The sequence below is a fragment of the Magnetospira sp. QH-2 genome, assembly GCF_000968135.1.
GTDB lineage: Bacteria > Pseudomonadota > Alphaproteobacteria > Rhodospirillales > Magnetospiraceae > Magnetospira.
Window position 1 is genome coordinate 1076102 of record NZ_FO538765.1, and the last position, 230686, is coordinate 1306787.

202 protein-coding genes, 1 tRNA gene and 1 pseudogene (1 of these 204 only partly in view) are annotated in these 230686 nt (G+C 58.7%); 101 read left to right on the forward strand and 103 right to left on the reverse strand.

What is annotated here, in order from left to right; translation table 11 throughout:
• The first annotated feature begins 33 nt into the window (after positions 1–33).
• Both MGMAQ_RS05120 and MGMAQ_RS19320 read left to right on the forward strand, forming a co-directional pair.
• Positions 34–693: a hypothetical protein gene (locus MGMAQ_RS05120; protein WP_046020693.1), complete on the forward strand. Its 660-nt coding sequence runs from the start codon at positions 34–36 to the stop codon at positions 691–693.
• A 383-nt stretch (positions 694–1076) separates the two neighbouring features.
• Positions 1077–1784 (forward strand): cell wall protein TIR3 precursor, encoded by a 708-nt coding sequence (locus MGMAQ_RS19320; RefSeq protein ID WP_252508681.1) that lies wholly within the window; start codon positions 1077–1079, stop codon positions 1782–1784.
• Between the two features lie 280 nt (positions 1785–2064).
• Here MGMAQ_RS19320 and MGMAQ_RS05130 read toward each other — a convergent pair whose 3' ends face one another.
• The 5 genes from MGMAQ_RS05130 to MGMAQ_RS05150 all read right to left on the reverse strand — a co-directional run bounded on the left by MGMAQ_RS05130 (position 2065) and on the right by MGMAQ_RS05150 (position 5329).
• Positions 2065–2244 (reverse strand): hypothetical protein, encoded by a 180-nt coding sequence (locus MGMAQ_RS05130; protein WP_046020694.1) that lies wholly within the window; start codon positions 2242–2244, stop codon positions 2065–2067.
• 179 nt (positions 2245–2423) lie between these two features.
• The gene (locus MGMAQ_RS05135; RefSeq protein ID WP_046020695.1) at positions 2424–3221 is read right to left on the reverse strand and encodes a dioxygenase; all 798 of its coding nucleotides are present in this window, start codon (positions 3219–3221) and stop codon (positions 2424–2426) included.
• A gap of 156 nt (positions 3222–3377) precedes the next feature.
• Entirely contained in the window at positions 3378–4157 is a 780-nt protein-coding gene (locus MGMAQ_RS05140) for a PEP-CTERM sorting domain-containing protein (RefSeq protein ID WP_148560852.1), read from the reverse strand.
• A 258-nt stretch (positions 4158–4415) separates the two neighbouring features.
• A tRNA-Leu gene (locus MGMAQ_RS05145) sits at positions 4416–4502 on the reverse strand.
• A gap of 47 nt (positions 4503–4549) precedes the next feature.
• Positions 4550–5329, reverse strand: a complete 780-nt coding sequence (locus MGMAQ_RS05150; protein WP_046020697.1) for a hemerythrin family protein — start codon at positions 5327–5329, stop codon at positions 4550–4552.
• A 302-nt stretch (positions 5330–5631) separates the two neighbouring features.
• On the opposite strand from MGMAQ_RS05150, the gene MGMAQ_RS05155 reads away from it, so the two are divergent.
• Both MGMAQ_RS05155 and MGMAQ_RS05160 read left to right on the forward strand, forming a co-directional pair.
• Positions 5632–6132 carry a DUF302 domain-containing protein gene (locus MGMAQ_RS05155; protein ID WP_046020698.1) on the forward strand — a complete coding sequence of 167 codons (501 nt, stop codon included), beginning with the start codon at positions 5632–5634 and terminating at the stop codon, positions 6130–6132.
• 160 nt (positions 6133–6292) lie between these two features.
• Complete coding sequence (locus MGMAQ_RS05160) at positions 6293–6736, forward strand: cyclic nucleotide-binding/CBS domain-containing protein (protein ID WP_046020699.1); 444 nt, start codon at positions 6293–6295, stop codon at positions 6734–6736.
• On the opposite strand, the gene meaB is transcribed toward MGMAQ_RS05160, so the two are convergent.
• Both meaB and MGMAQ_RS05170 read right to left on the reverse strand, forming a co-directional pair.
• Positions 6724–7674, reverse strand: coding sequence for a methylmalonyl Co-A mutase-associated GTPase MeaB (gene meaB, locus MGMAQ_RS05165; protein WP_046020700.1), 951 nt, complete (start codon positions 7672–7674; stop codon positions 6724–6726). The genes MGMAQ_RS05160 and meaB overlap by 13 nt on opposite strands.
• Entirely contained in the window at positions 7671–7961 is a 291-nt protein-coding gene (locus MGMAQ_RS05170) for a hypothetical protein (RefSeq protein WP_046020701.1), read from the reverse strand. Before MGMAQ_RS05170 ends, meaB begins: the two co-directional genes overlap by 4 nt.
• 168 nt (positions 7962–8129) lie before the next feature.
• Between MGMAQ_RS05170 and MGMAQ_RS05175 the strand changes: the two genes are divergently transcribed.
• Complete coding sequence (locus tag MGMAQ_RS05175; RefSeq protein WP_052716142.1) at positions 8130–10310, forward strand: DEAD/DEAH box helicase; 2181 nt, start codon at positions 8130–8132, stop codon at positions 10308–10310.
• A gap of 579 nt (positions 10311–10889) precedes the next feature.
• The gene (locus MGMAQ_RS05180) at positions 10890–12434 is read left to right on the forward strand and encodes a hypothetical protein (RefSeq protein ID WP_046020702.1); all 1545 of its coding nucleotides are present in this window, start codon (positions 10890–10892) and stop codon (positions 12432–12434) included.
• 31 nt (positions 12435–12465) lie between these two features.
• On the opposite strand, the gene MGMAQ_RS05185 is transcribed toward MGMAQ_RS05180, so the two are convergent.
• From MGMAQ_RS05185 to MGMAQ_RS05195, 3 genes are read right to left on the reverse strand one after another with little or no spacing between them, the layout of a single operon-like run.
• Positions 12466–13935: a glycosyl hydrolase family 57 gene (locus MGMAQ_RS05185; RefSeq protein ID WP_046020703.1), complete on the reverse strand. Its 1470-nt coding sequence runs from the start codon at positions 13933–13935 to the stop codon at positions 12466–12468.
• Between the two features lie 21 nt (positions 13936–13956).
• Positions 13957–15570 carry a glycogen synthase gene (locus MGMAQ_RS05190; RefSeq protein WP_198409161.1) on the reverse strand — a complete coding sequence of 538 codons (1614 nt, stop codon included), beginning with the start codon at positions 15568–15570 and terminating at the stop codon, positions 13957–13959.
• A 4-nt stretch (positions 15571–15574) separates the two neighbouring features.
• A complete protein-coding gene (locus tag MGMAQ_RS05195; protein ID WP_046020704.1) occupies positions 15575–16768 on the reverse strand; it encodes a glycoside hydrolase family 57 in 1194 nt (397 codons plus the stop codon).
• A 247-nt stretch (positions 16769–17015) separates the two neighbouring features.
• Here MGMAQ_RS05195 and MGMAQ_RS05200 point away from each other — a divergent pair, with 247 nt between their 5' ends.
• The 3 genes from MGMAQ_RS05200 to MGMAQ_RS05210 all read left to right on the forward strand — a co-directional run bounded on the left by MGMAQ_RS05200 (position 17016) and on the right by MGMAQ_RS05210 (position 20313).
• A complete protein-coding gene (locus MGMAQ_RS05200) occupies positions 17016–18230 on the forward strand; it encodes a 6-phosphofructokinase (protein ID WP_046020705.1) in 1215 nt (404 codons plus the stop codon).
• A gap of 126 nt (positions 18231–18356) precedes the next feature.
• The gene (purU, locus tag MGMAQ_RS05205; RefSeq protein WP_046020706.1) at positions 18357–19235 is read left to right on the forward strand and encodes a formyltetrahydrofolate deformylase; all 879 of its coding nucleotides are present in this window, start codon (positions 18357–18359) and stop codon (positions 19233–19235) included.
• Positions 19236–19287: 52 nt separating this feature from the next.
• Positions 19288–20313: a M23 family metallopeptidase gene (locus tag MGMAQ_RS05210; RefSeq protein ID WP_052716143.1), complete on the forward strand. Its 1026-nt coding sequence runs from the start codon at positions 19288–19290 to the stop codon at positions 20311–20313.
• Between the two features lie 142 nt (positions 20314–20455).
• Here MGMAQ_RS05210 and MGMAQ_RS05215 read toward each other — a convergent pair whose 3' ends face one another.
• The 4 genes from MGMAQ_RS05215 to MGMAQ_RS05230 form a co-directional block, all read right to left on the reverse strand.
• The gene (locus tag MGMAQ_RS05215) at positions 20456–21682 is read right to left on the reverse strand and encodes a hemolysin family protein (protein ID WP_046020708.1); all 1227 of its coding nucleotides are present in this window, start codon (positions 21680–21682) and stop codon (positions 20456–20458) included.
• A 3-nt stretch (positions 21683–21685) separates the two neighbouring features.
• Entirely contained in the window at positions 21686–23059 is a 1374-nt protein-coding gene (locus MGMAQ_RS05220; RefSeq protein WP_046020709.1) for a hemolysin family protein, read from the reverse strand.
• 429 nt (positions 23060–23488) lie between these two features.
• The gene (locus tag MGMAQ_RS05225; protein WP_046020710.1) at positions 23489–24301 is read right to left on the reverse strand and encodes a DUF2189 domain-containing protein; all 813 of its coding nucleotides are present in this window, start codon (positions 24299–24301) and stop codon (positions 23489–23491) included.
• Between the two features lie 290 nt (positions 24302–24591).
• Complete coding sequence (locus MGMAQ_RS05230; RefSeq protein ID WP_046020711.1) at positions 24592–24795, reverse strand: hypothetical protein; 204 nt, start codon at positions 24793–24795, stop codon at positions 24592–24594.
• A 208-nt stretch (positions 24796–25003) separates the two neighbouring features.
• Between MGMAQ_RS05230 and MGMAQ_RS05235 the strand changes: the two genes are divergently transcribed.
• Positions 25004–25219 carry a hypothetical protein gene (locus MGMAQ_RS05235; protein WP_046020712.1) on the forward strand — a complete coding sequence of 72 codons (216 nt, stop codon included), beginning with the start codon at positions 25004–25006 and terminating at the stop codon, positions 25217–25219.
• Between the two features lie 126 nt (positions 25220–25345).
• Here MGMAQ_RS05235 and MGMAQ_RS05240 read toward each other — a convergent pair whose 3' ends face one another.
• A complete protein-coding gene (locus MGMAQ_RS05240; protein ID WP_046022985.1) occupies positions 25346–26206 on the reverse strand; it encodes an ATP-binding protein in 861 nt (286 codons plus the stop codon).
• Positions 26207–26332: 126 nt separating this feature from the next.
• Here MGMAQ_RS05240 and yajC point away from each other — a divergent pair, with 126 nt between their 5' ends.
• From yajC to MGMAQ_RS05270, 6 genes are read left to right on the forward strand one after another with little or no spacing between them, the layout of a single operon-like run.
• Positions 26333–26749, forward strand: a complete 417-nt coding sequence (gene yajC, locus MGMAQ_RS05245) for a preprotein translocase subunit YajC (protein ID WP_046020713.1) — start codon at positions 26333–26335, stop codon at positions 26747–26749.
• A gap of 44 nt (positions 26750–26793) precedes the next feature.
• Positions 26794–28377 (forward strand): protein translocase subunit SecD, encoded by a 1584-nt coding sequence (gene secD / locus MGMAQ_RS05250; protein ID WP_046020714.1) that lies wholly within the window; start codon positions 26794–26796, stop codon positions 28375–28377.
• A 13-nt stretch (positions 28378–28390) separates the two neighbouring features.
• Positions 28391–29326, forward strand: a complete 936-nt coding sequence (secF, locus tag MGMAQ_RS05255; protein ID WP_046020715.1) for a protein translocase subunit SecF — start codon at positions 28391–28393, stop codon at positions 29324–29326.
• Positions 29298–29711, forward strand: a complete 414-nt coding sequence (locus tag MGMAQ_RS05260; protein WP_046020716.1) for an Mth938-like domain-containing protein — start codon at positions 29298–29300, stop codon at positions 29709–29711. The genes secF and MGMAQ_RS05260 overlap by 29 nt, the downstream gene beginning before the upstream one ends.
• Before the next feature lie 58 nt (positions 29712–29769).
• On the forward strand, positions 29770–30903 hold the full coding sequence (locus MGMAQ_RS05265) for an alpha/beta hydrolase (protein WP_052716144.1): 1134 nt from the start codon (positions 29770–29772) through the stop codon (positions 30901–30903).
• Between the two features lie 11 nt (positions 30904–30914).
• Positions 30915–31673 (forward strand): class I SAM-dependent methyltransferase, encoded by a 759-nt coding sequence (locus tag MGMAQ_RS05270; protein WP_052716145.1) that lies wholly within the window; start codon positions 30915–30917, stop codon positions 31671–31673.
• Here the strand turns inward: MGMAQ_RS05270 and MGMAQ_RS05275 are convergent, their stop codons facing one another.
• The 15 genes from MGMAQ_RS05275 to MGMAQ_RS05345 form a co-directional block, all read right to left on the reverse strand.
• The gene (locus MGMAQ_RS05275) at positions 31674–32063 is read right to left on the reverse strand and encodes a hypothetical protein (protein WP_046020717.1); all 390 of its coding nucleotides are present in this window, start codon (positions 32061–32063) and stop codon (positions 31674–31676) included.
• Positions 32064–32066: 3 nt separating this feature from the next.
• Positions 32067–33719: a hypothetical protein gene (locus MGMAQ_RS19325; RefSeq protein ID WP_052716146.1), complete on the reverse strand. Its 1653-nt coding sequence runs from the start codon at positions 33717–33719 to the stop codon at positions 32067–32069.
• A gap of 12 nt (positions 33720–33731) precedes the next feature.
• Complete coding sequence (locus MGMAQ_RS05285) at positions 33732–34517, reverse strand: MinD/ParA family protein (protein ID WP_046020718.1); 786 nt, start codon at positions 34515–34517, stop codon at positions 33732–33734.
• Positions 34514–35503, reverse strand: coding sequence for a hypothetical protein (locus MGMAQ_RS05290; protein WP_046020719.1), 990 nt, complete (start codon positions 35501–35503; stop codon positions 34514–34516). The genes MGMAQ_RS05285 and MGMAQ_RS05290 overlap by 4 nt, the downstream gene beginning before the upstream one ends.
• 10 nt (positions 35504–35513) lie before the next feature.
• A complete protein-coding gene (gene flhA / locus MGMAQ_RS05295; protein WP_046020720.1) occupies positions 35514–37679 on the reverse strand; it encodes a flagellar biosynthesis protein FlhA in 2166 nt (721 codons plus the stop codon).
• Between the two features lie 20 nt (positions 37680–37699).
• The gene (locus MGMAQ_RS05300) at positions 37700–39064 is read right to left on the reverse strand and encodes a sigma-54 dependent transcriptional regulator (protein ID WP_046020721.1); all 1365 of its coding nucleotides are present in this window, start codon (positions 39062–39064) and stop codon (positions 37700–37702) included.
• A 14-nt stretch (positions 39065–39078) separates the two neighbouring features.
• The gene (locus tag MGMAQ_RS05305; RefSeq protein ID WP_046020722.1) at positions 39079–39891 is read right to left on the reverse strand and encodes a motility protein A; all 813 of its coding nucleotides are present in this window, start codon (positions 39889–39891) and stop codon (positions 39079–39081) included.
• Positions 39892–39916: 25 nt separating this feature from the next.
• Complete coding sequence (gene fliN, locus MGMAQ_RS05310) at positions 39917–40273, reverse strand: flagellar motor switch protein FliN (RefSeq protein ID WP_046020723.1); 357 nt, start codon at positions 40271–40273, stop codon at positions 39917–39919.
• 15 nt (positions 40274–40288) lie between these two features.
• Complete coding sequence (locus tag MGMAQ_RS19330) at positions 40289–41155, reverse strand: FliH/SctL family protein (RefSeq protein WP_148560854.1); 867 nt, start codon at positions 41153–41155, stop codon at positions 40289–40291.
• 19 nt (positions 41156–41174) lie between these two features.
• Complete coding sequence (gene fliG, locus MGMAQ_RS05320; RefSeq protein WP_046020724.1) at positions 41175–42194, reverse strand: flagellar motor switch protein FliG; 1020 nt, start codon at positions 42192–42194, stop codon at positions 41175–41177.
• A gap of 21 nt (positions 42195–42215) precedes the next feature.
• Positions 42216–43832 carry a flagellar basal-body MS-ring/collar protein FliF gene (gene fliF / locus MGMAQ_RS05325; protein WP_148561034.1) on the reverse strand — a complete coding sequence of 539 codons (1617 nt, stop codon included), beginning with the start codon at positions 43830–43832 and terminating at the stop codon, positions 42216–42218.
• A 236-nt stretch (positions 43833–44068) separates the two neighbouring features.
• Positions 44069–46561: a flagellar hook-basal body complex protein gene (locus MGMAQ_RS05330; protein WP_046020726.1), complete on the reverse strand. Its 2493-nt coding sequence runs from the start codon at positions 46559–46561 to the stop codon at positions 44069–44071.
• A gap of 90 nt (positions 46562–46651) precedes the next feature.
• Complete coding sequence (locus MGMAQ_RS05335) at positions 46652–47347, reverse strand: flagellar hook assembly protein FlgD (protein WP_052716148.1); 696 nt, start codon at positions 47345–47347, stop codon at positions 46652–46654.
• Between the two features lie 11 nt (positions 47348–47358).
• Positions 47359–49191, reverse strand: coding sequence for a flagellar hook-length control protein FliK (locus tag MGMAQ_RS05340; RefSeq protein WP_046020727.1), 1833 nt, complete (start codon positions 49189–49191; stop codon positions 47359–47361).
• 261 nt (positions 49192–49452) lie between these two features.
• Positions 49453–50481: an FkbM family methyltransferase gene (locus MGMAQ_RS05345; protein WP_082085279.1), complete on the reverse strand. Its 1029-nt coding sequence runs from the start codon at positions 50479–50481 to the stop codon at positions 49453–49455.
• 308 nt (positions 50482–50789) lie between these two features.
• On the opposite strand from MGMAQ_RS05345, the gene MGMAQ_RS05350 reads away from it, so the two are divergent.
• Complete coding sequence (locus MGMAQ_RS05350) at positions 50790–52226, forward strand: radical SAM protein (RefSeq protein WP_371258398.1); 1437 nt, start codon at positions 50790–50792, stop codon at positions 52224–52226.
• A gap of 19 nt (positions 52227–52245) precedes the next feature.
• Here the strand turns inward: MGMAQ_RS05350 and MGMAQ_RS05355 are convergent, their stop codons facing one another.
• From MGMAQ_RS05355 to MGMAQ_RS05365, 3 genes are all read right to left on the reverse strand, one after another.
• A complete protein-coding gene (locus tag MGMAQ_RS05355; protein WP_046020730.1) occupies positions 52246–53550 on the reverse strand; it encodes a hypothetical protein in 1305 nt (434 codons plus the stop codon).
• A 234-nt stretch (positions 53551–53784) separates the two neighbouring features.
• Positions 53785–54828, reverse strand: a complete 1044-nt coding sequence (locus MGMAQ_RS05360) for an alpha-ketoacid dehydrogenase subunit beta (protein WP_046020731.1) — start codon at positions 54826–54828, stop codon at positions 53785–53787.
• A 6-nt stretch (positions 54829–54834) separates the two neighbouring features.
• On the reverse strand, positions 54835–55731 hold the full coding sequence (locus MGMAQ_RS05365; protein WP_252508682.1) for a thiamine pyrophosphate-dependent dehydrogenase E1 component subunit alpha: 897 nt from the start codon (positions 55729–55731) through the stop codon (positions 54835–54837).
• 159 nt (positions 55732–55890) lie between these two features.
• Between MGMAQ_RS05365 and MGMAQ_RS05370 the strand changes: the two genes are divergently transcribed.
• Genes MGMAQ_RS05370 through MGMAQ_RS05380 form a run of 3 tightly spaced genes read left to right on the forward strand, consistent with a single transcriptional unit; the run spans position 55891 to position 58495 of the window.
• Positions 55891–56850, forward strand: coding sequence for an NAD(P)-dependent oxidoreductase (locus tag MGMAQ_RS05370; RefSeq protein WP_046020733.1), 960 nt, complete (start codon positions 55891–55893; stop codon positions 56848–56850).
• On the forward strand, positions 56847–57542 hold the full coding sequence (locus MGMAQ_RS05375; protein WP_046020734.1) for a tetratricopeptide repeat protein: 696 nt from the start codon (positions 56847–56849) through the stop codon (positions 57540–57542). The genes MGMAQ_RS05370 and MGMAQ_RS05375 overlap by 4 nt, the downstream gene beginning before the upstream one ends.
• Positions 57539–58495, forward strand: coding sequence for an aldo/keto reductase (locus MGMAQ_RS05380; protein WP_046020735.1), 957 nt, complete (start codon positions 57539–57541; stop codon positions 58493–58495). The genes MGMAQ_RS05375 and MGMAQ_RS05380 overlap by 4 nt, the downstream gene beginning before the upstream one ends.
• A 1-nt stretch (position 58496) precedes the next feature.
• On the opposite strand, the gene MGMAQ_RS05385 is transcribed toward MGMAQ_RS05380, so the two are convergent.
• Positions 58497–59471 carry a hypothetical protein gene (locus MGMAQ_RS05385; RefSeq protein WP_046020736.1) on the reverse strand — a complete coding sequence of 325 codons (975 nt, stop codon included), beginning with the start codon at positions 59469–59471 and terminating at the stop codon, positions 58497–58499.
• A gap of 305 nt (positions 59472–59776) precedes the next feature.
• On the opposite strand from MGMAQ_RS05385, the gene MGMAQ_RS05390 reads away from it, so the two are divergent.
• A complete protein-coding gene (locus MGMAQ_RS05390) occupies positions 59777–60511 on the forward strand; it encodes a glycosyltransferase (protein WP_065814675.1) in 735 nt (244 codons plus the stop codon).
• Positions 60508–61839, forward strand: a complete 1332-nt coding sequence (locus tag MGMAQ_RS05395; protein WP_046020737.1) for a hypothetical protein — start codon at positions 60508–60510, stop codon at positions 61837–61839. Before MGMAQ_RS05390 ends, MGMAQ_RS05395 begins: the two co-directional genes overlap by 4 nt.
• Positions 61840–61860: 21 nt before the next feature.
• On the opposite strand, the gene MGMAQ_RS05400 is transcribed toward MGMAQ_RS05395, so the two are convergent.
• The gene (locus tag MGMAQ_RS05400; protein WP_046020738.1) at positions 61861–63036 is read right to left on the reverse strand and encodes a GSCFA domain-containing protein; all 1176 of its coding nucleotides are present in this window, start codon (positions 63034–63036) and stop codon (positions 61861–61863) included.
• A gap of 341 nt (positions 63037–63377) precedes the next feature.
• On the opposite strand from MGMAQ_RS05400, the gene MGMAQ_RS05405 reads away from it, so the two are divergent.
• From MGMAQ_RS05405 to MGMAQ_RS05475, 15 genes are all read left to right on the forward strand, one after another.
• The gene (locus MGMAQ_RS05405) at positions 63378–64070 is read left to right on the forward strand and encodes a hypothetical protein (protein WP_046020739.1); all 693 of its coding nucleotides are present in this window, start codon (positions 63378–63380) and stop codon (positions 64068–64070) included.
• 103 nt (positions 64071–64173) lie between these two features.
• Positions 64174–64923, forward strand: coding sequence for a trans-aconitate 2-methyltransferase (locus tag MGMAQ_RS05410; RefSeq protein ID WP_046020740.1), 750 nt, complete (start codon positions 64174–64176; stop codon positions 64921–64923).
• Positions 64920–65999, forward strand: coding sequence for a class I SAM-dependent methyltransferase (locus MGMAQ_RS20980; protein ID WP_046020741.1), 1080 nt, complete (start codon positions 64920–64922; stop codon positions 65997–65999). Before MGMAQ_RS05410 ends, MGMAQ_RS20980 begins: the two co-directional genes overlap by 4 nt.
• Entirely contained in the window at positions 65996–67015 is a 1020-nt protein-coding gene (locus MGMAQ_RS05420) for an N-acetylneuraminate synthase family protein (protein WP_052716149.1), read from the forward strand. Before MGMAQ_RS20980 ends, MGMAQ_RS05420 begins: the two co-directional genes overlap by 4 nt.
• A 6-nt stretch (positions 67016–67021) precedes the next feature.
• The gene (gene asnB / locus MGMAQ_RS05425) at positions 67022–68851 is read left to right on the forward strand and encodes an asparagine synthase (glutamine-hydrolyzing) (RefSeq protein WP_046020742.1); all 1830 of its coding nucleotides are present in this window, start codon (positions 67022–67024) and stop codon (positions 68849–68851) included.
• Positions 68852–68854: 3 nt separating this feature from the next.
• The gene (hisF, locus tag MGMAQ_RS05430; RefSeq protein ID WP_046020743.1) at positions 68855–69613 is read left to right on the forward strand and encodes an imidazole glycerol phosphate synthase subunit HisF; all 759 of its coding nucleotides are present in this window, start codon (positions 68855–68857) and stop codon (positions 69611–69613) included.
• Positions 69610–70731 carry an N-acetyl sugar amidotransferase gene (locus MGMAQ_RS05435; RefSeq protein WP_046020744.1) on the forward strand — a complete coding sequence of 374 codons (1122 nt, stop codon included), beginning with the start codon at positions 69610–69612 and terminating at the stop codon, positions 70729–70731. The genes hisF and MGMAQ_RS05435 overlap by 4 nt, the downstream gene beginning before the upstream one ends.
• Before the next feature lie 7 nt (positions 70732–70738).
• Entirely contained in the window at positions 70739–71797 is a 1059-nt protein-coding gene (locus MGMAQ_RS05440) for a radical SAM/SPASM domain-containing protein (protein WP_046020745.1), read from the forward strand.
• A gap of 25 nt (positions 71798–71822) precedes the next feature.
• Positions 71823–72875 (forward strand): radical SAM/SPASM domain-containing protein, encoded by a 1053-nt coding sequence (locus MGMAQ_RS05445; RefSeq protein ID WP_046020746.1) that lies wholly within the window; start codon positions 71823–71825, stop codon positions 72873–72875.
• Positions 72876–72919: 44 nt separating this feature from the next.
• On the forward strand, positions 72920–74224 hold the full coding sequence (locus tag MGMAQ_RS19335; protein WP_052716150.1) for a DUF4910 domain-containing protein: 1305 nt from the start codon (positions 72920–72922) through the stop codon (positions 74222–74224).
• Positions 74221–75138: a class I SAM-dependent methyltransferase gene (locus MGMAQ_RS19340; protein ID WP_052716151.1), complete on the forward strand. Its 918-nt coding sequence runs from the start codon at positions 74221–74223 to the stop codon at positions 75136–75138. The genes MGMAQ_RS19335 and MGMAQ_RS19340 overlap by 4 nt, the downstream gene beginning before the upstream one ends.
• The gene (locus MGMAQ_RS05460; RefSeq protein ID WP_046020747.1) at positions 75131–75925 is read left to right on the forward strand and encodes an AAC(3) family N-acetyltransferase; all 795 of its coding nucleotides are present in this window, start codon (positions 75131–75133) and stop codon (positions 75923–75925) included. Before MGMAQ_RS19340 ends, MGMAQ_RS05460 begins: the two co-directional genes overlap by 8 nt.
• 11 nt (positions 75926–75936) lie before the next feature.
• Positions 75937–76155 carry a phosphopantetheine-binding protein gene (locus MGMAQ_RS05465; protein WP_158498784.1) on the forward strand — a complete coding sequence of 73 codons (219 nt, stop codon included), beginning with the start codon at positions 75937–75939 and terminating at the stop codon, positions 76153–76155.
• Positions 76156–76164: 9 nt separating this feature from the next.
• The gene (locus MGMAQ_RS05470; protein ID WP_046020749.1) at positions 76165–77742 is read left to right on the forward strand and encodes an amino acid adenylation domain-containing protein; all 1578 of its coding nucleotides are present in this window, start codon (positions 76165–76167) and stop codon (positions 77740–77742) included.
• Positions 77735–78664: a methionyl-tRNA formyltransferase gene (locus MGMAQ_RS05475; RefSeq protein ID WP_046020750.1), complete on the forward strand. Its 930-nt coding sequence runs from the start codon at positions 77735–77737 to the stop codon at positions 78662–78664. Before MGMAQ_RS05470 ends, MGMAQ_RS05475 begins: the two co-directional genes overlap by 8 nt.
• On the opposite strand, the gene MGMAQ_RS05480 is transcribed toward MGMAQ_RS05475, so the two are convergent.
• Genes MGMAQ_RS05480 through MGMAQ_RS05500 form a run of 5 tightly spaced genes read right to left on the reverse strand, consistent with a single transcriptional unit; the run spans position 78639 to position 83465 of the window.
• Complete coding sequence (locus MGMAQ_RS05480; protein WP_046020751.1) at positions 78639–79526, reverse strand: methionyl-tRNA formyltransferase; 888 nt, start codon at positions 79524–79526, stop codon at positions 78639–78641. The two genes, MGMAQ_RS05475 and MGMAQ_RS05480, sit on opposite strands and share 26 nt — an antisense overlap.
• 15 nt (positions 79527–79541) lie before the next feature.
• Positions 79542–80576: an NAD(P)-dependent oxidoreductase gene (locus MGMAQ_RS05485; protein ID WP_046020752.1), complete on the reverse strand. Its 1035-nt coding sequence runs from the start codon at positions 80574–80576 to the stop codon at positions 79542–79544.
• A gap of 1 nt (position 80577) precedes the next feature.
• The gene (locus MGMAQ_RS05490; protein WP_198409162.1) at positions 80578–81732 is read right to left on the reverse strand and encodes a DegT/DnrJ/EryC1/StrS aminotransferase family protein; all 1155 of its coding nucleotides are present in this window, start codon (positions 81730–81732) and stop codon (positions 80578–80580) included.
• A complete protein-coding gene (locus tag MGMAQ_RS05495; RefSeq protein WP_052716152.1) occupies positions 81729–82766 on the reverse strand; it encodes a Gfo/Idh/MocA family protein in 1038 nt (345 codons plus the stop codon). Before MGMAQ_RS05495 ends, MGMAQ_RS05490 begins: the two co-directional genes overlap by 4 nt.
• A complete protein-coding gene (locus MGMAQ_RS05500) occupies positions 82767–83465 on the reverse strand; it encodes a cytidylyltransferase domain-containing protein (protein WP_158498785.1) in 699 nt (232 codons plus the stop codon).
• Positions 83466–83643: 178 nt separating this feature from the next.
• On the opposite strand from MGMAQ_RS05500, the gene MGMAQ_RS05505 reads away from it, so the two are divergent.
• The 3 genes from MGMAQ_RS05505 to MGMAQ_RS05515 all read left to right on the forward strand — a co-directional run bounded on the left by MGMAQ_RS05505 (position 83644) and on the right by MGMAQ_RS05515 (position 87030).
• Positions 83644–84963: a surface carbohydrate biosynthesis protein gene (locus tag MGMAQ_RS05505; protein WP_148560858.1), complete on the forward strand. Its 1320-nt coding sequence runs from the start codon at positions 83644–83646 to the stop codon at positions 84961–84963.
• 129 nt (positions 84964–85092) lie between these two features.
• On the forward strand, positions 85093–86052 hold the full coding sequence (locus MGMAQ_RS05510) for a radical SAM/SPASM domain-containing protein (protein ID WP_046020756.1): 960 nt from the start codon (positions 85093–85095) through the stop codon (positions 86050–86052).
• A 27-nt stretch (positions 86053–86079) separates the two neighbouring features.
• A complete protein-coding gene (locus tag MGMAQ_RS05515; RefSeq protein WP_148560859.1) occupies positions 86080–87030 on the forward strand; it encodes a hypothetical protein in 951 nt (316 codons plus the stop codon).
• Here MGMAQ_RS05515 and MGMAQ_RS05520 read toward each other — a convergent pair.
• Genes MGMAQ_RS05520 through MGMAQ_RS05530 form a run of 3 tightly spaced genes read right to left on the reverse strand, consistent with a single transcriptional unit; the run spans position 87025 to position 89766 of the window.
• The gene (locus MGMAQ_RS05520; RefSeq protein WP_046020758.1) at positions 87025–88020 is read right to left on the reverse strand and encodes a kinase; all 996 of its coding nucleotides are present in this window, start codon (positions 88018–88020) and stop codon (positions 87025–87027) included. The two genes, MGMAQ_RS05515 and MGMAQ_RS05520, sit on opposite strands and share 6 nt — an antisense overlap.
• Positions 88017–88991, reverse strand: a complete 975-nt coding sequence (locus MGMAQ_RS05525; protein WP_046020759.1) for a GDP-mannose 4,6-dehydratase — start codon at positions 88989–88991, stop codon at positions 88017–88019. The genes MGMAQ_RS05520 and MGMAQ_RS05525 overlap by 4 nt, the downstream gene beginning before the upstream one ends.
• Positions 88992–89037: 46 nt before the next feature.
• A complete protein-coding gene (locus MGMAQ_RS05530; protein WP_052716153.1) occupies positions 89038–89766 on the reverse strand; it encodes a sugar phosphate nucleotidyltransferase in 729 nt (242 codons plus the stop codon).
• A gap of 68 nt (positions 89767–89834) precedes the next feature.
• Between MGMAQ_RS05530 and MGMAQ_RS05535 the strand changes: the two genes are divergently transcribed.
• Genes MGMAQ_RS05535 through MGMAQ_RS05550 form a run of 4 tightly spaced genes read left to right on the forward strand, consistent with a single transcriptional unit; the run spans position 89835 to position 94836 of the window.
• Positions 89835–91784, forward strand: a complete 1950-nt coding sequence (locus MGMAQ_RS05535; RefSeq protein WP_158498786.1) for a B12-binding domain-containing radical SAM protein — start codon at positions 89835–89837, stop codon at positions 91782–91784.
• A gap of 36 nt (positions 91785–91820) precedes the next feature.
• Entirely contained in the window at positions 91821–93110 is a 1290-nt protein-coding gene (locus tag MGMAQ_RS05540) for a DegT/DnrJ/EryC1/StrS aminotransferase family protein (protein WP_052716154.1), read from the forward strand.
• Positions 93101–93886, forward strand: coding sequence for an NAD(P)-dependent oxidoreductase (locus MGMAQ_RS05545; RefSeq protein WP_158498787.1), 786 nt, complete (start codon positions 93101–93103; stop codon positions 93884–93886). The genes MGMAQ_RS05540 and MGMAQ_RS05545 overlap by 10 nt, the downstream gene beginning before the upstream one ends.
• Positions 93883–94836, forward strand: coding sequence for a GDP-L-fucose synthase (locus tag MGMAQ_RS05550; protein WP_046020762.1), 954 nt, complete (start codon positions 93883–93885; stop codon positions 94834–94836). The genes MGMAQ_RS05545 and MGMAQ_RS05550 overlap by 4 nt, the downstream gene beginning before the upstream one ends.
• 34 nt (positions 94837–94870) lie before the next feature.
• On the opposite strand, the gene prsT is transcribed toward MGMAQ_RS05550, so the two are convergent.
• Positions 94871–97711 (reverse strand): XrtA/PEP-CTERM system TPR-repeat protein PrsT, encoded by a 2841-nt coding sequence (gene prsT, locus MGMAQ_RS05555; protein ID WP_046020763.1) that lies wholly within the window; start codon positions 97709–97711, stop codon positions 94871–94873.
• A gap of 279 nt (positions 97712–97990) precedes the next feature.
• Here prsT and wecB point away from each other — a divergent pair, with 279 nt between their 5' ends.
• Positions 97991–99079 carry a non-hydrolyzing UDP-N-acetylglucosamine 2-epimerase gene (gene wecB / locus MGMAQ_RS05560; RefSeq protein ID WP_052716155.1) on the forward strand — a complete coding sequence of 363 codons (1089 nt, stop codon included), beginning with the start codon at positions 97991–97993 and terminating at the stop codon, positions 99077–99079.
• 262 nt (positions 99080–99341) lie between these two features.
• Here wecB and MGMAQ_RS05565 read toward each other — a convergent pair whose 3' ends face one another.
• From MGMAQ_RS05565 to MGMAQ_RS05575, 3 genes are all read right to left on the reverse strand, one after another.
• Complete coding sequence (locus tag MGMAQ_RS05565) at positions 99342–100373, reverse strand: IS110 family transposase (protein WP_046020119.1); 1032 nt, start codon at positions 100371–100373, stop codon at positions 99342–99344.
• A gap of 256 nt (positions 100374–100629) precedes the next feature.
• Positions 100630–101817 (reverse strand): glycosyltransferase family 4 protein, encoded by a 1188-nt coding sequence (locus MGMAQ_RS05570; protein ID WP_052716156.1) that lies wholly within the window; start codon positions 101815–101817, stop codon positions 100630–100632.
• Positions 101814–102971 carry a TIGR03088 family PEP-CTERM/XrtA system glycosyltransferase gene (locus MGMAQ_RS05575; protein ID WP_046020766.1) on the reverse strand — a complete coding sequence of 386 codons (1158 nt, stop codon included), beginning with the start codon at positions 102969–102971 and terminating at the stop codon, positions 101814–101816. The genes MGMAQ_RS05570 and MGMAQ_RS05575 overlap by 4 nt, the downstream gene beginning before the upstream one ends.
• A 171-nt stretch (positions 102972–103142) precedes the next feature.
• Here MGMAQ_RS05575 and galE point away from each other — a divergent pair, with 171 nt between their 5' ends.
• The gene (gene galE, locus MGMAQ_RS05580; protein WP_046020767.1) at positions 103143–104126 is read left to right on the forward strand and encodes a UDP-glucose 4-epimerase GalE; all 984 of its coding nucleotides are present in this window, start codon (positions 103143–103145) and stop codon (positions 104124–104126) included.
• 28 nt (positions 104127–104154) lie between these two features.
• Here the strand turns inward: galE and MGMAQ_RS05585 are convergent, their stop codons facing one another.
• The 4 genes from MGMAQ_RS05585 to MGMAQ_RS05600 form a co-directional block, all read right to left on the reverse strand.
• Positions 104155–105186, reverse strand: coding sequence for a hypothetical protein (locus MGMAQ_RS05585; RefSeq protein WP_046020768.1), 1032 nt, complete (start codon positions 105184–105186; stop codon positions 104155–104157).
• Between the two features lie 147 nt (positions 105187–105333).
• The gene (locus MGMAQ_RS05590) at positions 105334–106746 is read right to left on the reverse strand and encodes a lipopolysaccharide biosynthesis protein (protein WP_158498788.1); all 1413 of its coding nucleotides are present in this window, start codon (positions 106744–106746) and stop codon (positions 105334–105336) included.
• A 156-nt stretch (positions 106747–106902) separates the two neighbouring features.
• Positions 106903–107895 carry a response regulator gene (locus MGMAQ_RS05595; protein WP_082085289.1) on the reverse strand — a complete coding sequence of 331 codons (993 nt, stop codon included), beginning with the start codon at positions 107893–107895 and terminating at the stop codon, positions 106903–106905.
• A gap of 284 nt (positions 107896–108179) precedes the next feature.
• A complete protein-coding gene (locus tag MGMAQ_RS05600; protein ID WP_046020771.1) occupies positions 108180–109295 on the reverse strand; it encodes a class I SAM-dependent RNA methyltransferase in 1116 nt (371 codons plus the stop codon).
• 174 nt (positions 109296–109469) lie between these two features.
• Between MGMAQ_RS05600 and MGMAQ_RS05605 the strand changes: the two genes are divergently transcribed.
• A complete protein-coding gene (locus MGMAQ_RS05605) occupies positions 109470–110324 on the forward strand; it encodes a sulfotransferase (RefSeq protein ID WP_046020772.1) in 855 nt (284 codons plus the stop codon).
• A 7-nt stretch (positions 110325–110331) separates the two neighbouring features.
• On the opposite strand, the gene MGMAQ_RS05610 is transcribed toward MGMAQ_RS05605, so the two are convergent.
• Positions 110332–111021 carry a transposase gene (locus MGMAQ_RS05610; RefSeq protein ID WP_046020773.1) on the reverse strand — a complete coding sequence of 230 codons (690 nt, stop codon included), beginning with the start codon at positions 111019–111021 and terminating at the stop codon, positions 110332–110334.
• A gap of 140 nt (positions 111022–111161) precedes the next feature.
• Entirely contained in the window at positions 111162–113348 is a 2187-nt protein-coding gene (locus tag MGMAQ_RS05615; RefSeq protein WP_046020774.1) for a cyclic nucleotide-binding domain-containing protein, read from the reverse strand.
• Between the two features lie 457 nt (positions 113349–113805).
• Here MGMAQ_RS05615 and sat point away from each other — a divergent pair, with 457 nt between their 5' ends.
• The gene (gene sat, locus MGMAQ_RS05620) at positions 113806–114984 is read left to right on the forward strand and encodes a sulfate adenylyltransferase (protein WP_046020775.1); all 1179 of its coding nucleotides are present in this window, start codon (positions 113806–113808) and stop codon (positions 114982–114984) included.
• Between the two features lie 60 nt (positions 114985–115044).
• Here the strand turns inward: sat and MGMAQ_RS19345 are convergent, their stop codons facing one another.
• The 5 genes from MGMAQ_RS19345 to MGMAQ_RS05645 form a co-directional block, all read right to left on the reverse strand.
• Positions 115045–118275, reverse strand: coding sequence for an EAL domain-containing protein (locus tag MGMAQ_RS19345; protein ID WP_052716157.1), 3231 nt, complete (start codon positions 118273–118275; stop codon positions 115045–115047).
• Positions 118276–118359: 84 nt separating this feature from the next.
• Positions 118360–118722, reverse strand: a complete 363-nt coding sequence (locus MGMAQ_RS05630; protein ID WP_046022999.1) for a nucleotide pyrophosphohydrolase — start codon at positions 118720–118722, stop codon at positions 118360–118362.
• A gap of 64 nt (positions 118723–118786) precedes the next feature.
• On the reverse strand, positions 118787–120844 hold the full coding sequence (locus MGMAQ_RS05635) for an adenylate/guanylate cyclase domain-containing protein (protein WP_158498789.1): 2058 nt from the start codon (positions 120842–120844) through the stop codon (positions 118787–118789).
• 56 nt (positions 120845–120900) lie between these two features.
• Complete coding sequence (locus tag MGMAQ_RS05640) at positions 120901–121257, reverse strand: hypothetical protein (protein WP_148560860.1); 357 nt, start codon at positions 121255–121257, stop codon at positions 120901–120903.
• 94 nt (positions 121258–121351) lie between these two features.
• Positions 121352–121972, reverse strand: a complete 621-nt coding sequence (locus MGMAQ_RS05645; protein ID WP_252508712.1) for a phosphoadenosine phosphosulfate reductase family protein — start codon at positions 121970–121972, stop codon at positions 121352–121354.
• 168 nt (positions 121973–122140) lie between these two features.
• Between MGMAQ_RS05645 and MGMAQ_RS05650 the strand changes: the two genes are divergently transcribed.
• From MGMAQ_RS05650 to MGMAQ_RS05710, 13 genes are all read left to right on the forward strand, one after another.
• A complete protein-coding gene (locus tag MGMAQ_RS05650; RefSeq protein WP_158498790.1) occupies positions 122141–122584 on the forward strand; it encodes an NUDIX hydrolase in 444 nt (147 codons plus the stop codon).
• Positions 122585–122665: 81 nt separating this feature from the next.
• A complete protein-coding gene (locus MGMAQ_RS05655) occupies positions 122666–123028 on the forward strand; it encodes a hypothetical protein (RefSeq protein WP_046020779.1) in 363 nt (120 codons plus the stop codon).
• Positions 123029–123040: 12 nt separating this feature from the next.
• The gene (locus MGMAQ_RS05660; RefSeq protein ID WP_046020780.1) at positions 123041–124750 is read left to right on the forward strand and encodes a S41 family peptidase; all 1710 of its coding nucleotides are present in this window, start codon (positions 123041–123043) and stop codon (positions 124748–124750) included.
• A 199-nt stretch (positions 124751–124949) separates the two neighbouring features.
• The gene (gene napF, locus MGMAQ_RS05665) at positions 124950–125486 is read left to right on the forward strand and encodes a ferredoxin-type protein NapF (protein ID WP_046020781.1); all 537 of its coding nucleotides are present in this window, start codon (positions 124950–124952) and stop codon (positions 125484–125486) included.
• Positions 125483–125833, forward strand: a complete 351-nt coding sequence (locus MGMAQ_RS05670; protein ID WP_082085293.1) for a chaperone NapD — start codon at positions 125483–125485, stop codon at positions 125831–125833. The genes napF and MGMAQ_RS05670 overlap by 4 nt, the downstream gene beginning before the upstream one ends.
• Positions 125830–128343: a nitrate reductase catalytic subunit NapA gene (gene napA, locus MGMAQ_RS05675; RefSeq protein ID WP_046020782.1), complete on the forward strand. Its 2514-nt coding sequence runs from the start codon at positions 125830–125832 to the stop codon at positions 128341–128343. Before MGMAQ_RS05670 ends, napA begins: the two co-directional genes overlap by 4 nt.
• A 75-nt stretch (positions 128344–128418) precedes the next feature.
• The gene (napG, locus tag MGMAQ_RS05680) at positions 128419–129225 is read left to right on the forward strand and encodes a ferredoxin-type protein NapG (protein WP_046020783.1); all 807 of its coding nucleotides are present in this window, start codon (positions 128419–128421) and stop codon (positions 129223–129225) included.
• Positions 129222–130160 (forward strand): quinol dehydrogenase ferredoxin subunit NapH, encoded by a 939-nt coding sequence (napH, locus tag MGMAQ_RS05685; protein WP_046020784.1) that lies wholly within the window; start codon positions 129222–129224, stop codon positions 130158–130160. Before napG ends, napH begins: the two co-directional genes overlap by 4 nt.
• A 22-nt stretch (positions 130161–130182) precedes the next feature.
• On the forward strand, positions 130183–130638 hold the full coding sequence (locus MGMAQ_RS05690) for a nitrate reductase cytochrome c-type subunit (RefSeq protein ID WP_052716159.1): 456 nt from the start codon (positions 130183–130185) through the stop codon (positions 130636–130638).
• Between the two features lie 36 nt (positions 130639–130674).
• A complete protein-coding gene (locus tag MGMAQ_RS05695) occupies positions 130675–131283 on the forward strand; it encodes a NapC/NirT family cytochrome c (protein ID WP_046020785.1) in 609 nt (202 codons plus the stop codon).
• A 287-nt stretch (positions 131284–131570) separates the two neighbouring features.
• On the forward strand, positions 131571–132809 hold the full coding sequence (gene glp, locus MGMAQ_RS05700) for a gephyrin-like molybdotransferase Glp (protein ID WP_252508683.1): 1239 nt from the start codon (positions 131571–131573) through the stop codon (positions 132807–132809).
• Between the two features lie 83 nt (positions 132810–132892).
• Entirely contained in the window at positions 132893–133600 is a 708-nt protein-coding gene (modB, locus tag MGMAQ_RS05705; protein ID WP_148560861.1) for a molybdate ABC transporter permease subunit, read from the forward strand.
• Positions 133597–134709 (forward strand): ATP-binding cassette domain-containing protein, encoded by a 1113-nt coding sequence (locus MGMAQ_RS05710; RefSeq protein WP_046020787.1) that lies wholly within the window; start codon positions 133597–133599, stop codon positions 134707–134709. Before modB ends, MGMAQ_RS05710 begins: the two co-directional genes overlap by 4 nt.
• On the opposite strand, the gene MGMAQ_RS19350 is transcribed toward MGMAQ_RS05710, so the two are convergent.
• The 9 genes from MGMAQ_RS19350 to MGMAQ_RS05750 form a co-directional block, all read right to left on the reverse strand.
• Complete coding sequence (locus MGMAQ_RS19350) at positions 134669–137089, reverse strand: ATP-binding protein (protein WP_082085295.1); 2421 nt, start codon at positions 137087–137089, stop codon at positions 134669–134671. The two genes, MGMAQ_RS05710 and MGMAQ_RS19350, sit on opposite strands and share 41 nt — an antisense overlap.
• A gap of 101 nt (positions 137090–137190) precedes the next feature.
• Complete coding sequence (locus MGMAQ_RS05720) at positions 137191–137589, reverse strand: bacteriohemerythrin (protein ID WP_046020788.1); 399 nt, start codon at positions 137587–137589, stop codon at positions 137191–137193.
• 26 nt (positions 137590–137615) lie between these two features.
• Complete coding sequence (locus tag MGMAQ_RS20985) at positions 137616–137786, reverse strand: hypothetical protein (protein ID WP_158498791.1); 171 nt, start codon at positions 137784–137786, stop codon at positions 137616–137618.
• Positions 137783–138064 (reverse strand): cytochrome C oxidase subunit IV family protein, encoded by a 282-nt coding sequence (locus tag MGMAQ_RS05725; protein WP_158498792.1) that lies wholly within the window; start codon positions 138062–138064, stop codon positions 137783–137785. Before MGMAQ_RS05725 ends, MGMAQ_RS20985 begins: the two co-directional genes overlap by 4 nt.
• A 17-nt stretch (positions 138065–138081) precedes the next feature.
• Positions 138082–138678 (reverse strand): cytochrome c oxidase subunit 3 family protein, encoded by a 597-nt coding sequence (locus tag MGMAQ_RS05730; RefSeq protein ID WP_046020790.1) that lies wholly within the window; start codon positions 138676–138678, stop codon positions 138082–138084.
• A 1-nt stretch (position 138679) separates the two neighbouring features.
• On the reverse strand, positions 138680–140617 hold the full coding sequence (locus tag MGMAQ_RS05735) for a nitric oxide reductase activation protein NorD (protein ID WP_252508684.1): 1938 nt from the start codon (positions 140615–140617) through the stop codon (positions 138680–138682).
• Positions 140618–140633: 16 nt separating this feature from the next.
• Positions 140634–141425 carry a CbbQ/NirQ/NorQ/GpvN family protein gene (locus MGMAQ_RS05740; protein ID WP_046020791.1) on the reverse strand — a complete coding sequence of 264 codons (792 nt, stop codon included), beginning with the start codon at positions 141423–141425 and terminating at the stop codon, positions 140634–140636.
• Between the two features lie 131 nt (positions 141426–141556).
• On the reverse strand, positions 141557–142900 hold the full coding sequence (locus tag MGMAQ_RS05745; RefSeq protein WP_046020792.1) for a cbb3-type cytochrome c oxidase subunit I: 1344 nt from the start codon (positions 142898–142900) through the stop codon (positions 141557–141559).
• 24 nt (positions 142901–142924) lie between these two features.
• Positions 142925–143377, reverse strand: a complete 453-nt coding sequence (locus MGMAQ_RS05750) for a c-type cytochrome (protein ID WP_046020793.1) — start codon at positions 143375–143377, stop codon at positions 142925–142927.
• A gap of 187 nt (positions 143378–143564) precedes the next feature.
• Here MGMAQ_RS05750 and MGMAQ_RS05755 point away from each other — a divergent pair, with 187 nt between their 5' ends.
• The 4 genes from MGMAQ_RS05755 (at position 143565) to MGMAQ_RS19355 (ending at position 146586) form a co-directional block, all read left to right on the forward strand.
• The gene (locus MGMAQ_RS05755) at positions 143565–144281 is read left to right on the forward strand and encodes a class I SAM-dependent methyltransferase (RefSeq protein ID WP_052716161.1); all 717 of its coding nucleotides are present in this window, start codon (positions 143565–143567) and stop codon (positions 144279–144281) included.
• The gene (menA, locus tag MGMAQ_RS05760) at positions 144256–145173 is read left to right on the forward strand and encodes a 1,4-dihydroxy-2-naphthoate octaprenyltransferase (RefSeq protein ID WP_046020794.1); all 918 of its coding nucleotides are present in this window, start codon (positions 144256–144258) and stop codon (positions 145171–145173) included. The genes MGMAQ_RS05755 and menA overlap by 26 nt, the downstream gene beginning before the upstream one ends.
• A gap of 83 nt (positions 145174–145256) precedes the next feature.
• Positions 145257–146120 carry a bile acid:sodium symporter family protein gene (locus tag MGMAQ_RS05765; RefSeq protein ID WP_046020795.1) on the forward strand — a complete coding sequence of 288 codons (864 nt, stop codon included), beginning with the start codon at positions 145257–145259 and terminating at the stop codon, positions 146118–146120.
• Between the two features lie 10 nt (positions 146121–146130).
• The gene (locus MGMAQ_RS19355; RefSeq protein ID WP_052716162.1) at positions 146131–146586 is read left to right on the forward strand and encodes a type II toxin-antitoxin system RatA family toxin; all 456 of its coding nucleotides are present in this window, start codon (positions 146131–146133) and stop codon (positions 146584–146586) included.
• On the opposite strand, the gene MGMAQ_RS05775 is transcribed toward MGMAQ_RS19355, so the two are convergent.
• The 11 genes from MGMAQ_RS05775 to nosZ form a co-directional block, all read right to left on the reverse strand.
• Positions 146544–147200 (reverse strand): c-type cytochrome, encoded by a 657-nt coding sequence (locus MGMAQ_RS05775; protein WP_046020796.1) that lies wholly within the window; start codon positions 147198–147200, stop codon positions 146544–146546. The genes MGMAQ_RS19355 and MGMAQ_RS05775 overlap by 43 nt on opposite strands.
• A gap of 14 nt (positions 147201–147214) precedes the next feature.
• Positions 147215–148042, reverse strand: coding sequence for an ABC transporter permease (locus MGMAQ_RS05780; protein WP_046020797.1), 828 nt, complete (start codon positions 148040–148042; stop codon positions 147215–147217).
• A complete protein-coding gene (locus MGMAQ_RS05785; RefSeq protein ID WP_046020798.1) occupies positions 148039–148536 on the reverse strand; it encodes a nitrous oxide reductase accessory protein NosL in 498 nt (165 codons plus the stop codon). The genes MGMAQ_RS05780 and MGMAQ_RS05785 overlap by 4 nt, the downstream gene beginning before the upstream one ends.
• Positions 148533–149405 carry an ABC transporter ATP-binding protein gene (locus tag MGMAQ_RS05790; protein WP_252508685.1) on the reverse strand — a complete coding sequence of 291 codons (873 nt, stop codon included), beginning with the start codon at positions 149403–149405 and terminating at the stop codon, positions 148533–148535. Before MGMAQ_RS05790 ends, MGMAQ_RS05785 begins: the two co-directional genes overlap by 4 nt.
• A gap of 8 nt (positions 149406–149413) precedes the next feature.
• Entirely contained in the window at positions 149414–150394 is a 981-nt protein-coding gene (locus tag MGMAQ_RS05795) for a NapH/MauN family ferredoxin-type protein (protein ID WP_046020799.1), read from the reverse strand.
• A gap of 2 nt (positions 150395–150396) precedes the next feature.
• Positions 150397–151143, reverse strand: coding sequence for a 4Fe-4S dicluster domain-containing protein (locus MGMAQ_RS05800; protein ID WP_046020800.1), 747 nt, complete (start codon positions 151141–151143; stop codon positions 150397–150399).
• Positions 151140–152468, reverse strand: coding sequence for a nitrous oxide reductase family maturation protein NosD (locus MGMAQ_RS05805; RefSeq protein WP_046020801.1), 1329 nt, complete (start codon positions 152466–152468; stop codon positions 151140–151142). The genes MGMAQ_RS05800 and MGMAQ_RS05805 overlap by 4 nt, the downstream gene beginning before the upstream one ends.
• A gap of 2 nt (positions 152469–152470) precedes the next feature.
• Positions 152471–153769: a hypothetical protein gene (locus MGMAQ_RS05810; RefSeq protein WP_046020802.1), complete on the reverse strand. Its 1299-nt coding sequence runs from the start codon at positions 153767–153769 to the stop codon at positions 152471–152473.
• 40 nt (positions 153770–153809) lie between these two features.
• Complete coding sequence (locus tag MGMAQ_RS05815) at positions 153810–154526, reverse strand: c-type cytochrome (protein WP_082085298.1); 717 nt, start codon at positions 154524–154526, stop codon at positions 153810–153812.
• Between the two features lie 46 nt (positions 154527–154572).
• Positions 154573–155316, reverse strand: coding sequence for a c-type cytochrome (locus MGMAQ_RS05820; protein WP_052716163.1), 744 nt, complete (start codon positions 155314–155316; stop codon positions 154573–154575).
• 98 nt (positions 155317–155414) lie between these two features.
• The gene (nosZ, locus tag MGMAQ_RS05825; RefSeq protein ID WP_046020803.1) at positions 155415–157709 is read right to left on the reverse strand and encodes a Sec-dependent nitrous-oxide reductase; all 2295 of its coding nucleotides are present in this window, start codon (positions 157707–157709) and stop codon (positions 155415–155417) included.
• A 240-nt stretch (positions 157710–157949) separates the two neighbouring features.
• On the opposite strand from nosZ, the gene MGMAQ_RS19360 reads away from it, so the two are divergent.
• The 3 genes from MGMAQ_RS19360 to MGMAQ_RS05840 are packed head-to-tail and all read left to right on the forward strand — an operon-like array spanning position 157950 to position 159754.
• Positions 157950–158663, forward strand: coding sequence for a Crp/Fnr family transcriptional regulator (locus MGMAQ_RS19360; RefSeq protein ID WP_052716164.1), 714 nt, complete (start codon positions 157950–157952; stop codon positions 158661–158663).
• Positions 158664–158673: 10 nt separating this feature from the next.
• Positions 158674–159393 (forward strand): Crp/Fnr family transcriptional regulator, encoded by a 720-nt coding sequence (locus MGMAQ_RS05835; RefSeq protein ID WP_046020804.1) that lies wholly within the window; start codon positions 158674–158676, stop codon positions 159391–159393.
• A 1-nt stretch (position 159394) separates the two neighbouring features.
• On the forward strand, positions 159395–159754 hold the full coding sequence (locus tag MGMAQ_RS05840) for a DnaB-like helicase N-terminal domain-containing protein (RefSeq protein WP_046020805.1): 360 nt from the start codon (positions 159395–159397) through the stop codon (positions 159752–159754).
• 12 nt (positions 159755–159766) lie between these two features.
• Here MGMAQ_RS05840 and MGMAQ_RS05845 read toward each other — a convergent pair whose 3' ends face one another.
• Both MGMAQ_RS05845 and MGMAQ_RS05850 read right to left on the reverse strand, forming a co-directional pair.
• On the reverse strand, positions 159767–162082 hold the full coding sequence (locus MGMAQ_RS05845) for a transporter substrate-binding domain-containing protein (RefSeq protein WP_046020806.1): 2316 nt from the start codon (positions 162080–162082) through the stop codon (positions 159767–159769).
• Between the two features lie 215 nt (positions 162083–162297).
• A complete protein-coding gene (locus tag MGMAQ_RS05850; RefSeq protein ID WP_046020807.1) occupies positions 162298–162906 on the reverse strand; it encodes a PEP-CTERM domain protein in 609 nt (202 codons plus the stop codon).
• 271 nt (positions 162907–163177) lie between these two features.
• Between MGMAQ_RS05850 and gorA the strand changes: the two genes are divergently transcribed.
• Positions 163178–164557, forward strand: coding sequence for a glutathione-disulfide reductase (gorA, locus tag MGMAQ_RS05855; protein ID WP_046020808.1), 1380 nt, complete (start codon positions 163178–163180; stop codon positions 164555–164557).
• 5 nt (positions 164558–164562) lie between these two features.
• Positions 164563–165237 (forward strand): MBL fold metallo-hydrolase, encoded by a 675-nt coding sequence (locus MGMAQ_RS05860; protein WP_052716165.1) that lies wholly within the window; start codon positions 164563–164565, stop codon positions 165235–165237.
• Positions 165238–165276: 39 nt separating this feature from the next.
• On the opposite strand, the gene MGMAQ_RS05865 is transcribed toward MGMAQ_RS05860, so the two are convergent.
• From MGMAQ_RS05865 to MGMAQ_RS20990, 7 genes are all read right to left on the reverse strand, one after another.
• Entirely contained in the window at positions 165277–166683 is a 1407-nt protein-coding gene (locus tag MGMAQ_RS05865; protein WP_052716166.1) for an ATP-binding protein, read from the reverse strand.
• Between the two features lie 18 nt (positions 166684–166701).
• Complete coding sequence (locus MGMAQ_RS19365; RefSeq protein ID WP_082085300.1) at positions 166702–167613, reverse strand: phosphate/phosphite/phosphonate ABC transporter substrate-binding protein; 912 nt, start codon at positions 167611–167613, stop codon at positions 166702–166704.
• Positions 167614–167662: 49 nt separating this feature from the next.
• Positions 167663–168994: a 30S ribosomal protein S12 methylthiotransferase RimO gene (gene rimO / locus MGMAQ_RS05875; RefSeq protein ID WP_046020809.1), complete on the reverse strand. Its 1332-nt coding sequence runs from the start codon at positions 168992–168994 to the stop codon at positions 167663–167665.
• A 165-nt stretch (positions 168995–169159) separates the two neighbouring features.
• Positions 169160–169858 carry a hypothetical protein gene (locus MGMAQ_RS05880; protein ID WP_046020810.1) on the reverse strand — a complete coding sequence of 233 codons (699 nt, stop codon included), beginning with the start codon at positions 169856–169858 and terminating at the stop codon, positions 169160–169162.
• A 107-nt stretch (positions 169859–169965) separates the two neighbouring features.
• On the reverse strand, positions 169966–170262 hold the full coding sequence (locus MGMAQ_RS20645) for a hypothetical protein (RefSeq protein ID WP_052716168.1): 297 nt from the start codon (positions 170260–170262) through the stop codon (positions 169966–169968).
• Positions 170263–170375: 113 nt separating this feature from the next.
• Entirely contained in the window at positions 170376–171362 is a 987-nt protein-coding gene (locus MGMAQ_RS21540) for a cytochrome P460 family protein (RefSeq protein WP_082085301.1), read from the reverse strand.
• An 807-nt stretch (positions 171363–172169) separates the two neighbouring features.
• Positions 172170–172568, reverse strand: a complete 399-nt coding sequence (locus MGMAQ_RS20990) for a hypothetical protein (protein ID WP_158498794.1) — start codon at positions 172566–172568, stop codon at positions 172170–172172.
• On the opposite strand from MGMAQ_RS20990, the gene MGMAQ_RS20300 reads away from it, so the two are divergent.
• Positions 172539–173834, forward strand: coding sequence for a glycosyl hydrolase 108 family protein (locus MGMAQ_RS20300; RefSeq protein ID WP_082085303.1), 1296 nt, complete (start codon positions 172539–172541; stop codon positions 173832–173834). The genes MGMAQ_RS20990 and MGMAQ_RS20300 overlap by 30 nt on opposite strands.
• Here the strand turns inward: MGMAQ_RS20300 and MGMAQ_RS05920 are convergent.
• Together MGMAQ_RS05920 and MGMAQ_RS20650 are read right to left on the reverse strand one after the other, a co-directional pair.
• The gene (locus MGMAQ_RS05920) at positions 173809–174630 is read right to left on the reverse strand and encodes an IS5 family transposase (RefSeq protein WP_046020182.1); all 822 of its coding nucleotides are present in this window, start codon (positions 174628–174630) and stop codon (positions 173809–173811) included. The genes MGMAQ_RS20300 and MGMAQ_RS05920 overlap by 26 nt on opposite strands.
• Before the next feature lie 176 nt (positions 174631–174806).
• Complete coding sequence (locus tag MGMAQ_RS20650; protein ID WP_148560863.1) at positions 174807–175286, reverse strand: hypothetical protein; 480 nt, start codon at positions 175284–175286, stop codon at positions 174807–174809.
• A gap of 413 nt (positions 175287–175699) precedes the next feature.
• On the opposite strand from MGMAQ_RS20650, the gene MGMAQ_RS05930 reads away from it, so the two are divergent.
• The gene (locus tag MGMAQ_RS05930) at positions 175700–177475 is read left to right on the forward strand and encodes an RNase A-like domain-containing protein (RefSeq protein ID WP_046020817.1); all 1776 of its coding nucleotides are present in this window, start codon (positions 175700–175702) and stop codon (positions 177473–177475) included.
• A 55-nt stretch (positions 177476–177530) separates the two neighbouring features.
• On the forward strand, positions 177531–177890 hold the full coding sequence (locus MGMAQ_RS05935) for a hypothetical protein (RefSeq protein WP_148560864.1): 360 nt from the start codon (positions 177531–177533) through the stop codon (positions 177888–177890).
• Between the two features lie 60 nt (positions 177891–177950).
• On the opposite strand, the gene MGMAQ_RS20995 is transcribed toward MGMAQ_RS05935, so the two are convergent.
• Positions 177951–178127 (reverse strand): hypothetical protein, encoded by a 177-nt coding sequence (locus MGMAQ_RS20995; protein WP_158498795.1) that lies wholly within the window; start codon positions 178125–178127, stop codon positions 177951–177953.
• A gap of 86 nt (positions 178128–178213) precedes the next feature.
• On the opposite strand from MGMAQ_RS20995, the pseudogene MGMAQ_RS20305 reads away from it, so the two are divergent.
• Positions 178214–178417 (forward strand): annotated as a pseudogene (locus tag MGMAQ_RS20305) (integrase core domain-containing protein); the annotation flags it as partial.
• 334 nt (positions 178418–178751) lie between these two features.
• Positions 178752–179531: a PEP-CTERM sorting domain-containing protein gene (locus MGMAQ_RS05945; protein ID WP_158498796.1), complete on the forward strand. Its 780-nt coding sequence runs from the start codon at positions 178752–178754 to the stop codon at positions 179529–179531.
• On the opposite strand, the gene MGMAQ_RS05950 is transcribed toward MGMAQ_RS05945, so the two are convergent.
• The 3 genes from MGMAQ_RS05950 to MGMAQ_RS19375 all read right to left on the reverse strand — a co-directional run bounded on the left by MGMAQ_RS05950 (position 179507) and on the right by MGMAQ_RS19375 (position 181681).
• Positions 179507–179968 (reverse strand): hypothetical protein, encoded by a 462-nt coding sequence (locus tag MGMAQ_RS05950; protein WP_046020820.1) that lies wholly within the window; start codon positions 179966–179968, stop codon positions 179507–179509. The genes MGMAQ_RS05945 and MGMAQ_RS05950 overlap by 25 nt on opposite strands.
• On the reverse strand, positions 179965–181143 hold the full coding sequence (locus MGMAQ_RS05955; protein WP_046020821.1) for a YeeE/YedE family protein: 1179 nt from the start codon (positions 181141–181143) through the stop codon (positions 179965–179967). Before MGMAQ_RS05955 ends, MGMAQ_RS05950 begins: the two co-directional genes overlap by 4 nt.
• Positions 181144–181207: 64 nt before the next feature.
• Complete coding sequence (locus tag MGMAQ_RS19375) at positions 181208–181681, reverse strand: thermonuclease family protein (protein ID WP_148560865.1); 474 nt, start codon at positions 181679–181681, stop codon at positions 181208–181210.
• 165 nt (positions 181682–181846) lie between these two features.
• Here MGMAQ_RS19375 and MGMAQ_RS05965 point away from each other — a divergent pair, with 165 nt between their 5' ends.
• The 6 genes from MGMAQ_RS05965 (at position 181847) to MGMAQ_RS05990 (ending at position 190359) form a co-directional block, all read left to right on the forward strand.
• Positions 181847–183616 (forward strand): ATP-binding protein, encoded by a 1770-nt coding sequence (locus MGMAQ_RS05965; protein WP_046020822.1) that lies wholly within the window; start codon positions 181847–181849, stop codon positions 183614–183616.
• Entirely contained in the window at positions 183613–184971 is a 1359-nt protein-coding gene (locus MGMAQ_RS05970; RefSeq protein WP_046020823.1) for a sigma-54 dependent transcriptional regulator, read from the forward strand. Before MGMAQ_RS05965 ends, MGMAQ_RS05970 begins: the two co-directional genes overlap by 4 nt.
• Before the next feature lie 208 nt (positions 184972–185179).
• Entirely contained in the window at positions 185180–186199 is a 1020-nt protein-coding gene (locus MGMAQ_RS05975; protein WP_046020824.1) for a TAXI family TRAP transporter solute-binding subunit, read from the forward strand.
• A 48-nt stretch (positions 186200–186247) separates the two neighbouring features.
• A complete protein-coding gene (locus tag MGMAQ_RS05980) occupies positions 186248–188398 on the forward strand; it encodes a TRAP transporter fused permease subunit (protein ID WP_052716171.1) in 2151 nt (716 codons plus the stop codon).
• On the forward strand, positions 188320–188928 hold the full coding sequence (locus tag MGMAQ_RS19380) for an HAD family hydrolase (protein WP_158498797.1): 609 nt from the start codon (positions 188320–188322) through the stop codon (positions 188926–188928). The genes MGMAQ_RS05980 and MGMAQ_RS19380 overlap by 79 nt, the downstream gene beginning before the upstream one ends.
• A gap of 81 nt (positions 188929–189009) precedes the next feature.
• Positions 189010–190359, forward strand: a complete 1350-nt coding sequence (locus MGMAQ_RS05990; RefSeq protein ID WP_046020825.1) for a methyl-accepting chemotaxis protein — start codon at positions 189010–189012, stop codon at positions 190357–190359.
• Positions 190360–190698: 339 nt separating this feature from the next.
• Here MGMAQ_RS05990 and MGMAQ_RS06000 read toward each other — a convergent pair whose 3' ends face one another.
• From MGMAQ_RS06000 to ubiG, 3 genes are all read right to left on the reverse strand, one after another.
• Complete coding sequence (locus MGMAQ_RS06000) at positions 190699–191757, reverse strand: IS110 family transposase (RefSeq protein ID WP_065814679.1); 1059 nt, start codon at positions 191755–191757, stop codon at positions 190699–190701.
• A gap of 326 nt (positions 191758–192083) precedes the next feature.
• Complete coding sequence (locus MGMAQ_RS06005; protein ID WP_046020827.1) at positions 192084–193067, reverse strand: MDR family oxidoreductase; 984 nt, start codon at positions 193065–193067, stop codon at positions 192084–192086.
• Between the two features lie 4 nt (positions 193068–193071).
• Entirely contained in the window at positions 193072–193818 is a 747-nt protein-coding gene (ubiG, locus tag MGMAQ_RS06010; RefSeq protein ID WP_046020828.1) for a bifunctional 2-polyprenyl-6-hydroxyphenol methylase/3-demethylubiquinol 3-O-methyltransferase UbiG, read from the reverse strand.
• 113 nt (positions 193819–193931) lie between these two features.
• Between ubiG and MGMAQ_RS06015 the strand changes: the two genes are divergently transcribed.
• The 12 genes from MGMAQ_RS06015 (at position 193932) to MGMAQ_RS19385 (ending at position 210624) form a co-directional block, all read left to right on the forward strand.
• Positions 193932–195158: an aspartate kinase gene (locus MGMAQ_RS06015; protein ID WP_046020829.1), complete on the forward strand. Its 1227-nt coding sequence runs from the start codon at positions 193932–193934 to the stop codon at positions 195156–195158.
• A gap of 4 nt (positions 195159–195162) precedes the next feature.
• On the forward strand, positions 195163–196188 hold the full coding sequence (locus tag MGMAQ_RS06020) for a nitronate monooxygenase family protein (protein ID WP_046020830.1): 1026 nt from the start codon (positions 195163–195165) through the stop codon (positions 196186–196188).
• A 3-nt stretch (positions 196189–196191) separates the two neighbouring features.
• The gene (gene ptsP, locus MGMAQ_RS06025) at positions 196192–198453 is read left to right on the forward strand and encodes a phosphoenolpyruvate--protein phosphotransferase (RefSeq protein WP_371258391.1); all 2262 of its coding nucleotides are present in this window, start codon (positions 196192–196194) and stop codon (positions 198451–198453) included.
• A gap of 144 nt (positions 198454–198597) precedes the next feature.
• The gene (locus MGMAQ_RS06030; protein ID WP_052716173.1) at positions 198598–199818 is read left to right on the forward strand and encodes a helix-turn-helix domain-containing protein; all 1221 of its coding nucleotides are present in this window, start codon (positions 198598–198600) and stop codon (positions 199816–199818) included.
• An 83-nt stretch (positions 199819–199901) separates the two neighbouring features.
• A complete protein-coding gene (gene ispG / locus MGMAQ_RS06035; RefSeq protein WP_046020831.1) occupies positions 199902–201125 on the forward strand; it encodes a flavodoxin-dependent (E)-4-hydroxy-3-methylbut-2-enyl-diphosphate synthase in 1224 nt (407 codons plus the stop codon).
• 75 nt (positions 201126–201200) lie between these two features.
• Positions 201201–202445 (forward strand): histidine--tRNA ligase, encoded by a 1245-nt coding sequence (gene hisS / locus MGMAQ_RS06040; RefSeq protein ID WP_046020832.1) that lies wholly within the window; start codon positions 201201–201203, stop codon positions 202443–202445.
• Between the two features lie 10 nt (positions 202446–202455).
• Positions 202456–203721 carry a glutamyl-tRNA reductase gene (gene hemA / locus MGMAQ_RS06045; protein WP_046020833.1) on the forward strand — a complete coding sequence of 422 codons (1266 nt, stop codon included), beginning with the start codon at positions 202456–202458 and terminating at the stop codon, positions 203719–203721.
• Positions 203718–204782: a peptide chain release factor 1 gene (prfA, locus tag MGMAQ_RS06050; protein WP_046020834.1), complete on the forward strand. Its 1065-nt coding sequence runs from the start codon at positions 203718–203720 to the stop codon at positions 204780–204782. Before hemA ends, prfA begins: the two co-directional genes overlap by 4 nt.
• Positions 204779–205624, forward strand: a complete 846-nt coding sequence (gene prmC, locus MGMAQ_RS06055; protein ID WP_046020835.1) for a peptide chain release factor N(5)-glutamine methyltransferase — start codon at positions 204779–204781, stop codon at positions 205622–205624. Before prfA ends, prmC begins: the two co-directional genes overlap by 4 nt.
• Positions 205625–205852: 228 nt before the next feature.
• Positions 205853–206296, forward strand: coding sequence for a DUF4167 domain-containing protein (locus MGMAQ_RS20310; RefSeq protein WP_252508687.1), 444 nt, complete (start codon positions 205853–205855; stop codon positions 206294–206296).
• 151 nt (positions 206297–206447) lie between these two features.
• Positions 206448–209033: an ATP-dependent chaperone ClpB gene (gene clpB, locus MGMAQ_RS06065; protein ID WP_046020836.1), complete on the forward strand. Its 2586-nt coding sequence runs from the start codon at positions 206448–206450 to the stop codon at positions 209031–209033.
• 679 nt (positions 209034–209712) lie between these two features.
• Positions 209713–210624, forward strand: a complete 912-nt coding sequence (locus MGMAQ_RS19385; RefSeq protein ID WP_052716174.1) for a transglycosylase SLT domain-containing protein — start codon at positions 209713–209715, stop codon at positions 210622–210624.
• Between the two features lie 32 nt (positions 210625–210656).
• Here MGMAQ_RS19385 and MGMAQ_RS06080 read toward each other — a convergent pair whose 3' ends face one another.
• The 4 genes from MGMAQ_RS06080 to MGMAQ_RS06095 all read right to left on the reverse strand — a co-directional run bounded on the left by MGMAQ_RS06080 (position 210657) and on the right by MGMAQ_RS06095 (position 217512).
• Positions 210657–211964, reverse strand: a complete 1308-nt coding sequence (locus MGMAQ_RS06080; protein ID WP_046020838.1) for a hypothetical protein — start codon at positions 211962–211964, stop codon at positions 210657–210659.
• A 2-nt stretch (positions 211965–211966) separates the two neighbouring features.
• Positions 211967–215155, reverse strand: coding sequence for a hypothetical protein (locus MGMAQ_RS06085; protein WP_148560866.1), 3189 nt, complete (start codon positions 215153–215155; stop codon positions 211967–211969).
• A 268-nt stretch (positions 215156–215423) separates the two neighbouring features.
• On the reverse strand, positions 215424–216986 hold the full coding sequence (locus tag MGMAQ_RS06090; RefSeq protein WP_046020840.1) for a tubulin-like doman-containing protein: 1563 nt from the start codon (positions 216984–216986) through the stop codon (positions 215424–215426).
• 7 nt (positions 216987–216993) lie between these two features.
• Positions 216994–217512, reverse strand: coding sequence for a hypothetical protein (locus MGMAQ_RS06095; RefSeq protein ID WP_046020841.1), 519 nt, complete (start codon positions 217510–217512; stop codon positions 216994–216996).
• A 764-nt stretch (positions 217513–218276) separates the two neighbouring features.
• Between MGMAQ_RS06095 and MGMAQ_RS06100 the strand changes: the two genes are divergently transcribed.
• The 8 genes from MGMAQ_RS06100 (at position 218277) to MGMAQ_RS06130 (ending at position 226595) form a co-directional block, all read left to right on the forward strand.
• On the forward strand, positions 218277–220415 hold the full coding sequence (locus MGMAQ_RS06100; RefSeq protein ID WP_148560867.1) for a vWA domain-containing protein: 2139 nt from the start codon (positions 218277–218279) through the stop codon (positions 220413–220415).
• Positions 220412–221146: an ABC transporter ATP-binding protein gene (locus tag MGMAQ_RS06105; protein ID WP_052716175.1), complete on the forward strand. Its 735-nt coding sequence runs from the start codon at positions 220412–220414 to the stop codon at positions 221144–221146. The genes MGMAQ_RS06100 and MGMAQ_RS06105 overlap by 4 nt, the downstream gene beginning before the upstream one ends.
• 12 nt (positions 221147–221158) lie before the next feature.
• Positions 221159–222370 (forward strand): ABC transporter permease, encoded by a 1212-nt coding sequence (locus MGMAQ_RS06110; protein ID WP_046020843.1) that lies wholly within the window; start codon positions 221159–221161, stop codon positions 222368–222370.
• Entirely contained in the window at positions 222360–223889 is a 1530-nt protein-coding gene (locus MGMAQ_RS19390) for an SUMF1/EgtB/PvdO family nonheme iron enzyme (RefSeq protein ID WP_052716176.1), read from the forward strand. Before MGMAQ_RS06110 ends, MGMAQ_RS19390 begins: the two co-directional genes overlap by 11 nt.
• Positions 223890–223991: 102 nt before the next feature.
• Positions 223992–224612: a glycine zipper domain-containing protein gene (locus tag MGMAQ_RS19395; RefSeq protein ID WP_052716177.1), complete on the forward strand. Its 621-nt coding sequence runs from the start codon at positions 223992–223994 to the stop codon at positions 224610–224612.
• Positions 224612–225139: a hypothetical protein gene (locus MGMAQ_RS06125; protein WP_046020844.1), complete on the forward strand. Its 528-nt coding sequence runs from the start codon at positions 224612–224614 to the stop codon at positions 225137–225139. Before MGMAQ_RS19395 ends, MGMAQ_RS06125 begins: the two co-directional genes overlap by 1 nt.
• 5 nt (positions 225140–225144) lie before the next feature.
• Positions 225145–225705, forward strand: coding sequence for a hypothetical protein (locus MGMAQ_RS20660; protein ID WP_148560869.1), 561 nt, complete (start codon positions 225145–225147; stop codon positions 225703–225705).
• Positions 225702–226595 (forward strand): hypothetical protein, encoded by an 894-nt coding sequence (locus MGMAQ_RS06130; protein WP_046020845.1) that lies wholly within the window; start codon positions 225702–225704, stop codon positions 226593–226595. The genes MGMAQ_RS20660 and MGMAQ_RS06130 overlap by 4 nt, the downstream gene beginning before the upstream one ends.
• Here the strand turns inward: MGMAQ_RS06130 and MGMAQ_RS19400 are convergent.
• From MGMAQ_RS19400 to MGMAQ_RS06145, 3 genes are all read right to left on the reverse strand, one after another.
• Positions 226573–228897, reverse strand: a complete 2325-nt coding sequence (locus tag MGMAQ_RS19400; protein ID WP_052716178.1) for a cache domain-containing protein — start codon at positions 228895–228897, stop codon at positions 226573–226575. The genes MGMAQ_RS06130 and MGMAQ_RS19400 overlap by 23 nt on opposite strands.
• Positions 228898–228997: 100 nt before the next feature.
• Entirely contained in the window at positions 228998–230296 is a 1299-nt protein-coding gene (locus MGMAQ_RS06140; protein WP_046020846.1) for an HlyD family type I secretion periplasmic adaptor subunit, read from the reverse strand.
• Positions 230293–230686: the final stretch of an ATP-binding cassette domain-containing protein gene (locus MGMAQ_RS06145; protein WP_046020847.1), read on the reverse strand. Its footprint extends 1292 nt past the window's final position; the window shows 394 of its 1686 coding nt (coding positions 1293–1686); the start codon falls outside the window, past its right edge — the gene reads right to left on this strand; its stop codon occupies positions 230293–230295. Before MGMAQ_RS06145 ends, MGMAQ_RS06140 begins: the two co-directional genes overlap by 4 nt.

Here is a 230686-nt window from a genome sequence, read left to right on the forward strand (position 1 = left end):
TATCCGTAATGCTGTTGCGGAGCGGAGTGAAGCGTGGCCAGAAAGCCCGAGGAATACCAACGTAGCCGTCTGTTTGATTTGTTTGGTGGCAAGAAACAGCAAGCCTTCGAGGAATTCGAACTGCTCGCCGAGGATCTGCCGCCGGAGCCCCGCCGACGTTCGAGGAGCCGGGATGACCGGGAAAAGCTCGACCCCGGCGAACCCATCGACATGCCACCGCCGCAAATGCATCCCGATCCCCTGGAAAAGCCTCGGCGCGACCGCGAGCCGGGACCCGACGATCGCCCGGTACCCCGGGCCAAACCCCGTGCGCGCAGCGCGGAGGGCGAATCCAAGGAGCGTCGAGCGGAAATGCTGCGTTGGCTCCGACACGAGGAGGAAAGCACCCATATCCTCAATCAGGTGGAACGGGTCATGCTGGCCTTGGAGAGGCACGACCGCCGCCGCCGCAATGTATTTCTCAAAATGATCGCCGCCTGGCTGATCGCCTATACCCTGACCATCGGCGAGATTCCCTGGTTCATTAAAGAAGGCTGGGTTGTGGGCTATGACCTGCTGGCCAACTGGACCGAGTTCTTCGCCATGCCGTCGCCGGAGGTGGCGCCATTGCCTGACTCCACCCCGGCACCCGCCGTGACTCCGGTTACGCCGGAACCACCGCCTCTTCCGCCGCAGGCACCAAACCTTAAGTAACGATTCGGCGTGGATACCCAAAATAGAGGGTATTTCGGCTGCGAAACGGAACCTTCGCCATGGTTTTTTCAACAGGACGAAGTAACGTCCCATACGTTATTTGCGCTTGACCTAGGTGTGAAATTGAGGGGGGGGGCTTGCTTCCCGAGCTAACATGGTAAAATCGGGAGATAAATTCAGTAATTGATAATAATTCTCATTTATATATTGAATGTAATAATATAACTGTCTAGGTTTTGTTTTGAGTTACTCGGAAGGATAGAGGCTTTTACTTGCAATTACAGTGCTTGCGTTTTCTGTGCTGTACAGGTATCAATTTCGCTATGGGGCCAGTTCGATTGCATGCCCGATTGATGGAATAACCAGATTTAACGAGGTTCGATATGCCTATCACCGACGCCACCTTGACCCTCGGCGCCAAAGAAACCCTGAACATCACCGGGCCGGCGACCGTGGATCTCACCAATATTCAGCTCAACGGCATGACCGGCAAGGCTGCAGGGGTCAAAGCCGCCGCCGCCAAGAAGGGTGGCGCGGCCACCGTGGCCAAGGTCGACGTGGCCGGCACGAAAGCTGGTGGCGCCAAGGCCGCCATGGCCAAGGGAGCCGCCGCACGCGAAGTCGAAAACGAAGGCGCCGCCGCCATGGGCAAGGCCGCCGCTGGCAAGGGTGCCGCGGGTGGCAAGGCTGCCGCCATGAAGGGCGGTGCCGCGAAAGCCGCCGCTGCTCGCGAGATTGAAAACGAAGGTGCCGCCGCCATGGCCAAGGGTGCCATGGGCAAAGGCGCCGCTGCCAAGGGTGGCGCTGGTGGCGCCAAGTGTTTGGCCGGAACCAAGGCTGCCGCCGGAGCCGGTAAGGCTGCCGCCACGCAGGCCGGTGCCGCCAAGGGCATGGTCGTTGCCAACACCACGGGAACCGCCGCGACGGGAACCACTGTCGCCACGGGTGGCGCCAAGGGTCTGAGCCTGGGTCTCGGCCTGGGTCTGGGCATCTGGGGGCCGATCGCTCTTGGGACCGTCGGCGTGCTCGGCGCCATTGCCGCCTATGGCTACTACAAGCGCTCCAAGGGCGGCGAAGAAGCCACTGCCTAAATCACGGCGCCCTCTATAGAATGGCAACGGGCCGGATCCTCGAAGATCCGGCCCGTTTCGTTTGTTCGCCGTTTCGGGTTCTGGCTTGGATTTCAGGCTTGGCGCGGGTCGGATTCAATTGGACCCGACACGCGCTAAGGGGAGCGTCGCGACCCTTGACCGTAGCCCCGCTACGCCCTGCGCGCCACTCCTGCCCCTAAGGCAAAATGAGTCAGTCACAATGGGTCATATGTAACGCGAAAGACTTGTCTTATGAAGAAAGTGTCCAAGGGCTGTAAGCTCAAGGATGCCAGGGGGGCTTGGCCAAGCCCCCCTGGCGGGTCTCGGGGGTCATCAACTGCATCTGCTGTTTGATGGCCTGGGGAATGCCTTGCATGGGATCGGCCGCCCGGGCCGGTTGGGTCGACAGGGGTAGGAGGAGGGCGAGCAGTGGTAAGATCATGGCAATGCGGCGGGGCATGGCGTGTCTCCGTTTCCTGAAACGAGAGGAACTCCGCGCGGCCTCACGGAGGCCGGCCCGTCATCGACCCTATTAGTAAGTGAGCAATTACTAACAAGTCATGGGGCGTGGAGCAGGATGGAGGGGCCGTGATGAGCAAGGGCTAAGGGGCTGGGCGTCGGGTGGTGATGGCGCGCGCTTCAGTCCCCGGGCCGATCTCCAAAGGCATAGGCGGCGAGACTCAGGGCGCCACCGGAGAAGGCCCAGTGGATGCGGGTTCGAGGTTCTTCCGGGCTGGCCGCGCCGAGGGCGTAATAGAGTGGCAGCAGGTGTTCCTCGGTGGGATGGTTCTTTGCTGCGTGAGGCGCACGGCGGCGATAGTCGAACAGCTCATCATGGTGGCCACTGATCAAGTTTTCGTGGAGCCACGTATCGAAGTCACTGACCCAGTCTGGTGGTGGGGCATCGGGGATGGCGCGGACGAACTGGTGCAGGTTGTGGGTCGCGCCGCCGGAGCCGATGATCAACACGCCCTCGTCCCGCAAGGGCCGCAGCAGGCTGCCGATGTTGTGATGGGTTTCGGGCGGTTGTCGGGGATCCAGGGACAATTGAACCACGGGCACATCCGCTTCGGGGAACATCCGACCGATTGGCACCCAGGTGCCATGGTCGAAACCGCGTAGCGGGTCCATGTGCGTCGGGACCCCGGCCTTGGCCAAGAGGTCGGCCACCCGTTGTGCGAGGACCGGGTCTCCCTGCGCCGGGTAGTCGATGTCATAGAGCGCGTCGGGAAAGCCGTAAAAGTCATGGATGGTGGCGGGCGCCCCGCCGCTGGACAGGGTTGGCTCGGCAGCCAGATAGTGGGCCGAAATACACAGTACGGCCTTTGGCCGCGCCAACTGATTCCCAAGCTTATCCAGAAACCGTTCCGTCGGTCCGTCGGTGAGGGCCATGGTCGGCGATCCGTGGGACAGGAACAGGCTGGGCAGACGGGACATGGGGCATTGTCTCCGGGCATTGTCGCTGGGCAAGGTCGATCGTCGCCAGCATGGTGACCGCCGGTCAAAAACGGAAATTAAAAAGGGGGCGGGGCTATTCACGGAGGGTATATCCCGGCGCGCCATATGGACGCGCCGGGATGAAAAAGGAAGAGCTCAGGCCTTGCCGGGGTTCCTTCTCCGCAGGCGGGTCAGCCCGAAAAGCCCGGTGGCGAACAACGCCAGACTGCCCGGTTCCGGCACGCCCACCGGGGTGCCGGTGATTACCAGATCGTCAATCCAGCCCATGATCGGCGTGTAGTGATAGGACTCGGCGTTGATGTACTGATAAAGGGACAGGCTCGTGGCCGTGGACAGGTCCATCAGCGGAATGGCGGCGGTGACGTCATGAATGACGGCCCCGGATTCCAGGTCCTGAACCAGCATGTTGAGGCTGCCATCCTGGAGCGTATGGGTCCAACGGTAGGTGCCCGGGTCGTTGGGCACGGCGCCAATGGTGTCGGCGTAGGTATGGAGATTGCCGAACCGGTCATCGCCTTCGAAGATATCGGCGCGCATGCGGTTACTGCCGTAGTTGTAGGAGGCCATGCGGCTGCGGCTGACGAAGGCTCCCCCGTCGGTCTCCACGCGTAGCCAATTGCTATTGCCCCAGTAGATGCTCTCCATGGAGCCGATGTAGGTCATGGTCAAGCTGTCATATGATTCACCGTTCAGGTCATAGGTCAGGTAGCCGCCCCCATCGATGTTGTGGACCTGAAAACGCTGGTTCTCGATGGCGCCATAGCCGTTGCGTGGGGACCAGGAGGTAAAGCTCCAGCCATCGGGCACCTGATTATCGTTGAAATCATAGGTGCCGATGATCTCGGCCCGGGCCGTGGTGGTGGCGCATAGCAAGGCGGCCGCCAGGGCGATGGCCGTTTTCTTGGATACGGTCATGGTCATTTTCTCCTTAAAGGTTCGCGCTCAACCGTTGGGCTTGTCGAGCCAATGGATTACCCGGTAAGGAGAAGCAGATTCTGTGCCAGAGTAAAATGTTATTCAATCATAAGTAGTTTAATCAGAGACTTGGATGCGCAAGCCTGTTTTTCCCGCCACGCGCCACCCGCATTCATATGAGAAAAGTGTAATAGATACCGACAGAATGAGCGTTGTCGGGCGCTCATTTTTTTACAGCAGGAACCAAAGGAAGGGGAGTGGTGCGGGCGGCCGGACTTGAACCGGCAGGGCGTTTCCGCCGTCAGATTTTAAGTCTGATGTGTTTACCAATTTCACCACGCCCGCGGTGAGGGTGACTCACGCGGGCATATTAATGGCATCAAGGGGCTGGGTCACCCCCTGTGCAGGAAAAATGGTTTGTCGTGGACCAGGATGTGATCGATGAGCCAGAAGCGGACGAAATCACGCATCAAGATGCGGGCATCGTCCATGTCCGTTTCCTTGCGCAGATTTTCAATGGTATGGCGCAGTTCCGACAGCAATCGAGCGTGATCCCGGGCATGGGCCTGGGCTTCCGCCGAGTGAATGGTGGCGAATTCGGATTCCTCGTGCTCAAAGTGGACCTTGGTAAAGCTGTAGATTTGGGCGAAGTTTTCCAGGAAAACCTCTTCCTCGACCCCGTTCATGATCCAGCCATAGAGCCGATTGAGATAGTTCACCAAAGCCTTGTGGTGCTCGTCAATGATCTCGTCATGGACCAGCAATGAGTCGTCCCAGGTAATCAGGTGCTCGGTCGGAGTCTGGGCCAACACTTCCCAGTATTCCTGATCGCCCAGCAACTCGTGCTCGAATACCGTGCGTTCCGCTTCGTCAATGAAGCGGTACATATAGTCCTCACCCTTGCCGTCGGCGAGCTTGCGCAGCTTGCGGATGATATGGGCATGGTCTTCGTTGTGCCGTTGCCAACCGGCGAATCCGGCGGCGCGCACGATGGTCATCTCGGTCTGGAAATGGTCATCCAAATTGGCGAGAAAGCTGTCGATGACTGCGTCGCAGGCATTCGGATCCTGTTCCATAATCCAGGCATGGGCCAGCTTGCTGACCAGCCGAGTCAGGTCCGCGTGGTGCTTGTCGATGATTTCATTGCCGCTCTGGGGGAAATTCTGGCTCATATTCAATGCGTTCGGCCTCCGGACAATACAACAACGGCCCGTTCTTTAAATGGGCTGCCCCAACGTTCCCCTGACAACATATCCGAAAGAATACAGGAATGTCGTAAGAATTGCCGCAGGAAAATGCTCATATTGGAATGATTCCGGAATGCGTCTAACCCAGATCATTGCCCGGACCCCCAGACTTGGGATACAAAGGCCGCTCGAACAATGATCCCGAGGCCCAATGCGAGGCACCGGGGAGTTGGTGGGAGGAGGCCGGACCGGATTGATTCGGGTCCGCGAAATATGGGAAGGGAACCATGAACGGAGCATTGAAACTGATTTTCGCCCTGGTGCTGTTGGCGGCAGGTGCGGCGGGTGGTCTTTTGATCGCCATGAATTCCTTCGAGATCAAGCAGACCGTGGTCATGCAGCAGGTGGCCGAAGGGCTGACCGCCGAAGACGTGCGCGAGTCCATGATGTCCAAGGCGGCGGAACTGAACATGAAGTTCGTCGGGCATCAGCCCCTGTCCACCGAACTCAACAATCGCGGCGTCAAGTCGGCGCAGTTGGATATCTACCAGTTCTGCAATCCGGAAGATGCGCGGAAAATGGTCGATGTGGACATGAGCTTCGCCGCCTATATGCCTTGCCGGATCATCCTGGTGGAAGACCCCGAAGGCCGCTTGTGGCTCGAGATGCTGGATCTGGACTTGATGATCCAGTTTGCCAAGCTCGAAGGCGAAGTGTTGGATATCGCCATCCGGGTCCGAGACACACTGGTGGAGATCATGGATTCAGCCGCAAAGGGTGATTTCTAGAATTCTCCAAGGTCAATGACCTGAAATAAAACAATTTTACACGAAAGAGGGCCTTCCATTGGCGGAGGCCCTCTTTTTCATGCTACACTTGCGCTGTTCGGAGGAGTGCCTACATAAAAATAATACAGTAATACCGACATAAATTAGGAGGTTTTACGTTATGCACAGGAAGATCATACCGGATATTGTTCAATTCCAAACTGCCTGCGCTCTCAGCCCGTCGGACTCGGCTCGCGCCGCCGCCGAATGCATGGCCGAGCGCAACGTCGCCGCTTCGGTGGTTCTTGAAGATGGCAATCTGGTCGGAATCGTCACCGAACGGGATCTTACCCGCAAGGTCGTCGCCACCGGCAATACCCCCGATGCAACCACTTTAGCCGAGATTATGACGCCCAACCCGGACACCTTGTCCCCGGATGATACAGCCTATAGCGCCTTGAGGCTCATGCAGACCCGTCACGTGCGCCACCTGCCGGTGGTTGACAACGGTCAGGTGGTCAGCATGGTGTCCATTCGTGACCTCTATGCCTCCATCACCGATGAATTGGAACACGACATCAAGGAAACCGAGGCCTTTGTGTTCGGCGACCGTTACGGTGCCTGACTCATTAGCTTAAGGGCTTCCCGCGCGGCGGAATCGAAGTCGGTTTCGCCACGCGCGACCCGGGCTAAAAGGTCTTCAAGAGCTCTGTCCCCGCTTTCCAGCAGGGCATCGGTCAGTCTTTGCCCGGCCAACGTGGCGACCAACTGCCTCGTGCGCCCTTGCGGGTCCAACCCGCGCGGATGCTCGGCCAGCCAACGGCCATGGGCGTCGATGGCTTGGGCCAATTCAGGGATGCCCTCTCCGGTGACCGCCGTGGTGATGATCACCGGCGGCGACCAGGCACCGCCTGTTGTCCCATTGGCCGTCATGGATACCATATCGCCCAGTTGCGCCGCCGAGGCCTGAGCCAGGGGCTGGTCCCCCTTGTTGACCACCAGGATATCGGCGATTTCCAGGATGCCCGCCTTGACCGCCTGAATGTCGTCACCCATGCCTGGCGCCACCACCACAATGCGGGTCTGGGCCAGCCCGGCAATCTCCACTTCCGACTGCCCGGCGCCGACGGTTTCCACCACCACCCGGTCGCGCCCCGCCGCGTCCATCACATCCACCACCCGCGCCGCGGTGCGTGACAGACCACCCACATGCCCCCGCGAGGCCAGGCTGCGCACGAACACGCCCGGGTCTCCGGCATGGTCGGACATGCGCACCCGGTCCCCGAGGATGGCGCCGCCGGTGAGGGGGCTGCTGGGATCCACGGCCACCACGCCGACGCTCAGATCCTGCTCCCGAAAGGCCGCCACCAGGGCCGAGACCAGGGTGGATTTCCCGGCCCCCGGCGACCCGGTCAAGCCAATCACCCGGGCACACCCGAGGCGCGGCTGGACCTCTGCCAGGACAGCCTGGGCATCGGCGGTTTCATTTTCCACGGCGGTGATGGCGCGGGCCAGGGCACCCCGGTTCCCTTCGGCCAGCTTAGGCAGCCAATCGAGACTCATGAAAGATTCTCCAATAGTTGGCGCAGGGCCTCGGCGCCGCCATCCTCGCTGTCTGGGTCAATGCTCGCCACCGGGACATCGGGTATATCGACCCTTTCGACGCCTACGAGGACGATGCCTCGGGCATCCTCTTGCAAGGCCACGTCGGCCAGCACCGTTGCCGCGGGTGCTTTGCCCAAATAGACCACTTCCATCCCCCCATCGCGCAAGGCCGAGGCCAAGGCCTGCAAAGCGGGGTCGTGATCGTCACGTCCGGCGAGAATCAGTTTCAAGGGGAGAGGGGGCATGGGGGACTCCGCTGCGGGTACAAGCCACCATTCTACTCGGCGCGAGGGGATGGTGAACAGAGAGGAGTTCTGTTATGGTGCGCCGCTTGACGGTCGTCGCGGAGAGTTTCGCTTAAGGCTTGATCAGTCTGGAATAGACCGCACGCTCACCACTCCGAAAGAAGAAAAATGACAGAATTCGAAGGCGTCGCCGAGACGCTGGGCCAGGCTTTGACGAAGCGTGGCTACACCCATTTGACCCCGGTACAAGAGGCCATGCTGCGTCCTGACCTGCTGGACTCCGATGCCTTGGTGTCTGCGCAGACCGGATCGGGCAAAACCGTCGCCTTTGGCATGGCCCTGGCGCGGACCCTGCTCAATGACAATGGCCGCTTTGCCTTCGCTCAGGCCCCTTTGGCCTTGGCCGTTGCGCCAACCCGCGAGCTGGCTTTGCAGGTCAAGCGGGAGCTGGAATGGCTGTTTGAAATGACCGGCGCCACCGTGGCTTCCTGTGTTGGCGGCATGGATATGCGCACCGAGCGCCGGGTCTTGGAGCGGGGAGCCCATATGGTCGTCGGCACTCCAGGACGTCTGCGCGATCACATCGAGCGCGGTTCCTTGGATACGGCGGGCCTGCGCGCCGTGGTGCTGGACGAAGCCGATGAGATGCTCGATCTGGGATTCCGCGACGACTTGGAATACATCCTCGACGCGGCACCCGCCGAGCGCCGGACCTTGATGTTTTCCGCCACCGTGCCCCGATCCATCGCCAATCTGGCTAAGCGCTACCAGCGCGACGCGGTGCGGGTCAGCACCGTGGCTGAGCAGTCGCAGCATCTCGATATAGATTATCGCGCTTTGACCGTGGCGCCCAATGATCGGGAAAACGCCATCATCAACCTGCTGCGCTTCTATGATGCCAAGAATGCCTTGGTGTTCTGTTCCACCCGGGCCACGGTCAATCATATGACCAGCCGCTTCGCCAATCGCGGTTTTTCCGTGGTAGCGCTATCCGGGGAACTGAGCCAGAACGAGCGCAGTCATGCCCTGCAGGCCATGCGCGACGCCCGGGCCCGGGTCTGTATCGCCACCGACGTGGCGGCACGGGGCATTGATCTGCCCGGCCTGGAGCTGGTCATCCATGCGGATCTGCCCAAAAATCGCGAGGGACTGCTGCATCGTAGCGGCCGTACCGGGCGGGCGGGGCGAAAGGGTGTCAGCGCGCTGATCGTGCCGCATAACTGGCGCTCGCGCACGGAACGCATGTTGCGCGCGGCCAATATCGAGGCCACCTGGGCCAACCCACCGTCGGTGGAGGATATTCAAGCCCGGGACCGCGAACGCATTCTCGCCGACCCCATGCTCACCGAAGCCCTCTCCGAGGACGAACAAGCCTTTGCCCAGGAGCTATTGGATCAGCATTCCCCCGAACAGGTTGCCGCCGCCTTTCTCCGCCTGCGCCGGGCCGAACAGCCGGCACCCGAGGAACTGCTGAATACCGCGCCGGTGGAGCGCCCCAAAAGGCAGCGTGACGACTTCAAGAACGGGGTGTGGATCTCCTTGTCCGTGGGCCGTGAGCATACCGCCGAGCCGCGCTGGCTGCTGCCCATGCTCTGTCGCGCCGGTCATGTGACCAAACACGAAATCGGCGCCATCCGCATTCATGCCAAGGAAACCCATGTGGAATTGGCGCCCGACAGCATCGAGCGATTCATGGAGGCCCTGGGACCGGGACAGAAAGTGGAAAAGACCATTTCCGTGACCCGGCTGGAAGGCATCCCGGAACCGCCGAAAGATGCCGGTCCGCGCAAGCCTTATGCCCGCAAGAAACCCTACGCGGATAAAAAGCCCTATGAGGGGCCGAAAACCGACGCTCATACGCCTCCCGAGAAACCCAAGGCGAAACCGGTCGAGGCACCCGCCAAGCCATCCCCCAAGCCAAAGCCGAATCCGAAATCCAACTCCTGGTCCAAGAAGATTGTTGATCAGGCGGACAAGCCTGTAGAAAAACCTAAACGCGACCCGTGGAAAAAGAAGCCGGAACGGGCCGCCAAGCCCGAGCGCCCGACCAAGACAGCGCCCAAGGCTAAACAGGCGCAGGCTGAAACGGACGCCAGGCCGACCGTGCGCGGCGTACCGCAACCGGGCTCGCGACCCAAGCTGGGGCTTAATTTCAAAGGCGGTGAAGCGAAATCGGATGGCCCCGGCGGCAAGCCACGGACCAAGCCAAAATCCAAGGCCAAGGGCAAACCCAAGGGCAAGAAAGACTTCAAGCCCAAGTTCCCCAAGGGGGGCAGAAAGCAACGCACACAGGATGACCCCGGGTCTCGGCCCTTGATGCGCAAGCGGGTGGCGAAGAAGGGGGGGTAGAGCCTTTCGCGTTTCATATGCCCCATTGTGATGGTCTCCGGTGAGTCGAACCGCCAGGAAAGATCCCGAAAGCGATGCGGCGCATCGGTGAGGGACTTTGACGCCGCGGGCGGCCACCGGAGGCCACCGGAGACCACCCTGCGGGCCGATCCTTTTGCCTAGATCACGTCGTGTTTGATCGGTTTCGATCAAACACGACGTGATCGATTCCAATAAGGTCGCGCGTGTCTAGCGGGTCCGATTGGACCCGACACGCGCTAAGGGGAGCGTCGCGACCCTTGACCGTAGCCCCGCTACGCCCTGCGCGCCGCTCCTGCCCCTAAGGCAAAATAATTCGGTCACAATGGGTCATATTATACGCGAAAGACTTTAGGCCGGCAGCTAGGAAAATCACCCAATCCATGCCCGCCAGGTTCGCCCCTTTCACCAGAAGGCGGCCCGTGATGGCGCGCGTAAAACCAAACGCCGCGACGGCTATCTTAGAGAGAGTTATTTATTTAAATAGATTCAAAATGGTGTATGAGTGACCCGTAGACCTGAATAACCTCAACGGTCGTTTTGGCATACGAAGGGAGACTCATGACCTGGTTTTCTCAATCCTGGCTGGGGCGTCATTGGCGTGGCGACCTTTCCCTTGGTGTCTCCTATTGGTTCAATGGGGTCGTGCTCACCTTTCTCTTTGCGATCGTCGTTGAAGGGCTGGCCGGCGTTCCGGAGCAATACGATCCTTTTTGGGGGTTGGTAACGATTGTCTTTATCTGGACCAGCGTGTCGGTATTGTCTGTCTGGCAATTGGTGGGGATTTGGCGGTCGGCCAGTCGGCACAAAGAGCGGGGTGGATCCGGATTTTGGGCGATCCTGGCGCAGGTAATGGTGGTCATCGGTGTCTTTAGGTCCGTCGTTCCCGTGGTAACGTCGGGCGTGCCGCAGATAGTGGAATCAATGGACATCCTCCTCGGTGACGAGGAAATGGGGGAGCACAGTTTCCGGGTTTTGAACGCCGGTACCGAAGTCGAGGTGAAGGGAGGGATTACTTTTGGCCTGACTGAAAAGCTGGAGGAGGTTGTGCGGGCCAACCCCAAGATCCGCGTTGTGCATTTATCCAGTCATGGCGGGCGCATTGGCGAGGCCATTCGACTTCGCAATTATATCCGGGCGGCAAAGCTGGATACGTATGTGGGGGCATCGTGTGAATCCGCTTGCACCATTGCTTTTTCCGGGGGCGTGACGCGATATCTGCATCGATGGACCGGGCAGCTCGGATTTCATCAAGCCTCTATCGTTGGTTTGGAAACCTCCGAATTCGATGAAACCAGCCAGGAAATTGTCGATGACGCGGTTGTTTCCGGTATTGACCGCGACTTCATGATGAAAGCCTACCATACACCGAATAGCTCCATGTGGTATCCAACGCACGAAGAAGTCATCAAGGCTCGCTTTGCGACGGAGTATTCCAATGGGCAATTCGCCTTGTCCGGTTACGAAGAATCGACCGCCACTGAAACAATCACGAAAAGCCTTCTGGATCTGCCATTGTATGTATTGATAAAGCAGGTGGATGAAGAAGCCTTTTCGGCCATTGTTGATACTTTCGCCGCGGGGATGATGAATGGCGAATCCGAGAAGGATGTATTAATCCTCATCAAGGCCATTGTTAGAAGCGTCACGGAAAAATACCTTTATCAGGCATCGGATCAAGCGATCTGGGAGGGTGGCCGCTACCTTCTAAATGTGATGAGTAAGATCGACGCCGTGGATCCGATCGCATGCCACTATTATATCTTCCCGGATGGTGAGCACTTCACGGATTTAAGAGACTATTTGTCCGAAGAGGAATTGCAGAGGGATCTTGAGATTTCCGAAATGGTCATTGCCTCCGCGCTTGATCTCGCGCACGCGGGCGTGGGGGAAGATGAGGTTTTGCCTTACCTCGAAGCCGTTTTCACAAAACTGAGTGAACGATTTGGCCAAGATTTTGTTGAAAAATACCAACAAGCGGAAAACGGCGGGGTTGTCGGAGAGGGGTGTCGTTTGTTCATTGAGCTCTATCGTGAGGTCTTAACGCTCCCCAAGGATAAAGCGGTAAAAACCCTTCGGTACATGTTTGAACCGGGCGTTTCCTGACGATCAAACACGACGTGATCAAGACGCATGGTCAGCCCGGATAGTCGTAGGTCACGATATCCTTGGCCCGGCGGCAGATCTCGCGGCCATAATCGGTCCATTGCCCCTGGCCCCAGTAGCGGTAGCAACTGGTCTGGCTGCTCATCAGGTGGAACAGGGCCTTGCGGTAGCGGTTCTCGTTGGTGGGCATGTTGTTGGCCAGCACCCGTTCGTTAAAGGCGCTGCTGGCTTCTTCCATGGGGCCGAGCACGTTGTCATAGCCCTGCACCCAGGACAGGTCATTGGTCCAGGAGCCACCATCCATGTGGAAGCGGTGGTCCTCTTTCTTACACTCCTCGATCACCTGGGCCAGCTTGTCCGGGCCGTCGCCGGGCTTCATGCGCTCCCAGATCATGTTCTGGAACACCGGTTGCAGGGCGGGCAGATCGGCCTCGCCGATGCCGATGGAGGCCAGGTACTCGATATATTCCGAGGCATTGACCATGGGTGTCTGGGAACCCGAGGCCTCGCGGGCCACGTCCATGAACTTGCCGGGGAATTCATTCATCATCACGCCGCCATTCTCGCCGTCGGCGATTTGAGTGACGATGGGCGGCACCGACTGCCCGGCCAGCTCCCAGCGGTCCAGGCTCAGGGCCTCGTAATAGGGCTGCATCTGCGCCACCAGCTTGGTGTCCGAGCCCTGGGTCTTGATCACCGCGATGATGCTCGCCGTCTCGCCTTTCGAATTGGTGCAGACCAGGCGGTGGGGCAGGTGCTTGAGTTCCGGGCCCCAACCATTGTCCGGTTGTTGGACGGAATGCTCCTGCACCAAAACCCATTGATAGCCGCAGTCCTTCAGGGTCTTGACGAATTCATAGGCCACGTCGGGATGGTTGGGCAGGGCCATCTCCGAGGGCGAGAAGCCGCGCAAACGTTTCAGGGCATCCAAGCCGAATAGGGCGGCGAAATGGTGCTGGAAGGCCTTCACATGCAGACGGAAATCCTGCACCGGGGTCGACGGCGCCACCGCGTGTCCCCAGGGCATGCCCAGCCACTCGACACAACGGGCATAGTCCGGATTGACGGTGATATTCTTCAGCGCGTCCAATACGTCATGGGCGCCCATCTGCCGCAGGCCATGGAAAAGGGTGCCGGAATACTCCAGCATCACGCGCGGATTATGGCCCTCGCCGACCAGTTGCGGGATAAACTCGCCGATGCGTTTGTAGCACCACTGGAAGCCGGGGGCGTTGTGGTTGTCGCCGATGTCTTGATGCCACATCATGTCTTGCAGGTTGCCGATGATCTCGGCGGTTTGCAGGTCGCCACCGCCCGCCGGGATCAACGGCTGATGCATGTGCAGGGCATTGGCACAGCAGGATTTGGCGGCACCGAAATCAATATGGCTATGGGGAAGGAACAGTTGTTCGTCGCGGCTGTCGGCGATGACCTTGTCGATCAGATCTTCACGACCGGCGATGTTGGGCAGACCATCCACATATTCGGGCAGGGTATCCATGGGACTCGATCCTTCGTGAGGCTACTTATGGCGGATGTACTGATAAACGTCGACATAATGACCGGCAGGGCCGCTCCAGGATAGATCCTGTTTCATGCCGTTTTCGATCATCCAGCGAAAGGCCCTGGGATGATGGTTCCACAGGGCGATGGCCCGGTTCAAGGCCGATTCAATGCCCGGCAGGTCGGCATTGTGGAATGTATAACCGTTTCGGTCGTCCTGAGGAATATCCGAGTAATCCCAGTCGAACACCGTGTCGGCCAACCCGCCCACCGCGCGCACGATGGGCACAGTGCCATAACGCAGGGCAATCATCTGGGTCAGGCCGCAGGGCTCGAACACGCTGGGCACCACCATCATGTCGGCTCCGGCATAGATCAGGTGTGCCGCTTCCTCGTCGAAGGCGAGCTCCATATGGCAGTCTTCGTTGTCGTTGAATTGCCATTTCAGCTGCTCGAACTCTTTCTGGATGGCCGGGTCGGGACTCGATCCAAGCAGCACGAATTGCGCCCCGTGGGCCAGGGAGTGGTAAAGGGCATGGCGGATCAGCGGCAGGCCTTTCTGGGCGTCCAGTCTGCCGACGAAGGCGACAATGGGGCGATAGCTTTCCTGCAACAGGAAGCGTTGCCGCAGGGCCTTCTTGTTACCGTACTTGCCGTCCACGTCGCGGCTGTCATAGGGGCAATGGATCAAAGGATCGGCGGCCGGATTCCACATGTCGTAGTCGAGACCGTTGAGGATGCCGCCGAAGCGATCCTGGTGGATATGCAGCACCTGCCCCAGACCGAAACTCTGGTCCGTATGGCGCACTTCCCAGGCGTGGTTGGGCGACACGGTGGCAGTGAAGTTGGCGTAGACAATGCCGCCCTTAAGGAAATTGATGAAGGCGGGATTGATATCGCCCATACGCTGAGGATCGAAATAGTATTCGGGTCGTCCCAGCCCGGTGGCATGCAGGATTCCGGCGTCTTCGGTACCTTGGTGCTTGAAGTTGTGGATGGTCAGGCAGACCCGCAGCTTATCCAGGCCATTGTGGGCATAGACCTCATACAGCAGCACCGGTACCAGGGCCGTCTGCCAGTCATGCACATGCAAGACGTCCGGGCGACGACCGCTTTGCAACAGAAATTCCAGCACCGCCTTGGAGAAAAACGCCCAGCGATAGGGCTCGTCGTCAAAGCCGTAAAAGGCGCCGCGGAAGAAGAAGTTCTCGTCCGAATGGGGCTCGATAAACAGGCAGTCCCGTCCGTGAACGCTTCCGGCCAGCACCGAGCAATGGATCGCGCCTTCGTACCAGGGCACCCAGAGCTCTTCCATCTCCATGCGCAAGTCGTCGATATGGTCGGTGCGCAGGCAGTCATACTTGGGCAGGATGATTTCGACGTTGTGGCCTTGGGATTGTAGGGCGCCAGAAAGGCCGTAAACCACATCGGCCAGCCCGCCGACCTTGGCAATAGGCGCGCATTCCGACGCCGCCATGACGATGTCGAGTACCGGCTTGCTTTTCGGCTTCGGGACAGCCTTTTTCCTGGGCGCGGGCTTCTTCTTTGGCGGGGGGGCGGCCTTTGCCGTGCGCTTGGCTTTGACCGGGACCTTGGGCGCGGCCTTCTTGCGAGGGGACGGAGCCTTGGTCATGATCTCAGTCGGACCCCATTAGTGCCTGCGCCCGGGCCAGATGAACCAGGGATTCTTCCAGGTCCGCCTCGCAGCGATCCACCCAGGCTTCGCCCCAGTAGACGTTGCAGCTGGTTTCAGCCCGCAACAGCCGCCACATGGATTCTTCCAGTTCGTGATGCAAGGCGGGATCGTGCAGGCCTTGTTCATAGGCGGTCCAGCGGGCGTCATGGACACTCTTGCTGATGTCCGGCAGCCGCGCCAGGGCGGCTTTTTGCAGGTCCGATCCGGTCCATTGGGTAAAGCCATGACCATGATGCCAGCCGGTGTTCCAGGCGCCGGTGCCGACGGTCACTTCGCCGAAAGTACCGAAGCGGTCGAGATAGTCATCGATGAAGGTCGGGCGGATGGGGCCGGTATCATCGCGGGCGGCGGTGAGCAGTGGTTCATAGAAAGCGCCCCAGAAATTGGACTGCCAATTGGTATTGCGGAACCAACCGCCGTTGTCGCCATCGGTGCAGGTGGTGACCAAGGGCTCGAAATCGCACCAACGGGTACGCTCGACCAGTTCGTTTTCGAACCAGCCGAAGTCCATGCCCGATTCCTGGGCGTCGGACAGTTCCCGGTCGCGCACCACGACGACGATCTCGTCGCCTTCATGGCGGGCGATATGGGGGCGATAGCGCAAATCCTGCCATTCCATGGACCCGTTGGCCGGCGCCACGTGATCGCTGTCCACCAGTACATAGCGATAGCCGAGACTCTTCAGCAGCGGAATCAGCTCCATGGAGAAGCCCATCTCCGGCGGCCAGAAACCGTTAAAGCCGTCACGCCAGAACAGGTGGCTGGCCAGGCCCTTCCACCGTTCAAGATGTTCCTTGCGGTCCGATTGAGGAATCAGCGGCAGAACCGGGTGATAAAAACCGGTGCCGAGGATATTGATGATCTTGTCGTTCTGTAGATGCCAGAGCAGAGCGCCGCAATCGACGGTCCCATAGACCCGTTCCTGAAATGCATTGTTGGACAAGGTTTCCAGCAAGGTGCCGGACATGGAAAGGTGCACCCGGCCAAGGTCTTCCCAGCCCCACAGGGCGCGCGGGATGCGGTCCATGGCGAACAGGATTTCGCGGGCTTCCCAGTTGGCTTCGTCCAACAGGTTTTCAAGGTTGCCGGACGGCTGGTGCAGATTGAGCACCAACGCGTGGTGTATGGCGGTCATGGCTCCCCCTTTAAGTTCCCCGGATCCGTGACGACAGGGAATACTGGCACGATTCCATCTGTTAGGACATTACATAATTTTCGGTGGCGGGGATGCTGTCATGAAAAACTCATCCACCGGTGCCAAGGGTTTTCCGTTCTCGGCTGGACGGCGATACCCCGGATAGCTTATAACAGCAAATCCTAATCAAGGCCGTTCGAAAGGCCTGACCCATTTCGTATCTCTCACAGGGGAGGAGATCCAAAGCATGTTGAAGGGTAAAGTACTGGTCGCCCAAGGTGGCGGCCCGACCGCAGTGATCAATCAGTCCATGGTTGGCGTTGTGCAAGAAGCCCGCAAAATCCCGTCCGTTGAGCGCGTCTATGGCGCCCTGCATGGGGTGAGCGGCATTGTTAACGAGAACTTCGTCGATCTGACTCAGGAAACCGACGCCAATCTGGAAATGGTTGCCGCGACCCCGTCCTCCGCGCTGGGCTCGACCCGCGACAAGCCGGACCTGGAGTACTGCAAGAACATCTTCAAGGTCTGCCAGGCGCACGGCATCGAGTCGTTCTTCTATTGCGGCGGCAATGACAGTTCCGACACCTGCCGGATCGTTGCCGAGGAAGCCGAGAAGGTGAACTACAACCTGCGCTGCGTCCATGTGCCGAAGACCATCGACAATGACCTGGTGATCAACGACCATACCCCGGGCTTCCCGTCGGCGGCGCGCTACGTGGCCTCGGCCTTCGCCGGTCTGAACCTGGACAACAAGGCGCTGCCGGGTGTTTTCCTGGGCATCGTCATGGGCCGCCACGCGGGCTTCATGACCGCCGCTGCCGCCGGTCTGACTCAGAACTCCGCCGATGGGCCTCACCTGATCTACCTGCCGGAGCGTACCTTCGACATGGATAGTTTCGTCACCGACGTGAAGACCACCTACGACAAGTATGGTCGTTGCGTGATCGCCGTGTCCGAAGGCATCCACGACGCTTCGGGAAACCCGATCATCACTCAGTTGATGAGCGAAATCGAAAAGGATGCCCACGGCAACGTGCAACTGTCCGGCACCGGCGCTTTGGGCGACCTGCTGTCCGACGCGGTGAAGGAAAAGACCGGCATCAAGCGTGTGCGCGCCGATACCCTGGGCTACATGCAGCGCTCGTTCCTGGGCTGTGTGTCCGATGTGGATCAGCGCGAAGCCCGTCAGGTTGGCCAGCGGGCGGTGAACTTCGCCCACTACCTGGACAAGAGCGGCACTGTGACCATCCGCCGTGTTGGCGAATATCGAGTCGACTTCGTTCTCGACAAGCTCACCGACGTGGCCGCCAAGACCAAGGTCATGCCCGATGAGTTCATCAATGCCGCCGGGAATGGCGTCACCGAGGACTTCATGCGCTATATCAAGCCGCTGTTGGGCTCCGACATCACGCCGGTAGCCTATTTGTCCGACCAGAACAAGGTCGACAAGATCATCGGCTAAGCGTTTGCTTGCCCGTTACCGACGCCCCGTCCCCAATCAGGGGGCGGGGCGTCGTGCGTTGCAGGACTTGATTTCACCGCTGCCCTGTGGTCTATGCGCGGAGCAATTCCTTAAGGAGACCCGGGTATGAACAGCGACAGCCGCAACGGCAATGGCCATCAGCATCTGGTGCTGCGCCTGTCCTGCGAGAACAAGGTCGGCATTGTCGCCGCTGTGGCCAAGTTGATCGCCGACGTGGAAGGCAATATCCTCGACTCCTCGCAGTTCGATGACCGCTCCACCGGCAAGTTCTTCATGCGTACCGAGTTCGAGTTGGTCGGCGAGCAGGGCCTGCCCGCTTTCCAGAACCGCTTCGCCCGCGACGTGGCCAAGCCGTTCGATATGTTTTGGTCGCTGCACGACAAGGGGGAGAAGGTTCGGGCCCTGGTGCTGGTCTCCAAGGGCGACCATTGCCTGGAAGATCTGCTCTATCGCAGCGGCAAGGGGACCCTGCCCATCGAGGTGACGGCGGTGGCATCGAACCATCAGTCCCTGCGCCCCAACGCCCAATCCCGGGGTATCCCTTTTCATTATCTGCCCATCGTCGATGGCGACAAGGCGGCCCAGGAAGCGCAGGTTCTCGGCCTGATGAAGGAAACGGGCGCGGAACTATTGATCCTGGCGCGCTACATGCAAATTCTGTCGCCGGAGCTCTGCCGTCAGCTGCGCGGGCGGGCGATCAATATCCATCATTCCTTTTTGCCCGGTTTCAAGGGCGCCAAGCCCTATCACCGGGCCCATGATCGCGGCGTCAAGCTGATCGGTGCCACGGCCCATTATGTCACCGAGGATCTGGATGAAGGTCCGATCATCGAACAGGCCGTCGAACCGGTGAGCCATCGCGACTATCCCGAGGACCTGATCGCCCTGGGCCGCGACATCGAAAGCAAGGTATTGTCCCGGGCCGTGCGCCTGCATGCGGAACATCGGGTTTTCCTCAACGGCATCAAGACCGTGGTTCTGTAGCGCCCTCCTTCGAATTATTGCGATGCGGCGAAGGCGGGGGCATACTGCGCCCATGCGATTCGCCCCACTCATAAGCCTGATGGCTCTGTTGCTGCTCGGTGCCTGTGGCACCGTCGATATGGAGCCCAGCCGCTCGTCGCGCGGCCCCTCCGCCGCCCAGGCCGGAAGCGCGGGCTTTTTCCATGCCACCGAGGTCAAGGTGGCGCGCGGCGATACGGTCTATGCCATCTCGCGCCGTCACAAGGTCCCCATGCGGGCGATCATCGATGCCAACAAACTCAAGCCGCCCTATGCTCTGCGCATCGGCCAGTGGCTGAAGCTGCCCCGGGTGGCGGTGCATACGGTGGTGCGCGGCGATACCCTGGGCCGCATTGCCCGGCAGTACAACGCCGAGCTGGCCACCGTGGCCCGGCTCAACGGTTTGAGGTCGCCCTATGTGATCTATCCCGGTCAACGGCTGGCCCTGCCCGGCGGCAGTGCCATGCCGCAGGTGGCCGCGCAGCCCGTCCGGAAAACCGCCAAGCCCACCACCTCCCGTACCAGCCGCGAGCCGAGTATCCGCAAGGCCCCGGTGGCGCGACCCCAGCCCGGGCAAAAGGTCACCATCACCAAGCGTGCCCCCAGCGCCCCCAAGGCGGTCACCGCGGCCCCGCCCCGGCGCTCGGGCAATTTCGTCTGGCCGGTGCGAGGGCAGTTGCTGTCGGGCTTCGGCACCAAGGGCAAGGGTCTGCACAATGACGGTATCAATATCTCCGCCAAGCGTGGCGCCCCGGTCAAGGCGGCGGAAAACGGCGTGGTGGTCTATGCGGGCAACGAGCTCAAGGGCTTTGGCAACCTTTTGCTGATCAAGCATGCCAAGGGCTGGGTCACCGCCTATGCCCACAATCAGGATCTGCTGGTCAAGCGCGGCGAAAAGGTCAAGAAAGGCCAGCGCATCGCTCGCGTCGGCTCGTCCGGCGGCGTCACCCAGCCGCAACTGCACTTCGAACTGCGCAAAGGCAAAACGGCCATCGATCCATTGAAGTATCTGCCCCGGGCGGTGGCGAAGCGCGGTCACCCTTCGGCAGGGACCGGGTGAAATCAGAGCCGAGATCCTGCACTCGGTTCATTGCGATCCCAACCGGCGGGAATTCTTCGACATGATCCGTTCCGTGCCCGCACTCGCCCGTGCCGCCCGTAGATCCGGGCATGGATTGCCCCATGGCTGTCGGGACATCGCCCTACCAGCGAATTCTGACCTTTTCGACCCGGCGGCCATCGGCCTTTTCGATGATGAATTCATAGCCTTGGTAGTTCAAATGACTCCCCTGGTCGGGGATCTCGCCGGTGATCTGGAGCAACAAGCCCGCCAGGGACTCGTAATCACCTTCGGGGAGGGTGACGGCGGCTTCATCGGCCAAGGTCGGCAGAGGGATCCGGGCATCGACGAGCACTTCCTTTTCGCCGATCCGCCGGATCAACGGGGTTTCGGTGTCATATTCGTCTTCCAGTTCACCGACCACCTCTTCGAGGATATCCTCGACCGAGACAATGCCTTCAGCCCCGCCGAATTCATCGACCACCACCGCGATAACGTCGCCTTCGCGGCGGAACGAAAGCAATAGGTCTTCGATGCTTTTGGTCTTGGGCACGTAGCGCACGCTGCGGATGAAAGGGGTAATCGATTGATCCGCTTCTTCGCAGAGCAGTTCAAGGGCATTGAGGCATCCGGTCACCCTGTCGATCCGTTCGTCATAGACCGGCAGGCGCTTATGCGCCGTGTCGATGGCCAGACGCCGAGCATCGCCGCAACTCGCGCCGCATTCGATGGCCGCGACTTCGATCAGCGGCATCATGACATCGCCAACCGTGGTCTCGCCGAAATTAAAAACCCGGCGGATCATGTTTTTCTCATCGGGCAGAATATCGCCTTCCGCGGCAGACATCTCCATCATGGTGACGATCTCTTCGCGCAGGGTAAATGGGTTGAGCGTCTTGCCGCCACCCAAGACCCGGGCCACAATCTTGGTCACACCGGTGAATACCAAAAGCAGCGGGTAAAACAGATATGATGCCGCGCGCAGCACAAAAATGGCGCGCGGCGTAATGGCATCGGCGCGTTGCTGAAAGATGCTTTTGGCGACGATCTCACCAAAGATCCAGATCAAGGGTGCGACGATGACGATCGCAAGCCAGCTATAACGCTCGCCGACCATATCAATGACCAGGGCCGTGGCGATTGTGGTATTGGAGACCACGGCGATATTGGTGCCCACGAGGGTGGTGGAAAGCAACCACTCAGGTTTCTTGAGCATCTCCAGCGCCAATTGAGCGCCGCGCGAGCCTTGGGCGGCTTCGTGGCGAAGCTTCATGCGATCAGCGCTAATGATGCCGATCTCGGAGCCTGAAAAGAAGGCTTCCAACGCCAGACAAAGAATCATGGTCAGGATGCCGGGGAGGAGTTCCATGGCTCAGGCCTCCTTTTCACTGGTAGCGTCGGCAAGAACTTCGACATTGTCGGGTTCGCTGGTGGCGTCGGCAAAAGCTTCGATATTGTCGGGATCGAGGGGCGTGATCATCGCTTCGATTTCGGCGATGCGTTGGTGGGAGACCGCCAGGATTTTGAACTCACAGGTCCCCAAGGTCATGCGTGCGCCGACCTTGGGAAGTTCACCAAAGGCATTGAACAACAGACCGCCGACGGTCTCGACACGGCTATCTTGAAGCTGCAGGCCAGTCAAACGATCAAATAGGTGCAGGGTCATGGTTCCATCCACGCGGTAGTGGTTGGTTCCAAGCTGCTTGAAACCCATCTCGCGCTCTTTGAGTATTTCCGACCGGCTGGGGATTTCGCCGAAAATACATTCCAGCAGGTCTTCCATGGTGACCATGCCGGTCACGCCGCCATATTCATCGACGGTGAGAGCCACCGATAGCTTACGCAGCCGGAAGGTATGGAACAGGTCGGCGGCGAGGCGGGAGTCGGGCACGAGATAGGGCGTGCGCAGAAAAGGGGCGAGGTTTTCCGCATTCAAGGGCTCGGGGTAATGGTCCAACTCGACCTCCAACAGGTCGCGGGTAAACAGCATGCCAAGCACGGTCTCGCGGTCATGGGCATAGACCGGAACCTTGGTATGGCCGGTGCGGGTCAATTCGGCGGCCATCTCGGCTAGAGTAAGGGATTGGTCCAGGGTAAACAGGCGCGAGCGCGGAGTCATGATTTCGCGCAGGGCCTTGTCTCCGAAATCAAAGATCTGATTGATGAACTTGGCTTCTTGATGGTCCAGCGCGCCTTCGCCAACCGCCTCGCGGGCCAAGGAACGTACCATGTCCTCGGTCAGAAGGTTAGCCCGCGAGCGCTCGCTGCCGACGACCATGGTGATGAAATAGTCCGCGATGTGACGAACCACCCAGCGCAACGGCGTAATCATCTTGGCGAAAAACTCGATGGGACGACACTGGGCCGTGGCAAAGGCCATATTGTTGCGAATAGCCAGGGTCTTGGGGGTAATCTCCCCCACCACCAGCAGGATCGGCACCATGACGATAAGGTTGATCCACTTGCTTTCAGGCCCGAACAGGGCGATCACCACCGAAGCCGAAATCACGGAGGCCGCGACATTGACGAGTTCGTTGCCGATCAGAATGGTGACGATTAGGCGTCGGGGTTGGTTGAGCAGGTGTCGGATCAGGGTAATCTTGGGATTCCCCTCGCGCTCCATCTGCTCGAGTTTGACCCGGTCCAGGGAGAACAGGCTGGTTTCGGAACTTGAGAAAAACGCCGAGAGTCCCATCAACAGAATGAAAGCTGTAACTTGGAGCCAAAGTAGGTAATCCCATGCCATTATTCTTACTTATCCTTTCAATTGACCCGTCTAACCTAATAAATCCAGGTCTCACCACATTCCGTTTGGCCGAAACAATCCAAATGGCTCTCAGGCCTTGGCAACCAAAAACCCATTCGGCGCCTGCTGAAAAGCGTTGAATCGGGAAACACCATGGTCTGAAGTCTCCCGTTTCGATGAAGTTGAGTAGCGTGACGTGCGGCATCACGACGTCAATCGGCGTTACACGTTCCAGCGAACCGGCATTCCCCGGATCCCTCCCAAAACCAGCCTGAAAGTTAGCCGAAAACGCGGTTTCTGGGAAATTTAAACTGCTTTCTTGCCTGTTCAGACGAAGATCTGGCGACCAAGTCGGCTGAACAACTCGATTGCGAGGACGCTGCCTGACCTGTCGGGATTGGTATTGCCGCCACTCCCATTCTCCCCCCCTTATCCCTCCGGGGTTTTCGGCCAGGCTTCCGCATCCACGCAGGCCCGGTAGGCGTGCCAGGACGCGTGGCCGATGAGGGGCAGGGTGACGGCGAGGCCGATGTAGGCGGTGGCGAGGCCGGCGCCGGTGAAGATGACGATCAATCCGGCCCAGGTGAGCATGGCGCCTTTGTTCTTGGCGATGACCATGAAGCTGACCCCGGCGGCGGCAAACACGTCCACTTTGCGATCGAGCATCATGGGCAGGGTGATCACGCCGAACAAAAAGGCGATCCCGGCCAGGATGCCGCCGATGAAGGTGCCGGTGGCCAAAAAGATCCAGCCATCCATGGTGAACAAGATGCGGTCGATGACCGTCTCCAGGCTGCCGCCCACATGGGGAAACGACAGGGCAAAGGTGAGAACGGCGAAGCGGCTCCAGATGATGGCGAACAGCATCAGCACCAGCCCGGCGGTGAGAATGTGATAGGTGTTATGGCGCCCGGCGGTCAGGCATTTACCAGGACGCGGCAGCAATCCGGCTTCGTACTTGCGGCTGATGTCATAGAGCCCAAAGGCCAGGAACGGTCCACCGATGAGAAAGGCGGCGGTAAGTGGATAAATCAGGTAGTCCATTCCCGCCAAACGCAGTCCGACGCTTAAGCCCAGGCCCGTCACGGTAAAGATCACCCCATGGGCCAGGCTCATGCGCGGCGACCGGCAGAGATCGTTCCAGCCCTTGCCCAGCCAGACGAACGGCTCACCCATGTCGATGACGCGGATACGGTCTGCCAGACGCCCGGCCTTGGCCGGTGCTGTCGCTTGTTCCGTCATGATGTTGCCTCCCCAGGCTTGCAACGGCTTTGCCGCGAACTTGTTGCCTCAATCACACCGCATCTGATCAGATGTGATCCAACGCAAATAACGTGATCGATATCAATTGGGCCGCGCGGATTTACCGGGATCAATTGAACGCGGCCTGCGCTAGACGCTAACGGGAAGACCCTGAAGCGGCAAGGGAGAATCGAGGGAGGATAAAAAAGGGCAGGGCTTCCTATGGCCTATCCAAACATTGGATAGACCCGGGGAAGCCCAACAGCCGTCACGGCTCTCTGATCAGGCGATCAGGCGGCGACGTTCATTCCGTCAACCAGCAGGCTCAGACGCTCGCGCGCGATGTCCACGGCGGGACCGGTGTATTCGGCCAGATCCTCTTCTAGTTCCTTGGCGATGCGGGCGGCTTCCATTTGCGGGCCGTAGGCGAGGAATGCGGCAACACTTTCCAGCTTCTCGTTCCATTCCGGCTTCATTTCAATCAAGGATTCCATGTTCTTTTCGCTCCTTCATTGCATTGTGCACCCGCGCGATTTCCGAATCGGGAATCGGCCCCATGCCTAAAGGACTATTGTATTAGAATTTTCTAATCAGATAAAGTTATATCGTACGTTTTTTTTGCGGTGCAATATGGGGTGGGCTGGTTTCGGCTCCAATTTTGAGCTATTCTAAAACCCACACCCAGGCCGAAGGGGGCGCCTCATGACAACGGAATTCGACCAAAGCGAGATGCTGAATATGCTGTCGGCTTGCAATGAGTTGACCGAGGACTACAAGCGCGACGCGGTGAACGGAAACCCTCGGGCGCTGAAGGTCGCCTATGAACGGATCAACAGCTGCGTGCAGACCCACACCTGCCCCAACACGGTCATGTGTTCCATGGTATTGAAAGTATTCCAAGGGGAATTGTCGCGGTAGGCGCGCGCGGGCAAGCTTTGGGGGGCGGCTTGTCAACCTGAAGGGGATACAAGAGCCCGTCGTGTTTGACCGGATAGGGTCCAATGCGAAAAACGGGTTCGGTTTCAATATGTTCCCGGTGTGGCCTCAGCCATCGATCCGTTGCCCAAGCTCACCGGCCAGGTCCTGGATAAACTGCCAGGCGACGCGGCCCGACCGGGCCCCTCGGGTCATGGACCATTCCACCGCCCGGGCCCGCAACGCCTCCCGGTCCACCGACAGCCCGTATTGATCCGCATAGCCTTCGATGATGGCAAAGAAGGTGTCTTGATCGATATTGTGAAAGCCGATCCACAAGCCGAAGCGGTCAGACAGGGAAACTTTTTCCTCGACCGCTTCCGAGGCATGGATGGCCGTTGAGCGTTCATTTTCGATCATATCCCGGGCCATGAGGTGGCGCCGGTTGGAGGTGGCATAGAATAAGACATTCTCCGGCCGTCCTTCGATACCACCTTCCAGCACGGCTTTCAGGGATTTGTAGCTGGTGTCATCGGCGTCAAAGGATAGATCGTCACAGAAAACCAGACAGCGCCGTTGGCTATGGCGCAGGGCGGTGAGCAGTTGAGGCAGGGTGGGGATGTCCTCGCGGTGAATCTCCACCAAGGCCAAGCCGCCGGGGTTATCCGCCACCAGGGATCCATGGACCGCCTTGATCACCGAGCTTTTGCCGGTGCCCCGGGCGCCCCACAGCAACGCGTTATTGGCGGGCAGTCCTTCGGCGAAGCGGCGGGTATTGGCCAGCAGGGTCTCGATCTGCCGCTCAATGCCCTTGAGCAGAGCCAAGGGCAGCCGATTGACCCGGGGGACAGGCACCAATCGAGGCGCGTCCGCCTGCCAGACAAAGGCGTCGCCTTCGGGCAGAGTGAGGCCATCGGTGGCAGGCGGTGCCAGCCGGTCCAGGGCATCGGCGATGCGGTTCAGAAGGGCCATGGTCTCGTTGTCGGTCATGCCGGAACGGTAGTCGCCCTGGCAGCGAGCGTCAATCATACTACATTAGATTTGCATTGGCCGTCCGGGTCGCTATAGTCCGGCCAGCCAAAAACGCGCGTGATGTGATAGGAATTGGAGTTTCTGATGTTCTTTAGCCCTGCTTATGCCCAGGCCGCCCCGGCGGCGGGAGGCGGCGACCTGATTTCCGGCCTGCTGCCGATGGTGCTGATCTTCGCGGTCTTCTACTTCCTGCTGATCCGCCCGCAGCAGAAGCGGGCCAAGGAACACAAAGGAATGCTGGCGGCCCTGCGTCGCGGCGACAAGATCGTCACCAACGGCGGTATCATCGGTACCATCTCCAAGGTGGTCAGTGACGAAGAAGTCACCGTCGAGATCGCCGAGGGCATTAAAGTCCGGATCATGCGGGCGATGATCGCCCAGGTCATGGCCAAGACCGAACCGGCGGCCAATGATGACACTGGTGCCGCCGATGACAATAAGGATGGTGGCGACGGCAAAGGCAAAGGCGGCGGCTTGAAGAAGCTGCTCGGCGGCAAGTAGTCGTCTTCAAACGAAGCATATAGCGAGATTTCAAGGGGGGCCGCATGGTCTACATGGCCAAATGGAAGGTGATCCTGATCATCGTGGTCGGGCTATTGGGGTTGTCATTTGCTCTGCCCAACCTGGTGGATCGGCAAACGGCGGAAGGGCTGCCGTCCTTCATTCCCAGTCAACAGGTGAACCTGGGCCTGGATCTGCAGGGCGGTTCGCACATGTTGCTGGAGGTGGATCTCAAAACGGTCATCCGTGAGCGCATGGACTCCATCGTCGATAGCGCCCGGGCGGAACTGCGCAAGGCCAAAATCCGATATGACGATCTGAACAACGGCGGCGACAAGGTCACCCTGCGCATCAAGGACCTGGAAAGAATGGAGCAGGCCCATGACCTGATCTATGCGGCCGACAGGGAAACCCTCGTCACCGATGGCGACAACGGTTTGATCACAGTGGTCCTCACCGAGCAAGCGGCCAAGGCACGCATTACCTCGGCGGTGGAACAGTCCATCGAGATCGTGCGGCGGCGTATTGATGAAACCGGCACCCGTGAGCCGACCATTCAGCGTCAAGGGGAAGACCGGATCCTGGTGCAATTGCCCGGCGTCAAGGATCCCGAGCGGATCAAGGCCCTGCTCGGACAGACCGCCAAGATGACCTTCCACCTGGTGGACATCAAGACCGACCTCAACGAGGCGTTGAGCGGTCGGGTTCCGCCGCGGTCCATGTTGGTTCCTTCGGCCGATGAGATTGATCCGGCCAGTGGCCAGCCGCGCATGTATGTGGTCCATAAACGGGTGCAGTTGTCCGGCGAAAACCTAGAGGGTAGCCAGCCGACCTTCGATCAGCAGAACCGCCCGGTGGTGTCGTTCAGTTTTGACGGCATCGGCGGGCGCAAGTTCGCCAAGATCACCACGGAAAACACCGGCAAACCCTTTGCCATCGTGCTCGACGGAAAAGTGATCAGCGCGCCGCGCATCAACGAGCCGATCCTGGGTGGGTCGGGGATCATCACCGGCGGTTTTTCGGTACAGGAAGCCAGCGATCTGGCCCTGCTGCTGCGCGCTGGCGCGCTGCCCGCACCGCTGACCATCCTTGAGGAACGCACCGTTGGCCCGGGGCTCGGCGCGGATTCCATCGCCGCCGGTAAGATCGCCTCGATCATTGGCCTGGTGCTGGTGATTGTCTTCATGGGCGCTGCCTATGGCCTGTTCGGGTTGATGGCCAATGTGGCTTTGCTGGTCAATCTGGTACTCATCGTCGGTGCCCTGTCGGCTTTGCAGGCAACCCTGACCCTGCCCGGTATCGCCGGAATCGTGCTGACCATCGGTATGGCGGTGGATGCCAACGTGCTGATCTTCGAGCGGATCCGCGAGGAAGGCCGCATCGGGCGAACGCCCATTGCCGCCATCGACGCCGGATATCAGCGCGCGCTGACCACCATCATCGATGCCAACGTGACCACCTTGATCGCGGCCATGCTGCTGTTCTCCTTCGGGTCCGGGCCGGTGAAGGGCTTCGCCGTCACTCTGGCCATCGGCATCGTGACCTCCATGTTTACCGCCATCATGGTGACCCGCTTGATGGTGGTCACCTGGTTGCGTAGCAAGCGCCCTTCGGCGCTGCCCATTTAAGGGGAGAGGGACCATGAAAGGCTTCAACCTTATCAAGCCGGGAACCAACATTCCGTTCGTTTCCGTGCACCGGCCGTTCTTCCTGATTTCGCTGTTGTTGGTCATTGGCTCGGTGGCACTGTTCAGCCTGCGTGGCATGAATTTTGGTATCGACTTCCAAGGCGGCATCGTCATCGAGGTGCGCTCCGAGAAGGCCGCCGACATCGGCCATATGCGCTCGGTTCTGGGCGACCTGGGCCTGGGCGAGGTCTCCTTGCAGGAGTTCGGCGCGCCCACCGACGTGATGATCCGCGTCCAACGTCAAGAAGGCGGCGAAAAGGCGCAACAGATTGCCGTGGCCAAGGTCAAGGAAACCCTGGGTGACGGCTTTGAATATCGACGCACGGAGTTCGTCGGTCCGAAGGTGTCCGAGGAGCTGTTCTGGTCCGGGTTACAGGCGGTGGGCTTCGCCATCCTGGCCATCTTGATCTATATCTGGTTCCGTTTCGAATGGCAGTTCGGCATGGGCGCCGTGGTGGCCCTGGTCCATGACATTCTTTCCACCATCGGCCTGTTCGCCATCACCCAGATGGAATTCAACCTGTCCACCGTGGCCGCCGTGCTAACCATCGCGGGCTATTCCATCAACGATACGGTGGTGGTCTATGACCGGGTGCGCGAGAACCTGCGACGCTACAAGTCCAGGCCGCTGCCCGAGGTGCTCAACATCTCCATCAACGAGACCCTGTCGCGCACGGTGATGACCTCGGTCACCACCCTGCTGGCCTTGCTGGCTCTGTACTTCCTTGGCGGCGAGGTCATTCGCGGCTTCTCCATCGCCTTGATCTGGGGCATCGTGATCGGCACCTATTCGTCGATCTTCCTGGCGGTTCCGCTGATGCTCTACATGAACCTGCCCCGGCGCAGCGGCGACAAGGCCGATGGCCAGGCGGCAACTGAGGGAGCCTGACATTTCCCTCGACATTACCCCGCTGATCCCCGCCGGACGCCAACTCATCCGAGGCTATGGCGACGGCAAGTTTCGCATCGCCGAAACGCAACATGATGGATCGGTGCTGGTGTTTGCCGACGAGACACTGGCCTGGCCGGTGGCCCGCTGGGAAGACGTGACCATGGATAGTCTGACCCCCATCCTCGACCGGGCGGCGGAAGCCCGCCTGCTGCTGATCGGCTGCGGCCCGGCTTTCGTGCTGCCGCCCCGGGGCCTGAAAAAGGCCCTCAAGGACGACCACGGCATTGTCCTGGAATGGATGGATACCGGCGCCGCCTGCCGCACCTTCAACGTCCTGCTGGCCGAGGAACGGGCGGCGGCGGCGGCATTGGTCGCCGTGTGAAGGAAAGCCGGACCATAGGGCGCGAAAATCTGCTACACTCTCCCCCGGGGGAAGCCACATGAGTATCCGTTTTCATCTGACCTTGTTGGCGGTGATTGCCGCTTTGGTGGTGGGGGCCTGGGAATACCGGGCCGACCTGCGGCGGGTGTTCGATGCGCTGCTGGTGGTGCAGGACATGGTGCCGGCGGTGGAGCAAAGCTGGCTCGACCAGGAGACTCCCGCGCCGACCTTCAAGCCCATCGCCTATCAGGCCCGGGGGCGGACCTATCAAGGGGAACTGGTCGAACCGGGCACGCCGCCCAAGGGCGCGTTGGTGCTGATCCCCGGCGCCGACCAGGCCGGGCGCACCCATCCGGCATTCCGCGACTTGGCCGAAACCCTGGCCCGGGCCGGGTTCACCATCTTGATGCCCGAGGTCCCGGGGCTGCGCGGTCTGGAACTGCGCGCCGACGGTGCCCAAGCCATCGCCGACGCGGCCATTTACCTGGGCCAGGCCAGCGATGGCACGGTGGGCATGCTGGCGGTGTCCTATGCGGTGGGGCCGATGATGCTGGCGGCTTTGGATGCCGACGTGGCGGCACGGGTGGATTGGCTGCTGGGCATCGGCGGCTATCATGACAGCACGGCGGTGATTACCTTCCTGACCACCGGCTTTCATCGCAACATCAATGGCGCCTGGTACCACCGGGAGCCCGCCCCCTACGCCAAATGGGCCTTCCTCAAGGCCAATGCCGCCCTGCTGCCCGATCCCCAGGACGGGCAATACCTTGCCTCTCTGGCGGCCAGCGGCGGCGCGCCCGATGGTCTGGCCATGGGCCTGCCCCTGGGATTGGGCGGCGGCGCGCGGGCGGTGATGGCACTGTTGGACAACAAACAGCCGGAAAAGGTCCCCGCGCTGATGGCCGAGTTGCCCATCACGGTGAGCAAGGAGATCGCCGCCTTGAATCTGGCCCAGCGCGATTTTTCCGCTCTGAAACCGAAACTGATTTTGGTGCATGGCCGCGACGATCCATTGATCCCGGCGACCCAGAGCCAGGCCCTGGCTGCCGCCGTGCCCGAAGATCGGGTGGATCTGACCATCCTTCAAAGCCTCAAACACGTCACTTTCGACGCCTTCAGTGTCGGTGATGCCTATCGGCTCTGGCGAGTGGTATATATGCTGCTCCATGAGCGGGATCGCACCACACCATAGGGTTTTCCATCATGACCAAAGATCTGAAGGCGGGGCTGCCCGCCGAGCTGTTCACCTTCTTTGAAGCCATGCCTCGCCAGGGCCCCGGTTCGGAAGCCGTTACCGAATGCCTGTACGAGCGCTTTTCCTCGCTCATGCCCGCACGTCCAAAGTCCGCCGATATGGGGTGTGGCACGGGGGCCGCCGGGATTGTGCTGGCGGAACAGGGCGCCTCGGTGGTGGGGATCGACATTCATGAACCGTTTTTGGAGGCCTTCGAGGCGGAAGCGGTGGTGCGTGGTGTCGATGATCAGGTCGAGACCCGGTTGGCCTCCTTGGCCGAGAGTGGCTTGGACGATGAAAGCCTCGATCTGGTCTGGTCCGAGGGCGCGGTCTTTACCGTCGGCTTCGACATTGCTTTGGCGGAGTTCATGCGAGTCTTGAAGCCTGGGGGGCTGGCCGTCATCTCTGAGTGTTCCTGGTTCCAAAAAGACGTTCCCGACGAGCTTCGGACCTTCTGGGCAGGCAACTACGCGGGCATGCGATCGGTGGGCGAAAACATCGTCGCCGCCGAACAGGCCGGATGGCGGTTTCTGCATACGGAACGCCTGTCCTCGAAGGTCTGGGAGTTGGAGTTCAACGCGCCCATGGCGCGGCTGGTGGAATCCTATCGAAAGGTAAGCGACCCGGCGATGGTCGCCTTGGCCGAGGACACGGCCCGAGAGATCGTCTTGTTCCGCCGCCATCACGCTCTTTATGGCTATGCCTTCTTTGTGCTGATGAAACCCTGATCACACCCGTTTCAGGTGAGACAGCAAATCACGGTTGTCCCACTTGGGCTGGCGTTCCTCCAGCATCACCGAATGGCTGGCAATGCCTGGCTGGCGGGCCGGGTCCGAGGTGACGATGACCTGAACCCAGCGGGGCACCAGTTCGTTGTTCAGATCATGCAAGATGGTCACCGCCGCCTGTTCCAGGTTGGGCCAGTCCATGGTCGAGATTTCATGTAAATAGGCCGACAGGGTCTGCGCCTGGGCAATCAGCTTGTCGGGGACATAACGGATCGAGACCCGGGCATTGGCGAAATTGGCCAGATCGCCGGATAAATCGACCACGTAGTCCAGGCGCCCGTCCGGGTTGACGACACATTCGAGCAGGGCACGGCGTTCGTTGGGTTCCATGAGCTATACATCCAAACCAAGGCTGCGGGGATCGGTGCTATGGCGGGCTTCGCTGGGCGGTTCGACAAAGCCACCGCCAATCTGGAAGCTGATGCCGCCAATGAAGCCGGTGATCTCGGCGGATTCCTTGAACAGACCGCGGATATGATCGCGCATCTCCGCCGATAGGGGATCGACTGTGCGCAAGATCAAATCAAAGCGCTTGTCCGAGGGCTTTACCAAGCCGTCCATTTGCAAACGGCCCATGCGGGTCAGATCCACATCGACGATGAAACGGGTTTCCTCGTCGGTCTCGCCTTCTTCGGCGGCTTCATCACCGGAAGGATGGTCTCGGACCATTAGGCGGACCTGGGCCAGTTCCTGGCCGTCGTAAAGGGGCAGGCCATACAATCGCCAGTCACCGGACTGGGATGGAGAGGCGGCTCGGCCCATGGCCTTGACGTCTTCGCCCAATCGTTCGAGCACGTCAGGCCGACGTCCCGCCAGGCCCCGGCTGGCGTCGCCTCCCATCCATTGCCGTAGGTCGCCGCCGCGCAAAGCCGACATGAAAAACAACAACTGGGCCCCCAACCGGGCCGTCGGTTTTGGCATGGCTCCGTCGAGCAGCCGCTGGGCGGCACCGGGATCCACTTGTTGCAAGGCCTCGATGGCCTGTTTGAGGGCAGGCCATTCCCGTCCTAGCGGATCCAATGGGGGCGGGGTCCCGGCGGCCCGAGAGGACTGCGGGCGCCCGGAGGCCGCCAGATCCAGGGCTTCCAGACGCACCTGCGTGCCTTGAGGCAAAGGAATACGGGTATCCAGGGCCAATTGTCCTTGCGCCGTGGAAACAATGGGCTGACCGGCGGCGGTAGTGCCGGTGACCGTGCCGGTGAGCGGCGTGGTGCCGGGCGTGGCAGGTGCGGAAGGGGCGGCGCTGCCCGGTCGGGCGGTGGCGACTATGCGGACCTGTACCTGAGTGCCTGGCGCTAGAGGCGGACTGGCGGGCGTTGTCGAGCTTGGAGTCGGGGGTGCCGAGGCAGCAGGAGTGGGGGCTGTCCCACCGGGAATCACCGGAGCGGCGGTTTGTTTGCTCCCTGGAAATAGCGGGCCTGGCGATGGGGCGGCGGCGGCTTGGAGCGGGGCGGGTGAGACCGGAGATTGAGCGGTATTGGCGGCCGGGCTGCCTGGCGCCGCGGGCTTCAGGACCGTGGCAAGAATGGCATTGCCTCGGGCAACCACCACCGGTCCGGATAGGGGGGTGGGAGCGGTGACACCCTGGGTTTGGGTACCACCCGGTTGCGCGGCGAACGGGCCGCCTTGCGCTGTCCCCGTGGCTTTGCCTTGGATCAATTGCGCCATCATGGCCGGGGTGGCCGGTTTGCCGTTGACACTGACCAAGCGCAAGACGGTGGTCGGTTGATGGCTTTCAATGGCGAAAGTCAGCTGGCTCTTCGGCGGCAGCGGCCAGGCGGCGGTGATGTTGACCGAACCCGTCGGCAATTGCAGCTGAATGTTGGCCCCGGGGGCGCCGGCCTTGGGCAGGTTCAAAGCTTGCAACAAGGTGCCGATTGGCAGCTTGAGCAGCGCGGGCGGCGGTTGCGGCAGTACGAGGGTTGGTAGCGGCGGCGGCGGCGGCGGTGGCGGGGTGCCACTGGGCGGAGGAACGGCGGTGCTCATGGCCTGCGCCCCTTAGTCCAGGAGGTTTTTCGCGATGGTCTCCACGTCCTGGGCCGCTTCACTATTGGGGTGCCGGGTGATCAGCGGCATTTGGGCGCGGATTGAATCGGGAATCTTGGGATCGCGGCGGATGACACCGGCCAAGGGTGGCGAGATCTTCAAAAAGCCCTCGCAGGCCTTGAGCAGGGTGTTGTAGGTGCGCTCCCCTTCCTTGCGGGAATTGGCCATGTTGACCACGATTTTGATGTTGGTGGCCGGGCGCTCCATGTGCAGCACCTTGATAAAGGCATAGGCATCGGTGAGGGATGTGGGTTCGTCGGTGCTGACCACCAGACAGGTTCCGGCCAGTTCGGCCATTTGCCGCACCGTGCGCTCGACCCCGGCGCCCAGGTCCATGACCACCCAGTCATAGGTTGCCGACAGCATGCGCAGATCCTCGGTGAGAATCTGCAAACGGCTGGCTGGGATATTGGCCAGGCTGCCCGATCCGGAGCGACCAGCGATAATGTCCAGGCCGGTTTCCTCGTGATGAACCGTGGCTTGATTGAGAGCCATGCGACCGGAGATGACCCCGCCCAGATCATGCTTGGGCATCAAGCCCAATTGGATATCCACGTTGGCGAGGCCCAAATCCCCGTCGAACAGCAAAGTGTGATAGTCGCGCACAGCCAAGGCGTGGGTCAGGGTGATGGCAAACCAGGTCTTGCCCACGCCCCCCTTGCCCGATGCGACGGCAATCATATTCTTACCCCGACCGGGCGGGGTCTGTTGGGTCGGATTGGAGGTCGGTGTGTTCATGAGGCGCTCGCGATCATCGGACCTGAGTCCTGGGTAGCGTGAAAAGGAGGAACGATCAATCGTGCCAGTGCCATCGGGTTCAGCGCGCTGAGCCCGTCCGCTACCTGCGGCGTGGTACTGACGTTGGAGAATTTCAATCGACCGCCTTGGGCGGCGGAAATCAGACTGCCTAAACGACGGGTCATGTCCAGGCGCGTGACCAGCAGTCGGTCGCATTCCAATGGGGCATAGGCCGCGGCCATGTCGGCGGCCTCCAGGGCATCGCCCCCTCCGGCCAGGACCAACACCGGATGGCAGTGGGCGGCCTGAACCAGCCCGCTAAGGCGTTCCATGTCGCTGTCCCCATAGGGATTGCAGCCCGGCGTGTCGATAATTGTCGTGAGATCGATCTCGGAGGCCAGAACCTCCCCGAGGGCTTCGGGGCTGTCGGCAATGGCAAGGGGCAGACCGAGGATGCGGGTAAAGGCCTCCAACTGCTCGATGCCTCCGGCCCGCTTGGTATCGGTGGTGATCACCCGGAGCGGCATTTGATTCATGGAGGCCCGAGTGGCCAACTTGGCGGTGGCCAGGGTTTTTCCGGCGCCGGGGGGGCCAACCAGCATCAGGGTATGCGGCGGGGGTCGATCCGCCGGGTCGGGCAGGGGATCGAAAACAAAGGATGCGTCAAGGGCGGCGGCCAGGGCGCCAACCGGTTCGTCATGATGCCCCGCCTGAAGATCGCGCAGGACCTGTTCTGTCAGAGGCACCGGTAGGCCGTGACGGATCAGGATCTGGCGGAGAGTTTCGGGAATGTCCACCGCTTCGGCTTCCGGCGCAAAGGCCAGGTCCGATTCATAGTCGGGGGCCTCCAGGGCCGCGGTGATTCGAACACCGCTGTCTCCCACGCCTTTCTGGCTGGCGACGACAATGGCCGCCTCACCCAACTCGCGATGGACCAATTCCATGGCTTCGGCGGTGGTCGGCGCGGTGAAGGTTTTCAGGCGCAACGGGCGGTTCCTATATCTGGCCGACGGTCTTGATGCGGGCCTTGGGGTGAATCTCGTTTTGTGACAACACCGGAGTCATGGGCCGGAAGCGTTCAACGATGGAGCGCACATAAGGGCGATTGGCCGGACTGGTCAGCAACACCGGCATTTCGCCCATCATGGCCTGACGTTCGAAGCTATCACGCAATTGGTTGATGAATTCCTGCAATTGGGAGGGCGGCATGGCCAATTGCTTGTCGTCGCCGTTGCCCACCAGATTGTCCGAGAAAGCCTGCTCCCACATGGGAGACAGAGTGATCAACGACAACACGCCTTCGTCATCCACATAGGTGTCGCTGATTTGCCGCGCCACGCGCGAGCGCACATGCTCGGTGATCAGCAGGATGTTGCGGGTATAGCCACAGGCTTCGGAGATGCCTTCGAGGATGGTCGGCAAGTCGCGAATGGAGATGCGCTCGTTGAGCAGATTCTGCAATGTCCGTTGAATGCCGCCCACCGAGATCTGTGCCGGGACCATGTCGGCCACCAGTTTCTGATGGTCCTTGTCCATCTCGTCCATGATCTTCTGGGTCTCGGCATAGGACAGCAATTCCGGCATGTTGTCCTTGATCACCTCGGTCAGGTGGGTGGTGACCACGGTCGAGGGGTCAACCACCGTGTAACCTCGGAACAGAGCCTCTTCCCGATGGGTCGATTCCACCCACATGGCGGGCAGGCCGAAGGTTGGCTCCTTGGTCTGTTCACCGGGCAGAGTCAGGTCTTCGCCGCGCGGATCCATGACCAGCAGCATGTTGGGCCGCAGATCGCCGCGCCCGGCTTCGATTTCCTTGACCCGAATGACATAGGTATTGGCGGGTAGCTGCATGTTGTCCTGAATGCGCACACTCGGCATGATGAAGCCCATGTCCTGGGCGATTTGGCGGCGCAGGGCCTTGATTTGGTCGGTGATCCGCTGGCCTTCGGTGCCGGTGTTGATCAGGCCCAGCAGGCCATAGCCCAGTTCCAGGCGGAGATAGTCGATCTTCAAGGCATTGGCGATGGGCTCTTCCGCCGGGGCCGCGGCGGCCTCGATGCGTTCGCGCTCCGAGGCAATCCGATCTGCCTCGGCCTTGCGTTTTTGGGCCTGTTGCAGGTACCAGGCACTGCCACCGGCGGCGATGGATAGAATAAGGAAGGGTGTTGTCGGCATGGCGGTCAACAGACCCAATGCCGCCAACAACGCCGAGACCATGCCCAGCGCCCGAGGCTGTGAGCCCAACTGGGTGAACAGCGCTTTTTCCGTTGCCCCCGTCAGGCCGGATTTGGTCACCACCATACCGGCGGCGGTGGACACGATCAGCGCCGGGATCTGTGAAACCAGGCCATCACCGACGGTGAGCCGGGTATAGGATTCTGCAGCCTCGCCCCAGCTCAGGTCCATCTGCGCCACACCGATCACCATGCCGCCGATCACGTTGATGGCGGTGATCAGCAAACCGGCCACGGCATCGCCGCGGACGAACTTGGCAGCGCCGTCCATGGAGCCAAAGAAGTTGGATTCATCTTCCACTTCCTTGCGGCGGCGGCGGGCTTCTTCTTCATCAATCATGCCCGAGGACAAATCAGCGTCGATGGCCATCTGTTTGCCCGGCATGCCGTCCAAGGTAAAGCGGGCGGCCACTTCGGCGATACGACCGGAACCCTTGGTGATGACGACGAAGTTCACAATCACCAGGATGCCAAAGACGATGATACCAATGACGAAATTGCCCTGCATGACGAAGCCGCCAAAGGCCTCGATGACCGCGCCCGCGGCCCCGGTTCCCTCGTGACCATTGGCCAAGATCAATCGTGTCGAGGCGAGGTTTAGCGAAAGCCGTATCATCGTCGCCAATAGCAAAACCGTTGGAAAAGCGCTGAATTCCAACGGCTTTTCGATGAACAAGGCGGTCATCAATATGAGCACCGAGAAGGTGATCGAAAAGGCCAGAGCAATGTCCAGCAACCAACGCGGCATGGGCAGGATCAGCACCGCAAGGATGATGGTGACGCCCAGGGCGAGCATGATGTCGCCACGGTGGGCGGCGGCGTTGAGGAATCTCTGAGCGGGCCCTAGAAACGTACCTCCCCCGCCCCCTTCGGCGGGAGTTGCCCCTTCATTGGTGGGCACAGGTGGCGTGGCGTTGGGTTCTGCCATCAATCAGGGTCCGTCGCGACTCAATAGGCTTTTTGACCGGCAGGGTCGAGGCCGCCGGAACCGGGCATGGGAACAGGAATCCCCTCGTCGGTATACTGGCGCAGCTTGTTGCGCAGGGTACGGATGGAGATGCCGAGGATGTTGGCCGCATGGGTGCGGTTGCCCAGACAATGTTGCAGTGTATCGATGATCAGATCCCGCTCGACTTCGGCCACGGTGCGTCCGACCAATCCCCGGGCATCGCCATCGGCTGCCATTGTGCCGCCTTGTGCGGCGGGCGCGCCGGTCGAGCCGGACAACATGATGGCGTCGGAGCCGATGTCCTTGCCCTGGGCCAAAAGAACGGCGCGATGCATGGTGTTTTCCAGCTCCCGCACGTTGCCGGGCCAGGCATGGGCGCGCAGGGCGGTAATCGCTTCGTCGGCCAGGGGGCGCTCGGCAATTTCATTGGCTTCGGAATACTTGCGGATGAAGTGCTCGGCCAGGGGGGCAATATCCTCGGGCCGTTCGGTAAGCGAGGGCAGATTTACCGTGACCACGTTGATCCGGAAATAGAGGTCCTCGCGGAACTGTCCGGCGGCAACGGCTTCTTCCATGTTGCGGTTGGAAGTGGCGATGATGCGCACATCCACTTTGACCGGCTTGGTGCCGCCGACCCGGTCGATTTCTCGTTCCTGAATGGCGCGCAGCAATTTGGCCTGCAAGCGGACATCCATTTCAGAAATCTCGTCCAGCAGCAATGTGCCGCCGTCGGCTTCCTCGAATTTGCCGATCCGACGCGCCACCGCCCCGGTAAAGGAACCTTTTTCATGGCCGAACAGTTCGCTTTCCAGCAGGTTTTCCGGAATGGCGGCGCAGTTAACGGCGACAAAGAGTTTATCGGCTCGACGGCTGTTTTTATGGATATGGCGCGCCATGAGTTCCTTGCCGGTGCCCGAGGCGCCGGTGATCATGATGCTGGCCTCGCTCTTGGCCACTTGATCCGCCAATTTCAGGGTCTGCGCCATGGCTGAACCCTTGTGGACAATGGCACTGGCTTCCTCGGTAACCGCAGCCAGCACGCCCGCGATGAGTTCGGCATCCGGCGGGAGAGGGATGTACTCCTTGGCGCCCGCTTTGATGGCCATGACGGCAGCCTGGCTATCGGTACCGACGCCGCAGGCGACCACCGGCAGATGAAAACGTTCTTTTTCGATCTGGATGATGAAGGAGGCCACGTCCACCGCCACATCAATCATTACCAGATCGGCGCCTTTGCCCGATCGCAGGGAATCCAGGGCTTTCTCAACGGTCTCCGCATGGGTGACCTTGGCGCCGCGTTGGATCGCGATCTGGCTGGCCGCGCCGATCTGCCCTTCGAGGGTTCCGACGATCAACAATCGCATGACGATGGTACTCCCTAATCAAAATACTGCACGCGCTTCGAAGGCGGCAGGGCACTGTTGACAAGCATTTCGAGACGGCGCGGGTTTTCCTGGCGGCCGATGGAGGCGGCGCCCATCATGTAGACTTGATGCACCATGATCTCTTCGGCGGAATTGCGCTCCAGCTTGGCGGCCAACGGCAGAAAGACCATGTTGGCCAATACCGCGCCATAAAAGGTGGTCAAAAGGGCGACGGCCATGCTCGGCCCGATGGTCGAGGGGTCGTCCAGATTCCCCAGCATCTGTACAAGGCCGATCAACGTTCCGATCAGGCCCATGGCCGGGGAGTATTCCGCCGCCTTGCGCAATATGCTGGCGCTGCGGGCATGGCGCTGTTCGGTTGAAGAGATATCCTTGCGCAGGATGGCTTCCACTTCCTCGCCGGGAGTGCCATCCACCACCATCATCAAACCTTTGTGCAAAAAAGGTTCGGAGGCGAGGGAATCAAGCATGCCCTGAAGGGAGAGAACCCCTTGTTTTCGTGAAGTTTCCGCCAGATGCAGCATTTGTTCGGCCGCCGCCGAGGGGTCCCGGCTGGAATAGACAATAGCACGCATGATGACCCGGACGCTTTGAATCATTTCGCCCAGCGAAAAGCTGGCGGTGGTCACGGCCAGGGTGCCGCCAATGACGATCAGGATCGACGGCGGATTGACGAAGGTTCCGGGCGATCCGCCAAGGAAGATCGCGGCCACCACCAACCCGAAGCCGGACAGAATGCCGACGATCGTCGCGAAGTCGACGGTCGTGCGCCGGTCGTCGGAATCGAAATCGTCACCGTTGGCCATCGGGCCCTTCTCCTCGCTGCCGAGCCTAGGTCCGGTCGGATTTGATGATTTCCGTCATGGTGATGCCCAAGCGGTCTTCCACCACCACCACTTCGCCACGGGCCACCAGCCGGTTGTTCACATAGATGTCGATGGCCTCGCCGACCTTGCGGTCCAGTTCCACCACGGCGCCACGACCCAGTTTCAACAATTGGCTGACCTGCATGGTCGCCTTGCCGAGAACCGCCGATACCTGAACCGGGATGTCGTAAACGGCCTCCAGGTCCCGGGCGGAGCGGGGAAGGTCGTCTTCTCCCTCGACCATTTCGTCCGCTGGCATCGCGCCGCCACTGGTGGCATCGCCATCCAGTTCATTCAGTTCGAAGTTTTCTTCGTCAGCCATGCTGCTTGCCCTCCATTAGGGGTTCACGTCCACCGGCGGCAAATCCGGCGCCGCTGGGTCGGTTGTCGGTTGAAGCTCCGGGGACTCATCCGCGGGGGGGGCCGCTGGAGCCTCTTCGGGAGCGGGATCGGCGGTAGCCTTGGGGGATTCGGTCAGTGCCATGTCCGCCGGTTCTTGTTCATCCATTTCGCCATCGGTCTCGGCTTCATCCGCTTCGTCCGCTTCTTCTGCGGCGGCTTCGGCCTCCGACAGGTAGCGCTCGACGATTTCGTCGATTTCACGCCACATCTCGCCGGAATTGCGTTCGGCGCCCCCTTCGGCCCATTCGATGCGGCAATCGCCGATGGTCATGGTTTCGTCGGTCAATACGGTCAGACGGCCTTCGAAGCCGATGCCTTCGGCCAATTCCTCGATGCGGTCGACCAGATCGTCGGATTTCTCCTCGGCGATGCGGATGATGACTTTCGGCTCTTCCCTCAGGCGGTCCAGGGTATCGGCGACCAAGTGGATGATCTCGTCGATCCCATGGGTGCGGTTGAGGCCGGGAAACATCTTCACGGCGATGGCGGCGGCCACGGCGACGGCGTCGCGCATGGCTTCCTCGACTGTATTGCGTTCTTCTTCGAACAGCGCCTTGACGTGCTCGGCCAATTGCTCGAGCGACACCGTCATGCGGGCGTCGAGCCCTTCTTGAGTCTCGCCGACGCCGCGCTTATAGCCTTCCGCCTCGCCCTCGCGCCGGGCCTCGGCCAATTCCTCTTCGGAAAAGGTCGGCGGCGGCGGCGGTTCGGGTTCCGCAGTTTCCTTTTTGGCCTTTTCGACCTCTTCCTCGGAGGGTTCCCCGAAGTTGGTGTCGAAAAGAAACTTGTTGGCGGTGGTCATGGCGGTCAAAAAGCCTCGATCAGTAAACCAGTTCGTCTTCCTCGCTGGAGCCGGCGATGACGATCTCGCCGGATTCCGCAAGCTGTTTGGCGACGGTGACGATTTCGGCCTGTGCTTCGTCCACTTCCTTCAGGCGGACAGGCCCCATGGACTCCATGTCTTCCTTCATCATCTTGCCTGCGCGTTCGGACATGTTGCGGAAGAACATGTCCTTGGCGTCATCGGAGGCACCCTTGAGGGCCATGGCCAGACGGTCTTTTTCCACATGGCGCAAGAGCTGCTGAACACCCGAAGAATCGACGCGGGTCAGATCCTCGAAGGTGAACATCAAAGCCTTGATGCGCTCGGCGGATTCGCGGTTGCGTTCTTCCAGAGCCGACATGAACCGGTTTTCCGTGTTGCGGTCCAAGTTGTTGAAGATATCGGCCATGAGCTCGTGGGCATCGCGTCGCGCCGTACGGGCCAGGTTGGTCATGAATTCGTTCCGCAAGGTGCGTTCCACATGGTCCAAAATCTCCTTTTGCACCGCTTCCATGCGCAGCATACGCGTGACGCATTCCATGGCATAGTTTTCTGGCAGCAGGGACAGCACACGGGCGGCGTGGTCGGGTTTGATCTTGGTCAGAACCACGGCCACGGTCTGTGGATATTCGTTCTTCAGATAGTTGGCGAGCACCGCCTCGTTCACGTTGCCCAGCTTATCCCACATGGTTCGACCCGCCGGACCGCGGATTTCCTCCATGATCAGATCGACGCGTTCCTTGGACAGGCTACCGGCAAGCAGGCGTTCGGTGCTGTCCATGGTGCCGACCAGAGAGCCGGTGGTGGACAAATGGTCGGCGAATTCAACGAATAGCCGTTCGACGATGTTGGAGTTTACGCTGCCCAGACCGGCCATGGCCTGGGATAGTTCGCGGATCTCGTCGTCGTCCATCATCTCGAACAGACGACCGGCATGATCGTCGCCCAGCGATAGCATGAAGATAGCCGCCTTCTGCGTGCCTGATAGACTTCGATAGTCGTCTTTGACTCGTCCCACCTTGGTGCCTCGCTAAACCGATTAGCTTTCCTGGTACATCCAGTTGCGGATAATGGAAAGTGCCTCTTCCGGATGCTTTTCCACGATCTCGTTGATTTTCTTGACCGAGGACGCCTTCACACGGCCTTCCACCCGATCGATATCGATGAGTTCTTCCAATTCCTCCGGCGCGATGCGGTCGTCGGCGACCACCGGCGGGCCACCCGGCGCGGCCAGGGCGGGGGCGCCGGCGCCTTCCAGCGCGGCCTGGGCCTCGGCCTCGGCACGGCTCTCGAACAAACGGGAGACCACGGGGCGGACCACCAGCAAGACGAACAGGGCAAAGACCAGCACCAGGGCCAAATTTTTGCCCATTTGCATGATTTCTTCCTTGCTCATGCCGAGGAAGACGCCTTCGGCCAGTTCATCCATTTCCAGTTCGGCGAAGCGCATGTTGATGACATCCACGTTATCACCACGCTTGATGTCAAAGCCAATGGCACTGCGAACCAGGCTTGCCAGTTGCTCCATTTCCGCTTGCGGGCGCGCCTGATAGACCCGGTCGCCCTCTTCATTGGTCGTGTAGGTGCCATCGACCACCACGGCCACGGACAGCTTTTCCACCTCGCCGATCTCGCGGACCCGGCTGGTCACGGTCTTGGAGATTTCATAGTTGACCGTTTCCTCGGTGCGGGATTCGGAAGTCTGGCTACGCGCGCCCTCGTTGCCTCCACCGCCGGTCGGGTCGGGGAGATTGTTGCCGACAGTCACCGGCTGGGTCTCGGAATCCTGAGCATTGGCACTTTGTTCAACGGTCTGGGTGGAGCGCACCACTTGACCATCTGGGTCATAAGACTCTTCGGTGGAAGTGATGCGGTCGAAGTTCATCAACACATTGACTTCGGCGCGGACCTTGCCGAAGCCGACGGTATTGGCGAGCAGATCCTCGATTTCCCGGGCCAGACGAATTTCGTAGTCCAGACGCCGTTCCTCCATGGTCTCCATTTCGGTGCCATCGTCCTCAAAACCGCGGGCGAGCAGAGAGCCCTTCTCGTCGACGATGGATACGCGGCTGGGATTGAGCGACGGCACGGCGGAGGCCACCATCTGTTGAATGGCCGAGATCTGTTCCTTGGTCAGGCGGTTGGGGCCACGCATTTTGAGCATGACCGAGGCACTGGGCTCGCGGGCTTTGCGGCTGAACAGCTCACGTTTGGGGAGCACCAGATGCACCCGGGCGGCCTTGATGATTTGCAGGCTGGCAATAGTCCGCGACAGTTCGCCTTCCAAGGCCCGCAGATGGTTCATGTTCTGCAAGAAATTGGTGGTGCCGAGGGAATCCGCGTTGTCAAATAGCTCATAGCCCACCGAGCCGCCCGAGGGAACGCCCTGTTCAGCAAGCTTCATGCGTAGGCCGAGAACCTTGTCCTGGGGCACCGAGATGGAGGTGCCGTCCTTGGAGATTTGATAGGGGATGCCCTGGGCTTCCAGCTCGGTGATGATGCGCCCGGAATCCTGATCGCCCAGTTCCTGATATAGCAGCGACATGTCCTGGGAACTAAACTGGGTGATGATGTAGATCAAGAACCCGACGGTCGCCACGGAGACGCCACCGATCACGGCCAACCGCATCGGTCCCAGGTTCTTTAGGGTGTCCATAAACGTGCCCAAGGCGTCACCTCGTTGCGTGCCGGGTGTTCGTCCGCCCCCTGCGGGCGGCAGATACAACCCCTACCAATCTAGCCCACAGAGTAGAGGGCCATGGTGAACAAGAGGTTAAGGCCCGGCAAATTTTGCCCACCATCCATATACTTAATCCGAAATCCCTAAATGTCGAGCCCGACACCGTTTCCGGGGCCGGGCTCGCAAGAGAGGAAGCATGAAGATCAATCGGACTAGCGTTTGACCCGCATCAGTTCTTCGAGCATCTCGTCCGCCGTAGTGATGATCTTGGTGGAAGCGGAATAGGCCCGTTGGGTGGTGATCATGGAGGTGAATTCTTCACCAAGGTCGACGGTGGAGGCTTCCAGGGAGGCCGAGGCCACCTGACCGGCGCCACCGTCGCCCGCTTCGCGCACCGTCGGCTGACCGGACTGATCGGTCTCGATCCAGACGTTGCCGCTCATGGATTCCATGCCGTTCGGATTGACCAGGGTGGCCACCGGAACCATGAACACCGGCTTGGTCACGCCGTTGTCGAACAGGGCAGTGACAACCCCGTCTTCACCGATGGAGATACCGGCGTAGTTACCGAAAGACGCACCGTTTTGAGAAATGTAGTTGATCTGGTAGGACCCGGCGAACTGGGTCAGACCGTCAGACGTGTTGTAGTTGCCCAATCCCACCGACAGCGCCGGGGTAGTCGAGCCATCCATGTCGTCGGCGCCGTTGGCCCAGGCGACTTGATACTGGGCGCGTGGGTCGGCGGCGGTCGCTTCGTCGGCGCCAAAGAACTTGTCCGGCGTGCCGTCACCGTTGAATTCAACGGCGTAGTTGGTGGCTGTCGTCCAGGCAACGGAAGCATCCAAGGAGTCGACGGAGAAGGAGGTATTCTGCATCACCGATGAAACACCATTGGTGGTCAGGTTCGAGGCATCGACCGTGATGGCGTTGGCGGCGGAGCCCTGAATAAAGTAGACCGAGCTTTCGCCGGCCAGCCGCGTGGCCCAGGCATCCGGCGGAGATTTCGGGGTGCCGCCATATTCATAGTGCATGGCGCCCTGCAGGCGATCGGCCACTTCATCCATGATCTGAGACAAGGACCGCCCCGTGATATCGATGTTGAGGCTGGTATTGGGGGCACCCGCACCGCCCGCGGTGACCACGCCCGCGCCGCCACCGCTGTCCACGGAGTTGGCCAACGAGATGACTTCGGCGGTGGTATTGTAAAGGGTCTGCTTGATGCTGATGGTGGTGCCGTTGACCGTTGCCCATTGTTGTCCGGCGGTGCCCAGGTCGGTGGTGAGCTGGGTGTTGATCGCCGAGGCCAGATTGGCGGTGGTCGAGTTGGTGTTCGGGCCGATGGTGACCGGTGTGCGGCCCGAGGTGAACTCGGTGGTGGTCACGTCACCGCCGGTGCCGTCCGAGAATACGACCTTGGTGGCGCCGGGGATGTTGGTGAAGGAAATGACGCCAGCTGCCGAGTTGGCGTAATCGGTGGTGACACCCGCGCCGACCACGGTGACGACATCGGTACCGATCAGGGCCGCCAGATTGTTGCCAATCGCCGTGACCGTACCGCCATTGACATCCCGGTTGCCAGCGGAAACACCGTCGCCGGATGGATCGAATTCGTAGGTGTAAGGCGTGCCGCCAATGGTGAGGGTAATGGTCTCGCCGTCGGTGGGCACTGAACCGACGGTCATGCTATTGGGAGAGCCGTTATTGAATTCGAAAGTCGTTGCGGTACCGTTGGCGGTAACGACAATGGTTTCCCCATCTTCCGGCTGGCTGGCCAGCGCCAGGGTTTCATCATCCACGGTCGATGTGTCCGAAGTCGTGAACAGCACGGTATAGGTGGAGCTGTTGATGGACACGGTCATAGACGTGCCGGAATCCGGAATTGTATCGAAGTCCAGCCGTCCCGCAGAGTAGTAATTGTTGCGGGCAGACGTTTGGTCTTCGATCAGCAACCGTTCGGAGCCCTTGGGCGGAATAGCGGTATAATCCCAAGCATTGGAGGCCCGCTTCACCCAGGTATGATTGATATTGTGGGAGTTGCCCAGGGAGTCATAGATCAGGATATCGGTCTTGTGACTGTCGCCGGGTTCGTCGGAAGACGGCAGGTTGGCGCCCATGGAGATGGTGGTGGTCGCCGTGGCGGTGCCGCCGATGGTGTTCAAGTTGAGAGGCTTCAGGTTGGTGTTGTCAACGATGTTGTCGTTGATATAGACCGTGTCGCCCGCATCGTTCTTATAGGCCTTCATATAGACGTCCGACCCGATGGTCTTGACCACTGCCTGGGTGGAGTTGTCCCAGGTCTGGATCGGCCAGCCTTGCAGGTACCACCCGGAGGTGTTCTGCAAGTAGCCAGCCTCATCGACGCGGAACGAACCGGCTCGGCTGTAGGCGAAGATATCGCCGGTGCTCGGGGTCGAGGCCTCGTTGACGATGAACATGCCCTGACCCGACAAGGCGATGTCGGTGGCCGAGGAGGTGGCCTGAAGAAGGCCCTGCACATCAATGCCCGCCAGCGGTTTGGACTGCACGCCGCCTGCTGCGTACTTGGTGAGCGAGACCTGCTTGGTGATCAGGGTCTGGAATTGCACTTCCGTGCGCTTGTATCCAACCGTGTTCACGTTGGTCACGTTGTCGGCGATGGCGCCCATGGAGCTCGATTGCGACTGGAGGCCTGAAACGCCGGAAAACAATGCACCATACAAAGACATGCTGTCCTCCTCTTCCTTTCTTAAACTTCTCTTCTATGTCCGCGTCTGGCCTCGTGCCGTCTGCGAGGGAATATCGATTATGTCACGTCGTTAGTTAACCAAGTCCTCATCACCGCCCGGGGGTTCGGCGACCGAGAGGACGCCGTCGAGGGAGACGAAGTGGCCGTTGCTCAGTTCGAGATAAGCGTCACCGTTATCCGTGCGCACGCCCTGGACCTGGCCGAAGGTGGTGTAGCCCACCTCGATCGGAACCTCGTCGGGGCCGGTGGCGGAAACGGTGATCTGATAGATCCCATCGGGATGCTGGACGCCCTGGCCGTCGATCCCGTCCCATTCCATATAATGGGTGCCGGCCGAGGTCTCGCCTTGCTCATAGTGGACCACGGTGCCGCTTTCATTGCGCACGGTGACCTGGGTCTGAGAGGCATTGTCAAACAGGGTATAGGACATCTTGGAGGCCCCATTCTCGAGCGGCATCTGATCGGAGATGACTTCGGCGTACTTACCGATGTAACTGACTACCGAACCCAGGTTGCTGAGCTGTTGGGCCTGTAGGATCTCTTCAAGATTGGCGTTCTGCTGGATTTGTTGTTCCACCTGGGCGAACTCCACCAACTGGCTGGTGAACTCGTTGGCATCCATGGGATCCAACGGGTCCTGGTTTTTCAGCTGCGTGACCAGCAAGGTCAGGAAGCTGTCCAGATCTTCCGCCAGCTTGGCCTTCGCGATATCGGAATCGGTGGCGTTGGCTGATGAGGCGGTGGCAGCGACGATGGAGTCGACCATGGGTGCTCTCCTTAGGCCCGAATGTCCAGCTTGCCCTGGGCCGCGAGGCGCGCGGCGGGGCTGCTGTCTGGATCGGTAAGGGCGGCCATGACCTCTTCAAGTTCAGGGTCGTCCAACAAAGTTTCATCATCGACGGGCAAGTCATTTGCGTCCTTGCGTCCGCCTTCTTCGGCCTGCTGCTGTTCATCGCGTAGGCTGAAATTCATCGAGCCGGAGTCCGTATCGAGACCGGCATCCTGCAACGCCTTTTCAAGGCTGCGGGAGTCGTTGCGCAGCATGTCCAGGGTTTCCGGGCGGTCTGCAATCACGGTGACCTGCACCCGGCCATCGGACATTTCCAACCGCACATCGACGCGGCCCAGGTCGGCCGGGTTGAGGCGGATGGAGATCTTGTCCATGCCCTCGGCAACGGCCTTGCTGATCTGTACCGACACCTGCTCGGCGACCGGGGTTTGTGGGGCCGGACGGGCCGTTTGGGCAGCGGCCTTGGCTTGTGCCGTCTGTTGGGTCTGTTGAGTCTGTTGGGTGGCGACGGTCTGGGTATTGTTGCTCTCGCCACCGGCGGTGGTGGTGGTCTGCTGTGTGGTGGCCGCCTGTTGTGTGGTGGTGGCAGCGCCCCGGGCCTCGGAGACCGCATTGTTCATCGCCTGGCCTTGATTGCCTTGGGCATTCTGGGCCTGGGCGTTGGTCTGGGTCTGGCTTGCGGCTTGGGCGTTGGCCTGCATCATGGCCTGGTTGGCGTTGTTCTGGCTGTTGCCGGTCCCGCTTTGGCTGTTCTGGCCGGAAGAGGCGACAGGATTGCCGGAAGCCCGGCCTTCATCGCTCAGGGCGGCCAAGGTGGCGCCGGACAGACGCGGCTGGCCGGATCCGGCTTCGGAGTCTTGGGTCACGGATACATTGACCTGGACCTGACGACCGGGGTCGACCCGGCGGGACAAATCGGCGGCCTGCTGATTTTGCAGGTTTGATTGTCCATTGTTCTGTTGCGCCTGGGTCTGGGCATTGGATGCCGTCTTGGCGGTATTTTGCTGGGATTCGCCGGTGTTGGCTTGGGCCTGGGTGTTGGCCTGCTGTTGGCCACGACCCTGACGGAGGGCGCTGTCCGGCGTGGCATCGGCCACCTGAACCTGTTCCACGCCCGCCTTTTGGGTGGTCTGGGCCTGGGCGTTTTGCTGACCATTACGGGCGGCGGCGGCCAGATCGGTCACGGCACCGTTCATGGCTTCATGACTGGCCAGAGCGGCCTGCTGGGCGTCGGGAGCAAGATTTTGTCCTTGCTGTCCGTTGTCATCGCCATCGGCGGCAGCCTGTTGGCCGGTATTGGCGTCATCGGATTGGCTCTCGGCATTCTGGTTTGCCGTGCCGTCGTCGGGGTTCTGATCTTGGTCCGTATCCCGGTCGGCCCGCTGCTCATTGCCGCCGTCGTCGCGGTCATCGGTCTGGCGCGGGGCTTCATCGCCGTCGTCGCGGGCCGCGCGGCTATCATCGTCGCGATGGTCGCCGGAGCGGTCCCGGGCCTCGACCCGGTCGCCATCGTCGCGGTCGTCGCGCCGGTCGCCGTCGGCTGCGGAAGGACGGTCCCGTTCGACCGGAGCGGCTTCTTGACGATCACTGTCGTCGCGCGGCTCGTGGTCGGAGGGGCGGGGACGATCCGTGGTCAGTATGTCCTTGTGGCTGGAGAGACTGGTGCTCGAGGTTCCGAGGGTAGAGGTCACATCGGCGACCAGCATTGAAAATGCCTGGGCCGTGGCGGAGGCACCGGCCTGACCGGCGTTTCTTGCTGCCGCAGCGGTACCTTGCAGGACGGGGTCGACGGGCTTGTTGTCGAGGCTCGTAACGGGCATGGCTCACCTTCCACTTAGAAATAAATCCGCCTCAACCGGAGCAATCGCCGTGCCAATATATTAAGTGACTGAAAATAAAAGAGTAATTATGGTGGGGTGTCTCCGCGACCCGGCAAGCTCCGGGTCAGAGCGGTAAAGGATGCCTGGAATGGGGAAAAATATGCCGATCAAGGAAGGCATCGACCGGGTGCCGCCAGCACGATCACGGATCGATCGCGCGGTCTCTGTCAATGACAGGGATGGCTCGATGAGGGGGCATCCCTATGGGAGTTCCTCGAACTTCCGCTGCTTGATCATCGACATGCAATGCGCTTCGTAGAGTTTCCGCGGTACGCGCAAACCATTGATCCTTGGAATCAAAGGAGACAGGAGTTCATCGAGATCTATCCCGGCTTCATCGGTCAACCGGGCTTTGTACTTGTCGGCCAATTCAACGGCGCAATCAGCCAGACCGCACATGTCGAAAAGGGCCAACAATTTATAGATCCTTTGTAGATTGACCTGGAATTCCGGCCAATTGGCTTCAAATTTGGGCGCGGCCATATCACGCAGGTATAAAGCCTCGGCCCAAAGAACCTGGCCTCGATAGGTTTGTCCGGGGATGGGAAGCACGAACTTCTGAGGGAGACTGGCACGACTGTAGCGCCAGGGATCCATATCAAACAAAGCGAACCCGTTTTCTCTCAAAAACCGATCGATGTTGGAGAAGATATTGGCATTGTCGTCAACAGGGCCATGAAACTGGGCTTCAATTTGGATACCAAGGATGCTCTGAGAGGCTAGAAGGTCTTTCATTCCCATAAGCACTTCATAGTCTCCCCCATCCGTGTCGATCTTGACGAAATCGACTTGGGAAAGGTTATGGGCCCGCGCATAGTCATCAAGCGTGATGCGTTGGTCCTCCTGGACATATTGCTCCGCCGCGCCACCTTTTCCCTCTTCCCGCAAGAAACGGGTCGCCCAAGAGGCGGAAGTGCGGCTGAAGCTATCCGTGCTTTTATATCCGTTGGCCGTGCGGCGTTCCGCGGGCACTTCTTGTCTGAACGCCGGACAGCCAACGAAATTGGCGCTGTAAACATGATTGGGCCGCTTAAGCTGATTCAGCCGGTCAATTTCGGAAATCTTGGGATCGAAACCATGAACGTGAAGGCGAGACCCAAAGCAATTCCATTCCTTGTCGATACCGCCGGAAACACCCACATCAAAAAGCACGAAAGGTTCAGTGAGAAGGCCACTGGCGATGATGTGGTTTGGAATGTGGGGTTGCGTGTTCCAGTGAGTCATAGGCATGGTAAAAACCCCGGTGTCGGTAAGCTTGATGGTGTCTGATGGCGCGGTTATGATGGGACGAAAGCATATAAGTATTGAGTTTTTATTAATAGTTTATTGTTATGGCGTGTGAACTTGAAATTTATTTATTTCTATATGATCATATTTGTTTATTTGTTTGATTGCCATTGTGAGAGTGCTTTTGGATGAGCAGATTTCGTTGTTCCGCCCCGTGGTATGAGCTGAATATCCAGGCCCCGGAGAACAGGGTATCCGCCTGCTGCTACTACTATGGCAAGATGCCGGCTTGGCAGGAGTTTTCAGGCGATATGTCTGCTGTTCCGCGTTTGTGGAATCATTCAGATATCCAACACATTCGGGAGATCCAGACGGGGCAGACCTATGGCCGATCTGGTTGCGATGACTGCGCCTATCAATCATCGGGCCCCTATCAAGGAAAACCCTATTTCACGTTTAGCTCGGCTGTGGAACTTTCGGAAAAGCAGACCTGGAATCTTGAACTGGCAAAGGAGGAATTCGAAAAAGGCATCGTAAAGGTGCGTTCGCTCCCCCTGCGTTATTTCATATTCTTCGGATACAACTGCAATCTGGAATGCAAGATGTGTATTCAGGTTCCAAAGCGAAAGCTTCTAGACGAGGAAATAGAAACCCAGCTGTTCAGCCATTGGAAAGCATGGTTTCCCTTCGCCCTTACGGTCGATTGCATAGGTGGAGAGCCTTTTTCGATCCCCTCGGCGATTCAGTTCATGCGGGAATTTGTCGAGGATCCGGAACTGGATATGGTCCGATTGGGTATCTTCACCAACGGCATCATGGTCGACAAGCATCTGGACTGGTTGCGAAAAAAGGAACGGGTTTCGTTCAAGGTCAGTCTCGATTCCGTTGGCGACAGCTACGAGGCCATCCGGTTTCGGGGCGATTGGGAGCGGGTCAGCGAGAATCTGGTGACCATCCGCAAATTGATTGACGATGAAAAGCCCCAATGGGGCGTGTCCACCAATGCCTTGATGATGCTGTCCGGTATCGAAAGCCTGCCAGAGTTTGCGGCCTTCCATGTGCAGCATCGGATCCGAACCTCTTTCTACAGCTTGAGCTATGAAAGAGGAAACGAAGAGATCCTCTATAGCGAGGATATCGTGCAGTTTCCGTATCTCACCGATCGTGTCCCCCTTTGGCGGGAACGGTTCGATGAAGCAATCGAGATTTTTGCCTCTGGAGACTATTCCAGCGAGGCGGAAGGCTTGCGGGTTTATCGGGACATGATCGTCGAGGCCCGATCGCAGGTGGGCGACGTTCACAAGCCGACACGGACTGCGGCCTCCCATGACCGGGACGGAATCCGAGACCGAATCACGGCCTATCGGACCATTCGTCCCGAGGATTTGGTGGTTTCCGAAAAAGGATTCGGTTTTGATGCCCCCGACAATGATTCGGGGGTCCTTCTTGAATTGGATACGGCGGAGCTGGACCCGATGAACGGGTTTCTGACGATCCGCATGACCTGGCAAGGGGCCATAATACCCAAGCATGTGATCCGCTGTCAGCCGGTGGTGCATGAGGCGCCAGGGTATGACTTCTTAGGACTTGAAAAGCGCCAAGAGGGCGACACCATCATCAAGGATGTTTATCTGCGGGCCAGCGGCGGGGAGGATACGGCAGCCCAATCGTTGCAGTTCCGCATTACGTCCGTTCGGCCAGATGAGTTCAGTCTGCTTCCTGACCGCCTGGATATCCTGGTCGCTTAAACGAACAGGCCCGAAAAGGTCAGTTAATGGGTGCCGTCATGGCTTTCATGAATTCCGCCGGGCTGTGGTCTCGCTGCCACTGGGGGCCGTATTCCCGCGCCTGTCGGCCAAAGGTTTCGTAGTTTTCAACCGCCGATACAATGCCGTCGTAGAGGCTGTCCACCGTCGGGATCTCCATGATCGCCGTTTCGCCTTTCAGGGATTGTATTTCGCGCAGCATATAGCTTGATTTCGGCACGACCAGAACCTTGCCCATGGCCAAGCATTCAAAAAACAGGCCCGATCCCGAGTAGATATAGCGTCCCAGATAGGGCAGGAGGTGGATATGGGCGGCATCAAGTTGGTTATAGAATTCTTGGATCTGGAGCTCACCGGTCAGCAGGGTCACACCCTCGCGATTGCGCAGCGCATTGACCTCTTCACGGATGGTCGGTGCCCGGAATTCCCAGGTGTTTACGTGCTGCAAATTCGCTTGAAAGGTAAACCGGACCCGCCCCGGCATCTCCTTGAGCGCCCGTTCGATGACACCGGGGATCAGATGCGTGCCTCTTTCGTATCGGCTATGGCCGAAATAGCCGATATTCAACGGGCCGTCGGGAACTTGGAAGTCCCCTTTGGGCAAAAGATCATTGATCAGACTTTCCGGCTTGAAATGGGCGGACACACCCACGGGGACCCGCTTGCCCGATAGGGAATGCATGTGATCGGCTATTTCCGGGGTTTCGGCGGTCACCACCAATCGGTCCGGCGGAACCTGCGCCATGTTGTTGAGCATGACTTGGTAGGCGGAGGCCTTCCAGTTCATTTTCATGGTTGAAAACGTGATGTAGTCCGTTGCCATGAACAAGACCGCGACCCGGATCGGAATATGCGGCACGACCCGCTGAATCCAATGTCCCACCGCGTGGCTGATCCGGGCATTGAGCGAGTGAAAGACCACCATGTCGCCATCCTGAACCAGAGGCGTCAAAAGGCTCTCGAAAACTCCCAGGAAATACTGGTTCATCAAAGCGCAAAAGACACGCTCTTCGTGGTCTTCGGTGGCATTGTCGCCCCCGGTTAGTTGCTTAAGCAATGCTTCCCCGGCACTACCAGCGTCTTCGAGAATGGATCGGTATATGTCGCTGGGGGCGTACTGGTTGTATCGAAAGGCCGGTACCGCATTGGTGCGATTTCGCAAACTCGCGTCAATCAGGGATGTGCTGGCGATCACGGAGCATTCGATCCCTAGGGGTTCGAACTGCTCGAGGATCGAAACATTGTAGTTGAGATGGTGGCCGGCTCTGCTCACCAAAGCGGGATCGACAATGATCAGTCTGGGCATGCTTTGCTCTAAATGGCCTGGGCAAAATCCTTGTGCCACCCTAGTGGAGATATCCATTGGGGTAAAGCGCCCCGATCAGTTCCGAAGATCACCAACCGGCAGTCTCGTCGTGCGGAGAATGCCAGGTTTGGGGTCCTAGATCACGTCGAGTTTGATCGGATTCGATCAAACATGAAAAACGTGATCGATTCCAATAAGGTCGCGCGTGTCGGGTCCGATTGGACCCGACACGCGCTAGAAAGGCCCTCGGAACTCGGCGATGTCCCAATTCTCGGGTTCGCCATCCAACCCCTCGATCGGCACTCCGGCCACCATTTCGTATGCCTTGGCGGCGATGCGGTTGAGGTCCGGATAGAAAGCGTTTTCCAAGGGTTTGGTGGTTGGGCAGGGAACCGCGGCGGTGGTTAGACGCGCCAGTTGGGGCGGTGTCTCGTACTGAAGACCTTCGGCCACCTGGGCGATGATTTCCGAAGCGGCACCGCAAAGGGGCCAGGCCACATCCACCACCAGCAGGCGCCCGGTTTTGCGCACTGATCGGAGAATGGTTTCCATATCCAGCGGCGAGAGGCTCACCGGATCAATCAGTTCCGCTTCGATGCCCTTTTGGGCCAGGATTTGGCGTGCGCGGGCGGCTTCCACCGCCATGTGGCTGATGGCAACGATTGTGACGTCCTTGCCTTTGGCCAGAACGCGGGCCTTGCCCATATCTCCGGCAAATGATTCCTCCGGCACAAGGCCTGAATGGTAGTGCAGCATCCGGTGCTCAACGAAAATCACCGGGTTGTTGTCTTGAATGGCCGCAATGAGCATGCCCTTGGCATCATGGGGCGTCGTCGGTGCCAGGACTTTCAGGCCGGGCACATGCATGAACAGGGAATGCAGTGCCTGCGAGTGTTGGGCTCCCTGACCCCAGCTTCTGCCGATCACGCAGCGGACCACCAGGGGCACCGACACCTCGCCTGCGAACACGTAATGAGTCTTGGCGGCGATATTGACCAGCTGATTCATGCACAGCAGCAGGAAATCCATGCGTTGATGCACATGGACCGGTCGCATCCCAGCCATGGCGGCGCCGATGGCCACCCCGGTCATGCCGTCTTCAGCCAGCGGGGTGTCAAAACAGCGATCCGCGCCGAAGTCTTTGTGCAGGTCCAAGGTGGTGCCGAAAATACCCTTGGGGTCATCCACGCCAAGGCCGAGTACAAAAACGTTGGGGTCGGCCTGCATGGCTTGTGCGGTGGCTTCGCGAATGGCTTGGCCATAAGTGATTTCGCGCATGTCCGGTCAGTCCCTGAATAGGTGGTCGGTAAGCTCGGACAGGTCCGCAAAGGGGCTTTGTTCCGCATGATCGATGGCGGCGGCGATTTCTGAATTGACCCGGCTCTCGATGGCCGACCGGCTGTCGCTCGAAATCATGGCTGCGAGGTGCACCAAGGAGTCCTTGTGCTTCCAGGGCTCAACTTCGGATTCACGCCGATACCCGAGGTCAAAATCCTCGCCGGGGCCCACATGATCGCGCCACCGGCTGGTGGCCACATCGACGAAAACCGGTCCGGATTCACCACGACGGATCTTGTTCACGGCCTCGGCGATCACGCCGTACAGGTCGAGGATGTCTCCGGAGTCCACCGCGTGGGCGGTCATGCCATAGACGCGGGCCCGTTCGCACATATCCACTTTGGCCATCCGCGCTTCGGTGCGGCTGTAGATGGCCAGCCCATTGTTTTCGCATATGAACAGAATGGGGACGCGTTTCAGGGCGGCAAAATTCAAGGCTTCGTGAAAGGCACCTTCGTCCGTAGCGCCTTCGCCGAAAAATGAGGCGACGATGGCGGGTTTGTTCTGTTGTTGCAGGGCCCAGGCATAGCCGACGGCATTGGGTAGGGTGGTGCCGACAATGGCGCTGGTTCCCATCATCCCGACGGACTGATCGATCAGATGCATGGATCCGGCCTTGCCGCGCGCGCATCCGTCCCGTTTGCCATAGAGTTCGGCCCACATGGCTTTCAGGTCCCCGCCTTTGGCAATATAGGCGGCGTGACTGCGATAGGTGGCGAAAACCGTGTCATCGGGCATCAAGGCCGCGCAGACCGCCGCCGACACGAACTCCTGGCCGATGGAAAGATGGACCGGGCTTTTGATCTTGTCAGTGGGATACAGCCGGATGATCTCCTCTTCCACCCGCCGAATACGGAGGCAAGTTTCAAAAAGGGATCGTGTCAGATCTGCGCTGTTTTCGAAGTCGCTGTGCATGCGCAAGTTTTCCACGACAAAGGTCAAGGAACGGTTACCGCCGCCCAAAGGGCCATGCTACCGTGTGGGCGGGAGGAAAGGATCGGTATGCAAACGGCCCTGATCTGTGGCGCAACAGGTTTTATCGGACGCAATGTCACCCAAACCCTGGCCCGACGGGGCGAGGTACAGGTGCGTGCCGTCTATCACCGCAAGCCGCCCTTTTCCTGCCCCGGCGTGGAATGGGTCAAAGCCGACCTGCGCGACCCGGATGCGGTGGCGCGGGTCGTGGAGGGAGCGGACGTGATGATTCAGGCGGCGGCAACCACCTCCGGCGCCGGCGATATCCTCACCCAACCTCATATCCATGTGACCGACAACGCCGTGATGAATTCCCTGTTGTTTCGGGCCGCCCATGACCAGGGAGTTGGCCATACCATATTCTTCAGTTGCACGCTGATGTATGCCTCCAGCCCCGATCCGGTTCGGGAATCAGACTTCGATGCCAACCGGGATTTTCACCCGGCCTATTTCGGGGCGGGCTGGACCAAGGTCTATTTGGAGAAAATGGCAGCATTTTATGCGGGTCTGGGACGGACACGCCATACGGTCATTCGCCATTCCAACGTCTATGGACCTCACGACAAGTTCGACCTGGCCCATTCCCACGTCTTTGGCGCGACCCTGACCAAGGCCATGACCGCGAAGGATGGACGATTGGTGGTCTGGGGAAGTGGGGAAGAGGCCCGAGATCTGGTTTATGTGGATGATCTGGTGGCTTTCATCGATGCGGCAAGGGGAGGCCAGAAAACCGCCTTCGAAATTTATAACTGCGGGAGCGGTGAAGCGGTCAGCGTCAATGATCTGGTGGCACGGATAATCGCCGCGTCGGGTCGCGAGTTGCGCATTGAACACGACCTGACCAAGCCCACCATCAAGACTTCTTTGGCCCTTGATTGCTCCAAGGCCCGCGAACAACTGGGGTGGCAGCCGCAGGTTGGCCTTGACGAAGGCATTCGCTCCACGCTTGGCTGGTGGCGGGAAAATGTCGGGAACAACGGTTCATGAATGATTTTCGCGTGTGTCTGGAAAAAGGGGCCGTGTTGCATGGCCAGGGTAAACTGCGCGAGGCTGAAACCCTTTATCGGCGGGCGCTGGAGATTCAGGCCACGAGTCCCGATGCCTTGCATCTGCTCGGTGTTTTGTGCCGTCAGACAGGCCGGGCCGACGAAGCCCTGAGCTTGATTGGCAAGGCGCTGGTGCTGCGCCCCGGCTTTGCGGCTGCGATGGTCAGCCTTGCCCAAACTCTCCGGGTGCAAGGACGTCTGGAAGCGGCATTGGGGATGCTGGACCGCGCGATGCAGGCAAACCCGAATCTCGCCCATGCGTACCAGACCCGGGCCTTGATTTTGATCGATCTGGAGCGGATCGACGAGGCGGAACAGGCCTATCAATCCGCCTTGGCACAGGATCCGGATGATGTGCAGAGCTTGAACGGCATGGGGCAGTTGCTGGAAACCCAGGCGCGATTCGACGAAGCCGCCGCTGTCTATCGGCACGCCGCCACGAATAACCCCGACTATGCCCCGAGCCTGATTGCCGCAGCGGACCTGGCATTTCGGCGGGGCACGATTGAAGAAAGCAAATCTTGGCTGGAACAGGCTATTGCCGCATCGCCCGGGCCGCCGGAGCCGACGGACCCCAAGCTGCTGGATTTGGTCAATCGCATGGTGGCCGCCGAAAAGAGAGGCCAGGTGTGAATAGGCGGCTTTTGGGGCAGACCGGGATCGCCGTGTCGGAAATCGGCTTCGGTGCCTGGGGGATCGGGGGCAAGACCGAGGGAGCAACCTCCTATGGCGCCACCGATGATCCGACGTCGCTGGCCGCCTTGGATCGGGCCATGGACCTGGGGATCAATTTTTTCGATACCGCAAGCCTCTATGGCGACGGGCATAGCGAGGCGTTGATCGGGCAGGCCACCCAAGGGAGACGGGACCATCTGGTCATCGCCTCCAAGGCTGGATGGGACCGCTTCGGCGGCGCCCCGGATCTGTCGCCCAAAGCCTTGCGCCGATCCTTGTCCGATAGCCTGGGCCGATTGCGGACGGACTACCTGGACCTGTTGATGCTGCACAATCCGCCGGTGGATGATGTCGCACGGATGGCGATGGCGGTGAAGGCATTGAAAGCCCTGCAAGGTGACGGTGTGATCCGCAGTTGGGGGCTGTCGACCAAAACGCCCGCAGAGGCCTTGCGGGCGATCACGGAACTTCAGGTGCCGGTGGTACAGGTCAACTTGAACCTGTTGGATCTGCGTGCGGTGGATGGCGGTCTTTTAGCGGCCGCCAAACGACAGGGTGTAGGCGTGATCGCGCGGACACCGTTGAACTTCGGATTTCTAAGTGGGGCGGTGGGCGCCGATACGGTCTTTGAGGATGGGGATCACCGGCGAGCATGGACCCGGTCTCGTCTGTCTGCCTGGGAGCAATCCTCCAAGGCGTTGTTCGAAGCTTTCGATCTGCGCGACGTTGCCGATCGTGTGGCTTTCTCCCTCCGGTTCTGTCTCAGTTTTGATGCGGTGGCCGCGGCCATTCCGGGAATCCTGACGCCGGCGGAAGCGGAAATGAATGCCCTGGCCCAAGGGGCTTTGCCCGCGCCGGTACTCGAACGAGCGCTGGAAATTGCTCGGGCCAATGACCCCTTCGCCCGGTGATTTAAAAATGGGCGGCGATTTCCTGGGCGATTAATTCGCATCCGGTGGCGTTGGGGTGATTGTTGTCCGGCCAGTGAATGGTTGCGAGGGAGTCCTCGACAGTGGTGCCCCGCCCACGAAAGAAGGTCGTGATCCGGTGGCGCATGCCTGAATCATCAATGAAGCGGACCTCCGGATGCAGATCAGCGACCTTGGACAGAATCATGTTGTCGATCAATTGCACCGAGCGGCCTTCCCGCAGCTCCCGTTCATATTCATAAAGGTGAAAGACGGTGACCCGGAAGCCTCGGCTTTTGGCCAAGCTCGCCAATCGCCCGACCAAATAGGCTAGGGCCGTCGCGCGGTCCGGGGCCGCCGCCGCGTTCAACCATGTCGCCTCTGCGTCCGTGTCGGCGCGCAGCCGCTGGGCGAGGCCCCGGAGTTTCGCCATCAAAGTCCGCTTCCAGCCTGGCCCTTCGCCGGTCTTTTCCAAGCTTCGGTAGATCTCGATCAGCCACCGGGGCGGGTTTGATGGCGGCACCACGGAAAGGTTACCCGCCACCGTGGCCAGAATCGGGCGATAAATGATGGTGTCCTTGCGGTCCAACAGGCTTCGGTTGAGCAGCCAGCTTCCGTACAGCACAATGACGTCCTTGGCCGCAATCCGGTCTGCCAGATGCTCCAATCGCATCACCGATTGCAACAAGGAATAACTGCCGACCCCGAGATTGGCGACGGGCCTGTCCAACAGTTTTTCCAACTGCCCTACGATGGACTCTTCGTAATCGCAACCCACGCCTTCGGTCCATGAACAGCCGATGGCCGCCACTTGGGCGGTGGCGCGTTCCTGGCCTGGCGCGGTTGTGCGCAGTCCCAAGGAATCCGTGTGGACGGACTCACGGGAGACTTCCCGTTGAATGCGCGCCGAGGCATTGGCGGCAATGGTGAAGCCCAGATGGGGGTCGGGGATATAAAGAGTGTCTCCGGTAACGGGCACGATGAGGCCTGTGTGTTGATTGAGGATGTTTTCAGTACAACGGATATATATCGTCGCTGGGATCGACGGGTCTTTTGTTCTTGCGGTCTTTGCCGAAGAGCCGCCGAAGAAACGAAATCAATCTTTTCAACATTGTCCTACCGTTTCCCTCTCACGGGGTCTCATTCCTGCCGGGTCCTTTCGACTAAAGTCCGCTGTCTCTTCAATGTCAACGATTGCCGAAAGGAGTCGTTGCCGATTCCGGTGAAACCCTTCAAGATCGGCAGGCCGAAGCGGCACCCTGTGGCGGGCAACCCGGAAGTATCATGATCAGGATTTTCATTGGCTACGACCCCAACGAAACCGTTGCCTACCACGTGCTTTCCCACAGCATCATTTCCCGTGCCAGCGAGCCGCTGAGCATTACGCCGCTGTCCCTGGCGCACCTGAAAGGCGTCATGACGCGCGAGCAGAATTCGTTGCAGTCCACCGAGTTCTCGTTTTCCCGTTTTCTGGTGCCTTACCTATGCGGTTTCGAGGGCTTCGCGATTTTCATGGATTGCGACATGTTGCTGTTCGACGATATCGCCAAACTTTGGAGTCTGCGCGATCCGCAATACGCGGTCCAGGTGGTCAAGCACGATCATGTGCCGGTGGAAGAAACCAAATTTCTCGGTCGCACCCAATCCAAATACGGCAAGAAAAACTGGTCCAGCGTCATGCTGTTCAACAACGAGAAATGCCGGGCTTTGACGCCGGAGTACGTGGATAATGCCAGCGGGCTGGAACTGCATCAGTTCAAATGGCTCGGCAACGATGACGCCATCGGTGGACTGGATGATCGTTGGAACTATCTGGTGGATGTGCAGCCCCCCCGTGACAGAGCCGGTCTGAGCAATATCCACTTCACCATCGGCGGCCCGTATTTCAAGGACTATGCCCATTGCGGCTATGCCGAGGATTGGTGGCAGGCCTACCGGGATATGAGTTCCTGCGGCAATCCAGTGGATGGTCTGCACACGCCCCCGAAACACCGGTCGAAAGAGAAGGGGGGCGGATGAGGGTCGCATTCTACATCGATCCCATCGTTGATGATGGTTTGCCTTATCGGCGGATCTGGTGGCTCTACAACAGCATCACCATGATGTTGCTGCTGGAATCGGATGCCAGCCAATGGACCGAACGCTTTCGCATCATCACCAACCGGCATCTGGCCGACAAAGCCCTGGAGGGCGTGGCGCTCCCCGCTGGTCCGGCCAAGGGGCTCACGGCCCGGGTGCCGCCGGACTGCCTGAAGATCATTTCCTTCCGCGAGACCCTGGATATTTTCGGCCAGGACAGCCTGACCACCAATGGTCGGTGGCTGTCGGGGCGGTATGAGCCGGACGAGGCGCTGCGCTATGGAACGCTGATCAAGGACCGCTTGGATTGGGAGCCAGAGATCATCGTCTCCTTTTCCGCCAGTCCGTTCCTGCGCGCCGCTTTTCCGGCGTGTTTGGTGCTCAACTGGGAAGCCGGGATCTTTTCCACCGCGCCTTTTCCCAATACCGGCTTCCTGGATCCTATGGGTACTTTTCGCTCTTCGTTTCTGGTGTCCCATGCCGATGAGGTAAAAAGCCATAGATCCACACCCGAGGAGCAGAGGATGCTGGCGACCATCCGCAGCAAGTACCTTAGCGGAGTCTATGCGCGAACCAATCCGTTCACGGCGGCCATGGGCAATGTGCGCGAACGCTTCAAGTCAACCTGGGTCTGGCCCACGGTTTGGGCGCGTAGTTTCGGCTGGGATTGGGATGCGCCCATCGACCATACCTTCGACTACCTCTGCTGGGTCCTTGACGAAGTGGGGCCGGACGTGGGGGTGACTGTCTCGGAGCATCCGAAGCGCCGCCATTACTGGGACGACGAGAAAAAGGAATACCTGCGACGCTACTTCCCCAATTTCATGATTATTCCCAACGAGTATCAGATTCGGGGGGCCTCGCAGTATCTGTTGCAACTGGTCGATGGCTGCATCGGCATGGGCAGCATGACCGGGGAACACGCGCCCCTGTTTGGCAAAAAGCTGGTGACTCCCTGCAAGAACCATCTGACTCCCTATTCCGATGCCACATCGCTCGAAAACCTGAGCGACCTGGCCCATGAGCCGCCGCCTGCCTGGCGGGATCCCGCTTTGATCTGGAAGCTGACCCGCTACTATGTGCCCTATGATCTTCAATTTTCACCGGGATGGTTCCAGGCAGCCTTCGAGCGCTGGCTGGGTCTCTTCCGTGCCGGGGAGATTGATATGGGCTACTACGAGCCCGCTGCGCCGAGCGCGGACATTCTGAAGATCTACGCCTTCCAGGAAGTCGGCGAGATGCCGGAGCGCTGGCCCGATATCCAATAACTAAATAATGATGTCTCTGTTTTATCGGCTGATATTGAGCAATGATTTTAAGGACATTAATCTTTTCTCGATTTCAGGGCTCTTGGTTGGGTGATCTATATAGATATCGACCAAGATTTTGATGTAATGAAAATTTTGTATTTTTGGTAGCGTGGCCAAAATGCTGTTAATTGCCTTAGTAAAGCATTCCTCATATCCTGAGTAGGTCATGGGGTTTTTCTTTTTTAAGGGCGCTACTGTTTCATTGAAATTGGATATGAACTCCTTGACCTCATTGCTGGCGTAGGTGTTCAGGAAGCGGTTGGTTACATAGGCGCTGGTGGACGGAGAGACGTGGTAGTTATCCGCGATATCCCGATCGAATTGCTCCTTGTGGCGGAGTTCTTCCATGACGATTTCGAACGAAGGAAAATAGAGGATCCTCGGGTCCTGTAATTGATTGAGGCTATCTTCAACCGCGACCCGCAATTTGCTTTTATCAAGAGAATTCGCAACCAAACCGTCACGGTTGTGAGATCCGACTCCGTATTCCGAAGGGTCCAATTCAAAGTAATCGCCGAAACTTGACCACCGATAACGTTGAGGGGAAACGGTGACAACACCGGTCCAGGGATTGGGGTTGATCTGACGCAGTGTGCGGAACGTGTTCGAGAGGTCGGAAGCGATCTCTTCAACACTTTGGTCGATAATCTCGTAATCGTTCTTCGATAGACCGAGGCCGCTATTAATGGGAGACCCGGTGGTTGTTGAACGCAGATACTTCGACGTGCCCAAGGTAACGACGATGATATCCGCGACGCGCATGAAGTCCAAAACTCTTGAATCGATCTGGCGAGAGGCCTTTTTTAGTGCCGCATTACCAACCTGGGCGACCGTGTCGACACGATCGTGCCGCATGGAAATTGACATGGACCCGTCCTCGGTGGTGGCAATTTCATCATCATTCACCCCCAATCGCCCTTGGCTCAACCGATTTACATAGTCAGCCGTATCGCGGGCCGAAAACCGAACACAGCCGTTCCGATCGTAGAGAGTTTGAAATCCGCTTTCACCCATTTCGTCGGCGATGAACCCGGCAAAGCAACTGCCTAGAGAGAGCAGCTTACATCTAAAGTCATTGATGAGTGGTTGTGGGGTGATGGCTACCCGTACTGGATCCAGATTTCTAATATACGACTCGACAAGCTTGTATTGCATCTAGTGGTTTTCCTTATTCCATGGGAAATATAGCCATGGCGCGTGTGGATATTCAACTAACGTAAACTATATGGTCGGCATACTCTTGGAATTTTGACATTATAGGTATAGGTGAGCGCCGATACGGGGAGGTGCTTGATCATCGTATTTTGATGATAGCTAGAGCCATGCATCTTCCAGTGGATCATGATGGAACCGTGGTTTCATTGCGGTGAATGCGTAGTAGTATGGGGCACTAAGAGAAATTGGGGTGCCGATATTAGGACAAAGGGCATTGACGAACCTGCTGGAATACGCCTCATACAGTACAATGCTGGCCGACAGGGAGAATATCCGGGCGGTTGTGGAGCGGGGTCGGCTACGCGGTGCTGCGAGGGCCTTTGAGCACTGAAAAGGTCGGTCACGTCCGGCGGATTCTCCGCAAGGGATTCAGCGCCCAAAACGACGAACGCGGCGCCCGGCCTTTCCGCTGCAATGAAACCCCCAACTATCAACGGTTGGATGTGGGGGATTACGGTACCGAGGTTTTCCGTCTGGTCCGGGTCTATTTCTATTTCTTTTGGAACGAGGACCCCTTGGGGTTGCGGGAGGACTGGCTGAATTTGGCCCGCCTGCGCAATGTGCTGACCGGCATGGCCCCCGATTTCGGGTTGCATGCCGAGGGCGATACGGCTGGACCTTTTTATGGTCTGCAAATCAATCACTACCCCAAGGGCGGGGGATTCCTGGCCGGTCATCAGGACAACTTGCATGCGGGAATCGCGGCTGCCATGCCCGAGCTCACACGGAACTTCATCGTTGCTTTCGTCATGTCGCGGGTTGGCGAGGATTTTACCGATGGCGGCGGCTGGTTACGGGTTGGTGAGGAGAAAGTTGCCTGGGAAAATCATGTGGAACTGGGCGATATCGTAATTTACGACCAGGATCTTCTGCACGGCGTGGATGCGGTGGATTGTCGGGAAACCCTGGATCTGTCCCGTTTCGATGGGCGCCTGTTCGGGCTGGTGGCCCCATTCAGCGGCGCCGTGGCTTGATCGGAGCGCTGCTCTGGAAGCCCAAGGAAAACAGAGCTATCATTAGCCCATCCTGTCGCAAACGGTCTCGATCGATCACCCATTGCACGATGAAAGAGGAATTATGACCGACCAGAATTTCGACTATCTCGAAGGCGAGACCAACAAGGAAAAACGCAAGGACTACAGCGACTACCAAAAGCGCTACGAGGACAATCCCCGCGAAAGCGACAAGGCCATGGCGGCGCTGGTGGTCGAAGCCTGCGCCGGAATCGCAACCCCCCGGATTCTCGACGTGGGCTGTTCCACCGGGAATTTCCTGCGCGTGCTGAAGAAAGCTCTGCCGGAGGCTTTGCTGTTCGGGGCCGACCTGGTGCAGGACCAAGTGGACGAAAACCGCCAGAACGATGACCTGTCCGGCATCGAATTCGAGCGCATCAATCTGCTGGAGATGGACAAGGAGGCCGCCTATGACGTGGTGGTCACCAACGCGGTCTGCTGGTGTTTCGATGCAGGGCAGTTCGAAACGGTGATCGGCAATCTGGCCCGAGGCCTGAAGCCGGGCGGATCCTATATTTCGTTCGAGATGTACCATCCCTATCCTCAGGAGGTGACGGTCACGGAAACCTGGCTGGCGCACCCCAACGGCCTAACGCACTATATCCGCCCGATGAAATCAGTCCGAGATATATTTTTATCCAAAGGTTTTAAAACTACTGACTTCCATCCCTTCGACATTCCCATCGAGCTGCCAAAGGACGAAGACCGGGAATTCATCATGTCGCATACCGAGCAGAAAGCCGATGGCGGACGACTCATCTTCCACGGCATCGTCCATCAGCCCTGGTGCCATACGGTTGCCCGGCGCGGATGAGCAATCGGACCCCACCGCTGCGTCGGTACGGTAAGGCCAGCGCCGAATACCTGGGGCAGAGCGCTGCCTTGTCGGATCCCGAACAGGATCGGGTCATGCGGCACAGCAAGCAGCGCTTGCTGGACATCTATCGGCAACAGCCCTTGCGCACCTCCTGCAAGGTCTGCGGCGGCCCGTTGCCCAATGGTGCCCGGGAGAATATCCCCTACTACCTTTTTTGCCCCGCCTGCGGCCATGCCAACGGTCGGTTCGAGGATACGCAAGCCTATCACGATGCCTATTACGGCACCGGGCAGGGGGAGGACGACGTGGCCCAGGCCTATGGCGCGGAAACCGCCGAGGCCTTCGGACAACGGGTGGCGGATATCTATCTACCCAAGGCCATGTTCCTGCGAGACGTCATCGTCGCCGATGGCCATGATCCGGCGGGAATGTCCTGTGTGGATTTTGGCGCCGGATCGGGATACTTCGTCGAGGCCCTGCACCGGGCAGGGTTCGCCGCCAAGGGATACGAGGTGTCGGCCAAACAGGTCGACCTGGGCAACCGCATGATGGATCGCGCCGCCCTGGAGCAAACGGATTTTGCCCATACCCTCGACATCGTTCGGACCCTGGAGGCGGATATTCTGTCGATGATCTTCGTGCTGGAACACGTGCGGGATCATCATCGGCTGCTGGAAGCGGTGCGGGACAATCGGCGGATAAAATACTTCTTCTTTTCCGTCCCCTTGCACGGGGTGACTGCCTTCTGGGAAGCCGTCTTCCCCAATGTCTACGCCCGCTGTACGTCGGGCCACAACCACCTCTACACGCCGCAATCCCTGACATGGATGGCCGAGAAGTACGGGTTTCGCGAGGCGGGATCCTGGTGGTTCGGGGCCGATGTGACCGACCTCATGCGGTCCGTCGCCCTCGGTCTGCACCAGCGCTATGGAGAGTCGGATCTGACCCGGAGATGGACAGAGGCCATGCTGCCGATGATCGACTCCCTGCAACGGGTCATGGATGAGCGCAAGCTTTCCTCCGAGGTGCATATGCTTCTCGCAACGGATGAGAAGATGGGAGATAAAGCGTGAAGCTGTTCGGCAAGAACCTGGATCACCAAGGCGTGCTCATCGCCGAAATCGGCGTCAACCACGAAGGTAGCCCGAAAAAAGCCCGGGATCTCCTGCGTTTGGCGGCGGAGGCAGGGGCCGACGCGGTCAAGTTCCAGAGCTATACGCCCGCTCGTTTTATTTCCACGCGCGACCCGGAGCGGTTTCAACAGGTCTCGGCTCGGGCCCTGGATGAACGAACCCATTACCTGTTGGCGGAAGAGGCGGCAAAGAGGGGCGTTGCCTTCCTGTCCACACCGGTTACCGAGGACTGGATTCCATTGGTGGCACGACTGAGCCCGGTCATTAAGATCGCCAGCGGTGACTTGACCTTTGAGCCGATAATCCGGGCCGCCGCCGCGACGGGCAAGCCGGTCATCTTGTCCACGGGGCTGGGAACGGAGACCGAGATCGAACAGGCCATCGGCTGGGTGAGAGAGGAGATTGGAGACCGCCGACTCAAAGACTCATTGGCTTTGATGCACTGCGTATCGGCCTATCCGACGCCCATCGAGGAAGCGAACTTGCGTAGCATCCCATTTTTGACCGATCGGTTTGCCTTGACGGTCGGCTATTCCAACCATGTGATCGGTCCCGAGGCCTGCTGGGCTGCCATCGCCCTGGGGGCGCCCATCATCGAGGTGCACTTTACCGATGAAAAAGAAGGGCGGACCTTTCGAGATCATCAATTATCGTTTAACCCTAATGACTTGGCTGGCCTGGTCGAGGCGATGCCGCGCCTTCGGGCGGCTTTGGGGCGTTACGACAAACAGCCTCAACCCAGTGAATTGCCCGGGCTTGGGGCCATGCGAAAGGGCGTGGTGGCCGCGGCGGACCTGAAAGCGGGGACGGTACTGGGCGAGGACCATATCATGTTTGCCCGACCGGCCACGGGCATCGAGTCCGGTCGGGTCGCCGAAGTCCTGGGTGCCGTCCTGACTCGGGACCTTGTTCAGGGCGAGAGTCTGGCCGACGCCGATCTTAACAAGGCTGATTGACAGGCCATGTGCGGACTTGCCGGAATCATTTCGGACGAACCGGTTTCTCCAGGCGTTCTGTCCATGACCTTGGCGGCGCTGCAACACCGAGGCCCTGATGGCAACGGAGCAATCCAATCGGCGTTCAGTCAGCGGCATTTGGCCTTGCTGCATACCCGCCTTGCCATCATCGATCCGGATGATCGGGCGGCCCAGCCGTTCCGGCGTGCGGGCCTGAACCTGGTCTACAATGGTGAAATCTATAACTACATCGAGTTGCGGCGGGAATTGGAGGCCCTGGGTCATCGCTTCACCACCCGCTCGGATACCGAGGTAATCCTCGAGGCCTATCGGGCTTGGGGAGCAGACTGCGTCAAACGCTTCGACGGCATGTGGGCCTTGGCCTTGCATGACGAAGAACGAGGCATACTCTGGCTCAGTCGTGACCGGTTCGGCGAGAAACCGCTGTATTGGATGCGGCAAGGGCGGACCTTGGTGTTTGGTTCGGAGGTTCGGGCCCTGTTCACGCTGTCGGGACATCGGCCGGAACCGGATCGGGATCGCCTGCGGGCCTATTTGGTCAACGGATACAAATCCCTGTTTAAGCGGTCCGACAGCTGGTTCGAAGGCGTTTATGCCTTACCACCGGGGCATTCGGCGGTTGTGGATGCTTCTGCTCGGGTCGAACCCACGCGCTATTGGACGCTGACCCATGCGCCTCGGACCCTCTCCTTGGGCGATCTGGTCGAGGGGACCCGGGAAAAACTGATCGACGGGGTGACGCGACGGCTTCGCGCCGATGTACCCCTGGCCTTCTGCCTCAGTGGTGGAATCGATTCAGGAACCATTGCCGCCCTCGCCGCCAAATACGGAAATACTCCCATCCACGCCTTTTCCATCGTTGACCGGGACCCGCGCTACGACGAGCGCGATACGATGATGGAAACGGTGAAATCCATCGGGTGCCGTCATACGGTCATCGCGCCGGGGACCAGTGGATTTATTGAACGTCTGGCCGCGCAGATTGAAAGCCGGGACGCCCCGGTGTCCACCATCTCCTATTATGTCCATGGCTTCTTGTCCGAGGCCATCGCCGGGGCCGGGTACAAGGTCGCCCTCTCGGGAACCGGGGCCGATGAACTTTTCACCGGCTATTATGATCACTACAACTTTTGGCTCGCGGGCATGAAGGATCGGGACGACTTCCCGGCATTGCTGGCCGACTGGCGGTCAGGCTATGGGCGCATGGTCCGCAATCCAATTCTCAAGGACCCGCATGTGATCATTGGAGATCCCGGCTGTCGGCGGCATATCTATCTGGACAATCATGTTTACAACCGCTTCATGCGAGACCCGATTGCCGAGACCTTTACCGAAACCGCTTTTTGCACCGATGGGCTGCGCAACCGGATGATGAATGAATTGTTCGAGGAGGTGGTGCCGGTGATCTTGGAAGAAGACGATCGGAATTCCATGGGGGTTTCCATTGAGAACCGCTCGCCTTTCCTGGATCATCGCCTAGCCGAGTTTGCCTATTCGATCCCCGGAGAATACCTGGTGCAGGATGGTTTTTTGAAATGGGTCTTGCGCGCCGCAGGGGAAGGAGTGCTGCCCGATGCCGTGCGCCTGGATCGTCGAAAACGCGGCTTCAATGCGGCGATCGATACGATGCTTGATCGGTCTGATCCAACCGTCCGAGAGCGATTGCTATCCGATGGGCCCATATTTGACCTTGTGAACCGGGCGCTTTTTACAAACTTTTTGGACCAGGACATGAGCGATGCCGACCGCTCCAAATTCCTATTCCGCTTTCTTTCAACGAGATTGTTTCTGGATCATCTCGAGGGAGCCGCCTGAACCATGTTGTGCAAGCGGATCATAACGGTCCTCACCTTTAATAACGGCGTTCTGTTCCGCACCAAGCTGTTCGAGCCCGATTACCGCTATACTCTCAATTTCGTCGATGCTTGGTCAGTGGACGAAATCGTCGTTTTGGATGTCACCCGGTCGGGGCAGGGGGACAAGGATAGTTTTTTCAAGGTGGTGCGGGATTTTGCCGACCGCTGTTTCGTGCCCCTGACCGTGGGTGGCGGAATCCGAAGCCTCGAAGACGTGCGCCGGTTAATGGGGCTCGGCGCGGACAAGGTGGTGATCAACAGCGGTGCCTTCGAGGATCCACGCCTGATCGGAGCCATCGCGGGGCGCTATGGAAGCCAATGCGTGGTCTTGAGCATCGATGCGAAGCAATCCGATGATGGTGGACATGAGGTGCGTTCCCATGCCGCCACTCGGGCAACGGGCCGCGATCCCGTCGGTTGGGCCCGCGAGGGACAAAGCCTGGGGGCGGGAGAGATTCTGCTCACGTCGGTGGAGCGGGATGGCTGGCTGCAAGGCTATGATTTGGATCTCTGCCGCTCGGTGGCCGACGCGGTCTCCGTGCCGGTATTAATCCTTGGCGGTTGCGGTAACTGGAAACATATGGAACAAGGATTTCTGCAAGGACATGCCTCGGCGGTCTGCACTCAGAACATCTATCACTTCACCGAAAAGAGCATCCAAGCCGCCAAGAGATACCTGAATTCAAAAGGGATTCCCGTGCGCATGGAGGAGAGGGCATGACGGCATCCATCCAATTCTGTTCCCGCTGTCTGATGCCCAATACGCGGCCTCGGGTGGTGTTCGACGATCAGGGGGTCTGCAACGCCTGTCTCAATGCCGATACCAAGGCGGCCATCGCTTGGGATGCCCGACGGCAGGAGTTCCACGATTATGTTGAGCGCCTGCGTCCCAAGGAGGGCCCTTACGACTGCGTGGTGCCGTGGAGCGGCGGCAAGGATTCAACCTATATCGCCCATCGGCTGAAGGTCGAATTCGGCCTGAACCCGCTGTTGGTGACCTTTTCGCCGTTGCTACCCAATGATGTGGGCATGAACAACCGGGAAGAGCTGCTGAAGTTGGGATTTGATCATTTGATGGTGCGGCCCAATCAGGCCGTGTCCCGCCATTTGGCGCGGCGATTCTTCATAGAGCGGGGGAATCCGAAAATCCATTGGGATGCCGGGATCAATGCCCTGCCGTTGCAGGTGGCGGTGCGCTACGGCATTCCCTTGGTGTTTTATGCGGAGCATGGCGAAAGCGAATACGGCGGGCGGGTGCTGTCCGAGGAGTCCCTGAAAATCCGCGACTTTACCGAGGTGCTTGAGCATCAGGTGGGCGACGACCCAATGAATTGGATGGATGAGGTGGTTCAAGAACAAGACTTGGCACCCTATGTATATCCCGAGCCCGAAGCGCTTGAGGCGGTGGGGGTGAAGGCCTTGTACTTCTCCTATTTCTTCCGCTGGAGCATGCTGGAGAACTATCGCTACGTGAAAAAGAACCTGCCGACGTTTCAGACAGAACCCCAGGGCCGTACAGACGGCACCTTCACCGATTTCGACAGTCTCGACGACAAGATCGACAATATTTACTACTACCTGCAATTCGTGAAATTCGGCTTCGGCCGGGCCACCCGGGATGCCTGTCGAATGATCCAGAACGGCCAGATGAACCGGGAGGAGGGACTGGACCTGGTGCGCAAATACGACTCAGAAGTCCCCAAGACGCATTTTCAGGATAGTCTGGACTACCTGGGATTGGCCGAAAACGAATTTACCGAAATCGTCGATGCGCACCGCAACGGGGAAATCTGGGCGTTCCGGGGCAATCAATGGCATTTGCGGGCCGAGCCGACATGATCCGCCCATGAAGATCAATTTCGGTGTCAAACGAGTCACCTCCCTGAGCAAGGAACTGCGTTACGTCGCCCGGCAGCGGCACCCCTTGCGCTACCTGATCAATCGCTTCCGTTGGCACTATTATCCGCAGTTGTTCCATGTCTCGCGGTTTCCCGATCATCTGGATATCGAGACCTCGTCGGCCTGCCAGATCCACTGCCCCATGTGTTTCCTGACCGTTCGCAAGGATGTGCCGAAAAACATCATGTCCATGGCGCTGTTCGAACGAATCATGGCCGAAGTGGCGCGCCGTGACCCTTATTCCATCCGCCTGTCCTGGCGCGGGGAATGCCTGGTCAATCCACGATTCAAGGATATGCTTATTCATGCCCGATCAGTCTATAATGGCAGTATCTCCTTTCTGACCAATGGTTTGCGGCTGACCGAAGATCTCATCGATACCATCATCGAACAAGATGTTTGCTACATCGTCATTTCGGCGGATGGCTTGGGGGCGATCTATGAAGAAGTCCGCAAACCCGGCAAGTTCGACGATTTGATTGCCAAGTTGGCCTACCTCAAACACCGCAAGGAAGAATTGGGCAGATATCGACCGCAAGTACGCATCAATGCCGTGGGGACTTGGTTCAGGGGCGATGAATTGGCCCGCTTCATCGAAACCTTCGACCCCTATGCGGATCGCATCTTGGTCGGAGAGCTTCTCAGCAACTTCGATAGCGTGCCAGTGGAACACGACCCCAGCCTTATTTGTGCGCAGCCCTGGCAACGCATGATGATTGCCTGGGATGGCAAGATTTACCCCTGCTGCGATGACTACACGGGCCTCTATCCGGTGGGGGATGTCAACGAGCAGAGCCTCAAGGAGATCTGGCACGGGGATCGGCTCAATCAACTGCGGGATTGGAATCGCAAGCGCGAACGGCTGAAATGCGACCTCTGCCGAACCCGGGATTGCGGGATCGACAGAAACCCGCATACTCATTCCGACGCCATGAAGACAGCCTTGCGCAATCAGGTTCTAGACCAATATGGAAAAGACACCCCATTGCTCAAGTATCTCGAATAGAGGCATATTGAACGGAAATTAAAAAATGACCAAGCAGGACATTGTCTTCAAGCAGCAGCAAGATAACAAGCAGGTTAAGCTGCTGAGCTACAAGGACATGGACGCCATTCTGAGCGAAAAGGTCGGCGAACGGTATGACCGCTATCGTGCAGATTGGCGGGCCGGCATGCAGTTCGAACGGGTTCCGGAATTTCCTCTCTCCATCGAGATCGAGAACCTGAATCACTGCAATTTCAGTTGCCATATGTGTCTGTTCTCCCTGCCCAAAAGCCATCCAGACGCGCCGCACAAGAAAGAGAACAAGCGATTTCTGGACTTCGAGGTCTACAAAAAGGCCATCGACGAGGCCTCGGCCCATCAAATGCCCGCTTTGACCCACGGGGTGCTCTGCGAAACCCTGCTGCATCCGAGAATGATGGACATGATCGCCTATGCCCAGGACCGGGGGGTGGTGGACCAACGGTTGGGGTCCAACGGGGCCTTGTTGACCAAGGAGGTCAGCGAACGGCTGGTGGATCTGGGGCTCGCCCGGTTGGAGATCTCCCTGGATGGATTCAACGAGGAAACGTTTAACATGGTGCGGTTCGGCAAGGGAGCCGACTACCACCAAATCGTTGCCAATATCCGGGATTTTCTGGAAATTCGGGAGCGCAAGAACAGCCGATTCCCGTTGCTGCGCCTGAGCTTCTTGAAGCTGAACGTCAATGCCGACCAGGTGGAGGCGTTTCTGGATTATTGGCGTGACTATGCCGACTATTTTTCCATCCAAGAGCCGGTCAACTACAAGCTGGACCTGAAAAAAACCTCGCTTGTGTTCGATACACCGCACGAAAAACCCAATTTCCGCTGTGACAAGCAGCATAACCGCATATTTATGCGCCACGACGGTACCTTGCTGCCTTGCTTTCATGTGCATGGATGGCAGGAATTCGCCCTAGGCAACGTCAAGGACAGCACCATCAAGGAAGCCTGGGATTCCCCGAAGATGCAGTATCTCAGAGCCCTGCACAAAAAGGGCGAGTATCATAAAAACAAGATCTGCCACAACTGCGTCATGTGCACCGGCCAGGAAGCCTGATATACAGGAATCCTCCTTGTTTCCATTGGGGATGGCGGCATTCCGTGTACATCAAGGGTCTATTGCGCGAGATCTATCTAGAGCCCAGGGTGGTCGTTTCTGCGGCCATTGAAAAGGCGCTGGAGACGCTGCGCGAGCGCAGCGGTCTACCGCTCGAAATCGAGCACACCCCGGGTGGCAGCGAATGCCTGACTTGGCTGATCCCGCCGCGCTGGCTGGTTGAAGAGGCCTATATCAGCGACGGACAGCATAAAATCGTCGATCACGAACACCACCCCCTTTACGTGCCTCCCTACAGCGAGCCCTTTGAAGGATGGGTGTCGCGAGAAGAACTGGACCGCCATCTGTTTTCCGAACCGGAACGCCCCGCTTTCATTCCTTTCATGGTGGATTGGGAACTGGAATTCCGCGAACGGGATTGGGGATTTAGCCTGCCAGACACCCTCCGCGTGACCCTGGATCAGGACCGCTATTACGTCTGCATTCGAACACGGGTCGAGGAATACGGGGACCTGACAACAGGGGTCTGTCGATTGCCCGGGCGGTCGAAGCGGGAAATCCTTTTGGTGACCAATACCTGCCATCCGGGGCAGATCAACGATGCCATTTCCGGCGTCGGGGTCGCCTTGGAAGTCATGCGGCGACTGCGGGACCGGCCTGATCTGCGCTGGAGTTACCGACTGCTTTTGGTGCCCGAATACCTGGGGTCGGCGGCCCATTTGGATCGCCATATGGATCAGGTCGATCATTTCGAATGCGCCATGATGCTGAAAATCCTCGGTAACGATGCACCGTTCTCGCTTCAACACTCGTCACGAGGGACCCATCGTATCGACCGCATCTTTGCGCATGTCTTGCGCCACGGCTATGGGGCCTACCGGGAAGAGGGATTCAGGGAGATCACCGGCAATGACGAACTTTTCTTCGAAAGCCAGGGAATTGACGTCCCTTGCGTTTCATTGAGTCGTTGCCGGAAAATCACGATGCAGGATCGCTTTTTCGGCCTATTCGAGGAGTACCATTCGTCGGGGGACGAACCGGACAGGCTGCACGAGGAGAAACTGCAAGAAGCGGTGGATCTGGTCATGGCTGTCATTGAGGTATTTGAAGGCGACGTCGTGCCCATTGCCCGTTTCAAGGGTCCGATTAACCTGTACCGGCATGATCTCTGGCTGGATTTTGACAAGACGCAAGGAGCCGGGGAGCGGTTGAACCGGGTCATGGCCCTGATTGATGGCGGTAAAAGCGCTTTTGACCTGGCCGAAGAGACAGGCATGTACTTCAATGACTGCCTGCTGTTTTTAAAAGAGCTTTCTCGAATTGGATATGTGGAGTTCAAGGAACCGTGACCCGGGAAAACCAATGGGTCGAGCGATATTTTGATCAAGTCGCCGACTATTACGATGATTTGCAGGCGGACACGGCGGACCTGCCATTGCTGCCAGCGGACCGGTGCCTTGGCGGGTTGATGACCGACGGCCCCCGGAAAGTTATGGATCTGGGGTGCGGGACCGGACGCTTGACCCTGAAACTGGCCGACGCCGGGCACCGGATTTCGGCAATCGATGTGAGTGGCCGCATGATCGAGGCCTGTCGCGCTCGGCTGGCCAATGCGGGACGAGACGAGGAACTCGCCTGGAAAGCCGATGTATCAGACCCTAACGTGCTGGCCGCCGCCGCTTATGACGCGGTCTTTGCCATCGACCTGTTCGACTACCTGGGCCTGGGCATGGTCGAGTTTTTAGATATTTGTTTTCGAACCCTCAGGCCGGGGGGAAAGCTCATTGCCTCCTTTGGGAACGGGCTTCTGCCGCTGTTTTCTCTGGATCGTTCCACATCGGATTTTTTCAGAGATCACATTTTTGAACGGGTGCCATTCGTGGATGAGGACACCCGTGTGGCAGTGACGCAGACGGCCAAGGGCTTGTTGCGTTGTGCCGATGATCCGCCAAAGGACCATTCCGGCGCTCAAGGATATGAGGCCGATAAGCAAGCGGGGGTGGCGCGTCTGGTTCACAGTGATCTCCCAAGGCAATCAATCAATCCACTGACACTTGCTGACGTTCTCGCCCGGGCCGGGTTCAAGGCATTGGATCAGCAGTTCTATGGCTATCTGGCCGTGCCGCCGGGATTGAGAAATGCCTTTCCGAGAGCCAACGACGAGGCGGCGCGGCAGATGGAATCCCATTGGGAAAAGGATTGGCGCGGTACCTTCATGGCCCAGCGTCTATTCCTGGTCATGGAAAAGATCGGCCATGGATAGCCTCTCGCCCGCGGAGATTGCCGATGCGCTCCAGTCGGTCGGGGCATCTCGCGATGACGTGATCTTCCTGCATACGGATATCTCTCGCATCGGGCCCATCACAGGTGCCAAGGATCGCGAGTCCACGATGAACGGGTACGTGGATGGTCTTTTCAAGGCCGTCGGTCCCGGTGGAACGGTGGCCGCCTTGACGGCAAGCGAGAGCTATGCCCGTCATGACACCCCCTATGTGCATGAGCAAACACCTTCCGAACAAGGCATTCTGACCGAGCATATTCGCGGCATGCCCGGCGCGGTGCGGTCTTTTCATCCGTTGTTCTCCATTGCCGCCGTGGGGCCTCGGGCGGCGTCTCTATGCGGTGATGTGAGCTATACGGGATACGGGTATGATTCTCCGTTCGACCGGCTGCACCGGATGAATGCGCTCATTGTCTGCCTCGGGGTTGATCTTCTGGCCATGAGTTTTGTCCATCATATGGAGCAGCGCTTCGGGGTTCCATATGGCTACACCAAAGAATGGTCCGCCCCGGTTTTTAAGGACGGCCAACGCTCCAACCGACGTTTTTTTGCCTTTGTTCGCTATCTGGATGCAGGGATCGACTATGACTTCACCCGTTTCCAGACCGACTTGTTGGCCGCCGGATTGGCAAAGCAGGCAAGCCTCGGCTATGGTCGGGTGGTGGCGGTCCGGGCCGCCGATGCCTTTGAAGCGGGCATGGGCAAGCTTCGCGAGGATCCGTTCTATTTCCTCGCCTCACCCCCGAAAGAGGAGCCTTGGCGCCGGTGAGTCAGGAAACCATGGAGACGGAGGTTCGGCATTTGCTGGCGGCGATTATTGATACCGATGCCGCGGCTCTGACCCCCGAAGCCGCGATCAACAGCTTTCCGGGGTGGGATTCGTTTGCCCATATGAACATCATGATGATGCTCAACGAAACCTTTCAAGTTCCCATCGATGAAACAACGATCATCCGCTGCACCAGCCTTTCCGGCATTTTGGAAATGCTGAAGACCTAGGACCGGTCCATGACGCCGCATCCCTCTCCAGGACCAAGCCTCGACAAGACCCTGCTGGGACAGATCCACGCGCGGGTTTTGAGCCAACCCGAGGCGATCGCGCTATGGGCCGATGGCGAAGGCTGGACCTATCACGAGCTGTGGCACCGCGCTCAGGTCATGGCGTCGGCCATCAACGAAAGGGGCGGGTCTTCCCCGGTCTGCGCCCTGTATGCCTTCCGCAATGGGCCAACCTACGCCGCCATCTTGGGGATATTGCTGGCTGGTCGGGCCTATCTGCCCATCAATCCCCACTGGCCTTCGGCGCGCTGTCTGGCCGTGCTGGTCCAAGCCGGAACGGATTGTGTGGTTTGTGCCTCCGCCGACAGATCGGAAGTTCAGGATCTGCTATCCCATGGGGCGCTTGAAGACCGACCTCAGATTCTGCCCATCCCGGAACAAGACACGGCCGTTCCCAAGCAGGCGGAGACCGCCAGTCTGTTGGCGGCGCGGGATCAGCCGTTGGCCTATCTGTTGTTCACTTCCGGCTCCACGGGGGCACCAAAAGGGGTCCCCATCGCCAAATCCTGTGTTGAAAGCTATGTCTCGACGGTTCGGGAGCGATATGGCTTTTGTTCCACGGATCGGCTTTCCCAGGTTTTTGATCTTACGTTCGACTTGTCGGTTCATGACCTGTTTGTCGCCTGGACGTCCGGGGCGGCGTTGTATTGCGTGCCGGATCGGGAACTGGTGGCGCCCGCAGCGTTTATAGAGACCCATCGGTTGACCTGCTGGTTTTCCACGCCTTCCATGGCAACCTTGTTGGACCGCTTTGGATTGCTCGACCCCGGGCGTTTTGACAGCCTGCGCCTCAGCCTGTTTTGCGGTGAGCCATTGACCCAGAGGATGGCGCGGGCCTGGGCCCGGGCCGCCCCCAATGGGCCCGTGGAGAACTTGTATGGCCCGACGGAAGCCACCATTGCGACGACGGCCCATGTCTTCGATCCGGATAGGGAGGCGCAAGGCGATCTGGTGCCGATCGGACAATCCTTTCCCGATCAAGTCATCCAGATCCTGACCGATGATGGGACCGAGGCGGCTCAGGGGGAGCCGGGGGAACTGCTGATCAGCGGGCCGCAACTCTGCGCGGGTTATTGGCGGGACCCGAATCAAACCCAAGAGCGGTTTATCCGCCTGCCGGGGAGCGATGCTGTTTGGTATCGAACCGGGGATCTGGTTCACCGGGACTCCGAGGGGGACCTGCACTTCCGGGGCCGATTGGATCATCAGATCAAGGTCCGGGGACATCGGGTGGAATTGGGAGAGATCGAGGCGGTATTGCGATCAATCGCCCAAACGGATCAGGTTGCCGCATTCGGCTGGCCCCGGTCAGAAGGAACCGCCCAGGCGGTTGCCGCCTTCGTGGCGGACAGCCCCATGGACAACAAAGCCATCCAAGCCGCCTGTCGGGACCGCCTGCCGTCTTACATGGTGCCCAGCGCAATCCGCCGGCTGGATCGTCTGCCCTTGAATACCAGCGGCAAGATCGATCGAGCCGCTTTGATGGAACAATTGGATTCAAATCATCGGGAAGACGGGGATGCGTAGACTGTTTTTTGTCGGCGATCCCATTCCGTTGCGACGGGTCCTGAGCAATCTCGGCGATCAATCCCTGACCTTGATGGGCATTGCCAGCGATAACCCGGCGGCCCGGGGCTTGGCGGATCAACTGAATCTGCCGCTCTGGCCCAATCGGGATATCAATGGCGAGGCCTTTCTTGGCCACCTGTCCGCGAACCCGCCGGACCTGATTTTCAATTATAACGCCACTACTCTCTTCGGAGCGGCGCTGTTGGCGGTGCCCAAGGACGGCTGTGTGAACATTCACCCGGGCCCTCTGCCCCGATATGCCGGGCTCAACGTTCACCAATGGGGCATTATCAATGGAGAGAAAATTTTTGGGGTGACCGCCCATATGATGGAGCGTGGAATTGATACCGGCGATGGGGTCGGCGAGGTCGAAGTCCCGATCCTTGCGGAAGATACCGGGCTGACTTTGCATTTGAAGCTTCTCAAGGCGGGGGCGGAACTGGTGGAGAGCGTTCTTTGCCAGTACGGGCGCAGCGGGCTTCCGGCGCGCACCCCTCAAGACCTTTCGGCACGCCGCTACTATGGGCGGGATACACCCCATGGAGGGCGGGTTTCACCCACTTGGCCCGTGCACCGGGTGATCAATTTCGTGCGCGCGCTCAGCTACCGTCCGATGCTGTCGCCAACGGGGCCCGCGCTGTTCGGTTTCGGCCCGCAAGCAGAAATCGAGATCGTCAAGGTGTCTCATTGTGACGGGAAAGGCGGCGCGCCGGGAAGGGTGCTGTCCTTGGATCCGTTCATGGTTGAATTTACCGATGGCTGTGTCCGTGTGGAGAAAATCCACATTGATGGGGTTGTTGACCCTTCGGAAAAGATCTTGAGGCGCTGGGGTATCGATGTGGGAAGCCACCTGATCAGTCCAGGTGGTCCCCCGATTTGAGCCGACGGTCCGGGTCTCCCTCATCGAGGTAGTCGAGGATCAGCAACGCCCGGTCAGCGCAAATCAGAAAGGGTCCTTGGCCCTGTATCTGGCAGAGGCGGCCGGGGACCCCCCGCAAGACGAAATCGGCGGGCCGCGCCGCGAACAAGCGAACTTTTCGGCCACGGCGCAGACAAAAGGCCCCCGGATAGGGCCTGGTCAAGGCGCGGATCATGCGGTCGGCCTGATCGGCGGTCATGGTGCGGGGGGTGATCCGCCCGTCCTCATCGTTCCGCTGATGCCAGTAGGCCGCGCGGGCATCATCCTGTGGCTTGGGAATCAATGACCCATCCATCATGCCTTGAAGGGCTTCAACGGCCATGTCACCAAAGAGCGGGTTGGCCCGATGATGAAGGTCTGCAATGGTCATGCTTGGGGTCAAGGGTATGGACCTTTCCGCCACCAATGCCCCGTCGTCGATGCCTTCAGCCAAAACCAGAACACTGAGTCCGACGGAGGGTTCGCCATTGATCATCTGCCAATTGAGAGGCGATCCGCCGCGATACTCCGGCACGCGGCCGCCATGCAGATTCAATATGCCGATCCTCGGAATGCCAATCAGGGGAGGCTTGAAAATGGTTGGAAACCCGGCAATCAGGAACAGATCCGCCTGCCACGAGGCTGCTTGTTCAATGAAGGCCGGGTCATTGACGTCCGGGGCTTCGACGATTTGAAACCGTCCATTCGCCGCCTTCTCGTTCAAGCTCGCGGAAATAAACCCCGTGGGGACCACCACCTGGCCGCAGTCCATGCTCTCGCTCAGCAGGCGATCCAATACCGCCAGACCACGCGCGCCATTGAGGAAAAGGGCGATCCCGGCCATGCGGCCACTCCCGGTTTAGCGCTGGAACTTGGAGCCATGCTCCTCGAAAAAAGCTTTGTACCATTCAATGTAGCGAGGGAATCCCTCGATCAGGGACCATTTGGGATCATATCCCATCAGCCGTCGGGCCTTGTCTACCGATAGGGTGCCCCGATCAGGCATCAAGGCATCCTTTTCCTTCAAGATAACGCCCACATCGGGGAAATAGTCACGCAGGATACTCACCATCTGGTTGATCGGTTGCGCCGCGCCATAGGTCAGATTAAAGATCTGGTTGCGGGCCGCCGGCGTTTGGATCGCACCAATCACACCTTCCACAAAGTCCTGAATATAGGTGAAGTCCAGAGCATCTGAGCCATCACCGTTGATGGTGATATCTTCGCCCATCAGAGCGTTTTCAATAAAGATCTGGCTGACTCGGCGGCTGATACAGCGCTCGCCGTAAAGGGCCGAAGGCCGGATGATGGTATAAGGCAGATCGAAAACCTGATTGTAGGCCATGACGATCTTTTCACCGGAGAACTTTAGGGCGCCATAGATACCCTTGGGCTCGCAATAGGTCTCTTCGTCCACCACCCCGGTCTTGAAGTCCCCATAGACCATGCTGGAAGACAGATAGATGAAATGCTCCGCATGCTCCCGTGCGCCGTCCAGGGCATTCTCCAATGTGCGAAGGCTATGATCAAAGGTGTGATAGGGGGTCTTGTTGGAGCGGTTGGCGTGGGATACCGCGGCCAAATGGATGAGAGTCTGAGGTTTGACGTCATGGATCAGTCGCGACAACGCGTGATATTCGCGGGCGTCCTGGACGAACAAGGTGACTCCGGCATTGCGCAACAAACGCATGCGTTCATCAATAATGGCCAGGGACAGGTCCGGATGCGGGACGTTGTCCGTGTTGGCCATCAAGGAAATCAGGTTATTGACCTCCAGCCCATCAACGATGCAGACGTCGGCGCCCCGTGCCTTCAAATGAAGGGCAAGGTTGTGGCCAATAAAACCGGCGCCACCAACCAACATAATCCGTCTGTTCTGAAGGGGAATGCTCATTTTACCAACCCACCAGCGTCTCTTTGATCGCCGTGGCAATTCGTTTCATATGGTCTGGCGTGAGGTGTGGTCCGACGGGCAGGGCGATGGACGTATCGCTGATCCGTGCCGCACTCGGAAAGTCACTGTCCCGGTAGCCATATTGATTTTGATAGTAGTCGAGCCGGGGGACCGGATGAGGATAGTAGACACTGCTGCCAACGCCTCTTTCTTTCAGGCCCTTGATCAGGGCGCTCCGCTTCGCTTCCCAGCCTTGGGGCAACAGGGTGGACAGGCAGTAGTGACCATGGACGACCCGGTCATTCCCTGATGCAAGAGGGGTCAATTCTTCAATGTCGGCCAGGGCGTCGGCCAAGGTATTTCGGTTTTCGGCCCGCTTGGTCAGAAATCCAGGTAGTTTCTTCACCTGTTCGATGCCGATGGCCGCATTGATTTCATTCATCCGATAGTTAAACCCCAATTCAGGCACATTGTAAACGCCCGGGGTTGCCCGCTCCCCGTGCGTTCTGTTGACGCCGAATGCCCGGATGAGACGCAGTCTTTCGGCCAGATCCTGGTTCCGGGTAATGACCATGCCGCCTTCGGCCGTGGTCATGTGTTTGACCGGGTAAAAAGAGAAAACACCCGCATCGCCCCACAGGCCGGTATGGCTTCCATCGAGCGATGCACCCACGGACAGAGCGCAATCTTCCAGCAACAAGAGCCCATGGCGCTTGGCGAGCATTGCAAGGGACGTCATGTCGGCAGGCAGGCCGAGAAAGTGCACCACGACAATTCCCTTGGTTCTTTCGGTGATTGCCGACTCAACCCGTGAAACATCCATGTTCCCCGTCACCGGATCGGCATCGACGAAGATGGGGCGTGCTCCGGTCAATGCCACGGCGTGGGCCGTGGCCACATGGGTTTGCGCCGGAACGACGACCTCGTCTCCCTTGCCCAGGCCGTGTTCGTGCCAGAACAAATGCATGCCGGCCGTGCAGCTGGACACCGCGACGGCGTGAGGCGCGTCGGTGAACTGCCGAAACGCTTCCTCGAAGGCGAGGGTTTTGGGCCCGTGAACGAGAATACTGCCGGCCAGGACCGCCGCGACGGCTTGTTGTTCCTCGTCGCCGATCATCGGTCTGCCGAAGGGGATCTGCTCCATGGATCTGGTCACTCTTCTGAATTGCTGCGGTGTAGATCGTAATAGTCGATCCGATGGGGCTTGCCCAGGCTGACGGAGTGTTCGATGGCAATGGATACGGACATGGCATCCAGTACCTCTTGGGCTGAAACGTCTGGCTCCCCCCCATCCACAATCGAGGTGACAAAGGAGGCGATCATGCTGTCCTTGGCAACGGAGCGGTAGGGCGTCTCGATCAGAGTGGACAGGACTGATTGGTCCCCTTTCTCATAGCGCGCCGCTCCGGTTGGCGATTGGATGAAGCTTTCCGCCGTGCCGTAAACCGCAAGGGAGTGATAGTGGGGGGTGACACTGCTGTAATTGGACGAAACTTTGGCGATTCGGTCTGCGGAATCTCGCAACAGCCCGACGACACAATCGTTGAACCGAAACGCGGTCCCGCGCGAGGCGATGGCCGTGCCCATGGCGGTGGCTTCGATGGGGCGAAATGCCGCCATCCACATCAGCAGATCGATCAGATGAATGGCGCCGCCATGGACCACCGAGTAAAAGGGAATCCGGCCGCGCCATCCTTCGGTGATCTTGTGCATGCGGCCGTATTGATAGTCCCCTTCCAGATAATAGAGGTCACCCATGACACCTTGGCGGATGCGTTGGCGGAGGTCGATGAAGCGGGGCACCTTGCGTAGGACCAGGTTCGATGAAAACCGCTGTGTCGGGCGTGCCTTGAGCTCTTGATAAAGGCTGTTGAGGTCTTCCTCATGCAGGCAGATGGGTTTTTCCGCGAAAACATGCTTTCCATGGGCAAGGGCCTGCATGATCTGCGGGAAGTGGGCATCGTCGTAGGAAGCGATGGAGACCGCATGGATGGATGGATCCCTCAGGATATCATTGGGGTCGCCGGTGGTTGCCGCGCCCGGGAACTCGCTCGCCACCGCCCCCAGTTTCTCCGGGTCGATATCGCACAGGGCCACCAATTCGCATCGCGGGTCGGCGGCATAGCCCTTTGCATGTTGATGACCAACGCCAAGCCCGATCACCGCTGTTTTTAATCGATCATTCAACATTTATGATCGGTCCTCGTATACCTGCATGACCTCCACCAGGGAGGCGGTGATCAGCCGGGGCCCGAGAGCCCGGGCAATTTTTTGGACCCGATGATAATCCTCCACGGTATCCACGGAGAGCTGAACCGAATCCATGGCTATCTTGCTTTCGAAACTGGCAAAGGTGACCTCTTCGGGATGAGCGTAGAAATAGGCTGTCACATGTTCGCGTTCCCTTGCCGACATGACAGGGTGGGCTTCGCGCAATCGCTCGGCCCGAAAGACTTCCACCGACATGCCTTTCGGAAAGCTGCGTTTGAGGATGTTGGTCGCCAGGTCGCATCGCGAGGTCTCGAACAAGGCCACTGCCTGGTCAATGAGGGCAGGATCAAGGAATGGGCTGTCACCGGATATCCGGACCAGGGTCTGGGCCTTCGCTTCGATGGCGGCCTGGACAAAGCGTCCCGCCACGTCATCCAAATCCCCCCTGTAACAGGCAATTCCCATGTTTTCGCACAGCGCGGCGATGGGGTCATCGTCGGAACCGGAAGAAGTGGCAACGGCCAATCCGCTGATACTTTCACAACGCTTCATTCGCTCGATCATGATTTCCAGCATGGGCTTGCCTGCAAGCGGGCGCAGGACCTTCCCCGGCAGACGCTTTGAGGAAAGCCTTGCTTGAATAAGAAGAAGCGGTTTGGGCGGGGCTCGATCGGGCAAGCTTTGGATCCGGATGTTTCAGGGGCGAGGGACCAATGGCCACTCTATCAGGCCGCGCCATTGTCTGTCATGCTGGTCCCGGCGGTAAATGAGGCAAGTTTACCGAATAACAATAAATCAGCCGAATACTGAAAATAGGCTATTAAATTCATAAATAACAATCACCTGTGTGGCTTCCATGAACAATGTCCTCTATCTCCCCATCGAAGAAGATCGCCGGGAACTGGTGTCTCGGATGCTGGTTGCTCTGGAAGCGGTCAACCGGGGTTGCGCCGTGGTGGTGGGGCAGAAATGGGCGATCGAGAACAATCTGGCGGTCCTGCCCAAGGGTGTCATCGTTTACAAGACGGTTGACGAGCCGCAATGTGAAAGCGCCCGGCTGGCCCGGCAACATGGTCATATCGCCGTTGCCGTGAACGAGGAGGGTATTGCGCCGACGGATGGGGGAGTCATCTTCCGCCATTTTGGATTGAGCTTCGGCGATGCATTTGATTGTTTCTACAGCATTCATGAAGGACAGGAAGCCGCGCTGCGGGCGGAATATGAGCAGCTGCCGGAGATGATCTGCATCGGCAATCCGCGTGTCGACCTGCTGAAACCGAAATTCCACCCCTACTACGCGGACCGGGTGGCCGAACTGCGCGCCCGGCACGGGCGGTTCTTGTTGTTCAACAGCAACTCCTCCGCCAACTGGAAGTTTGGCGGTCTCGACGATCTAAAGGATCTATATTTTCGAGGCGGGTATATTGTCGATGGCGTCCGAGATGAATCCCTGTTTCATGAAATGGTCTGGTACGACGAGGTGCGCAAAGACATCACTATCAATTTCTTCAACGCTCTTGATGAAGTCGCGCCGGACGTGCCGGTGATCATCCGACCGCACCCCGGCGAGGCACCCGAGTACTGGGAGAAGTTTATCGAAGGCCGGAAGAACTGTTCCGTCGAGCGGGCGGGGATTGCCAACCATTGGATCGCCGCCGCACAGGCAACCATCGTCACCGGCTGTACCACGGGTGTCGAAGGGTATCTGATGGGGGCCAACGTCATTAATCTCGACCAGGAAGAAGATGCCGGTTATCGCGAAGACAATATCGCCTATCACTACCTGCCAACCTATACGGATATGAAGCAGGCCGCGCTGGCGATGAAAGGCGTGATGGATGGCGTGCCCGGTGCTATTGCCGAAGAGCCGGAGTCTCGGCGTCGGTTGGCTGAGTACCTGAATGCCCATGACGGTTTCGCCTATGAGCGCTTGGTCAATTCCCTGCTGGAGCGCTATCCGGATTTGATCAACGGCCACAAGGCTCTTCGGACTCTCGGTATTTTAAACCTCATTGAAATGCCGGAACTGCACCCTGGACAGCAAGACAAGATTCAAGACATGACCTTGGCTCATGTGGGTAGCATCATCCAAAATCTTGGTCGGATCCTGTCGCTGAACGATGATCTGTCAGTATTCGAGCCACAGAAAAGCATGTTTGTACTGGCCCGGGTCTAATGGCTCCGCGCAGGATGCAAAGGTGGCCTGAGCAACTGGCAGGCTCCGAAAACGAAGTTTCATGTTAATATATCGCTGCTTTGATGGTTCTCTAGAACCGGAAAAAATCTGAAAGAAAAGGCAATAGCCATGCCGGGCAAACGAACACTGACAGACAAGGTCGATGCCATCACCGGGATTTCCGAGGATCGGCGCATTGCTGCTCCGCCCTGTCCCCGGGCGGTGAAGATCGAACTGACCGCTCGCTGCAATTTCAATTGCTCCTACTGCGCCACCGGCTACAAGCTGCGCGACAAGCGCGACATGGATTGGGATTTCTACCTCAATCTGCTCCAGGAATTGAAGCGGGCAGGGGTCGAGGAAGTCGGGATGTTTTATCTGGGCGAAAGCTTCGTTTTGCCCTGGCTTCCCGATGCCATCAAGGCCGCCAAGGATGAAGGCTTCGGCTATGTGTTCCTGACGACCAACGGATCCCTGGCCACGCCGGACAAGGTCCAGGCCTGCATGGCCGCCGGATTGGACAGTCTGAAGTTCTCCTTGAACTATTCCGACGAACAACAGTTCACGGAAATTGCCGGGGTCAAAGGGTCTCTTTTCAATCAAGTGGTTCAAAACAGCATTGATGCGGTTCGGGTGAGGGAGGAAGGCGGCTATGATTGCGGCGTCTTTGCCTCCTATATCTCCTACGACGGTGAACAAGGCGAGCGTATGAGCAAGCTGGTGGATGAACTGACGCCGATCCTCGACGAGGTCTATGCCTTGCCGCTCTACTCCCAGGCCGATCTGACCAGCAGCGCGGAAAAGAGTGCCGGCTGGTCCATCAAGGGCGGCAACCCCGGGCGCTTGGAAAATATGCGTGAGCCGGTGCCTTGCTGGGCCCTGTTTACCGAAGCAAGGGTGACTTTCGACGGCCATCTTTCCGCTTGCTGTTTCGATCACGATGGGCGCTTCCATATGGGAGATCTACATGATTTGTCCTTTATGGAGGCTTGGCATTCGGAGGAATTCGTCGAACTCCGTCGGGCCCATCTGTCCGGTGACGCGCGACAAACGGTTTGCGCCGAATGCGTTTCCTATTCCTACGAGTGACGGTTTGGCGATGAATCGGAAACCCGTGTGACTCCTTCCCCAGAGCCCTATCTGAGTGTTGTTGTCACGTCGCGTAATGACGACCATGGCGGCGACCCCATGGCGCGCATGCGGGCTTCGTTCGCCTGTACGCTGCATCAACTGGAAAAGCACAAGATCGATTCTGAGTTCATTTTGGTTGATTGGAATCCACCGGGCGATCGCCCAACCTTGCGCGAAGCCATTGATTGGCCGGATGGGCTCAAGCATGTGACCATCCGGGTCTTCGAGGTGTCTTCCACCCTGCATGAACGGTTCTCCGCCGCACGAAGACCGTTGTTCGAGAGTGCCGCGCGCAATGTCGGATTTCGACGGTCTCGGGGATCTTTCGCCCTAAGTTCGATGATCGATTTGCTTTATCCTGACACGGTGATGAGCTTCATCGCTGACCGGCAGCTGGAAGCAGACAAGATCTATCGCACCGAGCGGGTGGATGTGGATCCAGCCGTCCTGACGAGGACGGGTCCCGAGGCTCAGCTCGCGGCTTGTCCGGAACGGGTGGTCCAACGCAACGAACGTGGTCTTTATCCCCTCTTTCCCGGCTTGCCGCCTTTGTTCACCAATGCCAGTGGCGATTTCATTTTGATGAGCCGAGAGTCCTGGCACGCCTTGCGGGGGCAACGGGAGGATGACCCCTCGCTGCTTCATATCGATTCAATTCTCATGTATGCGGCCTTGGGCTTGGGGATCACCGAACGGATCATACCCGGCGCGGCGACGTACCATGTGAAACATGGGGGCGGCTGGGACAGTATCACCGAGCGCAAGGAGATCCTCGATACCGGTAAGACGGTGGATGAGTTGTGGCCGCGCTATCGGGCGCTCTGCATCATGCTAGGGCTGGGTCTGAGAGATCCTCGGTTCAACGGGCCGGATTGGGGGTTGGGGGACGAAGACCTGCCCGAATTCGTCATTAACCGGGGCCAATGGGAATCATAGTTCCGTCTGAATTTGCGTGCAGCCGTGGGTTTCGAATCGGAAGGGTACCGGGAAAAACGGTTCCATGGCACGGCTGACCTCTCGCTGACGTTCCGGCGGCACGTACAGCAAGATGAAGCCGCCCGCCCCGGCGCCCAGAAGCTTTCCTCCCAGCGCCCCAGCGCCCCGGGCCAGAGAATAGGCATTGTCGATGCGATCATTGGAAACCGGGGCGGCGAGTCCTCGTTTGAGCTTCCAGGTTTCCGCCAGCATCCGCCCGAAGTCGTCCAGATCGCCGCTGCCTTCGAGAAGATTCCTGGCATCGTCCACCATTTCCCGCATGCGACGCAGATTTTGGCTACGTTGGGGGAGGTTGGTGATGACCTCGCGGGCCACCGTCGAAGACAGTCGGCTGGTGCCGGTATAGAACAGCATCAAACGGTCATTGAGTTGATCCCGGCGCTCCCGTGAGATTTTTACGGGATCAACAACGATGCGGCCGTCCGATTCAAAGCGAATCATGTTGAGACCACCATGGGCCGCCGCCACTTGGTCCTGAGACCCCACGGAATCTTTCAGCCAGTTTTGTTCCAGCTCGATGGCTTGCCGGGACAGTTCCGGCGCATCTCTATCCACGCCGTTGAGCAAGTGCAGGGCCTTGATCAGTCCGACCGCGAAGGATGAACTGGACCCCATGCCGGTGCGGGCGGGAAGGTCCCCCTGGTGGTGCATCTCGATACCCCGTTTGTCCGCGAAATCCAGCATATTCAGGCTCTCGCGCACAGCCGGATGAAGGATCTCGCCGATCGCGTTGACCGTCTCGATATGGGACCAGACAATCCGATACTTGTGTTCGAAAAAGGGCAGCAGCCAGCGGCAGGAGATGAAGCAGTATTTGTCGATGGTGGTCGAAAGGACCGCGCCGCCATGCTCACGATACCAGGCCGGATAGTCTGTCCCGCCGCCAAAGAACGAAATACGCAGCGGGGTTCGGGTCAGGACAAAACTCATGAAGAGACAGACTTTCCAATAAGGCCCCGGTGGTAATCCAGCAGATCGCGCATGGTCTGCTCCACGGAGATTGCCGCTTCCCAACCGGTCGCGGCCTTGAACTTGGATACGTCGGGAATTTGAAGGGTCACATCGGAGGGGCGCAGCAAAGACGGGTCGATTCTGTGATCGATGGGGCAAGTGGCCAGAGATTTCTGAAGCTCGAGCATCGCGCCGATGGTCATGGTCTGGCTGCCCCCGATATTGTAGACCTCGCCCGGTGGGCAGCGCTCCAAGAGCAGCCAATAGGCCCGTACCGCGTCGCGCACATCGGAGAAAGTGCGCACGCTTTCCAGATTACCCACCTTCACGGGTTCCTTGCTGATCCCGGCTTCGATCCGGGCGATCTGGCGGGCAAAGGAGCTTTCGGCAAATACCGGGCCGCGACGGGGGCCGGTATGGGTGAACATGCGGGTGCGGATGGTCTTCAGGCCGTAGGACATGAAATATTGCTGGGCGATCATATCCTCGCCGACCTTGGAGACCGCATAAGGCGACGCGGGACGGAAGGTGTTTTTTTCGCTGATCGGCAGTTCATCTTCGCGCACCTGTCCATACACTTCGGACGATGAACAAATATGAATCATCGGGTCGATTCCAGTGTGCCGGATCGCATCAAGTAGATTGGTGGTGCCGATAACGTTGCAGTGGAGCGTGTCGGCAGGAGCGGTGAAGCTGTCCTTGACGTACGACTGGGCGGCAAGATGAAAGATCCGCTCCGGTCGAACAGACCGCATGATTTCTATGAGCGAGTTCAGGTCCCGCAAGTCGCCATGATGCAGGGTCACCCGATCCAGGATGGAAGCGATGTTGTCCAGCGGACTGCGCCAGCGAATCAGGCCGTGGACCCGGGCGTCGGGATGGTTTTCCAGGATATAATCGGCTAGGTGGCTGCCCACCATGCCCGTGATCCCTGTGATCAAAATATTCATCGGCGTCGGCAGTCCTTTGCTCGGGGCCCGATCAGATAGGAAAGCTTTAGCATTGGGCCTTGCGCAGGTGAAGGGTGGATTGGGCTGGAAGCGACGTCTGGGCGCGGGCGTAGTCCTCGGGGATACCAATATCCAGGAAGAAACCGTCCAACAGTCGCCCGCTTAGGAACCGGTCTCGGGCCAGAACCGGAAACAGGTCTTGTTCCAGCGAGCAGGGGAGTCCGAAATCGCCGCGAATAGGCTGTAGCAGTTCTTTGCGCAGCAAATAGAGGCCGCCGTTGATCAATCCCGGTTCGCCCGGCAATCCTCTGTGCCGAAAGCCTGTGATCCGCTCGCCTTGCAGATCAACCACGCCCGAGCGTCCGGTGTCTTCCAATCGACGGAGGGCGAGGCGCCCAAGCAGATTATTGTTCAGCGGGGGCGCCACGAAGGCCGCCAGATCCACATGAAACAAAGAGTCTCCGTTCGCCAAAACAAAATGTTCTGTCAGCAGATCTTCCGCCGCCAACAGAGCGCCTCCGGTACCAGCCGGTTGGTTCTCGATAGCGACACGGATCGTGGCGTCGCCCATCCGAGCCCCATCGTAGCGGGCCGACAGTTGATCTCCCATGTGCCCCGCCAGCAGGAGAATGTCGGTCATTCCCGCGGTGGCCGCCCAGGACATCAGGATTTCGATGAAGGGGGTCTCGCCCACTGGCAACAGGGGTTTGGGGGTCCGCGCGGTCAAGTCGCCAAGCCGTGTGCCCAGGCCGCCGACCAGAAAGGCGATTTGCATGCTCCCATTCTCCGTTTTGTTTTTGTGGGCGGACCTCTATGTATAGTAACGGACTTTGGTTAACAGGGATGGAACAAGCGTTGAAGGTCGCTCTTTCGCAGATCAATAACAGCTTTTCCGATCAGTTCTACCTGCCCTATGCGGCGGGGGCGTTGGAGGCCTATGTTCGGCAGCGCGCCATTGCTCCCGAGCGTTTCACGTTCTTGCCGCCGGTCTATAAGCGTCAACCCGTCGAACAGATTGTCGCACAGATGGCCGAAGCCGATGTGCGTGGCTTCAGCGTCTATGTCTGGAACATCAATATCTCGTTGGAGGCCGCAAGGCGGCTCAAACAACAAGACCCGGACAAACTGATTGTATTCGGCGGGCCCCATGTGCCGGACAATCCAGAGACTTTTCTTCGCGACCACCCCTTTGTCGATCTGGTGGTCCATGGCGAGGGCGAGCAGACCTTTCTGGAGATCCTGGAAGCAGCCACCGACGAATCGGCCTGGCGGGGCATTGAGGGAATTGGATTCATGGGATCGGATGGCGCGCTGGTGCAAACACCGCGCCGCCCACGCATGCGGGATCTGGCCTCAATGCCGTCCCCTTTCCTGGAAGGGGTATTCGACCCCATCATGGCGGCGGAGAAAGATGCCGGATGGATCGGATTGTGGGAGACCAATCGGGGCTGCCCCTTTCAGTGCACCTATTGTGACTGGGGCTCCGCCGTGGCGGCCAAGGTCACCAAGTTCTCCATGGAGCGTCTGAAGGCCGAGGCCGAATGGTTCTCCCGCAACCGGATCGAGTTCATTTTCTGTTGTGACGCCAACTTCGGTATTTTGCCTCGGGATGCCGATCTGGCGCGGATCGTCGCTGCTCTCAAAGCAGACTCCGGCTATCCCGGAGCCCTGTCGGTCCAAAACACCAAGAATGCCACCGAGCGGGCCTACGAGACCCAGAAAATCCTTTCAGACTCCGGCCTGAGCAAGGGGGTCGCCCTGTCCATGCAGAGCATCAATCAGGGGGCGCTGGAAAATATCAAGCGGGACAACATCTCTTTGGATAGCTACTTCGACCTACAGCACCGCTTCACCGAAGACGGTGTCGAGACCTTTTCCGACCTTATTCTGGGGCTGCCGGGAGAGACCTATGACAGCTATGTGCAAGGCATCGACCATCTGATTTCCAATGGTCAGCACAACCGGATCCAGTTCAACAATCTAACCATCCTGCCCAATGCCGAAATGGCCGACCCGACCTATCGCGCCCGGCATGGGCTCAAGACTGTTTGGAATGAGATCATCAATATCCACGGGTCCAGGGAAACCTTCCCCGACGATGTGCCGGAGTCCCAGGAGACCGTCATTGCCACCGCCAGCCTGCCCGAGGCGGATTGGCGGCGGGCCCGCGCCCTGTCCTGGATGAGTGCCTTTCTCTATTTTGACAAGCTGTTGCAGTTTCCCTTGATGGTGGCCCATGTGCGCCACGGACAGGCTTATGGCGCTTTGTTCGAGGCTTTCATGTCGGCCGATGGGGCCCGGTTTCCCCTGCTTCGAGAGATTGCCGACTTTTTCCTCGACGAGGCATCGGTCATTCAGGCAGGCGGAGCCGAGTTCCACTATTCTGCCAAATGGTTGGGCATTCACTGGCCCGCCGATGAATTTATCTATTTGCGCCTGACCGCCGAAGACCAGATGGACGCGTTCTACGAAGAGGCCGCCGGAATGCTGTCTTGGCTGTGTGATGACCCCGCAGAGGGCGCCCTGGCCGATGCTCTGGCCTATAACCGGGCGCTGATCAGTCATCCCTTTCTTGAACACGACCTGACCTTGGACTTGACCTTCGATCTGCCGGCTTTCATCGGGGCGTACCGACAGGGGCGCGTCGAACCCATCAACAAGAAGCCGGTGCGTGTAACGGTGCGCCGGACGGACCGATCATGGCCCGATTTCGACAGTTGGGCGCGGGAAGTGGTTTGGTGGGGCAATAAAAAAGGCGATTACCTCTACCGGGATCAAGGGCAAGTTGGGTAGAGTCCTGCCCCATGGAAATGATGGTTGAGGAATGAGATGACCACGGACGATCCACTTTGGGAAGATGTGCAACGGGCTATCGAGGCCTATTGCAAGGCGTCGCAGCGTCCGGTCTTCCATCCGGACAATCCCATGGTCCGACTGCACGAACCCACTTTTGGCGCCGAAGAGGTTGGCGCGGTGGCTCGCTGCATGGCTTCCACTCAGGTCACCATGGGGCCGCGTGTGCGGGCGTTTGAGCAGGCCTGTGGCGCCGCATTCGGATCCAACCAAGCCGTTTCGGTCAATTCGGGCTCATCGGCCAACCTTTTGGCCCTTGCCGCCCTGTGCAACGGGGAGACCGAAGGGGGGCTGAGGCCCGGAGATGAAGTGATCGTTTCGGCGCTTTCCTGGTCGACCACGGTCTGGCCCTTGGTCCAGCACGGTCTGGTGCCGGTGATCGTCGATATCGATCTTCATAGCTTGAACATTGATCCCGAAGCGGTGGAACAGGCCATCGGCCCCAAGACCCGTGCCGTGATGCCGGTTCATGTCTATGGCAATCCCTGCGACATGGCGACATTGCTGCGTATTTGCGATGCCCATGATCTTATCTTGATTGAGGATTGCTGCGAAGCCATGGGGGCCCGCTATGATGGGCGTCCGGTGGGGCAGTTCGGGAGGGTTGGGACCTATAGTTTCTATTTCTCCCACCATATCACCACCATGGAAGGCGGGCTTTGTATCAGTAGCGACCAAGACCTGGGCGAGCGCATGCGGATTCTGCGCGCCCATGGCTGGTTGCGCGATGTGGAAGATCCGTCCCGCTATGCGGCGGATTTCCCCGACGTGGACCCGCGGTTTCTATTCGTCAACGCCGGCTACAATCTGCGCCTGACAGAGCCACAAGGCGCCATGGGGCTGATTCAACTGGGAAAACTGGAAGGATTTGTCACCGCGCGGCGGCAGGTGGCAAGCTGGCTGCGGACCGCCCTGGCTCCCCTGGAAGATCGTCTGCGTTTCCAGCGGGAAACCATCGGCGGGATCCATTCCTGGTTTGGCTTTCCCATCATCTTGCGCGACGGGGCGGGCCCGACTGTTGATGATGTTCGGGCATATCTGCAATCCCGGGGTGTGGAAAGTCGGCCTATGTTGTGCGGCAACATTGCGCGACAACCTGGCATGAAGCTTTTCCCGCACAGGGTATCCGGCCCCTTGGACCATGCCGACCGCGTGATGGCGCGCGGCTTCTCCATTGCCTGTCATCAGGATGTGTCCGAGGCAGCGGTGGAATACATGGCGGCATGCCTTGAGCAAAGCCTGAACGGATCCGAATCTTGTACCTGATCAGCGGCACATCGAGTGGATTGGGGAGGCACCTTCTGGGGGCCTTGGGGGGGCGTGCCTTCCATCGCCACCAGCCCGCCGCGGAACAAGCCTTGGACGATGGACGCCCCTATCAAGCCATCATCCATTGCGCCAGCAATGCCGCCCATGATCTGACGGAATCGGATCTGCCCGGGTTTTTCGAGGACCATGTGGGGCTGACCAGAGCGCTGCTGGGGCTGCCGCACGAGCGCTTTGTTTTCCTGTCCACCATTGATCTATATCCCCGGGATGACCAGCGACACCATGCCGAGGAGGCCATTGCCATTGACGAACTCAAAGGTCCTTATGCCGTGGCCAAGGCGTTGTCGGAACAACATGTGCGGGAGAATGGAAACGCGCCGTTGATCTTGCGGCCGGCATCTCTCATAGGGCCTTATGCCCGTAGGAGTACCTTGATCCGCATGGCGCTGGATCCGCATCCTCAAGTGTCATTGACCGCAGACAGTACTTTCGGTGTCGTTGCCCATGAAACCGTCGAGACCTTCATGAAAACCTGTTTGGACCAAGGCATCGCCGGGACCTTCAATCTTGCGGCGCGGGGCACTTTGCGCTTGTCAGAGCTGGCGATTGCCCTAAACAAAGATATCGCCTTTGGGAACATTTCCTATCGGGTTCCGCGGTTGGATACCCAACCAGCCCAAGACCTCTGTCCGAGCCTCGGCGCAAGCGCGATGGACGTGGTGATGGCGTTTGTTCAACAAATGGCGGGGAATCGCGGGGAGGCGGTTGGATGACCGGACAGCCGTTGTTTGATCTGACCGGTCAGCGGGTTTTCGTCGCTGGTCATGGGGGGATGGTGGGGCGCGCGCTGGTCCGCCGATTGGCCAAGGAGCCCTGCGAGGTATTGACGGTTCCGCGATCCCAGCTGGATTTGACCCGGCAATCGGATGTGGAATCCTGGTTCGCCCAAAACAATCCGGATGTGGTGATCGTGGCGGCGGCCAAAGTGGGCGGGATCAAGGCCAATGATAGCCAGCCGGTTTCCTTCCTCTCCGAGAACCTGAGTATCGCCAGCAATGTGATTCAGGCGGCCTGGCAACATCAGGTCCGCAAGCTGCTATACCTGGGCGCGGCATGTCTCTATCCCCGGGAGGCCGCCCAACCCATTGCCGAAAGCGCCCTTTTAGGCGGCTCATTGGAGCCGACCAATCAATGGTATGCGGTGGCCAAGATTGCTGGATTGAAACTCTGCCAAGCCTATCGCCGACAGCATGGCGCGGATTTCATTTCAGCCATTCCAGCCAATCTTTATGGACCGGGGGACAGCTTTGATCCGGAAAACAGCCATGTGATCCCGAGCCTGATAGCAAAAATGCACCGGGCACGCCAGGAGGGTCATTCCCATGTGACCCTTTGGGGAACAGGGACGCCGGTCCGTGATTTTCTGTATGTGGATGACCTGGCGGATGCTCTGGTATATCTGCTCGGCCACTACGCCCAAGAGGAGCCGATCAATATTGGTTGCGGAGCCGGGCTGACGATCAAAGAGCTGGCACGGTCGGTTGCCGCGGTCGTGGGCTATCAGGGAGACCTCAGATTTGATCCGAGCAAGCCTGATGGCATGCCGCGCAAGGTACTCGATTCCACGCGCATGTCAGCCCTGGGCTGGCAGCCGGGAATAGGGTTGCTCACGGGCCTGGAGCAGACTTACGCCTGGTATCAGGCACGGCAAGAAGATCTTTGATGATCCTCTTGCCGTTGCTGCCGCAGTGGTTGGTTTATTCTTCGATGGATTTCAGCAGGGCTTCGGCGTCGGCACGCTCCGCGAATGGCTCCTTGCTGGAGAGTGCCCTTTGCAAGTGTTCCTTGGCTTCTTCTCCGTCGCCCTTCTTGATCAAAGCCTGAGCGAGATGCAGGCGATACGAGGCCTTGGCTGGTTCCAACTGAACCGCTTGACGCAAGGCTTTCAAGGCGTTGGGCAGATCGTTGTTGGCCAAGTAAATAACACCGGCAGTGTCGGCGACGGTTGGTTGGTTCAGTGCATGGCGCTGTGCCATATCAACTTCGGTTCGGGCGGCGGAAAGCTCTCCAGTCTCATAGAGAAGCCATGCCAGATTGTTTCGCACCACCCAGTTGGTTGGTTGCTTCTCGATGATAGCCCGGTACTCTTTTATGGCCGTCGGTTTATTGCCCATGTCCATGGCGCGGGTGGCATAGATGATCCGGGTGTCACTATCGTTTTCATTGGCTTGCAACCAATCGGACAAGGTTTTTTGAGCCTCCTGTTTCCTATCGGATTGCCAAAGTGCCGACGACAGGAGGCGCGTCAAATTGAGGGTGGGCTGCTTGATCTGCGGAAGGTTGGTTTGCAACAGTGAAATAGTATCGGTGGCCTTGCCTTGGGCCAGTGTGGACATGGCCTCCAATTCAAGAAGTTCCGGATCAACCCCCTCTTTCGGCTTCATGGGGTCGTATAGAGCCCGCGCGTCGGCAAAGAGCGCGTCTTCGATGTGCAGGCGGGCAAGCAGCAGTCGGGAATTCCTGTGCATCGGCGTCAATTCGACGACCTTCTTCAAGGAGGTGATCAAACGGGAACGGTCCTTCGAGTTCAGATAGGCCGTGGCGAGCAGGTAGTGATTGTGGGCATTGTTGGGGTCAACTTTGACCAGCCGCCGGAGCGTATCCGCCGCATTGTCAAACTCTCTTGCCAACAGTTGCGCTTGGGCGACAACCTTCAATAGCCCCGCATGTTCCGGGTGTTGGCGCAAGATGGGGTGTGCGATACCAATTGCCTTAACCGGGTTGTTGTCCTGCAATTGGATGCGGGCAAGGGAGAGCTTCGGTTCGATGGCGCTGGGATTGGCTTCGGCGGCCTGACGGATCCATTTACGGGAGGCGTCGGTATTTTCGGCTTGTGCCTCCAACTTGGCCAACATCATCATAAGTTCGGAATTCTTCGGATTGTGTTCGACCCCTTGCTGCAAATGGTCGCGGGCCGCATCAAGGTTATTGGCGGCCAGTTCCAGGTTCGCCAAATTCTTGGCCGCATCGACCGCACCGGGGTCTATTTCGAGCGACTTGGCGAATGTATCGCGTGCATCAGGCACTTTTCCCTCGGCGATATGGACAATGCCCTGCATCGAAAAGCCAACGGCATCCTTGGGTTTTTCATTTTGAATCCGCTGAGCCAGCGCATGGGCGTCTTCGAACTTCCGTTCCTTGAGTAGCGTCGCAAAGAGGGTGAAAACGGCGGTATCCAGGCTGGGATCCAGTTCGACGGCCCGTTGCAGGTTTTCGATCCCTTCTTCCGACCGTCCGAGGTTGATCTTGATGGATCCCAGTTGGGCTTGGGTCGAAGCGTCGTCTGGTCGAATGGCCGCGACCTTCTCCATATAGATACGCCCGACTTCCATGTTCTGTGCCTGTAGAGCGGCAGCGCCGATCAAGGCCAGGATCTTCGCATCGTCCTGCGCATTTTCAGCCAAGGGTTCCAAAACAGTTACCGCTTGCCCCCCTTTGCCCAGTTGGTAAAGAGTGGCGCCGTAAAGCCGCCTGGCGCGTTCCTCGTGGGGGTTATCGGCAAGGTAGCCACCGATGAATTTCGCCGCCTGCTCGTATTCCTCAAGAGCGTATTTTGCCGCGCCGGCAACCAGCAGCGCGCTATCGTTGTTGGGGTCATTGGAGAGCAGCTTCGAAGTCAGTTTGTCCGCGGTGTCATAGTCCTGCTTCATATAGGCCACCAACGCCCGAAGGTGAGATACCAGTGGCAGGTCCGGCAGCAAATTATGTAACTTCTTGGTCAGTTCCTCCGCCTCTTCAATCTTGCTGCCCAGGATCAAGGCCCGAACCAATGAGATTTCGGGGACAGGGTTGCCGGGCATCAGCTTGGTGAGCTGTCGATAGGCGGTTTCTGCTTCGGTTGCTTGTCCTTGCGCCATGGCGATGTCGCCGGACAATGACACGACGTCCGCGGTGTCAGGGGCCAGTGCCACGGCTTTAGCCAGTAGCGCCTTGGCTCCATCCAAGTCGTTGGTGCCGACGGCAAGGCGGCATAATCCGATATAGGCACCGGGCAGATCGGACGAAAGCTTAAGGGCTTCATCGAAGGCACTGCGGGCATCGGCACGGCGATTGAGAGCGTTGTGAGCCCGGCCCTGCTGTACGAGAAGAAGAGCCTTTTGGTGGTCGGTGGCATTGGCGGGCAAAGTCAGTTCGTTCAGGACCATTTCCCCTTTGCCGAGAGAAATCCAGGTCCGGCTCAGGGGGGTCAACCATGCCTCAATGGGGGCATTGAGGTCGCGCGCGCGGAGAAATTCCCTTTCGGCGTTCCAGGCGTCCCCGGCATCCAGATAGGTATTGCCGATGAACAGACGGACATCAACATTGTCGGGATCGATCTTTAGCGCATTTTTTGCCTGGATCAGGGCGCTGCGAACATCGCCTTTGGCAATCTCTTTGCGCGCTTCACTCAAATAGCCCGCCGCGGATCGACTTTCCTGGACGACGTTGCCCTCTTTCTGGCCGCCATCATCACATCCTGTGACGACAAGAGCAGCGAGCAGGCCGGTAAAAATGGAAGTGGCCAATCGTCGGCGAAGGGGAGACGGGCTATGTTGCATGGTGACTTATCCAGTCCGCTATGAATCAAATTGAAATGTGGTGTCAGCCTGAGACCCATGGGGGCAAAGCTCTTCGGGGCCATGCTGAAAGCCTTGATTCCAGAGAGAGTAGCGATATCGGCATCCGACCACAAGAGGCGAGACCTGGCCGCTAGGAGGTTGTTTCAATGAACCATTGATTCCGTGCCGGGGAGCGATCAAAATCGGCCTGCCCATCGCCCAAACACTCTGAAAATCCGCGCTCTCTTCACGGCGCCATGCCTAACGGAAATGTCCTGTATGAGCCTGATCCACCTTATCGCCGGCGCGCGTCCTAATTTCATGAAAATCGCGCCTCTGTATCACCGTCTGGTCCGAGAGGATTGGTGTGAGCCGGTGTTGATCCATACGGGACAGCATTATGACCCCAGCATGTCCGATGCTTTTTTCCAGGATTTGGGCCTGCCGCAACCGGACATGCACCTGGGTATCGGCAGTGGGTCACACGCCGAACAGACCGGCAAGGTCATGACCGCTTACGAGAAGATCCTGATGGATCACCCCCCTGCCTGGACCGTCGTGGTGGGAGATGTGAACTCCACCATGGCCTGCACCCTGGCGGCGAAAAAGCTCTGTTTGCCGGTGGCCCATCTGGAAGCCGGATTGCGTAGCCGCGACCGCACCATGCCCGAAGAGATCAATCGTCTGGTTACCGATGTGATCGCCGATCTGCTTTGGACACCCTCCCCGGACGCCGACGAAAACCTGCTGGCCGAAGGTGTGGCGCCGGAACGCATTGTCCGGGTTGGCAATATCATGCTGGATTCCTTCGAGATGGTCCGTGATCAGGTGGAGGCCGAGCGGGTCCCCGAGAGTCTCGGTCTGAGTAAAAAAGGCTATGGTCTGGTCACTCTGCATCGACCCAGCAACGTGGATGACGCCGAAACTCTAGCGGCCCTGGTTGAATCACTGGTTGTTGTATCAACCGATATCCCGCTGGTCTTTCCGATCCACCCGCGAACCCGCAAGAGCCTACAGGCACACGGATTGGAAAGCCGTTTGATAGAGGCCCCCAACATTCATCTCAGCGAGCCCATGGGGTATATCCGCTTCATGAGCCTGGTGCTCGGGTCCCGTCTGGTCCTGACCGATTCCGGTGGTATCCAAGAGGAGACCACCTATCTGGGCATTCCCTGTCTGACTCGCCGCGACACCACCGAACGCCCGATCACCGTCACCGAGGGCACCAACCGGTTGGTCATGCCCAATGAGGTTGAGTCCTCTGTGCGTCAAGTGCTGAATGGTGACTGGCCCACCGGATCGCGACCGGAATTTTGGGACGGTCATACGGCGGACCGGATCGCGGCTGATTTGGCGGGACGGGTCTAAAGCCTTTCGCAGGCTGCTTCTGTAATCGAGTCATTTGAGTCAAGCTGATTTCCAAGCCGTCGGTTTGAACCTGGGTTATGTGGCGCCCTTTGCTTCTGTCCGCGGTCGACGTCGTCGCCGCATGATGGGGATCAAGGGGGATCGGGTGCAGCAATCTGAAAAGCGTGGTCTTACGCCACTGCAGCCTGCGCGCTGTCATCCGAGCCCCGCGCGTCGCCACGCGTCCTGGCCGCCCTTCAGGCGATCTCGGTTTTCGTTGTGTTTAGATGGCGGTCTCCTCCTTGCGGTACTGGAAGTCCGTGCCGTCGATCCACATGCGATGCATGATTACGGCGAGACGCCGGGCAACGGCGACCTTGGCGCGTTTCATCCCGCGCCTTTTGGCGACCGCGAGCCCCCAGTGTTTGAGCCAGGACCAACGGCGGGTTCGAGTGAGAAGTGCATTGGCGGCCTCGAACAAAAGCCAACGAACCATGGCATCTCCGCACTTGCTGATGGGGCCGCTTCGGTCCTGCTCTCCCGAGGCGTATCTGCGTGGGACAAGCCCGAAGTGGGCGCCGACCATGACCGACTTTTGAAACCGTTCCGGCACGTCGAGTCCTGTCCTGAAAGCGAGGGCGGTAACTGGGCCGACGCCGGGAACGGTCATCAGGCGCCGGCAAACGCTATCATCGCGCGCAGCGGCATGAACCTGCCGGTCGAGCTTGTCGAGTTGTTCGAGCAAGGCTTGGCGCGCAAGCAAGAGCGGCTCGGCGGCTGCGCTGAGGTGCGGGTTATCAGCCGTCAATTCCCGAACCCGCGCCGCGAAAAGGCGTCCGCGCGCCATACCGACCTTGAGGCCGAAAGCTTTCAATGTTCCTCGTACCGTATTGGACAACTGACGGACCTGATGAACCAGGGTCTCCCGATGGGTCAGCACCATCCGGAGCTCCTGACTGCGCGCGGTCTTGACGTGGGTCGCGCGGTACAAACCGGTCCGCATCGCCTGGCTGATCAAGCGGGCGTCGCGACGGTCCGTCTTGACTGGGCTGGCGCTGGCAAAGGCCTTCATTTGCCGGGTCTCGATACAAATCACAGGGAGGCCCCGACTGGACAGTCCTGCGTACAGCCAAGGCGCCAGAGGGCCAGCTTCCAACCCAATTCGCGCAAAGCCACGCCCGCTTTCCTCGAGCCAAGTGGCGACCGCCTCGGGTGTGCTTGACACCTTGCCTTCGCGAATGACGGTTCCCTTTGCATCAATCTCACAGATCGAAATGCTTGCCATCGATACGTCCATTCCAACAAAATACTCCATAGCTGGTCTCCTCTGTTCCATGTCCAGGAATTGACCCGGATACTTGATCAAGACCGAGTGTGGAGACCAGCTGACTGTCTAGGCAATCCCTGACTGCTCGATTACCGCCATCTGAAAAAGTGTTATCCGACGGCCCGCCTCGCCCTTCGACAAGCTCAGGGTGAGGCTAACAAGTTGAAAGTTCAAAGGCCCTCATGCTGAGCTTGTCGAAGCATGTGTCGCCACGCGCTCGAAATCGGACTTTTTCAGCAGCCTGCTAAACACTTTTCGCGCTCTCCATGAGGTCGCCAAAAATCCGCAACTGTCCCTCGGTCGTATCATCCCAACTGAATCGCTCCGCATAGGCGCGGGTCATGGCCCGGTCGGGATAGGTTCCGAACAGATCCTTGGCGGCGTCGGCCAAGGCCTTGGGCGTGCGGTCGGCCATCAAGCGGCCGGCCTCGGGGGCGGTGACCACTTCCGGCGTGCCCCAGATGTTTGACGCCACCACCGGCGTTCCACAGGCCATGGCCTCCAACAGCACGTTGGCCCAGCCTTCTCGGGATGAGGCCAGCACCAGGGCGTCGGAAGCGCTATAGATCCAGCTTAGTTCCTCGTGCGGACGGCGACCGAGGAAATCCACCCGGTCCTCGACGCCCAGCTCGACAGCCAGCGCCTTCAGCGCGGCATCTTCCGGGCCATCGCCGACAATTACCAGATGGGCGTCGGGCAGGTGCGGCATGGCCCCGATGACGATCTCGTGGCCCTTGCGTTCGATCAGATGGCCTACCGACGACAGCAGGCGCCGGTCATCGTGAATACCCAGGCGGTGACGGGAATCTTCCCGATTGCGGGGCACGAAGTTTTCCAGGTTGACTCCATTGCGCAGCACGGTGACGCGGTCGTCGGCCACGCCCAGTTCCAGCAGGCTGTCTTTGAGTGCCTGACAGACGGTCATCATGTGATCGGCCCGCTCGGCGCACCATTGGATCATCCGCCGCGGCTTCGGATACTGGGGGATCAAGTTGAGGTCGGTACCCCGGGCGGTGATGGTCAGCGGTTTGTTGAACTCATTGGCCAACATGGCGGCGGCGACGCCGTCGGGGTAGAAGTAGTGGGCGTCGATGACATCGAAATCATAGCCCTCGTCAAGGATGCGGCGGATGGTTCCGCGCGTGCCCTGATACATGAACTTCGGTGTCAGGGTCATACCCACCTTGGGGATAAGGGCGTAGCGGGGATGTTCGATGATCACCCCATGGCGTTCTTCACGGGCCGGAATCCGGGCGAAGTCGCCATAAGAACCGAACATTTTTGATGTGAAGGGAAACCAGGGCACCGGGGCCACGACGCGGGCTTCCACCTGTCCCGAGGCGCGCAAATAGCGTTGCCGGTTTTCGACGAACACCCCGTGATGGGGCTGGACCGCATTGGGGAACAAAGTGGTGAAGGTCAGGATCTTCATGGGTGTTGCCTGCCGAGAAGTTGATCGTATTGGCCCAGATAGCCGTTGACCATCGATGTAACGCTGAACGACTGTTCGATCCTTTGGCGGCCCGCGGCGCCGTGCTTTTGCATCAGCTCCGGTTGATCCATATAGGTCGCCAGGGCTTCGGCCAGGGCGACCGGGTCGCGGGAAGGCATGAGCAGACCTGTCTCGCCTTCAAGAACCAGTTCCGGGTTGCCGCCGACCCGGGTCGCGGCCACGGGCAGGCCGCAGGACATGGCCTCCAGGATGGAGATGGAGATACCCTCCGAAATGGACGGCAGTACATAGACATTCAGGCCGCGCAATAGCTCGGCCACATCGTTGCGGGCACCGGGCAGCCATGTTTTGTCGGTGAGGCCCGCCGCGGCAATCACCGACTCGCATTCGGCTTTCAGGTCGCCATCGCCGATCATGGCCAGACGGGCCCTCTCCATCAGGTCCGGACGCAATCGTGACAGCTCCACGAACGCCTTGGCCAGGTTGACCTGATCCTTGACCGTCTGCATGCGGCCGACGGTGCCGAACACCACCCGGTTTGCAAGATCGAAGCCTGGGGCGGGCAGGGGAATCAGATTCCCTTCGGCGGGATGAAAAAAGTCCGTATCCACACCGTTATATATATGCAGAACCTTGGAGGCAGGTAGGCCGACCCCGGTTCTCAACCAGGTCTCAATATCCTTGGACACCGGCACGTAGCGGTCCACCAGAGGCGACAAGACTTTGCGCATCATATTGTATTTGCGGCTGCTGCCCCGTTCTTCGGAGATATCCCAGCCATGCTCGCTATGAACCAACCGCCGCACGCCCGCCAGCTTCGCCGGGACACACATGTCGATGGTCGGCAGGTTGTGGGAATGGACAATGGCCGGGCGCAGCTTGCGCAGCACAGACCACATCCTGCGAAATACCGAGAAATCCTTACCCGGGCGGCGGCCCAAGGTATGAATTGAGACACCGGGAACGGTGATGCGGTTTTTGAAGTCGGTGGCCCCACGCAGGCAGATGATGGCATGGCGATAGCGATCAGTGGGGGTGTTGTTGATCAGGTTGACCAGCACCACTTCCAGTCCACCGATTCCCAGTTGATCGATCACATGGACAACCAGCGGCACGGAGGACGGGGCGGACATGCAAAATTCCCTGCGGTGGAGATGCAATGGCTTGGTTCCCTCAGTCCTAGCCGTTCCCTCTGACCCCCGCAAGCTGGAATATGGCTGTGGGATCATTCACTTGTTGCGGTCTTGGCCAATCCGGGTTTAATGAGGCCCCATGGGTAACGGGAATTCGCGAAGGATATTTTGATGAGCAACAAATCGGTATTGGTAAGCGGCGGCGCCGGGTACATCGGCACGCATACCTGCATTTCTCTGCTGGAGGCCGGATGGGATGTGGTGGTCATCGATAACCTGGACACCGGCGTCAAGGAGCAACTCCCCGAGGCGGTGACCTTCTATGAAGCAGACGTGGGTGACTACGATCACACCCTCAATGTCCTCATGCGCCATGGCTGCCGCTCGATTATCCATTTCGCCGGGTTCACGGTGGTACCGGAATCGGTCACCGATCCTCTTAAGTATTATCGCAACAATACCTGCGTCAGCCGTTCGCTGATCGAGGCCAGCATCGCGGCGGGGATCGAATCCTTTATCTTTTCCTCCACCGCCGCAGTCTATGGCGACCCGGAAACCCTGCCGGTGACGGAGGACGAACCGGTCAAGCCCTTGACCCCCTATGGCACGTCGAAGCTGATGACCGAATACATGCTGCGCGACGTGGCGGCGGCCACCGATTTGAAATACGTCGCCCTGCGTTATTTCAACGTGGCCGGGGCGGATCCGCAAGGACGGACCGGGCAGAGCACCCCCAATGCCACCCACCTGATCAAGGTCGCCTGCGAAGTGGCGGCGGGGCAGCGTCCTTCCATGCAGATTTTCGGCGACGACTACGACACCATCGACGGCACCTGTGTGCGCGACTTCATCCATGTCACGGATCTGGCCGACGCCCATGTGGCGGCGCTGGACTATCTGCGCGATGGTGGCGAGAGCCAGATTATGAACTGTGGGTACGGTCGCGGGTTCTCGGTCCGGCAAGTGGTGGATATTGTCGGTGAGATTTCCGGGGCACCGATCAACGCCGTGGTCGGCCCGCGACGGGAAGGCGATATCGTCGATATCTGTGCGGCGACGGACCGCCTGCGCTCGGTGCTCGGTTGGGTGCCGAAGCATGACGATCTGCACGAGATTATCTCGTCGGCCTACGCCTGGGAAAACCGCGAACGATAGAGGCTGAATTCCGCCGCCCGCGGCCTGATCATTGGCTGCGGAAGGCAACTCTTTGGATCGTAAACAGGAAGCCGACGAACACAAAGAGTCCCGCATAAAACATCCAGTTCGTGAACAGGGATTTGATCATCCCCGTCATCCCGGGTCCCTGAACGCGGCCATTGCGCGCGTTGCCCGATACCGAGCGGATGGCGTCCTGGTTGAGCGCATCAAAGGGGTCAACCTGTTTATTGGGAAACAAGTCTTCGTTGGCCGCCGTGCCGGGCTCGGCGACAGCACCCACATTGCTTGTATCGTTACTCTTGTCGATCGTCACACGACCCAGCCCCAGGATGGAAATGCTGACCGATCCATCCCCCGACTCTGTTGGGTCCAAGATATTTGTCGCGATATCTTTGATGGTTTCCTTGATCAGCGGTGAGGCCGCTATGCTTCCGTCCTGGCCACCGGACGATCGCTGTCCACCAGAAGATCCTCCCTGAGCGCTCAATGCGGATTTCACGGCTTTCAGGGCTTCGGTTGCCGCGGCCGTTGCCGGATCTTGAGCGGTCGGCGGGGACTGCATGCTATTGACCTGTCCCCCAGCGGCGGTATTCCCGGGTTGGCCGGACCCCGATCCCGCCATGGGTTCTGGCGTGGCCCCATACATATCAAGGACTTTGCCCAAATTGACGTTGTTGCCCTGGCGGGGTTGCTGGTATGGGTTCATGGGCTGATCCGCGCCCATTGTCCCAACGTCCTGGAACGCGGAATCCGGGGTGACCATGGGGAGGGTCGGTGATGCACCGGGCACCATGGGGTCTCTTGTGCGGGACGTACCGCCCGGAATCAAAAAGGAATTGCCGTTGTTCAGGCCCCCGTTGCCGAAGCCGCCATCACCAAACGTATCAACCCCGAGGTCTTTTATTTGAAGACCTCCTTTGGAGCCGAGGCCGACACTGGTCGCGGGATCGGCGATTGCCGTCGAGGCACCGATCCAAGCGAAACAGGCGGCTATGGCAATGCCGCGATGCAATTGATTGAAAAGCGGAACCCGTTGATCGGCGGATGAATATGGCAACTTACTGATCCACTTCGTTTAATCGCAGATCGGAGCGATCTGACTGGATACGGGAGTCATCCATAAGGGTACGATAAGTTCCAACGAGTGTCCAGCAGCTACCCCCGAAAGGAGATTTTAAATGGGCAATCATCCATTGATTGCTTTCTATTGCTTGGACCGTCGGAAGACTTTTGATGCCGCGGCTTGAAGGTCGATACGGACCGGATGACGAAATACGAAAATTCCAATGAGCCACCCTAAAGTGGCCCCAGAGGCCGCGTAAGCGAAGTGTATCAGGTAGGACTCCACGGCATATCCCAAGGTGAAGTGAACCGTGGCTGGAACGGCGACACTCAACAACGCCACCCCCAGACTCCTCCAGCAACTGAGAATGAGAGCCAGGGGATTTAGACCCAGGTGCCGCCTCAGGAAATAGGAGAATGTGACGAAGGCGATCAGGTAAACCAGACCCATGCTGGCAGCAACCGCGGTGAGGGAATAGGTTGCGGCGATGACGATAGCGCCGACGCGAACACCTTGAAATATGATGGCAGCCCGCAGATTCGATCCCACTTCGCCCAATGCCACGAGGACCTGATTGGCCATGCCGAAAAAGGGTTTTAGCAAGGTGGCGAAACAAAGGATCTGGATCAAGGGAATGGCGGCATCCCATTGGTCTCCGAACATGATCCTCACCACCGGGAAGGTCGTGAATATGAGCACCCCGAAGAATGGCCATGCGAAGACCGTCAGGTATTCGACCGATCGGATATAGGCCTGTTTGAGATCGGATCCTTCGCGGTTCTTAGCGGAAAAAGCCGGCAGCATGACGGCTTCAACCGCTTCCATAAATCGAATATCAAACAGATTGATCAGGCCCTGAGCGCGGCTAAACAGGCCGACGGAAGTGAAACCCAGGATCCGACCAATGATCAGGTCATTGGCGCTGTTCCCAAGGGTCTCGAGGATTTTTGAGATGCCAACACGACCGCCAAAGGATAGGACCCTGCGCCACTCCTTAAAGCCCGGCAGGACCATGGCCGCATCAGGTTTTGCCAGGGAGCTCATGATAACGACAACGACAATCTGAACCACCGACGACCAAGCCAGGCTGTAGTAACTGAATCCCAAATAGGCAAGGGCGATGGATGTGCCCGCATGGGCGAAGGAGGAGGTCACGCGGATACGCATCAGAGCGCCGAAATTCATTTCCCGGCGCAAAAGAGCGAAAACCGGCGAACTGAAAGGCAGCAACAAGAAGTTGAGGCATAGAATTCGAATGACTTCGCCGACACCGACGTTGTCGTAGAACTGGGCGATGGTTCCACTTGCGGCGAAGAGGATGGCAGCCAAACTCCATGCGGCGGCTGTGGTGATGCCCAAGGCCGTCTTAATGTGATCCCGGGTCAGGTTGGGTTCTTGGATCAAGTAGGAAGTGACACCGAAATCCCGCAACGTATGGGCCACGGCGATCACGGCATATCCCACCGAGAAGACACCGATTTCCTCGGGAGTCAGCAGACGGGCGACGACGATCACGGCGATCGTAGCGATGGCCGTGGCGCTAAACTTGGTCAAGAATGACAGTGCGACCGCATGACGGATGGTGGCCATGTTTTCCCCTGTGGAAACCGGCGGTCCTGACATTCCGTAAAAAAGGACGATCCCGCCAATGCCGACACCTTATAGCATACCGCGTTGAAGGGAATAGGTTCTAAAGCCTTTCGTGCGACATCACGCCGAAGTCTCGTTGATTTCGAACGCCAATTCAAACTTGGCCATCGCTTCGGTAAACCGTTTGATTTCGTCAGCCGACCGCGCATCGCTCTTGAGGCATTGAGCAAGCCCGTGAATTTCGTGGCAGAGGTCCATGTGGTCATGCCGATCGGTATCGGGAATACGGCGCCCCAGATCCTCGGCGATGAAGGCCAGATCTTTCAACCGTTGGGTCAACAGCTCCCCTCCCATATTGCCCTCTAGCATCGGGTGAAGGGTATTGCTGATTTCCATGGCCTTTTCCGCATGGCGTTGGATTTTCTCGTTATTGACCCGGGCCCGCATGGCATCGATATCCAAGCGGATCTGGTTGATATCATATTTGCCCGTGGCTTTGGCCTGGAAGGAGTTTGGTACCTTGATGGGTTCGACCCTGGCCTGTCCGGCGCGAGGCTTCTTACGACGCTCCGGTCCGGTATAATCGCTGGTGACGATGAATTCCTTGCGATCCTCGATCATCAACATCAATCGCTTGAGAATTTGCGCCGGGGATACTGGCTGGATCAGCAGATCGTCCACGCCTGCCTGGACCCATGTCATCACGTCTTCGGGCTGCGGTGCGTCGATCAAAGCCATGATGATCATGAAAGGGTTGTCGCCCAGGCGATGATTGCGGATGTCCTTGATCTTCTGCACCACTGCATCGCCTTCGAGTTTGCAGTCGAGGATCAGAATATCCGGCATGAGGGACTTCATGTGATCGATCAGCGCCTGTTCATCGCCCACACCATGGATGGACGAGACGCCTTCGCGGTTAAGAATGCCATAAACCGTGCGCCGCAGTTCCGTTGCCCCGATGCCCAAGGCGCTCTCGACCTTGTCCATCTGATAATTCTTGCCAGATACCGAATTGCTCCAGGTTACCCCGGTTCGAGCGCCGACGGATGGGGTGACATTTGCTGTGCCGGTCATGGGCGATTCCCGTTCTTTCTCGTTCATGGTGATCATCATAGCGTTGTTTGACCGGATGGGCTGTGATCTGGGTCACGGAGGTAGAATATCTCATAACAACAAAAATTATATGTATAAAAACAATTGATTGTTTTATCGTGCTATTTTCTGGTTCCGCCCATCGCATTATAGAAAAAAATCCGCCTACGAAATGAAAATTCCAAGCATCTTTCGTGGCTGTCGCGCCCCGCTCGCGCCCCGCTCGTGCCAAGATGACGACCCGATTCTCTGTCCAAGAATCCTGCCCAATCAAGGGGGGCTATTTCGCTTAAGTAGGGGGAGCTTCAAGGCAGCGCGTCGGTCCGATAGAGCTGTATCCGCAGTCCTCCGTGGGAAACCGCGGTCGTCTCCGTCGCAAAGGGCAGTCTTGTTGCCTGGGCCAGGGAGTCCGTATCGGTGATCAGCCCGACCCGCCAGCCGGAAAAACGCTCCAAGAGCGTCTGGCCCAGGCGGTTGTAAAGGGCGAACAAGGGCTTCTTCTTGCCGATCCGGCTGCCATAGGGCGGGTTGATGATCACAAGGCCACAGGGCCCGTCCGGTGGGGCCACGTCGCTGATGGGCTGGCGCTGAAACGTTGTAATCTCGCTGACTCCGGCCTGTTCCGCATTGGCGGTGCTCATGCGAATGGCGCCCGCATCGCGGTCGCTGCCATGGAACCGGGCGCTGGGCGGGGGCCTTTCCCGATCCGTGCACAGCGTCGACCAAGCATCTTGATCGAATGTCGCGAGTTTTTCGAAGGCGAAATGCCGCGACCGGCCCGGGTTGAGGCCCGCTGCGATTTCAGCCGCCTCGATGATAAAGGTTCCCGACCCGCACATGGGATCCACAACAGGTTCCTTGCCGTTGTATCCGCATAAACGCAGGAACAGCGCCGCCATGTTTTCCCGCATGGGGGCCTTGGCGACCGCTTGTTTATGTCCTCGCTTGTGGAGCGCCTCGCCGGAGGTATCGATGCTGATGGTACAGAGGTCGTCGTCGATGCGCGCCTTGATCCGCACCCCGGCATCCGGCGAAAGAGGCGCGCCCCGTTCAGCCTGGATCGCTGTTGAAATCCGTTGGGCCGCCGCTTTCGCATGATAGATCCGAGAGCCCTTGCAGGTCGCCTCCACATGCACCGGTTCGTCCACCTTCAGGATTTCGTTCCAGGGCAGGCGCCGGGCCCGTTTGTCCAGTTGCGCCAAATGCATCGCTCGGAAGGCGCCAATGCGAACGAGAATGCGGCTGGCGCCCCGGAGTTGCAGATGGGCTCGCCAGACCTCGGCCCAGGTGCCTTTTATGGTCACGCCGCCCTTGATCACCTTGGGCGCGCGGAAGCCGTTTTCGATGGCCTCGGCGCGCAAGGGCGCTTCCAGGCCGGGAGCCGTCACCAGTAATATCTCAAACAGGGGAGCCGTATTCATACCCCATGCTTATCCCGAACAGAGCGGGCCGTCGAGGACCCTGTTGAGATGCTTGACGAGGTGGACATCCCCGGAATGTGGGCTACTATGGGCGCCAGCTTCATGGACCCTTATTTTTAAGGCGCTCTCCGCCTGATTTTCTCGTGCGGACGGGGTGCCTCGGATTGAAACGACATGCCTCTTCCTACCTTTATTGTCATTGGCTCGGCCAAATGCGGCACCACTTCCATCCACGCCTACATGCAACAGCATCCGAACGTATGCATGAGCCGTAACAAGGAAACCAATTTCTTTGCTTATGGGGATGACGTGGTCAAGACCCATTGGTCGCATCTGCCCCATCCGGTCAAAACCATGGAAGAGTACCTGGATCAGTTCCATCCGGAAGAAGGCGAGACCGCTCTGGGCGAGGCGTCGCCGATTTATTTCAATGCGCCGAGCGTCCCTCAACGCATCATGGACACCGTGCCTGACGTCAAGCTGATCCTCAGTCTGCGCAACCCGGTTGACCGCGCCATTTCCGGCTATTTCATGCATATTCGAGAAGGGGCGCAGGCCAACAATTTCGATGATTTCGATTTCCGGGCTCGCTATGTGGCCGGTAGCTATTATGCCGAGCTGTTGCAGCGCTATACATCCGTGTTCGGGTTGGAGCGGATCAAGATTGTCCTGTTCGAAGACTTGAAACGAGATGCCGGTGCTTTCATGAGCGATCTCTATGACTATGTGGGTGTGGATGCGGGTTTCTCGCCGGATATGTCGCGGACCCACAATCCCGGCAAGGTACCGAAGAACGAGGCCCTCAATCGCTTCCTATTGAACCCGACCTTACGCAACAAGATCGCACCGCTGTTTCCAGCTCCCTTGCGCAAACTGGGTAAGTCGGCGTTGGAAATGAACCGCACCAGGCTGCCGAAGTTCCCCGAGGATCTGCGGGCACAATTGGTCGATCACTGCCGGGATGATGTGGAAAAGTTGCGGGATTTGACCGGCCTGGACTTTGCGGCCTGGAAAGAATTCAGCGCCTGATCCAATGTCAATCCGACGAAGGATCGGAGACTTGGTCCTTTGCCGGTTTGGGGCCTCGCTTGGCGGGCTTCAGGGACCGGCCTGTCTGTTTCTCGATCGAATCATAAAAGGCGTCGTTGCCGATGGGGCGGCCAATGGATTCCGCCTTGCGAAGGGCATTGAACCGCGCATCTTCTTCTCCGGCGGCAATCAAGCCTTCGGCCTGCTCCAAATAGGGGGCGACGGCGGCGATATCCGTGATGCCGTCGCCGCGCGCCGGATTGCGATAGGCATGAATGGAAGACCAGGGCCAATCCCCCACATGGCTCACCAGCCGCGCCCGAACGGGGTTAAGCGCTCCATAGGCTATACTGGCCACCAGATGGGCCTCATCCATGGCGACACAGCCAAAGCGGCCCTGCCAAAAGTGGCCCGAGCGGTTCTCCCGTGCGTGCACATGCCCGGCGAAGCGGCGGTGAACCTTCGAGAGCGCCCGCCGCAATCCGTCTTCATCACTCGGTGTCAGAATTAGGTGCACATGGTTCGGCATCAGGCACCAGCCCAAAACGCCGACGGCGCTGTTTCGGCAATGTGTGGCCAGCAGGTCCCGGTACAATTGGTAATCGGCCTCGCCAAAGAAGGTCTGCGCCCGCCCATTGCCGCGCTGGGTCACATGGTGAGGTATACCGGGAAGAACAACGCGGGCGAGTCTGGCCATGGGGGGGAGCTTAACAGAGAGGGAGCAGGAGCGTCAATTAGTGCACTGTCACCTTTATTACCTGTCACCTTTATTACCTTTATATAAAAGCCGCTCAAAGCCGCTCGCCCCGCTCAATTCCAAAGCCGAGGGGGGGGGGCTCAGTTCGAAGAGCGATCGTAGGCTTCCAGCAGTTTCCACATGACAATGGGGATCTGGCGCAGAATATCCGCCGGGATCTCCAGGATGGTGGCCGTTTCCTTGACCTTGTAATTGGTCGGGCGCGGCGGCTGAGAGATGATTGATTCTCCGCCCATGAAGTCACCGGTCTTGAGCACCGTGACCGCCAGGGTGCCGACCAAGCAATCCACCGTGCCGGACTTGATCATGAACAGCGATCCGGCATGAACATCAATGGAGGTGCCGGGTTTGGCGTCATGATGGATGATGGTTCGCTCGGCGATGACATTGTGGGTGGCGTAAGAGACTTCCTCGCCGAATAGCCAAGTGCCTTGCAAGAAGGTGCGGGTTTCGTGCAGCCGCTCGATGCGGTCGTGGAAATCATTCTGGTGCACGAAGTCTGCGTACATAGTGCCCGGGATGCGCATGGCCTGGACGAAACTGGCGGTGCGGTAGGTGGCGTTGCAGGGAAGGCCGTGCAGGCCGGAGTACTCGCCGACCAACGTGCCAGCCGACAACGGATAGGCCGTGGGCGAGTCTGATTTGATCATCTCGACGATACCGGACAGGATCAGCAGGATCTCGGTATTATGCTCGCCCTCACGCATGATGATGGTGCCGGGGTTGAGGGTGAACAACTGGTTGTTCATGATGTTGCGCGTGGTATGGCGCACGGCATCGGGGAAGTAGGCGCGCAGATACTCAAAGGCGGTGCGCCGGGCGATATCCGTATGATCCGGGATCAGGATATGGGTGGTGCCAAAGGGCGCGTCCGAGCCGATTTCCTTCTGCCTGGCGGTCAGGTCCAGCGAGGTGTGGGACAGGATAATCATGTCCGACGGATCGTTTTCGAAATCTTCAGCCATGCCGTGGATCAGTCCGCCGCCAATATCGATCTTCTTGATATTGGCCGGATGGAGATAATCCTTCTTGGTCTTCTCGAACATCTCCTGGGTGATGCCGATTTCCTGACCTTCCTTGCGGATCATGCCCTCGAGAATGTTGAACGAGGAAATATCGGCAAAATGGGCGTAGGACCGGTGGCCGTCTTCGCCCAAGGTGCGGAACAAGAACAGATTGGTTTCCACCGGATGAGGTGAATGGACGGGCATGACCTCCATGCCTTCCACGTCGTTCCACTGGTCGAAGTTCAGATCCACCACTTCGAAGAAATCGCTGAATCGCTCTTCGCTGATTCCCAAGAGCGCCGTCAGCTTCTTGGTCACGGAATGGCGGACCAAGGGCGTGGCGTAATACTTCATGCGGAATCCGGCCTGGATCAAGGCCGTGATGCCGGCAAAATGGTCATCATGGGAATGGGTGTGGAAGATGCCCTTGATCTCATTGGTGCCGATACCCAGCGCGGTGAGACTATGCAGCAGGTTCGGCCCGGCATCGATCAGGTAGATATAGCCCTGATACATGAGGATGCTGGCGGTACAGGGGCGATTGACATCCCAACCATCGCCATCGCCGGAATGGATGATGCCGAAATGCTCGCGCTTGATCTCGTGAAAGCCCATGCGGTAGGGCGGCGCATAACGCTGATCCTCGGTCAAATTCAAATCGACGCTGACTTTGTCGCCGTTGTGAGCGAACTCAAAGCAGTTGAACGAGGTTCGACGAACCGTCACCCCGTTGCGGATCTCCACCGGGTCCACTCCGACGCTGCGATTGTCGAGTAGGTCCTTGGACTCACGAATCTTGCCAAAGGCAAACTTGAGTTTCAGGCTCATCATCTCGGTGGCTTCGTCGGGGGACATGCCCGCCTGTTCCAGTTCCTCTTGGGACACCAGACCATAGTTGCCGCGGAAGATATACTCCATCTGCGCCTTGACCTGACGCTCTGACCCCAACAAGACCGGACGGTTGCCCTTGTTGTTGGGATGGTTGGGCAGAATCATGCCTTGGCGATAGAGCATCTGCAGAACCGGGAATTCAGCCAGATTGGCGAAATGGCCGTTCTGGATCATGGCGTCGGAAAGCAAGATGGCGTTGGGGCCGGACTCGAATTTGACACCGTCCTTTTCCATCGGGACGATCAGCCCGCGCAGCATCAAGTGTTTCACGCTGTCGGCAGGGGATCCACAGAGCACATACAGGTCCGCTTCAGGCACCTCAATCCAATGGATGCCTGTGGAAACTTGGATCTTGCGCAGGGATGCCATCAGTTCGTTTCTCTATATCCTGCGACCGGTCATGTTCGTGACCGCCAAGCACGTGAGGTCAATGGGACACCGCAACGACTTGGAATTATAATAAGTTTCAGACCCATATCCACGTATTAAAGGGCCATCACCCCATCATGACAACCCTAAACAAACATGGAATTCCTTAATATTTGGTGGTTTTCGCGACACAAACAAACCAAACATTCGTGAGCCTATGGCCAACGACCCGAAATAGCGGGGGTTTTTCATCACGTTTGTGTGTCCCAGGCGGAACCTGGCACCATTATTCCGATCCGGATCGGTGACGATTGCGCCCTTTCTTAATTAGAGGAACGTAATTTTCATGGTGCGTCGGTCGGTCCATCTGATATGGTGCCGGACCGTCTGGTGCCGCCGGGGATGGTGGCAGGCAGACGAGCAAGAGCCACGAATATGTAATGCAGGGGGAATAAACATGTCCAAATTGGTCCCGCCGCACGGCGGTGGAGAACTCATGCCGCTTCTGTTGCCGGAAGTGGAACGTGCCACGGAAGTCGCGCGTGCCAAGAACCTGAAACAGGTTCCCATGAGCAGCAAGGAAACGTCCGACGTCTTGATGTTTGCCATGGGCGCCTACACGCCACTCGAAGGCTTTATGAACAAGGCCGACTGGAAGGGCGTCTGCGCCGATATGAAGATGGCGAGCGGTCTGTTCTGGCCGATCCCGATCACCCTTTCCGCCGACAAGGCCCTGGCCGATAGCATCGGCGAGGAAGAGGAAGTGGCGCTGGTCGAAGAAGAGACCGGTCTGATCATGGCGATTATGCAGGTCTCTGAGAAATACGAGATGACGGCCGAAGACAAGGCCTTTGAATGCCAGCACGTCTATACCACCACCGATGGTGAACACCCGGGTGTGCAGAAAGTCATGGGTCAAAAGGACGTCAATCTGGCCGGTCGCGTGATGGTCATCGACGAGGGCGAGTTCCCGTCCCTCCATGGCGATCTTTACCTGCGCCCTGCTGAATCCCGTGCCGCCTTCGCCGAGAAGGGCTGGTCCAAGGTTGCGGCTTTCCAGACCCGTAACCCGATGCACCGGTCGCACGAACATCTGGCCAAGATCGCCGTGGAAGTCACCGATGGTGTGTTCATCCATCAGGTGTTGGGCAAGCTGAAAGCGGGCGATATTCCCGCCGAGACGCGCACCAAAGCCATCCAGGCGATGATCGACAACTACTTTGTGCCGGGCACCGTGATCCAAGCGGGCTATCCCATCGAGATGCGCTATGCCGGTCCGCGCGAAGCGCTGATTCATGCGTTGATCCGTCAGAATTTTGGCTGTTCACACCTGATTGTCGGTCGCGACCATGCCGGTGTCGGCGACTATTATGGTCCGTTCGATGCTCAGCATATCTTCGACAACCTGTGGGACGGCGCCCTGGTCACCGGGGCTCTGAAGATCGACATTACTTTCTACTGCAGCAAGTGCATGGGCATGGCCACGGCCAAGACCTGCCCCCATGACAAGGAACACCATGTGTCCATTTCCGGTACCAAGCAGCGTGAAATGCTGGCCGCCGGTCAGGACATTCCGCCGGAATTCTCGCGGCCGGAAGTGGTCAAGATCCTGCAAGAGTATTACGCCAGCCTGTAACCGGCCCGGCGTTTGATGCCACGGAGGGGGAGAAGCACTCGTTTCTCCCCCTTTTTATTGTCAGCTGTTCTGACCAGCCCAATCTTCGACAAAAGCCTCGAAATCCGCAGGCGGAAGCGGCCGGCTAAAGAAATAGCCCTGGATGTAATCGCAGTCCCGGGCTTTCAGGAAATCGACCGTTTCCTGGCGCTCGGCGCCCTCGGCGACGACAGTCAGATCCAGCCCGTGAGCCATGGTGATGATGGCTTCCACCAGCGCCGCATCGGCGGCATCGCTGGCCACCTCGTCGATGAAGCTACGGTCGATTTTCACCACGTCAAACGGATAGCGTTTGAGGTAGCTCAGCGAAGAATAGCCGGTACCGAAGTCATCGATGGACAGGTGCAGTCCTTGATCATGCAGGTTGTTGAGCACGTTGGCACTGCCGCTTGAATCCTCCAGGATGACCGTTTCCGTGATTTCCAGGGTGAGGAATTCCGGGGCCAGGCCGGTGCGGTCGAGGATTTGGTTGACCCGCTCTTCAAAGTTATCCTGTCGGCACTGCTTCGATGAGATATTGACCGAAACGCGGCCGATGGGCAAACCAGCCTCCTGCCAGGTCTTGACCTGTGTGCAAGCGGTCCAGAGCACCCATTCGCCGATTTGCGTGATGAGTCCCGTTTCCTCGGCCAAAGGGATGAAATCGCCCGGGTTCATCGGGCCCTTTTCCGGATGCGCCCAGCGCAGCAGGGCTTCCGCCCCGGAGATGCGATCACTCGCCAGATCAATGATCGGCTGATAGACCACCGACAACTCTCCGGCCCCCAGGGCATGGCGCAGATCGTTTTCCATTTCTAGCCGGATACGGACTTTTTCGTCGATTTCACCGGTGAAGAAGCGGAAGGCATTGCGTCCGCCTTCCTTGGCCCGGTACATGGCTGAATCGGCATTCTTGAGGAGCGTTTCCACATCGTCGCCGTCGTCCGGGAAGACGGTGATGCCGATGCTGCCGGAGATGAATACGTCGGTATCGTCGATCAGGAACATACTGGCCAATCGATCAAGGATCTTGCTGGCCACCCTTTCCACATCACGGGTATGAGCAACCTGTGACAGGATCACGGTGAATTCGTCGCCGCCCAGTCGGGCCACCGTATCGGATTCCCGGATGCAGCCGGTCAGGCGCTCCGCGGCCTGTTGCAGCAACTGATCACCGGCCGCGTGGCCCAAGGTATCATTGACCCACTTGAACCGATCCAGATCGATGAACATCAAGCCGATCCGTCGTTCGGCGCGCTTGGCCTGAACCAATCCGGAGCGTAACCGCTCCAGGAACAAGGTGCGGTTGGGCAGTTGGGTGAGGGCGTCGTAGTTAGCCTGTCGACGGATGACCTCTTCCGCCTCCTTGCGCTTGGTGATATCGCTGAACAGCGCCACATATTCGACCATGGTGCCTTGATCGTCGCGGATGGCGGCGATGGACAGCCAACCGGCAAACTCCTCGCCATCCTTGCGCTGATTCCAGATTTCTCCTTCCCAATGGCCGGATTTCGACAGTTCTTCCAACATCTCGTTGAAAAAGGTGGACCCATGTCGCCCCGAATTGAGAATGGCAGGGTCCTTGCCTATGACCTCTTCAGCAGGCCAATGGGTGATACGGGTAAAGGCCGGATTGACAGCTTTGATGTGATTGTTGGCGTCCGTGATCATGATCGCATCGGCGGAATTCTCGAACACCGCCGCAGACAAGCGCAGGATTTCCTCGGCCTGTATCCGGTCGGTGATATCGGTGACAAAGGCGAAGAAGGAAGTTGGCGTCTTGGGATCATCGACCAAGGATGTGGCGCTGATCCGGGTATATACCGTGCGGCCGTCCAAATGGCGCAAGGCGAGCTCGAAGCTGGCCTGCCGGTTCTGGATCAGGTAGTTCAGGTGGGATTCCAAGATGGCTTTATTGTCGGGCTCGACAAAGTCGGCAATGGAACGGCCGACAATATCCTCCCGGTTGCGCCCCAACATGCCGCCCAGAGCCTTATTGATTTCTTCGGTCATGCCATCGGGCGTGAAGCGCCAATAGCCATCGACAGCCGTATCGATGACGGTTCTGTAAAGGCGCTCGCTGGCCTTGACCGCCTGTTCCGCCTGAACGCGCTCTTCCACGTCTTCGAAAATCAGAATGGCGCCTTGGGAGGGATCTTGTGGTGCCACGGCCCGGCTGGTGAACCGGCACCAAAACAGAGTGCCATCCTTGCGACGTAGCTTTAGTTCCGCCCGGTAGGTCCTGTTTTCGGCATGGATTGGTGCCGCATCTCGGTTCATGGCCGCATAGTCGGACGGGGAGTAAAATAGATCGGCGATGGACAGGCCGCTGGGCGATGCCGCCCCCAATCCGAACAGAAAACCGAACCTGGCATTGGCCCATTCCACACGCTCACCGACCAATCGGGCGATGCCGACAGAGGCGTTTTGCAACACCGCCTCTTGTTCCGAGGCGATCCGGTTCAGGTGCTCCTGGGTATTCTTGGACTCGGTGATATCGGAATAGATGCCGACGGTACCGCCGTCGGGGGTGCGGTGCTCACTGATCTGCACCCAGCGCCCGTCGGGTAACTGTTGTTGGAACCGTTCATCGCAGGCCAGATGGCGGCGAATTCTTTTTTCAATCCATTCCGTCTTGGCCTGATCGCTTTCATAGCGCCGAACTTCAGCCTGGGCGCGGATCACATCGGAAAACGTGACATCCGAATCCAAGACAGCCGCAGCGTTTGGAAAGAACAAACGGTAGTTCTCGTTGCACATGACCAGCTTGTCATCCGCATCCCACAACACCAAGGCCTCGGCAACGCTGTTGACCGCGCCGATGAGCCGGGATTCCGCCGCCGATGCCCGGGCTTCACTGTCCCGCATGGCCCGGTCGGCCCGTTGGCGTTCTATGGCATAACGCAACGACCGAGCGATCAGGCGGCCGTCGCCGTCTCCTTTGACCAGAAAATCCTGCGCGCCTTTCTGCATCGCGGCCATGGCAAAGGCATCATTGTTGGTACCCGTCAAGACGACAATGGGCAGATCAGGCGCTTGGGACAGAACCTTTTCCAATGTGCCTTGGCCATGGGAATCGGGCAGCGACAGGTCGAGCAGTACCACATCGAAAGTGTCATCGGCCAAGGTTTTGAGGGCCGCTGCCAGACTATCAACATGGATGAATTGTATGCTGTCCCGTCTGGCCTCGGATTCCTGAACCAGGATCTCCACAAGGCGGGCGTCGCCGAGATTGTCCTCGACCAATAAGACCCGTATGGGCGGTGTGTTCATGCTGTCCAGATCAGCCCCGGATCCCGCACTCGAGACCCTGTCTTTTGAATTCCCTTGTAACGTAAGCTATTTCCGGCAAATGCTCTAGTCGGAAAAATCGTTGTATTTGCGGGCATTGCCGCGCGCTTTATGGACCGGGTACTTGGACTCGTTGAGTTCAATCTTGTCGCGCGCCACTGTTTCCAGGTCCAATCCGGCCCGTTCGCAAATCATCAGCAGGTACAGGAATACATCGGCGCATTCCTCGCCCAGGCGGTGTTGGAACGCCGTGTCGGTCAAGGCTTGCTCCAGATCCTCGTCGCTCTTCCATTGGCTCAGTTCGAGGAGTTCGGAGGCCTCTAAGGTCAAGGAAACCATCAAATTTTTCAAGCTATGATACGGTCCCCAGTCCCGTTCGTCGCGGAACCGGATCAGCCGTTGCGTCAGGTCATGATGGGTGCTGGTCATAGCCGGATTGGTGCCACGGGGCCTTTGGGGAAACAAGCCTTTTTTCGTTCCAGGAATCTGGCGGCTATTTCTCTGTCATGCGGGCGATTCCATCCCAATCTTCCGCTGGGGGGGTCTTGGCATACTGCTGGCAGCGGTCCAGGTACAATGCCGCCGGTCCGTCGTTGGGGTAGGCATCCAATATCGCACGGAAGCCGTCGGTGGCTCGGGTCCATTCTTGCCGATTGTAAAGCCCGTAAGCCTCATCCCAAAGAGACAGTAAATTATTCAAGTGCTGCGGTGCCCATAGGATGGGATTGATGTCATTGGTTTCCCAAGGGACGCCGATCAGCTCGCAGATTTCCATGGGCTGATCCGCACCCTTGACCGCGACACGATCGATAGGCCGGGTCACAAATCGGTCGCCAATTCGATCTCTCACTTCGCCAGAGACCAAAATCGTCGTGCCATAGACCTTGTTTACGCCTTCCAGCCGCGAGGCCAGATTGATGACCGACCCGATGGCCGTGTAGTTGAGGCGGTCTGAACTGCCCACGTTGCCGACCACCGCCTCGCCGCAATGCACGCCAAAGCGGGTATGCAACGCGGGCAGGCCGCGGGCATCGTTTTCCAAATTGTAGACCATGTTGCCGATGCGGCACTCCAAGGCCGCGAAACAGGCGTTCGCCACATGGTCCGCGTCATTGGTCGGGGCGTTCCACAGGGCCATGATGGCGTCGCCGATGAACTTGTCGATGATGCCCTGACGTCGGTCAATGGCCACCCCGAGCAGATCGAAATAGCGATAGGTCATGCTCATCAACTCTTCGGGCTCAAGGCCTTCCGAGATGGTGGTGTAATCCGCGATGTCGGAGAACATGGCGGTCAATTGCTGCCGCTCGCCACCGACAGCGGAAGATACTTCGGTATTGAGAATGTGATGGACGAGGCTCTTGGGCACATATAGACCGAAGGTCTTCAGTCCCTGGCGCATGATTTCGAAGGAATTGGAGAGTTGCTCCAGTTCCTTGATCCGGGTACTCGGTAGCTCTGTGTCTCTGATCTCCAGGCGGTGGATGCGTCCGGCTTCTTGCGCGATGCTCTGGATGGTTCGATTGAAGAGGCCGGAAACCCAAAGCGCAATGGGAATGGCGGTCAGAATCGCCAGAATGGCAAACAAGACATTGCCCACCAACGCCTGATCCAGATGCCCCATGAATTCGCGGATCGGGGCGGCGACAATCACCCGGATCGCGCGGCCCGTTCCAGTGAGTGCATCGCGCTGATAGAATAGGATGTCCTGGTTATTGACCGTTCGGAGTTGTTGGCCGGGCCGCAGGTGTGGCACCGAGGCAACCCAGGCATCTTGATGTTCGGAAGCCGCGACCAAGGCTGCGCTTTGGGTATCGGTCGAAGAAGAATGAGCGATCAATCGTTCTTTGTCGTCAATCAGGAAGACGGCACCGGTTTTCGAAACTTTTTGCTGTCCGAGAAAGCTGTTCAGGCTGTCGGTGGTGATATCGATACCCATGACCCCGCGCCGATTGCCTAGTCGTTGGGCCAAGGTAAACCCGGTTTTGCCGGTTGAATTGTAAATGTAGGCATCCGTGGCAATGGGGGTCTCGGAGGCCATGGCGCTGTTGTACCAAGGGCGCTGCCGAGGGTCATAGGTGGTTTCGGTGTCTTGCTGTTGATCAATGAGCTCAAGCGCCTGATCCAGGAAGTACCAAGTCTGGGGGCGGGTACCATCTTCTTGCCCGCCGATGTAGCGGAGGATATAGCTCGTCCGAGCAGGCGGGGAGATGTTGGCGAATGTCATGCCTTCGCGCATGCGGATCATCTGAAGAAAGTCACCGTCTCGGTTGCCCAAATAGGCAGAGTAAGTATTTTTTGATGCGCCGAGTGTCTCGATCAGTCCGGGGACCAAGGGGTGTGACCGGATATCCTCGGATCGAAGGGTGCCCTCGGGGGCCAAGGTCGGAAGGACGCGGGCGAGGGACGAGACGGCGGTAAACAGGTGTTCCACATGCTCACCCGCCCGCTCGCCCACTTCTACAAACAACCGGTGGGCGGAATTCATGGCGGCCTGGCGCCCGGCATACTGATTAAACACGGTGATCGAAAACGCTGTTACGACCGCCATGAAGATCAAAATGACACTGAGGCTGGATCGGAACGATATCCGCAAGCTCCGCGACCTCATTGGGAAAGGCTTTCGAGCAGGGCTTCGCCTACGGCAAGATCATCGGATCGCAGGGCCGCCCAGGTCTCAATTTCCCTACAGGCAGATTCCTCGATGCCCCAATCCCGAACCAAGGGGCCGAGCATGGCCAGTTCTTGCGGGTCGCCATCTGAGTCCGCATAGACGAGGGCGTAAAGCTCCATCAAGGCGATGATCTGTGCGCTTCTGTCTTCAAAGATTTCGGTGTTCGAATCCCCGTATACCTCTTCTGCGGGGGAGCGGATGTCACCACCCATCTCGGCAATACGACGGTTGAGAAGCTGTTTCTCGGATTCTTCCACGCGCCCATCCGCCAAAATGACTTTCTGTGCCATGGCCAGGAAGGAGGCTTTTTGAGGTTGGTTCAATCTTCCGAGAAACATGACGGACACAAATCCATGCAAAGTTTGAATTTAAATGAAATCGTCCTCAATAGCTGTAGTAAACCGTATCCGACTTGCCGAAGTCGCGGCGGGTGGATTTTTGATTGCCCTGAGCGCGAGGATGCAGGGGGATGTCGTAATCCAGCAAGAATGTCTGCACGTCCGCCGGCGCCCAATCGGCCAGGGCATCGACGCGAAACAGGCGACCGTCCAGATCCACCCGCTGACGGCTTTGGTTCTGATCGGGGCTGTCGGCATAGACGGCACTGATCCAGCAATCAAATGGCGCCAAGACTTCATTTAGGTGGACGCATTCATGAATCAGGCCACCGCCGTCGGGGTCTTCGGCCCAGAGGCATTCGAAATGGTCGGTGTCCTTGGCATCGGGGGCGCCACGGTCGCCGTGGCTTTCTCTGACATTGGTCAGACCGAGTTGTTCGACAAGCTTGTCGCGATAGGCGCGGCTTTCCTCATAGAGCTCCTGGGCATGGCAAAAGACCACTGGCGTGTCGGGGGCGATTTCCGCCACCATCTTCAACAGCACCACGCTCTTGGCCTTCAGCGAGGCCGTGACTACCGTCTTGCCGGGAAATTTTTCCTTCAGCAGGCATTCCAGAAGTTCAAAGGCGTCCTTGCTTTCTGCATAGGCCCGGATATCCTGAAGCACGGTCAAAGGCTTGATCCCCTCTATTGGCATGCCGCTCCCGACGGCTGTTCGGCGGCAGTCTAACTCAGTTGTACAATGCGCACAAAAGATTTGCCCTCGGTGGCTCGGGATGTGTTCCACCCGCCAGGCAGCCTTGCTAGTATGAATTTCAATTTTAAGGACGAATCGGTGTCAAACGACGTCATACCTCAGTCGGCGGTGGTTGCTTTTCGCGCCGGTCGCGATGGGCCAGAGGTCCTGCTTATTACGTCCCGGGATACCGGTCGTTGGGTGCTGCCCAAAGGTAACATTAAATCGGGGCTGAGCGCCGCCAAGTCGGCCGCCGAGGAGGCGTTCGAGGAAGCAGGTATCTTCGGCAAGGTGATGACGCCGTCGGTGGGCCGCTACAAGTATTCAAAGTCCGGTGGCAATGGGCGGGTGACCTGCAAGGTCGAGGTCTTCCTCATGGCCGTGAATCGGATAAAAAACGATTGGCCGGAAAAGTCCGAGCGCAAACGCAAATGGATGACCATCCCCAAGGCAGCGCAGATGGTCCACGAACGCAAGCTCTCGTCCCTGCTGCACCGGGTGGCGTCGCGCATCGAGGCCAAGACGCAATCCAAGGCTGCCTGACCGCTTTTCAAATCAAGTTCGCGACGATGAGCGCCATTTGGGCTATCATGGGGTCTCGGGTCGTTTGAAGGGTTACGCCGCATGTCGGACAAGACGTTTCAGGACAAGGTCAAGAATCTGAGCGATCGCATCGGTCAGGAGGATGTGGACGGGTTGTTGGATGAACGCGTGCTGGACGAATTGCTCCTCGATCAAGGCACCGATACCGGCGACGACTGGATTCACACCGCCGACGGTACCACCGAACACGGTGGCGGCGGTGGCGGCGGTATGGGGCAGCGCTTTTCCGACGAGGATTGGGTGCACTTTGTGGACCGGGAAAGCGCCGAGGAAGAAGAGTCCCCCAGCGATCAGAAAAAGCACGAGCCGGACAATGTCGCCGATGCCGTGGATGCGGAACACACCAAAAAAGGATGGCGCGCGCGCCTCAAATTGCGGACCTGACGGACCGCCCCTATGATGACTCTCCCACGTTTCCCGAGTGCCGTCTTTTTGGCTGGCATGCTGTTATCCGGTTGCGCGCCACAATTGGCGGAGAGACCACCGACGATCAAATCTTCGGCGGCCAAGGTGGATTGGTTATCGATTTTACCAGACCGCGTGGCGCCGCTCACCCATGACCGGGCCGGTCGATGGCCGATGATTTTGTGGAACGGCGTGGGATTCGAGCCTCTGGCACCCGAGCAGATTACCATGATGCTGGATCGGGGCTTGGTGCCTCACCTGCGTTTGCACGCAAACATGATTCCCGCCGCGCGGGCTCTTCAAGCCGCCGGGGCGCCGGTCATCTTGATGCAGGGCGAAAGCGGACCTTGGGCCTATGCGATGACATCTACGGGCAAAGGCGACACCTTGGTGCCGGGGCAGTTCGAGGGCTGGGCCGAGGCCGCCCGCCGCATGCGCCAGACCATGGCGGCGTTTCGCGATGCCGGCGTGACCGTGGACGCGGTCTGGCTGGATTACGAGGTCGCGCCCTCCACCACCCCCCTGGCGGAGGTTCTCGCTTCGCCGGAAGGACGGGCCGTGACTCCGCCAGAGGCTAAGATTTCGCCACGGGCCTTCGCTCGCTACCGCCGACAGCTTTGGACATCGCTCATGTCCGCCTATGTGGCCGGGCCGATCCGTGAGGTTTTTCCCGCCGTTTCGGTCACCAATTGGATGACCGTCCTGTCGCTGCCCGAAAACCCGGTTCCCGGCATGACGAGCGGACGGCTGCCCATGACCGACCCGGGCCTGTTTACAGCCACCAACCCGGTGGCCTATGGCACCGATGCGGCCTTTCTCAACCTGTGGCCGGAACAGGCGCCAAAGGATCGGGACGGGGTGGACCGTGCCTATATGGCGATCCTGCTCGGCCAAGTCTCTGCCGATGCCGCCAATCGCCGGGCCGCGGCCCCCCATCTGAAGGCCATTCCCTGGGTTGCCCGCTGGGTTCCCCTGGTAGCCAAGCCCGAGGAATTCTTTGGCGGTCTTGGAGTCAATTTAAGGCCGACGGGGGAGGGGGCCCGCATTGTTGGGATCTTACCCAACACACCTGCCGAAAGGGCCGGATTGATGGCGGGGGATCTGTTGCGTCAGGCCGACGGGTTGACCCTGGCGGGACTTACCCTGCCACACTTGGTGGCCCGGCTGCGCGGCGCACCCGGCAGTACGACAGAGCTGGAAGTCCGCAGGGGCCCGCATGATCTTTCCATTATCGTTGAGCGAGCCACCATCCATTTAAAAAGCCCGGCTATCCCGATGATGAGTCGGGAGCGCTATCGGGAGGCGCTGCGGCACCTGTGGATGCGCGGGATCAATGGCATGCAGATTTTCAACAGTACTACCCCCGGGGATGCCGAAACGGTTATCGCCGAAGTATCCGATGCGGTGGCGGTCTATGACGAGATGTTGGCACACCGGCGATTTCTCGAAGACGGCGTTCCCTTGAACTTGGCCGTCCCCGATCCGAACCAGCGGGTCCACTGGTCGGGTCTGCGATTGGGAAACGAAGCCCTGGTCCGGGTGATTTCCGTCGCACCCTTTGGAACGGAGCTAACTGTGCGGCCTTGGGGGGAGGAAGGTGTTTCGCTCCTGGCATCCGCTCGCGGTGCCACCTACAAACTCCAGCGCGTGGAAGGCCGGATTCGGGCCGAAAGCACCAGCGACTCGGCGATCCGCCCCTGATTCCCGCGCTGCTTGTGGCCGATCGTCTGGGCGATACCAATCACCCAATTCAGGTCTTCCTTGTATCATACTTAAGTACCCTATATTTCCAACTGCATGTAATTCGCAACTAGAAAATAAATACTTTGGTATTGATTTTTGTCATGGCACCAAGGTATGATTTTTCACACTACAAGTTCGGAGATAGGGGACGGAAAGCATGCCATTGCCAGCCTCACGGCGGGCTCTGTTGTTCGGTCGAACCGGCGGCAGGGAGCGGGCGGTCGTACGACCGCCATGGGCGGTATCGGAGGATCGGTTCACCGATCTTTGCGATCGCTGTGGGGACTGTTTTTCGGCTTGCGATGAAGGCATCTTGATCAAGGGCGCCGCCGGTTTTCCCGAAGTGAATTTTCAAAAGGGCGAATGCACGTTCTGTGGTGATTGCGTCACGGCCTGCAAGCCCCGCGCCTTGCAGCGCGATGAGGCGCGCGCGCCCTGGGATCTGACCCTGCAAATCACCGACAAATGCCTGTCGACCCGTGGCGTGACCTGCCGGGTCTGTGGAGACCAGTGCGATACGCGCGCCCTGCGTTTTCGTCTGGTGGTCGGAGGCCACGCCCTTCCCGAGATTGAACAGACCGCTTGCACAGGATGCGGCGCCTGCATCGGACCCTGTCCGGTAAAGGGCGCTATCGCACTGATCCCCGGCCAAGGGGCAACAGAGAATAACGAACAGGGAGCGCACCAACCATGAAGGTATCGCGATTTATCGACGAGGAGGTGGCCGCCCAGGCCCCCAACGTGCAAGGCACGGATCACGGCTCATCCGAGCCGGTGGTCAATGTCTGCGGGGTCCTCGTGCATGCGGCGCCGGGCCAATCCGACGCCGTTACCAAGATGCTTAACGATCTGCCGGGGGTGGAAATTCATGTTGCCAGCCCCGACGATCGCTTCGTTCTCACCATCGAGGACGTGGAAGACTGCATGGCCAGCGAATGTCTGGCCGCCATCGCCGAAATGCCCGGTGTGATGAACTCGTCGCTCGTCTATCACCATTTTGAATCCAAAGACTCCATGGAACGGGAGGAGACCCCCTCATGAAACTGACCAGGCGTGATTTTGTAAAAGCCAATGCTGCCGCCGCGACCGCGGCCGTGGCTGGGCTGACTTTGAACTCCGAAACCGCCGACGCGGCCATGAAACGCCGCTCGAAGATCCGTTGGGACAAAGGCGTTTGCCGTTTCTGCGGCACCGGTTGTGGCGTGCTCGTGGGCACCCAGAACGACCGTGTCGTCGCCACTCAGGGCGATCCCGATGCGCCGGTCAACAAGGGCCTGAACTGCATCAAGGGCTACTTCCTCTCCAAGATCATGTATGGCAAGGATCGCCTGACCAGCCCGATGCTGCGCAAGAAGAATGGCCAGTTCGACAAAGAGGGCGATTTCGAGGCCGTTTCCTGGGACGAAGCCTTCGATGTCATGGCCGACAAGTGGAAAGCGGCCATGAAGGCCAAAGGCCCGACCGCGGTTTCCATGTTCGGTTCCGGCCAATGGACGATCATGGAAGGCTACGCTGCCGCCAAGTTCATGAAGGCCGGTCTGCGTTCCAACAATATTGACCCCAACGCGCGTCACTGCATGGCCTCGGCCGTGGGGGCTTTTATGCGGGCCTTCGGGATTGATGAGCCCATGGGCTGCTACGATGATTTGGAGCATGCCGACAGCTTCGTGCTCTGGGGCGCCAATATGGCCGAGATGCACCCGATCTTGTGGTCTCGTCTTACCGACACCCGCCTGACCAAGGAAGGCTGCGATGTGCACGTGCTCTCGACCTTTGAGCATCGCTGCTTCGAACTGGCCGACAACGGCATGGTGTTCACGCCGCAGACCGATCTGGCGATCCTCAACTACATCGCCAACTACATTATCGAGAACAAGGCCTACAACGAGGACTTCATCGGTAAGCACGTCAACTTCACCAAGACGGTCACCGATATCGGCTACGGCCTGCGTCCGGAGCATCCGTTGGAGAAGGCGGCCAAGGGCAAGGGCGGCAAGCTGACCAAGATCAGCTTCGAAGAATTCGCCGAGTCCGTGAAGCCATACACCTTGGAGTATACCTCCAAGCTGTCCGGCGTGCCGGAAGCCAACCTGCTCAAGCTGGCCAAGGTCTATGCCGATCCGAACCGCAAGGTGGCCTCCTATTGGACCATGGGTTTCAACCAGCATACCCGCGGTGTGTGGGTCAACGGTCTGCTCTACAATGTGCATCTGCTGATGGGCAAGATCTCAGAGCCGGGCAACAGCCCGTTCTCGCTGACCGGCCAGCCTTCGGCTTGCGGAACCGCTCGCGAAGTCGGCACCTTTGCCCACCGTCTGCCCGCCGATCTGGTGGTCATGAACCCCAAGCACCGGGCCTTCGCGGAGAAGACCTGGAAGCTGCCCGAAGGCACCATTCCCGGCAAGCCCGGCTACCACGCCGTGTTGCAGCACCGCATGTTGAAGGACGGCAAGCTCAATTGCCATTGGGTCCAGTGCAACAACAACATGCAGGCCGCCGCCAACCTCAACGAGGAAAGCTACCCCGGCTATCGCAACCCGGACAATTTCATCACCGTTTCCGATCCTTATCCGACGGTCACCGCCCTGGCCGCCGACCTGATCCTGCCCACCGCCATGTGGATGGAAAAGGAAGGGGCTTACGGCAATGCCGAACGGCGGACCCAGTTCTGGCGTCAGCAGGTCAAGGCCGTCGACGGGGCCAAGTCGGACTCCTGGCAGGTGATGGAATTCGCCAAGCGCTTCAAAGTGGAAGAAGTCTGGCCCGCTGAACTTCTGGACAAGATGCCCGAATACCGGGGCAAAACCGTTTACGACATCCTGTTCGAGAATGGCGTGGTCAACAAATTCCCGGTGGAAGACGTCAAGGATGGTGCGGGCAACTCCTATGACAAGGAAGACTCCGACCACTTCGGCTACTACGTCCACAAGGGCATCTTCGAGGAATACCGGCTGTTCAATTCGGTGGCGGGCGTTCCGAAGAAGGGTCACGAGATGGCCGATTTCGACACCTACCACAAGGCCCGGGGCCTGCGGTGGCCGGTGATCGACAACAAGGAAACCCTGTGGCGCTTCCGCGAAGGCTACGATCCGCATGTGAATGCGGGCGAGGGCGTGAAGTTCTATGGCAAACCGGACGGCAAGGCGAACATCATCTTCGCGCCTTTCGAACCGGCGGCCGAAAGCCCCGATGCCGAATATGATCTGTGGCTGTCCACCGGTCGTGTGCTGGAGCATTGGCATTCCGGTTCCATGACCCGGCGCGTGCCGGAACTGCACAAGGCGTACCCCAACGCGGTGGTCTTCATTCATCCCGAAGACGCCAAAAAGCGGGGTCTGCGTCGCGGCATGGAAGTCAAGGTCCAATCCCGTCGCGGTGAAGTTATCACCCGTGTCGAGACCCGTGGTCGCAACAAGGTTCCCGAAGGGCTGGTGTTCATGCCCTGGTTCGATGAAGGCCAGTTGGTCAACAAGCTGACCCTGGACGCCACCGATCCGCTGTCCAAGGAAACCGACTACAAAAAGTGTGCCGTCAGGATCGTCAAGGTCTAACGGTCAATCCCCGAAACTCCCCGCCGCCAAACCCTATGAGGCGGCGGGGGTCTTTCCCTAAGTAGAGTTCGAGTTATGGCCGACAACACATCGAGCAGCACCAAGCAGAACGGCAGAAGAGGGTTCCTCGGCAATTCGCTGAAGGCCGCCTGCGGCACTGCTTTGTTCGCGTTCGGTCTGTCCGTGGCCAATCGTCAAGCGGCCTCGCTGCCCACCGAGGCCATCCGCCCACCCGGCGCCCTGCCGGAAGAGGGTTTTCTGTCGGCCTGCACCCGCTGTGGCCTCTGCGTTCGCGACTGCCCGTACCAGATTCTGGGATTGGCCGAGCTCGGCGAACCGGTGCCGGTGGGGACGCCCTATTTCACCGCCCGGACCGGGCCTTGTGAAATGTGTGACGACATTCCTTGTATACCTGTTTGCCCGACCGGTGCCCTGAGCCGCGAGTTGACCGATATTACCAAGGCCCGCATGGGCGTGGCGGTGCTGGTGGATCAGGAAAACTGCCTGAACTTCCTGGGCTTGCGCTGTGATGTCTGCCACCGGGTCTGCCCGATGATCGACGAAGCCATCACCTTGGAGCGGCGCCCCAACATGCGCACGGGCAAACACGCTCTTTTCATTCCCACCGTGCATGCGGACAAGTGCACCGGCTGTGGGATCTGCGAACAAAAATGCATTCTGCCCGAAGCGGCGATCAAGGTGTTCCCGGAACATCTGGCACGCGGCAAACTGGGCGATCATTACCGATTAGGCTGGGAAGAAAAACAAGCCAAAGGCGAGGCCCTCATCCAAGGAATCATCGATCTGCCTGACCGTGGTTATGCCCCGGCGACGACCGACGAATTCAAGCCGACCACACGGCTGAAAGGGTTCAAGCCATGACCGGCAAGCCCAAGGACATCAAGCGCCTCGCCGGGCGCGCGGCGGTGGAGGAAAATGGCTGGTGGACGGCCCATAAATGGCTGGTCTGGCGTCGCGTATCCCAGGCTTCCATGTTGCTGATTTTCCTGGTTGGTCCGCTGACGGGTTTTTGGCTGATCAAGGGAACACTGATTTCGAGTCTGATCCTCGATAGCGTGCCCTTGGCCGATCCCCTGGTGACCTTGCAGGCCTTTGTGGCCGGGCATTCCTTGGAAATCGATGCCCTCATTGGCACCGCCATTGTGTTGGCGGTCTATGCCGTGATCGGTGGCCGCATGTATTGTTCCTGGGTCTGTCCGGTGAACGTGCTCAGTGACGGGGCCCATTGGCTGCGAGTCCGACTCAACTGGACCCGCTCGGGTGTCCATGTCGGTCGCGGCGCGCGCTTGTGGATCTTGGGCGGCGTATTGCTGGTTTCGGCCTTCGGTGGGGTCATCGCCTGGGAGGCGGTTAATCCCATCAGTATCATCCATCGCGGGCTGGTCTATGGCACCTTGTTCACGGGCGGTTTGGCCTGGATGGTGGTGGCCGGGATCTTTCTGGTGGAGCTGGTTGGCGGCAACCGGGTCTGGTGCAGCCATCTCTGCCCGGTTGGGGCCTTTTACGGCCTGATCGGCAACAAGAGCTTTTTACGGGTCAGCGCTCCGCGGCGCGACGCCTGTGATGATTGTTTGGACTGCTTTGCGGTCTGTCCCGAAGGACAGGTTATCACCCCAGCGCTGAAAGGCGCCAAGACCGGCGACGGTCCGGTAATCCTGTCCTCCGATTGCACCAACTGTGGACGGTGCATTGATGTCTGTCCGCAGAAGATATTCGAGTTCAGCAACCGGTTCAAAAACCGCCCCGAGGATCTGGTGAGTGTGGAATCCCCACCGCCAGCCAAGGAAGCGGCATAAAAACCGGAAGGAGACTTCATCCATGACCATGACACATAGAAGGGGAGATCTGGCGGTGAAAAAACTTCTGACAATCGGCATGGTGGCCGGTGCCCTGATCCTGGGCCTGGTGACCTCGGCTCAGGCGGACGTCGAGACCCTGCGCGGTGAGCAGGTAGATACCAAGAGCCTGTCCACACCGGTGCCGAAGCTGGTGATCGGCACCAAGTTCGAACGCACATTCCGGCAGCAACCGCCGATGGTGTCGCACGAGGTGGACAAGTATCAGATCAATATCAAGGCCAACGAGTGCATCAAGTGCCATGACTGGCGTTATGCGGCCAAGGAAAAGGCTCCTGAAATGAGCAAGCCTCATTACAAGGACCGCAATGGCGAGGAATGGGACGAAGTGACCCGTGGCCGTTGGTTCTGCACCCAATGCCATGCAGCACAAACCAATGTGATGCCGCTGGTCGAGAATACGTTCACGTCCAAGTAAAGACTCGGCAACGAGCAAAAGTGTAAGGAACGCGGTATGTGGAAATTCCTGACCCGCCCCAGCGGGACCTTGTCGGCCGGATTGTTGCTGATTGTCGGCTTGGTTTTGGGGGTGGTTTTCTGGGGTGGATTCAACTGGACCCTGGAACTGACCAATACGGAGGCTTTCTGTCTCAGTTGTCATGAGATGGAGCGCAATGTTTATCGGGAATACTCTGGCTCGGTGCATGACACCAACGCCAGCGGCGTCCGCGCCACATGCCCCGATTGCCATGTGCCGCGTCCTTGGATTCATAAGATCGCCCGCAAGATCAGGGCCAGCAATGAGCTGTATCATCACTTCTTAGGCACGGTGGATACCGCCGAGAAGTTTGATCAGCATCGGCTGACCATGGCCAAGCGGGTCTGGACGGTGATGAAGGAAACGGATTCCCGCGAATGCCGGAATTGCCACGACTTCATGGCCATGGACGTGACCAAGCAGGAATCCCGAGGCCGGGCCCGACACCTGGAAGCCCAAGATCAGGGCATGACTTGTATCGATTGTCACAAGGGTATCGCCCACGATCTGCCCCACGGGGCCTTGGATGCAGCGGACCAGATGAACGAGACCTGGAACGCCGTACAGCACAAGCGGGCGCAATAGCCCACCTGCGCCTGAGGAGACGACCCGCTACAGCTTGGACCTGGGCGGGTCGTTTTCTTGTGTGCTTAAAGCCTTTCGCGTTTAATATGACCCGTTGTGATGGCCACCGGAGGCCACCCTGCGGGCCGATCATTTTGCCTAAGGGGAGCGTCGCGACCCTTGACCGTAGCCCCGCTACGCCCTGCGCGCCACTCCTGCCCCTAAGGCAAAATGATTCGGTCACAATGGGTCATATGAAACGCGAAAGACTTTAGTTATATCGAAATTCAAAGCGAACGGAGGCGTTTGTGTCGTCATCCTTGATGCCGCTCGAAGAGGCTCTGGACAAAGCCCTGGCCGGTCTTACCTGTGTCTGTGAAATGGAAACGCTGGTTCTGGGCGAGGCCCAGGGCCGGGTGCTGGCCGAAGATGTGATCGCCACCCGCCATGTACCGCCTGCCGACAATTCGGCCATGGATGGGTTCGCCGTTCGCCGGGCCGATCTGTCGCAGGATCTCGATAATGATCAACCGGTGGTCGGAGAGTCCTTGGCGGGGAATCCGTTCAACGGCCCTCTTGCGCCAGGGGCGGCGGTGCGTATCGCCACCGGAGCCTTGATCCCCAGTGGCGCTGATACGGTGATCATGCAGGAATACTGTACCTTTACCGAGGAGTCCGGTTCGGTAATCCTATCTGCCGAGGGCGTGCGAAAAAGCCCCTTGGCAGCGCATATTCGGCGCCGGGGCGAAGATGTGGCGGCCGGTTCGATATTGCTGACGGCGGGAACTATTCTTCGTCCTCAGGAACTCGGTGTGCTGGCAGCCCAGGGCGTGGCTCGAATTCCCGTTCGGAAAAAACTGCGGGTGGCGGTATTCAGCACCGGCGACGAACTGCACGAACCCCACGAAAAGGACATTGGTGATTCCATATACGATTCCAATCGCCACATGCTGATGGGTCTGCTGAGTTCCTTGGGATGTGCGGTGAACGACCTCGGCATCCTGCCCGATCGTTTGGAAATCATCACCGACGCCCTCGACAAGGCGGCCAAGGACAATGACCTCTTGATCACGTCGGGGGGCGTGTCCGTGGGCAAGGCGGATTTCGTCAAACCGGCGGTGGAGGCTCTGGGCGAGATCGATCTGTGGCGTATGGCCACCAAGCCGGGCAAACCGGTAATGAAGGGCCGGATCGGTGACGCCATGGTTCTCGGGCTGCCCGGGAACCCGGTGGCGGTGATGGTCAGCTTCCTGCAATTCTCCCGGCCTTTGATGCTCCGGATGATGGGGGCGGTCGGACGAGCGGTGCCGAGCCTGAAAGTGCCAGCGGCGTTCGAATTCAAGCGCAAGCCCGGACGCCGGGAATGGCTGCGGGCGCGATTGACCGAAGATGGGGCTCGGGCGGAGATTTTTCCCCTCAATAGTTCCGGGGCGCTGACCTCCCTTTCCTGGGCCGATGGGTTGGTGGAACTGCCGGAGGCTTGTACCGCCGTGACCGAGGGGGAGACGGTCACCTATATCCCGCTGAGCGGTTTTTCGTTGCTCTGAAAACATTTGCAGGCTTCGGCAATTACGGATTTTCTGTTACACCAGAACAGGATGGGGAATCGTAGGCGAGGAGTCCGACAGCAATGATCGACACAGGGTCTCTCGGCATGATCGAGATGGACGCATTGCGTCTGAGCCTGAAAGTGGGGCTGACAGCGGCGGTGGTCGGTTTGGTTCCTGCCGTGGTCATGGCCTGGATTCTGGCACGCCTCGATTTTTTTGGGAAATCTCTCATCGATAGCGTCATCCACCTGCCCTTGGTGCTGCCACCGGTGGCCGTGGGCTATGGATTGTTGTTGCTGGCTGGGCCGGACGGCGTTGTTGGGTCCTGGCTATCGGCAGCTTTTGGATTAAACCTCTCGCTTGGTTGGCTGGGAGCGGTGGTGGCGGCGACGGTCATGGCCTTTCCCTTGTTCGTGCGCGCCGCGCGTCAGGCTTTCGAAGCGGTTGATCCGCGTTTGGAGGAGCTGGCAAGCACCTTGGGCTGCGGGCGTTGGCAGGTGTTTCGGCGGATCTCGCTGCCCTTGGCGTTGCCTGGCGTGGTCGCCGGGATGCTCTTGGCCTTTGCCCGCGCGTTTGGGGAGTTCGGCGCGACCCTGACTTTGATCGCCGTGATTGGCGGTAACAATCGGACCTTGCCTTTGGCGCTGCGGGAACTGACCCAATCCCCGGATGGGGCCGAGGCCGCCTTGCGGCTTTGCCTGTTGTCGGTGGTGGTGGCTCTGGGGGCCTTGCTGATTTCCGAATGGCTATCGCGGCGGGTTCGCAAACGCATGGAGGCCCGGTCATGATTGCCGTCGACCTGCATCTGGATGACCCGCGGACTCCTATTGGTGCCTGCTTCGAAACGGATCTTGCCGGGATAACGGCGATCGTTGGGCCACGCGGATCGGGTAAAACCACCCTATTGCGGATGATTGCCGGATTGACCAAGCCGGATCGCGGGCGCCTGACCATGGGCGAGCGTGTGCTGTTCGAATCCCGGGTCCCTATCAACCATTCGCCGGACAGGCGGCGCATGGGATTGGTAATCCCCGGAGGCCAGTTATTTCCCCATCTCTCGGTGCGTAAGAATTTGGTGTTTGGTCGGGAAGAAGGGCGCCGGGTCGGGGTAGAGGAACAGATCGGCTTCGATGATGTGGTGGCCCTGCTTGATTTGGGCGAGCAACTGGAATGGGCGACCAACCGTCTGAGCCCGATGCAAGAATCCCGGGTGGCCTTGGGGCGGGCCTTGTTGATGCAGCCTGAGATGCTCTTACTGGTTAGTCCCGATAGCGCAATCATGGCCTTGCTTTCGGAAATAGTCACGCTGTTCAAGATCCCCGTGCTTTTCACCAGTGAAGACAGAGAGGGTGCCGCCCGTGTTGCCGGCAAGCTACTGGTCATGGTCGGAGGGGCGGTCGAACCCATCAAGATTGCCAAGAAAGCACCAACGGCGGCAAAGAAGTCGAAGCCGAAACCAGCCGCCAAAACGGAACCGGTTGCGGCTCCCAAGGACCCCTTGGCTGGCGAGATATCGACGGTATTGACAGCCAAGGTCTGGGGCTATGATTCCCGCGATGGCCTGACTCGGTTGGAATATGCGCCGGGCCGGGAAATCAGTGTCATGCGCGATGATCTGATGCCGGGGCAGGAAGTCAAGGCCACGATCCTGGCGCGGGATGTGGGCGTCGCCTTGGCCGTTCCCGAGGGATTGGGCTATCCCAATGTGCTCGAAGGGATCATCGGCGAAATCACGCCGCATAAGTCCGGCTTGGTGGATTTGGTCATTGATGTTGGGGCGCCTTTGTCGGCGCAGGTCACCAAAGGTACGGTCAAGCAATTGGGGCTCGCCGAGGGCAAAACCGTCTATGCCCTGTTCAAGTCGTCGGTGATTCGGGAAGAGTTGGTGGCAGAGTGAAGGTGAAGCAACTGCCCTGACCAGGAGTGGAGGTCACCCAGATATCCCCTCCATGCAACTGCAGTATCTTTCGACAAACCGCCAGGCCGATGCCAGTACCCTCATAAAGATCGCTGGTGTGCAGCCGCTGAAAGATAATGAAAATGCGGTCGTTGTGTTCGGGGTCGATGCCTATTCCGTTGTCGGTGACACTGATATGCCAACGCTCCCCTTTCAACTGGGCCTCGATACGGATATCCGGAGGAACACCGGGCTGATGGTAGGTCAGGGCATTGGCGATCAAATTCTGAAACAGGCGGAGTATCTGGGACCGGTCGACAGGGAGGGTCGGCAACGGGCCGGTGGTGATCATGGCGTCCGTCTCGACAATCCGCGGCTGTAGGAAGGCCAGGGCCTGATCCACTACGTGGTTGAGCGGGGTGATACGGGAGCCTTCGCGCCGGGTTGCGACCCGGGAATAATCCAGCAGGTCCTGGATAAGGTGATCCATGCGGCTGGCACCATCCACGGCAAAGGCGATATATTCGTCCGCCGTTGGATCCAACTGGCCTTTGTACTGTCGTTCCAAAAGCTGGCAATACGAGGTCACCATCCGCAATGGCTCGCGCAGATCATGGGAGGCCACATAGGCAAAGCGCTCCAGTTCTTCGTTGGAGCGGGACAGTTCCACCTCGAAGTTCTTGCGATCGGTGATATCGACCATAAAGCCGTTGATGGCTATGGGAATACCATCATCATTCTTGAGAACGCTGACGATATCACGCAGCCATATGTAGTCCCCATCCGCCTTGAGCATGCGGTATTCGAAAGCATGATCGCGACCGGCGGCGGTTTCGTTGGTACAGGTGCTAAGGGCCTGCTTCCGGTCGTCGGGATGGATATGATCAACCCAGAAATCCAAATCGGTCCACTGGGAAACGGGAAAACCAAATAGTTCCTCCGCATGGGGCGAGATATAGGTGAACAGGCCGCTGACCAAGTCCACCTCCCAGGCCACGATATGGGTGTTTTCCACCAGCGACCGAAAGCGCTCCTCGCTTTTCTGGAGCTGCTCCGTTCGTTTGGCGACCCGGATCTCCAGTTCCTCGTGGGAGTGACGCAGTTCGTTCTCCGCCTCGACCCGACGAGTGACATCATCGAACAGCGCAACCACTTCGCCAGTTGGGATCTTGAATACTCGATTTTCACGCCAGTTTTTTCGGTGGCTATCCTGATATTGGGTGGCAGGGAGAAATTCCGAAACCCCAGTTTCCCACACGCGCCGCAAAGTCTCCAGTAGGCCGAAGTCCTCGACCCCTGGAAAGACTTCAGTCAGGCGCTTACCCAACAGTTCATGGCGACTGATTCCTTCGATATTCTCGGCTCCCAAATTGAAGGCCTTGAACAGGAAATCCTTGCCGTCGTCGATGGCTTCATAGATGACCACGCCACTGGTCATGTGCTCGATAAGCTCACGGTATCGGGCTTGGGACTCTATATATTCCTGGGTGCGGAAGGCCACTTCACGGCTGAGCAATCGTGTCCAGACCACGAACATGATCAGCACCATCACCGCGCCGCCCAGCCCCCACCAGAACCAGGTCGGAAGTTTCTGGGTCTCTTCGGGGCGGACGCCCAGCCAACGGTCGAGCGTTTTGTAATAAAAGCTGTTTTTGTCCTGGCGCCAAGCCGCCAGGTGACGGTCGATGGCGGCGCTCAATTCGGCGTTGCGCCCTTCTGGCAGCGCCACTTGCAGGCGGAAAGGACTGAAAACAATGGAGCTGCGCTTGGCTTGGAAACTGCTTTCCTTGGAAAATCCCAAAAGGCTGTTGACCACGGCGGCATCGGCCTCGCCATCGTCGACGGCCTGCAAGGCGGCATCATAGGATTCCAGGGGCAAAAGGGTGCATCGGATGCCGAAATCCCGACAGAGTTCCCCGTATTTATTGCCCAACAGTCCGCTGCGCATGACCGCAACCTTCTTGTCGGCCATATCGAATAAATTCTGTGGCGAGAAATCCGGTTTCACATAAAGCTGTGCCCAGACCGAGACCACGGTTTCCTTGGAGAAATCAATGAATTCGTCACGCGTTGGGGTGCCGGCAATACTGGTCATCAGATCGATGTCACCGGCACTGACCCGTTCAAGGCCTTCGGCAAAGGTACCGGGCACGAACTCTAGATGCCACCCTTCTTGCTGGGCAATCTGATTAAGAAGGTCCACATAGATGCCGCGGGGCGTGCCGCTATCATCGATAAAGACCTGTGGGAAGTTGTTGTAGACTCCCACCTGGACCTCGCCATTGGCGCCACGGGCCAGAACCGGGGTGGCAATCAACAGGGAACATAGCAAAACCGCCAGCACCGGAATGTATCCGGTCACGGCTCGATCAAGTCTCAAGGACGGGTCTCCCCCCAGGAATCGCGCTCATGTGACGTCTTTTATGGACTTCGATGCGTCGCGAGTATGGCATCAAACCCTATTCTTTAGTAGGTCTTTCTCTACTGGGCGGCGTCGAACTGTAATGAAAAAGTGGCGGTCACCATATCCATGGTATTGCGGTGGTCAATCAGCCAATTAGCCAAGCCTTCGCTGAAATAGCTCTTCAAATCCGCTTCCTCGCCCGCCTGGAGGCGTGACAGAACCACGCGTAATTCGGCCAGCACCCGCTCGTGTTCTCCTTTATGCATGGGGTAAGCGAAGAAGCCGATGGTGCGCATCATCTCTTCCTCACGACCGAAATGCTCTGTGCAATGGTCCAGGAATTGGGTCATGAGAGCGATGAGGGAGTCCCCCGTCGCCTCGGCCATCTCGTTGATCAGGTTCACGGCTTCCAGATGGTCATCGTCCATAAAGGCAACACCAACCTTGAAGTCGTCGGTCCAGGTCAGAGCGGTCATGGGGCACAGTCTCCTTTGTTGGGTGTTTATTGCAGGGTCAGGACAAGAAAGGCAAGAATGGCGCCTGTTATGCTCCAGACTAAAATCAGGCCTCGCAGGGCCAGCGCGCCGCCGCGATACATGAAAAAGGCCATGCCGAAAATCAACAGCCCGCAGATTACCAGGGCAATGGCACTATCGGCATTCAAGTCGTTCATGCGGTGCCTCCCGGAGTCAGGAGATCGAGGCCGATGATAATGGTGATCAGAATCGCAAGGAAAATCGCAAATCCTTTTTGCCAGCCCGATCCGCTGTGTCGCAGGTTCAGGTAGTACCACAGGATTACGCCCACTTTCAGACCAGCCAAGCCCAGCAAGGCCGCGATCCAAGGGCCCGCGAGGCCGGTTTCCAGATCGACCCGACCAGCGCCCATGGTGCCGATGGTCAAGGCCATCAGCCCGATCCAGGCGGCGATCAGCGTTTTTACGGTGGCCATGTTGCTATGCATAAGGACTATCTCATGAGGTAGATAACGGGGAAAATCAACACCCAGATCAGGTCCACCATGTGCCAGAAGGCGGCGCCGGTTTCCAGGTTCTCCAGGCTGTTCTTCCAGGCCACCACGGCCAGAATGATCAACCCCAGCACCACATGCAGGGCGTGGAACCCGGTGACCAGGTAGTACAGGGTGAAGAAGGTGTTGGTCTCGATGTCAAAGCCCTGGGCCAGCTTGGCATCGTACTCGACCATTTTGACTGCAAGGAAAAGAACCCCCACGGCCATGGCGGCGATCAGCCACAGGCGCGAGGCTTTGCCATGTCCTTGTGAGCTGACCCGTACCGCGATGGCGGCAAGCAGGCCGCTGGTCAGCAGGATCATGGTGTTGACCGCTCCCGCCACCCGGTCCAGGTGGGCCTGGGAGGCGTCGAAGGTCACCGGGTCGAGCATTCGCGCTCCGGCAAAGCCGATCAGCGCCGCACCGAAAACCAGCAGCTCGCTCCAGATTAAGATCCACATGATCGGATTGCCGGGCAGGCTGGACAACGGCCCCCAGCCGTCGTCGCCGGTTGGTGGGGGGTGAGGGGTCAGGGTCACGGGGCGCGCATCCATGTCAGGCCACCAAATGCCGGAAGATGGCGGGCAGGGCCATGGTCAACCGGTCCATGTGGGAGACGATGGCGCAGCCACCGCGTCCGAAAAGATAGGGGAAATAGTCCCGGGCCTCCGTATCCACGGTGACGCCGAACACCGCCAAGCCTTCCTGCCGGGCCTCTCGGATGGCCATGCGGGTATCCTCGATGCCATAGCGGCCTTCGTAGTGATCCAGGTCATTGGGCTTGCCATCGCTGATCAGCAACAGCAACCGGTGGCGGTTGGGGCGTTGATTGAGCTGTTCCGTGGCGAAACGCAGCGCCGGTCCCATGCGGGTGTAATAACCGGGCTTCAAGGCGCCGATGCGTCGGGTCACAGTGGGGGACACCGGTTCGTCGAAGTCCTTCACCCGGTCCAGCCGTACATAATTGCGTTTGCGCGAGGTGAAAGTATAGACCGCGTGGTCGTCGCCCGAGGCCGCCAGGCCGTGGGTAAGGGTGGTCAGGGCCTCCTTTTCCACGTCCAGAACCCGCCGCCCTTCCATCCAGGCATCGGTGGACAGGGAAACATCCACCAGGATCAAGGCCGCCAGGTCCCGGCTTTCATTGCGGAACTGCACAAAGATCCGGTCGCTGCCCTCCCCGGTGGCGGCCAAATCACAGCGCGAGCGGATCAGGGCATCCACGTCCAGGTCGCGGCCATCCATTTCCCGGGGCACCCGTTCGCGCTTCGGGCGCAGGGCCTCGAACTGGCGGCGCACCTTGCGAATGCGCTGGCGGGTGCGGTCGTCGGGGGTCCAGTCTTCGCCTTCGTCATCGGCAAGACCGGTCAACACCCGGCAATGGGCGGGATGATAGATCTTTTTGCGGTAATCCCATTCGGGAAAGGTTTTCACGCCCAGCAGGCGAGTGGGGTCCACGGCGCCCGCTGGCAAGTCCAGATCCAGCTTAATCTTCGATGCGGTTTTTTTGTCGTTATGGGAGATGGTCAACTCGTCCAGGTCCTCGGCGGCGCGCAGGGGGTCCTTGTCCCCTTCGTCGTCGTCGGGCCGATTAACATTGACCATTTCAGCCATGGCGAGGATTTTTTCGAAGCGGTCAAGAATGAGCGGGTCGTCCCGTTCGGCCTGGTCATTGTCTTGGCGCGAGGCGGCGAACTTGCGCCCGTCGCGGGCATCCTCGGACTCGGTCCCATCGCCCGGATCATCATCGGGATCATCGCCGATCTTTCCTTCGGGATGTCGGTCGATCACCTCTCCCCACAGGGGCACGGGTAGGAAGGACTTATAGGCCATCGTTGCGTGGAAAGGGGTCAAGTCATCGCTTTCCCCAGTGACGTAAGCCAGGTGAGCCAAGGCACGCGGATCGGTTGGGCCACCGAGCAGCGCCTGGATACAGTCCTCGACCCGTTGTTCCTCGCGGGGCAGGGAGCGTTTGGGCCGAAGGGTTCGCAGGCTGTCGCACAAGACCTTGTGATGGTTGCTCAGACCGGGCAGGGCGGCAAGCACCCGGCGGGTTGTCCTATGGACACGACGCAGCGCCTGCAGGTCGGCCCGATAGGGATCCTCGGGGTCTGAAAGCGGGTAGCTCGCATGGGCCAGGTAGGCCGCCAGCCACAGATACAGGCGGCGGTTCAGATCGGTTTGAGGAAAGACATCGATGCGCGCTGGAAGAGTCAGGGTTTCCGGGTCGCGGCTGGCTGTCTCCATTTTCTCCGCATCCATGCCGAGTTTCATCAGCAAGCTCAACCGATGCTTCTTGTCGCGGGCCACGGCCGCAGCCAATTGCAGTCCCGGGTCGCCGCCGATACCGTGGAAAAACACTGCGAGAGTGGTGCGAACCTGCTCCAAGGTCACCGCGGCTTCCTGATGACGGGGGTAACTGGTTTGTCCACCGATCAGCCGATGCCAATGGCGGCCCACCAGTTCTTCCGGTTCGAATAGATCGCGCAGGCTCACCGTCGCGTCCTTCCTGTCAGCCGAAGGTGGCCCGGACCACTTCGTCCAGGCCGGCCTTGACGTCGTCGTCATCCGAGAGGGGTTCGATCAGGCTGGCCCGGGCTGCATCCAAATGACTCATGCCCGACCGGATCAGAGTCGCACAATAGACCAGCAGGCGGGTCGAAGCGCCTTCTTCCAGGTCCTGGTCCTTCATGGAGCGGATGCGCCCGGCCAGATTGACCAAGGCCAGGCATTTGCTCTCTTCCAGGCCAGACTCCCTGGCGACGATGGTCACTTCCAGATCCGGCGCGGGATAGTCGAAATGCAGGCCGATGAAGCGCTGCCGGGTGCTGGGCTTGAGGCTCTTGAGAATGTTCTGATATCCGGGATTATAGGATACCACCAGCATGAAATCGTCGGGCGCTTCCAGGGTTTCCCCGGTGCGCTCCAGGGGCAGGATGCGGCGGTCGTCGGTCAGCGGGTGCAGCACCACGGTGACGTCCTTGCGCGCTTCCACCACCTCGTCCAGATAGCAGATGCCGCCCTGGCGCACCGCATGGGTCAGCGGGCCATCCACCCAGGCCGTCTCGCCACCCTTGAGCAGATACCGCCCGGTGAGGTCGGCGGCGGTCAGGTCATCGTGACAGGAAACCGTATGCAGGGGCAGACCCAGCTTGGCCGCCATGTGGGCCACATAGCGGGTCTTGCCGCAGCCTGTTGGGCCCTTGAGCATCAGTGGAAGATTATTCTCGCGGGCTCGTTCGAACAATTCGCATTCGTTGCCCACGGGTAAGTAGAAGGGGATATCTGGATGGGGATTTGTCATGGCTCGTTTCAAAAAAAATTCGGGGTGACCGGGGGGATGTTTGTTTCCTGGGGAGGAAACGGGGCCGGTCACCCCGAGGGGTCAGAGATCAGACAGTTTTCACGGGGATAGTGTTTTTATGGTCACGGCAATCATTCCGCTGCCTGGGCCGCAGAACCGGCACGAGCCTGTTCCTTGTCCGATGTCAAGATGGCGTAGACGAACACCAATGCACCCGCGACAACCACGACACCCGAGAGCAGTCGAAGGATGAAGAACAGGTCGATTTGTTCGGCAACCTCCATGAAGGAGATCCCCATCACCCGTTGCAGGTGGGTTTGCAACACACCGGCAGCCGTCAAAGTCAGAGTCATGAACACCATTCCCGATGACATGATCCAGAAGCTCCACATGTTCAGCACCTGGTTATAGGGCTGCATGCCGCGCAGCATGGGCATGGCATAAGTGATCATGGCCAGATTGAGCATCACATAGGCCCCGAAGAAAGCCAGATGGCCGTGAGCCGCGGTGATTTGGGTGCCATGGGTGTAGTAGTTGATGGGCGCCAGGGTATGCAGGAAGCCCCAGACACCGGCCCCGAAGAACGCCAAAGTGGCGCAACCCAGGGTCCACATCATGGCCGCCTGATTGGGATGGTCGCGACCGCCCTTGCGGACGATGACGAAGGCAAATACCACCATGGCAAAGAACGGCAGCACTTCCAGGGTCGAGAACACGGATCCGATCCATTGCCAGTATGCCGGGGTACCAATCCAGTAGTAGTGATGGCCGGTGCCAAGAATGCCGGTGAACAGGCTCATGGCAACGATGATATAGAGCCATTTCTCGATGATTTCCCGATCGACGCCGGTCATCTTGATCAACAGGTACGACAGGATGGAGGCCATGATCAGCTCCCACACGCCCTCGACCCACAGATGCACGACCCACCACCAGAACATCTTGTCCAGGGCCAGATTGGTCGGATTGTAGAAGGCAAACAGGAAGAAGATCGCCAGTCCCCACAGGCCCATGAGCAAGATCATGGAAACCGCTGTTTTGCGGCCCTTGAGCACGGTCATGGAGAGGTTGTAGAGGAACATCAGCGCGACCACCACGATGGCCACCTTGATCCAAAGGGGTTGTTCAAGGAACTCACGGCCTTCGTGGATACCAAACAGGTAGCCGACAACCGCCGCGGCGGCTCCAAACAGGAACAGCCAGAACTGGATCTTGGCGATCAGCGGGCTGTGAATCTCTGTCTCGGTTTCTTCCGGAATCAGGTAATAGGCCGCCCCGAAAAAGCCGAACAACAGCCACACGATCAAGGCATTGGTATGGATCATGCGGATGATGTGAAAGGGCACCAATTCCGACAGGAAGTTGGGAAAGACATAGACGGTGCCGGCGATCAATCCGCCCAGAACCTGTGCCAGGAACAAGCCCATGGCAGCCAGGAAGTACGGATAGGCCAGCTTTTGTGTTTCATATTTCATGACAAAAAACTCCTTGCTCGCCGATCAACCGGCCTCGTTTGGCGGCCAACCTTGGGTCTTGATCGTGCTGACCCACTGGAAGAAATCGACCAGCGCATTTAATTCTGCCTCGTCGAGGTTGAAATTCGGCATCTGGCGCCGACCCTCAATGCCCGTGGGCTGGGATTTGATCCATTCCTTGATCCCCGAACGGGCGCCCTCGGCATCCTCGGGGCCGCCGTAGCGCACCCAGACATTGCCCAGTTCCGGGGCATAGTAGGCACCCTCGCCGAGCAGCGAATGACAGTTAATGCAGGAGTTCCGTTCCCAGACGGCTTTGCCTTGGGCCACGGTCTCGGTGAGTGTCTTCTCGTCGGTAGAGGTGTTCTTGACATAGGACACGCTCTGCGCCACTAGGGCGATCAAAATGACGAGGAAGAACAGTGAGCCGCCAAAAAAGATGTTCCTGGCGGCTGTCTTGGTCAAACCCTCGGACATGGCTTTCCAGTCTCTCCGTTGGTGTTCCCCCAATGGCCAGGACCTCATGCCCAGGCCATGACGAGCCTGAAAAAATCCGGCTCGACGCGATAAGGGTATGGAAACCGTCGCCGGGAGCCCTTAACTTTGGTCAATTCCATGGTACTTTGGTGCCAGGTGATTCCCGATCTTTGACGGATGCCCCTTCATGACCGAATCCCGGCCCATTCCCACGCGGTCAAAAACCCCTGATCTGGCCCGGCACCGGGCCAGTATTCAGGCCATGTTCGCCCTGGTGGCGCCGCGCTATGATCGGATGAACGATCTGATGAGCATGGGTATTCACCGCCTATGGAAGCGCCGGTTGCTGAGGTCGGCGCTGCGGGGAGGCATGGCGGTGGATCTAGCGGGGGGCACCGGAGATATCGCCCGGCTTCTGGTCCGTCGCGGATTTCAGGCCGTGGTCTGCGATCCATCGGTGCCGATGATGCAAGGGGGCTCGCGGGATCCCGCCCTGAGGTGGGTGGCGGGGGTCGGCGAGGATCTCCCGTTCGCCGATGGCTCGGTGGATTTGGTAACCGTTGGATTTGGCCTCCGCAACATGAGTGAACCGGAAAGGGCCCTGGCCGAAGCGCTGCGGGTGCTCAAGCCAGGGGGGCAGTTCCTGTGTCTGGAATTCTCCAAGCCGGCTGGCTGGCTGGCACCATTTTATGATCTTTATTCCCGGCACGGCATTCCGCGCATCGGCGCCCTGGTGGCCGGGAAGCGGGAGGCCTATGAATACCTCGTCGAGTCCATCCGCGAATTTCCCGACCAGGAAACCCTGAAGGGGATGATGCAACAGGCGGGCTTCGAGGCCGTCACCTACGACAACCTTTCATTTGGAATTGCCGCCATTCATGCCGGACGCAAACCCGCATCATAGTCAGCCCAAAGGCTTGGCCTTGTGGTGGCAAGCCATTCGGCCGCGCACCTTGACCATGTCCTTGTCTCCGGTTCTGGTGGGGCTGGCCTTGGCCTGGATCGAGAGCGGCGTGCTGGGGTGGGGCGTGGCATTGATTGCCCTGATTTCGGCCATGGCCATCCAGGCGGGCACCAATCTGCACAACGATGCCGCTGATAGTCTCAATGGCACCGATACGAGTGAACGATTGGGTCCGCCACGAGCGACGGAACGGGGCTGGGCGACGGCCGAGCAGGTGCTGAAAGCCGCCCATCTGGCTTTCGGGATCGCGGTCTTGGGCGGCGGGGCGCTGGTATGGGTGGGGGGCTGGCCGATCTTGCTCTTGGGGTTGTTTTCGGTGATCGCGGGATATGGCTATTCGGCGGGCCCCTGGCCATTGTCGCGAGGACCATTCGGTGAGCTGTTCGTCGTGGCATTTTTCGGCATGGCGGCGGTCTGGGGGACGAGCTATTTGGTCTCTGGACAATCTTCGGTCATCGCCCTGGTTCTCGGACTGGCGGTGGGAGCCCCGGCGGGGGCGGTGCTGTTGGTGAACAACTGCCGCGACCGAGTGGGGGATACCCGCGCCGGAAGACGGACTCTGGCCATCTTGGCGGGGCCGTCCCTGTCGCTAGGGATCTATCTGGCGTTGATGATCCTGCCATTTGCCGTCATTGGCGGATTGGTCTGGGTGGATGGGGCTTTTTCCGGAATCCTGGCAGGGTTGCTGGCGCTGCCGTTGGCCGGGTGGAGTTTCTCGTTGTTGCGCCGCGCCGGAGACGGGCCCGGCTTCAACCGCTGTCTGGCCGCGACGGTTGGATTCCAGACCCTTTTCTGCCTGCTATTGAGTGGCGGTCTTTTCCTGTTCTCTTGAGCAATATCAATCCACATTCGATTATGGCAATGGTACAAAGGTACAGGGCCGTCAATTCCGGGGGCGTGTAATGGGGAGGCCGCATGACCATTGAACAGCTACTGCCCTTGGGGCTGGCTTTCATCATGCTGTCCATTGGACTGGGCCTGAGGGCCGAGGACTTCTCTCGCGTGTTCCGCCATCCCGTCCCCATGGGAGTCGGGCTGATCAACCAGATCCTGTTGTTGCCGTTGATTGGTGCCGGGCTGGTGTTGCTCTATGACGGCCGCCCGGAGTTTGCCATCGGGCTGATGATCCTGGCTGCCTCGCCAGGAGGCATCACTTCCAATCTGCTGACCACCCTGGCGGGAGGCAATGCGGCCCTGTCGGTGTCCATGACCGCTTTGGCCAGTCTGGCCAGCATTGTAACTGTACCGATCATCCTGGGCCTGACGCAGATTCTTTTGCCTGGGAATGTGCAGGAAATCACCATGCCGGTGGGTCGGATCATGGCCGGGATCCTGGTCATCACCGGGCTTCCCATCGCGCTGGGCATGGGGTTGGTCCATTGGCGGCCCGGCTGGGCAAACTGGCTTAGGCCCAAGGCACGACTGCTGGCCACTATCTTGTTCGCCTTGATTGTCGCCGGGGCCTTTGTCGGTCAGATGGATAACATCTCCCGCTATTTCACCGATATCGGTCCCTATGTCGCGGCGCTCAATATGGGCACCATGGGATTGGGGCTGTTGGCGGCCCGCGGACTGCGGCTCAATGGGCCGGACAGCATCGCCATCTGCCTGGAATCGGGGTTGCAGAATGCCGCCTTGGCGATTTTTGTCGCCACCACCTTGCTCGGCGAGCCCATGATGGTGGTCCCAGCAATCATCTATGCCCTGATCATGAATATCACCGCCGGATTATTCCTGCTGCGGGTGCGTGGGCAGGCGGTCTCCCCATCGGCCTTGTGAGTCCGCATCCATGATCCGCATCAAACGGAACTACCGGGTGGCGCAAAAGGTGGAACGGTTGTTCGACGTGGCGGCGGACTTCGAATCCTATCCGGAATTCCTGCCCAACTGTTTGGCCATGCGGGTTATTGAACAAACTGACGAAAATTTTCTGGTGGACAATCTTTACCGTTGGGGGCCGGTCACAACCCAGTTTCGCAGCCGCACCCACATGGAGCGACCCCATCGGCTGGACGTTAAATCAGTGGATCGGGGCACTCAGTTCAGCATCGGTTGGCGCTTCGTGCCGGACGGCCCGGAGGCCACCCAAGTCACTTTTACCATGGAAGTAGACCTGAACAATCGGCTGCTCAGGGGGGTGGTGGAAGCGGTCCTGCAAACAACAGCCCAGCGCATAGAATCGGCTTTTCGAGCCCGCGTGGATCAGATCTTCGGCGGCACCGGGTCATCCAGCACCGAGATATAGGCTAACAGATTTTGGATATCCTCGGCAGAGAGCGGGGCGATATAGCGATCCGGCTTGGGATGAAAGCGCTCATCCTTGGCCATCCGTTCGAACTGGCGTTCCAAATAGGGGATATGCTGGCCGGCCAACAGCGGATCGCTGGGGCCGCCTTCACCCTGTTCTCCGTGGCAGCGCCCGCACTCATACTGCCCATAAAGATCCCGACCCCGCTTCAGATCACCCGGCGCGCGGGGAATTTGTAGGACCCGCTTGGCCGCCAACAATCGCTCCAGGCCGTCCACACGGCCCTCCACCGGCGGCAGATAGGTGCGTAAGGTGATGCTGGTAATAAAGGCGGTGACGTCGAGAATATCTTGATCGGACAGCTCCCGCTCTGAGGTGAAGGGGAACATGGGGATATTGGTGCGCTCGCGACTTTTGAAGTCGCGCAGTTGCTCGGCCAGGACTTTTTGCGACATGCCCGCCAATCGCGGATACTTGCCGCCGCCGCCGCCTTGGGCCTGATCTCCGTGACAAGGCGCGCAGGTGATGAAAATATCCTCGCCGTCCAGAGGATCGCCCAGAACCTCCGGCTCGGCCCGCGCGGGGAGAGCGGCCAGCAATACGAGGAGCATCGGCCCCCAGCGGATCACGGCAGATCGCCCCGCCGGAACAGCCAGTATCCAATGCCGCCGCACATGGCGCCAAAGGCCACCGGATAGAAGGCCGCGTAAACCATGTAGCCGCCTCGCCCGAAGGCATCAAGGATCACATAGGCCGAAGGACCCAAAAGGATCAGTTGCGGATCGAACAGCATCATGGCAGCGGTGCGGAAGCTTTGCAGCGGATTGGCCAGGGCGATGCCGACGATGAATTCCATGGGCACTTTGGTGCGGATGATCATGCCGAGCAGGATCAAATCCAGGAATAACAGCATCACCAGCCAGACGATGAAGGCCATGCCTTGGCCGATATCCGTGCCCCGGGCCATGCTGGAGAGCAAAAAACCGATGCCCAGAAAGCAAAAGGCCATGGAGAATAGCAGCCCCACATAATAGGCGAAATGACCCCAAGGCACCTCCAGCCCGGTGACCATGCCCCAGATGACAGCCACGGCCATGGCCAGAAACACCGGCAGGAACACCACCGCGAACCGCCCGGCGAACTTGCCCCAGTACCAAGACGACAAGGAGACGGGCAGCGACAGCATATATTCGAAGACCCCGGCTTCCCGGTCTCCGGCCAACGATCGTACGGTGCTGAGCAGAATAAAGATGGGCAAAATGGCCAGGGAAATCTGAATGAAGGTCACCAACATGCGCGACAGGCCGGTCACGCCCATGACCCGGGACTCGGTCAGGCCGAAAACCATCAATCCGACCACCAGCCCGCCGAACACGATGGTATAGATCAAGAACCAGCGGGCCCGCACGGATTCCGCCATATCCAACCGCATGGTCAAGAACAATGCTTTCATGTGCCGGTCCCCGAATTGTGATCATGGTCATGATCGTGGTCGTGGGTGGGGTCGTTGGGGGTGTCACAGCGGCTAGTGACGCCGCGTGCCAATACACCGGTGCGCATTTCCTCATACGAGACACTGCCGTCGCGGGCGGTGCTCAGGGCACCGTAGCCGTAATCCATGGGGGTGACCTGTCCAGCGAGATAGTGGGCCTGGCGGGCTTCGAGCCAGGTATCGGGACGATCCATGTCCGGTACCCAGATTTCCAGGTCCGGGTCGTCCCGGTGGCCGTTTTCCTCGACCCAATGCAGGGCATCGCCGATATCGTCGAATTTGACCAATTCCTTGTCCGGGCCATGGCGTACCTGGGTTCCAAACCGGGGGTCACTGATGATCATGCGACAAATCTCGCAGGTATCCCGGTCGTAGCGGATCTGGCCCGGGCCGGTTTCCGGTTCGAAACAGCCGGCGAGCAGCAATAGCGGAATTGCAATCAATACTTTTTTCATGGCCGGGCCTCGTCCATGTGGATGGCTGTGAGCACCCCGGCATAGCGCGACAGGGTGCCGAGAAACTTCAGTCGATCTGGTCCAGCCACCTGGCCGATCCATTCGATGCCGTCGGAAGAGGTGAAGCCCCACTCGGTGATGGTCCGGGCAAAGGCCTCGTCGATGCGGGCCAGGCGGATGCGGCAATCCTGCAAGGCGGCGGCGTCCACGGCGTCTTCCACCCGGTCATCAAGGATGACCGAACCCCGATCCATTTCCACAACCCGGTTAACCAGAGCAGCGACTTCTTCCAACCGGTGGCTGGAAATGATCATCGCGCTGTCCAATCGCTCGGCGAGCAATTTGAACAGGGTCTGGCGGGCCGCCGGGTCCAGATTGGCGGTGGGCTCATCAAGGATCAACAGGTCACAATCCCGGCCCAAAGCGATGCCGATGAGCAATTTCTGTTTTTGACCGCCTGATAATTTGTTGAACGGTTTGCGCAGCGCTTCGTCCATATCCAGACCCATGGCGATGGCGATATCAGCCATGCGATCCATTGGAATCCCGACAAGACTGGCGGCATAGCGCAGAAGCTCACGTACCGGCATTTTGAGCGGCGGGGGCAATTGCGGCACAAATCCAACCCGTTTTAAAATCCAGGTCCGGTCGCGGCGCGGGTCGGCCCCGGCCAGACGCACCGTGCCTTCGTGCCGGTACTCACCCAACAGGCAGCGGATCAGGGTCGTCTTGCCCGCGCCGTTGGACCCGATCAACGCCATGCGTTCTCCGGCGGTGAGCGTCAGGTCCAGGCCATCCAGGACCCGATGGCCGCGAAAGGATTTGGCGACACCTTCCGCTACGACGATCGGCAGGCCGGTCTGGTTCATGGTCGCCCTCACAGCAGCTTATCCAGTCCCTTGATGCGGAAGGTCAGGGCCTCGGTGGGACAGACATCCACGCACATACCGCAACGGGTGCAATCGGCGCCGATGTCCAGCTTGACCTTCTTGGCGTAGTTCAATTTGGTCACGTCCAGAACGTGGGGCACCATGCAGACTTTGCGGCATTCGCCCTCATGCAGGCAATTGTTGAGATTATAGCGGATCTGGGTCGGCGATGTGGTGCCGACGATGCCATAGGTCAGGCCTATAGGACAGATATAACGGCACCAGAACCGGCGGGAATAGAATATCTCGATCAGCAAAAGGAACCCAACCCAGACCAGGGCCAGGCTGGCGCCATAGGTGAACGATCGGCTCAAAATCCCCACCGGCGAGATGGTTTCGAATACCGTATAACCGCTGGCGAAGGCCAAAAAGGCGAAAATCACGTAGAGGACGGTCCGCAGGCGGCGGTCCAGGGGATGATCCTTGATGATCTTGCGAGCCACCAACTTCAAATGCAGCCATTCGGCCCACTCGGCGACCAGGTGATAGGGGCAGACCCAGGAACAGAAGGTCCGTCCACCCAGCAACCACCAGAGTAGCAACACGGTGATGGAGCCGATGGCCAGATTGATCAGCACTTCCTTGTAGGCCAGCATCACTTGCAGCGCCGAATTCAGGTCAGCCATGTGAAAGCCGACGAAGCGCGAGGCGGTCAGGGCACCTTCGACCAGTTGGATATCCAACTGGAAGGACAAAACGAACAACAGATTCCACAAGATGATCGAGGCCCAGCGGCGGAATCGCCATTTGTTGCCCCCATGCAGACCTTCTTCCATTTCGTGGCGGATGGCCGCGAGACGTTTTTGTTTTTCCTCGCTGGTCCGTTTGAAAGCGTGGGCTTCGGCGGCCTTCTTGGAATAGTCACCCTTCTTCGGCATCCTCATGGTGCCGCCGAAAAGCAGATTTATGGAGTCGCGCATGCCCTTCATGATCACGATTCCTCCCACATCTTGCCGGGGATGACCTCGATACAGGCCGGTTCCACCGGACAGATCATCTCGCACATGCCGCAGCCAACACAGGCCTCCAGAACTTTGGGCGTGCGCCGTTCGTCGTTGGGGTCATCACTCATGGGGACCAACGCGATAGCATTTTTGATTGGGCATTCTCGAACACAGAGATCACAGATGTCCAGATCATAGGGATGGTCGGCGATACGGATGGGGGTCCAGCGATCCACTTCCGCGTAACGGTGCAAACCCGGATGGGCAACCCCTCGGGCGGCGCCTTGAAAGCCCTTCCCCTTGCGTGCCAGACAGCTGTCCGGGCGGGTCAACTCGGCCAACCCCATGCGCACCTGTTCCTTCTTGTCGATGTCGTGACTCAAGGCGCCGGTGGGGCAGGCGAGCACACATTGCACGGCGTCGCAGGAAAAGTCGCAGGCCTGATCCCGGGCCGGAACATAGGGGGCGCCAATCCCGAACCCGTCGAAGATGTCTCCCAAAACCACGGCTTCCACCGGGCAGACCTGCACGCACTGGCCGCATTTGATGCAAGAGGCGAGGAACTCCTTTTCGCTGAGGGCCCCCGGCGGGCGCAGGCGCGGGTTGGTCTTGGCCACCACCGGCAGGAATCCCGCCAGGGCGACACCGGTGACACCTGCTCCGGCGATCATGGCACGCAGGGCTTGGCGGCGGGCCCGCTGGGTGACGGGACCGGGAGTTTTTTTCTTGCTCATGGGATGAGCCTGCCTTTGTTGGGGTCGTCCAGGCCGAAAGGATCATAGCGTCCGGTTTCGGTTGATGAGTCCGCGGATGAAGCGGCCGCTCTTTTGGTCAGTGGGGTAAATTCAGCGCTCATGCGGGGTTTTGCGTCGGCCAGCATGATCAAGGGTTCGGTAAAGGGGGCCAGCCTTTCCAGGAAATCCACCATGCTGAGCAAGGGCGTGCCGAGAAAGAAGGCGGCGGGAGGCACATCCATCCATATCCGGTCGGCAAACACTTTGGGCTTGTGGGGGCGGTCGCCGAAACCGTCCCCGTTCTCGTCGAAGCCTTCATAGTCGTCCCAGTAATTGCCTTCCCATTCATTGCGGGCGGCCCCGGCATATTCATTGACCGACACCTGCCGGATGTTGTCGATGAAACGGTTGTCCTTGACGAGATTGCCTTGCCAGTCGTTATGGAACAGCAGCCCGATTTTGGAAAAGGCGACGGTATTGCGATAGATCCGGTTGGTGGTATCCGGCTGAAAGGGTGAAACATCCAGATAGATCCCAGTGCCGCAATAGAGAATCTCGTTGTCGGTGATATCGGTATTGCTGGTTTCCTTCATGCCGATCCCCATGCCGGTGGCCCCCTGGGCATGGACGATACGGTTGCCGCGCAAGACCACATCATCGGAATACATCAAGAAGATGCCGACGGAATTGTCGCGGAAGCTGTTGTCTTCCACCAGATTGTACTTCGAATACATAAAGTGCAGGCCATAACGCCCGCCATGCACGCTGTTCCCCTTGATATGATTATTGGCCGAGTACCAAACCACCATGTCGCGGGTGTCGGTCACATGGTTATCCGCGATCTTGTTGTCACGGGAATACCACAGCCGGATGGCGTCGCCGCGCACACCCAAGTGAAAGGGCTTGGAGGTGATACGGTTGCGCTTGACGATGTTGTTGTTAGCCTGCTGCAGATCAACCCCGAACAGGCAGTCCTCGATAATATTGTCTCGAATCAGATTGTAATTGCCTGCCACCCGAACCCCGGAATCAATGTCATTGTGGGACTCGCCGGAGTTTCTGAGGGTGAAGCCACTGACCGTCGCGCCGTCGGTTTCAATGGAGATGACCGTGCCTTTTCCGCCCGCGTCGATAATGACCTCGCCGTGGCCTTCCAGGGTAATGGGTTTGTCGATGATCAGGGTTTCGTGATAGGTGCCCGCCGGAGGCCGGATCACGGCGCCCTTCTCCGCTTCATCGATCAAGGCCTGAAGGGACGGCATGGCCACCGCCGGGTGCCCAAGGAGCATCCCGGCGGTGACAATGATGAGTCCCAGTCGGCCCATGGTCAGACGTCCTCGTCCCGCAGCTGCTGGCGCCGCAACAGGGCGGCCAGAGCCAAGAACAAAGACGACAGAACCATCAGGCCGAAGCCCAGTGCCGGATAGGAGTGGGTGGCGAACTGCGCCACCTTGCCCTGACCGAACACCGTCGGCATGAAGGGTTTGAGGGTGAAGGCCCCCATGTCGTTGAGGCTATGGCCATACCACCAGAGCCAACTGGAATACTCGATGATGAAGAACATGGGCAGGCCGATGGGGATCAAGACCAACAGCCAGAAGAAGAATCCTCCGTTCTTGCGGCCCGCATAGACGAAGAACACCATGGCCGCCAACACGCCATAGAAAACCACGGTTCCGGCGATGGTCATGGTGGCCACCAGCGGACGGATTTCTTCGGGATTGTTGAACCAACGTCCCAACGCCTTCTCATAGTGCCAGAACAGCAATTGCTTGCCGCTTCCGACCCAAGCTTCCCGAACGGCCGAGGGCTTGCGGGCCTGATCGGCTTCGAAAGCGCCTTTGAGGATATGGATGTTGAGCTCCTTGCCCGCCACGCCGCTTTCCCTGGCCTCGGCGAGGATCGCCTTGAGGCTTTTGGCTTCGGCGGTGGATTCACCACTGCCCGAATGCAGTTTGGCCAGGGTGTCTATCAACGCGGTCTGACCGCTCCGCTCCAAGGTGGCCTTCACCTGGTCGCGGGACAGCAGGCTGCTTTCACCGCTTTCTTGCAGCGATTCCTTGAGTTTGGCGATAATCGGGCTCAGTTCCTCGCCTTCTTCTTCGTGGCCCTGGCCAAGGGAGGTTACCATGGCCTGCAGGTAGGCACTCGACTGATAGCTCAGGCCGCCTTCCCCATGGTAGGTCATGGCCATCCACACGGCCACGGCCCCAAAGCCCACGGACATGACAAGCATGCGAATCTTGGCATTGAACACCAAGAATCCCGCCAGCATGACGCCCAACAAGGACAATAGAAACGGCGCAAACGCTTTCTCTACCACACCACCCGAGGCGATGGGGTACATGCCGACGAAGTGATTGATGGCATCCATTTCGTGGACACAATCCAGGGCCTCGTCTTCGAATTTTTCGGCAATGTCCAGCTTTTGGCAGCCATTGAACACGCCGTTCATATGAAAGTTGATCCGAACCCCGTCGGGAAAGGCCTCGGCGGGGTAGTTCGGGGCGGTCAGGGCAACCCACCAGGTGGGGGAATAGTAAATTCCCACCAGCATCAGCAAGGCACCCAATGTCAGCCCACGGATAATCCATCCCCGGTGATCGGGGGAGTCAAATTCGTTCATTTTTTCCAGTCCGGTCAGAAACGTCCCACGGGTGGGAGGATCAATCGAAGTCAGGGTTGATCCAGTCCTTGGACGGAGCCACTTTATCCTTAGGCGGCTTCATGCGGGAGACATAGTTCATTACCATTTGCATGTCTTTGTCGCTGAACTGGGCAATCTGCTTGACCATGTCCGGATTAGCGTTGCGGCGCTTGCCGTCACGGATCCATTCGAACTGGCGCAGGATGTACTTGTAGTGTTGGGCTTGGATCAGCGGATAGTACTTGTCATCCATGCCTTCGCCGTTCTTGCCGTGACATTGCGGGCAGTTCTTGTCGTAGAGCACCTTGCCTTGCTCATACTCCGGCGTGCCTTCGGCCCAAGGGCCAAGTCCCGGTTCCGGGTTCATGGGCAACGCGGCGATATAGGCCGCCACATCGGCGATGGATTGCGGCCCGCCGATTTCGCTGGGCAGGGCGAAGGGGTACATGGTCGGGTTGTCGCGATTAAGCGCTCGGATATCGGCCAATTGCTTGATCAACACGTTTTTGTGCTGCCCTGCCAATTGCGGGAAGGTACCGTCCGGCTGACCCCAGCCTTCCGGCAGGTGGCAGGCGGAACAGACTTCATAAACTTCGATGCCATTTTCATGGTTGGGGGTCAGGTGAAGGGCATCTTCTTGCTCTCCGCCCCCCTTGTTCCAATCAGCGGCCAGGGCGGGCGTGGCGGCCAGGGTGGCGCCAACAACCAGGGCGGCAAAGGTCTTGGTGGTATTCATAATCGGGTCTCCTGTCTCTCTGAAAACAGATTTTGTCTCGCTTGGTTTATTTTTTGGCTTTGCGGCGATCCACCTGGGACAGGTAGTCCGCCAGCAGGGCGATCTGGTCGTCCTTCAGCTTTTTGACGAAGGGGAACATGGTCTTGGATTTGCCGTTCTTGCGGATTTTGGCCTTGATGTCCTGTATCTGGATGGTGATATAGGCGGCCTTTTGTCCGGCAATGTAGGGATATCCCTTGAGCGGCTTCTTGCCTTCCTTGCCGTGGCAGGTCTGGCACTTGGCTTTTTTATAGAGCTTGGCTCCGGCTTTCATGCGGTCTTCGGAAATCGGTTCCTTGGGTGCTTTGGGCGCGGCCGGTTCGAGCTTGGCCAGCCAATTGGAAACTTGCTTGATCTCCGCCGGGGTGATGCGATGCTCGCCTTCGGGCGTGATGATGGCGCCGCGCATGCCTTGGACCCGAGGATTGCCGGTGGCATCCGGAGAGCCGGTGCGCTTGCCTGAGAGGATATCCTTGACCTGGGCGATCATATACTTGGCATCCTGCCCGGCCAGGTTCGGATAATCCTGAATGGCCTTGGCCCCATTGCGGCCATGGCAGGCAATACAGGTGCGGCGCAGATACAAGCGTTTGCCGGGATCTTTCTTTTTCTTCGCCTTTTTCGGCGTGGCGGGCTGCTCGGCGGCTTTTTCCGCTGCGGCGGCCGTGGAGAAGGGGACGGAAGCCGTCCAGGACAGAGACACCATGCAGGCCAGCAGGGCGGATGATACGAGAGCGGACGAGCGGCGCATGATGGACCTCTTAAAAACTCTATGTTCGGTTTGGGGTGGTAGGTGGGGGGACGGAGACCGTCCCCCCATGTTTCATGTGAGCGCGCGAGCCACGGGGTCTATTTCTTGACCTCGACGGCGCCGTTCTGCTCCAGGAAGGTTTTGGCGCGCAAGCCGATATCGGCGGCCTTGACCTGATACTGGAACCATTGTTGGGCCCACAAGGTGCCGTTGTGCCAATCTTGCTTGGCGGCATAGTCTTCGGACTTCTTCTTGGCGTCAGCCGCGAAGCCGAGCTGATCGGTGGCATCCTCGACGAGGGCCACGACCGGCGCGAAGTCCTTGTAGTTACGCCCGACAATGAAGCCAACCACGCTGTCGATCACCGCTTGGGTGTCGTTGTTGGTCTTCACCTGCTTGGTGTAGTCCGCCTGGGCATAGATGCTGCCCTCCTTGAGCGCCGCCTTCTGGGCTTTCATACCCTTCGGACGAACCAGCAGATAGCCTTGCATTTCCAAGTGCAACGCCGAGCAGAACTCGGTGCAGTAGTACGGGAAGACACCCGGACGGTCGGCGACGAAAGTAGCCGAGACGGTTTTGCCCGGTTCCGCCGACAGGTTCACGTTGTGCTCGTACAGAGCGAACCCGTGGGTTTCGTCTTCGGCCCGTTCCAGATTGGTGAAGTGCAGGGAGACGGTCTCGCCTTCTTCCACTTCGATGATCTCGGGCGTGATGTGCGAGCGGATCAGGGTGCCGTAGACATGTGTCACGCCATCCTTCTTCTCGATCTTTTCACGTCCCGGACGCACCCGGTACGGGGATTTCTCATCGGCACGGCTGTTCCAACCCACCTTGTAGCGGATATGGGGCTTCAGCTTGTCGGCCTTGATGGCGACGGCATAGTGCGGCTCGCCCAAGGGCAACGGCATGTCGTAGAGCAATTCCATCTTGTCACCGGAGATGTCGATGAGCTGATGGTTCTGCGGATGCAGCGGACCCACGGGATTGAACCGGTCGATGGCCAGCTTGTTCAACGACACCAGGTACTTACCCTGCGGTGTGACGGAGTCCCCTTCCATGGTCATCAGGTGACCGATGTTGTAGTGGATGGAGAGCTTGTCCAGTACCTTGCCTTCGCAGTAGTTCCACTTGGTCACCTGGCTGTCCACGTAGATGGAGGTATAGACCACGCAGGGGGTGGAATCGTACTGGGTATGCAGCGGGCCGAGGCCGACCTGGAGCTGCAAGTGCAGCGACTTTTTCAGGTCGAGGATCGGGATCCCATAGGGGTCCTTGCCCGCGAAGTCCTTGCTATCGATCAGTTTTTTGATCTTCTCGAAGCTGTAGACCGACGCATGGGTGTCGAGCTTGCCGGCGACAATGATGAATTTGCCGTCCGGAGATACATCGACGCCATGGGGCGACTTGGGTTCCGGGATCAAGAACAGAATGCCTTCCTTGACCGCGGTATCCATGGTGATCACGTCATGGCCGTTGATCTTCGTGGTTTTGCCCGCCTTGAACAGTTCGGCGGCTTTCTTCCAGTTGACCATGTGCAGGAAGTCGGTATCCTTTTGGGAACAACCAGCTTCGAACGGCGGGCGACCGGACTCGATGCCACCCACATAACGCTCGGTGCAGAAGGAGTTGGTGAACGACCAGCCATCGGACGGACCCTTACCAAAATCAGACAGATCCTGGCTGTAGGGCGGCAGTTCGACGGAGAAGGATTGATCCTGCTGGATGCGGCCCTTCTTGTTGTCGAACTTCCAGTAAGTGACAGCGCCACGGTACTTTTCGTTGAAATCGCTCAGCGGCACATAGTCGTTGGTGAACGGCGCCGCATACTGGGTGGCCTCGATCACATAGTCGGTGTTCGGCGTGACAAAGGCACCACCGTGCTCCGATTTCATGATCGGGTTGACAACGATCTGCTTGGTCTCGAAGTCGGCGAGGTCAATTACCGCGATGCGGGGATTGGCCTTGTCGTTGATGAACAGATACCGGCCATCATATTCGCCATTGGTCTCTGAAATCGCCGGATGGTGGGTGTCACCATAGGTGATGGTCTTGCCGTTGATCTTCCCCTGATCAAGAATCGCCTTGGATTCATCATCAAAACCGTAGCCCTGCCAGGGTTCCGGCGTGAAGACGGCAACATATTTAAGAATCCGCATCGACGGAATGCCGTATACGATGACTTGTCCGCTTTGTCCGCCGGAACTGAAGGCGAGGAATTCGTCGCGCTTGCCGGTGGGGACGTAGGTCTTAGCCGCCGCCAGGACGTCTTTCTGGGTCAGACCACGGTCTTTCATGATCTGTTGCAGATTGTCCTGGGCGGTGGAACCGGATGCTGCCAGGCCTACGCCTAGGGCAACCGCCAAGCCTACCGCTTTGGTTAGTCGTTGAGTCATGGCTCTTCCTCAAATTTCCCATGCCAATTTTGGAGTCGATGACGGAATCCGCGCGTACCAAACCAGCACACCCCCGAAACGGAAAGCAGAGCCCCAATCATCAACGAACGTGAGATTGCTTCCCACGCTCAGATAAAACCTATCACCCATAAGGATGAAACGGCCTTGACGTTGATCAAGGTACCCTTGGGGAAAATGGCTCTATAGTATGAATATCAGGGGAATAAGGTTGGTTGGGAAATGAAAAACACGCCTCTGGATACCAACGAACTGGCGGGTGCCGTGGCGCGCGTCCGGTTGGTGCCGGTTTTTTCCAAGGCACCGGTACAAAGCCTGGAGTTCTTGCTGGACCAGGCGGAATTCTGTCACCTGGAATCCGGGGAATGTCTGGCCACCCGCGATACCATTCCCGACCGCATCCATATTCTGCTCAAGGGACATGTGGGCATGTTCGAAGGCGAGACTCATCAAAGTGACCATTTGGTGGATCTGGTTCCCGCGCCACAAATGATCGGTTTATCCGAAGCCCTGCTCAAGGAGCCCTACGGTCATTCCTTTTTCGCCGCCGACGCAGTGGAGTCGCTGGCCTTGCCGGTGGAGCGGTTGGTTTCGCTGGTCGCGGACGATCCCCATCTATTGCAGTCCATGATCGGGGCTCTCAGCCTGCGCCTGCATTCCCTTGTTACCCAAATCAACATGTTGAAAACCAAGCGGGCGGACCAACGTTTGGCCGAGCACCTATTGAGCCTAATGCGCGAAAACCGCGGGGACGATTCTTTCGATCTGCCTTACGATAAAAAGACCCTGGCCGCCCATTTGGGAATTGCGCCAGAAAGCCTATCCCGTTCTATCGCCAAATTGCGTAAGATGGGCGTGACGATCGACGGCAAGCGAATCACCATCGCCGACGCCGGGGTCTTGGAGGAATTCCTGTTCGAGTCCGCCACCGCCTGAATGGAGCGCCATGCCCCGCCAACAACTACTCCGGTCCAGTGACCGGGATATGGATGCCGTTTCCGGTGCGGAACTGTTCGCCGGGTTGGCCCCCAATCATCGACAGACTCTCTTTGAGACCGCCTCTGTGATGCATGCGGAGGAATCCGGTATTCTGTTTTCCCAGGGGGATCCGGCGGAAGAGTTTTTCGTGGTGCTTGATGGCATGGTCAGCCTGTCCATATATGATGCGGATGGGTCCCAGGCCGTGGTGGAGACAGTCCGTCCGGTCCGGACCTTTGCCGAGGCCGCAGCCTTTCTCTTCGGCTCCTTTCCGGTAACCGGGGAATACGAGTCCGGCACGCGGGTCGCCCGCTTTCCCGTCAGTCGGCTGATGGCGGAACTGGGAAAGTCGACCGACCTGGCGGCGGCTTTCCTCGCCGCCCTCGCCCGGCGGGAACAGGAACTCTCCACGAAAATCAATCAACTGAAACTCCGCTCGCCCGCCGAACGTCTGGGGAGGTTGCTGGTGGACTTGGCCGATCCCTCTGCTCAAGGTGAAGTGACCGTGGCTCTCCCCTATGAAAAGGCGATGGTGGCCAAGGTCTTGGGGATAACACCGGAAAGCCTGTCGCGGCTGTTTGCGCGATTGGGGGGTTGGGGAGTGAGCACCAACGGGCGAGCGGTGACAATCGAAAGCCTTCAGCACCTCCGCGATCGTTGTCAGCCTTCGGGCCGGGGAGCCTGCTGATATGTGCAATCGTTTGAGCCCGGAAAAGGCAGTGATCTGGGATATCATCCATTCTGGAAGGATCTATCATGATCTTGCCGATAGGCTGAAAGCCAGTCACTTTACCCACCGACCCTATCGCCGCATCTTCCGGATTTGCGAGACCCTGTACCGATCCGGTGGAACCGTCACGCCCGAGGCCTTCGACGAAGTGGCTCGATCCATGGGGTATCGCTTCGATCTCCGCGACCGCCGGGCGTTGGACCGGATGCTGCGTCAACCGCCTCAGGCCCGAATGGTCGCCAACGTCTCTAGGCTTGCCCAGGCAATGATTGATCTTCAGTCAGCGGGGCGCGCGGATTTGGAAATTCTCGCCAATTAAACGCGAAAGACTTTAACGCGCCAGGGGCAGGGTAAAGGTAAAACTGCTGCCTTGGCCGGGTTCGGATTCCACCCAGATCCGACCACCGTGTCCCTCGACGATTTTCTTTACCACTGACAGGCCGATGCCGACCCCTTCATAGGCCTCCTGCACATGCAGACGCTGGAACATGATGAATATCCGTTCGAGGTATTCCGGCCTGATGCCGATACCATTGTCTTTAACGGTGCAGACGCATTCCTTGCCCAGCCGTCGAACCGACAGGGAAATCCGGGGCTGGCGTTCAGGGTCATTATACTTGAGCGCGTTGCCGATGAGGTTTTGGAATACTCGGACCACCTGGTTCGGCTCCACCATTACCGTATGATTTTGCGGTGGCTCATGGATCTCCGCCTGATGCTCCTCAATGGTGATTGCCAAGTTCGATAGGGCGACCCGAATGAGCTCATTGGTTTCTACCGGTTCCGGGGGCAGGCCATGTGTGCCGACACGGGAATACTCCAACAATCCCTTGATCAGGGTGGCCATGCGTTCTGATCCCTGAACGGCAAAGTTGATGTAATCCCGAGTTTCACCGTCCAGCTGGGACCCGATCCGTTTGTTCAACAGTTGCAGATAGCTGGTGACCATGCGCAGGGGTTCTTGCAGGTCGTGGGAGGCCGCATAGGCGAATTGTTCCAAATCGGCATTGGAGCGGTTCAGTTCCTCGTTGGTGCGATTGAGACCCCGCTCCGCGGCTTCGCGCCTATCCACTTCGTGCCGCAGGCGGTTGTTGAGGCCCACGAGTTTGCGATTCCACAGCCAGAACAGCAAAATCACCACCAGAGCCGCGCCGCCGATCTGCCAGACCAGGCTGTGATCCACCCCATGCTCAAAGCGCGTGGCGGTCCATTTGCGGCGAATCTGGATATGCTCTTCCGGGGTGATAGACCGCACCGCCCGGTCGAGAATAGCCAGCAACAGGGGGGCGTCGTTGCGGACCCCCACGGACAGTCGGTTTTGATACTCGGTCTGGCTATTGACCTTCAAGTTGCTCAGTTGAACGCGCTGGATTTCATTGACCACCACGTACAAGGAGCCGAAGTGAGCGAAGACCTCGCCCTTTGAGACCCGCTCCAGTCCATCCTGAACGGACGCAACATCGACCACCGGAATGTTTTTGTAGTCTCGGCGCACGAACTCCCCATGGGCATAGCCCTTGGGCACGGCCAGGGAGCGTTTGTAGACATCCTTAAGTCCGTCGAGAAAAGGGACGTCATTTTGGGTCACGAGCACCAGTGGGGATTTGATGTAGGGCACGGTGAAATTGAGAAAGACGCGGCGTTCCGGCGTGTCATTGAGCGATGACAGAATGTCGCACTTGCGCGCCTTGGCAAGCACCAGGCTTTCCGACCAGTTGGCGGAGGGGATCAGCCGGATGGGGGTGCCGATTCGCTTTTCCAGCAGGTTGATGTAGTCCGCCGCCATACCGACGTGATTGCCATCTTCATCGATGCGCTCATAGGGCATCCAATCGGGGTCAACACACATGGTGATTGGCCCGTTGCGATACAGGTATTCCGCTTCCGGATCAGACAGGGGGATCCTTTTTGAATCGGCAGGGGACTTGCTATCCATGCGCAGCCAGCGCTCTCGGATGCGGATATGGTCTTCCGGTGTCAGGGTTCCAATCGCCTGATCCAGCAGGGCCAGCAAGATGGGGTCGTCCTTGCGCACGCCAACTCGAAATCGGTTGTCGTAGGGGGTCTCTCCGGCAATTCGGAGGTTCTCGATCCCCAGTTCGCGAATCCGGTGGGTGGCCATGTACAAGGACGCGACAATGGCGGTGATTTGGCCCTCGGAAACCCGTTTTAAACCATCGTCGATGCTGGTGATTTCCTGAAAGCGGATGTTGGGGTGGGCCTGGGCGATGGTTTCCTCGTAGATGTATCCCTTGACCAGCCCCAAGGTATCGCCTTCCATCTGTTCGAGGTTGGTAATCTGGCTGTTTTCCTGACGGGTGATCAGCACCACCGAGGATTCCAGGTAGGGGCGGGTGAATCCCAGGAACTGACGCCGCTCCGGAGACTCATTGAGCATGGACAAGATGTCGCAATCGAGCAACTTGGCCCGTTCAACGCTGTCGCTCCATGTTTTGGTGGGGATCACCCGGATGGTCTTGTTGAGGCGTTGCTCCAGCAAGCGCATATAGTCAGCGGCGATGCCTTCGTGAATGCCCTGCTCGTTGATGCGCTCGAATGGCATCCAGTCCGGATCGACGCACATGGTGATCGGCAGGCGGGTTTCCAGATAGGATTGTTGATCCGGGGTCAGGGGAAGCTGGGCCATCGCTTGCTCGGCAAGGGAGATCCATGCCAAAGAGAAGCTAAAAGCGATGCGCCGCGCGAGTTTTAATGTTGTTGAAATTGTCACCTGGAACGGTCCCTTGCTCTCGGCGAGGCAACTATACCAGTTTCTTCGCGGTCCCCAAACCCAATGTGGCGGCCAAGAAAGGACGGGCAGATCCGCGGTATGATCCGCCCGTCCCTAAACAGGGGAGGGGATTAGGCCCAGGTCGAGGCCCGGCGCCGTGTCAGCCATACCAGGCCAAACAGAGCCGGTAACAACATCATCAGAGCGGAAGGTTCCGGGACCACGCCACGCTGAAGCAGTGAGGTCAACGAGCCTTGGCCGAAGCTGCCATCAAATCCAGCGAAAAACACGTTGACACCATCATGATCGCCAAAGATCTGGAACATGGAACCAAAGTCGTCGATTCCCGTGACAAAGACCAATTCCGGTGGCGCATCGACAGCATAGTCGTGGGCAATGATGCCGAAGGCACCACGTTGGTCGCCTGGGCTGGTCGGAATCACATCCTGATAGCCGAAGCTATAGGATTGACCGAAATGAATGTTGAAATCGGTTGCGATTTCAGCCCCAAATCCAGGAGCGTTGACCGGGTCGGCAAAGACCAGATACGGCGCGGTGTCATCCAGTACATCGACGGTAAAATTGCCGGTGATGGTTTCTCCGGCATAGGTGCCGCCACCGAAGGCGCTATCGAAAAAGGCCCCTGAGAAATCGAAGGTAATCGGTGTGGCGTTTGCGTTTTGGGCGCTGGCAAAGAGGAATACCAAAAAGGCGCCCGCCTTGAGCATGCGTGAGGTCATAGTTTCTACTCCATATTGGCCGGTGCTTTCTGCTCCGGTTGATGTTGATCACGAGTCCCTCCTAGAGTTCACGTTTGTTGATCTAACGACATTGAGAATGACAGGCGTTTTCGAAATTCTCCATGCACCTTACGGAGGGGGGGAGCAAACTCCACCTTTAGTCGGGGCATTGGTATGCTGTGGAATTAACGTTGTGTTAACGATTTCGGCACGCTGACAGGCGCGCGGGAATCGCCTATGGTGCCGCCGTCGAATCACTCTGGAGAAACCCATGGCCAGCTACGACTATGATCTCATTGTGCTTGGCGCCGGATCGGGCGGGGTACGCGCGGCTCGCCTGACCGCCGCGACCGGGCGTCGGGTGGCTCTGGTCGAGAAGGGCCGGGTCGGCGGCACCTGTGTCCTGCGCGGCTGCGTTCCCAAGAAATTAATGTTCTATGCCTCCCACTTTGCCGAGGAATTCGAGGACGCCAAGGGATTCGGCTGGCGATTCCCCGGTATGCCGACCATGGATTGGCCTGCTTTCATGGAGTCCAAGAACGCCGAGTTGGATCGCCTTGAAGGCCTTTACCGCCGCACCCAACGGGAAAACGGCGTCGAGATCATCGAAGGCCTGGGCCGGGTTGCCGGGGCCCATAGGGTCGAGGTGGATGGCAAGCCCTTCACCGCCGAGACCATTCTGATCGCCGTCGGCGGGCGGCCTTCCATGCCCGATATTCCCGGCATCGGTCTGGCCATGACTTCGGACGGAGCCCTGGATCTGCCGGAACTGCCCAAGCGCATGGTGATTGTCGGTGGCGGCTATATCGCGGTGGAGTTTGCGGGCGTCTTTGAGTCTCTGGGAGTCGAGGTGACCATTGTCATCCGGGCGGGCAACGTGCTGCGCGGCTTCGACGAGGACCTGCGCGCCACCCTGACCGGGGAAATGGAAAAGAAGGGCATTCATGTGCGGCGGGAATGCCTGGTGCGCTCCATCGAGGCGGAACCCGACGGCAGCCTGTCCCTGCGGCTGGCCGGGGGCGAGGAGATCGCCACGGACAAGGTTCTCTATGCCACCGGACGCAAACCCAATACCGACAAACTGGGGTTGGCGGAAGCAGGCATTGTTCTGAACGAGAACGGCGCGGTAATTGTCGACGAGTATAATCGCACTTCGTTGGAAGGCGTCTATGCCATCGGCGATGTGACCGACCGGGTGAACCTGACTCCGGTGGCCATTCGCGAGGCGGTCTGTTTTTTCCAGACCCGTTTTTGCGACAATCCCATGACCATGGATTACGACCACATCCCCACCGCGGTGTTCTCTCAACCGCCCCTTGGGACCGTCGGTTTGACCGAGGAAGAAGCGCGGCAGCGCGGTCCGGTGGATATCTTTGTATCGCGGTTCAAGCCCATGAAGTATAGCCTCGCCGGGCGGGACGAGCGGGTGATGTTCAAGCTGATCGTGGACCGCGAGACCCAGGTCTTGCTCGGCGCCCATCTGCTCGGCCATGAGTCACCGGAACTGATTCAGGTCCTCGGTCTGGCGGTCAAGGCCGGTTTGAAGAAATCGCAATTGGACGAGGTGGTGGCAGTGCATCCCACGTCTGCCGAAGAACTGGTGCTGATGCGCGAGCCTCTGCCCGACCCCAGCCCCGAGGAAACAGGATAAGCGACATGAACTCCAATGAAACGCGCACCTTCGGTGACTGGACCCTGACCGTTGTGGTGGGCGATCCGCCTTTCTATGAGAACGGTTTCCTGATTTCTCATGACCCCAGCGGTGATACCGCCGCTGTGGACCCGGGCTGCGCCGCCACCAAATTCACCAATCCGGTCGCCTTGGCCGGGGGCAAGCTGACCCAGATCCTGCTCACCCATGGTCATCCGGATCATGTGAGCGGCGTCGCGGAATTGCAGCGGGTGATCAAGGGGCCCTGCCATGTGCACGCCGACGAAAAACCGGTGATCGAGGTCGGATCGGCGCTGGCCGGCTCTTTCGGCATGAGCGGCTTTGAATCCCCCAGCGACTGCACCTGGTTCGACGACAACCCCACGCTGACCATTGGCGGTCAGCCGGTCGGTGTCATCAACTCCCCCGGCCATACCCCGGGCGGCGTGGTGTTCGTGTTTCCCGGTTTCGCCCTCACCGGCGACACCTTGTTCGCCCAGGGCGTCGGCCGCACTGACCTGCCCGGCGGCGATGGCGCCACTTTGGGGCGGTCCATTGACAAGGTGCTGAAAGAACTGCCCGGCGACACGGTGATGTACAGCGGCCACGGCCCCAGCTGGACCGTCGACGAGGCCCGCCCCTGGTGGACCTGGGCCAAGGATGCCTATGGGTTGGGGTGAGTGAGGGGGATGGCGGAAAGCCATCGGCTCTGTCTTCTTCTATGCCGACGGCAGCGTAAAGTGGAATGCTGAGCCTTGGTCATCTCCTTTTGACTCCACCCAGATCCGGCCACCGAAACGCTCGACGATCTTGCGGCAAAGCGCCAGCCCGATACCGGTGCCTTCGAACTGATCGTCGGTATGGAGCCGTTGAAAGATCTTGAAAATCCGTTCCTGGTATTCCGGCGCCACCCCCATGCCGTTGTCGGCAAGGATGAAATGCCAGGCATCACCGCTGGGCTGCACGGATAAGGTAATCTCCGGCCTCCGCCCCTCCATACGATACTTCAAGGCGTTTTCCAGGAGGTTCTGGAATAGTTGGACCAATTGTCCCTCTTCGCCGCGAACTTCGGGCAGAGGCGCAGTTAGCTCTACCTTGGCGCCTGTTTCGGCTATGCGGGAGGCAAGAACGTCCAGACTCTTGGTCCAGACACCGGCCATGGAGACTTTTTCCGTCGGGAGATCAGAAGCATCAAGGCGCGAGAAGCGAAGCAAATTCAGAATGAGTGCGGACATGCGCCGACTGGCATCGGCGGCAAAGGCGATGAATACCTTGCCGTCTTCGTCCAATTGGGGCGCATATCGTTGCTCCAGCAATTGCATGTAGCTGGTGACCGTGCGCAGAGGAGTCTGTAGATCATGGGAGGCCAGATAGACAAATTGTTGGAGCTCCTCGTTCGACCGTTTGAGTTCTCGCTCTCTTTGGTGAAGCTGCATTAGGCGCTGTTCCTGGGCCTCGGCCATGGCATTGAAGCTGCGACCCAGACTGTCAATCTCATCGCCGCCGGGGCGTGTCGACAGGCGTTCAGCCGAGCCCTGGCTTGCCAGGGTCTCTGCTGTCTGGGCCACGACCCGAAGCCGTCGGGTCAGCCAAAAACCGAGCAGGGAAAATAGCAGCGTCGAGGTCATCACGGCGGCAGCCAAAATCAGCATGGCCGCCGTTTTCATATTGACGCGCGCCTCGTTGAACCGGTCCGTGGAAAGACCGTAGTAAAGACGCCCGTAGACTTGTCCGCCCAGGGAAACCGGTACAGAGGTATGCCAAACGGCAACTTCGGCCTTTCCCGGCAGACCCGGCGAGGGCCTCGGCGGCGTGCTTTTCCACCCACTGCGCGCCATGACATTGCCCTGGCGGTCCGTTAGCAGGAGGTACCGGATATCGTCGTGAGACTGAAGGGTTTCCAAGGTATCTTGCACCGTGGCGGTGTCCCGTTCGACCAACGGTACCGCGGTGGCGGCCGCCAGCAGATGCCGAAGCTCGGCCAGCCGCGAGATGGTTTGTTGTTCATAAAAATCTTCAAGGATATTTCTGTCACTGTAGAACAGAGCCAGCAGCATGGCGGTTTCCACTGCCAGGCCCGCTAGGAGCAGCTTGAATCCGAAAGAATGAAAGATGGCCCGCAGCATGACAGGTACGACCTCGCCCTAACGGCTTTCCAGAGCCTTACGGACCGGATCGAGATAACGGTCAAGGATAGTCAGATCATCGCTGGCAACCGGAATGATGTGACCGTATCCGGTGGCCTTGGCGAAGGCTTGCCCCGCATCGGAGCGGGCGAATTCAAAAAGCGCGGACTGGACGGCTTTGACTTCCGCTTCGGGCACTTCAGGAGCGGCAAGGAATAAGATGAAAGCCGCCACGTCCACCGTATTGCCAATCACCCGCAGGCGCTCGGTGGTTTCCGGGGCCATGCTGGCCATGGTTTTGTACCAGACCAGGGCCGCGTCGGCCTCGCCGTTGAGTACCGACAGGACCGCCGTATTGTGGGAGGGTCTTTTCTCCAAATGAACGGTCTTTCCCGGCTCCAGTCCGGCATCGATCAGGGCCTCGGCGCCCATCATGGTGATGATGGCCAGCGGATCCGGCGTGGCCACGGTCAAGCCGCGCAGGTCGGCGAGGTTCTTCGCAGGCGCGTCCTTCTTGGCCAGAAAGGTACCCCGCAGAACGGCCTTCATTTGAGCCAGAACCCGGTAGCCGTCATCCACCTCGGCCAGGCGACCGAAGTGGGGAACATCGAACATGAAGCGATAGCCATGGTCGCGGGTTTTCAGGGCAAAGGCCTTGAAGTCCGTGGCGGTGACGAAAAAGGTCGGTCGCCCAAGGCTGCGCTCAAGATGCTGGCGCATAGGCTCGTACTGCTCGAACAGGACCCGCGTGCTGTAATAAGGGGTAATGCCGATTTCAAGGGATTGTGGTTGGTCCGCTCGGACGGCCCCGGAAGGCATCAAAAAACACACAAGAATAGCTGCGCAGCGCAGCCACGACCAGTTTGTCATTGTCTCGTTTCCTCTGCATGGCCAGGTTTTCCCGGTCCAGTTCCTTCCCGTGGTTAACATAACCAATCGTTGGGAAGTCGCCTAGGGTCTTCGTGGAATTGGTGATTTTTTAAGAAGCGGGGGAATGAGCCAAGACACCGAATAGGTCATAGTCATCCGTCTCTTCCACCACCGCCTTGACCAGATCCCCCGGCTGAACACCGGTCAAACCGTCCAAGTGAAACTGTCCGTCAATTTCCGGGGCGTCGGCGGCAGTGCGACCGATGGCACCATCCTCGTCCACATGATCGATGAGCACGTCGCAGGTTTTTCCGACTTTGGCGGCCATGCGCTCTGCGGAGATTTGCCGTTGCAGTTCCATCAACCGGTGCCAACGTTCTTCTGTCTCGTCAGGATCAATGGGATCGGCCAGGTCGTTGGCCTTGGCGCCTTGGACAGGCTCGTACTTGAAGCAGCCGACCCGGTCCAATTGCGCTTCTTCCATCCAGTCCAGCAGGTCCTCGAACTCGTCCTCGGTCTCGCCGGGGAAACCGACGATGAAAGTGGAGCGCAGGGTCAGATCAGGGCAGATGTCGCGCCAGGTTTTGATGCGGTCCAGCACCTTCTCGCCGTGGGCCGGGCGGCGCATGGCCTTGAGCACCCGGGGATTGGCATGCTGGAAGGGGATGTCCAGATAGGGCAGGACCAGCCCCTCGGCCATCAACGGGATGAGTTGATCCACATGGGGGTAAGGGTAGACGTAGTGCAGCCGCACCCAAATGCCCAGTTCTCCCAAGGCGCGCGCCAAGTCTGTTGCATGGGCACGCACATTGCCGCCCGCCCAGGTGCTGCTGGCGTGTTTGAGATCCAGGCCATAGGCGCCCGTATCCTGGGAGACCACCAGCAATTCCTTCACCCCGCCGATGGCCAAGGCTTCGGCCTCGGCCAAGATGTCGGCGGCCGGGCGGCTGACCAATTTGCCACGGATATCGGGGATAATGCAGAAGCTGCATTGATGGCCGCAGCCTTCGGAGATCTTCAGATAGGCATAGTGGCGCGGGGTGAGCTTCAGCCCGGCGGCGGGCACCAGGTCCTGGTAAGGATCATGCAGCGGCGGCACCGCGTCGTGCACGGCATTGACCACGGCCTCGTATTGCTGCGGGCCGCTGATGGCCAGTACATCCGGATGGACGGCGCGTACCGCCTCCGGGTCTACGCCCATGCAGCCGGTGACCACGACCTTGCCGTTCTCTGCCAGGGCCTCGCCGATGGCTTCCAGGCTTTCCGCCTTGGCGCTGTCGAGAAAGCCGCAGGTATTGACCACCACCAGGTCGGCGCCGTCATAGTCCGAGGAAATCTCATAGCCCTCGGCCCGCAAACGGGTGAGGATCCGTTCGGAATCGACCAGGGCCTTGGGACAGCCGAGGCTGACCAGCCCGACGCGGGGCGGATTGCTGTTCATGGAGGAGGTTATAGGGTGGAACCCCCCGGGTGTCCAATGACGGACTCATAGCAACGTTTGAGTAATTCATGCTTCGACAAGCTCAGCATGAGGGTAACATAGAGCCCCATATCCTGAGCTTGTCGCAGGACAAGGGGCGCAGGACAAGGGGTGACGGGTGGTTTGTCAGCCGCCTTTGGAAAGTGCCACGTCCACCGCCAGAATTTGTTCGGCTACGGAAATGGGGATCTCCGAGGTGATCTCCAGACCTCGGTCCTCAAACACATCGCTGCCCATATGCTCGAACTGCCAATCGCGAATGGCGCGGTCACGTTGTTCGACAAGCTTGGCGATTTGCGGCTGAAACAACTGCAGGATGGCGGTCAGCCAGATGTTCACCGGCCAGGAAGGAGGAACCATGTCCATCTCAAAGCGGTCGATCATGGCGATCACATCCTCTGCGGCATACCAGTTTTCGGCGGTCACCCAGCGATTGGTGGTGAACAGCCCGATGGGGACGCCGGCATTATCCATGGAGATGGCGATCAGGTGGCTCAGCTTGTCTTCGCGCTCGTCCATATAGGTCGCGTGGCTCTGTTCCACTGGCGCCATGCCCTTGGTCATGCCCGCAGCGCGCAGAAAGGTATGGAAGTGGCCATGCTCGCCGGTTCGATGGGCGTGATAGTAATACTGGCTGGCGCTGGCCGGGTCGAACACGTCGCCCGGCGGATAGTGATCATATTCGTAAAAGGTGCCCTGTCCCTTGAGCACCTCGCCGACAATGTTGTCGTCGGTTTTTTTTAGCACCCGCAGGCATTCGGTGATCCGGTCCCCAGCCTCGGCCATGCGCTGTAGCCGGTCGCGGGGCAAGCCGTTGAGGTCCATGAGGAGTCCTTTCCGCCTCGAATCGCCATTGAAATGAGTCCTGGCGGTCAGTGTAGCAAAAAAAACGGGCCGGCATGACCCGGCCCGCTTGATTCCCGAAGCAAGGCTTACATGGGTTTGCAGGGATTCTTGGCGGCACAAGGGTTCTTGGCAGCACAGGGATTGTGCTTCGCCGCGCAAGGATTGCAGGGGTTGCACGGGTTGTACTTCTTCTTGGCGGCACAGGGATTGTGCTTGGCGGCACAAGGGCTGCAAGGATTGTGCGCCTTTTTGGCCTTACAGGGGCTGCAATAGGCCAACTGCACAGGCATCTTGGCCTGGGCGGTGGGTAATGTATCGGTGGCGGCCGATCCGGCGAGAGCGGCGACACCGATGGCGGTGGCGGTGAGCGTTTCTTTGAACATGGAAAGTCCTCTTTGCAAGAAAAGTCAAAACGGTTTCAGGGGAACCCGGAAGGGGTACGGAAGGCCGTTTGTCGGTCTGTCCGGTTTTTGATCCCTCCGGGCGGTCTGTCGTGTTATTTGCGCACCTCTTCGGGCAGGAACATCAAGGAGTCCTGATCCTCGGCCACGGCGCCATGGCATTCGTGGCAGAAGGCCATGCCCGGATCGTTTTTGGCCTTGGTCTTACCGAACACCGATCCGTCGGGCAGAATCATGGTGTAGCGCCAGTCATCGGTGGCCTTGTTGAAGCCCGATGCCATCTTCTCCATGACAAACAGCGGTCCGACGCCCACCTTGCCGTGGGGCGAGACGGTGAAGCTGTCCTTGGCGATGACCGTTCCAGCCGGGGCCTTGCCGATGTTCTCGTATTGGCGATAGGCCGCCGCGCCGGTCTTGTTGACCCAATTGTTGACGTAGCGATCGCCATGGGTGGCCGCCTGATAGGGGGCCGTGGCGACATTATCCCAGCCGGTGTAATTGACCACCGAAGCCTCGCCGGACCCGCCATAGGCAGCGCGCATTTCCGGCAAGATGCACTTGTAGGCAGCCTGGGCTTCGGCGTTGTTCAACTCCGGAACCTCGGCGGCTCCGCCACAGGGATTGCAAGGATTGGCCGGGCCGCAAGGGTTCGCTGCGGCACAGGGATTCTTGGCCGCGCCGCAAGGGTTCGCTGCGGCACAGGGATTCTTGGCCGCGCAAGGATTGCAGGGGTTTTTAGTCGCACAAGGATTGCAGGGGTTTTTGGTCGCGCAAGGATTGCAGGGATTCTTCGCCGCGCAGGGATTGCAGGGGTGGCAGGACCCATGGGCCTTGGCCAACCGCGGCACCACGCAATGCTTGGACCAGGCCCCACCCGCCGCCGCACAGGGATTACAGGGATTGCAGGGGTTTTTGGCCGCGCAGGGGTTACAGGGATTGCAGGCGGCGAGTTGCACCCCGTTCGCCGACTTGGCCTGGGCGGGCGTGTTGGCGGTGGTCAAGGCGCCAAGGACAATGAATCCGGCGGCGGCCAAAACCGGCAACGCGGTCGAGGCTTTAAGGGTCAGCGGAAATGGGTGCACGGAACTCTCCTACGGCATTGAAAAATGTAAATCTGATCTTCCGAGGATGGTCTTGTTGTGAATTAGTCGCAATTAACACTGCGTCACGGCTGCGTGAGGCGGCGTGAGGGGAAGAGAGGCTCCCATACACAAGACCGTCGGCGCCCGATCGCGCGAGAGATCCGCGAAAACAGGAAAATAAGCTTTATAAATCCAGATTAGCGGCATAAATATCATAATTATCGCCATAAATACCGATTGTGCCCCATTTTTGTTCTTGACGTGCGCCTCCTATGTTTGATATGCCGGTGAAAGTACGCCTCATGATGGGCTTGTGGGCCTTAATGGGGGGTGATGTCACAAACCATCAATGCAAAGGAGTTCCCCATGGGAAGCCTCAATAGCGCAATGCCAGACTCCGCCACCAAGGGCTCCAAGGGGGCCTCTTCGTCGGACAATTCCCTGTTTTCCTTCGGCGAAACGAGCCCAGCGCCCCGGCACCTCTTCCAGCCCCGCCCTTGCCCGCGCCGTCCCCGGACTTCGGCACGACGCCCGATTTCGGCGGCGGCTGTCATCTTATGGCTCGGACACCTCCCTGAGGGTGGGTCGCTGTTCGATGAGGTCCCAACCCTTCATCCTGAGCCCGTCGAAGGAGCCCCCGCGCCCTTGCCAGCGCCGACCCTTGCCGATCCCCTTGGCCAAGTCCGATGCGACCCCGACCCTCGGCGCCGATCCCACCGACCGCCAGACCCGGGCCTTCAACAAGCGCCAGGAGGCGGCCAACCTCAAGGCGGCCCGGGCCGATTCCGATGCCGCCTGGAAGTTCCATCAGGATAAGAAAGCCGCCGAGCAAAAAGCCGCCAGCCAGCGGATCCAGGCCCGCCGCCAGGCCAGGCCGCCGAACGCCAACAGGAGGCCCAGGCCCGCAAGACCCACCAGGCCCGCATGCAGGCCCAACAGGCCCAGGCAAAGCAGGCCCAAGCAACGCAGGCCCAGGCAACCCAGGCCCAGGCAACCCAGGCCCAACCCGGCTTCCTGGCCCGCAAGCTGGGCGTGACACCCGTGCGATCGGCGCCGCAACCGGCACCGCAACCCGCCATCCCGCGCAGGCCAGAGGAAACGCCCATCCGCGTCGAACAGGCCCTGGCCAAGAGCCCGCCACCACTCCAATCCGATCCCGAGGATACCTGGGACGGCATGGCGCCGCCCAAGCCGGAGGAAATCCAAGCCATCCGCGACAAGCCGGTGGCCGCGCGCACCCATGCGGATCAGCGCCGCCTCCATTGGGCCGAGGATTACTGGACCAACGAGGATATCCAGACCGAAACCACCGCGTTCTACAAGCTCAACAGCGAAGTCGGCGCGCCCACGGGTCATGCCACGGGCCATGCCCCCTTCGGCGCCGATGGCGCCCGCTCGGAAGACGCCAGGATCAACCGCCAGCGCGCCGACGATGTGATCAAGCGCCTCGGGCCCGATGCCGATCCGGACCATGTGCGCATGGTCGAGGCGCATTACGGCATCGCCAACCCAGCCTCCGACGGCGGCGGCCTCTTGGGCGGTGACTGGGTCGACGCCCAAGGAAACTGGCACGACGATAAAGGCAATCGGATCGATCTGGAGTCCATCGGAACCAAGGGTCAAGCCGATGCGCCCAAGGTCCCGTTGATGGCCGCAGCTCAAGAACAGACACAAGGGACCGGACCGGCCACCGGCAACACGTCTTCCAGTTACCCCCATTCAGCGACAGGCTTTCAGCCCGCAAGCGCTACAGGCGCGCAGCCCTTTGTGACGAATTCGCAAACACAATCCTGGTCCGATATGGGGCAGGGAAAAGCCTACCAGCCGCCTGAAACCCAGGTGGCTCAGGCGAGTCCCCCGAATAGTCCCTTGCAGGCTCCGATTGCCCCCACGCAACCGCAATCACGGGCTGATAGAACATTTCAATCTTATCGAAAGAACTTGGCTCCAAGGGAAGGTGGTTATGCAAACCGCCCTCTCAGCGTTGACAAGGGTGGTCCTACTTTAAAGGGAATGTCGCAAAAAGCTTTGGACCAGTTCAGGCAAAATTCGAAATGGAAACATCTGCCAAAGCAATCCAAGAATCTTACTAATGCTCAAATTGACCAGATATATCGGGTGGAATATTTTGATCGGCCTCAGCTCGACAAACTCGAGCAGGTACCCGGCCTTGCCCAAACAGCCCCACAATTAACAGAGCAGATCTTCGACGCAGGTGTCCAGCACGGGATCGAGGACGCGGGCAGATGGTTACAAGAGTCTCTTGATGAAGTACTTGGTACGGACCTTCGCGTGACAAATCCGAAAACAGGCCAAAAGAACTATGACGGAATTATCGGTTCTGGTACCCGAAAAACTGTTGAACAGGCAGTGCAGGCGGGAAAAATCAAAGAAGTCAATAACCGAATTGCTGCTAAGAGTCGGACTCAGAAAGAAGCTTTCGAGTTCAATCTCTTGCTAGACGCCGGGTGAGCTGGCGTATACTGGCGATGGTAATCCAAGCGACGGCGCTTTCGATGGTCGCCTCGAAATCCTTGGCCAGTCTACGACACCGACCGAGCCAAGCGAAGGTACGCTCCACGACCCAGCGCCGGGGTAGAACCTCGAAACCGTTTGCCGCATCGGAGCGCTTGATCACTTCAATGGTCCATTGTCCGATCTTTTCCAGCGCGCCGCGCAGCTTTTGTCCAGCATAGCCTCCGTCAGCGAAGACATGGCGTAGCCAAGGGAGGCGGCTGCGAAAGGAGGCGAGGATCCCGGGAGCACCGTCGCGATCCTGGATATCCGCCTCGTGCACCATGACGGCAACCATGAAGCCTTCGGTATCGGTGACGATGTGACGCTTCCGGCCTTTGATCTTCTTGCCTGCGTCAAAGCCCCGGGGGCCGCCGCTCTCCGTGGTTTTCACGCTCTGGCTGTCGATCACTCCGGCACTTGGGGAGGCCTCCCTGCCCATCGCCTCGCGTGCCGCCATGACAAGATGATGATTGATCGTCGCCCACCGACCGTCGTCGCGCCAATCGTAAAAATATCCCTGTACCGTCGAATAGGGCGGAAAGCATTTCGGCAACAGTCGCCACTGACATCCACTCGCCGCGATATAGAGCAACGCATTGACAACCTCCCGCAAATCCGTCTCGCGTGGCCGACCCAATCGGTTCGCCTCGGGTAAATGCGGCTCGATCCATTCCCATTCCTCTTGTGTCAGGTCGCTTGCATACCGGCTGTTGTTGCGCTCATACTTGGGACGAGTGGTCTCGGTCCACATCTTGTGTCTCCTTCATTGTTTGGTCACAACGATAGAATCACAAGTGACTGATTCCACTCAACTCTTTTTCAGCCAGCCTCTAAGAGGCTGGCATATATGAAAACACTGCCTGAATATCCTGGTAACCCAGGATGGCCAGGCCGAGCCCAGTATTTCGTCATTCCATGATAGCGTCTTCAATTAGGGCGAGAGGAAGAACCTCTTGCCCCATATTGATTTCTCTGGTGAATCACATCCTTTAAAATTTTCTCATAAATTTTGGATAATTGGTGTAATTGGGCGGAGTAATACTGTGTTCCACATGATGGCATACAAGCATTGTTTTCATTATATAAATTCCAATAGAATTCAGTAAAAACCAAACGTATTGCTCTGAATTTAGCTCTCAATGAATCTTCATTTTCAACTCCTTGGTAGATGAATTCTAAAGAATTTCTTACGATTTCCTCTTCAAGGCACAAAACGGTCATAACAAACCCTTCCCTGGCTTCGTCAGTGGACCCTGATCGTAGCTGCTCGGATTTTCTCCAGCATGTCTTAATAGCCGTATCCGCATCTGGAATTGCCAAGGTTTCCGCCAACAACCGCGCAGGCAGAAACAAAAGGATAGTCAGGATGATGATTCCGATAGATTGGCCAATTCTAGAGAATCCCATTTTCAAACCTCCAAGACACCAGCTTCTCCCTTAGACTAGTATATTCCGTTCTATTGCTCGTATATAGGTCGCATGGAGGGACTGTAACGGATGGCGCAATCATGCGGAAGGGCAAGAGTATTTTAGCCCGATTTCGTGGTGATATAAGGTTAAATGCCGCACATTGGTTACGGTGACGGATTACAGTAATGGCATGGACGCCCCCTTCGGCTTCGTGATGAGCCATACTGGAGGTTGTCAGCACTTTCCCGCACTGGGAGGGTCCAATGCCTGAGATGACCACAGTTGGCCTGGATCTGGCCAAAACCGTCTTCCAATTTCATGGCGCCGATGAGGCGGGCCGTCCGGTCTTGCGCAAGAAGCTGCGGCGCCCCCAGCTATAGGGTTATTTTTCCGGGCTTGAGCCCTGCCTGGTGGCCGAGCGCACCCATGCGGATCAGCGCCGCCTCCATTGGGCCGAGGATTACTGGACCAACGAGGATATCCAGACCGAAACCACCGCGTTTTACAAGCTCAACAGCGAAGTCGGCGCGCCCACGGGCCATGCCACCGGCCATGCCCCCTTCGGCGCCGACAGCGCCCGTTCGGAAGACGCCCGGATCAACCGCCAGCGCGCCGATGATGTGATCAAGCGCCTCGGGCCCGATGCCGATCCGGACCATGTGCGCATGGTCGAGGCGCACTATGGGGTGGGGGAACCGGCCCGAGCGGTCTCCATGGATGAGCAGGGCAATCGGTATGATGCCCAGGGGAATCTGATTGATCAGAATACCGGGAACGATTCCATGCATAATGCAAGAACGCTGGAGTATGTTCCCGGCCGGGACGATACGCCGCCCATAGACCTTCTCTATCGCCCCGGCGAAGATCCCGGCACCGGCATGCCGGTGGACACGAACGGCGGGAAGGGCGATATCCAGACCGAAACCGCGTTCTACAAGCTCAACAGCGAAGTCGGCGCGCCCACGGGCCATGCCACGGGCCATGCTCCCTTCGGCGCCGACAGCGCCCGTTCGGAAGACGCCCGGATCAACCGCCAACGCGCCGACCATGCTATCAAGAGCCTCGGGCCCGATGCCGATCCGGACCATGTGCGCCTGGTCGAGGCGCATTACGGCCTTTTGCCGAAACAGGAATCACAAGATACCCTCGGCGGCACGGATGGAACTGACACCTTTGGGGGCGGGGATGGAGACGATAGCCTGATCGGCGGTTCCGGCCATGACGACTTGTCCGAGGGCTCCGAGGTCCCTAACGACCAGACTCAGCCAGCACCCACTCCCGAAGATGAGTCGTACTTCGACCGCAAAACCTACCGCCAAGCCATCGAGGAACAGCGGTTGGCCTCCTGGCTCGCCGGAGGGGGGCAGCGCATCGCCGACAACCTCTCCGAAGCCTATGACCAATGGGACCCGAAATGGTCTGATCTCTACGAGATCCCGGGCTCCATGCTGAGGTCTTTCAGCAACGACATCAAAGACGCCATCGAGAACCCGGAGGACCCCTCGAAAACCCTGCCGCTGGCGCTCGAAGCAACGGGCCTCGGCGGCGCCTTCAGCCGCCTTCCCAAAGCCCTGCCGGACGGCGACGTGCTCGGCATGAGCGGTGGGCGCGGCACCTTCCAGGGGACGAAGAAGACCTGGACCCAACCCCGCGCGCCGCGCCCGGGCGAATGGGAGGCCCCGGACGGAGACCTGGACACGGGCGACATGGAGGTCATCGATCTGCTGAACCAGGGCGGCTCCCGACCCGGCCAGCCCGCCACCGGCAACCGCAATCCCGGGGGGATTCATAACCCGGATGGCATAGGGGTTGCCCATGCGGATCGGCGGCATGTGGTCACTGAGGAATATCTGGACCACCGAATTCGAACAGATGAAAAATCAAAAGGGGTAGCGTCAACCTATATCAACCAGGACTTTGCCAACAAGGCTACGACGCCTGCGGTCAGGAATGACATGCACAAAGCGAAGCGTGGAAAACACGGTAAATACGAGATTGTCACGGATCTTAATATGACAATTGGATACGTAAAGGGCTCGAAAACCAAGCGGGGAGGGAACGGAGAAACAGTGTATATCCCCCACGGAAAACCCCAGCCAACCTCACGTGTAAAAGTAGTTTTTTCGCCCGACTCCTCTAGGGCTTATGGTGTTCATATCATAACATCCTACCCGGTGCTGCCTTAGTGTGAATGGAGAATCTGAATTGACAGAAGAACGTTTTCATAAGGATTTTCCTTATTTGTATACCCTGCTGAACAGAAGCTTTGGACAGCATTGTGATGCCTTGGGGCGGCGCATGGAAGCCAAGGTCGCCTATTACCGGGTCTTGGTTGAGGACGAAGACGGGGAAAAAGTCCTGCTAGAGATCGAAGCTTTTTTGAAATCTCCTTGGACCGGGCCGGAGGCAATCAAGGAGGCGTTCAGGCAGGCAGATGTGTGGTACCCCTACGCAGAAAGACGCTACAAAGGGGCCAGCGACCCGGACAATCGGGCCATCGGGTGGATTGAACAGATCCGCGATATCTTAATGGCTCCCATGTCTGACCAGGTCCGCCGAAACGCCGCGAAACTGGTTCGGATCGGTGACGAGTTCGATTAGGGATTACGGGGATTACGGTGGGATTACGGTGACACTCCACTAATTAGCGCCGTCACCTGCCTAGTTGAGCGCATGCCCATCCACGTCGAACAGGCCCTGGCCAAGAGCCCACCACCACTCCAATCCGATCCCGATGATTCCTGGGACCGCATGGCCCCGCCCAAGCCGGAGGAAATCCAGGCCATCCGCGACAAGCCGTTGGCCGCGCGCACCCATGCGGATAAGCGCCGCCTCCATTGGGCCGAGGATTACGGGACCAACGAGGACATCCAGACCGAAACCACCGCGTTTTACAAGCTCAACAGCGAAGTGGGCGCGCCCAAGGGTCATCCTACATCTCAAGCGACCTTGCCGACTGGCTGGAAGAAAGGGGCATGGACCATGTCCGTGGCGCGCTGTACCACCCTCAGGCACAAGGCAAGATCGAGCGCTTGCATCAGACTATGAAGAACCGCAACCTGTTGGAGAACTACTATCTGCCGGAAGACCTCGAAGGGCAGATCGGCACCTTCGTCGCGCATTACAACTTGAGCCAGATCCTCCGCTACACAACAGGATTACTTGTCCCATTCATTTTGACCACGGACACAAGATCCGCCCGAAAGTGGACCAATCGTACAAGAATATTTTTTCGGCTGCTGGAACAGGGGGCTATTCAACACCGCTGACCATCCCTGTCGGCGGATTTTACGCCTGAATAAAATGCTGATTAAGATTGTATGACGTCAAAAATTACTAAATAATTGATATATATTGACCCTTGTTTTCAAGCAATAGACTGGCATGAATTCTGCTTTCTCCATGATTGTGATCCAAGGCATGTCGCCAAGCGATGATAATCAAAACCAAGGAGAGAAAGCGATGGTGCGATTTGTTCTGAAAGCCATGATCGTGATGGGGGCTATTGCCGTCCTATCGACCCGCGAAGCCCAGGCGACCGTGCTTTTTTATGATGACTTCGAGCAGGAGAGCGTGGGGCAGATCCCGTCCCAGTGGCAGAACTACATCTGGGCGCCCGGGTCCAATTATGTGGTCGATACCCTGGCCTCGGAGGGAAGCCAGTCGCTCCGCCTGCAATCCTTTCGTTATCAACAAAGGGCGTTGATTGCACCAGGCACGTCCTATCAAGGGGATTCCGTCTTGAGCTTCGACTTCTACCTACCGGACGCCAGCGCTTATGGTTCCGGGGCTCGGTACGGGGGCGTAAGCTACATGGGCACGGATGTCTTGTTCCGCTATGCGGGGAACGGAGAGGCCGAGGCCATCTTAAATGCGCCGGGCTATCCCGGTACTCTGGGCAGCATTGGCACGGACCAGTGGCATACGGCAACAGTCCATATCGATTGGAGCGCCAGTCAATTCGCTCTCGATATCAATGGAATCCTGGTGTCGGGCTTGGCCTTTACGCAGAACACCAGCGGCAATTCCCATATTCTTGCTCGTGGGGACAACTGGCCCAACAGCCCTAATCTCTTATATATCGATCCCATCACCTTGGCCGCTGTACCCGTGGCCGAACCCGCTTCCCTGGCCTGCTTGGGATTTGGGCTCGCGGGTCTGGCCTGGGTCCGGCGGCGGGGCAGTGGTAAACAAAAGGCAGCGGAGCGCCATCCCGGTTACTCGCGCACAATCAGCGGATAATCCGGGGTCGGGTTGAGAGGGCAGGAGAAAAGATAGTCGCCGGGCTTTAAGCTCACTTTGTAGTCTTTTGTCGTGCCTGGGGTCAGGCCGCCGCCGGACACGCTGGTCTTGCTCAATTTGTGTAAGGGGTTGCGCCAGTCATAGTCTTTGTCGCGCAGCCAGAATCCCAGTTCGTAAGGGACATTGCCATTCTTGACCCGGAAAATGTACTCGCCGGGTTTCAGCGCCATCGGCTTCACCGCGGCCATGCGGTCGGTGGCGCCTTGGGCGTTGATGGCCAGGCAGTCGGCTTTCTTGGTACTTTTGAAGCCGTGGTCAGGCTCCAGATCAAGGAACTGGCAAGGGACCTGAGTCAGGTCGATGACCGTCGGCGCAGCCCAGGCCGGAGCCGTGGCTGCGACAAACAGGGTGGCGGATAGGGCAATGAAGCGGATCATGGTCGGATCTCCGTGGATTGGTTGCTCAGATTGAACAGGGGACGCAAACGCACCCCAATGAAATTGCCGGGCAGGGCGCAAAGGAGCCACACCCAGCCATGCAGGCTGCCCGAGGCAATGCCGCTGAAAAAGGCGCCGATATTGCAGCCATAGGCCAACCGGGCGCCGTAGCCCATGGCCAGTCCACCCATCACCGCCGCGGCGAGGTTGCGACGGTCGCGGGGCAGGGGCGTGAGAGTCTTTCCGGCCAAGGCGGCGGCGATCAGGGCGCCGCCCAGCAGGCCGATGTTCATGAGGGAGGTGCTGTCAGCCCAGACCGGACGGGCCAGCGCGGCTTGTTGAAAGGGGCCGCTCCAGAAGCTTCCGGCCTCGGGCATCCAGCCCATCAGCAGGGCGCCCTTGGCGGCCCAGAGGGAAAAGGCCCAGGTGATCGACCAGGCATGCCCGGCCACCACCAAGGTCAGCCAGTTAAGCAGAGCCAACAGAATGGCGCCCTGCAACAGCGGCCAGGGTCCCCGGATCAACCGATCCATGGAAAAATCCCCGTCCCACCATAGCGCCCGGCGCAAGCGCCCACCGGCGGCCCTGAACAGCAGCAAGATCAACCCGAGCGCGCCGATTTGCAGCGGTAGGGCGGCTTCCCAGCCCAGAGCCTGGCCGAGGCTGACACTGCCGATCCCGGTCCCGGCCAGACTTTCCCACCAGGCCAGATCCAGGCTGCCCCAAAAGGCTCCACCGCAGAAAAACAGCAAGACGAGAGCCGCCCGCGCCGAGCCGCCGCCCGCTGTGTACAGGGTCCCGGATGCACAGCCATCGCCCAGTTGCATGCCCATACCGAACAAGAAGGCGCCGAAGGCCATGGAAAGACCCACCGGCGCAATGGCGCCGCCGACGCCCTGCCCGAAGGCCTGACCTTGGGCCAGCACCGGAGCAAACAGCAGCATGGCCAAAATCAGCATCACGGCCTGAGCCGCCAGACCGGATAGGTCCTTGTCAACAAAGGCCCGCCGATAGGCAGAGGTGAACCCGAAGGCCGCGTGATACAGGGTTACGCCCAGGGCGACGCCGATCCACAGCAGCCCGGGCAGCCGGTCGCCCTCCGCCGCGCTCAGAAACGTCAGCGGAGCGAGAATGACGATGGCGACGGTCAAAAGGGGCAAGCGGGGCGTATCCATGCCCCTAAGGTGGCGGATCCTCTGCGCACAGCCCAGTCAAGGCGACTCACTTATTGGTGAGGTCCTATTCCTTCGGTCCGCCATTGGTCCAGATGCCGTGGCCCCGCTCACGGGCCTGATGCTCTACTTTCAGCAATTGCGGCGCGGTTTCCGGGTCGGCCTGGGCCCAGCCGGTATAGACCATGCCCTTGGACAGGTCGTAGCGGTTGGCCTCGCAGCGGGCCAGCGGGCAGCCATCGGCGCGACGGTCGCCAAAGGTCTTGCAGGTTACCTGCGTCCCGGCGGTCAGGTCCATCAACCCCGTGGCGGCAATGCGGTTGCACTCAAAGGTCTTGCCCGAGCGGGTAAAACAAGACAGTCCCGGTGCCGGGGCCTTGATGCCCATGAGACAGAAAGTCTGGCCGTTCACCCGCAGCATATCGGCAGCCAGTACCTGTGCCCGGCCGGAAGCCATGGACATGTTAAAGGCTTCAGCCTGGCCAGCGACAAGCAATGACATCAATAGCATCGATAGCGCGACAATTCTTGGTCCCCACATGGCTCGATCTCCCCGCGATGCGACAGGCGTCTATCTTGGTCTGATCGAACCGAAATATCCACAGTTTAGGGCTGCTCCCGTTCAGCAAGGTCGACCGACTGGCTTATTCGGTGGCACTCTTCTTGCGTTGAATTTCCTGTTGCTCGCAGGATGAACAGGAGAACCATGCCTTTGACCAAGGGTTCCTTTTTCGGATTGATTCTGATTGGCCTGCTTGTCTCGGGTGCCTTGGTGGCTCAACTGACCCATCTGTCCGGGGAGGCCAGGCTGGCCGATCTGCGGGCGGTGGGCGAGGAGCGGTTGAATCTTTATGCCAGTACCCTGAGGGGGGCCTTGGAGAAGTTCCGATACCTTCCATATGTCCTGGGGCACAACGAAAAGGTCGTCGCCCTTCTATCCGGCGCCGAAGCGAGCGACGGCGTCAATGCCTATCTGGAGGCATTGAACAAGAAAGCGGGATCGGCGCAACTGTTCGTCATGAACCGGGACGGCGAAACCGTGGCGGCCAGCAACTGGCGTGCCCCATTGAGCTTCGTCGGCAAGAACTACAGCTTTCGGCCCTACTTCCGTGAGGCCGCCGACGGGCACCAAGGGCGCCTTTTCGCCATCGGCGTGACCACCGGAGAACCGGGATACTTCATGTCCCATCCGGTCCTGACGAAAGGCGAGGTCATCGGCGTGGCCGTGGTCAAGGTTGATCTGGATCGATTGCAGATCGACTGGCGGGAAGGTGGGGAGATCGTTTTCGTTAGTGATTCCAATGGCGTGCTCATTCTGTCCGGGCGTGAAGTATGGAAATATCGGACCTTGCGACCTTTGAGTGATGCGCAACGGGAACAGGTTCGCAGCGGTCGGCTCTATGGTGGGCAGGAACTATTGCCATTGCCGTTCATTGATCAGGTGGATCTGACTCCGTTGGTCCATCGATTGACCATCGGCGACCGCGACTATCTCTTGCTCGACCGGCCCTTGGCGGAGCCGGGGTGGCATCTGCACTTTCTGACGCCGTTGACACCGGTGGAAGAGCGGGCGTTTGCCACCGCTGTTTTCGGTCTGGTGACGATCCTGCTGATGATCGCTGTGTCCCTATATCTTCGAGAGCGGCACCATAAACGGATGTCTCGGCGAAAGGTGCGCGAAGCCGAGGCCACAAGAGCGCTGAACCTGCGCCTGGAAGCTGAAATCGCCGAACGCAAACGTACCGAGCAGGACTTGCGCGACGCCCAGGAGGAACTGGTACAAGCGGGTAAACTGGCCGCCCTGGGGGAAATGTCGGCGGGAATCGTTCATGAATTGAGTCAGCCCATTTCCGCCACGCGCACGTTTCTTTCCAGTGTGCAATTGCTGGCCAAGAGAGGCGAATCCGACAAGGCCATGGAAACTTTGGAAAGGGTCTTCGGCCTCATTGATCGGATGACCGCCATTACGACCCAATTGAAGACTTTTGCGCGCAAGAACCCGGTTAAACGGCAGCCCGTGGTGCTTCAGCAATCCGTCCGCAAGGCCCTGGAACTCCTGGAGGGCCGCGTCAGTCGAGGCGGCGTATCGTTGGCTGTGAACTTACCACCGGAACCCCTCGTGGTGTTGGCCGATCCCTTGCGGATCGAACAGGTGGTGGTCAATCTGACCGGCAATGCGCTGGATGCCTTGGCGCAATCCCCCAGCAAACGGATTGATATCGTGGTGAGAGAGCAAGACGGCTTGGCGGAGCTGACGGTGCGCGACAGCGGCGGCGGCATCGATCCCGAGCATCTGGGCAAGCTTTTCGACCCCTTTTTCACCACCAAGGACGTGGGCGAGGGCATGGGGCTGGGTTTATCCATTTCCTATGGCATCATATCGGATGTGGGCGGCACGATCCGGGTCGCGGAAACCAGCAGCGACGGGACGGCCCTCGTGGTCCGTCTCCCGCTCCATCACAGCGAGGAAGCATGAACCTATCCACGGCAAATGTGGTCCTGATCGATGACGACGAGAGCATGCGGGCCGCCACGGCCCAATGGCTCGAACTGGCGGGGTATCATGTCATCGAGTTCCCGGGCGGTGATCTGGCTCTGGGCCACCTGGAACCCGATTTTGGCGGTGTGGTGGTCAGCGACGTGAAAATGCCGCGCATGGACGGCATGGAATTGCTGGAGCGCATTCATCAACGGGATCCGGATCTCCCAGTGGTTTTAGTGACCGCCCATGGGGATGTTCCCATGGCCGTCGAAGCAATTCGCAAAGGGGCGTATGACTTTATCGAAAAACCGTTCGAGCCCGACCGCTTGTTGGATGTGATCCAAAGAGCTTGCGAAAAGCGCCGGTTGGTGTTGGAGAACCGTTTCTTGCGCCAGAAACTGGCCGACAGGGCCGATATCGAACGCAGGCTGCTGGGCGATAGTCCGGTAATCCAGCGTTTGCGCCAAGAGATCATGGAGGTGGCCGATACCGATGCCAGCGTCATGATCCAGGGGGAAACCGGAACCGGCAAAGAAGTGGTGGCCCGATGCCTGCACGAATTCGGGCGACGCCAGCATGGGCGGTTTGTCGCCGTGAATTGTGCGGCGGTGCCCGAGAGTATCTTCGAGAGCGAGCTGTTCGGCCACGAAAGCGGGGCCTTTACCGGGGCCACTAAGCGACGGATCGGCAAGTTCGAGCATGCCCATGGTGGCACGCTCTTTCTTGACGAGATTTCGAGCATGCCCCTGGCCCTTCAGGTCAAGGTTTTGCGATCATTGCAGGAACGGGAGATCGTACGGCTGGGTTCCAACGAACCCCGGGCAATCGACATCCGGCTGGTCAGCGCGTCCAATCGGGATCTGCAGGCGGCCTGCCAAGACTCCACCTTCCGCGAAGATCTCTATTATCGCCTGAACGTGATCGAGGTCCGGATCCCCCCTCTACGCGATCGGGGGGGCGATATCACCTTGTTGTTCGACTATTTCGCCGGACGAGCCGCCGAGGCCCACGACCGCGAGGCGCCTCCGCTGCCCGAGGAGTCTGTCGCCATGCTCATGGGACATGGCTGGCCGGGAAACGTGCGGGAACTTCGAAACCTGGCGGAACGTTACGTGCTGTCCTCGCTTCCGGTGGTGCAGCGGGTCCCCTCCATCCTGCGGGTCGAGGGGTTGGGGGCGGCAACCAGTCTGGTCGATCTGACCCGGCAGTTCGAGCGGCGGATTTTGGAAGCGGCGCTCCGACATCACCGGGGCAACATGGCCGATGTCATGGACGCTCTTGATTTGCCCCGCCGTACATTGAACGAAAAAATGCAGCGACTGGGATTGGAGCGTAAAGACTATTGCTGATATCGGCAAAATCTTGCCGATTACCCGTCGGCCTGTTGGCAATTATCCGCCTGTTTCATCCCTCGCCGGTGCCCGTATCGTTCAATTTGCTGGAAAAAAGCCGCTGGCATCCCACTTGCTTTTAGGTTGAACTATCAGTCTGCGAGGCAAAACTCGCACCGAACGGTTTGGGCGTATGGCCTGAAACACCGATATTGGGAGGAAAACAATGACCATCAATTTTACCAAGCATCTGGCTTTGGGCGCGGTTGTCGCTGCCTGTACCTTTGGCAATGGCGCCAATGCGGCAGAAGAACGCAGCTACCTACTGGCTACGGCGAGCACCGGCGGTACCTATTATCCGGTGGGCGTGGCCCTGTCGACTCTGGTCAAGGTGAAGCTGCAGCCGAAACAGAAGATCGGCATGTCGGCGATCAATTCCGCTGGCTCCGGCGAGAATATCAAACTGCTGCGCGAGAACGAGGCCCAGTTCGCCATTCTCCAGGGGCTCTACGGCCATTATGCCAAGACCGGCACCGGTCCCATCGCCAATGACGGCCCGCAAAAGGACCTGCGCTCGGTTTCCATGCTGTGGCAGAACGTGGAGCATTTCGCGGTGCTCAAGGATTATGCCAAGACCGGCACCGTTGATGACCTGGCCAACGTCAAGGGCAAGGCCATGGCCATGGGCAAGAAAAACTCCGGTACCATTGGTTCGAATCGGACGATCCTGAAGCACCTGGGGATCGACATGGATAAGGACTACAGCCTGATGTATGGCGGCTATGGTCCCAGTGTCGACGCCTTGCAAAACGGCCAGGTGGTCGGATTCGGTATTCCGGCGGGCGCTCCGGCGGGAGCGGTGACCAAGGCCATGGCCAACATGTCCGACCGCATGGCCATTCTCGACCTGAGCGATGCCCAGGCGGAAAAGGCCGACGGCGGTATGGGCCTTTGGACCCGTTTCGTCATTCCGGCGGGGACCTATCCCAACCAGGCCAAGGACATCAACACCATTGCCCAACCCAATTTCCTGGCCGTGCGCCATGATGTGGACGAAGACGCGGTCTATCGCATTACCAAGGCGACCTATGAAAACCTCGCCTTCCTCAATGCAATCCATAAGGCCACCAAGGCCATGGCTATCGAAAAGGCCATCGCCGGACTGCCGTTGCCGCTGCATCCGGGGGCGCTGAAGTATTATCAGGAAGTGGGTATCAAGGTACCTGCTCATCTGATCGCCAAATAAGGCAGGACCGGGGAAGCGGCTCCTTGTCGCTTCCCCGGATCCAAACCGATGGCTGAAAGCTCATCCCCCGTCTTCACCCCTTGGGGTCAACAGAGCCCACGCGGGCGGCTGCTGACAGTCCTGGGAGTCGGCATTTCATTACTGCATATCTGGTTCAATGTGGTCACCCTGCTGCCTAACCTGTGGCAGAACTCATTGCACTTCGCCGGCTTCGCGCTGATGGCGGTGATCCTTTATCCGGTGAAACGCGACGGTGGCAAACCCTGGCGTACCTTTGACGGGCTGGTGGGAATCGTCGCGGCGTTTTCGGCCATTTACATGGTCTGGATGGAAGATGCCATCTATGACCGGGGGGTGCGCCTGGCGCTGCCCGAATGGATTCTCGGCACCATTCTCATCCTCATCGCCATCGAACTGACCCGCCGCACCACCGGCTGGATTATCCCCATCCTGATCCTGTTGGCCTTGTCCTATGTGGGCTGGTGGGGCGGGATTATTGATGGCGTGTTCAAGTTCGCCGGGCTGTCGTCGGAGACCATCTTGTTCCGGTCGGTTTACGGGGATGATGCGCTGTTCGGCAATATCGCGCGGATCTCCTCGACCTATGTATTCATGTTTATCCTGTTCGGGGCCTTTCTGTTGCGCTCGGGCGCCGGGGAGTTCGTCATCGACATGGCCCGTGCTGTGGCCGGAAAGACCGTCGGCGGGCCGGGACTGGTGGCGGTGATGGCCTCGGGGCTCATGGGCACCATCTCCGGCTCGGCGGTGGCCAATACGGCCTCCACCGGGGTTATCACCATCCCTTTGATGAAAAAGGCCGGGTTTCCGGGCAAATTCGCCGCCGGGGTCGAGGCTTCGGCCTCCACTGGCGGGCAGCTAATGCCGCCGATCATGGGCGCCGGGGCCTTCGTCATGGCCACCTATACGCAAATTTCCTACAACACCATCGTCCTGGTGAGTATTCTCCCGGCCATCTTGTACTTCGCCACCGTGGCCTTTTTCGTCCGCATTGAGGCCAGGCGTAGTCATGCCACTCAGATCGAGTCGGAAACGGTTTCCTTGGGCCAGATCATGCGTCAGGGCGGTCTATCCTTCGTGGTGCCGGTTTCGGTGCTGATCGGGCTGCTGATCTATGGCTTCACGCCGACCTATGCCGCCGGGTTAAGCATCCTTGCCGTGATTGCCGCGTCCTGGCTCGGGCCCAATCGCATGGGGCCCATGGCGGTGATCGAGGCCCTGGCCCTGGGCGCACGCAACATGGTGATGACGGCGGTGCTGCTGTGTGCCGTGGGACTGATCGTCAACGTGATCGCCACCACCGGCATCGGCAATACCTTCTCCTTGATGATCACCCAATGGGCCGGGGATAGCCTGGTCATCGCCATCGTGCTGATCGCCCTGGCCTCGCTGGTACTGGGCATGGGCCTGCCGGTGACGGCGGCCTATATCGTTCTCGGCACGCTCTCGGCCCCGGCCCTGCCTGCATGCGCTGATCGCCGACGGCCAGATGGTGCAAATTCTCATGGCCGGGACGGTCCCCGAAGAGGCCAAGGCGCTGTTCATGATGGCCGCGCCCGATCGCTTGGTGGAATTGGGCGCTCCCATGACCGAAGAGGCAGCCAAGAGCCTCATGGCCGCCATTCCGGTGGATCTGGCCGGGACCCTGCGGGAGATGGTGTTGGGCCCCGAAGCCATGCTGTTCGCCTTGCTTTCGGCGCATCTGATCGTCTTCTGGCTGAGCCAGGATTCCAACGTCACGCCGCCGGTAGCCCTGGCCGCCTTCACCGCTGCCGCCATTGCCAAGACCCAACCCATGGCCACCGGAGTGCAGTCCTGGAAGATTGCCAAGGGGCTCTATATCGTGCCCTTGCTGTTTGCCTATACGCCGCTGATCGGGGGCACATGGGTCGAGGTGTTGACGGTATTCGGGTTTGCCTTGCCGGGGCTTTATGCCTTTTCCTCGGCCATCCAGGGCCACATGGAAAACCCGCTGGGTTGGCCTTTGCGGGTGGTGGCGTTCGGCAGTGCGGCGGCGCTGCTCTGGCCGACCACGGTGCTGGTGCATGGGGCCGGTTTGATCTGTCTGGTCGGAGTTGTGGTCATGAATGTGCGAACCCGACATGCCTAGTGAGCGGATCCTGGCTCTGGATGCCATGGGGGTCGTCTATGCCACCCGATCCATTACGTCAGAGGTGGTGATCCCTTTTCTTCGAGAGCACAGCTGCACGATCACCGATCGGGATATCCGATGGCTCTATGAGGAAGCCAGCAAGGGGCGCATGACCTCGGCCTCGTTTTGGCGGCGGTTGGGCCTGGATCCATCCGTCGAGGCGGAATGTCTCAGGCGCTATGTTTTGATGCCCGGCCTGAGTGAATTTCTCGCCTGGGCACGGGAATCCTTCGACGGGCTCTATATGCTGACCAATGATGTGACGGAATGGTCGGAGGCGTTGCGCGGTCGATTCGACCTGGATCGCTGGTTCGATGATGTACTGGTTTCCGGAGACCTGGGCATCAGGAAGCCGCAGAGGAGAGCCTTTCGGGCCTTGGTCGATCGCGCTGGGGTCACGGCGGTGGAGATGGTGTTCGTCGATGACAAGATCGCGAACCTGGATGCGGCGGCCGCATTGGGCATGCGGACCGTTCACTTGGCGCCACGCGAAGAGGCGGAGTCCGATCATGCCCATGCCCCGGATCTGGCCCATCTACGGCTTCATTTGGAGAGTTAGGAAAGTGTCAACCAAATGAGTCTATTGCTGTAGAGAATTAGAGGTACAATCAAGAAAATCTCCCCTGCTTGGAGCATGTCTATGACCCCGCCATACGAAGCGGGTCGACCCGCCTCTGACAATGAGGACAATGCCAGGGCGGCCCTCGATTTCATTGAATTACTGATCGAGGGCCATTACCTGGCCCGCCCGGATTTTTCAGGACCCCTCGCCGATGCGCTGACCCGGCTGGCCGAACGTCTGGGCCGACGGTCGGAAGAATTGCTGGCCGAAACCACCGAAATGTCCATGAATGCCAGTGTCGCCATGGCCACCGTGGCCCGTGTGGCCGGAGACGTGTCGGATTTGGAAAATGGCGCCCAGGCCATGGCCGGGGAAGTGGAACGCATGGCGGAAATGAGCAGTGATCTCAGTGACTCCTGCCGCGCCACGTCGGAGATTGTCCAATCCATGCGCGGCGTGACCAGTGAGTTGTCGGTTGGGATCCATCGGGGCGTGGCCTCCATGGGCGACATGGTGCAGCAAGTGCATGATTTGATTGATGATGTGCAGACCCTGGGCAGTGCCTCGGAGCATATCGGCGAAATCCTTCAGACTATCGAAGCCATCGCCAAACAGACCAATCTGCTGGCTCTGAATGCCACCATCGAAGCAGCACGAGCAGGCGAAGCAGGCAAGGGGTTCGCCGTGGTGGCCGGCGAAGTCAAAAATCTGGCCAATCAGACCGCTCGTTCGACGGACGATATTCGCAAACGGATCGCGGTCCTCAAGGACGGGGTCAAAGAGACCGTGTCGCAAGTCGAACTGACCGAGTCCACCATCAAGGTGGGGCAGGAGGTCATTGATCGGATCGGCGCCATGGTGGTGGAAATCGAGGATACCATGGCCAATGTGGAAGGCCACATGAACCATACCACCGAAACTCTCAACGAGCAGAGTGAAGCCATGACCGAGATATCGGGTGGGGTCAATCAGGTGGCCCGCATGGCCAATGACAATACCGCCCACGTCGGTACGGTGGTGGAATCCGTTTCCGGCTCCGAAGCCGTCATTGCCGACCAATTCAAGGCCCTGGAAGGTTTGGAGATCCCCCGATACGTTCTCTATCGAGCCAAATCGGACCATTTCCTGTGGAAGAAGCACTTGTCGGAGATGATGGTTGGTATTTCACGTCTGACCGAGGCGGAGCTATCCGATCACCATTCCTGCCGTCTGGGCAGATGGTATGATGCCGTGGAAGGGCTCACCCGCTCCGATCCGGATTTTATCGCCATCGACAGGCCGCATCAGCAGGTCCATGCCAAAGGACGGGAGGCCGCAAGGCTCTATGCTGAAGGTGATATCGATGGCGCCCACACGGCCTTTGCCGAGATGGATCAAGCCTCCGAAGACGTGGTGCGGCTGATCGATCGATTGATCGCCAAGTCCTAAAGCCTCTAGATCACGTCGTGTTTGATCGGATTCGATCAAACATGAAAAACGTGATCGATTCCAATAAGGTCGCGCGTGTCTAGCGGGTCCGATTGGACCCGACACGCGCTAGCAGGCTGCTTCTGTAATCGAGTCATTTGAGTCAAGCTGATTTCCAAGCCGTCGGTTTGAACCTGGGTTATGTGGCGCCCTTTGCTTCTGTCCGCGGTCGACGTCGTCGCCGCATGATGGGGATCAAGGGGGATCGGGTGCAGCAATCTGAAAAGCGTGGTCTTACGCCACTGCAGCCTGCGCGCTGTCATCCGAGCCCCGCGCGTCGCCACGCGTCCTGGCCGCCCTTCAGGCGGTCTCGGTTTTCGTTGTGTTTAGATGGCGGTCTCCTCCTTGCGGTACTGGGAAGTCCGTGGCGATAATCCACATGCGATGCATGATTACGGCGAGACGCCGGGCAACGGCGACCTTGGCGCGTTTCATCCCGCGCCTTTTGGCGACCGCGAGCCCCCAGTGTTTGAGCCAGGACCAACGGCGGGTTCGAGTGAGAAGTGCATTGACGGCCTCGAACAAAAGCCAACGAACCATGGCATCTCCGCACTTGCTGATGGGGCCGCTTCGGTCCTGCTCTCCCGAGGCGTATCTGCGTGGGACAAGCCCGAAGTGGGCGCCGACCATGACCGACTTTTGAAACCGTTCCGGCACGTCGAGTCCTGTCCTGAAAGCGAGGGCGGTAACCGGGCCGACGCCGGGAACGGTCATCAGGCGCCGGCAAACGCTATCATCGCGCGCAGCGGCATGAACCTGCCGGTCGAGCTTGTCGAGTTGTTCGAGCAAGGCTTGGCGCGCAAGCAAGAGCGGCTCGGCGGCTGCGCTGAGGTGCGGGTTATCAGCCGTCAATTCCCGAACCCGCGCCGCGAAAAGGCGTCCGCGCGCCATACCGACCTTGAGGCCGAAAGCTTTCAATGTTCCTCGTACCGTATTGGACAACTGACGGACCTGATGAACCAGGGTCTCCCGATGGGTCAGCACCATCCGGAGCTCCTGACTGCGCGCGGTCTTGACGTGGGTCGCGCGGTACAAACCGGTCCGCATCGCCTGGCTGATCAAGCGGGCGTCGCGACGGTCCGTCTTGACTGGGCTGGCGCTGGCAAAGGCCTTCATTTGCCGGGTCTCGATACAAATCACAGGGAGGCCCCGACTGGACAGTCCTGCGTACAGCCAAGGCGCCAGAGGGCCAGCTTCCAACCCAATTCGCGCAAAGCCACGCCCGCTTTCCTCGAGCCAAGTGGCGACCGCCTCGGGTGTGCTTGACACCTTGCCTTCGCGAATGACGGTTCCCTTTGCATCAATCTCACAGATCGAAATGCTTGCCATCGATACGTCCATTCCAACAAAATACTCCATAGCTGGTCTCCTCTGTTCCATGTCCAGGAATTGACCCGGATACTTGATCAAGACCGAGTGTGGAGACCAGCTGACTGTCTAGGCAATCCCTGACTGCTCGATTACCGCCATCTGAAAAAGTCCGATTTCGAGCGTATGGCGACACATGCATCGACAAGCGCAGCATGAGGGCCTTTGAACTTTCAACTTGTTACCCTCACCCTGAGCTTCCTCATCCAGAGCTTGTCGAGGGACGAAGGGCGCGGCGGGCCGTAGCACAACACGTTTTCAGCAGTCTGTTAGATCATGTCGTGTTTGATCGGGCACACCCTCGTGAGGCTCCACTTCTAGCTTACTTTGATCACCGTTCGGCCTTTGACTCCGCCTTTGAGGATGGCATCAGCCAGATCGGGCAGCTCTTGGAGAGTCGCCTCGGAGACCATGGAATCAAGTTTATCCATGGGCAGATCGGAAACGATCCGCTGCCAGGCCCGTTGGCGCTTTTCGAACGGGCAGAGCACGGAGTCGATTCCTAGCAGATTGACGCCGCGCAGCAGGAACGGAATGACCGTGGTCTCCAGCTTGTTGCCCCCAGCCAAGCCGACGGCGGCGACACTGCCTCCATGTTTCATTTGAGTCAGCACCCGTGCCAGGGTCGTTCCGCCCACCGCGTCCACGCATCCGGCCCAGCGTTCACGGTCCAGCGGACGATTGGTGGGTTCTGAGAGTTGCGTGCGATCAATCATGGTCTTGGCACCGAGCTCACTGAGATAGGCAAGGGTTTCGGCCCGTCCGGTGGAGGCGGCCACCTGGTAACCCAAATTGGCCAGGATCGCCGTGGCCACCGAGCCGACACCGCCCGCCGCGCCCGTTACCAGGACCTCGCCATCGCCGGGGGTCATGCCCTGATCCTCCAGGGCCATCACGGCCAGCATCGCGGTGAAGCCGGCCGTGCCCAGAGCCATGGCCCTCTTGGGGCTCAGGCCGTCGGGCAGGGGGACCAGCCAGTCGCCGTTCACGCGCGCCTTTTCCGCATAGCCCCCCCAATGGACCTCGCCGACCCGCCAGCCGGTGAGCACCACCGCATCGCCCGGCTTGTAGGACCCATGGCTGCTCTCGGCCACGGTCCCGGCAAAATCAATGCCGCCCACATGGGGATAATTGCGGACTAGCCCGCCCAGTCCGTTGAGCACCAAGCCGTCCTTATAGTTGATGGTGGAGTACTGGACATCGACCGTCACATCGCCATCGGGCAGGGCGCTTTCATCCAAGTCGCGGATTTCGTTGCTGACGGAGTCTTCGGTCTTTTCGGTCACGAGAGCCTTGAACATGGCACTAATCCTTGATGCAGAATGCGAGGTAGTTGACATCCAGGTCGTCGGAAAGATCCCAACGGGCGGACATGGGATGGAAGCTCATGCCCTTGAGGGCCTCAATCAGCAGGCCATGGGGGCGCAGTCCCCGGGCCAGTTCCGATGGACGGACGAACTTGCGCCAGTCATGGGTGCCAGCGGGTAGCCAGCGCAATATATACTCAGCGCCGATCTTGCCCAGGGCAAGAGATTTCAGGGTCCGGTTCATGGTCGCCATGGCCATGGCCCCGCCCGGGCGGACCAGGGCACAGGAATGGGCCAGGAACAGGTCCGGGTCATCCACATGCTCGATGACTTCCATGTTTGTCACCAGATCGAACTGCAGTCCCTCGGCCACCAGGTCTTCCGGCATGGCATGGCGATAGGTGATATCCAAACCCATCTGTTCCGCATGGGCGGCGGCGATGCCGACATTCTTGTCCCCGGCATCGATGCCCGTCACCTCGGCGCCCATGCGGGACAGGGGCTCGCAGAGCAATCCCCCCCCACAGCCGATGTCAAGAATCCTCAGACCTTTCAGGGGCGCGCCGTCCAGCGGGTCCCGTCCGAAACGGGCCGCCGCCCGGTCGCGGATGAAGGTCAGCCGGGTGGGATTAAACTTATGCAAAGGGCCGAATTTGCCGTCGGGATCCCACCAGGTTTCGGCCATGGCGGTGAAGCGGGCTACTTCTTCCGGATTAGCCGTTCCGGGGGAAAGGGGGTTGGTCATGGTGAAAGCACTCCGATTGGGCGCGGCGGACTTGCCTCGCGGGGTCCTCCAGAGTATGTATACGCCGCCGCCGCCCGGCAACGGGTTCGCGGAATTTTTTTGTGGGAAGGATCATGGCACTCATCGTTCAGAAGTTCGGCGGCACATCCGTCGGCGATATCGGGCGGATCAAGAACGTCGCCCGAAAGGTCAAGGCAGAGGTGGACGCCGGTCATCAGGTGGCCGTTGTCGTCAGCGCCATGTCGGGCGTGACCAACACCTTGGTGGATTATACGCAACAAATCGGTCCCGATGTGGACCCACGCGAATACGACGTGGTTGTCTCCACCGGCGAGCAGGTAACCACCGGGCTGCTATCCATGGCGTTACAGGATTTGGGTATCGATGCCCGCTCCTGGCAGGGCTGGCAAATTCCGGTGCGCACCGACGATGTCCATGCCAAGGCGCGGATTCAATCCATCGACGTGACCGAGATGAAGGCCCAGATGGAAAGCGGTCAGGTGGCCGTGGTTCCAGGGTTCCAGGGCGTGAGCGACGAAGGCCGGGTGGCGACCCTGGGACGGGGTGGATCCGATACCAGCGCCGTGGCCCTGGCGGCGGCGTTGCGGGCTGATCGTTGTGATATCTATACGGATGTGGATGGAGTATACACGACCGATCCGCGGATCGTGTCCAAGGCCCGCAAGCTCGACAAGATAACCTACGAGGAAATGTTTGAGCTGGCTTCCCTGGGAGCCAAGGTGTTGCAGACCCGGTCGGTGGAAATGGCCATGAAGCACGGAGTACGGCTACAGGTCCGCTCCAGCTTCGAGGATACGCCCGGTACCATGGTGGTGAATGAGGACGAAATCGTGGAAAAAGAAATTGTGAGCGGGATCGCTTATAGCCGGGACGAAGCCAAGGTCACCGTGGTGGCCCTGGAAGACCGCCCCGGTGTCGCCAGTGCCGTGTTTGGGCCGCTGGCCGAGGCCAACGTCAACGTGGATATGATCATCCAGAATATCTCTCAGGACGGCAAGCACGCCAACCTGACCTTTACCGTGCCCGAAGGTGAACTGCGCCGGGCGCTGGAGGTGCTGGAAGATCGCAAGGATGACCTGCGCTTTGAAAAGCTGCTCAGTGATTCCAAGGTGGTGAAGATCTCGATCATCGGTGTCGGCATGCGCAGCCACGCAGGGGTTGCCCAGCGCATGTTCCAGGCCCTGGCCGATAAAAGTATCAATATCCAGGTAATCTCCACCTCGGAAATCAAGGTCAGCGTTTTGATCGATGAGGAGTATACCGAATTGGCTTTGCGCGCTCTGCATACGGCCTATGACCTCGACGCCGACGCGGCCTGATCCCATGGATGATCTCAGCCCGCGCAGCAAGTTGGACAGCCTCTGGCAGAGTGGCCGGGACTTTCTCGGCACCGATACCGCCATCATGGGCGGCGCTATGTCCTGGATTTCCGAGCGGAATCTGGTTGCCGCCATCTCCAACGCCGGTGGTTTCGGTGTTATTGCCTGCGGCTCCATGGGGCCGGACCTGCTGACAGCGGAAATCGCCGCAACCAAGGCCATGACCACCAAACCTTTCGGAGTCAATTTGATCACCATGCATCCGGAACTGGATGCGCTGATCGATGTTTGCGCGGATCACAAGGTCAGCCATGTGGTGCTGGCCGGCGGTCTGCCGCCGGGCGGGGCCATCAAGCGAATCAAGGAAGCCGGGGCCAAGGTCATCTGCTTTGCCCCCGCGCTGATTCTGGCCAAGCGGCTGGTGCGCAATGGCGTTGATGCGCTGGTCATCGAGGGCGCCGAGGCGGGCGGCCATATCGGTCCGGTGGCGACCAGCGTGCTGGCCCAGGAAATCCTGCCCAATATCACCGATGTCCCCGTGTTCGTCGCCGGAGGTATCGGTCGGGGCGAGGCCATGGTCAGCTATCTGGAAATGGGGGCTGCCGGGGTGCAATTGGGCACCCGTTTCGTTTGCGCCGAGGAATGCATCGCCCACGCCGATTTCAAGAAGTCCTTCTTGAAAGCCGGTGCTCGGGATGCCATCCCGACAGTGCAGGTGGATCCGCGCTTCCCGGTGATTCCGGTGCGTGCCCTGGTCAACAAGGGCACCGATGAATTCATGGAAACCCAACGGGCCATGATCGCCAAGGTCGATGCCGGGGAACTGGAGCTCAAGGAGGCCCAGTTGCAGATCGAGCATTTCTGGGCGGGAGCCCTGCGCCGGGCGGTGATTGACGGTGATGTGGAAAATGGCTCGTTGATGGCCGGGCAGAGTGTTGGACTGGTCACCAAGGAACAGCCCACGGCGGAGATCATCAGCGAAATGGTCACTCAGGCAGAGGCCTCCTTGGCCGCGCGGTCAGGGAGCTAAGAGGTGGCCCCGGCGACCATCAATCACACCGGGTCGCGACGGCTTCTTGCCCGCATGCGGGATGTGATGGCCGGGGAAGGGGCCGATCCGGCCAAGCTGGACCGGATTGTCACCCTGATTGCCGGGGATCTGGTTGCCGAAGTCTGCTCGGTCTATGTACAGCGTGCCGGTGAAGTGCTCGAACTGTTCTCCACCCACGGCCTGGCAATCAGTGCCGTGCACCGGACCCGCCTGCGTGTCGGCGAGGGCCTTGTGGGTCTGATCGCGGCTCAGGCCCGGCCCTTGTCCTTGGACGAGGCTCAAGACCATCCCAACTTTGCCTTCCGACCGGAGACCGGTGAAGAAGCCTTCCACTCCTTCTTGGGCGTGCCGATCTTGCGCGGCGGTCGGGTGTTGGGCGTGGTGGCGGTCCAGAACGTCACCCCGCGCAATTATTCCGAAGAGGAAATCGAGACCCTTGAAACCGTCGCCATGGTTCTGGCGGAGTTGGTGGCGGGTGGCGGGTTGGTCAGTCGTGACGAAACCCGCATGGTCGACGGCATCGGCATGTTGCCTTTGCGCATGGAGGGCATGCGACTCAATCCGGGCTTGGCCATTGGCCAGGTGGTGGTGCACGAGCCCTGCATCGAAGTGCGCAAGCTGGTTGCCGAGGATCCGGAAGCGGAATTGCAGCGCTTAAGGCTGGCCGTGGACGACATGCATGGCGCCTTGGATACCATGCTGGAAAATTCCGAAGGCGAGCACCGGGATATCCTGGAAACCTACCGCATGATCGCCGAGGACGCGGGCTGGTTGACCCGCATTGAGGAATCGGTGGCCAGCGGCCTGACCGCCGAGGCGGCGGTACAAAAGGTGCAATCGGATGTCCGCGCCCGCATGAACCAAGTTAGCGATCCTTATCTGCGCGAGCGGGTGCACGATCTGGACGACCTGGCCAACCGCCTGCTGCAACATTTGACCGGCGACATTCATCTGGTTGGCGTGGCGGAAGGCGACTCCGACATCATCCTGGTTGCCCGCTCCCTGGGGCCGGCGGAACTGATGGATTACGACCGGGACCGACTGAAGGGGCTGGTGCTGGAAGAAGGTTCACCCACCTCCCATGCAACAATCCTGGCCCGAGCCGCGGGAATCCCCGTGGTTGGCCGTGTGCGCGAGGCCTTTGGACGTATTGAGGAAGGCGATCAAGTCATCCTGGATGGCGATCACGGCCAGTTGTTTGTTCGTCCCAGCGACGATGTGCTGACCGCCTTCATGGATACCATGGAGATCCGCAGCCGCCGGGTCGCGGCTCAGGCTGCCCTGCGCGACGAACCGGCGATCACCCGGGATGGCATCGAAGTTGAACTGCTGATCAATGCCGGGGTTCAGGCGGATATGACCCATTTCGCCGAAACCGGGGCCGATGGCGTGGGGCTCTATCGCACCGAGGTTCCCTTCATGGCCCGGGCCACCCTGCCCAACGTGGAGGATCAAACGGCCCTGTATGGTCGGGTGTTGGATTTGGCGGACGGCAAGCCGGTGGCCTTCCGAACCCTGGATGTGGGCGGCGACAAGCTGTTGCCCTATTGGGATCCGGGGGAAGAGGAAAATCCGGCCATGGGCTGGCGGGCTGTCCGCATGTCTCTGGACCGGCCCATGCTGCTGCGCCACCAATTGCGGGCCTTGATCCATGCCGCCGCCGAAAGGGAATTGAAGCTGATGTTCCCCATGGTCACGGAAGTGGCCGAATATGACAGCCTGCATGATCTTCTCGACATGGAGTTGAGACGGGCCCAGAAACGGGGCGTGCCGCTGCCTTCCAACTTATCGGTGGGGGTGATGTTGGAAGTCCCGGCATTGGCATTCCAACTGGAAGCTTTGCTGCCGCGCATCAATTTCCTTTCCGTGGGCAGCAACGATTTATTTCAGTTCCTGTTTGCCGCCGATCGAGGGACGCCGCTGCTGGCGGACCGCTACGATGTGCTGTCGCCCCCGGCTTTGAACTTCCTGCGCAGCTTGTTGCTGCAAGGCAACCGGGCCGGAGTGCCGATCTCTATTTGCGGCGAAATGGCCGGTAAGCCGTTGGAAGCCATGGCGTTGGTGGCTTTGGGCTTCCGCCATTTGTCCATGTCTCCCGCAGCCGTGGCGCCGGTCAAGGAACTGATCCGCAGCATGGAACTCAGCCCCGTGGCGCGTTACCTTCGCAGCCAGCTCAAGGGCACCGATCATAGCCTGCGCGAGCGCTTAAGGGCGTTTGCTTTGGATCATGGCGTGGCCCTATGATCCAGAAATTGGCGGTCAATACCCCGCATTGAGCGGAAAAATGGCGCTTTTTATCCACTAGAACCTCTGATATTTACGTCATGTAAGCTTTTTTCCGCTATTTCGGAGCGGGATACAGGGGATCTGAACCAGTAGGGCGAGACCATGAACGACAGCAATGCCGCCCAGGACCAGGAACAGACAAAAGGCCCAGGCATCGGGGTTCTGCTCCGAGATGCGCGCGTCAAGCAAGAAGAAGATCTGGCCGATGTGGCCCGTAATTTGCGCATCCGGTTCGTCTATTTGGAAGCCATCGAACAGGGCCGCTATGGCGATTTGCCGGGCATGGCCTACGCCACCGGCTTTATCCGCAGCTATGCCGAGTACCTGGGGTTGGACCCGGATGAAGTGGTGCGCCGCTATCGTCAGGAGGCCGGACCCGGACCCCATGCCGATCTGAAATTACCCACGCCCTTGACCGAGCGAGGCGTGCCCAGTGGCGCGGTGCTGTTGGTCGGGGTGGTGATCGCGGTGATTGGCTATGCTACCTGGTTCGTTAGTTCCTCCGAAGACAAGCCTCTGGTGGATCTGATCTCGCCATTGCCGGACCGGTTGGCGGCCATGCTGCCTTCTTCCGACGAAACACCGGAGAGGGTGCCGGCTATGGAAGAGCCGGCGGCCAATGCCCCCGATCCCAGCGAACCCCAAGAGAGCGACGTTGCCGCGACCGACAGCGAGGGAGACAATCCCCCTCAACCCCCCGAAGAGGCGATGCCGGAACCGTCCCCGGTGGCAGCGGTTGACGCGCCCGAACCGCCAGTCGATACGCCATTAGCCGAGGAACCGGCGGTCGATGTGACCCCCGAAGCCGGTACAGAGGCGGCGGCGGAAGTCGCGCCCGAAACCGTCGAACCCGTCGAACCGGCGGAAACCGTTGCCGAGGTCGAGGAAACAGTTCAGGAAGCCGCCGCTGAAACGGAAGCCGTTGCGGACTCCCAAACCGCGACGGCGGAAATCCCTTCGGCGCCGATCGCGCCCGTGGCGCCGGTCCGTCCGGTGATCGGCGGCGAGGACGAAGATTCCCGGATCCAGGTCAAGGCCAAGGTGGATAGCTGGATTCAGATCCGTGAAAACGATACCAATCGCCTGGTGGTTACCCGTCTGCTGCGCCAGTATGATGTGTTCCATGTGCCCGACCAGGAAGGCCTGCGCCTGGTGACCGGCAACGCGGGGGGCCTGGAAATCAGCGTGGATGGCTCGGTGGTGCCCGATATCGGTCCCATGGGGGCGGTGCTGCGCAATGTGTCTTTGGATCCGGATAAACTCAAAGCCGGAGAGGCCGTGCCCGAAAAAGCAACCGATGGCGGCGGTGAATTCGGCAACTGACCGGTTCCCGCTGTTGACCGCGCATCGCGCTTGAGGCATGACTGCCCGGCATTCTCAAACTATGCAGGTTCGGGTTCCCATTCATGGATGCCATCCTTAGACACCCTACTCAGGCCGTCCGGATCGATGACGTGATCATCGGCGGCGGAGCGCCGGTAGTGGTTCAGTCCATGACCAATACCGATACCGCCGACATCGGCCTATCGGTCATACAAGTCGCCGAGCTGGCCCGGGCCGGATCGGAACTGGTGCGGCTTACGGTCAATAATGACGAAGCAGCCAAGGCCATCCCCCATATTCGCGAGCGGTTGGAGGCTCAGGGCGTCTTCGTGCCCTTGGTGGGGGACTTCCACTACAATGGCCATCAGTTGCTGACCAAACACCCGGCCTGTGCCGAGGCATTGGCCAAGCTGCGCATCAACCCCGGCAATGTGGGCTTTGGGCGTAGCAAGGACGACAAGTTCGCCACCATGATCGAAGTGGCGGCCCAATACGGCAAGGCCGTGCGCATCGGCGTCAATTGGGGCAGCCTGGATCAGGCCTTGGCGTCCAAGATGATGGATGACAATGGCAAGCGGCCCAATCCCAAGCCAGCCGAGGAAGTCACTCAGGACGCCTTGGTGGAATCCGCCGTGTCTTCGGCATTGCGAGCCGAGGAGTTGGGCTTGGGTCGGGACCGCATTGTCCTGTCTTGCAAGGTCTCCGAGGTGCAAAGCCTGATTGCCGTCTATCGCAAGTTGGCCAAGCGCGGCGACTGGGCCCTGCACCTGGGGCTGACCGAGGCGGGCATGGGGTCGAAGGGGATCGTGGCATCCACGGCCGCCATGGCGGTGCTGCTGCAAGAAGGCATCGGCGATACCATCCGGGTGTCCTTGACCCCAGAACCGGGCGGCGCCCGCACCGGGGAAGTGGAGGTGGCGCAACAGATGCTGCAAACCATGGGCCTGCGCGCCTTTTCGCCGATGGTCACGGCCTGCCCGGGCTGCGGGCGCACCACTTCGACCCTGTTTCAGGAACTGGCGGCTGAAATCCAGGATTATATCCGGCAGAGCATGCCTTCCTGGCGCGAAACCTATACGGGGATCGAGACCTTCACCCTGGCGGTGATGGGCTGTGTGGTCAACGGGCCGGGCGAAAGCAAGAACGCCAACCTGGGCATCAGCCTGCCGGGTACCGGCGAAGAGCCATCGGCGCCGGTCTATGCGGACGGCGAGAAGCTGACCGTTCTCAAGGGCGGCGACCTGGGTGGCCAATTCAAAAAGCTGCTCGACGACTATATCGAGTCCCACTATCAACGGAAGAATTAGCCAGGCACGGGCCCAGGCCGCGAACGGAGACTCTCCGCTGCCGGTCGTTGGGCCTTTGCCGCAAAGGAATGGATCATGGCCAAACTGCAACCGGTTCGCGGAACCAAGGATCTCCTGCCCGCCGAGGCCCGCCGCCATCGCCATGTGGAGGACACCGCTCGCCGGATCACCGAGCTCTATGGCTTCGGTGAGGTCGTAACGCCCATCTTCGAGTTTACCGAAGTGTTCAAGCGAACCCTGGGTGATACGTCGGATATCGTCACCAAGGAGATGTACACCTTCGCCGACCGGGGCGGGGAGTCCTTGACCCTGCGGCCCGAGGGAACGGCAGGGGTGGCACGGGCCTTCATCTCCGGCGGGTTACAGCAACAATTGCCACTGAAACTGTTCTATCGCGGCCCCATGTTCCGCTACGAGCGCCCGCAAAAAGGTCGCCAGCGGCAATTCCATCAGGTGGGCGTGGAACTGCTTGGCGTGGAAAGCCCGCAGGCGGATATCGAGACCATTGCCATGGGCGCGCGCTTCCTCGACGCCCTGGGCCTGAAGGACCGGGTGACCTTGGAACTGAACAGTCTGGGCGATGCGGAAAGCCGCGCCGCCTATCGCGATACTCTGGTGGACTTTTTGAACGCTCATAGAGATGCCCTGTCCGAAGACAGCCGCGAAAGGCTGGAACGCAATCCTTTGCGCGTGCTGGACTCCAAGGACGAAGGGGATAAGCGGGTGGTGGCCGATGCGCCGTTGCTCTCCGATAGCCTCAATGAGGCATCGCGAGCCTTCTTCGATCAATTGACCCGTGGACTCGATGCCGTGGGCGTGTCTTACCGCCTCAATCCGCGTCTGGTGCGCGGGCTGGATTACTACTGCCATACTGCGTTTGAGTTCACCACCACGGACCTGGGAGCCCAGGGCACAGTGCTGGCAGGGGGGCGCTATGACGGTCTGATCGGCCAGATGGGCGGCCCGGCCACGCCCGGCATTGGCTGGGCGGCGGGGGTGGAACGGCTGTCGTTGATGGTCGAGGAATTGGTGGAGCCACCGCGCCCGGTTGCCGTTATTCCTGTGGGTGAGGCGGCTCAAGCCACCGCCTTGACCTTGACCCAGCAATTGCGCGACCGGGGCGTTGCCGCCGACCTGGGCTTTTCCGGCAACCTGAAAAAGCGTATGAAACGGGCCAACGGGCTCCATGCCCGCCTGGCACTGATGCTGGGCGAGGATGAACTGGCCAAGGGTGTGGCCACTCTGCGCGACCTGGACAGCGGCGAACAGGAAGAAATCGTCCTGGACCGCATTGTCGCTCATTTGTGCGAAAAGGATTAACAGCAAGACCATGACCTCGGACGGTCTCAACCTGCGGCCCATCGTGGTCGGTGCCAACCACAAATCCAGTTCCCTGGGTTTGCGGGACAAGCTGTTTGTCGAGGACGAACAGGTGTCCGAAGTGCTCGACTCGGTTCGAGCGTTGGGATTCGAGCAGGCAATGGTCTTTTCCACCTGTGACCGGGTGGATCTGTTGGTCATGACCGAAGACCCGGAAGCTGCCATCGACCCCTTGCGTGCGCTTCTGGCCAACCGCGCCGAGCAACCGGTCGGGGAACTGATCCCAGCTCTTTATGCCCATCGGGACGAACAGGCCGTCCGCCACCTGTTCGCCGTCGCGGCTTCCTTGGACAGCCAGGTGGTGGGTGAGCCTCAGGTGCTGGGCCAACTCAAGGCCTGCCATCGTCTGGCCAAAGATTCCGGCCATACGGCGGGGGAGCTGGAAAGCCTGGTGCAGGCCGCCTACGCCGCAGCCAAGCGGGTCCGCACGGAAACCCCCATCGGCAAGCGCCCCGTCTCCATTGCCTCGGCGGCGGTCGAGCTGGCTCGTGATCTGCATGGTGATCTGGGCCGCTGTACGGCACTGATGATCGGTGTTGGCGACATGGGCGAATTGGTCGGGCGGGCCCTGTCACAAGGGGGGCTGTCTCATTTGACCCTCAGCCATCCCAAGCCTGCCCGGGCCGAACATTTGGCGCAGACTCTCAATTGCCATCTGCTGCCCTTCGAGGAATTGGCCGATAAACTGCCGGAAGCGGATATCCTGATCACAGCCTTGTCGGCTCGCGTTCCGACCATCGATCCGGACAAATTGCGGGCCGCTTTGAAGCTGCGCCGCCATAAACCGATATTTCTCATCGATACTGGCATCCCCGGCGATGTTGATCCGGCGGTCAACCGGGTGGAAGAGGCTTTCCTCTATGACCTGGGGGACTTGGAGCGGGTGGCCATGGATGGCATGAACGAGCGCGAAGCCGACGCGGTCACCGCTTGGCGCATCATCGACGAAGAAGTCACCAAATTCATGCGGGACCGGGACGAACGTGAGGCGGTGCCGGTGCTGACTTTGCTGCACGATCTGGTGGAGGCCGAACGGGTGAGGGCCCTGGGTGATTCTCCAAACGACGCCGCCAAGGCGACCCACCTGGTAACCGCCCGGCTGCTGCACGGTCCGACCGAGGCCCTGCGCGACATGGCGGCGGCGGGCGAAGATCTGGAACCGGTGGAACGACTGCTGCGCCGCCTGTTCGAGCCGCGAGAGGAGGATCCCTCGTGAGCCTGGATGAGAAACTGCAACGCATTGTCGCCCGCCACGAAGAATTGAGCGCCTTGATGTCCGAAGGCGGCGATGGTGATACGTTCGTCAAGCTGTCCAAGGAATACTCGGAACTGGATCCGGTGGTGGCGGCCGTGCGCATGTTGCACGAGCTCAGATCAGAGGCCGCTGATCTGGAGTTCATGGCCGCCGACGGTGATGATCCGGAAATGCGCAGCCTGGCCGAGGAGGAACTACGCGCGGTGCAGGCCCGCCTGCCGAATTTGGAACAAGAGGTCCAAATTCTTCTGCTGCCCAGGGACGAGGCGGATGAGAAAAACGCCATCTTGGAAGTGCGTGCGGGGACGGGGGGCGATGAGGCGGCCTTGTTTGCCGCCGATCTCTTGCGCATGTATCAGCGCTATGCGGATGCACAGCGATGGAAGTTCGAGATCATCGAGACAAACGAGACCGGCATTGGCGGCCTTAAGGAAGCCATGGCCACCATCACCGGCAAGAACGTGTTCGCGCGGCTGAAGTTTGAATCCGGCGTGCATCGGGTGCAACGGGTCCCGGTGACCGAATCCGGCGGACGTATTCACACGTCGGCGGCCACGGTGGCGGTGCTGCCCGAAGCCGGTGAGGTGGACGTGGAATTGGATGAACGCGACCTGCGCATCGATACCTATCGCTCCCAAGGTGCCGGGGGCCAGCACGTGAATACCACCGATTCGGCGGTGCGCCTGACCCACCTGCCCACCGGACTGGTGGTGGCCTGTCAGGATGAAAAGTCTCAGCATAAAAACAAGGCCAAGGCCATGAAGGTGATGCGCGCGCGCCTCTACGAGGAGGAGCGCCGCCGTTTGGCCGATGAGCGGGCGGCCGACCGCAAGAGTCAGGTAGGCTCCGGCGACCGGTCGGAACGCATCCGCACTTATAACTTCCCGCAAGGCCGGGTCACGGATCATCGAATTAACCTGACCCTGCACAAGCTGGATCGGGTGATCGAAGGGGATCTGGACGAATTGCTCGATGCCCTTTTGGCCGAGGATCAGGCGGCTCGGCTGGCAGAGATTCAGTGACCGTTGGCGAGGCCCTGGTTGAGGTTGTCCACCGGTTGGCCGAGGCGAACCTCGAAGACCCGCGGCTAGAAGGCCGATTGCTGGTCGCATGGGCGACGGGGCTGCGTCCGGAAACCGTGTTCGGCTATCCCGAGAAAACCGTATCGGAAGAGGCACTTGAGCGGTTGCGCGCTGCCGTCGAGCGGCGGGCGGTTCGAGTTCCTTTGGCCCAGATCACGGGAGAACGGGAATTCTGGAGCCTGCCATTCAAGGTGACCGCCGAGACCCTGATCCCGCGACCGGATTCGGAAACCCTGGTCGAGGCGGTTTTGCATCTGGACCTGCCATCTTCCCCGATGATTCTCGATTTGGGGACTGGCACCGGGTGTTTGTTGCTGTGTCTGCTCCGGGAATGGAGCGCGGCAAGCGGGATCGGCGTGGAGATCAATCCGGCGGCGGCGGCGGTGGCCCAGGACAATGCCCGGGCTCTCCATATTGCCAATCGAGCCGAAATCCGGATTGGCGATTGGACCGATGTGGTTGCGGAACGCTTCGATCTGGTGATCTCCAATCCACCCTATATCCCGACCGGCGACATACCCGATCTGCAACCGGACGTGCGCGACCATGAACCAAGGCGGGCCTTGGACGGCGGCGCGGACGGCCTTGATTTCTACCGGCGCTTGGCGCGGGATATGTGCAGCCTGTTGAAGCCAAACGCCTGGCTGGCGGTCGAGGTGGGTCAGGGGCAGGCGGAGAGCGTGGTTCGTCTGTTGAACGAAGCAGGGCTGGTTGGGATTTCCGCCCACAATGACCTGTCTGGCGTGCCCCGTTGTATTCTCGGGCAATGGAAAAGCTCTTAGTCTGTCAAAAAAAGGCTTGGAATATGGGGCGGACCCGACTAGTTTGAAGGAAAGGGCCAGCACGGCATTGACGTGCCAACCCGAAGACCGGACCAGGGGACCTTTTTATTTTCAGGTTCGGTCGTTTTGACCTTTCGCGACATAGTTTGAGTAATCGAACCTAATGAAGGCCCGAGGGCCGTTCGCGCGATGGCATTGGATCGTCTTCAACGTATGTATCAAGGTACCATGAACAAGGGCACGAACAACAACAAGCGTCCCCGGACTCGCAACGGCAAGCGCCATTCGGGGAACAAGAATCATACCTATGACAGCAACGGACCCGAAGTGCGGGTGCGTGGCACGGCCCATCAGGTGCTGGAGAAATACCTTTCACTGGCCCGCGATGCGTCGTCGGTGGGGGATCGGATTTCCGCCGAGGCCTATTATCAGCATGCGGAACATTACTACCGCATCATCAATGCCCAGGCGGAGAATAGTCAGAACCGTCAACCCCGGACTCCGGGCGGTGACCGGCAGATGGTGGATCCCATTCCCAACGAAGGGGACGGGGCGCCGAAGCAGGACGCCCAGGCCCCAAGTGAACCGGATGCCGAAGAAGCCAAGGCAGCGGAAACGCCTGCCGAAGACGGTGGTGACGAAGACGGGAAGACCGAAGCCTCCGCCGCTTGATCGTCGGCCACGCGTTCACGCGATCCCAAGGGCGGTCTTGCGACTGCCCTTTTTTGCGACATATTGAAGCAAAGAGACGACATTCCCACGAGGATTGTTGCATTTGCCTTCAAGGGGATGCGACGATCCGTCGAACAAAGGATCTGTCCAAATGGAATTCGATAAACTGACTGAGCGGGTGCGCGGCTTTCTGCAAAATGCCCAAGGATTGGCCGCCCGCCATCATCACCAGCAACTGACACCGCTGCATATCCTGTCCGTCTTGTTGGAAGACAAGGAAGGCATGGCCGCCGGATTGATCGCCGCTGCCGGGGGCGATGCCAAGGCGGCGCGCAAGGACTGTGCGGCGGAACTGGATAAATTGCCCAAGGTGGAAGGCGCCGGGGCCGGGCAAATGTATGTGGATAGCGATACCGCCCGGCTATTCGATCAGGCCCGGCAGATGGCCGACAAGGCCGGTGACGAGTTCATCACCGCCGAGCGCCTGCTCCAGGCCATGACCCTGACCTTCGAGACCCCGGCCAACGAGGTGCTGAAACAGGCCAAGGTCACACCCCAGGCCCTCAACCGGGCGGTAGAGGATATGCGCAAGGGCCGCACGGCCTCCTCGGCCACCGCCGAGGATAATTACGATGCCTTGAAGAAATATGCCCGCGACCTCACCGCCGCCGCCGAGGAAGGGCGCATTGATCCGGTCATCGGCCGTGACGAGGAAATCCGCAGGACAATCCAGGTGCTTTCCCGCCGCACCAAGAACAACCCGGTGCTCATCGGCGAGCCGGGTGTGGGCAAGACCGCCGTGGTAGAGGGGCTGGCCCAGCGTATCGTCAGCGGCGATGTGCCCGAAGCTCTTCTGACCAAGCGACTGTTGGTGCTCGATCTGGGAGCCCTGGTGGCCGGCGCCAAGTTTCGCGGCGAGTTCGAGGAACGGCTGAAAGCCGTGCTGACCGAGGTACAATCAGCGGCCGGCGAAATCATCTTGTTCATCGACGAGATGCATACCCTGGTGGGCGCCGGAGCGGCGGAAGGCTCCATGGATGCCTCCAACCTGCTCAAGCCTGCCTTGGCGCGGGGAGAACTGCACTGCGTTGGTGCAACAACAATTAACGAGTATCGCAAGCATGTGGAAAAAGACGCGGCGCTGGCGCGCCGGTTCCAGCCCGTGTTCGTTGCCGAGCCGACGGTGGAGGATACGGTTTCCATCCTGCGCGGTATCAAGGAAAAGTACGAGATGCACCACGGGGTGCGCATTGCCGATGCGGCCCTGGTATCGGCGGCGAGTCTGTCCAATCGTTATATTTCCGACCGCTTCCTGCCCGACAAGGCCATTGATCTGGTGGACGAGGCGGCCTCGCGGGTCCGCATGGAAGTGGATTCCAAGCCCGAAGAGGTGGATGAACTGGACCGACGCATTATCCAGTTAAAGATCGAACGCGAGGCGTTGAAAAAGGAATCCGACTCGGCGTCGCGCTCGCGGCTTGAGAGGCTGGAAACGGAACTGGCGGACTTGGAGCAACGCTCCGGGAGTCTGACCGATCGATGGAAGGCGGAAAAGGATCACCTGGCCGAGGCTACGAAGCTGAAGGAGAAGCTCGATCAGGCCCGCATCGCCGCCGAGCGGGCCATGCGCGAGGGCAAGTTGGAAGAAGCTTCGGAACTGCAATACAGCCTCCTCCCCGAGTTGGAGCGACGCTTGTCCGAGGCCGAGGGGCAAGAAAACACGCGCATGGTCGAGGAGGCCGTTCTTGAAAGCCATATCGCCTCGGTGGTATCCCGCTGGACCGGCATTCCGGTGGATAAGATGCTGCAAGGCGAGCGCGAGAAGCTGCTCAACATGGAACAGGCCTTGCGCGGTCGAGTGATTGGCCAGGACGAGGCTCTGGTCGCGGTCTCCGACGCGGTGCGCCGGGCCCGGGCAGGCTTGCAGGATATCAACCGGCCCATCGGATCGTTTCTGTTCCTCGGCCCCACCGGGGTGGGCAAGACCGAACTGACCAAGGCTCTGGCCGGGTTCTTGTTCGATGACGAACAGGCCATGGTCCGCATCGACATGTCTGAATACATGGAAAAGCATGCCGTCGCGCGGTTGATTGGCGCGCCGCCTGGATATGTGGGGCACGATGAAGGCGGCATGCTCACCGAGGCGGTGCGGCGCAGACCCTATCAGGTGGTGCTGTTCGATGAGGTGGAGAAAGCCCATCCGGACGTATTCAACGTGCTCTTGCAGGTGCTTGATGATGGTCGCCTGACCGACGGGCAGGGGCGGACCGTGGATTTTCGCAATGTGCTGATCATTCTGACCTCGAACATCGGTGCCGAGATTCTGTCCGAGCAGGCCGATGGTCACGACTCCGAGGAAATCCGTCCGCAAGTCATGGAGATGGTGCGGCAGGCGTTCCGACCGGAATTCCTCAATCGTCTAGACGAGGTGATCCTCTTTCACCGGCTGTTCCGCGAACATATGGGCGGTATCGTCGAGATCCAATTGTCACGCTTGAGCAAGCTGTTGGAGGAACGCAAGATCACCATCGAATTGGATGACGCGGCCAAGGACTGGCTTTCCGACGCGGGCTACGACCCAGCCTATGGCGCCCGTCCGCTCAAGCGGGTGATCCAGAAAAACCTGCAAAATGCCTTGGCGGGTTTGATCCTGGAGGACCGTGTCAAGGACGGGGATCGGGTTCTGGTCTCCGCCGATTCCAATGGGTTGACCCTCAATGGCGAGGGCGGTGGATAATATTGCAAATTAGCCTTGCCTAATGGGAAGGCGGGTGTTATATTATCTCATCACTTAGGGAATCGTGTCTCGCCCCTAGGTGTTCCCAACCGGACCTGAACCTCAGGTTTATCTTCACCCTTCCGGCTTGCCGGAAGGGTTTTTTTTGGATTGTTGGTCCAAGTCTCTGTGTTGGTGAAAAAGTGGCTGTCTGGTAAGGGTCGGCCCCGAGCCCATGGGGCGACTAGAAAAAGTGGCTGTCTGGTAAGGGGCGGCCCCGAGCCCATGGGGCGACCAAAAAAAATGGCCGCCCGGTAAGGGTCGGCCCCGAGCCCATGGGGCGACTGAAAAAGTGGCTGTCTGGTAAGGGTCGGCCCCGAGCCCATGGGGCGACTGAAAAAGTGGCTGTCTGGTAAGGGGCGGCCCCGAGCCCATGGGGCGACCAAAAAAAATGGCCGCCCGGTAAGGGGCGGCCCAAGTGCAGGGAGGAAACGTTCAAGAATGCAACAACAATCAGGGGGGATGTTTGAAACCCAATTTGTTGCTGCGATGCAATATGTATCGAAAATTCCGCACCTGCACAATAGGAAAATGGAAAATGGGTCCGTAACCCTGACCTGCATAATTGCGGTGCCGAAATGGCATGATATGTGCATGGAAAGCCATGTTTCGTGGTTATTCAGGAGTTTTTGACCCCGTCATGCGCCCGGTTTTCGCCTTTGGACTGATGTTTGCGAGCTTATGGCTTCCTGACTCCGCGCAGGCCAGCCCGGCGGCCAAGGCTGGTTTAAATGGGGATGATTGGGGCCTATGCTCCCGCTATACGGCGGCCCAAGAGCGTCTCGACGGGATTCCCCAGCATCTGCTAACCGCCATATCGGTTGTTGAAACCGGGCGCTCTGGTCAGAACGGGCGGGCAATAACTGCCTGGCCCTGGACCATCAACGCCGAAGGAAAAGGGTATTATCTGCCCAGCAAGGCCTCTGCCGTGGCCAAGGTAGAAGAGTTGCGGGCTCAGGGAATGAAAAGTATCGACGTGGGCTGCATGCAGGTGAACCTCATGTATCATGACGATGCGTTCACGGATTTGCAGCGGGCGTTCGACCCCAAAACCAATGTAGCTTATGCCGCCGCGTTTTTATCTCGGTTGCAGGTGCGAACAAAATCCTGGGTCGAGGCGGCTGGGCAGTATCATTCCACCCGTCGGGTCAAAGGTACCAATTACCGCACCAAGGTGATGGAGGCCTGGACGGATTTGCATGAGCAGCAAGGCGGCGCCGATGAAACGGTGGTTGCCGGAGCGAAACCGAAAACCAAGCCGGCCACCATCGACCCCCTGCGATTGGTCGACCTGAACAGAAGCTTCAAGCTCAAGCGCATGGCGGCAAAGCCGGAAAAAGGCGCGGCCAAACGTGGCCAGCAATTAGATGACTGGCGCAGCATGCGGGACAAACAGCCCTTTACCGTACTCGCCGCTGTACAGATGGCCCGCAACAAGCAAAGCCTGCGCGCAGCCATCGGCCGCGAAACCAAGATCCAGAAAGCCAACCATTTCGAGCAGCGCCGCCGCAAGCAGCTCACCAAGTGGCGTATCGGCAATGGATATGAATGAACAAGGGGGTGTGAGTCGCCACGGACCTTGCGCTATCTACTTTTGAGTTTCAGAAGACCAACGGAATTGGGTTTTGGGATGAGCCGATACTTTGATCCCTCAGAGGTCACATAAGCGGGCCGAGTAACTTCGCCATAATCATATTCGTCAGCGAATTGGACGTCGAAGTAGGGGTCGAGCACCCGGTCGCCCATGGCTGATTGATAGCTATTCCGGAACCTTTTGTAGTCTTTGTGCCACCAACGATCGGCAGGAAAAATAATGTACGTACGGGAGTTGTGCGGAACCCTGAACGCCCAAAAATCGGTTACTCCCGTTGCCGGATACAAGCTGGTTCCATCCATCGCGAGATGAATGGGTTTGTATTGCTGGTCAAATAATTCGGCGAGTTTGACAAGATGGCGTGGGTCAGAAGTTGATCTGGTGATCTGTTTATAAGCGCTAGAGATCTCGGCATACCATTCTTTGTTCGTTTGCATGTGTTGGTGTTCCGACTGATGGGGCAGGCCTTCAGTCGGAGGTGAGGCACTTCGGTTCTCGGCGGATTTTTCAGCCTCGGCATCGGCCTCTGGAGATGACGTGTCGTCGCCCGGAACCATTGTGTCTGGTATCAGACTTCGGACGTCGTCTATTTTTTCTTCCAAATCTGTAAGCCATGGTGGTTTGATATGCTGATTCGCTTGTAATTTCTTCCCAGTATTAAATATATAATTATGGGTCTTATCAAGCTTGCCTGTGGTTATGTAGTGAGAAATTGTTATTGAAATCAATACAATAATAAGAATTATTCCTATAAATATGTTGCCGCTGTTTTCATTAATTATACTAATAATTTTTTTGTCACGATGATTTGTAAAATTAGATTGCTTATTATTTGTTTTTACGGGTATGGATGCTTTTGTTTCCACGTGCCCAACGGGCTTGGCGCTTGTTGAGAATGGGACTGGGGCCAAAGAATGGTCGGCGGCCCTGCCACTGTTCTGAGAGCCTTTTTCCGCGATCAGGTCCTGAAAATCTTTTGGGTATGATGTTTGACAGGCATCTTCGCGGGAGACCTGCAAGACAAGGTCGACCAAGTCAGGTGACCGGGCATTGTCCGACCCATAAAATCGAGCAAGGAATTGCTCAAAATCATCTGGCTCAACCCAAATGCAGGCTTCCATGACCCGGGTATCTTCTGCCTCGGAGGGGGCGCCCTCCTGCCCCTTGGGTGTGATGGCGTTTTGTTGTATGGGAGAGGGCTTTGCGGGCGCAGTCTGGGCCGACAGGCTTGTAGGAAATAAAAAACAGAGGACGAGCATACACAAAATTCGCCGATGTCGGAGAATGCGCGTTGCCATGGTTACTGGTCACCCCTTTCAACAGCAACCTCGCCTTCAATAATGAGCCCGATAAGTTCTCTGAACGCAATGATGAACGGTGGTTCGATTCCCCCCATGGAGTGAGAACTGTGCGCACGCTTGCTTGCCTGTTCATATCGACCGCGCGCTCTGCCGATGGGGGTGCTAATGCGGTCGCTGAGGACCCTGTGTAGTGCATCGTTTAGATCGATGCCATGTCCGAAAGTTTTTTCGAATGCCGCAAGCATGGCGCGAAGCTCGGTCAGGTCGCCGGTGCTCCATCGGTTGGCGACCGGAAGTTCATGCATGGGCGTGTCCGCTTCGAGGGTTTTGTCATCGCACTGCAGGTATTCTCCGCTCACAATCGACCGGCACACATCGGCCCCAGCCCTATTCCCGTCAAGGTCTTCGAGGCTAACCACCATACCATGGGCGACTTCTTCCTTCGGGTGGGTACTAAACACCAACTGATCACCAATATTCTCAAAACCTGATTTCTCTTTGAGAATGCTCACGGCCTTGGCGGAGCGCTGGCCATTGAAATAGTGTTTGAATAAAAGGCTGCCACGACCGCCGAGGCACACGTGCATGGGGGCGATATTCGGATCGACAATGCCCTGATCGATCAAATGCTTAATATTGTGACCGATATAGTAAAATAGTCCGGATAGGGAGATCTCGGCAATGGTATGGAGGAGCCTCATGGGGGGGGTGGGCTCTATGCTCGGAAATTTATCGGAGAATTTTATTTTGTACCACTCGCTGTTGACTATTATTTCTATGGCGCTAATGGTTTTGGTCGCTTCAATGGTATTATTATCTTTCGGTTTATTTCCTTTTTTCTTATTTGCATTGTTTGTTTTGTGTAAGGAATTGCTGATGGCCTGCCGCATTGTCGCATCATCTTCGCTGAGTGCGTCGAGGATTGTCAGATTGTGGGCCAGAAAGTCGATCAATGTATGTCTGCCAGCCAGTTCCAGGGAAGCCTGCCACCGGGGTTTCCCAGCCTGCCATAGGGCCACATCGGTGGTCTGTCCGCCAATATCCAGCACAAGGGCCGTATCGGTAAGGATGCCCTTGTCTTGATTGGCGGCATAGAAGTGCCGCGCCGTGGCTTCGCTTTCTGTCATCAATTTAGGCTGTATTTCTGGTTTTTTGATATCGAGGCCCTTGGCCAGTGCCTGAGGCATAAGTCCCTCGAAGCCTTCGATCTGACTCGGCAAAAACGCTTCGGGGTAGGAGAACCACCAATCGGTTTCGGCGGGATTGCCGCCTTGTTCGATGATTTCCAACGCACTCATCATCACGACTTGGGATAGAAATATCGTGACATTCTCTCTGGACCGACCCGTATGGTTCCAGTCTGGGTCATCCCATTTTAAATTGAAGCTGATCTGTTCCGATTGGTTCTCACGGAATAGAATATCCAGACTCTTGGAAAGATCACCATGGAAGAACGGAATGCGGTGGGTCAATAGAGGTGTGCTTTCCATCGTCTCCGCATTCAAACGCCGTGTGAGCGCGGTCATGAACGGGACAGGGATATCTCCGGTGGGCAGGAAAAACTCCTTGAGACTGTCGCCATCGGAATCCTTGTGGACCTCGAAGTATGGAACAAATCGATCCTTGAACCGGGCTTTGTTAATATCGGCTCCTCGCGCAACGTAGACGTTGGTATTGGTGGTTCCGAAATCGATTCCCACCGACCAGGCACGGGGGTCCATGTGCGCTTGGTCAAGGACGGGACACAGAAGCAGGCCTTGGCGGCTGTCCTGATCGCCCGAACAGAGCTCGTTGGACCAAGCCAAGGCTTCCGGAGGCTCGGAAAGCCGGTATAGGCGGGACAGAAATCTTTCATCATCGGCCAAGGTCAAAGGGCTAAGTTGACCCTTCACCGCTTCGATCAGGGAGGAGGCCGCTTCCACGCCATCGCGGGGGAGGTCGCCCTTGTCCAGGACCTCGGTCAGGATCTCCAGGTTCAAGGGGACCGTGGGCAAAATGGAACTCAGAGCCGGATCAGCCTCGAAAAACAGCCAGTGGACGGACCAATGCGGGGACTGAATATTCGGCCACCCGACCAGATTGGAGGAAATCTCATGGGAGGCATCGGCGGGAGTTTCGTAGGTCCGTTGCAGGGTGATGGAAAGGGGGGCCGTGCCTTCGGCAACGGATTTCAGTGTCAGGGTGAAGTCCACAATAGCGCGATCCGCCTGTTGCCGAAGGCGGCAGTTCCGGCGAAGTTCAGCTGGCTCCAACAACAACAACGTTAAAGGTTTCAGGGGATAGAGATAATTCCGGAGTTCCTCGGGATGGCTGGCAATCCGCTGGTCTGAGAACTTACTTATACGTGGTTCGAACAGGTCGTCCTCGGTAACGATCAAATAACCCTTTTCCGCGGCCTCCTTGCGGATTGTGGGAAGTATGTTTGCCGTATCATTGAGCAGGTCATCCAGGGAATAGGCGTTCCAGATGCGGATTTCGGCGGCCTCGACTCCCATCTGTTGGGGCAGGCTCGCGAATACCGGAATAACCCCTTTGAATGCATTGCGAAGCGGGACACGGGCCGGAATCCATATTTCATAGGGAGTTTCGTGACGGATGACGGAGGCTGAATTCAACAGCGAATAGACAGATTGATTCTGTGGCATGTTCAAGCCCAACGGGGCCGGATCCATGGGCGGATTTGGATGACGGCGCCGGTCTCTGACGTCTTGGACAAAGGCGTCAATCAGGTCAAGCAGTCGGTGGCCGACCAGTCCCTCATTCTCTGATTTCACCAGTTGCCGCAGGCCACTGTTCAGCTGATTGAGATATTTTGCGATGAGCGCCAAATCCTCCGGGCTGGCATCGCCCAAGGGATCGGACATCCTGTCGGCCATCCAGGGAACGGCTCCTTGTAGAGCCTCAGTCGCCGATTTGACCGGACAGACCAGAAAGGAGGGTGTGAGAAATGCCAGTGGCTTGCCATTGAGGATCAGCAGGCCGATTTCATTCCATGATCCGGTTTGCAGCGTGGAATGGCTCGGCTTCATGATGTCGGCAATTCTCGCGAACGGAACAATGCCTGCTTGCGGGTGTGGGGTGTTGCTTTCGACGGAGATGGTGCGAGACGAGATGTTTACGCCCCTGCTCGAAGAGACGGCCAACAGACCGATTATCGCCCTCCACTCGCAGACCGCCCGTTTGGCCAAGGGGTGATCATCGTCTCGTAGGGCCGAATCAAAGGCGACCACCTGGGCCCAGACGTCGGGAATTGAAAACACCTTTTCCAATGTCAAAGGCACGTTTCCAGACATATTTTCTGCCACGTCATCGAGCATGTCGAAGGTGTCATCCCCCGTCCATACGCCGGCATCATTGGGCAGTTGGGTCGAATAGCCATTTTCTTTGGCTTTTGGCAGCAGGTGAATCGTCTGACTCATGGGTGATCAATCCTCCAGATAGCGTTGCAGCGGGCGGCTATTCCGGCAGGCTGCAATGCTCGTACAGCGACCTCAGAAAAACGCCCATACGCATCGTGTTCTTAGGTGGTTTTGAATAGGTCAGGGCATCGAACAACTCCGCCAGCGTATCGGCGGGCTTGCCATGAACGAGATCGGAAAAGCCGTCCATATGGTGCTCTTCCGCCTTGTCGTTGAGAGCCAGCAACCCATCCGCAAGAAGTTTGTTCCCCGCCAGATATCTGGTTTCGAAAAGCGCGATCTTCAGGTCGGAGGTTTGCGAACGCGCGCAAAGGGTCATCGACCATCGCATCAGGTTTTGGCAGTACTGCCGGGTTTTCTTCAGCAGATCTTGATGGCGGTCCATGGAAATATCCACTCCGGCGTCTTCGATCAGCTTGCGATACCAGGCTTGGTTTTCAACGATCCCAATGCCGACCTCGCCGTTACCGACGGTCAGATACTCGCCATAGACCAAGTCCAAGGCGATCGCGAAACGCAAGGCTTGTCCCAAGCGGTCGCGGCACTCCCAATTGCGATCAGCGGTGACGTCCGGCAGATCTTCCCAGCCAAAAGGAACCGGCTGTCCATTTCTGTCGGCGCGTTTGCCGAAACGATAAAGCTTTTTGTCGGGAACTTCGGAAGACCGGAAAAATGTCAGGGATGCCAGGGCGGCGGATAGTTCGGGAATCAAAGGCGGATTGTTCTGCTGCATGCCCCCCGGATGTGAGTCGCCCACGGGGATCAGTTCCGGCCAGCCAATAAAATAGATGTTATCGAAGAGTGTCGGGTCACCGGTCATCTGGTGATAGTAGTGCTTCAAAGAGGCGCGAGTTTGAGCCAGAAAGATATCGGAACCCGGCGCGCTTTGCGTATTCTGGCCGGATTTCGCATCAAACCTGAAGTAGGGAAGCACCAAAGCACCGCTGATATGAACCCCCTGTCGAACACCGGCATCGCGGAGGGTTTCGCGCAGCAGTTTGGCAATGGCGGGAAAGCCCGCGGCACCCGTTCCGCCAAAAATGGAGGCGACCAAGAATATACGGCTTTCTTCGCCCTGTTGCGGTTCCTTGAGCGCTTGCAGTAAGGAATCCCAGAACGGCTCTTCCGGCTGGGCGCCCGCCAAGCTGACCGCCGCCCCAATGGCCGGGCGGGCACGGAATCCTTCGGTTAGGTCGAGGGTTTGTTCATGCTTGTTGTATAGGCCATCAAACAAATCACGGGCATCTTCCGACATGGTCTGAGAGCTGAACAGCTCCCGCATATTGTCGTTACCCGCGGGCACAGGAGACCAATGGCTTCCCTGGGGAAGGGTGGCGATCTTGGTCCCGAAGAGCGCACAGTCCTCCCCAATATCCGACTGTCCCTGATCGGCCCCGCCTTCATTCCGCAAGCGCTCCCGGAGCTGTTGGTAGAGCTCCAGCAACTGCGTTGCGCGGGCCAGGTTTCCATTCCCTTTATCTGCATCGACAAAGCTCATGGTCAAAGTGTCGGGACCCAACCCGCAGGCACACAAGTGTGTCACGGCTTCGAGGGCCCGGGCGCCCGTTCCGCCGATACCAATCAGATGGTTTTGCGTCATGGTTTCGTTAACTCCCCCGCAGTAGGCCCGAGCCAGGCACGGCCGCTTTCAGCCCTTTGCATGTCAAAAACAGGCTTGCTATCCAATAAAGTGGAAATACGACCAAAAGCGCGAAGCCAAGCAGAAGCATTTTGCCGGTTCCGGAAAGCACGCTATGATTGCCTAGATAGGAAAACAATGTCACCGAGACGAACGTAAATGTGATGGCGACAATGAACCAGCGCCACCAGATCACGCGGGCGCCACTAACTTCAATGGGGTCGTAAATTTTGATGGTTGTTGCCTCTATGGCCCAACCAATAGTGCTAATGGCAAGAATACCCCAGGCGCTGACAAGGACGTCTTCCACGAATCCTGCCGCTCTGTTCACGAAGGTTAGCGCCGCGCCTCCAACGAGCAAATCAGCGCGAATCAATAACTCAACAATATATTCATAGGTTAAAGACCATAGTAAATATAGTAAAGAAGCTACAATAAGGCAGTATGAAATAGAAAAAACAATAGAAAGACCTTTATTTATCGGCATGAATCCCCCTCCAATTACTAGTTTTTAGGTGTGTATAACACCGTATCTGGCAGAGTAAATGCATAGATGAATATATAAATATGCATCTATATATTTAAAATAGATAAAAAAGAAAATAACAAATTTTTTAAAACACTATCATCGCATATGATATTGAGTCAATATAAGATATAATCTTGACTCAACGTCAAGGTGTGATGATAAAAATAATATGTGTCTATGAAAAAATGGTCAAAATAATGCATAAATATCTATGTATATAATGAATAATTAATTATGAAATGAAGTTTACTATAATAAACGTGGGTGAATAAAATTAAGTCATGTGAATTCAGTTTTTATGGGTCGAATAGGGGTGTGTTTACATGGGTTTCTGGGGGAGTGGTGGGAGAAATAGGCCGCAAGCCAAGGGTGTTTTAGGGGTGCCTCGATCAGCACGATCCGGCAGGAGAGCAACCAGAAGTGGGTTTGGAGGAATCTGGCCGGCGGTGGTGATTCTCGCCGGTGGCCTGCTCTTGGTCTTGGTGATAGTGGCCGTTTCTGATCCCGGTGGTCAAAAACCCATTCCCCCTGGGGAAGCACATTTATCGGTAGAGGAGTTGTATCGACAGGGGTTTTCCGAGTTCCAAAACGGCAATCGCGACCGAAGCTTCGCTTTGATGTTGGAAGCGGCCGAAAAAGGACATGCATCCGCAGCCTACGTCACGGCGATGTTCTTTGACAAAGGTCTCAATCCCGGAGAACTGGCGAACGAAAAAAAAGCCATGTGCTGGTACGATGCCGCCGTTCGCTGGGGTGAAGATCGAGCCGCCATCGCTGCAAGGCTATTGGTTACCGGAGCCAACGTGGCCGCCGGGATCATCCTTCCCGATGACCCTGTCAAGCAAGAGGTCTATGGCGACGCGACAACCTGCAGCAGCTTCGAACATATCCCTCCTATTCTTCCTGTACTTCCAGAGCTAGAGGGGGGGGAAGAGGAAGTGAATGAGAGGCGCCCTCTCCTGATACCCGGCAAGGAAACCCTTTATCAGCGCGTTCTGGCGCGCAAAACACTACAGCTCCGGGATTCGCCATCGGTTGCTACGGCGCCGAGATCAAAAGCCATTCCCCCGCTCACCATCTTGTATTTGTTTGCTGAGAAAGAAGTGGACAATGAATTCTGGTTCGAGGTGGGGTTCGATCTGAAGGGAACCAACAGCGGTTGGGTCGCCGCGCGTGATCTGACGTTTTGGAACCAAAGCATTGTGATGACCTTCGCTCCACGTAGCGAACGCAATCAAGTCCTGTTCTTTGGAGATCGTGAGGAAGCCTTGCTCAACAATGTGCAAGCGGCGAAGCAAGACTATAAGCAGCTTCACAAAGGCTATTGCGCCGGTGATCCGACCACCACTGATATGATTGTCGCCGTGGAGCCGCGCGGGTACGCCGATCCGAGCCAGGGATTCTACTTCTTCCCCATTCTTCGCTCCGAGACCATCCGCATGAGGAACGGTCAGCGTGGCAAATTGATGCAGGTGGCGGCGATCTCTCAATCCATTCCAGGAGGTGCCCAGGCAAAGGCAATGGACACGGACCGCTGTGGCCGGGGGGCGGACGTCAATCCCGACCGACGGCCCAGTCTGGTGGGAGCGGCGCAACCCCATTTCGGCCTTGTTTTCGTGATCGATACGACCGTTTCCATGCAACCTTATATTGATGGGGTCCGCAGGGTTTTGGAAAACACCATGACCCGGATCCGGCAAGACGTCCAAGACGCCAGGATCTCTATTGCCGTGGTGGGCTATCGCGACAGTCTAGAAGCTACTCCAGGTCTTGAATATCTAACAAAAGTGCATTCGGATTTTGTGCCAAGTCATCGACAAAATGAGTTGGTGAAAGTGTTCCGCACCATGACGGAGGCCAGAGTTTCCAGCCGGAACTACCGGGAAGACGCCATGTCGGGCATCGAACGGGCGTTGGACAACGGGCGGGGCCTGGACTGGTCGGACAAGGACGCCGGCATCATTGTGCTGATCACCGATGCAAGCGCCCGGGAGGCTGGGGATCCTCTGAGCGGAAGCGGCAAAAATCCCGATGAATTGGCGGTTCAGGCGAAGGAAACCAATCGGCATATCGTCACCATTCATCTGCGGACACCCGGAGGCCAAACAAACAATGATTGGGAACGGGCCATGGCCCAGTACAGGCAATTGGCGACGACTCTGGAACAGGAGGTGGCCGTCAGTTACATCCCTGTCGAGGGTGGCGATCTTGAGCGCTATGACAATGTGATCGAGACGGCGTTGAATACGATCATGGCAGACCTCCAGGGGCGGCAATCCGGAGAGCCGACCGACCAGGTGGATCAGCCGACCCAAAAAATTGTGTCCCGCTTGGCCCGTGCCATGCGGCTCGCTTATCAGGGGCGGGTGGAAGGAGCCAGCCCTCCGGAGGTGTTCCAGGCGTGGGTTGCCGACCGGGACCCGATCACGCCGTCGCTACAAGCCTTTGAAATCCGTGTTTTGCTTAGTAAGAACCAGCTCAGTGACCTGCATCAGGCACTCAAGGCAATCCTGGAAGCCGCTGATCAAGGGAAGCTAACGAGCAAAGGCTTTTTCAATCGACTGCGATCGACCACGGCGGTGATGACCCGTGATCCGAAGAAGATCGCTCGGTTGGGGGATGTTGGGCGGATCGACGAATTGTTGGAAGGCCTGCCTTATCGCAGCAGCATTCTCAACATCACCGAGGATATCTGGTTGGGGTGGGGTGCGGAGCGTAAGCAGTCGTTCATCAACAGCCTAACATCGAAAATCCTGGCCTACCGAAAGTATCATGACAATGCCGATCTCTGGACCTCGTTCGAGGGGCAGGACGGGAGTGGCGAAGCCTACTATGCCATTCCCCTGAAGCTGATGCCATGAGACCAATACGGCCAACCTATACCTATGCTCTTTCCGGTCTTCGAAAGACATGGACATCGGAGACGGACCCCTTTCATCTGGCCGTGGAGAACTTGACCGTCGAAGCGGGAGACATTGTCGTGCTGCGAGGGGAGAGCGGCTGCGGCAAGAGCACATTCCTTGATATCCTTGGGATGACTCTCCAGCCCGATGTCTGCACGAAATTCGAATTTGTCGGCCGCAATCGCAAGCCCTTGGATGCAAGGAGGATGTGGGAAAAGCGGAATATGGGCGCGCTGACAAAGTTACGTCGCCGCAATCTCGGCTATGTGATGCAGACCGGCGGGTTACTGCCATATTTGACGGTTCGGCAAAATATCGAGCTGGTTGGTTGGATCAACGGGCAGGATATTCGGGCCGCGAAGGTATCGCTTGTTGAGCATTTGGGGTTGATGCCGCTGTTGGATAGAAAACCGGCCCAACTTTCGGTGGGACAACGGCAAAGAGTCGCCATCGCCCGCGCCTTGATTCACAGACCCAAAGTGATACTGGCCGATGAGCCGACCGCCTCCCTTGACCCGCACAATGCCGAGCGGGTTTTTGCGCTGTTGGTCGATCTGGTCCGGACCGAAAAGGCAACCGCCGTTATCGCGACCCATGATTGGGAGCTGGCCAAGAAGTACGGCTGCACCATCTTGGAACATGCTCTTACCGATACGCCACATGGCGTTGTCTCCACGTTTTCCGGTTGATGGGAGGCGACGATGCCCGGCGTTGTTTTCAAGCTGTCTGTCCTGGATTTCATCCACGAGTCCAAGATGTCCATCTGTCTGATTCTGGCTCTGGCGGCCGTTCTTAGCCCGCTGTTGATCCTCTTTGGCTTGAAGTTCGGTATGGTCGATACGTTGACCAACAAGCTGATGACCAATCCCGGCAATCGCCATTTGATCAATGTTGGGGCCGGGCAATTCAACGATGTTTTTCTGGACCAGTTAAAGGCGCGAGACGAGGTGGATTTCGTCATTCCGAGCGTTCGTCCACTGGCCGCCGATTTCTATGACCTGAAGAACACTCATACCGGAACGAGCCTCCAGGGGGTGGCCTTGTACCCCACTGAACCCGGTGATCCGTTGGTTCCAGACGGCTCGGGTAGACTCAACGAGTCCCTTGACGTGTTTGCGTCCGAGGGACTGGCGAGAAAACTCGATCTGAAAGTGGGTTCGACGTTGGTCGGGATGGTGGTACGTCGGATAAACGGTCAAGAGGAAACCGTGGAGATTTCCTTGCGAGTGGCCGACCTGTTGCCGCCCAATCATTTAAACGCCGATAGCCTGCTTGTTTCCTTATCCTTGCTGGAACGGATCGAGGACTATCGTGACGGCTACAAGGTCGAGGGGGTGAGCACAACGGGCAAGGATCCGCGTTCTTCGCCGAGGGTCTATGCCAAGTTCAGATTATACGCAAAGGATATCTTCCAGGTTGAGGCTCTCATAGATCACCTGCAAGACCAGGGCATTGAAACCCATAGCGAGGTGGAACAGATCCGGGATTTGCGGATTCTCGATTCCACTCTTGGTCAAATCTTCTGGATCATCGCGGTCATTGGCGCGGGCGGTTTTTTGGCGTCCTTGGCTGCCAATCTCCTGTCGAATGTGGAAAGAAAGAAACGGGATTTGGCCATCATCCGGCAGTTGGGGGTATCGCCCCGGGGGGCTGTGTTGTTCCCCATATACCAGTCCTTGCTGGTTGGTGTTGGCGGAAGTGTGCTTGCCCTGATGATGTTTGAGGGGGTCAGTTGGCTCTTGAATGCGGCCTTCGCCGATAGCCTGTCGACGGACGAATTCATCTGTCTTCTCAGGCCGGACCATATGTCTATGGCCTTGGCGTTCACCCTTGGCGTATCGCTCATAGCCGCCCTTTGGGCAGGCGTGGATGCGGCTCGCCTTGATCCGGCGGAGGCCATTCGTGAGCGGTAGAACAGCTTTCATGGGCATCGCGCAGTTTGCGTTGGGGGTAACTGGCATGGCGCTTGTTGCAACGACCGCTGCTGCCGAGACCAAACCGTGGCCCCAAGAATTCTACAACCCCAAGCCAAATGACCACGATCTGATTTTGGGTATGCCCTGCAAGGGGGCGATGGTTTTCCGGCGGATCGATGTGGCGAACGGTGCTCCCATGGCAGACCGGGAACTGAGCATCGGGAGTGGCGAAGGCGCGATCAGAGGCACGCGCACGGCCTATCTTGCCGGGGGATTCGAAGAGCCTCAAGAGTCGGGGCGGGCTCACTACTACTACCTCGGAAAGTACGAGGTGACTCAAGATCAGTACGATGCCGTCCTGTCCGTCGGGACAGGCAAATGTCCCAGGGCTGACGAGGAGGGGCGGCGACCAGCGCGCAGACTCTCTTGGCTCGAAGCACAAGTTTTTGCAGATCGCTATAGTCAATGGTTGCGCGCGCACGAAGAGCAACGTCTTCCCAGCGCGGGGGACTTCTTGGCCCATGTGCGGCTGCCCACCGAGGCGGAGTGGGAATTTGCCGCCCGGGGAGGTCTCGCGGTCGATATTCCTTCCGCTGGAGACGTCCCATTGAGCCAGCAGGCTCATTTCGGCAGCACTGAACCTGGTCCACAACCCATCGGTTTGCTGCAGCCTAATCCGCTGAATCTCTACGACATGCTTGGAAACGTGGCCGAGTACACCCTCAACCTATTTCAACTGACCTGGCCGAACAGACTGCATGGCCGGATCGGCGGCGCTACCGTGCGCGGGGGCGATTACGCGACCGAGGAGAATCAACTGGGGACGGCGACAAGGGAAGAGGTGCCGCTATACCGGAGCAAGGAAGGAGGGGCTGGAGTGAACCGGATGGAAACGGTTGGCTTCCGGGTGGTTCTATCCGCTCCCGTGATCCACGACCATAAAAGCCTAAAGCAAATCAAAACCGCCCGAAAATCTGCCACGACGTTCGCTTCGGTCCTGGGGCAGCGGGCAGGCGAGCCTGCGAGCCAAGAACACGCATCCATCCCCGACAACAAGACGGAAGGCGACCTGAGGGCGGCGCTTCTAGAAGCCCAGGTGAAATCGGGAATGTATTTGGTCACGGCGGTTCTGGCCAAGAAAGCTGACTACCGGACCCGGCACAACCTTGCCAAATCCTACGAGGAGGAACTGAAAAAATTCTTGTCTTACGCTGAAAAAAATAAAAATGAAATAACTGAAATAGAAAAAAATACATGGATGAAAGATAAGGAATCATTTGATGAGAGAATGAGAAATTCATATGAAGAACTAAGTAATGTATATATTTCATATTTATCATATATAAAGAATATGTTTATTTCTTATTCTTTTTCAGAAATAAAACACATGATAGACAATATAATAAATAAAAAATCAGATGATGATAGAAGTTTTTATGTAGGTCTAAGTCAGGTAATAAGGGATGTAGATAGTTATAATAAAACAGGTGAGCTAGACCTTAATAAGGAACTGTAGGTGGGATATTAAATGAAAACGAACATTTTGTTTCGATGTATTGTTATTTTGTCTGTGTGTCTGCCGTTGTCCTTGGGGGGGTGTGTCACCGGAGGCACTGGCATGCCAGGACTGGGAGAGACCTCAACCTCTCGGCAGGCCCTGCGCGATAGCAACGCTACTTTTTCACGCACCGTTGGCGAGGGGGTTGCTGCGGGCGCCCTGCTGGGTGGATTGCTGGGGTACGTCGTCACCGGCAAGGTAAGGGGCGGATTGGTTGGCGGTATGCTAGGGGCGGTGGCCGGCGGCGTCGCAGGGAACTATGTGGCCCAAAAACAAGCGAGTGCCGCCTCGCGGGAAGAAGCCCAAGCGGCCATTCTGGCGGACCTGAAGGCCAAAAACGTCGAAGCCCAACGGGTGTTGAATGCGGCTCGGGTCGTGGTCGACGAGGATCTCCGGAAGATGGCCGGATTGAGAAAAGATCTGGCCGATGGCCATATCACGCAAAAGGAATTTAACCAACAGATGCAGAGGGTCCAGCGGGATAAAAAACTGTTGGACGAGGCCGTTCAAAACACCGACGAGCAGATCGCCTTTTTCGAGGATACCGTGAAGAGCATGGAGGAACGTGGACTGGAGTCTGGCGATTCAGAGGCTTCCCGTGAGGTGGCGGAAATGAGGTCAAAGCGCAAGGCGCTACTTGACTTGGGTGAGGCCTACACTTTTGCGGACGGAGCACCGTAATGGAGCCTGACAAAAAAAAGGATCGCAGGGCGGCGGCTATCATGCTGCCCGTTATGCTGGTCGGCGGCGGGGTGTTTCTATCGTCTTGCCAGACCTCTGGGGATCCGGCCGAAGGGGGATTTTTCAACGGTGTACAGGACTTGCTCGACGGGACCTATGGCAAGCGGCAGGCGGAGCAGCAGCGCGAGATAGAACGTCAGCGTGGCGTCATTCAAGCGCTGGAAAAGCGCGCCGAGGAATTGCAGGCCGAACGGGAGGCTATGCGGGCGGAAGTCGCGACCTTGCTGGGGCGCCTGACCACAATGCAGCGATCACTGGACCAACGAAAAAAAGAACTGAAGGGAATATCCAAGAAGCGGGAACAAATGGAAGAGTATCTTGAGCAACGAACCAACGAATTGGAGCGTTTGAAGGGGGAACTCCACAGCCTGCAATCAAACGAAGACGGAATACCTTACGATATAACAGTGACTAGGCAGCGCCTGAGGGCTTTGAATAATACTGTAAATAAGATGGAAGGGGAGTGAGTGATATGGAGTTTATTATTAGAGTATATAACAGCGGTAATATTATATTTTTTATTCCGTTAGGTTTATATGCAATTTGTTACATAATTATGTTGGTTGGAAAATATAATAATAATATTACTGTTAGGGGTCTTCGCGGTATCAGTAATATATCTATGTTGTGTATTGCAGCTGTATTGTTAATGGATGTCTATAACGGCCCGTCGTCAAAAGAATATATATTTTATTATTTTATTTATATCGGAGTTCTTTACATTTTACAATTAATAATAGACATAATATTAGAAAATAGAAATAAGGAGAGTTATCGTATTGGAGTACAAAGTAGTGGTGATGGTGGCGGCGATGGAGGGCAGTCTGGGGTACCAGAAGATGAAGATGGTATTTGTTTCGGCGAATTAAGTAAAAATGATTTTAAGTATCTGCTATCAATACTAGTTTCCGTTGTTTTTCAATTAAGTGAAAATAAGAACCAAGTAATAAAAATTCGTTATAATGGTAGTTCATTCATCTATTCGATAATGGGTGGTGTAGATGACAGTGATACAGAAGGGGGTATTGGATGAACAACAACCTCCTTTTGGCAGTGGTTATGCTGGTCATTGTGGTTGTCACCACCGTAAAGAGTGTTGAGAAGAAGGCAAATGCCTGCGCACCATTGGAATGGGCTTTGAAGACGGCGCCAAAAGAGCACTATAGCAGCAACGATCCGAACCAGAGTTATGTTAAGCTGAAGATGAGAAAGATTGCGCGGGAGAGGGGTATTTCGACTCAGGAGTTGTTTGAACGGCGCCGGATCGAGGAGGCGGCCTACTTCTATCAACTGCCGCCGATCCTGTTCGAAAGAGGGGTTCCAGCCCGAAACGGCAATGATGAGCTGACGATATCCGAAGGCCTCGATACGACCGATCAAGACATCAAGGATGAGATTCTGCCGAAGGTGATGGCGGTATTGAGCTGGCAGAGACAACTCGAACGGTGCCGCGCTGACGATAAGGGTAAGTTATTTCCCGTCTGTGGCGATATCCGCATCGTGATTCATGGTCATGCTTCGCCCGACTATAGCAATGAAGTATGCAAAGAGAACGATTCACTCTGCAAATCGCAGAAAAACTACCAGCTTTCACAGGACCGGGCGAGCTATGTCAAAACCCATCTCAGGAAGCTTGTGGTAGAGAGTTGGGACAAGAAGAACGATCCGGTCTCTGAAAAGGTGGGGGCCTGGTTCGACAAGCTCGTGGTTGCCGTCGGGCATGGAGCCGATCTCTCCCGGTGGGGCCCCGACAATCAAGCAGCGGCTGCGGACGACGAGCACGATGAAAATGAAGTCCTGCGCCGGGCCGAGGTTCATCTACAGTCCCAATGCTGGAGTCTGATTGACAGTTTCTATTTCACAATCCATCAAGGGCCTGGCCGACAAGATGCGGGAGGCGTTAAGCCTCAGCCGGCAGGGTAAAGCGGAAGGTGGTTCCCTGCCCGGGGATGGACTCGACCCAAATCCGCCCCCCCCGATGTTCCACCACCCGGCGGCAAATGGCGAGCCCGATACCTGTTCCCTCGTAGTCCTCCCGATGGTGCAGGCGCTGGAAAATGATGAAGATGCGGTCCTGATACTGCTGTTCGATACCAATGCCGTTGTCGGTGATATGAAATTCCCAGAAACCGGCCTTGCGCTCCACGCCCACTTCGACCACCGGGGTGCGGGTGGGATGGCGGTACTTGATGGCATTGCCAATCAGGTTCTGGAACAGCCGTATGGTTTGCGACCGGTCCCCTTGAACGGTCGGTAGGGGGCCGACAACCAGTTGGGCATTGCTTTCCCGAATTCCCGTTTCCAGATTCATCAAGACTTCCGCGACCACGTCGTTCAGATCAAGGGCCTCCATCTGCCTTACCGCACTTTCGACCCGCGAGTAGGTCAACAGATCATTGATCATCAAATGCATGCGGGTGGCGCCCTCGACGGCGAAGTTCATCATCTCGCGGGCTTCCGAATTCAGGTCTTCGCTATATTTACGGTCCAGTAGCTGTAGGTAACTGGTGATCATCCGCAGAGGTTCTTGAAGATCATGTGAGGCGACGTAGGCAAACTGCTTGAGTTCGGCGTTGGATGTTTCCAGCTGATTGGTCTTTTGGGCCAGCTCCCGTTCCGTCCGATGCCGGGCGGAAATATCGCGGACGATGGCGCAGGCATATTGGCGGTTATCGAATTCAAGGTGGTTCGCCACGGCCTCGAAAGGAATCCGGGCACTCTCGGGCGGAGTCACCGAGCCGTCCCATGTGGTGTTGCCGGTCTCGGTCAGGCGGCGCCAGAAGGCATTCCAGTCCCCATCGTCGGGCAGGGGCACATGATCGCCGACAGGTTTGCCGATCAGCTCCTCACAGGGGGCCTGTAAAAGTGCGCAGCCCGCCTCGTTGATCGCAAAAATGATTCCATCGTCGGCAATCCAGAAAATGCTGTCGGCGCTATGGTCGATGGCAAACTGGGTCAGCCGAAGGTCATATTCAGCCTGGCGCCGGGCCTCGATCATGCGGTTGGCCGATTGAGCCAATTCCTGAAACTCCCGAAATTCCATGGCTTCGGCATCAAGGCCTTCGGATTCCCGGGCGGCGCGGGAAAAGAATTCGGCGAACCGGGAGTGGATCCGGCTGGCCTTCTTCGACGCCCGGCGCGCCGTGAACGTGATCACCAGCAGGAATACCCCGAGAATGGCCCCGGTTTCCAGCACGTTGCGCTGAATGCGGCTGGACAGTTCCAATTCCCGTTGGGCGACCATGTGGTCGATCTCGCCGATATAGGTTCCCGCCCCCACATACCAGCGCCAATCGGGAAAACCGGTTACGTAACTGGTCTTTGGGCCCGCCGCTTGGTCGCCGAAAGCCGGAATGACGTAGTCGACGAATCCACTGCCGCTTTTCGCCACCTCGATCAGTTCCTGGACGATTTTCTTACCATTGACATCGGTGGTCTCGATCATGTTCCGGCCTTTGCCCGGGCCGGTCAGGCCGTAGCCGTTCCAGTCAGCAGCAAACACATAACCCTCATCGCCAAAGCTTATTTTCTCCAGCCGGGCGAGCACATCCAATTGTATGTCCTTTTCAAAGTCCGACCAGTATTCCCCGGTGCCAATCACCCAATCCAGCGGTTCAAAAACTTCGAAATAGGATACTTTCTTGAAATCATCCCCGGTGCCACCTGGTTTGGTCCAGGCGTAGGTGTGATACCCGGAACCATCTTTGGCGACGATTTTGAGCATCTCCTGGATGACTTTCTCCCCCGTGACGCTGTTCATGGGGACCATGTCAGGTCCTTCCAATTCAGACTTCACCGCAAACTGCTGATCGGGTCCACTTTTGCGGAAGGCGAAGAAGTAGCCGCGTCCTCCATCGTGACGAATGGGACGCAGAGTTTCGCGGATCAGATCTTCAAGGAGATGTCGCTCCAAGCGATCCACGTTGGTCTCATAGAGCACGCGCGCGATGGCCAGGGCGTTGCGAACCCGAACCCGGAGCTTGCGGCGGATGATCTGTTTCGATTGATTGCGGCCATGATCAATGACCGAAACCGCGTCGTTGACCACCTTTTGAAGCAAGGCGCGTTGTTCGGCCACCAGCTTATCACGAAGGTTTTCGGCATCTTCGCTGTACTCATGGATTTCGGTACGCATCCATAGGCCGCCGATCAAGGCGACCGCAATCACCGCGACCAGAGCGATACGGAGCGTAAGGGAGCCAACGATGCTCGGTTTATCCGTCATACCCTTTACTATTGATCTCCCAGGAAATATCCGCACTCATTATAAGGTGATTTACCCAGGAATCCACGGGGCTTGCGGAAATACCGGTTTTAAAGCCTTTTTAGCGTTCGCGCAGCGCTTGCCGGAAGGCGGTCAAATAGGGATCAAGAAAATACTCATAGACAGACCTTGTCCCGGTCTGAATGGCGCATTGCACCTGCATGCCGGGGATCAAGTCATAACGCAGATCGCCCTTTGCGAAATGATCGGCTTCGGTCTCCACGCGCACCTGATAGTAGGGCGATCCGTCGTCGGTCAGATGTGCATCGGGGCTGATGGCTACGACCTTCCCGGTCAAACCACCAAACCGCAGGCCATCGGCCGAGGCCAAGCGGACAATGGCTTTCTGTCCCTCGTGGACATAGCCCACATCGGCGGTTGGCAATCGGGCCTCAATCACCATGCGGTCGTCGGATGGTACGACTTCGGCCACCACCATGCCGGGACGGACCACGCCGCCCACATTGCGCATATGCAAAGTCTTGACCACGCCTTCGGTGGGGCTGCGCAAGACCGTGCGTTGCAGACTATCCTCCGCCTTGCGCAGGGCCTCGACCAGTTCCGCGGCAGCCACCTGCACTTCTTGCAGTTTCCCTCGGGCCTCTTCCACAAAGGCCTGGCGGAGAGCCGTGCGCCGGGTACGGGCTTCTTCCAGCGCCGAGCGAGTGCGCGGCAAAAGCTGGTCATCTTCGGCGATCTTGCCCTTCAGGGCAGCGGCCTCGCGTTCTAAGTCCAAGTGCTTGAGGCGGTTGGTCAAATCGAGCTTCAGAAGTTTGCGGCTGATCACCAATTGCTCATTCAGAAGTTTGAGATTGCGCCGATTGCCTTGCAGGCGGGCAGAGACTTCACGAACCTCGAATTGGCGCTGCTCGATGGCCTGATCCTGGGCCTTGAGCTGGCCATTCAGCCGCGACTGGCGGGCCTGAAACAAGGTTTGCGCCCGATTGATCAGGGCCGGACGGGTGGTGGTTAGGGGCTCGGGGAAGGTGACGCTATCGTCTTCGTTGGCTTCCGCCATCAACCGGGCCAAGTCGATCCGATGGCCATCCAGTCGGACCTGCATGCGTGCCACGTCGGCGCCGCTGGTTGTGGTTTCCAAGACCACCAAGGGCTGGCCTTCGGTGACTTTGTCCCCTTGGTCGATCAGCAATTCTGCGACGATGCCGCCCTCCAAGTGCTGAACTTCCTGCACATGACTGGCGGGGACCACGGTGCCGGTGGCATTGCTGACGATATCCAGCTTGCCGTAGGCCGCCCAAGTCGCCACGACGCCAACCAGAGCCAGGCAGGTGAACAAGAACAGATGGGTGGCGCGGTTGCTGCGCCAAGGAGGCGGGGGCGGGGTGCGGGCCAGGCTCATGAGGCTGTCCCCCCCTGTTGCGACGGCGGCCGTCCGGTCACCCTTAGGATCTTCGGTACCGGCTTGCTGTCTAAGTCCAGGATCAGGCGGGCGCCGCGGACAATTACCGGATCGTCGGAGGCGATGATCAAGGTGCGCCCCCGTTCCGCCAAGCCCTTGAGAAGCCCATATACTGCCTGCCGCCCTTCCGCGTCGAGGCCCTCGGTGGGATCATCCAGGACCACCACCAGGCCATCTACCGCCAACGCCCGGGCCAGAGCCAGGCGCTTGCGAATGCCTGCAGCGAGCCGACGGCCGTTGTCGAATATGATGGTATGCAGGCCGTCGCTGCTTTCATTGACGAAGCGGCCCAGGCCACAGGCGCCGATCAAGGCGCTGACCGACGCATCG

Bases quoted from the DNA above. Each gene is read 5' to 3' on its own strand.
- MGMAQ_RS05755 (WP_052716161.1), top strand. From the start codon at position 143,565: ATGACCGAATCCCGGCCCATTCCCACGCGGTCAAAAACCCCTGATCTG.
- gorA (WP_046020808.1), top strand. From the start codon at position 163,178: ATGGCCAGCTACGACTATGATCTCATTGTGCTTGGCGCCGGATCGGGC.
- MGMAQ_RS05170 (WP_046020701.1), bottom strand. From the start codon at position 7,961: ATGCCCCCTCTCCCCTTGAAACTGATTCTCGCCGGACGTGACGATCAC.
- MGMAQ_RS05460 (WP_046020747.1), top strand. From the start codon at position 75,131: ATGGATAGCCTCTCGCCCGCGGAGATTGCCGATGCGCTCCAGTCGGTC.
- MGMAQ_RS05410 (WP_046020740.1), top strand. From the start codon at position 64,174: ATGACCGACCAGAATTTCGACTATCTCGAAGGCGAGACCAACAAGGAA.
- meaB (WP_046020700.1), bottom strand. From the start codon at position 7,674: ATGAGTCTCGATTGGCTGCCTAAGCTGGCCGAAGGGAACCGGGGTGCC.
- MGMAQ_RS05730 (WP_046020790.1), bottom strand. From the start codon at position 138,678: ATGGATGCGCGCCCCGTGACCCTGACCCCTCACCCCCCACCAACCGGC.
- MGMAQ_RS05660 (WP_046020780.1), top strand. From the start codon at position 123,041: ATGATGACTCTCCCACGTTTCCCGAGTGCCGTCTTTTTGGCTGGCATG.
- MGMAQ_RS05745 (WP_046020792.1), bottom strand. From the start codon at position 142,900: ATGAAATATGAAACACAAAAGCTGGCCTATCCGTACTTCCTGGCTGCC.
- MGMAQ_RS05350 (WP_371258398.1), top strand. From the start codon at position 50,790: ATGTCTGCTGTTCCGCGTTTGTGGAATCATTCAGATATCCAACACATT.
- MGMAQ_RS05260 (WP_046020716.1), top strand. From the start codon at position 29,298: ATGGCCAGGCGGCAACTGAGGGAGCCTGACATTTCCCTCGACATTACC.
- MGMAQ_RS05340 (WP_046020727.1), bottom strand. From the start codon at position 49,191: ATGCCCGTTACGAGCCTCGACAACAAGCCCGTCGACCCCGTCCTGCAA.
- MGMAQ_RS05220 (WP_046020709.1), bottom strand. From the start codon at position 23,059: ATGGCATGGGATTACCTACTTTGGCTCCAAGTTACAGCTTTCATTCTG.
- MGMAQ_RS05525 (WP_046020759.1), bottom strand. From the start codon at position 88,991: ATGAATATTTTGATCACAGGGATCACGGGCATGGTGGGCAGCCACCTA.
- MGMAQ_RS06125 (WP_046020844.1), top strand. From the start codon at position 224,612: ATGGAGCCTGACAAAAAAAAGGATCGCAGGGCGGCGGCTATCATGCTG.
- modB (WP_148560861.1), top strand. From the start codon at position 132,893: ATGATCGACACAGGGTCTCTCGGCATGATCGAGATGGACGCATTGCGT.
- MGMAQ_RS05480 (WP_046020751.1), bottom strand. From the start codon at position 79,526: ATGGCCGGGATCGCCCTTTTCCTCAATGGCGCGCGTGGTCTGGCGGTA.
- MGMAQ_RS05860 (WP_052716165.1), top strand. From the start codon at position 164,563: ATGAACTCCAATGAAACGCGCACCTTCGGTGACTGGACCCTGACCGTT.
- MGMAQ_RS05355 (WP_046020730.1), bottom strand. From the start codon at position 53,550: ATGCCCAGACTGATCATTGTCGATCCCGCTTTGGTGAGCAGAGCCGGC.
- MGMAQ_RS05740 (WP_046020791.1), bottom strand. From the start codon at position 141,425: ATGACAAATCCCCATCCAGATATCCCCTTCTACTTACCCGTGGGCAAC.
- MGMAQ_RS06105 (WP_052716175.1), top strand. From the start codon at position 220,412: ATGAGACCAATACGGCCAACCTATACCTATGCTCTTTCCGGTCTTCGA.
- MGMAQ_RS05850 (WP_046020807.1), bottom strand. From the start codon at position 162,906: ATGACCTCACGCATGCTCAAGGCGGGCGCCTTTTTGGTATTCCTCTTT.
- MGMAQ_RS06020 (WP_046020830.1), top strand. From the start codon at position 195,163: ATGGATGATCTCAGCCCGCGCAGCAAGTTGGACAGCCTCTGGCAGAGT.
- MGMAQ_RS20300 (WP_082085303.1), top strand. From the start codon at position 172,539: ATGGCGCCGCCCAAGCCGGAGGAAATCCAAGCCATCCGCGACAAGCCG.
- MGMAQ_RS06030 (WP_052716173.1), top strand. From the start codon at position 198,598: ATGAACGACAGCAATGCCGCCCAGGACCAGGAACAGACAAAAGGCCCA.
- MGMAQ_RS05570 (WP_052716156.1), bottom strand. From the start codon at position 101,817: ATGAAGATCCTGACCTTCACCACTTTGTTCCCCAATGCGGTCCAGCCC.
- purU (WP_046020706.1), top strand. From the start codon at position 18,357: ATGAACAGCGACAGCCGCAACGGCAATGGCCATCAGCATCTGGTGCTG.
- MGMAQ_RS05600 (WP_046020771.1), bottom strand. From the start codon at position 109,295: ATGAATACGGCTCCCCTGTTTGAGATATTACTGGTGACGGCTCCCGGC.
- MGMAQ_RS20645 (WP_052716168.1), bottom strand. From the start codon at position 170,262: ATGTTCAAAGAAACGCTCACCGCCACCGCCATCGGTGTCGCCGCTCTC.
- MGMAQ_RS19355 (WP_052716162.1), top strand. From the start codon at position 146,131: ATGATCCGCATCAAACGGAACTACCGGGTGGCGCAAAAGGTGGAACGG.
- MGMAQ_RS05720 (WP_046020788.1), bottom strand. From the start codon at position 137,589: ATGACCGCTCTGACCTGGACCGACGACTTCAAGGTTGGTGTTGCCTTT.
- MGMAQ_RS06005 (WP_046020827.1), bottom strand. From the start codon at position 193,067: ATGTTCAAGGCTCTCGTGACCGAAAAGACCGAAGACTCCGTCAGCAAC.
- MGMAQ_RS05640 (WP_148560860.1), bottom strand. From the start codon at position 121,257: ATGGCACAGAAAGTCATTTTGGCGGATGGGCGCGTGGAAGAATCCGAG.
- MGMAQ_RS19360 (WP_052716164.1), top strand. From the start codon at position 157,950: ATGAAAAACACGCCTCTGGATACCAACGAACTGGCGGGTGCCGTGGCG.
- MGMAQ_RS05795 (WP_046020799.1), bottom strand. From the start codon at position 150,394: ATGAAGGGCATGCGCGACTCCATAAATCTGCTTTTCGGCGGCACCATG.
- MGMAQ_RS06000 (WP_065814679.1), bottom strand. From the start codon at position 191,757: ATGGAGTATTTTGTTGGAATGGACGTATCGATGGCAAGCATTTCGATC.
- MGMAQ_RS05360 (WP_046020731.1), bottom strand. From the start codon at position 54,828: ATGCGCGAAATCACTTATGGCCAAGCCATTCGCGAAGCCACCGCACAA.
- MGMAQ_RS05775 (WP_046020796.1), bottom strand. From the start codon at position 147,200: ATGCTCCTCGTATTGCTGGCCGCTCTCCCCGCGCGGGCCGAGCCGGAG.
- MGMAQ_RS05690 (WP_052716159.1), top strand. From the start codon at position 130,183: ATGACCATGACACATAGAAGGGGAGATCTGGCGGTGAAAAAACTTCTG.
- MGMAQ_RS05400 (WP_046020738.1), bottom strand. From the start codon at position 63,036: ATGCAATACAAGCTTGTCGAGTCGTATATTAGAAATCTGGATCCAGTA.
- MGMAQ_RS05920 (WP_046020182.1), bottom strand. From the start codon at position 174,630: ATGTGGACCGAGACCACTCGTCCCAAGTATGAGCGCAACAACAGCCGG.
- MGMAQ_RS06080 (WP_046020838.1), bottom strand. From the start codon at position 211,964: ATGGCAACGCGCATTCTCCGACATCGGCGAATTTTGTGTATGCTCGTC.
- MGMAQ_RS05235 (WP_046020712.1), top strand. From the start codon at position 25,004: ATGACAACGGAATTCGACCAAAGCGAGATGCTGAATATGCTGTCGGCT.
- MGMAQ_RS05140 (WP_148560852.1), bottom strand. From the start codon at position 4,157: ATGACCGTATCCAAGAAAACGGCCATCGCCCTGGCGGCCGCCTTGCTA.
- hisS (WP_046020832.1), top strand. From the start codon at position 201,201: ATGGCCAAACTGCAACCGGTTCGCGGAACCAAGGATCTCCTGCCCGCC.
- MGMAQ_RS05945 (WP_158498796.1), top strand. From the start codon at position 178,752: ATGGTGCGATTTGTTCTGAAAGCCATGATCGTGATGGGGGCTATTGCC.
- MGMAQ_RS06130 (WP_046020845.1), top strand. From the start codon at position 225,702: ATGAACAACAACCTCCTTTTGGCAGTGGTTATGCTGGTCATTGTGGTT.
- MGMAQ_RS19345 (WP_052716157.1), bottom strand. From the start codon at position 118,275: ATGAACACACCGCCCATACGGGTCTTATTGGTCGAGGACAATCTCGGC.
- secD (WP_046020714.1), top strand. From the start codon at position 26,794: ATGGTCTACATGGCCAAATGGAAGGTGATCCTGATCATCGTGGTCGGG.
- MGMAQ_RS20660 (WP_148560869.1), top strand. From the start codon at position 225,145: ATGGAGTTTATTATTAGAGTATATAACAGCGGTAATATTATATTTTTT.
- MGMAQ_RS05955 (WP_046020821.1), bottom strand. From the start codon at position 181,143: ATGGATACGCCCCGCTTGCCCCTTTTGACCGTCGCCATCGTCATTCTC.
- MGMAQ_RS05175 (WP_052716142.1), top strand. From the start codon at position 8,130: ATGACAGAATTCGAAGGCGTCGCCGAGACGCTGGGCCAGGCTTTGACG.
- MGMAQ_RS20980 (WP_046020741.1), top strand. From the start codon at position 64,920: ATGAGCAATCGGACCCCACCGCTGCGTCGGTACGGTAAGGCCAGCGCC.
- MGMAQ_RS05725 (WP_158498792.1), bottom strand. From the start codon at position 138,064: ATGGCCACCGTAAAAACGCTGATCGCCGCCTGGATCGGGCTGATGGCC.
- MGMAQ_RS05530 (WP_052716153.1), bottom strand. From the start codon at position 89,766: ATGCAAATCGCCTTTCTGGTCGGCGGCCTGGGCACACGGCTTGGCGAC.
- sat (WP_046020775.1), top strand. From the start codon at position 113,806: ATGTCCAAATTGGTCCCGCCGCACGGCGGTGGAGAACTCATGCCGCTT.
- hemA (WP_046020833.1), top strand. From the start codon at position 202,456: ATGACCTCGGACGGTCTCAACCTGCGGCCCATCGTGGTCGGTGCCAAC.
- MGMAQ_RS05375 (WP_046020734.1), top strand. From the start codon at position 56,847: ATGAATGATTTTCGCGTGTGTCTGGAAAAAGGGGCCGTGTTGCATGGC.
- MGMAQ_RS05185 (WP_046020703.1), bottom strand. From the start codon at position 13,935: ATGGATACCCTGCCCGAATATGTGGATGGTCTGCCCAACATCGCCGGT.
- MGMAQ_RS05670 (WP_082085293.1), top strand. From the start codon at position 125,483: ATGAAGGTATCGCGATTTATCGACGAGGAGGTGGCCGCCCAGGCCCCC.
- MGMAQ_RS19385 (WP_052716174.1), top strand. From the start codon at position 209,713: ATGCGCCCGGTTTTCGCCTTTGGACTGATGTTTGCGAGCTTATGGCTT.
- MGMAQ_RS05135 (WP_046020695.1), bottom strand. From the start codon at position 3,221: ATGTCCCGTCTGCCCAGCCTGTTCCTGTCCCACGGATCGCCGACCATG.
- MGMAQ_RS05160 (WP_046020699.1), top strand. From the start codon at position 6,293: ATGCACAGGAAGATCATACCGGATATTGTTCAATTCCAAACTGCCTGC.
- MGMAQ_RS05610 (WP_046020773.1), bottom strand. From the start codon at position 111,021: ATGGCCAGACTCGCCCGCGTTGTTCTTCCCGGTATACCTCACCATGTG.
- MGMAQ_RS05435 (WP_046020744.1), top strand. From the start codon at position 69,610: ATGACGGCATCCATCCAATTCTGTTCCCGCTGTCTGATGCCCAATACG.
- MGMAQ_RS05445 (WP_046020746.1), top strand. From the start codon at position 71,823: ATGACCAAGCAGGACATTGTCTTCAAGCAGCAGCAAGATAACAAGCAG.
- napH (WP_046020784.1), top strand. From the start codon at position 129,222: ATGACCGGCAAGCCCAAGGACATCAAGCGCCTCGCCGGGCGCGCGGCG.
- MGMAQ_RS05395 (WP_046020737.1), top strand. From the start codon at position 60,508: ATGAGGGTCGCATTCTACATCGATCCCATCGTTGATGATGGTTTGCCT.
- MGMAQ_RS05285 (WP_046020718.1), bottom strand. From the start codon at position 34,517: ATGAACACACCGACCTCCAATCCGACCCAACAGACCCCGCCCGGTCGG.
- wecB (WP_052716155.1), top strand. From the start codon at position 97,991: ATGAGCCTGATCCACCTTATCGCCGGCGCGCGTCCTAATTTCATGAAA.
- MGMAQ_RS05655 (WP_046020779.1), top strand. From the start codon at position 122,666: ATGTCGGACAAGACGTTTCAGGACAAGGTCAAGAATCTGAGCGATCGC.
- MGMAQ_RS05305 (WP_046020722.1), bottom strand. From the start codon at position 39,891: ATGGCCAACGGTGACGATTTCGATTCCGACGACCGGCGCACGACCGTC.
- MGMAQ_RS19380 (WP_158498797.1), top strand. From the start codon at position 188,320: ATGCCTAGTGAGCGGATCCTGGCTCTGGATGCCATGGGGGTCGTCTAT.
- flhA (WP_046020720.1), bottom strand. From the start codon at position 37,679: ATGGCAGAACCCAACGCCACGCCACCTGTGCCCACCAATGAAGGGGCA.
- MGMAQ_RS05195 (WP_046020704.1), bottom strand. From the start codon at position 16,768: ATGACCGCCATACACCACGCGTTGGTGCTCAATCTGCACCAGCCGTCC.
- MGMAQ_RS05635 (WP_158498789.1), bottom strand. From the start codon at position 120,844: ATGGCGGTCGTAACAGCGTTTTCGATCACCGTGTTTAATCAGTATGCC.
- MGMAQ_RS05535 (WP_158498786.1), top strand. From the start codon at position 89,835: ATGGAACAAGCGTTGAAGGTCGCTCTTTCGCAGATCAATAACAGCTTT.
- MGMAQ_RS05150 (WP_046020697.1), bottom strand. From the start codon at position 5,329: ATGAGCCAGAATTTCCCCCAGAGCGGCAATGAAATCATCGACAAGCAC.
- MGMAQ_RS19375 (WP_148560865.1), bottom strand. From the start codon at position 181,681: ATGTGGGGACCAAGAATTGTCGCGCTATCGATGCTATTGATGTCATTG.
- MGMAQ_RS05845 (WP_046020806.1), bottom strand. From the start codon at position 162,082: ATGGCCCAGCTTCCCCTGACCCCGGATCAACAATCCTATCTGGAAACC.
- MGMAQ_RS05710 (WP_046020787.1), top strand. From the start codon at position 133,597: ATGATTGCCGTCGACCTGCATCTGGATGACCCGCGGACTCCTATTGGT.
- MGMAQ_RS06015 (WP_046020829.1), top strand. From the start codon at position 193,932: ATGGCACTCATCGTTCAGAAGTTCGGCGGCACATCCGTCGGCGATATC.
- MGMAQ_RS05210 (WP_052716143.1), top strand. From the start codon at position 19,288: ATGCGATTCGCCCCACTCATAAGCCTGATGGCTCTGTTGCTGCTCGGT.
- MGMAQ_RS05130 (WP_046020694.1), bottom strand. From the start codon at position 2,244: ATGCCCCGCCGCATTGCCATGATCTTACCACTGCTCGCCCTCCTCCTA.
- MGMAQ_RS05520 (WP_046020758.1), bottom strand. From the start codon at position 88,020: ATGAGTTTTGTCCTGACCCGAACCCCGCTGCGTATTTCGTTCTTTGGC.
- MGMAQ_RS20985 (WP_158498791.1), bottom strand. From the start codon at position 137,786: ATGAACGACTTGAATGCCGATAGTGCCATTGCCCTGGTAATCTGCGGG.
- MGMAQ_RS20310 (WP_252508687.1), top strand. From the start codon at position 205,853: ATGAACAAGGGCACGAACAACAACAAGCGTCCCCGGACTCGCAACGGC.
- MGMAQ_RS05345 (WP_082085279.1), bottom strand. From the start codon at position 50,481: ATGCCTATGACTCACTGGAACACGCAACCCCACATTCCAAACCACATC.
- MGMAQ_RS05225 (WP_046020710.1), bottom strand. From the start codon at position 24,301: ATGACGGAACAAGCGACAGCACCGGCCAAGGCCGGGCGTCTGGCAGAC.
- MGMAQ_RS05265 (WP_052716144.1), top strand. From the start codon at position 29,770: ATGAGTATCCGTTTTCATCTGACCTTGTTGGCGGTGATTGCCGCTTTG.
- MGMAQ_RS05275 (WP_046020717.1), bottom strand. From the start codon at position 32,063: ATGGAACCCAACGAACGCCGTGCCCTGCTCGAATGTGTCGTCAACCCG.
- secF (WP_046020715.1), top strand. From the start codon at position 28,391: ATGAAAGGCTTCAACCTTATCAAGCCGGGAACCAACATTCCGTTCGTT.
- MGMAQ_RS05230 (WP_046020711.1), bottom strand. From the start codon at position 24,795: ATGGAATCCTTGATTGAAATGAAGCCGGAATGGAACGAGAAGCTGGAA.
- MGMAQ_RS06095 (WP_046020841.1), bottom strand. From the start codon at position 217,512: ATGCCGATAAATAAAGGTCTTTCTATTGTTTTTTCTATTTCATACTGC.
- rimO (WP_046020809.1), bottom strand. From the start codon at position 168,994: ATGAACAGCAATCCGCCCCGCGTCGGGCTGGTCAGCCTCGGCTGTCCC.
- MGMAQ_RS05785 (WP_046020798.1), bottom strand. From the start codon at position 148,536: ATGAAAAAAGTATTGATTGCAATTCCGCTATTGCTGCTCGCCGGCTGT.
- MGMAQ_RS05950 (WP_046020820.1), bottom strand. From the start codon at position 179,968: ATGATCCGCTTCATTGCCCTATCCGCCACCCTGTTTGTCGCAGCCACG.
- MGMAQ_RS05980 (WP_052716171.1), top strand. From the start codon at position 186,248: ATGGCTGAAAGCTCATCCCCCGTCTTCACCCCTTGGGGTCAACAGAGC.
- MGMAQ_RS05550 (WP_046020762.1), top strand. From the start codon at position 93,883: ATGACCGGACAGCCGTTGTTTGATCTGACCGGTCAGCGGGTTTTCGTC.
- MGMAQ_RS05575 (WP_046020766.1), bottom strand. From the start codon at position 102,971: ATGTCCGCCCCGTCCTCCGTGCCGCTGGTTGTCCATGTGATCGATCAA.
- MGMAQ_RS05880 (WP_046020810.1), bottom strand. From the start codon at position 169,858: ATGGACCTCAACGGCTTGCCCCGCGACCGGCTACAGCGCATGGCCGAG.
- MGMAQ_RS05615 (WP_046020774.1), bottom strand. From the start codon at position 113,348: ATGGCATCCCTGCGCAAGATCCAAGTTTCCACAGGCATCCATTGGATT.
- MGMAQ_RS06090 (WP_046020840.1), bottom strand. From the start codon at position 216,986: ATGACGCAAAACCATCTGATTGGTATCGGCGGAACGGGCGCCCGGGCC.
- menA (WP_046020794.1), top strand. From the start codon at position 144,256: ATGCCGGACGCAAACCCGCATCATAGTCAGCCCAAAGGCTTGGCCTTG.
- MGMAQ_RS05475 (WP_046020750.1), top strand. From the start codon at position 77,735: ATGCGTAGACTGTTTTTTGTCGGCGATCCCATTCCGTTGCGACGGGTC.
- MGMAQ_RS05970 (WP_046020823.1), top strand. From the start codon at position 183,613: ATGAACCTATCCACGGCAAATGTGGTCCTGATCGATGACGACGAGAGC.
- fliN (WP_046020723.1), bottom strand. From the start codon at position 40,273: ATGGCTGACGAAGAAAACTTCGAACTGAATGAACTGGATGGCGATGCC.
- MGMAQ_RS05505 (WP_148560858.1), top strand. From the start codon at position 83,644: ATGAACAATGTCCTCTATCTCCCCATCGAAGAAGATCGCCGGGAACTG.
- MGMAQ_RS05440 (WP_046020745.1), top strand. From the start codon at position 70,739: ATGAAGATCAATTTCGGTGTCAAACGAGTCACCTCCCTGAGCAAGGAA.
- MGMAQ_RS05815 (WP_082085298.1), bottom strand. From the start codon at position 154,526: ATGAATACCACCAAGACCTTTGCCGCCCTGGTTGTTGGCGCCACCCTG.
- MGMAQ_RS05965 (WP_046020822.1), top strand. From the start codon at position 181,847: ATGCCTTTGACCAAGGGTTCCTTTTTCGGATTGATTCTGATTGGCCTG.
- napG (WP_046020783.1), top strand. From the start codon at position 128,419: ATGGCCGACAACACATCGAGCAGCACCAAGCAGAACGGCAGAAGAGGG.
- MGMAQ_RS05540 (WP_052716154.1), top strand. From the start codon at position 91,821: ATGACCACGGACGATCCACTTTGGGAAGATGTGCAACGGGCTATCGAG.
- MGMAQ_RS05485 (WP_046020752.1), bottom strand. From the start codon at position 80,576: ATGAGCATTCCCCTTCAGAACAGACGGATTATGTTGGTTGGTGGCGCC.
- MGMAQ_RS05810 (WP_046020802.1), bottom strand. From the start codon at position 153,769: ATGAACGAATTTGACTCCCCCGATCACCGGGGATGGATTATCCGTGGG.
- nosZ (WP_046020803.1), bottom strand. From the start codon at position 157,709: ATGACTCAACGACTAACCAAAGCGGTAGGCTTGGCGGTTGCCCTAGGC.
- MGMAQ_RS05865 (WP_052716166.1), bottom strand. From the start codon at position 166,683: ATGCTGCGGGCCATCTTTCATTCTTTCGGATTCAAGCTGCTCCTAGCG.
- MGMAQ_RS05800 (WP_046020800.1), bottom strand. From the start codon at position 151,143: ATGAGCAAGAAAAAAACTCCCGGTCCCGTCACCCAGCGGGCCCGCCGC.
- MGMAQ_RS05300 (WP_046020721.1), bottom strand. From the start codon at position 39,064: ATGCGATTGTTGATCGTCGGAACCCTCGAAGGGCAGATCGGCGCGGCC.
- MGMAQ_RS05190 (WP_198409161.1), bottom strand. From the start codon at position 15,570: ATGACCAAGGCTCCGTCCCCTCGCAAGAAGGCCGCGCCCAAGGTCCCG.
- ubiG (WP_046020828.1), bottom strand. From the start codon at position 193,818: ATGACCAACCCCCTTTCCCCCGGAACGGCTAATCCGGAAGAAGTAGCC.
- MGMAQ_RS05330 (WP_046020726.1), bottom strand. From the start codon at position 46,561: ATGTCTTTGTATGGTGCATTGTTTTCCGGCGTTTCAGGCCTCCAGTCG.
- MGMAQ_RS05840 (WP_046020805.1), top strand. From the start codon at position 159,395: ATGTGCAATCGTTTGAGCCCGGAAAAGGCAGTGATCTGGGATATCATC.
- MGMAQ_RS05820 (WP_052716163.1), bottom strand. From the start codon at position 155,316: ATGCGCCGCTCGTCCGCTCTCGTATCATCCGCCCTGCTGGCCTGCATG.
- MGMAQ_RS05495 (WP_052716152.1), bottom strand. From the start codon at position 82,766: ATGTTGAATGATCGATTAAAAACAGCGGTGATCGGGCTTGGCGTTGGT.
- MGMAQ_RS05630 (WP_046022999.1), bottom strand. From the start codon at position 118,722: ATGACCAGCACCCATCATGACCTGACGCAACGGCTGATCCGGTTCCGC.
- MGMAQ_RS05765 (WP_046020795.1), top strand. From the start codon at position 145,257: ATGACCATTGAACAGCTACTGCCCTTGGGGCTGGCTTTCATCATGCTG.
- MGMAQ_RS06140 (WP_046020846.1), bottom strand. From the start codon at position 230,296: ATGAGCCTGGCCCGCACCCCGCCCCCGCCTCCTTGGCGCAGCAACCGC.
- MGMAQ_RS05335 (WP_052716148.1), bottom strand. From the start codon at position 47,347: ATGGTCGACTCCATCGTCGCTGCCACCGCCTCATCAGCCAACGCCACC.
- hisF (WP_046020743.1), top strand. From the start codon at position 68,855: ATGTTGTGCAAGCGGATCATAACGGTCCTCACCTTTAATAACGGCGTT.
- MGMAQ_RS05605 (WP_046020772.1), top strand. From the start codon at position 109,470: ATGCCTCTTCCTACCTTTATTGTCATTGGCTCGGCCAAATGCGGCACC.
- MGMAQ_RS06100 (WP_148560867.1), top strand. From the start codon at position 218,277: ATGTGCTGGTACGATGCCGCCGTTCGCTGGGGTGAAGATCGAGCCGCC.
- MGMAQ_RS05790 (WP_252508685.1), bottom strand. From the start codon at position 149,405: ATGAACCAGACCGGCCTGCCGATCGTCGTAGCGGAAGGTGTCGCCAAA.
- galE (WP_046020767.1), top strand. From the start codon at position 103,143: ATGAGCAACAAATCGGTATTGGTAAGCGGCGGCGCCGGGTACATCGGC.
- MGMAQ_RS05370 (WP_046020733.1), top strand. From the start codon at position 55,891: ATGCAAACGGCCCTGATCTGTGGCGCAACAGGTTTTATCGGACGCAAT.
- clpB (WP_046020836.1), top strand. From the start codon at position 206,448: ATGGAATTCGATAAACTGACTGAGCGGGTGCGCGGCTTTCTGCAAAAT.
- napF (WP_046020781.1), top strand. From the start codon at position 124,950: ATGCCATTGCCAGCCTCACGGCGGGCTCTGTTGTTCGGTCGAACCGGC.
- MGMAQ_RS06110 (WP_046020843.1), top strand. From the start codon at position 221,159: ATGCCCGGCGTTGTTTTCAAGCTGTCTGTCCTGGATTTCATCCACGAG.
- MGMAQ_RS05465 (WP_158498784.1), top strand. From the start codon at position 75,937: ATGGAGACGGAGGTTCGGCATTTGCTGGCGGCGATTATTGATACCGAT.
- MGMAQ_RS19320 (WP_252508681.1), top strand. From the start codon at position 1,077: ATGCCTATCACCGACGCCACCTTGACCCTCGGCGCCAAAGAAACCCTG.
- MGMAQ_RS05835 (WP_046020804.1), top strand. From the start codon at position 158,674: ATGCCCCGCCAACAACTACTCCGGTCCAGTGACCGGGATATGGATGCC.
- MGMAQ_RS05750 (WP_046020793.1), bottom strand. From the start codon at position 143,377: ATGTCCGAGGGTTTGACCAAGACAGCCGCCAGGAACATCTTTTTTGGC.
- ispG (WP_046020831.1), top strand. From the start codon at position 199,902: ATGGATGCCATCCTTAGACACCCTACTCAGGCCGTCCGGATCGATGAC.
- MGMAQ_RS05215 (WP_046020708.1), bottom strand. From the start codon at position 21,682: ATGGAACTCCTCCCCGGCATCCTGACCATGATTCTTTGTCTGGCGTTG.
- napA (WP_046020782.1), top strand. From the start codon at position 125,830: ATGAAACTGACCAGGCGTGATTTTGTAAAAGCCAATGCTGCCGCCGCG.
- MGMAQ_RS05990 (WP_046020825.1), top strand. From the start codon at position 189,010: ATGACCCCGCCATACGAAGCGGGTCGACCCGCCTCTGACAATGAGGAC.
- MGMAQ_RS20650 (WP_148560863.1), bottom strand. From the start codon at position 175,286: ATGGGATTCTCTAGAATTGGCCAATCTATCGGAATCATCATCCTGACT.
- MGMAQ_RS05240 (WP_046022985.1), bottom strand. From the start codon at position 26,206: ATGACCGACAACGAGACCATGGCCCTTCTGAACCGCATCGCCGATGCC.
- yajC (WP_046020713.1), top strand. From the start codon at position 26,333: ATGTTCTTTAGCCCTGCTTATGCCCAGGCCGCCCCGGCGGCGGGAGGC.
- MGMAQ_RS05390 (WP_065814675.1), top strand. From the start codon at position 59,777: ATGATCAGGATTTTCATTGGCTACGACCCCAACGAAACCGTTGCCTAC.
- asnB (WP_046020742.1), top strand. From the start codon at position 67,022: ATGTGCGGACTTGCCGGAATCATTTCGGACGAACCGGTTTCTCCAGGC.
- MGMAQ_RS05780 (WP_046020797.1), bottom strand. From the start codon at position 148,042: ATGAAAGCATTGTTCTTGACCATGCGGTTGGATATGGCGGAATCCGTG.
- MGMAQ_RS19395 (WP_052716177.1), top strand. From the start codon at position 223,992: ATGCCAGGACTGGGAGAGACCTCAACCTCTCGGCAGGCCCTGCGCGAT.
- MGMAQ_RS05565 (WP_046020119.1), bottom strand. From the start codon at position 100,373: ATGGAGTATTTTGTTGGAATGGACGTATCGATGGCAAGCATTTCGATC.
- MGMAQ_RS19400 (WP_052716178.1), bottom strand. From the start codon at position 228,897: ATGACGGATAAACCGAGCATCGTTGGCTCCCTTACGCTCCGTATCGCT.
- MGMAQ_RS05975 (WP_046020824.1), top strand. From the start codon at position 185,180: ATGACCATCAATTTTACCAAGCATCTGGCTTTGGGCGCGGTTGTCGCT.
- MGMAQ_RS19365 (WP_082085300.1), bottom strand. From the start codon at position 167,613: ATGTTAACCACGGGAAGGAACTGGACCGGGAAAACCTGGCCATGCAGA.
- MGMAQ_RS19325 (WP_052716146.1), bottom strand. From the start codon at position 33,719: ATGAGCACCGCCGTTCCTCCGCCCAGTGGCACCCCGCCACCGCCGCCG.
- MGMAQ_RS05270 (WP_052716145.1), top strand. From the start codon at position 30,915: ATGACCAAAGATCTGAAGGCGGGGCTGCCCGCCGAGCTGTTCACCTTC.
- MGMAQ_RS05595 (WP_082085289.1), bottom strand. From the start codon at position 107,895: ATGATGATCACCATGAACGAGAAAGAACGGGAATCGCCCATGACCGGC.
- MGMAQ_RS05695 (WP_046020785.1), top strand. From the start codon at position 130,675: ATGTGGAAATTCCTGACCCGCCCCAGCGGGACCTTGTCGGCCGGATTG.
- prsT (WP_046020763.1), bottom strand. From the start codon at position 97,711: ATGCAACATAGCCCGTCTCCCCTTCGCCGACGATTGGCCACTTCCATT.
- MGMAQ_RS05180 (WP_046020702.1), top strand. From the start codon at position 10,890: ATGACCTGGTTTTCTCAATCCTGGCTGGGGCGTCATTGGCGTGGCGAC.
- MGMAQ_RS20995 (WP_158498795.1), bottom strand. From the start codon at position 178,127: ATGGAGGCGGCGCTTATCCGCATGGGTGCGCGCGGCCAACGGCTTGTC.
- MGMAQ_RS05805 (WP_046020801.1), bottom strand. From the start codon at position 152,468: ATGGGCCGACTGGGACTCATCATTGTCACCGCCGGGATGCTCCTTGGG.
- fliF (WP_148561034.1), bottom strand. From the start codon at position 43,832: ATGGACACCCTAAAGAACCTGGGACCGATGCGGTTGGCCGTGATCGGT.
- MGMAQ_RS19330 (WP_148560854.1), bottom strand. From the start codon at position 41,155: ATGACCACCGCCAACAAGTTTCTTTTCGACACCAACTTCGGGGAACCC.
- MGMAQ_RS05470 (WP_046020749.1), top strand. From the start codon at position 76,165: ATGACGCCGCATCCCTCTCCAGGACCAAGCCTCGACAAGACCCTGCTG.
- MGMAQ_RS05510 (WP_046020756.1), top strand. From the start codon at position 85,093: ATGCCGGGCAAACGAACACTGACAGACAAGGTCGATGCCATCACCGGG.
- MGMAQ_RS05200 (WP_046020705.1), top strand. From the start codon at position 17,016: ATGTTGAAGGGTAAAGTACTGGTCGCCCAAGGTGGCGGCCCGACCGCA.
- MGMAQ_RS05155 (WP_046020698.1), top strand. From the start codon at position 5,632: ATGAACGGAGCATTGAAACTGATTTTCGCCCTGGTGCTGTTGGCGGCA.